The sequence below is a fragment of the Pikeienuella sp. genome, from assembly GCF_046290545.1.
Classification (GTDB): domain Bacteria; phylum Pseudomonadota; class Alphaproteobacteria; order Rhodobacterales; family Rhodobacteraceae; genus Pikeienuella.
Genome location: NZ_JBKAGV010000015.1, coordinates 1 through 215,780 on the forward strand (window position 1 = coordinate 1; position 215,780 = coordinate 215,780).

A 215,780-nucleotide genomic window follows, 5' to 3' on the forward strand; every position below is an offset into this window, starting at 1 on the left:
GGCCGGCGGGCCGATATGCGGGGCGTATCGGCCAGGCGCTTCTGGCGACGGCCTCTCACATAACGGCGGTCTGTTCGGCGCGAGGAACAGGGCATTCCCCGTCGCCCTTCCCCCCGCCCGCCGCTTTCCGCTACCGATGGCGGGGGAGGGCGCGCGGATGCTGCATGAAGAGATTCTCGGCGGGGTCGCCCGCGGCGCCCGCATCGCGGACGAGGCGGGGGAGACAACGGGCGCGGCGCTGTTGGAAGAGGCGTGGCGGGCCGCGGCCGCGCTGCGCGAGGCGGGGGCCGGGCCGTGGGAGCCGGTGATACTCCCCGTCTCGAACCGGGCGACGGACCTCGGCGCGATGCTGGGGGCGATGGCGGCCGGCTGCGTCGCCGTCCCGCTTTCCCGCGCCGCGGCGCCGGCGACGCGGGAAGCGGCGCTCTCGCTCGTCAGGCCGCGCTTCGCGCTCGACCTTGCCGCGGTGGAGCCCCTCGCCCGGATCGGGGAGGCGCCGCCACCCGCGCGGCCGCTGCTCGAAGGGGCGGCGCTCGTCATCTTCACCTCGGGCTCGACGGGCGCGCCGAAGGGCGTCGTGATCGGGGCGGAGGGATTCCGCGGCAAGCTCGCGCAGATCGAGGCGCGGCTCGGCTGGGCGCCCGGGGGGCGGACGATCCTGCCGCTCCAGCTCACCTTCATCTTCGGGCAATGGGTCGCGTTCCTCACGCTGATGCGCGGCGGCTCGCTGAATCTCGTCGGGCGGTTCGACCCGGCCGCGATGCGCGCGGCGCTGGCGGCGGGGGAGGCGGAGGCGCTCGCCGCGGTTCCGACCATGCTGCGGGCGATGCTGGCGGCGGGGGGCGAGCCAGTCCCTGCGCCGCTCCTCCTGATGACGGGGGGCGAGACGCTCTCCCCCGCCCTCGGCGCCGCGCTCTCCGCCGCCTTCCCGGCGGCGCGGATCGCCGATCTCTATGGGCTCTCGGAGACGAACGGATGCGACTTCTTCAATGAAGGCAGGCATTTCATAACCAATCTTGGCACGCTGGGCGAAGTCGCGCCGGGGCAGGAGGCGCGGATCGATGCGGCGACGGGGGAGCTCCTGATCCGCACGCCCTACCTGATGCGCGGCTATCTCGACCGGCCGGACCTCACCGCGGCGGCGCTCGCGGACGGGTGGCTGCGGACCGGCGACATGGCGGAAATCGCGGCCTCGGGCGCGGTGCGGCTCGTCGGGCGGCTGAAGGAGCTCATCAACCGCGGCGGCAACAAGGTCGCGCCGATGGAGGTGGAGGCGGCCTTCGCCGCCCATCCCGGGATCGCCGCCTGCCTCGCCACCGGGGCGGCGGATGCGGCGCGGGGCGAGGCGATCCACCTCCTCGTCGTGCCCGCGCCCGGCGCTTCGCCCGATCCCGCGGCGCTCCGCGACTGGGCGCGCGGGCGGCTGGAGCCCTGGAAGCTGCCGGACCGCATCCATATCGGGGAGGCGATCCCCCTCGGCCCGACAGGGAAGGCGGACCGGCTCGGGCTCCGCCGCCGGATAGAGGCGGAGGCGTGAGCGTCTTCCCTCCGTCACACGGCGCGGCTAGGATTCGCGCATGAGCAAGCCCGTGACGACTCCCCAAGAGGCCGTCGCCCCCGTCTATGACGGGGCGACGGTGATGATTTCCGGCTTCGGCGGCTCCGGCGCGCCGATCGAGCTGGTCCATGCGCTGATAGACCAGGGGGCGAAGGGCCTCACCATCGTCAACAACAACGCCGGAACCGGGCAGGTCGGCCTCGCCGCGCTGATCCGGGAGAAGCGGGTTGAGAAGGTGATCTGCTCCTATCCCCGCACCAACGACGCGCGCTGCTTCACCGAGCTTTACCTTGAGGGCAAGATCGCGCTGGAGCTTGTGCCGCAGGGCACGCTCGCGGAGCGCATCCGCGCCGCCGGGGCCGGAATGCCCGCTTTCTTCACCCGCACAGCCGCCGGCACGGAGCTGGCGAAGGGCAAGGAGACGCGGGAGATCGACGGCGTCCTCTATGTGCTGGAGACATGGCTCAAGGCCGACTTCGCGCTGGTGAAGGCGGACAAGGCGGACAGGGGGGGCAACCTCACCTATCGTCTCTCGGCCCGGAATTTCGGGCCGATCATGTGCATGGCGGCGAAGACGAGCATCGTGCAGGTGCGGGAGGTCGGGCCGAAGGGGAGCATCGACCCGGAGATCGTCGTCACCCCCGGCATCTATGTGGACCGGATCGCGCATGTCGCGGAGCCGGTGCAGGAGGAAGTCCTCTTCAATTCGGGAGCGCGCTACCCATGAGCGAGACCCTCGCCTCCTTCCGCCTGACCCGCGGCCAGATCGCCTGGCGCGCGGCGCAGGACATTCCCGAAGGCGCCTATGTCAATCTCGGCATCGGCATGCCTGTCGCCTGCGCGAACCATGTGCCTGCGGGGCGGGAGGTCACCTTCCAGTCCGAGAACGGCATCCTCGGCGTCGGGCCGCGCCCGGCGAAGGGGGCGGAGGATTTCGACCTCATCAACGCCTCGAAGGACCCGGTGACGCTCCTGCCCGGCGCCGCCATCGTGCATCACGCTGACAGTTTCGCGATGATCACGGGCGGGCATCTCGACCTCGCGATTCTCGGCGCCTTCGAGGTGGCGGCGAACGGCGACCTCGCCAACTGGTCCACCGGCGCGGCGCGGGTGCCGGGGGTGGGCGGGGCGATGGACCTCGCGGCCGGGGCGAAGGCCGTCTGGGCGCTGACGACGCATGTGGACAAGGCGGGCCGGCCGAAGCTGGTGGAGGCCTGCGACATGCCGCTGACCGGCGCGGGCGTGGTGAAGCGCGTCTTCACCGACCTCGCGGTGATCGAGGTGACGGCGGAAGGCTTCGTGCTGCGGGAAATGGTGGAGGGGATCGACGTCGAGGCGCTCCGCGCGCTCACCGGCGCGCCGCTTCATGTGCCGGCCGCGCCGGCAAGGCTCTCGCCGCCGGCGGATCTCTAGCGGCTTTCGCCGCCGGCGGGTCTTTAGCGGCTTGCGCGCATCCGCGAGTTGTCACAAAACTGACATATAAGCGTAACGAGCCCGCCAAGGGCCGCGCATAACAACCCGCGATCCGGGCGCGACGCGCCCGGCTCCAATGGTTCGACAAAGGGAGCCCCCATGAAAAACCTGCTGATCGGCGCCGTCGCCGCATTCGCGCTCGCAGGCGCGGCGCACGCCGCCCCGAAGGAGATCAACTTCTGGCACGCGATGGGCGGCCAGCTCGGCGAGCTGACCGACAAGTTCGCGGCGGATTTCAACGCCAGCCAGACCGAGTATCAGGTCAATGCGATCTACAAGGGCGACTATACCGAGACGATGACCTCCGCCATCGCCGGGTTCCGCTCCAAGGCGCATCCGCATATCGTGCAGGTCTTCGAGGTCGGCACCGCCACGATGATGGCCGCCGAAGAAAAGGGCGCCGTCTATCCCGTCTATCAGCTGATGGCCGATGCGGGCGTGGAGTTCGACCAGAGCGGGCTCATCCCCGCCGTCGCCTCCTACTACACGGACACGGAGAACCGGCTGCTCTCGATGCCGTTCAACTCCTCCTCCCCGGTGATGTGGTACAACAAGACCAAGCTTGACGAGCTCGGCCTCGCCGTCCCGACGACCTGGGACGAGGTGTGGGACGTGGCGCGCAAGGCGAAGGAAGCGGGCGTGAAGGCCCCGGTATCCTTCGGCTGGCAGTCCTGGGTCCAGATCGAGAATTACTCGGCCTGGCATGACATTCCGGTCGGCACGGAGCAGAACGGCTTCGGCGGGCTCAACACCGAGTTCACCTTCAACAACGAGCATGTGGTGAACCACATCCAGTCCATCGCCGACGCCGGGAAGGAAGGACTCTTCCAGTATGGCGGGCGGCGGGGCGACAGCCGCGGCATGTTCGTGAACGGCGAGTCGATCCTCTGGATGAACTCCTCCGCCTATTACGGCGGGTTCAAGAAGGACATCACCGAGTTCGAGTTCGGGCAGGCGATGCTGCCGCTCGACACGAAGGTGAAGCCCGCCCCGCAGAACTCCATCATCGGCGGCGCCACCCTCTGGGTGCTGAACGGCCATGACGCGGAGAGCTACAAGGGCGTCGCCGAGTTCTTCAAGTTCATCTCCTCGGCGGAGCAGCAGGCGGACTGGGCGGAGCAGACCGGCTATGTCCCCGTCACCACGGCGGCCTACGAGCTTTCGAAGAGCCGCGGCTTCTTCGACGCCAATCCGGGCACCGATACGGCGATCAAGCAGCTTTCGCTGAACGAGCCGACGACGAACTCCAAGGGCGTGCGCTTCGGCAACTTCGTTCAGGTCCGCGACGTGATCAACGAGGAGCTGGAGGCCGTCTGGGCCGGCCAGAAGGATGCGCAGACGGCGATGGACGATGCGGTCGCCCGCGGCAACGAGCTTCTGCGGCGGTTCCAGGCCGCGAACGGCTCGTAAGCGCAAGAGCCCGGCCCCGGCCCTGAGCCGGGGCCCCGCAGGTCAGCGCGCTGAACCTCGGGGCCCCGGATCGGGTCCGGGGCCTTGCTTCCCCGCAGGCCCCCATGCTGAAACGCGTCACCTTCCGCCATCGCTGGCTGCCCTACGCCCTCGTCGCGCCGCAGATCGTCGTGACGTTGATCTTCTTCATCTGGCCGGCCTATCAGGCGCTGGAGACCTCCTTCTACATCGAGGACGCGTTCGGGTTTTCCCGCGAATGGGTCGGTCTCGAGAATTTCCGCGCGCTCTTCGCGGACGCGACCTACATGGCGTCCTTCTCCACGACCATAGTCTTCGGCCTCGGCGTCACAGCGCTTTCCATGTCGATCTCCCTCGCGCTCGCGGTCGCCGCGAACCGGGTGATCCGCTCCGCGCTCGCCTACCAGACCTCGATCATCTGGCCCTATGCGGTCGCGCCGGCGGTGGCCGGGGTGCTCTGGCATTTCATGATGAACCCCTCGCTCGGCATCTTCGCCTATTGGCTGGAAGGGCTCGGCTATGAATGGAACCACTACGTCAACGGCGACCAGGCGCTGCTGATGGTGACGGTCGCGGCGGCGTGGAAGCAGATCAGCTACAACTTCCTCTTCTTCCTCGCGGGGTTGCAGTCCATCCCGAAGAGCCTGATCGAGGCGGCGGCGATCGACCGGGCGGGGCCGGTGCGGCGGTTCTGGTCCATCGTCTTCCCGCTCCTCTCGCCGACGACGTTCTTCCTCCTCGTCGTCAACCTCGTCTACGCCTTCTTCGACACGTTCTCCCTGATCCACGCGACGACGAACGGCGGGCCGGCGAACGCGACCTCGATCCTCGTCTATAAGGTCTACAACACCGGCTTCGTCGGGCAGGATTACGGCGGCTCGGCCGCGCAATCGGTGATCCTGATGGGCATGGTCGCGGCGATGACGGTGGTGCAGTTCCGCTATGTCGAGCGGCGGGTGAATTACTGAGATGATCGAGAACCGCCCCTGGCTGAACGTGCTGACCCATGCCGGGCTCCTGCTCGGCGTCTTCTTCCTCTGCTTTCCGGTCTGGATGGCGCTCGTCGCCTCGACCCACGGGCCGGAGGCGCTCTCGCGCTCGCCGATCCCGCTCTGGTTCGGGGATCGGGGGTGGGAGAATTACTCCCAGCTGCTCTCGGGCGGTTTGCCGGAAGCGGGGGGCGTGCCCGTGGGCATGATGATGCTCAACAGCCTGATCATGGCGCTCCTGATCGCGGTGGGGAAGATCGCCGTCTCCATCATCGCGGCCTACGCCATCGTCTATTTCCGGTTCCCGTTCCGGATGGGCTTCTTCTGGATGATCTTCATCACGCTGATGCTGCCCGTCGAGGTGCGCATCCTGCCGACCTATGACGTGATCGTCCGGCTCGACATGCTGAATTCCTATACCGGCCTCTCGCTGCCGCTCGTCGCCTCGGCGACGGCGACCTTCCTCTTCCGGCAGTTCTTCCTCACCATCCCGGACGAGCTGGTGGAGGCGGCGCGGATCGACCGGGCGGGGCCGATGCGCTTCTTCAGGGACATCCTCGTGCCGCTCAGCCGCACGAACATCGCCGCGCTCTTCATCATCCTCTTCATCTTCGGCTGGAACCAGTATCTCTGGCCGCTGCTGGTGACGACGGAGGAGCGCTATTACACCATCGTCATGGGCATCCAGCGGATGACCAATTCGGGCGAGGCGCTGCCCGTCTGGCACTACATCATGGGGACGGCCGTGCTCGCCATGATCCCGCCGGTGCTCGTGGTGCTCTCGATGCAGAAGCTCTTCGTCAAGGGGCTGGTGGAGCAGGAGAAATAGCATGGCGGGTCTCTCCCTCCGGGGCGTGAAGAAGGTCTATCCCGGCGGCGTGACGGCGATCCACGGCGCCGATATCGAGGTGGCGGACGGGGAGTTCGTCGTCCTCGTCGGCCCCTCGGGCTGCGGCAAGTCCACGCTTCTGCGCATGGTCGCGGGGCTGGAGGAGATCACGGGCGGCGAGATACGGATCGGCGGAGACGTGGTGAACCGCAAGGAGCCGGGGGAGCGGGACATCGCGATGGTGTTCCAGAACTACGCGCTCTATCCGCACATGACCGTGCGGGAGAACATGTCCTACGGCCTCCGCAACATGCGGACCCCGAAGGCGGAGATCGAGGCGCGGATCGCGGAGGCGGCGAAGATCCTTCAGCTCGGCGATTATCTCGACCGGAAGCCGCGGCAGCTTTCGGGCGGGCAGCGCCAGCGCGTCGCCATGGGCCGGGCGCTGGTGCGGGAGCCGAAGGCCTTCCTGCTCGACGAGCCGCTCTCAAACCTCGACGCGAAGCTCAGAGGCCACATGCGGGCGGAGCTGAAGGAGCTGCACCAGCGGCTCCGCGCGACCTTCATCTACGTCACGCATGACCAGGTGGAGGCGATGAGCCTCGCGGACCGGATCGTGGTGATGAATTCCGGGCGGATCGAGCAGATCGGGGCGCCGCGGGAGATCTATGACCGGCCCGCCACCCGCTTCGTCGCGGAATTCATCGGCGCGCCGCCGATGAACTTCCTCCCCGGCGCGCTGGTCGGCGCGAACGCCCCGCATGTCGGCGTCCGGCCCGAGGCGCTGACGGTAGGCGGGGCGGGGGATGTGCGGCTCGAAGGCGTGGTGAAGCTGGTGGAGGACCTCGGCGCGGACCGGTTCGCGCATGTCTCGGTGAACGGGGCCGAGGCCCCGGTCATCGCCCGCGTCGCCGCCCATGCGCGCCACGCGCCGGGCGAGGCGGTGGCGCTGACGGCGGAGCGCGCCGCGCTCCACGCCTTCGACGCGGAGGGGCGGCGGGCGGCGTGATCGCGCCGGCAAATCGGCGCGACAAGGCTGTGAACGTGCGCAAACGCGCTTGATCGACCGGCGCCGCGGCTCCACGCTCCGCATCCTGTTGCGTCAGCGTCAGGGAGCCTCACGCCATGCTGGATCGGGAACGGGTCTTCACCGCGCGATGCGCCGACGAGGCGGGCGCCTTCCTCGCCGCGAAGAATCTCTTCCTCTCCGCCCCGTCGCCGCGCGCGAAGAGCGGCGATTTCGCCGCCTTCAACACGATCTACGCCCCCGGCCTCTATCTCAGCTGCATCCGCTACGGCGCGGCGGTGGAGATTTCCGCGCCGGCGGAGCGCGGGGATTACGGGCTCGCCGTTCCTCTCGAGGGAGCGAGCGCGGCGACGGGGGAGAACGGGTTCGAGGCCTGCACCGGGGCGCGGACCATCCTCGCCTCGCCGGGCAGGCCGCAGCGTTCGCGCTTTGGCGCCGGCTCCCGCCGCCTCGCGCTCTCGGTGGCGCGGGAGACGGTGCGCCGCCGCGTCTCCGCGCTCACGGGCGCGCCGGTCGCGGGCGACGTCGCCTTCGCCCCCGGGCTCGATCTCGGCTCGGGCCCCGGCCGGATCGTGCGGGACGCGATGTTCCTCGTGGCGGAGGCGCAGGACCGCGGGCGGGAGGTCTTCGCCGACCCGCTCCGCGCGGCGAATTTCGAGGAGACGGTGCTCAACACCCTGCTCCTGCACCACGATCATTCCCATGCCGCGCTCTTCGAGCGGCGGGCGCGCGCCCCGGCGACGCGGGACGTGAAGCGGGCCATCGACTTCATAGAGGCGAATCTCGACCAGCCGCTGCGGCTCGGCTGCATCGTCGCGGAGGCGGGCGTCTCCGGCCGGGCGCTCAGCGCCCATTTCCGGGACGCGACGGGGCTTTCCCCGATGGCCTATCTCCGCCTCGCCCGGCTCCGCGCCGCGAGGGCGTCGCTGGAGCGGGGCGAGGCGGCGAGCGTGACGGATGCGGCCTTCCGCTTCGGCTTCCTCCATCTCGGCCGCTTCTCCGGCGCCTATCTCGAAGCCTTCGGCGAGACGCCTTCGGAGACGCTGGCCCGCGGGCGGCGTCGCTTTTCCGCCGAAACCGGATAAGCGGCGCCGGGGGCGGATAGCGGGGCGGGGCGGGGGCGGCGACGTTCGATTTCAGGTCGAACAATCGCAGGAGCCCCGGAATGAAACGCCCCCTCGCCGCCCTCGCCCTCCTTCTCCTCCCCGCCGCGGAGGCCGCCGCCCTTACGCTCGATCTCGGCATCCGTAGCGTCGAGGCCACGTTCGTGGACCGGACGGGGAACCTGATCGCCCAGAATTCCGACAGCGAAACGGTCAGGGACGACGACCCATACACCCGCACGCTTTCCGCCTTCATCGGCGGCGGCTCCGGCGGGTTCGAGGCCAGCGTCGGCATGGCGTCGAGCGGGTTCTTCGGCATCGATGCGGGGCTCTTCACCTCGGGGACGCTGACGACGAGGGTCAGCCAGCTCGAAACCTATGTGAACAACACCGCCTTGCCCATCGACCTGAGCGCAAGCTTCATCGTCGTCGAGGGGTTCCTCAACCTTGTGGCAGCGACGGGCTCGACGCTCAGGCTCGACGTGGCGACCGGCGAGTTCCCGTTCGGGAGCTTCGAGGCGTCCGGCGTCCTGACGGCCACGGATTTCGTCTCCGCCTACGAGGAGACGGGGGGGCCGCTGAACGGCGCGCAGGCGGCTCCCGGCGGCGCCGTCAACTTCCCCTTCCAGCAGGTGACGCTCGATCTCGGGCGGCTGGAGCCGGGGGATAGCTTCGACTACTTCTACACCCTCAGCATCGTCGCAAATGCGCCGATCAACGAGTTCGCGCGCTGGGTCTTCGTCGATCCGGGCGCCGTGGCGGGGCTCGCCTCCCCGTTCCAGCTGACGGGAACGCCTGCGGGCGTCGCGCCGGTTCCCGCGCCGGCGCCGGCGCTTCTCCTCGTCTCGGCGCTTGCGCTTCTCGCCGCCCGCGCCCGGCGGTCCGCCGCCTGAGCGCCCGCCCGAGGAAACCGGGCTGTTCCTCGCCGCGATGACCGGGGCGACGGTGGCGGGGGATCGTCCGATCAGGCTCGCCTCCGGGCGGGAGGGCGGCCTCGCCATGCCGGCCTTCCCCGCCGGGGCGCTGCTCCGCGGGCTTCCGGCCACCGGGCGGCGCTTCCTGATGCGGCGCCATTCGCGCGGCGCCGCTCTCACCCTTCGTTTCCGTTCGCGACGCTTCGTGAGGGGCTCGCGGAACCCCCGCCGGAACAAGGCGTTATCCAGCCACGAAACGGGCCGCCCCCGGGCCCGGGACAAGCGAAAGGATACGCATATGAAACCGCTCCTTCTTGGAACCGCCCTCACCCTCTCCATGTTCGGCGCCGGCGCCTGGGCGCAGAGCGCGACCGGAACCGAGACCCCGCCCGCCGCGGCCGAGGCGCCGACGTCGCCCTCCGCCGCGCCGATGGACAAGGCCATGCCGGCCGACGCCGTTCCCGCCGCGATAAGCGGCGCGCTCGCTTCCGAACTGATGGGGGAGCGCGTCTATGTCCGCTCGGCGGACGCCAATGAAAGCTGGGACGATATCGGCGAGATCAACGACATCATGCTCTCCTCCGACGGCGGCGTGGATGCGGTGATCATCGGCGTCGGCGGCTTCCTCGGCATCGGGGAGAAGGACGTCGCGCTCGACATCACCGACCTGACGACCATGACGGAAGGCGACGCCGAACCCTTCCTCGTCGTCGAGATGACGCGGGAGACGCTCGAGAACGCCCCGGCCTTCGACCCCGAGCAGCGGGCCGAGGCGCCGCGGGCGACGATCACGCAGTAACCGGCTACGCGCCCTCGCCGCCCGGTCCGCGCTTGCGGGCCGGGCGCACCCGTGCTTAGCCTCGCCGCGTCACGCGGGGGAAGACGATGCCGGAAACCGAAATCCTCGACCTCGGCCGCTTCACGCTCGCCTGCGGCGTTACGCTCCCCTCGGCGCGCCTCGCCTACCGGACCTACGGAAGCCTGAACCCGGCGAAGTCCAACCTCGTCCTCTATCCGACCTCCTACGGCGCGCATGACGCGGACATCGAATGGCTGATCGGCAAGGGCCGGATTCTCGACCCTGAGCGGTTCTTCATCGTCATCCCGAACCAGTTCGGGAACGGGCTTTCCACCTCCCCCTCCACCCTTCCCGAGCCCTTCACGATGGGCCGGGCTCCCGCCTTCTCCCATCTCGACAATCTCGCGGCGCAGGAACGGCTTCTGGAGGAGCGGTTCGGCGTGGAGCGGATCGCGCTCGCCTATGGCTGGTCGATGGGCGGGCAGCAGGCGCTGCACTGGGCCGCGCTGAGGCCGGATCGGGTGGAGCGGCTCTGCGTCACCTGCACCTCGGCCCGTACGAGTCCGCACAACCGGCTCTTCCTCGAAGGGCTGCGGGCGGCGCTCACCGCCGATCCGGGCTGGAACGGGGAATGGTTCGAGGCGCGGCCCGTGCGCGGCCTTCGCGCCTTCGCGCGCATCTACGCCGGCTGGGCGATGAGCCAGGCCTTCTATCGGGACCGGCGCTGGGCGGGCATGGGCTTCGCCTCCGTCGAGGATTATCTCGTGCGCGCATGGGAGGGGAACTTCCTGAGGCGGGACCCGATGAACCTTCTCTCCATGATCGACACCTGGATCGGCTCGGACATTTCCGCCAATTCCGTGTTCGGCGGGGACCTCGCCGCCGCCCTCGGCGCGATCCGGGCGCGGAGCGTGGTGATGCCCTCAACCACCGATCTCTATTTCACGCAGCGCGACAGCGAGATCGAGACGGCGATGATCGAGGGCGGCCGTCTCGTCCCCATCATGTCGGACTATGGTCACCGCGCCGGGAACCCGGAATTCGACAAGGGCGACGAGGCGGCGATCCGCGCCGAGGTCGAAGGGCTGCTGGCCGACTTCGAGGCCTGAGCCGCGGCGCCGCGGCGCCGCAAAAACCCCTTGAATGCGGCGCTGCGATGCGATGATCTTTGCGCAAGCGACACCGCGATCAACGCGACGCAGGGAGATGACCATGATTCGCACGCCTATCAGCCGCCGCGCCGCCCTCATGGGCATGGGCGCCGTAGGCCTCAGCTTCACCCTTCCGAAAGGCGGCTTCGCCGCTTCCGGCAAGGTCAACTTCTACAACTGGGACACCTATATCGGCGAAACGACGCTGGAGGATTTCACCGCCGCCACCGGCGTCGAGGTCCAGATGGACCTTTTCGCCGACAATGACGAGCTTTTCGCGAAGCTCCGCGGCGGGAACCCCGGCTATGACCTCATCGTGCCGACGAACGATTATGTCGAGCGCATGATCCTCGCCGGCATGTTGACCGAGCTCGATCATTCCAAGATCCCGAACATGGCCAATATCGGGTCCGGCTTCCTCAACCCCGCCTTCGATCCGGGCCGGAAATTCTCGCTCCCCTACATGTGGGGATCCATCGGCATCGGCTATCGCAAGTCCGCCGTCAGTTCCGTGCCGGACAGCTGGGCGCATCTCTACACGTCGGACGAGTACGCCGGCCGCATCTCCATGCTGTCGGACGGGCAGAACGTCTTCGGCATGGCGCTCAAGCTCATGGGCAAGTCGCTGAACGACTGGACGCCGGAGAACATCGCGGCGGCCGAGGAGATGCTGATCGCGCAGAAGAGCCGCATCACCGCCTTCGCGCCCGACAACGGGCAGGACCTCCTGCTCTCCGGCGAGGTCGACCTCGCGATGGAGTGGAACGGCGACATCCTGCAGGTGATGGGCGAGGATGACGATCTCGGCTTCGTGATCCCGAAGGAGGGCGGCCTGCTCTGGGAGGATACGCTCTGCGTCCCCGTCGGCGCGCCGAACCCGGAGGGCGCGCACGCGCTCATCAACTACCTGCTCGACGCCGAGGCGGGGGCGAAGATCGCCGAGTTCATCTACTACGCGACGCCGAACGCCGCAGCGAAGGCGCTGACGGCCGAGGAATACCGCACCAACCCGGCGATCTTCCCGCCGGACGAGGCGGTCGCCAAGTCCGAAACGGCGGTCTATCCCGGCCAGGAGGCCGTGCAGATGATCGACGAGGCCTGGACGCGCGTGAAGGCGGCCGGCTGATCCGGGGCGGGGCCAATGGCGCCGGCCGGCTCCGCATGGTCGGCCCCGGACCCGATCCGGGGCCTCGCCGGGATGGGCGAGCCGGCTGACCCTGCGCTGCGCAAATCGAGGGTCCGGCCCGGCGCCGGGGCTTCGGCAGGCGCCGGCTGATGGAAAGCTGGCGCCGCTCCCTCCCCGCGTTCGCGGCCTTCGCCGGGCCGACGACGCTCTGGCTGCTCGTCTTCTTCCTGATCCCGCTCGCGATCATCTGGCTTTATTCCTTCGGCGAGAACGTCTCGCTGACGGAGATCAGGACGACCTGGACGCTGGAGAATTACCGCCGCATCTTCGAGCCGGAGATCGCGACGCTGTTCTGGCGGACGGTGAAGCTCGCAGCGATCACGACCGTCCTCTGCCTCGTGATCGGCTATCCCGTCGCGCTCGTCATCGCGACGGCGGAGCAGAAGTGGAAGCCCTGGCTTCTCCTCATCATCATGCTTCCGTTCTGGACGAACCTCCTGATCCGCACCTATGCGATGCTGAACATCCTCGGCTCGCAAGGGCGGGTGAACGGGCTTCTCGAATGGGGCTGGCAGTTCCTTGACGGCGCGGCCGCGCTGATCGGGCTCGACGGTCTGTTCGGGGAGCGCTTCGTTCCGGTGCGCTTTCTCGGCACGGAGCTCGGCGTCGTCATCGGCCTCGTCTATGTCCACCTGCCCTTCGCGATCCTGCCGCTCTATTCGGCGATGGAACGGCTTGACCGCTCCTATCTCGAAGCCTCGATGGATCTCGGCGGCGGGCAGATCAGGACCTTCTTCCTCATTCTGGTGCCGCTCACTTCGGCGGGGCTGGTGACGGCGGCGATCATCACCTTCATCCCCGCGCTCGGCTCCTTCCTGACGCCAGATCTTCTCGGCCGCGGGCAGGTGGACATGATCGCGAACGTGATCGAGCGTCAGTTCAAGAAGGCGAATGACTGGCCCTTCGGCTCCGCGCTCTCGCTCTTCCTGCTCTACGTCACCTTCATCATCCTCGCCATCCGCGCCATCGTGGACATGCAGAACGCGAAGGGGAGGCGGGCATGAGCGCCGGGCCGTTCCAGTATGCGCGCAAGACCTCGATGCGGACGATCTTCGTCCTCGCCACGGTCTTCCTCTACGCGCCGATCATCGTCCTCGTCGTCTTCTCCTTCAACGACTCGCGGCGCGGCGGCAACGTGATCTGGCGCGGCTTCACGACCGACTATTACGTGAAGGCGTTCAACAACGCCTCGCTGGTGGAGGCCTTTGTCAACTCCATCGCAATCGCGCTGATCTCCACGATCTTCGCCGTGATCCTCGGGGCGATGACGGCCGTGCTGCTCTGGCGCTGGCGGTTCCCGTTCAAGCCGGTCTACGAGGGCCTGGTGGCGCTGCCCATCGTGATCCCCGAAATCTGCATGGGCGTGGCGCTCGCGGCCTTCTTCGTCGCCTCGGGCTTCACGGTCTCCCCCGATGCGCCCTGGCCCTTCAACCTCGGCAACATCATCATCGCGCACATCACCTTCTCCTTCCCCTTCGCGGCGATGGTGATCCGCACCCGGCTCCAGAGCTTCCCGCCGGAAATGGCGGAGGCGGCGCGCGATCTCGGGGCGAGCGAATACCAGGTGTTCAGGGACATCCTGATCCCCCACATGGTCCCCGGCCTGATCGCCGGGGCGCTCCTGGCCTTCACGCTCAGCCTCGATGATTTCGTCATCACCTTCTTCACCTCGGGGCCGAACACCGTGACCTTCCCGGTCAAGGTCTATTCGATGGTGCGCTTCTCCGTGACGCCGGAGATCAACGCCGCCTCGACCATCCTCATCCTGATGACGCTGGCGCTGACCTTCATCGCGATCCGGCTGCAGAAACCGTCGGAGATGACGAAATGAGCCAGCCCATCGTTTCCATCAAATCCGTCTCCAAGCGCTTCGGCTCCTTCGTCGCGGTGGACGATGTGGACCTCGATATCGCGGAGGGCGAGTTCTTCGCCATGCTCGGCCCCTCGGGCTGCGGGAAGACGACGCTCCTGCGCATGATCGCCGGGTTCGAGACGCCGACCGAGGGGCAGGTGATGATCGGCGGGGTGGACATGAGCCACACGCCGCCGAACCGCCGCCCGGTGAACATGGTGTTCCAGTCCTACGCCGTCTTCCCTCATATGAGCGTGGAGAAGAACGTCGCCTACGGGTTGAAGATGGACCGGGTTCCGGCGGCGGAGATCGGGCCGCGCGTGAAGGAGGCGCTGGCGCTCGTCCAGCTTTCCCAGTTCGCGGAGCGCAAGCCCGACCAGCTTTCCGGCGGCCAGCGACAGCGCGTCGCGCTCGCCCGCGCGCTGGTGAAGAAGCCGCGCGTGCTGCTGCTGGACGAGCCGCTTTCCGCGCTCGACGCCAAGCTGAGGGACGCGATGCGGCTGGAGCTGGTGAAGCTGCAGAAATCCATCGGCGTCAGCTTCATCATGGTGACGCACGATCAGGACGAGGCGCTCGCCGTGGCGGACCGGATCGCCGTGCTGCACCAGGGCCGGCTCCGGCAGGTGGCGAAACCGGAGGCGCTCTACCAGCGGCCGGCGGACGCCTTCGTGGCGGATTTCATCGGCAAGGCGAATTTCTTCCCCGCGCTGAAGGTGACGAGGGCCGGCGCCGGCGCGCGGGTGGAGACGAAGGAATTGCCGCCGCTCGACTTTCCGTCCGCGCCCGAGGGGAACCTCACGCTCGCCGTCAGGCCGGAGAAGATCGGCCTCGGCCCGGAGGCGGAGGGCGAGGTGAGGATCGAGGCGAAGCTGGGGGACGTGGCGTTCCAGGGGGACAGTTCGCTTGTGGAATTGCTCCTCCCCTCGGGCCGCGCGCTCCTCGCCGCGACGCACGGGAAGAGCGCGGCCTGGGTCGGCGCGCAGAAGGAGGGCGCGACGATCCCGCTTGGCTGGCGGGTGGAGGACATGCTGGCGCTGAAGGCGGATTAGGGGCGCCGCCCTTCGCGCTTCCCGGCTAGACTGCCCGAAAACAGGGAGCACGCCATGTTCGAAACGATCATCATCGCCTGGGACGGGTCGGACCATGCGCGGAAGGCGATCCGCGTCGGCTGCGACGTCGCGAAGAAATATGAGGCGAAGATCTGGCTCTGCCACACGCCCGAGGGCGGGGCGACGCCCATCGCCGTCGACCCGTTCATCGGCGCCGTCGGCGCGCCGCTGCCTCCCGAAGAGATCGCCGCCGCCGGCAAGGCGGCGCTCGACGAGGCGGAGGCGCTGGTGAAGGCGGAGGGTTGCGAGGTGACGGGCCGGCGCGTCGGCTCCGTCGCGCCCTCTGACGACGTTGCGGCGCTGGCGGAGGAGATCAAGGCGGAGCTGATCGTGATGGGGCGGCGGGGCAGGGGCGCCGTGGCCGGGCTCCTCTTCGGCTCGGCCAGCCAGGAGGTGCAGCGCGCCGCGCCCTGCGCCGTGCTGACGGTGATCTGACCTCGCGCGATGAACATCCGCCATCTCCGCACGCTCGTCGCGGCGGTGGAGCGCGGCTCCTTCGCCGCGGCGGGGGAGGCGGTGGGCGTTTCGCACTCCGCCGTGAGCCTCCAGATCAAGGCGCTGGAGGACGAGCTGGGCGTCTCCCTCTTCGACCGGACGAAGCGGCCCCCGGCGCCGACGCCGCGGGGCCGGGCGCTGGCCGACCATGCGAAGAAGACGCTCGAACATTTCGAGGCGGCCCGCGCCGTCGCGACCGGGGCGCTGGTGCGCGGGCGGCTCACGGTCGGCGCGGTGCCGACCGTGCTCTCCTCGCTCCTGCCGCCCGCGCTGATGCGGCTGCGGCGGGAGCATCCCGAATTGCGGATCGAGATCCGGTCGGACGGCTCCGCGGCCCTCGCCGCGCGGCTCCTGCAGGGGGAGCTCGACATCGCGATCTGCACGCGGCCCGATCCCTCCCCGCCCGGGCTCGAATGGTTGCATGTCTGCTTCGAGCCGCTCGCCGTCATCGCCCCGGCCCATGCGGCGGGGGAGGACGATGCGGCGCTGCTGGCCGCCAACCCCTTCATCTGGTTCAATCGCAAGTCATGGGCCGGGCGGGGGATCGAGGCGGAGCTGGCGCGGCGCGGGCTTTCCGTCACCTCCGACATGGAGGTGGATTCGCTTGAGGCCATCGCCTCGCTGGTGGGGGCCGGGCTCGGCGTCTCCATCGTGCCGGTCCGCCGCGGCGCGCCGCCCCTGCCGCGCAGGCTCCGCGCCGTTCCGTTCGGAGACCCGCCCTACCGGCGGGAGATCGGCGCGCTCGTCGCGCATGACGGGGCGCCGGATGAACTGACTGGGGCCTTCGTCGCCGCGCTCCGGGCGGTTTGAGCGAGATTTTCTCACGAAAACCGTTTCCACTATTCGCTTTGATGAGGCTTGCTTGAGGAATATCCTTCGTCACGAAATCGTGAGCGGGAGGGGCAGGAATGTACGATGCGGAAGGCGGGCGCGGCCCGTGGTTCGGGTTGAGCGCCGACCAGACGGCGCTGAGGGATCGCGCGCGGGCGCTGGCCGAACGCGCCGCCGCGCCGCTGGCGGCGGAGACGGACCGGACGGAGAGCTATCCCTGGGCCGTCGTCGAGGCGATGACGGCGGAAGGCTTCATGGGCCAGACCGTGCCGGAAGCGCTCGGCGGGCCGGGGCGGAGCTATTTCGACACCGTGCTCCTGATCGAGGAGATGGCGCGCGTCTGCGGCGTTTCGGGCCGCATCGCGGTCGAGGGGAACATGGGCGCGGTCGGCGCGATCATCGCCTACGGGTCGGAGGCGCAGAGGCGGCTGGCGGCGGAGCATGTGCTTTCGGGCGACAAGCCCGCCATTCTCATCACGGAGCCCGATGCGGGCAGCGCCGCGACGGAGATGACGACGACGGCCCGGCGCGAGGGCGCCGACTGGGTGCTGGAGGGCAAGAAACACTGGATCACCGGCGGCGGCGTCTCCCGCCTCCATCTCATCTTCGCCCGCGTGGTGGAGAACGGGGAGGAGAAGGGGATCGGCGGCTTCATCGCGCTGAAGGGCGAGAAGGGCCTCGTCATCGGAGACCGCGAGCCCACGATGGGCCTCCGCGGCATTCCGGAGACGGAGGTGCGGTTCGAAGGCCTCCGCCTCGGCGCGGAACGCCTGATCGCGCCGCCCGAGGGGCTGCGGCGCGGCTTCGCGGGGCTTATGAACGCCTATAACGCGCAGCGCGTCGGCGCGGCGACGGTGGCGCTCGGCATCGCGCGCGGGGCTTACGAGACCGCGCTCGCCTTCGCGAAGCGGCGGGAGCAGTTCGGCCGGCCCATCGCCGAATTCCAGGGCCTGCAATGGATCCTGGCCGACATGGGCATGAAGATCGACGCCGCCCGCCTGATGATCTGGCGCGCCGCGCTCTCCGCCGAGGCGACGGGCACGGGCTTCCCCGATCCGCTCCTCGCCGCGCAGGCGAAGATCATGGCCTCCGAGATGGCGGTCGAGGTCACGAACGCCGCGCTCCAGCTCCACGGCGCCGCGGGCTACAGCCGCCGCAACCCGGTCGAGCGCATGGTGCGGGACGCGCGGATGTTCACGATCGGGGGAGGCACGGCGCAGATGCTTCGCAATCTGGTCGCCGGCCGCATACTGGACATGAAGACGCCGCAAACGCGGGGAGGATATCTCCCGCAAGGATGAGGGCCGTATGAAGGACGCTGACGCCGCGACGGGAACCGCATCGGACGAGATTGCGACGAGGCTGGCGGAGGCGGGCTGCCGCCACGCCTTCGGCATCCCCGGCGGGGAGGTGCTGGCGCTGATGGATGCGCTGGCGCGCGCCGGGCTCCGCGTGACGCTCGTGAAGCATGAGAACTCGGGCGGGTTCATGGCGGAGGGGACATGGCACGCGACGGGCGCGCCGGGCGTCCTTTTCGCCACGATCGGCCCCGGCATCGCCAACGCCGCGAACTGCATCGCGAACGCGTGGCAGGACCGGGTTCCGCTCATCGTCCTCACCGGCTGCGTGCCGGCGGTGGAGGCGATGACCTACACCCATCAGGTCTTCGACCATGTCCGCTTCCTCGAACCGATCACCAAGGCGGCGATCCGGGTCGAGGCGGGGACGGCGGCGCTCGCCGTCGACAAGGCGCTCCGCATCGCGACCTCGGGCCGCCCTGGCCCCGTCGTGCTCGACGTGCCCATCGACGTGCAGCGCGAGCGCGGGCCCTTCCGCCGTTCCCGCCATTTCGCGGAGGCGGCGACGGCGCCCCATGGCGAGGCTCTCGCCACGGCGCAGGCGTGGCTGGCGGAGGCGGAGCGCCCGCTCGTCCTCGCCGGGCTCGACGTGCTGACGGAGCGGGCGGGGCCCGCGGTGGAGGCCTTCGCGCGGCGGCACGGCGCGCCGGTGATCGCCGCCTACAAGGCGAAGGGCGTGATCCCCGAAGGCGACCCGCTCGCCGTGGGCGCCGCAGGTCTTTCCCCCCTTGCAGACAAGGCCTTGCTGCCGCTTCTTCAGGAATCGGATTGCGTCGTTCTCGCGGGCTACGACCCGATCGAGATGCGGATCGGCTGGCGCGACCCCTTCGCGGAGGGCCAGCGAGTCATCGACATCGCCGCCGTCTCGAACGCCCACTACATGCACCAGGCCCCGCTCACCATCGTCGGGAGCGTCGCCGCCAGCCTCGAAGCCATCTCCGCCGGCGCCGAACCCCGCAAGACATGGCCCGGCGGCGAGCCTGCGGCGGCGAAGGCGCGGCTCCACGAGGCCTTCCGCGGGGCGGAGGCCTGGGGGCCGGCGGCGGTCATCGACGAGGCGCGGCGCGCCATGCCGGCGGGCTCGGTCGCGACGGTGGACAGCGGCGCGCACCGCATTGTCCTCTCCCATGTCTGGGAATGCGATCATGTCGGCGGGCTCCTGCAATCCACGGCGCTCTGCACGATGGGCTGCGCCGTGCCGCTCGCCATCGGGCGGAAGCTGGCGGAGCCGGAGCGGCCCGTCATCGCCTTTGTCGGCGATGCGGGGCTGGAGATGTTCCTCGGGGAACTCGCCACGGCGCGGGACCTGCGGCTCGGCCTGCCCGTCGTCGTCTTCGTCGACGAACAGCTCGGCCTGATCGAGCTGAAGCAGCGCGGATCGGGGATGGACAACCTCGGCGTCGAGTTCCCGCCGACCGATTTCACCGCCGTGGCGAAGGCGATGGGCGGGGAGGGCGTCACGGTCTCCGACCGCGCGGCCCTTCACGATGCCGTAACCGCCGCCTTGCGGCGCGACACGTTCACACTCATCTCCGCGATGATCGGGAGGAACGCCTATGATGGACGGATCTAGCCGAAACGCGCCGAGGCCGGGGCATGACGTCAGGGGCGTGCCCGTCTCCTACGCCCATCCCGACGCGCTCGAAGGGCTGGAGCGGGCGCTGGAAATGTCCCTCGCCTTCCGCGGCGACGCGGTGGCGGAGATCGACAGGGTTCTGGCCGACCACCCGGATTTCCTCATGGGCTGGCTCTTCAAGGCCGGCTGGCTGACGCAGGCGATGGAGACGCGCATCTATGGCGAGATGGTCGCCGCGCTCGCCGAGGCGGAGAAGCGCGCGGGCATGGCCAATGAGCGCGAACGGCTGCACATCGCGGCTGTGCGCGCCTGGGTGCGGGGCGATTTCTTCGGCGCCGTGCAGGAATGGGAGAAGGCGCTGGTGCTCCACCCGCGCGATCTCCTCGCGCTCGAACTGGTCCACCTGACCGACGTGCTGTTGGGGGACGTGGCGGGCCAGCGGGACGCGGTGGCCCGCGTCTTCACGCTCTGGGACGAGGGCGTGCCCGGATATGAATTCGTGCTCGGCTTCTATTCCTTCGGGCTGGAGGAGAACCGGGATTTCGCGCTGGCGGAGGAGATGGGGCGGCAGGCGCTCTGCATCCGCCCCGATAATCCCTACGCCGTCCACGCCGTCTCCCATGTCATGGAGATGAACGGGCGGCAGGCTGGCGGCATCCGCTTCATGCGGGAGCATGAGGCGCGCTGGGGGAGCTCCAACTTCGCCAACCATCTCTGGTGGCACACCGCGCTCTTCCATCTCGACATCGAGGAGGCGGAGCGCGTCATGGCGATCTATGACGCGCATCTGAACTCCGAGGGGAAGGCGGGCGACCGCTACGAGGAGCTGGACGCGGCGGCGTTGCTCTGGCGGCTCAATCTCTGCGGCGTCGACGTGGGCGCGCGCTGGCGGCACCTCGCGGACAAGTGGGAGCCCGCGGCGCAGGACACGCTCTACGCCTTCAACGACGTGCACGCGATGATGGCCTTTGCGGCGGATGACCGGCAGGCGGCGCAGACGGCGCTGCTGACCGCGAACGAGCGCTATGTCGAAAGCGCGTCGGACGCGAACGTGGCGATGAGCCGGGAGATCGGGATGCCCTTCTGCCTCGCGATCCGGGATTTCCAGCAGGGCGCGTACGGCGCCTGCGTCGATAGGCTCCTCCCCGTCCGCTACATGACGCACCGGCTCGGCGGCTCCTTCGCCCAGCGGGACGTGATCGGCTGGACCCTGCTGGAATCCGCGCTGCGGGCGAAGCGGTTCGACCTCGCCCTCGGCCTCGCCAACGAGCGGGCGATGCTGAAGCCGACCTCGGCGCAGAACTGGCGCGCCGTCGCCCGCGCCTTCCGCGGGCTCGGGGACAGGGGCAGGGCGGACCGGGTGGAGGCGAAGGCGGATTCGCTGATTGCGGGGTAGGGGGCGGGGGCGAGATCGAATAGGGCCGCTTCATCTGCCCCATGGCTGTCATCTTGCGCTCCGTAGTCAGGAGCGCCCGGCTGATCCGACCCGCGGCGGATCAGCCCGAGCTCGCGTCGGGCGTATACGCCCGACCCCGGCGGGCGCGAATCCGCGCCCGCCGCGGCGACCGCGGTCGGATCTACGACGTTCGGGAAGGCTTGGCGCCCATCGCCCTTCGGCCTTCGCCTCCGGGCGCATGAATGGCGGGCGCGCGCTGAACGTCATGGCCCCGTGGTGGAATTGAGGAAACGGTTGCCTTCTTGGACTTCGGGCGGCACGTTCCCCAGATGAGAGCCGGTGTGGGCGAGTTTTTCGGAAACGAGGCCCAGCAGGGCCTCCAGCGCCGCGCGGCTCACCTCTGGTCTCTCATCGGCGGCGACCCGCGCTTCGCCTCGCACGGCAGGGCGGTCGGCCTCGCAGAATTTCACCCCGACAATCTTGGGCTTCAGGTCGCGCTCGCCCGCCTTCAGGGCGTGGGCCCGCAGGAAAGCGTGCCGACAGCTGAGCTGGAGCGACTTCGGCTTGCGCTCGAAGCGGAGGGGCTCGTCGTCGATTCCTTCGTCGACTGGCGTGGGGACGAGGCCGCGCTCGACGCCGCCCGCGCGCTCCTCGCGGCGCGGAGCCTGCCCGAAGACCTCGAAATCGTCTCCGTGGACGCCGAAACCCCCGCGGAGGACCTCGCCGCGCTCGACCGGCTGACGCAGAGCTGCGGCGTGCTCCTGCCGATGGGCGCCTTCCTGCGCGGGCTTCGCCGGCCCTCAATCTGCCTTTTCGCGCGGGATCGTGCGGGCGCCGTAGTCGGCGCGACGGCCTCGGTGATGCAGTTCCACCCCGCGAGCCGCAAGGCCGGCCTCGCCTGGTGGGGGATGCTGGCGACGGACGAGCGGCGCCGCGGGCAGGGGATCGCCATCGTCATGGGCGCGATGTCCCTCCTCGCCATGAACGAGCGGTTCGGGACGAGCGCCTTCTTCACCGGGATCAGGGAGGGCAACGAAGCGTCCGAGGCGCTCTGCGCCCGGCTCGGCTTCGCGCCGACGGAGGCGCATGACGTCATCGCCGTCGACCCGGCGGTTCTCTCCGGCGGGCGGCTGACGAAGTGAGGGCCGCTCAGCCCGGCTTCACCGCTGTCATCAGATAGTTCACCCGCAGGCTCTCCACTAGTCGCCAGCCGCCGCGCATCGGGTCGGGCGCCATGCCCTTCGCATCGACGACCTCCAGCCCGGCGAGGCCGAGCGCCGCCTCCAGCTCCTTCGGCGTCGGGAATTTCCGCCAGTCATGCGTGCCCTTCGGCAGCCAGCGCAGCAGCCATTCCGCGCCGACGATGGCGGCGGCGAAGCTTTCCGGCGTTCGGTTGAGTGTGGAGAGGATCACCATCCCCCCCGGCTTCGCGAGGGCTGATAGGGCGTCGAGGAAGGCGGGGACGTCCGCCACATGCTCGACGATCTCCAGCGCGATCACGAGGTCGAATCGCGCGCCCCGCGCCGCCGCCGCCTCCGCGCTTTCGAGCCGGTAGTCGATCTCGAGGCCGGATGCCGCGGCGTGCGCGCGGGCGATGTCGAGGCTTTCCCCCGCCATGTCGAGCCCCGTCACCGAAGCGCCGAGCCGCGCCAGAGGCTCCGCCGCCAGCCCGCCGCCGCAGCCGACATCTACGGCCGCAAGCCCGGCGAAGGGCGCCCGCGTCCGGAGGTCGCGCCCGAATTCGGCGGCGGCCTGTTCGGCGATGTAGCCCATGCGGCAGGGGTTCATCTCATGGAGAGGGCGGAACTTGCCCGCCGGGTCCCACCATTCCGCCGCCATCGCCCCGAACTTCGCGATTTCCGCGTCGTCCACGGTTCCGGCGCCCGTCAATCCTGCGGACATTTTCCGCTCCCGCTATAGGCATGCGCCCAGCTTCGCCCTAGAACATGGGGCGATGAGAGGCAACCGCAACGATTCAGGGCCGGGCGCAGCGCCGCAATCGCGGCGGTCGCTCTATCCGCCGATCGAGCCCTTCAACCGGTTCCGGATGGAGGTCTCCGGCGGGCACGAGATTTATGTCGAGGAATGCGGGACGAAGGGCGCCCGCCCCGTCGTCGTCCTTCATGGCGGGCCGGGCGGCGGCTGCTCCCCGGGCATGCGCCGCTATTTCGACCCGGAGGCGTGGCACGTCATCCTCTTCGACCAGCGCGGCTGCGGCCGCTCGCGCCCGCACGCCAGCGTGGAGCGGAACACGACCTGGGATCTCGTGGAGGATATCGAGGCGATCCGCCGCCGCGTCGGCGTCGAGCGCTGGTCGATCTTCGGCGGCTCCTGGGGCGCGACTCTGGCGCTGGTCTACGCCCAGACCCACCCGAAGCGGGCGGTGGAGCTGATCCTTCGCGGCGTCTTCCTGATGACGAAGCGGGAGCTGGACTGGTTCTATGGCGGCGGCGCCGCAGTCTTCTGGCCCGATCTCTGGGAGGAGTTCCTGCGCCCGATCCCCGAGGCGGAGCGGGGGGACCTGATCGGCGCCTATCACAAGCGCCTGATGGGCGGCGACCTCGCGGTGCAGACGGAATGCGCCCGCATCTGGGCGCGCTGGGAGGGGGCGACCGCGACGCTCCGCGCCGATGACGACGCCGTGCCGGGCTACGCCGCCGCCTCCTACGCCCGCGCCTTCGCGCGGATCGAGTGCCATTACTTCCGCAACCGCGGCTTCCTGGCGGAGGACGGCCAGATTCTCCGCGATATAGGGCGGATACGGGACATTCCGGGCGTGATCGTGCAGGGCCGCTACGACATGGTCTGCCCGCCGCTCTCCGCCTTCGAATTGCACCGCGCCTGGCCGGGCTCGAAGCTCCGCATGGTCGGGGACGCCGGCCATGCGCTCTCCGAGCCCGGCATCACGGCGGAGCTCGTCGCGGCGACGGACGCCGCGCGGCTCGGGCCGCTCGCGGCGGAATAGTCAGAAGATCAGGACGAGCGCCAGCGCGCCGAGCGCCGCGACGGCGAGCTGCGTGGCGAGCGCCGTCGCCAGCGCCTCCGACGCGACGGAGAATCCTTTTTTCATCGGCTGAAAATCGTCCATGGCCCACCCCTGTTGACGAAATTCAACCTACAGGGTGAATCCGACCTTAAGGTTAACGCATGACGTTCATCATGGTTAATTCAGAGGGAGATCAAGCCTTCCCGCGAGCCGCGCCAGCGCGGTCGCCTGTTCGGGCGAGAGCGGCGCGGCGAGGGAGCGGCAGAGCCGCGCCTCGGAGGCGAGGATCAGCCCGTCCTCCAGCACTTTCAGGTGGTTGGCGCGCAGCGTCTCGCCCGAGGAGGTGATGTCCACGATCGCCTCCGCCGTCCGGTGCAGGGCCGTCGCCTCTGTCGCCCCCTGGCTGTCCACCAGCTGGAAATCGGCGACGCCGCGCTCCGCGAGGAAGGCGCGGGCGAGGTTGTGATACTTGGTGGCGATGCGGAGGCGCCGCCCGTGCGCCCGCCGGAACTGCGCCGCCGCTGCGTCGAGATCGTGCAGCGTCTCGACATCGAGCCAGACGGCCGGAACCGCGACGACGAGATCGGCATGGCCGAAGCCGAGCGGCAGGCCGAGGTCGATCTTCGCCTCCCAGCCCGGGATCGTCTCCCGCACCAGGTCCTCCCCTGTCACGCCGAGATGGATGCGCCCGGCGGCGAGCTCCTGCGGGATCTCGGCGGCGGAGAGAAGCGCGAGGGAGACATCCTCCACCCCCGTCACCCGCCCGGCGTACTCCCGCCCCTCCTCCGCGCGTTCCACGATCACGCCGCGGGCGGCGAGCCAGTCCACCGCCGCCTCCTGCAGGCGGCCCTTTGAGGGGAGGCCGAGCCGGATCATGCCGAAGCCGCCAGCAGCGCCTCGGGCCGCACGATCCCGCCCACCGCAGGCTCGCCGCCCGGGCCGGTCGAGAGCAGCGCCGTCAGTGCGTCATAGCGCCCGCCGCCGCCGAGCGGGGGCAGGCCCGGCCGCGCGGCGCGGAACTCGAAGACGAAGCCGTCATAGTATTCGAGGTTGCGGCCGAAGGCGGCGTCGAAGGGCAGGTCGCCCGCCTCCACCCCCCGCGCCGCCAGCGCGTCGAGCCGCCGCGCCATCCGGTCCAGCGCCGGCGCCATTTCTGGCCGGGCGAGGGCGCGGAGGCGGGCGAGCGCCTCGCCGGAAGGGCCGCGGACCTTCAGCACCGCCTCGATCATCGCCTTCTCCTCCGCCGCGAGCGGGGCCGCGGCCTCCTCCGCCGCCAGCACCGCCAGCCGCTCCAGAATCTCCGCCTCGCCCCGTGCGCCGACGAAACCGCCCGCCGCGGCGATCTCGGCCCGCCGCGCCGGCGCCGCCATCGCGAGGAGCCGTGCGCGGGAAGGGGAGGGGAGCGGGGGCGCCGCGAACCGGTCGAGCAGCGCCTGGAACCGCGCGGGCCGCCAGAGATGCCGGCGGAGCGCGGCGCGGCGCGGCTCCGTCGTCCGCAAGGCGGCGATGGCGGCGAAGGCGATGGAGAGGTCCCCCGTCATCGCCCGCGTCTCGACGCCCGCCAGCGCCCCCTCGATCAGCGTGAAGGCCTCCGCCTCCTCCGCCGCCGGGTCGGCCCCGCCGATCAGCTCGATCCCCGCCTGGAGATATTCCGCGGGCCGCGCCGAGCCCGGCGCCTGCCGCCGCCAGACCAGCCCCTCATAGGCGTAGCGCGCCGGGGCCGCGCCGCCCTCCATGTGGAGCCGGGCGACCGGCACGGTGAAGTCGGGCCGGAGCGCCAGCTCTCCCTCCACCGGATCATGCAGGATATAGGCGCGGGCGCGGATGTCCTCGCCATAGAGGTCGAGGAGGAGGTCCGCCGAAATCAGCGTCTCGGGCTCCACCGGCGCCGCCCCCGCCTCCAGAAACCGCGCCATGATCCGTGCGCGGAGCGCGGTGAGCGCCTCCAGCCCGGCCCCGATCCGCCCGCCGGGGAGATAGGCGCGCGCCGCCGCCATCAGGCGCCGCGGGCGATCATGGCCTTCACGGCCTCGACGAGCCCCGCGCGCGGCGCCTCCATCTGCGCGGGCTGCGCCTTCCATTCCTCGTTCGTCTCGATCTCCGCGGCGAGCCGGGCGCCGAGCGCGAGATCCTTCAGCTGGACAACGCCGCGCGCCCGCTCCTCCGAGCCCTCGATGATCGCCACCGGGGAGCCGCGCCTGTCGGCATATTTCAGCTGCTTCGCCATGTTCCCGCCGCCGAGGAACATCTCGGCGCGGAGGCCCGCGGCGCGCAGCTCGGCCGTCATCGCCTGATATTCGGCCAGCCGGTCCTTCTCCATCACCGTCACCAGCACCGGCCCCTCGGCCTGCGCCGTTCCGCGCCGCACCTCGCGGAGCGCGGCGAGAAGCCGGTCCACCCCGATGGAGACGCCCGTTCCCGGCGTCCGCTGCCCGGTGAAGCGCATGACGAGATCGTCATAGCGCCCGCCCCCGGCGACGGAGCCGAACTGCCGCCGCCGCCCCTCCTCGTCCGTGATCTCGAAGGTCAGCTCCGCCTCGAAGACCGGGCCGGTGTAATAGCCGAGGCCGCGGACGACGGAGGGGTCGATGAGCGCCCGGTCAGCGTAACCTTGTGCGTCGAGTAATTGTGCGATGGTCTCCAACTCTTGGACGCCATCCTCTCCAACCTGTGATCCTTCAACAAGGCCATGAAGAATTTCTGTCATCATATAATTGCGGGCTTGTGAGACATCGCTACTAATTCCTAGTTTTCTTCTAGCGTATAAATCGCCTGCATCGCGAAGCGTTCTAAAGTGCTCAGTTCCTCCTGAGCCTTTATTTTCAAAGTGCGCCTGTGTGTCGATGAGCATCTTATCCACAGTCTTTGACGCGCCAACGAAGCTCATAATCCGGTTGATCTGCTCAGGAGCAAGCCCCGCGCCCTTCGTGAAATCCCCGCTCTCGTCCTTCCGCCCCTCGCCGAGGAGCGCGCGGACGCCCGCCTCGCCGAGCCTGTCCAGCTTGTCGATGGCGCGGAGGACGACGCCGCGCGCGGCCTCGCCTGCTTCCGGATCGGCGGGGTCAAGGAGGCCGACGACCTCCATCACCCCGTTCAGCACCTTCCGGTTGTTGATCCGGATGACGTAATCCCCTCGCGCGATCCCCGCCGCCTCCAGCGCGTCCGCCAGCATGGCGCAGATCTCCGCATCCGCCGCTGGGGAGGCGGCGCCGACCGTGTCCGCGTCGCATTGATAGAACTGCCGGAATCGCCCCGGCCCCGGCTTCTCGTTCCGCCAGACGGGGCCGACAGCGTAACGGCGGTAAGGAGTTGGGAGGTGAAGCTGATGTTCTGCATAAACGCGGGCGAGCGGCGCCGTGAGGTCATAGCGGAGCGCCATCCAGCTCTCGTCCTCGTCGCGCCAGGCGAAGACGCCCTCGTTCGGGCGGTCCACATCGGGCAGGAACTTGCCGAGCGCCTCCAGCGTCTCCACCGCGCTCGTCTCCAGCGGGTCGAAGCCGTAGCGGTGATAGACGCCGGTGATCGCGCGCAGCATCTCCGCCCGCTCCGTCACCTCCGCGCCGAAATAGTCGCGAAAGCCGCGCGGCGTCTCCGCCTTCGGGCGGCGGGGTTTCTTCTCTTTCGCCATCTCTCGGGTCCGGTCTCCGGGGTCGCGCCGGGGGATAGCGGATGCGGGGCGGGAAGCCAAGCGGAGCGCCAGATGTGCGCCCCTGCATTGCGCGCGGCCCGGTTCGGCGGCAAGGTCGCGCTAAAGAGGGGGGAGACGCGCATGGCCTTCGAGAGGATTCACTTCGCCGCGTCGAGCGCGCCTTCGGCGCAGGAGGCGCTCGCGCGCCTCACCGCGCGCTATGGCCAGTCCGCCGCCGCGCAGGCCGACGTGATCGTCGCGCTCGGCGGCGACGGGTTCATGCTCCACACGCTGCACGACACGCTGCATCTCGCCGCCCCGGTCTATGGCATGAACCGCGGCTCGGTCGGCTTCATGATGAACGACTTCGCGGAGGATGACCTGCCCGCCCGGCTCGAAGCCGCGGAGCGGACGGTGATCCACCCGCTCCGGATGCGCGCGACGACCGTGAACGGCATGTCTTCCGAGGCGCTCGCGATCAACGAGGTCTCGCTCCTGCGCATGACTTTCCAGGCCGCGAAGCTCCGCATCCTCGTCGACGGGCGGGAGCGGATGCCGGAGCTGATCTGCGACGGCTGCCTCATCGCGACGCCCGCAGGCTCAACCGCCTACAACCTCTCGGCGCATGGTCCGATCCTGCCCATCGAGAGCAACCTGATGGCGCTGACCCCGATCTCCGCCTTCCGCCCCCGCCGCTGGCGCGGCGCGATCCTGCCGCATGACGCGGTGGTGACGATCGAGGCGCTGGAGGAGGCGAAGCGCCCCCTCCTCGCCGTGGCGGACAGCCACGAGGTGCGGCAGGTCGCGAAGGTGGAGGTCGCCTTCCATCCGCAGATCGAGATCGGCCTCCTTTACGACCCGGGCCACGGGCTCAACGAGCGCGTGCTGAAGGAGCAGTTCCTCTCCGACGGGAAGTGACCCTCAGCGGAGCGGGATCCAGAGCTCCACCACGCCGCTCAGCGTCGATATGTCGAAGCGATGGTCGTAGCGCTCCAGCTCCGGGCTCTCCGCCCCACTCTCGCCCGAGGCGGGGAGCCATTCGTCGAAGATCGCCGCCATCGTCTTGCGGATGTCGGAGACATGGCCCTCATGGGTGAAGACGGCGTAGCGCGAGGCGGGGACGCGGACCGTTTCGAGATCGACGGGCGGCGCGCCGTTCGGTTCGGCGCCCGCGAGATAGTCGAAGGTCTCGGCGCCCGGCTCATGGGAGATGACGCCCCAGCTCACGCCCGGCTCCGCCATCGGGAACGTCCCGAAATGCGGGGCGAAGCGGCCCCAGACGGCGGGGACGCCGGCGAGCTGGCTCATTTCGAACCGGGCCGAAAGGCCGGAAACGCTGAAGGCCCCGCGGGTTTCGAAGCGGGGGGCGATGAGGGTCGCGGTCATGTCTTCCTCCGGTGTGAAAGGATGGGTGAGGGAGAGCCCGGCGAGCCCGCCGCCCGCCTTCACGGCGGAGGGCGGCAGCCCGAACTCCTCGCGGAAGGCGCGGCTGAAGGCTTCCGGGCTCTCGTAGCCGGCGCCGAAGGCGGCGTCGGTGACGGAGAGCCCGAGATCGAGCGCGATCGCGGCTTCGCTGAGGCGCCTCGCGCGGGCATAGGCCATCGGCGGCAGGCCGACGGCGCTGGCGAAAAGGCGGCTGAGATGGAAGCGGGAGAGGCCGACCTTTTCGGCCAGCGCCTCCAGCGACAGCGGGGCCGCATGATGCTGCTCGATCAGCCAGATCGCCTTCGCCGCCGCACCCATCTCCGCCTCCGTCTCCGATTCGCGAGAAGAAGGTACTGGCGCCCGGCGCCGCCCGCCTGACCGCCCTTGCGCTTCGCGGCCCGCGCCGTTCGAAGCGCTATTTCTGATTAAATAACAAAAACAAATACATAACCCCCTTGCGCACTGTGCGCACGCCCTCAGAGATCCAGCCGCATCCGCCGCCCCGGCGCATGGGCGAGCCGCGCCAGCGTCACCGGCCCCTCCGGCCCGCGCGTCAGCCGCTCCACCGCCAGAAGCGGCGCGCCGGGCGCGACGCCGAGCGCCGCTGCCTCCGCCGCCTCCGCCGCCTCGGCCGAGACGGCCATCTCCCCGCCCGCGAAGGGGGCGTGGCGGACGAGCCATTCGTTCGCGCTCTCGGTCTCGAAAAGACCGGGCTCCGCCGCACCGGGCATGAGGTCGAGGTTTATCCAGCGCTCCTCCAGCACCGCCGGCGCGCCGCCCGCGAAGTGGATCGCGGCGGCGTGGAGGAGCCGCGCCTCCCCGAATCGCGCCCGGATGGGGGGCGGCGCGGCGCGTTCCTCCGCGCCGAGGAGGGCGTAGGAATAGGCCGCGCCCGCCGCCTCGATCTCCTCCCGGATCAGCGGAATGGCGAGCCGGGCGTGGCGAACGGGCCTTTCGGCCACCCGCGTCCCCGCCTTCCGCCGCCGCTCGATCAATCCCGCCGCCGCCAGCTCCCGCATCGCGCGGCCGACCGTAGCGCGGGCGCAGCCGAATTCCTCGGCCAGCGCGGTTTCGGCCGGGATCAGGGCGCCGGGCTTCCATTCCCGCGCCCCGATCCGGCGCATCGCCTCGTCATGGACGGCGCGCCAGTCCCCGCGGGAGGCGGCCGTCACAGCGCCCCCCGGAGCCTGCGGAAGGCCGCCCGCGCCTCCGCCTCCGCCGCGTCCCGCGCTACATGCCGCCCGCCCGTCACCATATGCCGCCCGGCGGACCAGACATCGGCGACCATCCGGTCGTCCCCGGCGAAGATCCATGTATCGAGCAGCGCGTCCCCCTCCCGCCCTTCGAGGTCGAGATGGGACATGTCCAGCGCCAGCAGGTCCGCCCACATCGAAGGCGCGATGGAGCCCGCGGCGCGGCGCAGCGCCTGCGCCCCGCCATGCGTCGCCCCTTCGAGGAGGACGCGCCCGGTGGAGCGCTCCGGCTCCGCCAGCATCGCCCGGCCCCGGTGCTTCAGCCGCTGCGAATATTCGAGCGTCCGCAGCTCCTCCGCCAGCGAGACGCGGATGTCGCTGTCCGACCCGATCCCGAACCGCCCGCCCGCGGCGAGGAACTCCGCCCCGTTGAAGATCCCGTCCCCGAGGCTCGATTCGGTGATCGGGCAGAGCCCCGCCACCGCCCCCCGCCTCGCGACCGCCTCCGTCTCCGCCGCGCTCATCTGGGTGAGGTGGATCAGGCACCAGTGAGGCCCGACCTCATGGTTCGCCATCAGCCATTCCACGGGCCGCGCCCCCCGCGCCGCCAGCACCTCCTCCACCTCCGCGACCTGCTCGGCGACATGGATGTGGATCGGCCGCTCCCCCGCCAGCGCGACCGCCTCGCTGAGCCCGGCCTCCGTAACGGCGCGGAGCGAATGCGGCGCCACCCCCGCCGCCGCATCCCCCGGCAGGGCCCGCAGCGCCCGCTCCGCCCCTTCAAGAAGCCTTGCGAAGCGCGCCGGATCGTTCCCGAACCGCCTCTGCCCCGGCCCGAGCGCCCGCCCGTCGCAGCCCCCGACCTCGTAGAGGACGGGCAGAAGGCAAAGCCCGATCCCGCTGGCCGACGCCGCCCGGATCACCGCCTCCGACATCTCCGCCAGATTGTCGTAGGGAAACCCGTCCGGCTGATGATGCAGGTAATGGAACTCGCCCGACGCGGCGAAGCCCGCCTCCAGCATCTCCACCTGAACGAGCGCGGTGATCGCCTCCACATCCTCCGGCGTCAGCCGGTCGAGGAAGCGGTACATCAGCTTCCGCCAGGTCCAGAACGTGTCCGCCGGGTCCGGACCCCGCCGCTCCGTCAGCCCCGCCATCGCCCGCTGGAAGGCGTGGGAATGGACGTTGGCGGGGGCGGGGAGCAGCGCTCCGACCCTCTGCGCGTCAGCCGGCTCCGCGCCCACCGTGATGCTCTCGATCCGCCCCTCGGCGTCGATCACGACGCGCACAGCCCGCTCCCAGCCCCTTGGGGTGAGCGCCTGTTCGGCCCAGATTTCCCGCATGACGACTCCTTGACAGGCTTATTATGAGCAGACATAAAAAGCATAAGTGCAGACATAAGGGGAAGCAAGCATGGATCGACTCCTCCTCGTCAACGCCGCCCTCGCCACGATGGCGAACGGCGTCCTGCCCGGCGCTCCCGCCTACGGATTGATGAACCGGGCCGCCATCGCGGTGGAGAAGGGGCGCATCCGCTGGGTGGGGCCGACGGAGGAGGCGGGGGCGTTCCCGGATTTCGAGAAGCGGGACCTGGAGGGCCGGCTCGTCACGCCCGCGCTGGTCGATTGCCATACGCATCTCGTCCATGGCGGGCACCGGGCCTGGGAATTCGAGATGCGGCTGAAGGGCGCGACCTATGAGGAGGTGGCGCGGGCGGGCGGCGGCATCCTCTCCACCGTCCTCTCGACGCGGGGCGCGACGGAGGCGCAACTCGTGAAATCCGCGCTGCCGCGGATCGACGCAATGATCCGCGAAGGGGTCGCGACGGTGGAGATCAAGTCGGGCTACGGGCTCGACATCGACACCGAGCTCACCATGCTCCGCGCCGCGAGGCGGCTGGCGAAGGAGCGGCCGATCCGCGTCCGCACGACCTTCCTCGGCGCGCATGCCGTGCCGCCCGAATACAAGGGCAGCCCGGAAGCCTATCTGCGGGACGTCTGCCTCCCCGCGCTCGACGCCGCGGCGGAGGAGCGCCTGATCGACGCGGTGGACGGGTTCTGCGAGGGCATCGCCTTCAACCCGGACCAGATGGCGCAGGTCTTCGCCCGTGCGCGGAAGCATCATCTCCCCGTGAAGCTCCATGCAGAGCAGCTTTCCAATATCGGCGGCGCGCGGCTCGCGGCGCGCTATGGCGCGCTTTCCGCCGATCATCTCGAATATGCGGATGCGGGGGATGCGGCGGCGCTGGCGCAGGCGGGGACGGTCGCCGTGCTCCTCCCCGGCGCCTATTACACGATCCGCGAGAGCCGCCGCCCGCCGGTGGAGGCGTTCCGGGAGGCCGGGGTGCCGATGGCGGTGGCGACGGATTGCAACCCCGGCTCCTCCCCGCTCGCCTCGCTCCTACTCGCCATGAACATGGCCTGCACGCTCTTCGGGATGACGCCGGAGGAGGCGCTGGCGGGCGCGACGCGAAACGGGGCGAAGGCGCTCGGGCTGAAGGATTGCGGGGTGATCGCCGCGGGGCTCCGCGCCGATCTCGCGATCTGGGATGTCGAGCATCCGGCGGAGCTCGCCTACCGGATCGGCTTCAACCCGCTGCGCGAGCGGCTTTTCGCAGGGGCGGACGCATGATCCTGAAACCGGGCGCGGCGACGCTTGCCGAACTCGAGGCGGTCTGGCGCGGGGCGGCGGCTTCGCTCGACCCTTCCGCGCGGCCGGGCGTGGAGGCGGCGGCGGCGCTTGTCGCGAAGGCGGCTTCGGAGGATGCGCCGGTCTATGGCGTCAATACCGGCTTCGGGAAGCTGGCGAGCCGCAAGATCGCGGCGAAGGATACCGCGACGCTCCAGCGCAACCTCATCCTCTCGCATTGCGCCGGGGTGGGCGCCGCGCTCCCGGAGCCGGAGACGCGGCTGATGATGGCGCTGAAGCTCCTCTCCCTCGGCCGCGGCGCCTCCGGCGTGCGCTGGGAGGTCATCGCGCTGATCGAGGGGATGCTGGCGCGGGGGGTGGTTCCCGTCATCCCCGAACAGGGCTCCGTCGGCGCCTCGGGCGACCTCGCGCCGCTCGCGCATATGGCGGCGGCGATGATCGGGGCGGGGGAGGCCGTGTTCGAAGGGCGGCGGACGCCCGGCGCGGAGGCGCTGGCGGCGGCGGGGCTCGCGCCCGTCACGCTCGGGCCGAAGGAGGGGCTCGCGCTCATCAACGGCACGCAGTTCTCCACCGCGCTCGCCCTCGCCGGGTTCTGGCGGGCGGCGGAGATGGCGCGGGCCTCGCTCGTGACCTCCTGTCTCTCGACGGACGCGATCATGGGATCGGATGCGCCGCTGCTGGCGGAAATCCACCGGCTCCGCGGCCATGCGGGGCAGATCGCGGCGGCTTCTGCGATGCGCGGGCTGATGGAGGGCTCCGAAATCCGCGAGAGCCACCGCGAGGGGGACAGCCGGGTGCAGGACCCGTATTGCATCCGCTGCCAGCCGCAGGTGCTCGGCGCCTGCCTCGACCTTCTCGCGCAGGCGGCGCGGACGCTGGAGACAGAGGCGAACGCCGTCACCGACAATCCGCTGGTGCTGGTCGAGGAGGGGCGGATCGTCTCGGGCGGCAATTTCCATGCGGAGCCTGTCGGCTTCGCGGCGGACCAGATCGCGCTCGCGGTCGCCGAGATCGGGGCCATCGCGCAGCGCCGCGTCGCGCTGATGGTGGACCCGACGCTCTCCCATGACCTGCCGCCCTTCCTCACCCCCGATCCGGGCCTCAATTCCGGCTTCATGATCGCGGAGGTGACGACGGCGGCGCTGATGAGCGAGAACAAGCATCTCGCCAACCCCTGCACCACGGATTCGACGCCGACCTCCGCCAATCAGGAGGATCACGTCTCCATGGCCGCGCATGGCGCGCTGCGGCTCCGGCGGATGCTGGACAATCTGGCGGTGATCCTCGGGGTAGAGGCGCTCTGCGCCGCGCAGGGCGTCGAGTGCCGCGCGCCGCTTTCCACCTCGCCGCGCCTCGCCGCCGCGCTGGCGCGCCTCCGGGCGGAGGTTCCGCGGCTGGAGGAGGACAGGCCGATGGCCCCCGACATGGAGCGCGCCGCCGCGCTCATCGCCTCCGGCGCGCTCGCCGCCGCCGCGGGGCTCGACTTCAGGATCGAGGAGACGATGCGATGACCAATCCCCGCCACAACCTGCGCGACGTCTTCCCGCCCACCGGCCCCGAGATCAGCGCGAAGAGCTGGCTGACCGAAGCGCCGATGCGGATGCTGATGAACAACCTCCACCCCGACGTGGCGGAGAACCCGCATGAACTCGTCGTCTATGGCGGCATCGGCCGCGCGGCGCGGACCTGGGAGGATTTCGACCGGATTGTCGCCAGCCTCAAGGCGCTGGAGGCGGACGAGACGCTGCTCGTCCAGTCCGGCAAGCCGGTCGGTGTCTTCCGCACCCATGAGGATGCGCCGCGGGTGCTGATCGCGAACTCCAACCTCGTGCCGCACTGGGCGACCTGGGACCATTTCAACGAGCTGGATAAGCGCGGCCTCGCCATGTACGGGCAGATGACCGCGGGTTCCTGGATCTATATCGGCACGCAGGGGATCGTTCAGGGCACCTACGAGACCTTCGTGGAGGCCGGCCGCCAGCATTACGGCGGCGACCTGAAGGGGCGCTGGATCCTCACCGGCGGGCTCGGCGGCATGGGCGGCGCGCAGCCGCTCGCGGCGGTGATGGCGGGGGCCTGCTGCCTCGCCGTGGAGTGCAACCCGGACAGCATCGCCTTCCGCCTCCGCACCCGCTATCTTGACGAGAAGGCCGAGAGCCTCGACGAGGCGCTGGCGATGATCGACCGCTGGACGAAGGCGGGGGAGGCGAAGTCGGTCGGCCTCCTCGGCAACGCCGCCGAAATCTTCCCCGAACTCGTGAAGCGCGGCGTCCGGCCCGACATCGTGACGGACCAGACCTCGGCCCATGATCCGATCAACGGCTATCTCCCGCTCGGCTGGTCCATGGCGGAATGGCGCGCGAAGCGGGAGAGCGAGCCGAAGGCGGTGGAGAAGGCGGCGCGGGCCTCCATGAAGGTCCATGTCAAGGCGATGGTGGATTTCTGGAACGCGGGCGTGCCGACGCTCGACTACGGCAACAACATCCGGCAGGTCGCGCTGGAGGAGGGGCTGGAGAACGCCTTCGCCTTCCCCGGCTTCGTGCCCGCCTATATCCGCCCGCTCTTCTGCCGGGGCGTCGGCCCCTTCCGCTGGTGCGCGCTCTCGGGCGACCCGGAGGACATCTACAGGACGGACGCGAAAGTGAAGGAGCTGATCCCCGACGATCCGCACCTCCACAAATGGCTCGACATGGCGCGGGAGCGGATTTCCTTTCAGGGCCTCCCGGCGCGCATCTGCTGGGTCGGGCTCGGGCAGCGGCACCGGCTCGGCCTCGCCTTCAACGAGATGGTGGCGAGCGGTGAACTCAAGGCCCCGGTGGTGATCGGGCGGGACCATCTCGACTCGGGCTCCGTCGCCTCCCCGAACCGGGAGACGGAGGCGATGAAGGACGGGTCGGACGCGGTGAGCGACTGGCCGCTCCTCAACGCGCTCCTCAACTGCGCCTCGGGCGCGACCTGGGTCTCGCTGCACCATGGCGGCGGGGTGGGCATGGGCTTTTCCCAGCATTCCGGCATGGTGATCTGCTGCGACGGGACGGAGGCGGCGGCGAAGCGGATCGGCCGCGTGCTCTGGAACGACCCGGCGACGGGGGTGATGCGCCACGCCGACGCCGGCTACGAGATCGCGCTGGACTGCGCGCGGGAGCAGGGGCTGAACCTGCCGGGCATCCTCGGGTGAGACTGTGTGCACACAGTGTGAAGAGGGGTCATGTGATTGAAAAGGCGGGATAATCTCATTTATGACAGAAATGTGACAAAGGCTGCGCGAGGCGGCTGATCGCGCCCGCGGCGGGTTGACAGGCGCTCACCCCTTCGGGGTCCCGGCTCAAGGCCGGGACCTGTCAAATGTCAGAACACGTCCTTGCGCCGCCGCACCTCCGCGAACACCGCCGCGTCGTCGGCGCCGGGGAGGCCGACCGCCGCCTTCACGCTTTCCTCTGTCGCCCGGAGGAAGGGGTTGGTCGCCAGTTCCTCCTCCAGCGTGACCGGGCAGATCGGAACGCCCGCCGCGTCAGCCTCCGCGATGCGGCTGACCCTGTCCTGCAGGGCGGCGTTGCCGGGCTCGACGGAGAGCGCGAAGCGGCCGTTCGAGGCGCCGTAATTGTGGCCCGAATAGATCAGCGTCTCCTTCGGCAGGGCCATGAGCTTCGAGAGGCTGCCCCACATCTGCAGCGCCGTCCCCTCGAAGAGCCGCCCGCAGCCGAGCGCCATCAGGCTGTCCGCGGTGAAGGCTGCGCCCTCGAAGGCGTAGGCGATATGGCCGACCGTGTGGCCCGAGACGTCGATGACGCGGGAAACGCTTTCGCCAAGAGCGGCTTCATCGCCTTCCTTCAGTTCCCGGTCGAGCTTCGGAAGGCGGTGCGCATCCGCCGCCGCGCCCCAGACCTTCGCGCCGTAGCGGGCGCGGAGCGGCCCGACGGCGTCCACATGATCCTCATGGTGATGGGTGAGGAGGATGAGGTCGAGCCCCCAACCGCGCTCCTCCAGCGCGGCGACGAGCGCGGCCTCCTCCGGCGCGTCCACGCTGGCGACGGCGCCGGTCGCATGGTCGCGCAGGAGATATCCGTAATTGTCCTGCCGGCAGGGAACGACGATGATTTCGAGAGCCATGTGGGCAAGCCTTCCGCGATTGACTAGATTCGGGGGAGACTAACGGAGGCGGGCCGGAGATGCATCTCGACGTGATCGAGCTCAGGCGGTTCTATTACCGCTCCCCCCTCGGCCGGGCGGCGCAGTTGGCGATCCGTGGCGCGGTGGCGGCGCATTGGCGGGATTCGCGCGGCGGGAACCTCGCCGCCTTCGGCTTCGGCCAGCCCTTCCTCCGCCCGTTCCGGGAGGGGGCGCAGCGCGTCGTCTCGCTCATGCCTGCGCAGATGGGGGCGTTCCACTGGCCGGTGGAGGAGGCGAACGTCTCGGTTCTGGCGGACGAGCGGCGCTGGCCGCTGGCGACGGGCTTCGTGGACCGGCTGCTGGTGATCCACGCGCTGGAGAATTCGGAGCGCCCCGGCGCGGTGCTTTCCGAGGCGCAGCGCGTGCTGGCGCCGGGCGGGCGGGCGCTCGTCATCGTGCCGAACCGGGCCGGGCTCTGGGCGCGGCGGGAGACGACGCCGTTCGGCCACGGGCGGCCCTATTCCGTCTCCCAGCTCGAAGCGCGGCTGAGGGAGCATCAGCTGGAGCCCGTGCGCCATTCCGCCGCGCTCTACGCCCCGCCTTCGCAGCGGCGCTTCTGGCTCCGCATGGCGGAGGCGACGGGGCGGCGGCTCGACGCGCAGCGCTTCGCCGGGGTGATCCTCGTCGAGGCGGTGAAGACGGCCTACGCCGCGCCGCGCGCCGGCTCCGCCGTCGCCGCCCGGACGCCGCTCCGGGCGCTGGCGGGCGCGGTGCGCCCGGCGCCGAAGCCGGCGACGGGGCGGGCGGGGTGAAATGCCTCCGGATACCTGCGACGCTTGTCGCCTCGCGCCCCGGCCCGTGAAGGCGACCTTCCAGTGGAAGGGCGCCAGGGCCGGTCGCCCGGAGGCGCAAGCCGGAGGGCGAGGGGCGCCAAGCCGCCGCGTCGGTCTGCATCGGTTCGCGGCCGCCCGGGTGGCCGCGTCTCGCGGCCGCCTTGGGGCGGGCGGCCGCGGGCCGATCCGCGGGGCGGATCGGCCGGGCGCCGGCTGGTTGCGAAACGCCAACCTCTGAACGAGTGAGGACGGTGACGGGGGCGCCTCTGTCAACGTTCCTCAGCCTCTGGAAGCCGCGCGCGCCCCGCGCTAAACCCGCGCGGACTTCGACACGGAGAAAGCCATGGACGCCCCCGCCTTCCGCGTGACGCCCCGCCCCGGCGTGATGGACATTGCGCCCTATCAGGTCGGCGGCAGCCATCTCGCCGGCGCGGCGAAGCCCATCAAGCTCTCCGCCAACGAGAACCCCTGGGGCCCCTCGCCGAAGGCCGTCGAGGCCATGAGGGCGGCGGCGGAGCGGCTGTCGCTCTATCCGGATGCGGACAGCGGCGGGCTCCGCGACGCCATCGCCGAGGTCCACGGGATCGACCGGGCGCGCATCGTCTGCGGCAACGGCTCGGACGAGCTGCTGCAGCTCCTCGCCTTCTGCTACCTGCGGGACGGGGACGAGGTGGTCTACAGCCGCCACGGCTTCCTCCTCTACCCCTCCTACGCGCTGATGAACGGCGCGAAGCCGGTCGCCGCGCCGGAGCGGGAGCTGACGAGCGATGTGGACGCGCTCCTCGCCGCCTGCACGGAGCGGACGCGGCTCGTCTACCTCGCCAACCCCAACAACCCGACCGGCACGCGGATCAACGCGCAGGAGGTCGAGCGGCTGGCGGCGGGCGTTCCCGACCATGCGATCCTCGTCCTCGACGCCGCCTATGCCGAATATGTGGAGGGGGACGATTACGATGGCGGGCTCAGCCTTGTCGCGCGGCGGCCCAATGTCGTCATGTCCCGCACCTTTTCGAAGATCTACGGGCTCGCGGCCCTGCGGGTGGGCTGGATGGTGGCGGGGGAGGAGATCCTCTCCGTCATCAACCGGGTGCGCGGGCCCTACAACGTCAACCTCGCGGCGCAGGCGGCGGCTGCGGCGGCGATCCGGGATGTGGATTATACGGCGAAGCTGCGGGCCGAGACGATCCGCCTCCGCGCGCGGCTGACCGGGGCGCTGGAGGCGGCCGGCGTGCCCTGCACGAAGTCGGAGGGCAATTTCGTCCTCGCCGGGTTCGGGGAGGGGGAGAGGGGCGCCGCGGCGGCGGACGCGTTCCTGAAGGGCAAGGGGATCATCGCCCGGCGGGTGGACGCCTACGGCCTGCCGGGCTGGCTCCGCATCACGGTCGGCACGGAGCCGGAATGCGAGGCGGTGATCGCCGCCGTGGCAGAATTCCGGAGCGGGGCGTGAGCCCCCTCGTCGGGCACCCCGTCTTCGAGCGGGTCGCGCTGATCGGGCTAGGGCTCATCGGCGGCTCCATCGCGCTCGCCTCGCGGCGGGCCGGCGCCGCCGGGCGCGTCGTCGGCTACGCCCGCACGGCGGAGACGCGGGCGACGGCGCGGCGGATCGGGCTTTGCGACGAGATCGTCGAGAGCGCGGCGGAGGCCGTGGCGGGCGCCGATCTCGTCATCCTCTGCGTCCCCGTCGGCGCGATGGCTTCGGTGGCGGCGGAGATCGCGCCTGCGCTTCGCGAGGGCGCCGTGGTTTCCGATGTCGGTTCGGTCAAGGGCGCGGTGATCGAGGCGCTTTCCGGCCTTCCCGACCATGTCCATGTCATCCCCGCCCACCCGCTCGCGGGGACGGAGCATAGCGGGCCGGAATCGGGCTTCGCGGAGCTGTTCGACAACCGCTATTGCCTCCTCACGCCCCTCCCCGGCGGGGATGCGGAGGCGGAGGGGCGGCTCGCGCGGTTCTGGCGCGCGCTCGGCGCGAATGTGGAGGCGATGGCGCCGGAGCGGCATGACCTCGTCCTCGCCGTCACCTCCCATGCGCCGCATCTCATCGCCTATACGATGGTGGGCGTGGCGGACGACATGCGGCGGGTGACGAAATCCGAGGTCATCAAGTATTCCGCCGCCGGCTTTCGCGACTTCACCCGCATCGCCGCCTCCGACCCGACGATGTGGCGCGACGTGTTCCTGACGAACCGGGAGGCGACTCTGGAAATTCTCGGGCGCTTCACGGAGGAGCTCTTCGCGCTCCAGCGCGCGATCCGGACGGGGAACGGCGAGATGCTGTTCGACTATTTCACCCGCACGCGGGCGATCCGGCGCGGGATCATCGACGCCGGGCAGGATACGGCGGCGCCGGATTTCGGGCGCGTCGCGGCGCGCTCCGGCCCGAAGGCGGGCGAGTGAGGCGCTTCGCGCTCCTCCTCCTCGCCGCGCTGGCGGCCTGCGACGCGCCGCCGCCGGAACTCGACCCGCCGTCCCCCGGCTCCGCCGCGCCGCTCCTCGCCCCGGCGCCGAGCCCGCGCGGCGTGGCGCCGACGGTGATCCCCGGCTTCCAGCGAATCCAGCCGGTCGGGATCGGCCCGGTCGGCCCGGTCTGCGGCGACCCGCGGCTGATCGGCGCCGCGATCCCCGCGATTTCGGGCGGCGACCCGCGCTGCGGCATCGCGGAGCCGGTGAGCCTCGTCTCCGTCGCCGGCGTCGCGCTTTCGGGCAAGGCCGAGGTGAACTGCGAGACGGCGCGCGCCTTCGCGGACTGGATGACGCGCGGGGCGCGGCCCGCGGCGCTCAAGCATACCGGCTCCCCCCTTGTCGCCGTCCGGCCCGTCGCCTCCTATGTCTGCCGCTCGCGCAACCGGCAGGCGGGCGCGCCGCTCTCGGAACATGCGAAGGGCAACGCCATCGACATCGCGGAATTCGTGCTGGCGGACGGGCGGCGTCTCGACGTCTCGACCGGCTGGAACGGCGGCGGGCGGGGGCAGGCCTTCGTGCGGGAGGCGTGGCGGAGCGCCTGCGGCCCCTTCGGCACGGTGCTCGGCCCGGCCTCGGACCGGTTCCACCGGGATCATTTCCACTTCGACATCGCGCGGCACCGGAACGGGAATTACTGCCGGTAGGGGCGCGCCTTCATGGGCGCGGTGAAGGCGAAGCGCCGCGCTCCCCACCACCCCCGGCCCGGGCGCACCAGCCCGGGCCGCGGCCGCCCTCCCTCAGGGAGGCCGCATTGCGACGTCTCAAGAGGCTCAGGCGTCAGAGTTCCTGACGCCATAAACCGCTGAAACCATTTGTTCCGAGGCGGCCCCCCGAGGGAGGCCGCGGCCCTCCGCGCCCCGCTCAGGCCGCCGCAAGCCCCTCGTCCAGCGCCTCCACGATCTTCGTCGCCTCCTCCGCATTCAGGATCAGCGGCGGGGAGAGGATGATGTTGGGGCCGGAGATGCGGACCATGACGCCCGCGCGATAGGTCGCCTCGTGGATGCGGGCCGTCACGTCCTTCGCCGCGGGGGTCTTCTTCGCCCGGTCGAAGACGAGTTCGAGCGCGAGCATGAGGCCGTGGCCGCCGCGGACGTCCCCCACGATCTCATGTTTCTCCTTCAGCGCGTTCAGACCGCTGAACAATTCCGCCCCCCGCGCCGCGGCGTTCTCGTTGACCTTCAGCCGCTCCGTCTCCTTCAGGCAGGCGATGGCCGCGGCGGCGCCGACCGGGTGGCCGGAATAGGTGTAGCCGTGGCCGATGGCGCCGGCGCCCGAGCGGTCCTGCTCGAAGGCTTCCGCCACCGCCTCCGCGATCATCACCGCGCCGAAGGGGAAATAGCCGTTGGTGATCGCCTTCGCCGTGCAGGCCATGTCGGGCTGCACCCCCCAATGGCGCGAGCCGGTCCAGGAGCCGGTGCGGCCGAAGGCGGTGATGACCTCGTCCGCGATCAGGAGAATCCCGTGCTTGGCCGTGATCTCCCGCACCATGGGCATGAAGGACTCATGCGGCGGGATCACGCCGCCGGCGCCGAGCACAGGCTCCATGATGAAGGCGGCGATGGTGCCTGGCCCCTGGAAGGCGATCTCGTCCTCCAGCGCCGCCGCGCAGAGCTGCGCGAGGCGGGCCGGGTCGCTCTCGTTGAACGGGTTGCGATAGGGGTAGGGGGCGGCGATCTGGAAGCAGCCGGGCAGGAGCGGCTCGTATTGCGTGCGGAAATTCGCGTTGCCGTTGACGCTGGCGCCGCCCGTATGGGTGCCGTGATAGCCCTTCTTCAGCGAGAGATACTTCACCCGCCCGGCCTCGCCCCGGATCTTGTGGTATTGCCGGGCGAGGCGGAGCGCCGTCTCCACGCTGTCCGACCCGCCGGAGGTGAAGAAGGCGCGCGTCAGCCCGTCCGGCGCGAAGAATTCCCGCAGCATCCATGAGAGCTCGATCACGGCGTCGTTCGTCGTGCCCCGGAAGGTCGAATAATAGGGCAGGGCGTCCAGCTGCGCGGCGATGGCCGCCTTCACCGGCGCGCAGGAGAAGCCGAGATTGACGTTCCAGAGCCCGCCCACCGCGTCGATCGTCTCGTGCCCGTCAAGGTCCGTGATCCGCACGCCCGCGGCCTTCGTGATGATCGCGGGCGGGTTGGCCTGCATCTCCGCCGGATGCGCCATCGGGTGCCAGAGATGCCGGGCGTTGTTCTCCCTGAGGAAGTTGGAATCCTTCATCGCGGCGACTCCTTTCTAAGTGCGCTACCGCCCTTCGGGCTGCTTGAGCGCGCGTTGGTGCGCTACCGCCCTTCGGGCTGCTTGAGCGCGCGTTGGTGCGCTACCGCCCTTCGGGCTGCTTGAGCGCGTTTATGGCGCCAAGGCCCTGCCGGGCGCGGCGGCGTCGGCGGCAGGTCGCAAGAGCGTTGACACGGGGGCGCCGCGCCGTCAATCTTTCCTGAAACGACGGTGACAATAATGAACCGACAGGAAGGTTGATCCATGAAACGCGCTCTCTCCGCCGCGGCGCTCGCAAGCTTCGCGCTTGTCGCCGGCTTCACGCCCGCCCTCGCCGAATATCCCGAGAAGCCGGTGAGCTTCATCGTGCCCTGGCCGCCGGGCGACCTCGAGGACGTGCTGACGCGGATGATCGCGGACGATTTCCAGGCGAAATACGGCGTGCCCGCCGCGGTGGTGAACAAGCCCGGCGGCGGCGGCGGGCCCTTCCCCGGCGCGGTCGAGGTCGCGACCGCCCCGGCGGACGGATACACGATCGGCTCCTTCATCATCGCCGTGCCGGTGATCGGGCCGCAGCTCGGCATTCCGGAGCTGAGCCCGGACCCGTTCGAGCCGCTCGGCGTCTTCCTCACCTATCCCTTCGTCATCGCCGCCGCGGGCGACGCGCCCTATTCGACGGTGGAGGAACTCGCCGCCTATGCGCAGGACAATGACGTGGCGCTCGGCCATTTCGGCGCGCCGCTGGCGCCGACGCAGGTGACCTTCGCGCTGGCCGAGGCGAAGGGCTTCGCCTTCGCCTCCGACGCCGCCTTCGACGCGCTGGACTGCAACACGCTGGCCTCCGGCGACGTGGACGTGATCAACACGACCCTCCAGCTCATCCTCCCCTGCCTCGGGGACGTGAAGGTGCTGGCCTCCATCGGCTCCGAACGCATCCCCCTGACGCCGGACGCGCCGACGGTGGCGGAGCTGGAGCCCACCCTCGACCTCGAGCTGTGGAACGGCCTCTTCGTCCGGACCGGCACGCCGGAGGACGTGAAGGCGAAGATCATCGCCGTCGCGCAGGAGAGTGTGATGAGCGAGCGGGCGCAGACGCTGGCGAAGGAGACGGGCGCCGCCGTCTACTGGGAGGATGCGGAAGCCGCGAAGGCTCGCATCGCGCGGGACATCGAGACGCTCGCCGCCATCGAGAAGATGCTGGAGTGAGGCGGGGCGCGGGGGGCGCCGCCTGCGCCTCCCCTCTCCCTCCGGAAAGGGGGAGAGGGAAGGAGGGCAGACGCGTCGCCAGAAGGCATGTTTCAGAGCGATCACGGTTTTTTTCGTTTGAAAACAAATCTCCGAGGCTGATTTCCATGGAAATCGTCGCGGAACAGCCCTCGCGCGACCGCCCTGGCGCGGGGCCTGGCGCGGGGGACGACCCTTGAGCGACCGCTCCTTCCGCGCCCTCTTCCGGCGCGACCGGAAGCCCGGCGACCTTCTCTTCGCGGCCCTCTTCCTCGCCTTCGCGCTGTTCCTCCTCGTCCGCCTGCCGGACCAGACGCAATGGATGAAGCGGACCGGCTTCGCCGCGCAGCCCGCCTTCTGGCCCGGCGTCGCGATCTTCGGGATGGTCTTCTTCGGGGCGCTGCATCTCCTCTCCTCCGCCCTTTCCCCGCGCCTGCCGGGGCGGTGGCGGGAGGCGCTGTTCTGGGCGCGGAGCGCGGAATACGCGCTCTGGTTCATGGCCTATGTCTTCGCGGCGCCCTTGCTCGGCTATCTGCCGGCGACCGTGCTCTTCTGCGTCCTCCTCGCCGTCCGCGCCGGATACCGCGGCGCGGGGATCGGCTGGGCGGCGGCTTCGGGCTTCGGGATCGTGCTGCTCTTCAAGACCTTCCTTAAGGTGAATGCCCCCGCAGGCGCGCTCTATGAGCGGCTGCCGGAGGGTGCGCGCGCCTTCATGCTGACCTGGTTCTGACCTTGGAGACGATCCTCGCCTCCGCGCTCATGCTGATGCGGTGGGACGTGCTGGCCGCTCTCCTCGTCGGCTCCGTCGGCGGGGTGATCATCGGGGCGATCCCCGGCGTCGGCCCCGCCGTCGCCATCGCGATCCTCCTGCCCGCGACCTTCTCCATGGAGCCGCTGGTGGGGCTCACGCTCCTCCTCGGCATCTACGGCTCCTCGATGTATGGCGGCGCGCTGCCCGCCATCCTCATCAACACGCCCGGCACGGCGGTGAACGCGCTGACGACCTATGACGGGCACCCGATGACGCTGAGGGGGGAGGCGCGGCGGGCGGTTGCGCTGGCCTATTCGGCGAGTTTCTTCGGCGGTATCTTCGCCATTCTCTGCCTCATCCTCCTCTCCCCCGTCCTCGCGCTCGTCGCGCCGATGTTCGGGAGCCGGGAGATCTTCCTCGCCGCGCTCCTCGGCATCGTGCTGGTGATCCTCGCCCACAGAGGCCAGATCTTCGCCGCGGGGATGCTAGCCTGCTTCGGGATCTTCCTCGGCACGATCGGGCTCGAGCCGGTGAAATACACCCGCCGCTTCACCTTCGAGCAGAGCTGGCTCGCCTCCGGCGTCGACCTCATCGTCGTCGTGCTCGGGCTCTTCGCGCTCTCACAGGCGTTCATCCTCCTGACGGAGCGGGAGAGCGCGCCGAAGCCGCAGCGATTCTCCGGGTCGCTCTTCGGGGGGATGAAGGAGCTGATGGGCCACAAGCGCGTCGCCTCCGTCTCCGCCTCGTTCGGCGTGCTGATGGGCATGATCCCCGGCGTCGGCGAGTTCACGGCGCAGTTCCTCTCCTATTCCTACGCGCAGCGGACGTCGAAGACGCCGGAGATGTTCGGCAAGGGCGCGCCGGAAGGCCTGATCGCCGCCGAGGCCTCCAACAACGCGGTGCCGCCCGCGGCGATGATCCCGCTTCTTGCCCTCGGGATACCGGGGGAGGCGCTGACGGCGATGATGCTCTCCGTCTTCTACGTGCACAACGTGATCCCGGGGCCGCAGCTCTTTCAGCAGAATATGGATTTCGTCGGCGCGCTCTATCTCGCGCTCCTGCTCCTCAACCTCTTCGTGCTCGCCTTCCTGATCGTCTCCGGGGGGATGCTGACGCGGATCATCCGCATCCCGACGCGGTTTCTCGGCATGCTGATCCTCACCCTCTCCTTCGTCGGGGTCTATTCGCTGCGGAACTCGATCACCGACTGCGCGATGGCGGCGGGGTTCGGGGTGCTCGGCGTCGTGCTGAAGCGGCTCGGCCTGCCGGTTGTGCCGATCATCCTCGGCATGGTGCTCGGCGGCATCATGGAGGTGAAGCTCCGGAGCGCGATGGCGCGGGTGAAGACGCCGCTGGATTTCATCGACCGGCCCATCGCGGCCATCCTCTTCGCGCTGATCCTCTTCGTGATCGCGCTGCATGTCCGCGCGCTCATCCGTGAGCGGCGGGCGGAAAGGACGCCATGACCGATCAGGCCGCCATCGACGCGCTCGCCGCGCTTCCCGTCCCGCCGCAGGGGCATTTCATCGACGGGCGGCGCGTTCCCTCCCTCGACGGGGCGGAGGTGGAGACGCTTTCGCTGCGGGACGGGCGGGCGCTGGCTACGCTCGCCGCCGGCGGGGCGGCGGATGTCGCCGCCGCCTGCGGCGCCGCGCGGAAGGCGTTCGAGGACCGGCGCTGGGCCGGGCGCGCGCCCGCGGAGCGGAAGCGCATCCTCATCCGTCTCGCGGAGCTGATCGAGCGGGAGGCGCTCTCGCTCGCCGTCCTCGGCGTGCGGGAGAACGGGACGGAAATCTCCATGGCGCTGAAGGCGGAGCCGGGCTCCGCCGCCGGCTCCTTCCGCTATTATGCCGAGGCCGTGGACAAGATCACCGGGGAGGTCGCGCCCACGGCGGAGGGCGCGCTCGGCCTCGTGACGCGGGAGCCGGTGGGGGTGGTGGGCGCGATCGTGCCGTGGAACTTCCCGCTGATGATCGGCGCCTGGAAGCTCGCGCCTGCGCTCGCCGCCGGGAATTCCGTGGTGCTGAAGCCGGCGGAGACGGCCTCGCTGACGCTCCTCCGCATCGCGGAGCTGGCCGCGGAGGCGGGGTTGCCGGACGGGGTGCTGAACGTCGTCACGGGGCAGGGGGCCGTGGCGGGGGAGGCGCTGGCGCTCTCGCCCGAGGTCGACGCGCTCCTCTTCACCGGGTCGGGGGCGACGGGGCGGCGGCTGCTGGAATATGCCGCCCGATCAAACCTCAAGCGGGTTTACCTGGAGCTTGGCGGCAAGTCCCCCAACATCGTCTTCGCGGATGCGCCCGATCTCGACAAGGCGGCGAAGGTGGCGGCGACGGGGATCTTCCGGAACGCCGGGCAGGTCTGCATCGCGGGCTCGCGGCTGCTCGTCGAGGACTCGATCCATGACGAGTTCGTCGCCGCCGTCGCCCGCCACGCGGCGGCGATGCTTGTGGGGGACCCGCTTTCGCTCGCCAGCGAGATCGGCGCGGTGCATTCGGAGGCGCAGCTCCGCCGCGCGCTCGGCTTCGTCGAGAGCGCGAGGGCGGAGGGGGCGGAGATCGTGACGGGCGGCGCGCGGCTGATGGAGGAGACGGGCGGCTGGTTCATGGCGCCGACGGTGGCGACGGGCGTCGCGCCTGAGCACAGGCTGTTCCGGGAGGAGGTGTTCGGGCCGGTGCTGGCCGTGACGCGGTTCCGGTCCGAGGCGGAGGCCGTGGCGCTGGCGAACGGCACGGATTACGGGCTGGCGGCGGGCGTCTGGACCGGGAGCCTCTCCCGCGCGCACCGGATGGTGCGAGCGATCCGCGCCGGGCTCGTCCATGTGAACACGTATGGCGGGTCCGACCTCACCGTTCCGCTGGGCGGGCATGGCCAGAGCGGGAACGGGCACGACAAGTCCCTCCACGCCTTCGACAAGGTGCAGAATCTCAAGAGCGCCTGGATCGATCTGGGGTGAGGCGGCCCTGGTCGGAGTGAGAGGATTCGAACCTCCGGCCCCTGCCTCCCGAAGACATGGGCGCGGGTGATTTCAGTAGGAATTGCTGGATTCCGGAGAGCCTGAAATCCCGTTAGTTCACGCCGCGTTCACCGATAGCATTGCGGTTTCGTTGCGCCTATCCGAACAGCCCCGCGAGCATCAGCGCCCACATTGCGCCCCCGATTGCCATTGCCGCGCCGTCTTCCGCGAGGCGGCGGAGGCGGGTGGCCTGCGTCTCGGGCGGGCGGGTCCAGGCTGGGCGATTCGAGGCGGGGCGCATGGGCGGAGGTTAACAGGTCGTTAAACGTCCGGGGAGGCTGGACCGCTCAGGCGGCGACGGCCGCCTTCACCCTCTCCCGCCACGCCCGCGCTGCGGCGAGGTCCGCCTCCAGCGCGGCGAGGCGGGTTTCGAGGCGGATGAGGTCGGCCTCGGCGCGGGGCTCCGGGCGCGGCGCGGGCGGCGGCGCGGCGGGCGGGGCGAGGGGCGATATCGGATTTCCGATATCGGCCGCCCGCGCCGCCGCCATCCCCGCCTCGATGGCGGCGAGGTAGCGCTCCGCCAGCGCGGCGATCTCGGTCGCCTTGTCGGTTCCGTTGATGACGCGCCGCGCGCCGGTGAAATCCCGCTTCGCGCCGGAGACGTAGGAGGGCAGGGCGCGGCCGGTGAACGTGCCGCGCATCGAGCCCTCGACGAGAATGCGGGCGGAGATCGCCGGGTCGAGCGCGAGGCCGGGATCGTTGACGAGGTCCAGCCCGAGCCGCGCCGACCAGTCCGCATAGTTGAACCTGTGGGTCAGCTGCACGTCGCCGCGCCCGAAATAGCTCTGGCCCGTCTCCGGGTCCGGCAGCGCGTAGTTCCGGCTGATCCGCCCCTCGCGGTGCAGCCGCGTCACCGCCGCGATCGCGGCCTCGTCCGTCTTCGCGAAGCCCTCGCGGACCGGCTGCATCCGCCGCCCCGTCTCCCAGTGCGCCGTCGCGAGGATATAGGCGCCCTGCGCCGGCTCGCAGCCGTAGTCGCGCGCGGCGCGGGCGATCCGCGTCACGCCGTCGACCTGCGCCTGGCTCAGGCGGCCGGAGAAGAGCGTCTCGCGGATCGCGGCGAAGAAGGCGGCGTCGGCGCTCACCCCCAGAACTCCCGCCGCTCCGGCGCCTCGCCGCCGGCCTTGCCCGCGCGCTTGTCCAGCGTCCGCGCGCCGGTGTAGACGCCGGCGACGCCGAGGAGGGCGAGCATCACCCATTCGAGCGTGTCGATCAGCTCGCGAAGGAGCGCGAGCCCCTCCGGATTCGTGAAGACGAGCACGATCCCGGAGACGACAAGCGCCGAGGTCAGGAGGATCGAGGCCCAGATCGCCGCGGGCCGCGCGCGCTGGATGAAGCGGTCGCCCGTCGAGAGCTCCGCCCGCGCCGTCTTCGCCTGCTCGACGATGGCGAGGAGCTCGGCCTGCCGCTCCGCCTCCTCGATCTCGGCGAGGCGGCTCACCGCCTCCGCCATGTGCTCCGGCGAGCCCTGCACCGCGGCGATGGCGGCGCGGATGCGGTGCGCGTCGCCCCGGTCCGGCGCGGCGACCTGCGCGACGTCGAGCACGGCGCCGAGCGCGCGCTCGGCGATGTCGCCCGACTTGTCCCCCGCGATGCGGGAGACGAGCGAGGGCAGCAGCGCCTGCGCGGCGGCGACGGCGAGGGGGATGGCGAGGGTGATCATCGGCGGCTCCTACTGGCGGTTGCGGCGGGGCGGCGGGGCGCGCGTCTCATCGCCGCATCACCTCCAGCACCGCCGCGATGTCGTGCCGCAGCGCGACCCCGGCGACGAGGCCGCCGAGCAGGAAGGTCAGCAGTTTCCAGCGCGTCCGCAGCCAGCGGCCGATCACGCGGCCCTCCCGCTGCGAGCGGATCAGCGCGCGCAGCTCGACGATCACCTCGTCGTCCACCGCCTCCGCGATCATGCGCAGCCGGCGCTCCTGCTCTTCGGGCGAAAGCATGTTCCAGTCCCTCCGGTTCATCCGCGTCTCCTTCCCTGCGGCCGCCCTCCGAGGGCTGGCTTGGGCGGCTAGAGCCCCGCCCGCGGCTTCGTCGCCCGCCGCCGGCGGGTCAGAAGATGCTGCGCTCCGCGGTGAGCGTCGCGTCGGTCACCGTCTGCGCCTCGCCGTTCGGCAGCGCGACGCGCGCCTGGAGCCGCCAGCGCCCGGCCGTCACGGCGCCGGCCGCGAGGCTGATGACGAAGCGCCCCGCCGCGGCGTCCTCGACGGCGACCTGGAGCGGGAGCACGGCGCCCTTCTCGCCGCGCAGCCGCGCGGTGACGGACGCGCCGGCGAGGTCGAGCGGGGCGGCGCCGTCGGCGACGGTCACGGCGACGACCAGGCTGTCGCCGGCGTGGATGGGGGGCAGGCGTCGGGTCACGGGCATCTCCTCCAGTCGACATCCAGCGCCCCGCGGAGCCAGGCCGCGCCGAGGCGGGGCCGCCGCCAGACCGCGTCGAGGCAGACCTGCGGCGTCAGCGCCGGCGGGGCGGGCGCCGCGGCCGCGGCCGGCAGGCCGAGCGGCGCGGCGCCGAGCGGGGCGAATCCAAGCATCAGGCGACCGCGGCGAAGCCGAGCGCGGCCAGCGCGCGGCGCTTCGCGTCGTCGTCGCCCTCCCCGGCGAGGAGCGCGGCGGCCGCGGCCTCCAGCCGGTCCGATTCCGCGCGCTGGCGCTTGATCCACTCGCGCGCCGCCTCGATCGCGTCGCGCTCCACGGCCTCCGCCTCCGTCAGCAGGCGGTCGCGGCGGATGTCCAGCAGCTCGATGGCGCGGGCCATCAGGTTGGACTGTCTCCAGAGCGGAAAGCGGCCCTCTATCGCCGCCCCCGCCCCGGCCTTGATCCGGACCACGGCCTCCGCCGCGACCGCCTCGACCGCCGGGATTTCCGCCTCCGGGCGCCGCTCGACCGCCCAGACGCGGCGGGCGCCGGCGTCGGTGATCTCGACGGAGGCGACGAGCCGCTCGTGAAGCGGGTCATGCGCGGGCCGGGGATCGTCAACCCACGGGAGCCAGCCGAGCGCGGCCAGCGCCGGCGCGTCGAGCAGGTGGAGGCCGGAGACGTTGCGCCACGCCCGCGGCAGCGGGCCGGGGCGGTCGGGCGCGTCGATATGGACGTAACGGGTCACGGGGCCTCCACCTGCTGACGGATCACGGCGAGCATCACGGCGGCGCGCTTCTGCTGGTGCCGCTCCGCGGCGAGGCGCTGCGCCAGCTCCTCGCGGAAGCCGGCCAGCTCGGCGCGGTCGGCCTCGGCCATCGCGTCGATATGCGCGAGGGCGAGGGCGTAATTGTCGATGTTGATCTGGTAGCCCTCCACCTCGGCGATGCGGGCGGCGAGGGCGTCCCGGAGGATGTCGGCGCGGGTCATGCGGGCCTCATGGCAGGGGGGCGGGGAGGAAGGCGACGCCGTTGCCGGCGCTTGGCGGCGGGGTCGCGGGGTTGGCGTATTTCGCGCCGAAGCCGGTGGCGGCGCTCCACGGATAGGCGGAGACGTTGGAATTAGCGGGATGGCCTAAGACAATGGCGTCGCCCGAGGGCGAGAACGCGACGGCTATACAACTGCTCGACGGGGCGATGGCGGGGTTGGAGAACTTTGCTCCGAAGCCGGTCGCGCTGTCCCATAAATAGGCGGCGACGGCGGGGACGGTGATGTGCGCCACGGCGATGGCGTCGCCCGCAGGCGAAAACGCAACGCCGCGGCCAGCGTTCGACGGCAGCGTCGCGGGGTTGGCGAACTTCGCGCCGAAACCGCTCGCAGCGTCCCACGGATAGGCGGAGACGAAGGGCGAGGTGCTGTGCGCCACCGCGATGGCGTCGCCCGCAGGCGAGAACGCGACGGCGTTGCCCTTACCCGCTGGCAGCGTCGCGGGGTTGGCGAACTTCGCGCCGAAACCGCTCGCAGCGTCCCACGGATAGGCGGAGACGAAGGGCGAGGTGCCGTGCGCCACCGCGATGGCGTCGCCCGCAGGCGATAACGCGACGGCGTTGCCCGTACTCGCTGGCAGCGTCAAGGGATTCGCGAACTTCACGCCGAAGCCCGTCGCCGCGTCCCACGGATAGGCGGAGACGTAGGGCGAGGTGAAGTGCGCTACCGCCACCGCATCGCCTGCAGGCGAGAACGCGACGCCGCGGGCGTTGCCTGTCGGCAACGTCGAGGGGTTGGCGTATTTCGCCCCGAAGCCCGTCGCGCTGTCCCAGGGATAGGCGGAGACGCGGGGCGCGGCGCCATGCGCCACGGCGATGGCGTCGCCTGCGGGCGAGAACGCGACGCCGTAGCCGGTGCCCGCCGGCAGGGTCGCCGGGTCGGCGTATTTCGCCCCGAAGCCGGTGGCGGCGCTCCACGGATAGGCGGAGACGTAGGGGCTGTTGGAATGCGCCACCGCGATCACCCCCGGCGCCCCGCCGCCCTGCGCCGCCCGGCGCCCGGCGGCCATCAGCATCTCCGCCGCGCGGCTCATTTCACGTCCTCCGCCGCCAGCGCCCCGCGCCACGTCACGCCCCCGTCTGCGGTCACGAACACCAGCACGTCCACCCCCGCCGCCGTGAGTTCGGGCGCGGCGCCGCCCGGCCAGTCCACCGAGGCGGGCCACGTCACCGCCGCCGCGCCGCCGTTCGTCAGGTGCAGCACGATCTCGTCATAGGTCTCGGGGTTGGCGAACGTCAGCGTCGCCGCCCCCGTCACCGTCGCCGTGAAGACCTGCCCGGCGGCGCAGTCCACCGTCGCCGCCCCGCTGATGTCGCCGAGCGCCGCGCCCTCGGTCGGGAGGTCGTTCGCGTTGGCGGGGAGCGCCGGCAGGCCGGTCAGGTCCGCGTAGGCCCCGGTCGTCGCGACCGTGGCGAGGTCGGCGGGCTGCACCGCGCTGTCCGCCAGCGCGCCCTGCGCCGCCGTGGCGTAATCCGCCGCGTCCGTCGCCGCCGCCGTGCCGAGCGTCGGCGTCCCGGAAAGGTCGGCGTAGGCGCCGGTCGTCGCGACCGTGGCGAGGTCGGCGGGCTGCACCGCGCTGTCCGCCGTCGCCCCCTGCGCCGCCGTGGCGTAATCCGCCGCGTCCGTCGCCGCCGCCGTCCCGAGCGCGGGCAGGCCGGAGAGGTCCGCGTAGGCGCCGGTCGTCGCGACCGCGGCGAGGTCGGCGGGCTGCACCGCGCTGTCGGCGAGCGCGCCCTGCGCCGCCGTGGCGTAATCGGTCGCGTCCGTCGCAGCCGCCGTGCCGAGCGCGGGCAGGCCGGAGAGGTCCGCGTAGGCCCCGGTCGTCGCGACCGCGGCGAGGTCGGCGGGCTGCACCGCGCTGTCCGCCAGCGCGCCCTGCGCCGCCGTGGCGGCCGTCGCGGCGACATAGGCGACGACCGCCGCCTGCGTCGGCGCGGTGTTGCCGTCCGCCGCGCCCGTGCTCGCGATCAGCCCGGCATCGTTCGAAACCTCGCGAAGCTGGACGCCGACGGTCGTCTGCCCGCCGTCGCGGCTGAAGGGGCCGATCTGGTTGAGGCCCGAGACGTTGAAGCTGTCGGTGTTGATCGTCACCTCGCCCGTCGTCCCGTCCACGCTGAATTGCGGGCCGACGCGGAAGGTGCCGAGGTGATCCGTCGTGGAGTAGAAGACCCGCCCGCCGTTCGCCTCGACGATCTCGTTCGCCTGGATCGGGACGCCGCCGTTCCACGGCAGGGCGAGGTAGTTGGTCCCCGCGCCGACGAATTCCATGTTCTGCCCGCCGGTCATGATCTGCGACCGCTGGAAGAAGGCGACGGCCCCGCCCGCGAAGGCCGCCGTGAGGGCGGGATAGAACGTCACCCGCCAGCCGCCGCTGATCGGCGACGCGCCGGTGACCGTGCGCTGCACGCCCGCCACGTCGAACACCTGCCCGAGCGCGGGGCGGCTCGACCCGCCGAGGCGGTTGGCCGTGAGCGCCGTCACGTCGATGCCGTTCGCCCCGTCCGCCGCCGCCGCGCCGGCCCCGCTGAAAAGCGGCGTCGTGCTCCGCCCGTCCGCCACCAGCCCGAACGTTCCGAAATTCGTGGTCGAGTTGGAGAGGTTGACCTGCCCGCCGTTCAGCGCCTTGACGTGGTAGGAGCAGAACGTGCCGAAGAAGCTGACGAGCTGCGCGTAGCCGTCATTCGTCACGAGGCAGCCCGGCCCGTCGAGGTTCACCTGCGTGTAGCTGTCCACCACCATCGAGCGGATCGGGGAGTTCGGCGCGCAGGCCGCGCCGTCCACCAGCATCCCGCCGCCCGTCGTCCCGTCCGAGGTCGAGCCGGCGAGCCCCGCGTCGTCCTGCGCGGTGTAGCTGGAGCAGTTCTGGATGTAGGGCGACTTCAGGATGTAGGCGCCCGGCCCGCTCGCGCCGATCCCCGTATTGTCCGCCGCGGCGTTGAAGGCCACCGCCCATGACCCGGCCTGATGGCGCGCGAAGGTGAGGCCCCAGAAATGGCAGCCCGAATCGACGAGGAAGAGGGGCTGCCCCGCCGTCGCCGGCGTCGGCCTGATCTCCGTCACGCGCAGCCCGTCGCCCACGAGGGAGACGTCGCGCGGCGCGATCATCGGCGCCGCCTCGATGTAGAGGCCGGCGCGGATGCGGATGCAGTCCCCCGGCGCAGCCGCCGCAAGCGCCGCCGTGACCGTCGCCTTCGGCGCGGTCGGCAGGTCGCCCGCCGCCGCGTCGTCGCCCGCCGGGTCGACCCAGATGACGCGCGCGGCCGCCACGAGGTCGGCGGGCTGCACCGCGCTGTCCGCCAGCGCGCCCTGCGCCGCCGTGGCGTAATCCGCCGCGTCCGTCGCCGCCGCCGTGCCCGCGTCCGCGATGTCGGCCAGAACATGCGAATGAACGGCGGCGGCGAAGGCGGCCGCATCCTCCGCCGCCGCCGTGCCGAGCGCGGGCAGGCCGGTGAGGTCGGCGTATGCGCCCGAGGTCGCGACCGCGGCGAGGTCGGCGGGCTGCACCGCGCTGTCCGCCAGCGCGCCCTGCGCCGCCGTGGCGTAATCCGCCGCGTCCGTCGCCGCCGCCGTGCCGAGCGTCGGCGCCGGAGAGGCGGCGCGCCGCAGGCGGCGACCGTGGCGAGATCGCGGGCTGCACCGCGCTGTCCGCCAGCGCGCCCTGCGCCGCCGTGGCGTAGTCCGCCGCGTCCGTCGCCGCCGCCGTCCCGAGCGCGGGCAGGCCGGAGAGGTCCGCGTAGGCGCCGGTCGTCGCGACCGCGGCGAGATCGGCGGGCTGCACCGCGCTCTCCGCCAGCGCACCCTGCGCCGCCGTGGCGTAATCCGCCGCGTCCGTCGCCGCCGCCGTGCCGAGCGTCGGCGTCCCGGAAAGGTCGGCGTAGGCCCCGGTCGTCGCGACCGCGGCGAGGTCGGCGGGCTGCACCGCGCTCTCCGCCAGCGCGCCCTGCGCCGCCGTGGCCCGGTCCGCGAAATCCTCGGCCAGCGCCGTCAGAAACACCTGCGCCGACCCGCTCAGGTTGATCGCGGCGTTCGCGGCCGTGCTGGCGAGCGGCCCGCGCGTCAGCGTCCCCGCCGTCGCGTCGTAGACGCCGCGCCCCGCCTCGCTCTGCGCCCCGTCGCTGATGGCGTAGGAGACGGTCGCGCCGTCCGGCACGCCCGCCTGCGCGAAGCTGAGCGCGCCGGAGATTCCGGGCCCGAGCGCAATCGTCCCCGTCCCCGTCGTCGCCGTCGCGACGCGGACCAGATTTCTCATCACTGTGGTCATGCCCATCCCTCGATTTCCGCGCAGGCGTCGATCAGCGCCTGAAAACAGGCCCGCGCCTCGGCGACGCAGTCGGCCCGCTGGCGGTATTGCTGCAGCATCGCCATCTCCGTTGCGCGGTCCGGCGACCTGAAGCTCTCGGACGGCAGCGCGGGGTCGAGCCGGCGGCGGATCACCTCGCCGCCCATCAGCGCGCCGCCGACCATGACATAGGCCGCGCCCGTCACCCGCCGCTCGCGCTCGGCCGGGTCGTCCGTCGCGTCGATCCACGCGACATGCGCCGCGACCGCCGCCGGGGGCGCCGCCCGGATCCCCAGCGCCGCGAGGTCGGCGGCGTAAAGCGCGGCCCGGCGCGAGGCGGGCGCCAGCGCGGGGTCGAGCCGCGCATGCAGCGCGCCCTTCATCGCCAGCCAGCCGGCATACCAGAGACGCGGCGGGCGGCCCGCCGCCATCGCGGCGCCCACGGCCGTCGCCTCGACGGCGTGGTGCAGGTCGAGCGTCGCGGCGTGCAGGGGGCGCGGGGGTCGCAGGTCGGCCATCTTGTCTCCCTCAGAGGCCCCGTGCGGAGCGGAAATGCGCGTCGAGCGCGGCCTGGTCGGCGGCGATGCCCATCACCTGCGCGAGGGCGAGAAGGTCCGGGTCGAGCCGCTCGTAGATCTCCGCGTCGTCGACCTTGATGCGGAGCCGCTCGGCGTCGGCCGCCGTGATCGCCTGCGCTGTCTCCAGCCCGTCGATCGCGGCGTGGACGTCGGCCTTGGTGACGCCGATCGAGAGCGCGTAGAGCCAGAACCGGGTGCGTTTCAGCGCCTCGGGCGCGGCGCGGGCCGGGATCACGAGGCTCATTCCCCGACCTCGATGTCGAAGACCGCGGCGAGCGTTGGGAACGCCTCGTCCACCACGAGCCGCCACGGGCCGGCCGCGTCGATCCGTATGGCGAGCAATCCCGCACCGCTCGCCGTGTCCGCGCCGACCTCGGCGGGCGGATCGAGCGAGGGGTCGACGACGCGCACCGTCGCGCCGGGGGGCAGCCCGGCCCAGTCCGCCTCCACGCCCGCATTCAGGGCAGGGGGCGGGGGCGGCGACGGGCGGGCGGCGACGGAGCCGGCCCCGTCGATCCACCAGAGGCGCGGGCGCACGAACTCCTCCGCCGTCGCCACGGCGATCATGCCGTTCGCGGCGGCCAGCGCATCCGCCTCGCCCTGCGTCTCCATCGTGAAGACATGCTCGACGGTCGCCGGGAGGGGCGCGGCGCAGGCGGCGAACTTCATGAGTAAAACGCGAAAATCTTCGCCTCCACCTCGATGTCCGTCATGCTGTTGTTGAAGACGAGGGTGATCGGGCTGCTCCCCGACGGCACTTCGTTGAGGCCGACGATCACCCGTTCCTCGATTGTCCCGAGAAAGGCGCCGGAGGAGCCGTGGTTCCCGCTCGCGCCGATCCGGAGGAAGAAGGAGCCGGCCGATCCGGCGCGCGTCGCCTGGATGATCCGGAGATCGACCATCACCTTGCCGGTCCGGGGCAGGACGATGTTGTCGAGCTGCCGCGTGCCGCCGCCGGCCACGGACCCGAAGAAGCCGGTCGAGAACTTGATCTTCCCGCCCGCCTCCGGCTTCAGCTTGTCCCAGTCGACCGCCTCCGGGCCGATCTTCAGGCCGGTCACCGCGAGCGAGCCGATATTCGCCTCGCCGACGACGATGCTGCCGAGATTGGCGGAGATCGCCGAGAGGTTCGTGACGTTGATCTTGTCGGCCGTCACCTGGTTCGCCCCGATATGCCGGGCCAGCAGCGTGCCGTCGATCAGCACGTCGCCACTGATCCCGACCTGGGAGACGCCGTTGATCGCGCCGACGGCGAAGACCTGCTTGACGCCGGTTCCGTCCGGCCGGGCGATCCGGAACCTGTCGGCGAGGATCGCCACTTCCGAGGTCGCCGCGCCGCCGACGATGGCGACGCCCGCGATCCGCCCGCCCGCGCCGCTCGTGAGCACGATCGAGCCGTCGACGCCCTCGACGATCCCCTGGACCGCGGCGCTCAGCTTGCCGAGCCCGACGCTCTCCTCGAGCAGGAGCGCGGAGCCGACGCCGGATGAGACGGCGGAGACCGGGCCGGCGAGGGCGGAGACGTTGTTCGTCTCCGCATGGGTCACCGTGCGGGCCCAGTAGTAGCGGGTCTGCCCGACGCCGAGCCCCTCGTCGGGCAGCGAGGTGGAGGCGGTGCGGCCGAGGACGGCCGCGGTCGAGCTGTTCAGCACGCTGTTGACGAGGACCTCGACATGCCGGAAATCCGGCTCCTCCGGCATCTGCCAGGAGACGACGTTGCGCCCCACGCCGGAGGCGGCGGCCAGCCCGGCCGGCGGCGCGGGCGCGGCGTTCGCGCCCACCGGATCGAACTCGATCTCCGCCCAGCCGGAGACCTGCCCGTCCGTCGTCGCCGCCCGGACGCGGAAGCGGTAGCCGTCGACGATCCCGCTTTCGAGCGGGATGTCCGCCGAGGGCGTGTAGACCCGCGCCGGCGGCGTCCACGCCCCGGCCGGCTCCAGCGCCGCCCATTGCCAGCTGTCGATCCGCGGGTCGGCAGGCGAGTTCCAGCCCAGCGTCGCGACGGGGAGCGCGCGGCTCCCCGGCCGCGCCCGCGCCCATTCGACGACCTGGAGCCCGGTCGGCGCGGCGGGCGCGCCGGCGGGCGGCAGGAGATGCGGCGGCGCGCGGTCGACGATGATCCCCTGCTCGACCCGCGCCCATTTTCCGGCGTCCTCCTCGACGGCGGAGATGGTGAAGCGGTTGTCCGGCTCCGGCGCGTTGGCGAGGATCTTGAAGCGCCGGGGCGCGATGGCGGCCGCCGTGGCGAACCAGACTGCGCCGGCGACGACGGAGGCGGGGAGCGCGGCGGTCAGCGTGATCGCGCTCGCCTCGCTCACGCCCGTGAAGGTCGAAGGGGCGACGTTCCGCTCCACGAAGTCGCCCACATCGGTCGAGACGGCGATCTTCAGGCCCGTCGCGAGGGCGGCGGGGATCGGGCTGTCGAGATGGATCAGCGTCGCGCTTTCCACCTCCCGCACCCGGCCGCCCAGGCGCTGGCCGATCCGGTGCTTGTCGCTGAGGAGCACCGCGTCGCCGGGCCGGAGGCCGGCATGGTCGAACCCGGCGCGCCAGCTCGCCCGCTCGCCGCCCCGCCCGTCCGTCTCCACGATCCATTTCGCGGCGCGGAGCGCCTCCCCGTCCGACGTGCAGAAGGGCAGCGTCACGTCGCGCTGGCGGCGGCCGTAGCGGCGGATCAGCTCCGGGTCGTCATGCACCGCGGTCGGCTTGATCGCGTAGTTGTCGCCCGGATCGCGGCAGGAGACGACGGCCGCCGTGTGCCGGGCCGAGAGCGGCACGCCGGAATAGGTGATCTCCTCGACATTCGCGTTGGTGACGAGCTTCACCGGGTCCGAAGGCCGGTCCGCCACGGGCACCACGGCGCCGGCGGACCAGTAGGTCGCGCCGCGGAAGGCGCTGGCGATCATCCGCAGCACCTCGATCGCGTTTTCCTGCCGGTCGAGGGGGCCGTTGAAGGTGAAGCGCGGCTCCGTCCCGCCCTTTCCGTCGTCCACCAGCTCGTCGCAATACTGGCCGATGGCGTAGAGCGCCCATTTGTCGACCGAATCGGGCGAGACCCGCTCCCCGAGGCCCCAGCGCTCGTCCACCAGCGCCGTATACCAGGCCCAGGCGGGGTTATCCGTGTGGGCGCGGACGAAGGTCCCGTCCCAGATGCCCGAATAGGCCCGCGTCGCGGGCGTGTAGTTCGAGGGCACGAGGCATTTCAGCCCCCGGATCGCGTAGGAGCGGCGCGGGATGCGCCCGCCGAAAGCCTCCGCCGGAAAGGAGATCGCGACATAGGCCGTGCCGGGATATTCCAGCTTCGCGTCGATCACCTCCGTGATCGAGATGAAGAAGAGATCGTCCTGCACGGTCGAGGACGAGGAATCGTCGCTGATCCGCCGGACCCGGACGCTCACGGGCCGCGTCTCCGGCAGCTCGACGCGGATGCGCCGCTCGAAGCCGGAGGTCGTCTTGCCGTGGATCTCCCGCTCCGCGCCGAGAACCCACGGCCCGGCCCCTTCCTGCACGTCGATGGCGTAGCGGATGCGCCCCCCGGCGAGATTCCCGCTCTCGCGCAGCGTCGTCAGGGTCGGCGTGCCGACCTTGACCTGGACGGCGTCGACCTCCGCATCCGTCACCGTGCGGACGACCGGCGTCGCCTGCACGACCTTCAGGCCGACGGCGATCTCGTTGACGACATTCGCGAAGCCCTTCGGCGGCGTCTGGCTTTCCGTCCCGGTCCGGAGCGTGAACTCGACGCCCTCGAAGTTGAAGTCGCCGGCGGCGTTCTGCAGCGGCACGCCGTCGAAGAAGATCGACTTCGCCGGGGCCTCCGGCGTCGCCCAGCCCTCGATCTCGCCCTCGGAGATCACGTCCACGATGTAGGCCGTCGAATCGACGAGCAGCGTGTCCGGGAATTCCCGCGGCGCCGGGGGCGCGCCTTTTGCGCCGGAGACGGGCGCGGCGGAGATGGTCGCGCGCGCGTTCATCGCCGCTCCGTCCGGATCGCGGAGGAGACGACGACGGAGCCGACCTCGCAGGTTCCGAAAACGACCGGGATCGCCGCGCCCTCCGACGTGATGTTGACCGGCGCGCCGAAGAGGTTGGAGCGCGCCTCCGGGTCGCGCTCGGCGTAGCGGGCGGCGGCGGGCGTCGGCGCCAGCGCCTGGCTGAGCCCGGCGAGGCCGAGCGAGAGGCCGAGGCCGAAGACAGCCGAGCCGCTGAGCGCCGCGACGCCGAAGACGCCCGCCGGCGGCACGATGAAGCTCGCCGCCACGAGCAGCGTGCCGAGGATGACCTTGCCGAGCCCGCCCTGCTTCGCGCCCGCCACGGCGGGGACGAAATGCACCTCCCGCTCCGCCGCGCCGAGGCCGAGCCGCAGCTCCCGCTCGTCGAGATCGCGTCCGGCCTTCCGCGGCCCGCGATAGACGCGCCAGGCCCCCGCCTCGATGGCGGCGCGGAAGCCGGGGAGCTGCGCGGAGAGCGCGCGCACCGCCTCGGCCGGCGAGGCGACGGCGAGGCGGAACACGCGCCCGAATCGCGCGCCGAGCGCGCCGTGGAGCCGGATCGTGCGCAGGGGAGCCGAAGCGGCGCTCATGCGCTCCCGCGGTTTCTCCGAAACCGCTGCGCGGGAGACGTTTCCTTCGGAAACGCTCATACGTCCCTCCTCAGCCAGTGGGTGACGTGCCGCAGGAGCGGGCCGACCGGGCGCGCGCCGGAAAGGCGGCCGGGCATGTGTTCGAGCGCGAGGCCGTCGCCGAGATAGACGCCGCCGTGATTGGGCGCCTTCGCGCGGATCGCCATGAGGTAGACGTCGCCCGGCTGCGCGAGCCCGGCGAAGGCGGACTGGTCCCGGCTGACGACGCGGAAGCCGGCGTCTTCGAGATTGTCGAGGTAGAGGTTCGCGCCGGGCTCGGCCCACCATTCCCAGTCCCGCGGGTAGTCGGGCAGGGCGAGGCCGCGGGCCTCCGCCTGCCAGTCCCGGATCAGCGTGTAGCAATCGGCGACGCCGTGCAGGAATTCGCGGGGGAGATGCGCGCCCGCCGCGTCGAAGAGCGGCGGCGCGCCGTCGCCCCAGCGGCAGGCGAGGCGGCCGCCCCCCTCTCCCGGGATCACGATGGCCCAGGGCGCGGCGCTGTCCCGCTGGCCCCGCATGTCGGCGGCGGAGGGATGCGCCGGGCCGCCCGGATGGGAATGGACGAAGCCTTCGAGCCGCCCCGCGGCGAAGAGCGCGCCCGCCGCCTCCGCCCCGACCATGAACTGCGCCGCCGGGTCCTCCGCCACGTTTTCGAGCGGAACATAGGCCCCGTCGACGACCGCGCCGACGCTTTCCCGCGGGGCCTCCCGCGCCGCATGGGCGCAGGCGGCGGCGATCACGGATTCGGTGAACGGGCCGCCGGGGCGGCGCCACCAGTCCGGCGCGTGCGCGCCCATCACACCCCCGTTCAACGCAGCCTCCCGACGCCGGGGAATCCGTTGAAGGGCAGCACAGCGTTGGCGCCGAAGCGCAGCTTGCAATGGGCGAGGATCAGCCCGCAGCGATCCTCCGCCGGGTCCGCGGTCGAGGCGCCGAGCGCGTCGAACAGCGCCGCGCCGACATAGGGGCAGGTCGCCTTCGCATAATCGAAGCCGCCCAGCCCGTCGGGCACCCGATAGCGATGCTGGCAGCGGTTGATCGCCTGCCGCCGCGGGAGCTGGAGCCCGGCATGGTCGATCCCGGTCGCGAGGCGGAAGCTGATGAAATCCGCGCCCTGGCCGGTCTTCTGGTCGATGACGTAGCGCTCGACCCCGAAATGCGCCGCGCCGTTCGCCTCCTCCCCGTCATCGAGGAAGCGCCGGAGCGTCAGCGTGCGCGTCACCGGGCAGCCGACGAGATCGTCGTAGAGCGCGACGAGGGAGAGGAGCGTCGTCGCCGCGCCGCTCACCGCGCCGTCCTCCCGCGCCATGCGGAAGGTCAGCTCCGGCGCGGGCAGCGGCCCGTCCGCGCTCCATTCCCAGCCCGTCGAGTCGAAGGGGATCGGCGTGTAGGCCAGCCCGTCGAAAACCGGCGCGGCGGGGCCCGAAGGCCCGTCCACCGGCGCGGGCGCGAAGCGATGGACGCCGCCGCCCACGGGCGAGGCGTCGAGCGTGAAGAGCTCGACCACGGCGCCGAGGTCGAACCCTTCCGCCGCGCGCCGCGCGTCGCTGTTGATCGCCTCCGGCATCAGAGGATGTCCTTCTCTTCGGTCAGGTCGGCGCTCACGTCCCATTTCAGGCCGGAGCGGGAGGGGGCGTAGGACCAGGCCGGCGCCGTCCAGAGCTGCGCCGCGTCATGGCCGGGGAGCTGGTAGGTGAAGGCCTCCGAGCCGCCCCGCGCCTCGAAAAAGCCCATGAGCGCGTCGCGCTCCGCCGCGCTCAGGTTGACCCAGGAGAGCGTCCCGCGGCGGGCGACATTGCCCGGCCCCTTGCGCGAGCGCTGCGAATAGCCGCCCTCGAACTCGGCGCGGTAGATCTGCGGCTGCGCCGAGACGCGGAAGCCGCTGACCGCCGGGGGCTTCGGGGGGACGAGGGCGGGCGGCGGCATGTCAGATCCCGCGCCGCGCGTCGAAGCGCCGGTCGAGGAGGCCGCCGGGGCTCATCTGCCGGACAAGCCGCGCGTCCACGCCCGCATTGATCAGCGCCTGAAGCACGGCCTGGCCGGTCTTGTCCGCCACCGCCTGCGGCTCTCGCGCGCCGGAGGCGTCGACGGTGACCGTGATGTTGACGACCGCCCCGCCCCCGCCCGCGCCCTCGGCCCGGACGCCGAGCGCCCCGCCGGGCAGGCGGCTGAGCGGCAGGATCGCCTCCGGCCCGGCCTCGCCCATCAGTCCGAGGCCGCCGCGGAAGGGAAAGAAGGTCGGCCCGTCCACGACGCCGCCATTGGCGAAGGCGGTCAGGCCCGAGGGGCCGAAGACGTTCCCCTTCGCGCTCGGCGCGAAAAGCCCGCCGATTGCGCCGAAGAGCGAGCCGAAGAACCCGCCGCCGCCCGCGCCGCCGCCGAGCCCCGCGAGGTTCCGCGCGATCAGGTCGAAGGCGGGATCGAGCGCGAAGTCGAGCAGCCGGTCGGCCATCCGGTTGAGCGCGCCGGTGAACCCCTGCTCCAGCGAGGCGGAGCCGGTCAGAACCGATTTCAGCCCGCCCCTGATGTCCCCCAGCGCGCCGGTCGAGCGCGCGGCCTTCTCCTCGATGTCCGTCGCGGAGCGCGCCAGCGCATCGGCGAGCACGCGCTCCGCCTCCGCCTGGTCATGCGTCAGCTCGGTGAGGAAGGGCAGGAGCGCCGTCAGCCGCTCCCGCTCCGCCGCGACCTGCTCCGCCACGGTGAGGTCCGCCGCCTGGCTTTCGGTCAGCAGTTTCTGCGCCGCCGTGAGCCCGTCGAGCGCGGAGGCCTGCGCGGCGTAGCCCCGCGCCTCCGCCTCGATCCGCGCGATGCGGGCGTCGTCCAGCGTCACGCCCTGTTGCACCGCCGCGTTGATCAGCCGGAACCGCTCCTCGAGGAAGGCCGCCTCCTCGCCGACCTTGCCGAGCAGCTCCGCCTGGTCGATCAGCCCGATGGTGCGCTGGCCGGAGGCCGCGATCAGCCGCTCGAAGGCCTCGGCCTCCTTCTCCAGGTCGGAGGCGCCGCCGCCGGGCAGGCGGAACTCGGGGAGCGTGACATCCGGCGTCACGATCCGGTTCGCGCGCGCCTCCGCGTCGAGGAGGTCGGAAAGCTCCCGGTTGCGGGCGGAGAGCGCCGCCTCCTCCTCGCGCAGCGACCGCAGTCGCTCCCGCCGGATGCCCTCGAACATCCCGCCTTCCTCGGCCGAGAGCGTCGCGATCTCGTTCTGGACCTTTCGCAGGTCCTCGATGTTGGTCGAAAGTTGCACGCGCAGCGGTCGCTCGGCGAGGCCGACCAGCGCCCCCATCTCGTTGACGCCCGCCACAACGGTTGAGAGAAATTCGAGCATCGGAGGCACAAGCCCCCTCAAATTCTCACCAAGGGACGCGATAGCGGGAGCCGCCTCCAGAAAGGCACGTTTGAGCTGGACGCCGACGACCTGCGACTGGATGCCGAACTGGGCGTTGACCTCCTGCGCCGAGCGGATCAGCTCGCCGCCGAGCAGCGCCCCGGCCTCCCGCGCCTGCTCGACATAGTCGCGAAGCGCCGCCGACCCCTCGCCGAGCACCGAGACGAGCGAGCGCCCGCCCTCCTCGAAGAGTTTCTGCGCGAAGGCCGCCCGCGTCGCCCCGTCCGGCAGGCGGGCGAAGGCGTCCGCGATCTCGTCGATCAGCTCGGCGTCGCTCTTGCGGCTGCCGTTGGCGTTGGTGAGCGTGACGCCGAGCTGCTCGAAGACCTTCGCGGCCTCGCCGATCCCCGCCCGCGCCTCGCCCGTTTTCCGCACGAGCGAGGAGAGGGAGGATTCGAGCCCGTTCGAGGATTGCCCGACGATGGTCAGCGCCGCGCCGAGCTCCTCGTAGACGTCCACGTCGATCTGCGCCCGGTCGGCGGCGTCGCCGATCTGCGCGATCTCGTTCGCCGCGTTCTTCGCCGCCGCGCCGAGGCCGATCAGCCCGCCGACCGCGGCGCCGCCGAGGAGGCCCCCCGGGCCGAGGACGCGGGCGAGGGACGCCACCGGCCCGGCGCGGCTCGCCAGGCCTTCGAGCGAGTCCCGCGCCTGCCCCGCCGCGGCGTTGAAGACGCGGAGCCCCGTGGAGGCGGGGGCGGCGGCGCGCTGGATCCCGCGCATCGCGTCTTCGGCGCGCTTGCCCGTCCGCTGGAATTCCGCCTCGAAGGCGCGCGCGCCCTCGGCCGAGAGCCGGACGCCGTATCGTCTCGTCATCGCGATCCCTCTTGTCTGTCGCCGCGCGCCCGGAGCCCTTCGAGGAGCCCGGCTTCGAGGCAGGGGAGGAGGAGCGGCAGGGCCGCCCCGCCCGCGCCGAGGCCCGCGGCGATCTCGCGGCAGGCCGGATAGTCGAGGCCCGCCGGGCCGGCGGCGGAGGTTCGGAGCTGCCCGATCAGGAGCGGAAAGGCCGCCCAGAGCGCGGCGCCCTCCTCCGTCTCGGGCGCGTGTTCATCCTCGGGGCAGCGGCCCTTTCCGCCCCAGCGGTCGCAGCCGAAGCCGGGTTCTTCCCGGCATCCGGCGCAGTGTTCCGCGCCCCCGCCCGCATGCCAGCGGGCGAGGGCGCTCAGGCGTTTCCCTCGGCGGCCGCCAGGTTGACCGGGCGATGCAGCGCGGCGCGGACGCGATCCGCCATGAAGGGGAAGCCCTCCCGCAGCTTGCGCCAGTTCTCCGGGTTCAGCGGCGCGGGCGCTTCGCCCGTCTCGTTCGCCACCCCGTCCCACGAGACGGCGAAGCGGGCGACGAGCGCGTCCAGCATCAGCTCCTCGGCGATGCCGGTGATCTCGTCCTGATAGGCGGCGAGCGCCTCCGGGTCGGCCCCGTCGAGCGCTTCCGCGCCGAGCGCGGAGGCCTCCCCGGCCCGCGCCCGCGCCTTGCGGAAGGCGCCGGCCTCGACCGCCTTCATCCCGGCATAGGTGACGGGCTTGAGCCGGATCGTGACGCCCATGCCGAGCGGGACGTCGCGCTCTTCGGTCAGGAGGGGGCCGAGGCGGATCATGCGCGCCTCACGCCGGGTTGTCGTAATTCGCGACGCCGTTCTTCAGCGTCGCGGTGAAGGGGCTGTCGCCCGAGCCGGGGCGCCCGGCGCGGAAGTTGAATGTGGCCGAGATCACGTCCCCGCCCTGGATCGGGATGCCGGTGCGCTCCAGCCGCGCGTTGTGGACGCGGAAGACGGCCGAGCGGGAGGCGGAGAGGATGTAGCGCAGCTCGAAATTCTGCAGCGTCCCGGCCTCCGCCGCGTCGTAGAGCGCGGCGTCGCGGAAGCGGGCGGTGAGCGAGCCCGTCACCTCCCATTTCCCCTCGTCGAGCCCCGCGGGCGTGGCGAGGCCGTTCAGCGTCTCCTGGTCGGGCGTCACGCCGGAGGCGACGCGGAATTCCGCCGCCGTCACCGCCGCGTCCTGCGACGCGCCGCGGAAGAGGACGCCCTGAAAGCCGATCGGCGTCGGGTCGTCCGCGAACTCGACCGGGGTCGTGTCGAGCGCCGCGCCGCCCTTCGTCTCCGAAAAACCGATCAGGCCGAACCGGGCGCGGGCGCGCTGGCCATCCTTCCGCGCGCTGAGGCTGAATTCGGTGTGGGTGATCCCGGTCTGGTGGAAATGCACGCCCGCGCCGGCCGCCGCCTGCGGATGCGTGATGCAGGCGGTGTGATGCGCCAGCGCCGGCGCGGCTTTCGCGGTGAAGACATGGGTGTAGGGGTCGCCCGCCCCGGTCGTCGCCGGCGCGCCGAAAAGGCCGCGGAGATGCCAGCCGAGCGAGGCGAGGCCGAGCGGCACCTCCGCATCGCCGGAAAGCGAGCGGAGGCCCGGGATCGCGTCGGGCGGCAGCGCGTCCCCCGTCAGCGTGTCGTCGGGGCTCAGCTCCTCCGCCGCCGCGGCGTTGATCGAGTAGAACGGCAGCTTGTAATACTCGCCGTCCCCGGCCGCCTCGGCCGTGGTGAAATCGGCCTGCCGGCGCATCGTCCAGATCGCGCGGTCCCCGCGTGCATTGGCCATCAGAGGTCCTCCAGCGTGTTGGATGGGGTTTCGTAGAAGAGCGTCACGGCGACGGTCGCGGCCGAGATCGGGGCGGCGGCCTCGACGTCCACGTCCGAATCGTATTCGAGGCCGCCGATCTCGATATGGTCGAGCGGGGCGGAGAGCGCGGCGCCGGCCAGCGCCGCCCCCAGCGCCTCGATCCGCGCCTCGAGGAGGCCGCGGCGGAACCCGTCCTCCGGGTCCTGCACGACGATCGTGACGTTCGCCTCGCGCTCGAATTCGCGGACGCCCGTGCCGAGCCTGCGGCCGACTTCCTCCGGGTCCTCGAAGCTCACCCAGGCGAGCCCCTCCGCCGGGCAGCGCGCCGGGCGCGCGTCGCCGCGGCTCACCCCGCACGGAACGGCCGCGGCGACGAGCGCGGCGAGGGCGGCGGCGGCGGCTTCGTGACGGGTGGTCATTCGCGCCCCCGGTCGGCGGCGTCGAGCTTCTCGAATTCCTGATCGATCAGGCGGGGAATTTGCGCTTCCCAGCGTCGCGCCGCGCCGAAGACGTCGGTCTTCTTCTTCAACTTCGCCTCCGGAATGAGCCAGAACATCGGGATCGAGTCTTCGAAGTCGCCCTTTCGAAGCGCAGTCGCGGAGGCCTTGGTGAACCCGCCGCGCTTTCCCTTCCTCCGGCGCAGCTTGTCGACGACGAGCAGCGCCAGATCCTTCCGGCCCTTAAGCTGGACGAACCGAAGCTTGCCGAACTGACTTTCCGGGAAGGTTGAAGGCTTGATCGCCTTGAACCCGATCTTCTGCGGCGCGTTCTCCGTCGGGATCGCAAGCCACACGCCCTTCGGGCTTCGCACCGTCTCTCCGCGATCGAAGGCTGTGTGGATGGCAGGCGCATTGGAATAGACCGATGCGGCGGCGTTGAGGGAAGGCTTCCCGGTCGGATAGACAGCGTGTCGCCAGGCGTTGGCGACCCGGTTCCCAAGACCCGCGCTGCGAACCTGCGCCCTCAGTTCTTCCTTGAGTTCTCGTCCCGCGATTTCAATGCCCGCCTTCACGGCGCGCTCGGCCTTCTTCAGCTCGTCGCGCATGAACTTTTCCAGATCCCCGCGCAGCGCGACCTCGATGCGGCGCGGCAACATCAGCGCGGCTCCCCGGTCGCGAGGATCGCCACGAGCCGGTTCGGGTCCTCCCAGCGGGGTTCGCCCTGCACCACCCGGCGGATCGCGCCGCCCGGCGCGGCGACGTCGATCACCGTCCCCGCCGGGAGCGCGGCGAGGTCCTCCGCGCGGACGCGAAGGTCGCCGCCGTCGGCCACGATCTCCCGCCCGCGGATCGTCTCGCCCCCCGTCGAGAGATCGACGATGGCGCGGATCACCCGCCCCGGCGTCCATTCGGGGTCGACCGTCACGTCCGAGCCGAACCGCGCGAAGGCGGCGGCGACCGGGGCGGCGGGATTCCAGGCCATCGGCTCAGGCGCCCGCCGTCTTCGCCGCCTCTTCCGCGGCCTTCGCGGCGGCGGCGGCCTCGATCTCCGCGGCGTCCGGCTCGACGCGCCCGGCGCCGGCGTCGACGATCTCCTTCGCCTCCGCCTTCGTGACCCGGCCGCGCCAGCCGGCGGGGAGGGTGCGGGCCCGCACGTTGTCGATCGGGAGCGTGAAGCTCCGGTCCATGAAGACGTGAGTATCGGCCTTCGGCGCTTTCGCGGCCATCGGAGCCTCCTGGTTTTCGGGGATGGGGAGGCCCCGCCCGGTCAGGCCGGGCGGGGCTTTTCGAGTCGGGCCGTCAGCCCGCTCAGTTCGAGCTGTGGCCGCGGACGAGGATCGCGGGGCGCATGCAGATCGGCAGCGCGTTCATCTGCGCCTCCACCTCGACATAGCGGTTCGCCTTCGGGTCCGGCATCGCCTTTGCATAGAAGGGCTGGCCGGGCGTGTTCGCCGTCTCCATGTAGTCCGCCGGGCTGTTGTAGGTCCGGAAGGTGTTCATGGTGCCGAGCGGGAAGAACCGCGCGTCGCCGGCCGGGATGAAGTTCTGCGTCACGACGGAGCCGTCTTCCTGCGGAACCTCGCCGGAGCCGAGATATTCCTCCCAGGTGATGCCCTGCCACGGGATCCCGCGGCGGACGTCGCCGCGGAGCGGCTCGACCGTGGAGGTGTAGTATTTCCACGCCTCCTTGAAGTCGTCGTTCGCCATCAGCTTGTCCCAGAATTCCGGGGAGCAGAGGGCGTGGACGCCGGTCATCATGTCGCCCTTGAGGTTCAGCTCGATGTGGCGGACGACCTCCCGCGCCTTCTTGTCCGGGTCGCCGGAGCCGAGGGCGAAGTCCACCACCTTCTGCGTCACGCCGAACTCGGTGAAGAGGTTGACGATGGTCGTCCCGTCCGCGTCGATCACCGTTCCGCGCAGCGCCCCGGCGCGGAGGAATTCCCGCGTGATGTCGAGGTTCTGGCGGTGCTCGACCAGCACCTCGTTGACGAGGTCCTGCACCTGCATCAGCTCCGTCTCGGAGCCGAAGGCGCGGATGCCCTGCACGTCCTCCGCGGTGATCCGCCCGCTGAGGGCGAAGCGCCGGGTGGCGAAGTTCCGCATCTCCCGCTTCGCGCGCTCCGCGCCGGGGATGTCCGTGCCCCGCGGGGAGGACTGGACGATCGAGAGAACGCCGTTTTTCTGCTCGATCTGGAACTGCGCGGTGCGGATCGGCTTGTCGGCGAAGAGGCCGAGCTCGCCGAGCCGGCCGAACTGGTTGGGGACGACGTTGATCGCGTCCGAAAGCTCGCGCGTGCGGAACGCGGAGCCGGTGAAGATATCCATTCCGGGCATGTCCCGCTCCTCAGCTGGCGATGATGCCGACGGCCTTCAGCGCGGCGACAGCGGTGTTCCGCTTCGTCGCGTCGTCGATCGTCGAGTGAAAGATGAGGCCGGCGCGGCGAACCCGCGCCTCCCTGACGAGGATGACGCCGGCGGCGTCCCCCCCGGTCGCGTCGACGTCCGCATGGACGAGCACGCCCTTCGGGGCCTGCGACCCGTCGGACGCGCCGGGGGCGGAGAGCGTCCACTTGCCCGAGGCGGTGATCTGGCCGAGCACGGCCCCGATCTTCACGTTCTGCCCCGAGATGATGATCGCCTCGTCCCGGCTGTAGAACGCATCCTCCTCCCAGAGGACGACGTCGCCGGTGTAGTTCGGTTCGCTGAGCGTGGTCATGGCTCACTTCCCTTTCTGAAAGCGCGCCGCCATGCGGTCGCGGGTGGAGGGGCCCTGCGCGGCGGCGCCGCCGCCTCCGGCCCCGATGCGGCGCTGCTGGCCGCGCATGCGGTCGGCGAGCGAGGCGCCCTGCACGCCGAGCGAGAGGACGCCCGCCGCCTCCTTCGGGGAGAGCGCGGTGTTGACGGCGAGATGCGCCGCCTGGGCGAAGTTCGCCGGGCCGACGCCCTTCGCGGAGAGGATCGCGCCGACGCGCTGACGCTCGGCCTTGCGACCTTTCGCGAAGGCGGCCTTCTCGGCCTTCGTCATCTTCGCCTGGTCGTCATCCTCGTCGCCGCCCTCGGCCTCGTCGTCCTCGCCGTCCTCCATGGCGGCGTCGTCGGTTTCCTCGCCTTCGCCCTCGGGCGGCGGCGCGTCCTCTTCCTCGCCGTCCTCCATCGCGGCGTCGTCCTGGTCCTCTTCCGGCCCGTCGCCCTCGGCCCGGGATTTCCCGCGGCCGAGGAGACCGGCGAAGGTGAACTTCGACATGTCTTCGCTCCTCAAGGTTCGCCGGCTGCGCCGGACAGGTGGTCGACGAAGGCGTCTAGCGCCTCGTCGGGGGGCATGACCTCGTCCACGAGGCCAATTCGCTTGGCTTCCGCCGCGCCGGAGGGGCCGGAATAGACCGCGGCCTCCGTCGCCAGCGCCGCCGCCGCGTCCATCGCCGCGCCGCGGCCCGCGGCCACGTCGTCGGCGAAGACGCGGCGCATCTCCTCCATCTCCGCCAGCCAGCGCGTCTTCACCTCGTCGGGGAGCGGCTGGAGGCTGTTGCCGTCGACCTTGTGCTTCCCCGCGAAGAGGAGCGTCGGCACCACGCCGAACTCGTCCAGCGCGCGGCTGAAATCCCAGTGGACGGCCATGACGCCGATCGAGCCGACGACGCCGAACCGCCCGGTCGCCACGGTCGAGGCGGCGGCGGCGATGGCGTAGCCGGCGGAGGCGGCGACGCCGTCCACGATGGCGGCGACGGGCTTCCGCTCCCGGGCCTCCCGGATGAAGGCGGTCAGCTCGAAGAGGCCGGAGACGTAGCCGCCGGGGCTGTCGATCCAGAGCGCGATCCCGCCGACGGCCGGATCCGCCAGCGCCTCCCCGATCTGCCAGCGGAGCTGGACATAGCCGGTCGCCCAGCTGTCCCCGATCCACGGATAATCCTTAAGAAGAAGGCCGGAGACCGGGATCACGGCGACGGCTCCGCGCTGCGCCCAGGGCTTCGTCTCGCGGGCCAGCATCTGGGCCAGCACGTCTTTTTGCCCAGCCGCGCGCGGGTCGCGCTGGCCGGAGACAACGCGGCGGGCGTTCTCCTCGCAGATCATCAGGAAATCGCGCGCGCCGGAAGCGCGCGCGATGGCGAGCGGGTTGGACCCGAGGCGCGTGAGCGCCGGGATCGAGAGGTCTGGCATGGGTTCTCCTGACTGGAGGAACGGCCGGAGGCTTCTAGTGAGCCGCCTGCACTTCGATGCGCTCGCCGCGCTTGCCGGCGCGGGCCGGCAGGACGTAACCGCGGCGGACCTCGCCGGCGGCGACCTTCACGACCTTGGTCTTCACGACGCGCCCGATGGCCGCGTTGCCCTTCTCGGTCGCGTCGATCCACGTGACGTAGGCGGCGCGCCCGTCTTTCGGGCAGATCAGCCGCCAGTGTCCGCTGGCCCAATGGCGACGGACGCCTCCGGAGATCGATTCCGCCGCCGTGACGCATCCCCGCTGGATCGACGGACCGCCGGGGCGGAAGGTGACGACGTTGAATGAGTGCATCGGCCGCCCGCGCTGTGCGGCGCGCTGGATCGCCATCCGCTCCGCGCGCGTCATGCGGCCGGGGCTTTGGCGACGCACGGAGACCGCGCGGGGCGTGGTGACGAGGGCGCAGAAGGCGATGAAACGCGCGATGGCGAGAGCCATGAACTCTCGAACTTCGCCGTCATTCAGCGGCCCCACATTGAAGCTCTCGGAAAGAACAGCGCCTCGCTCTGTGAGCGTCACCTGTGAGAGTGAGCTTGGCACGATACCTTGGGGCGTTTTCAAGAAACCGTGCAAAACGCCGGAAGTTCCGTCGAAGAGATATCCGTAACCGAACATTTCGACCCAGAAGCGCGCCAGAGGAACCTGAAAACAGGTGCCGTATAGAACGTAACGGTCTCCCTCCTCTGGTCGAAAGAAGTCGAGCATCGTCTCTTTGACCGCAGGGAAGGCTTCATCGGGCACGAGGTAACGATCCACAGCCGCGCGGAACGGATCGCCGTCGAGGAAAACGTGGTTCTCCTCCGGCATGACGAGAAGATCGCGGGCGGCGTCAATATGCGGGTATCGTCCGCGCGGCGCGGCTAGGATCGCGTCCAGAATCTTGGTCTTGGCCATGCTCGCCTCCTCAATGCACCCGCGCCGGGGCGGCGCGGCGGTTCCAGTCGTCGATGGCGCCTTCCGGGGTCGCCGCCTTCATCGGGCCATTCGCGGCGCAGCCACCGCAGATCACGGCGTAGATGCTTTCGCCTTCATCGCCCTCGCCGATATCCTCGACGTAGAGATCGGCCCCGCCGCAGAAGGGGCAGGGAACGTCGGCTGCGCTCACGCCGCCGGCCTCCGGTCGGCCTCGCCATTGTCCGGCGCGCCGCCGATCAGCTTCGCGAAGCTCTCCTGCGCCGGGTGGAGCATGCCCTCGGGCATCTCCCCGATCTCGCGGGCGATCTGGGTGAGGTTGTCCTGATAGTCGGCGCCGGCGAGCTCCGCCGCCTCGTCCTCGAGCGTCGAGATGCCGAGGGCGATGCGCATCGCGGCGGCCTGCGCCTCCTTCACCGGGTCGACGAAGCCGCGGCCCGGGCCGATCCATTTCGCGCGGGCGTAGGCGGCGGGGTTCTCCGCGAAGTCCGGCGCGCCCGCGGGCAGCGGCAGGCCGCCCGCGTCGAACTGCTCCTCCAGCCAGGCGAGGCGGAGCGGCTGGCAGAAGCGCTGCGCGAAGCTCTGGCGGCGGGCGTTCCAGCCGCGCCAGAGCTCGATCAGCGCGGCGCGTGCGCTCGAATAGTTCGTCTTCGACCAGTCGGCCGAGAGCTGCTCGTAGGTGATTCCCATCCCCGCCGCGATCTTCCGCAGGACCGCGGATTCGAACTCCGCGAACTGGGCGGCGGGGCGGGCGGCGGCGACGGTCGCGATCTTCTCGCCGGGGAAGAGATGCGGGATGCGCGCGCCGCCGAGGCTGATCTGGCGCGCGTCGTGGAACTCCTTCCGCTGCGAGGTGTAGTTCCCGAATGCCCCGCCCTCGTCGCTGAGCAGGTCCACCACCGTCTCGTTGTCGAACGGGCTCTCGATGAAGGTCCCGAGGATCGCGTTGATCACCGCCGCCTGGATCTCCACCACCGAATAGCGCTGTTCCATCCGCAGCGTCTCGACGATGGGGGAGAGGCGGGAGACGCCGCGGGTCTGCCCGTCCCGGTGCTTGTCGAAGAAGTGGAGCACCATCGGGCGGCCCCATTCCGTCTCCCGCGGCCAGAAATCCCATTCGAGCGCGCGGCCGCCGGCCCACGGGTCCGCCGGGTGGCCGCGGCGGAAATGGTAGCCGGTCGCCGCGCCGTCCTCGTCCACCTCCACGCCCGCGCGGAGCTCCGGCCCGTCCTGCCGGCCGAGCGGGTTCGCGAGGAGGTCCGGGTCGACGATGCGGAGCGTCGTGCGCGTCGGCCTGTCCTCGTTCCAGCCGATGACGCCGAGCGCGTCCCCGTCGATCAGGTAGTGCCGGTAGGCGAGGGCGAAGAGCTGCGGCAGGGGCTGGGCGCGCGCGGCGTCCGCCATCATCCGCGGATCGTCCGCCCAGGAGCGCCAGCGCGCGTCCACCGCGTCCGCGAATTCCTTGGCCCAGACGTCGTCGAGGCCGAGCGCCCGCGCGTCCGGCTTCGAGAGCGGGCGGAAATTCGCGCCGATGACGCTGTCCACCTCCTTCCCGATTCCGCCCGCGGCCCAGCCGTCGTTCCGCACGAGGTCGCGGGCGCGGGCCGTCGCCATGTCCCGGTCGCGGAGGAGGTCTCCGTCGGCGGAGCCGAGCGCGGGCAGGTAGTTCACCAGCCCGTCCGAGGCGAGCTGGTCCCCCGCCGTGTAGGGCGAGGGCGCCCAGGCGCGCGGGGCGGGGGCCAGCGCGCGGGATGAGCCGGCGGGGACGCGGAAGCGGGGCTTCGCCATCAGAACAGGACCCTCCGGGCGCGGCGGCGCTGCGAGGCCGGAGCCTCGATCCCGAGGTCGCGGCGCAGCTCGGCGATGTAGGCGTCGAGCCGCGCGAGGTCGGTCGCGGAGAAGCTCGTCTTGAAGCCGGCGTATTCGACCGAGGCCTCCTGCGCGCCGGTCATCAGCCGGTGCCGGGCCGCCTCGGCCTCTTCGAGGCGCGTGGTCAGGGTGGCCGTGTCAGGCATCGGGCAGGGCCTTCGCGATCACCTCGCCGGCAAAGCCGCGGGCGATGCGCTGCTGTTCGCCTTCCTGCTCCCGGCGGATGAACGCGCGCATCATCCCCGGCGTCATCAAGGGACGGGGGAGCATCTCCTTCGGAACCCAGAGCGTGTAAGTCGACATGACTTCAAATCCTTCCGGCTCCTGAGGCGAGGTCATGGCAGCAACTCCGACAGCGGGCGTTTCGGTTTCGGCTTCGGCGCCGGGCGGGGCGCGTCGGGCGCGTCGGCGGCGGGGACGAAGAGGTCGGGCTGCTCCGCCAGCATCGGCGCGCCCCAGAGCGCCTCCAGCTCGTCCCATTTCGCGTCCGTATGCGCCCGCCAGCCGAGGCGGAGGGCGGCGATCCGGGCGTAGCCTTCCGTGTCCAGCGCCTCGTTCCGGCGGGTCGGCTCGACGAGGGCCCACCGGCTCTCGACGATCCCGGAGGGGAGGCGCACCGTCTCCTTCTTCTCCGCCGTGATCTGGCGATAGAACTCGTCCCCCAGCCCGGTGGCGAAGCCGCAATATTTCCGGGCCTGCGGGTCCTCGACGCGGAGGGCGGAATAGAACTCCGCCTTCATCATCGAGACGTTGATCATGTAGCCGCGCTTCTGCCGCTTCTTCGCCGCGCCGTCCGCCTTCCGCTCGAACCGCATCAGCTGGTAGGCCGGGCCGGTCTGGCTCCGCGCGCCCTTCACGATGATGACGCGGCTCCAGGGCCAGCGCTTCGCCCAGTCCCACACGTCGTCGGTATAGGCGCCGCCGTCGATGGCCATCATCCCGAGGGCGAAGCCGCGGCCATGCGCCGTCTTCCATTCCGCCTTCAGGAGCCGGTCCAGCGCCTCCCGCCCCTCGACGGTCGAGATGTGATGCGGGATCACCCGGTAGTCGATCGTCCAGCAGCGGAGGTCGCGGCCGAAGGCCTTGACGTGGACCTCGATCCGGTCGTCCTGGCAGTCCACTCCCGCGGTGAGCATCCCGGCGCCGGCCGGGATCCGGCCGAGGGGGAGCTGGTCCGCCGGGTCCGCGCCCTCCACGCGGTTCCTGATCTCCTCCCAGGGCGGCGCGCTGGAGGCCTGCTCGTAGGGGAGGCCGAGCACGTCGTTGAAGAAGACCTGCTCCGGCTTCGCGTCCTGCGCGGTCGTCAGCGCCGCGAGGTCCTCGCCATCGTCCTTCCGGGTGAGGCCGAAGGCCTTCAGGTAGTCGACCGCGATCGAGGCCCAGTCCCGCTGCGGGGCGCAGGCGCGGCCCCAGAGGTGGAAGCTCGGATGGTCGCCCTTCGGGTTGTGCGGAACCCAGCGCCCGGCGGCGACCATCGCCTCCTTGTGCTTCTGCTCGATGACGCCGCCGCAGCGCTCGCAGGTGAAATGCGCGGCGCGGGGATTCGCCGGGTCGATCGAGGGGAGGAAGTTCTCCCATGTCAGCGGCCCGGCCTCGCCGCAATGCGGGCAGGGCATGTGGAACCAGCGCTGGTCCCCCCGCTCGAAGGCGCGGGTGATGCGGCAGGTTCCCTTCAGCATCGCGGTCGAGGCGCGGAGGATCTTCGCATCCTCGTAGCCGGCGGCGCGGCTCTCCGCCATGAATTCCGGGTCGCCCATCGGCCCGGCCTCGAACTTCGCGAGGTCGTCCATGATGACGAGCTTGCGGCTCGACCCGGTGAGGTCCGACGGCGAGCCGGCGGAGGTCGTCTTCAGGCTGCGGCTCCGGTCGATCGACTCCTGGTCGAACAGCGTGTCCGTCTTGTCGCCGCCGTCGAGGCCGAACATCGCCCTGAGCGCGGGGGCCTGCCGGCGGAGCGGCATCCATTTCCGGCGGACCCATTCCTTCGCGGCCGAGCCGGTCGGGTGGACGACGAGGGCGTCGAGCGGGCCGTATTCGAACCAGGCGCCGAGGGCCGGGTGGATCACGGAGCTGGTCTTGCCCCATTGCGCGTCGCCCCTCAGCGTCACCTCCCGGCAGGGATGCTCGGGCGAGAGGCATTCGAGGATCTCGGCGAGGAAGGGGAAGCGGGCGATGTCGAACGCGCCGGGGAGGGGGGAGCGCTCGTCGAAGACGATGTTGCGGGCGGCCCAGGCGGCGAGGTCCGGCGGGGGCGGGGGGGCGAAGGCGGCGGCGGCGGAGCGGGCCGCGACGAATTCGGCGGAGGCGAGGTAGCCCATCAGAAGTCGGCTTCGGCCTCGTCTTCCGCCAGCGCGGGCCCGGCGAGCGCGAGGGCGGCGGAGCGGCTCGCCCGGTGGCGGCGCCAGTGATCGCGGAGGATGCGGCGGACTTCCTTGAAGTCCACCTTCAGCTCGTCGGCCAGGGAGCGGGCGGCGGCGGTGAGCATCGCCTCGAACATGCCGATCTCGGAGGTGAGGAGGCGCGCGACCTCCCGCTCCATCGATTCGCGGAGGACGAAGCGGCCTTCCTCCTCGGCGTTGCGCCGGCGGGCGGCGCGGGCCTCCTCCTCGGCCTTCTGGATGCGGGCGAGCTTGTAGCGGTCATCGTCCGTCGGGGAGAGCAGGGCGTCGCGGGGCTGGGGGTCGCGGGCGGGGGCTTCGCGGTTCGGGGCGTCGGCGAGGATGCGCTGGCGGGCGGCGTCGGTGGCGGCGGCGTTGCCGAGGCGCTGGCCCGGATCCATCCGGACGCCGAGCGCCGCGGCGCATTTCCGCACGTCGAACCGGCGGCGGCGGCCCTCGCCCGTCCAGCATCCGTCCAGCTTGCCGGAGGAGACCCACTGCGAGACGGCGCCCTTCGTGCGGCCGAACAGCTCGGCGAGTTCAGTTGCGTTTACTTGGTCAACCATCTCCCGGCCTTGAACTATCGAGAGTTTAGGCTTTCCGCGAAAGTTCAGCGCACCAAAACCCATGCGCTAAGCCGCCCCCGTATACGTCGACACGGCCGGAAGGACCCGCTGAATTCCGATTTCCCATTGCGCTGCAAGGCGGCTGCCCGATCGCACGGAGGCGAAGGCTGCCCGGTTTCGCCCGCGTCTCGGCCCGGAGGCTGACGTCGGATCGGCGATGCGAAACCCCTTACCCCACCAGCGCGAGATTTTCAACGCCGATCTCCGTCACCGTCTCCCGCCCGAAGATGTTGACCGGAACGCGCGCGAACGTCCCCGCCGGCCGCACGAAGATTTCCTCGACGACGACGACCGCCCCGTCGAACGCCCCGCCGAGGATCTCCACCCGATCCTTCGGGTTGACCTCGCGCCCCGCCGCCATGTCGCGATGATGCGCCGGCGCGGTGAAGGCCCCCGTCGCGCCCATCTCCCTGAGCGCCTTGATCTTGGCCTCCGGCACCGGCCGCACCACGCCGCCGACGCCGACGATCCCGAAGACGCCCCGCATCGCGCAGAGCCCGCGCCAGTCGCCGCCCGGCCCCATCCGCACGAAGAGATACCCCGGCAACAGCGAGCGCTCGACCAGCTCGCGCGCCTTCGCCCGGCGGGAGCGGCGGGCCCAGATGCGCCGCACGAGCATCATCGCCTCGAAGCCGCGCGAGCGGAGCGCCATCTCCATCGCCCGCTCCCGCCCGGTCTCGACCCGCGCCGCATACCATTCGCCCTTCATGGCCGCGCCTCCGCGCCGATCCCGGCGAGGTCGTCCGGCACCCGATGCCCGGCCTTCGCCAGCGCCTCGGCCGGCACGCCGCCGCTGATGACCGCCGCCATCCGGCAGCGCCGCCGAAGGTCAAAGAGCCGCGCCGGCGGCGCCGTCCCCTCCCGCGCCCACCAGCCGAGCGCGCGCCCGACCTCGCGCTGATCCACCAGCGAATCGCCGCCCGTCTCCGCCTTCCGCTTCGCCAGCACCGCCTTCACAAGCAGCTCCAGCGCCTGAGGCGCGGGCCAGCGCCCGCCCTTCGCCTTACCCTCCAGCCTGATCGCCGCGCGGATCGCCTCCAGCTCCGCGACCGAGCGCCCGCGATGCGGCCGCCCGATCTCCGCCAGCCGCGCCGCCCAGGGCGCCTCCGCCCAGCCCCGCGGCGGCTTCAGGCCCTTCCGCGTCGCGCTGGACGTCAGCGGCTCGACGATCTCCCGCGCCCAGCCATCCGTCCCTTCCTGCTTCTCAGCCAGCCCGACCTCCGCCGCCGCATCGGCCGGGCCGCCGGGCGCGTCGGAGGAAGAGATTTTATTCTGAGATTCTGTGATGTTCTGTCCTGTACCACTCTGACAGTTCGAGCGTGAAATCTGCTGTAATTCTGCTGTCATGATTACACCTCATTCCACTTCGATTTGAGTGCGATTACACGTCCGGCCCGTCGCCGGGATCGGCCTCGCGGAGCGCAAGCCGCGCGACGTTTCCGGTCCATCCGAGCTCGTCTCGGAGCGCGTTGCGCAGGTTGTCGGGCGTCATGTAGAGGTCGGTCCGGTCGAAGAAGTCGATCAGCGCGGTCACCACCTGGTCGTTTTCGATGAGGTGGCCGGGCAGCTTGATCGCCCGCATCTGCTTCTTCAGGCGATGCCGCTTCTGCGCCAGAAGCCCGGCGTCGCGCTTCGCCTTTCGCCCACGGGCGAGCTGGCCCATGCGCCCGACGATCTCCTCAAGCATCTTCACATGGCCGAGCCGGATCATGATCCGCCCGTCATCCTCGACCTCGACCTCGCGGAATCCGTCCAGCGCAGCCCGCCCCTCCGCCTCGAAGGCCTCGACGTTGGGAAAGCGTCCGAGCGTCGCCAGCTCGACCGGCGCGAGCGGCAGCGTCCCCGCGGGGTCCTGCCGCATCGCCTCGCACCAGTAGATCAGCGCGGTGCCAAGCGCCCCGCGCCGGTCGTTCATCAGGCACTCCGCCAAGAAGCCGGAACCGAGGAACTGGTGGTAGTGGAACGGAAACCAGTCATGCGACGAGAGCGTCTCGCCCCGCGCCAGCGGCCATCGCTCGCGCCCGGCCGTGATCACCCCGTCGTCATAAACCTCGCTCATGGCGCCTCCATCCTCAGAAACCGCGTCTCGCCCGGCGGCGTGAATCCGTCCCAGATGAACCAGGCCGTCGCCATCGTCGGCGAGCCCTCGCCCGTCCAGTCCACGCGCCAGGTCATCAGCCGCACGCGCGCCGGCGCGAAGGCGGCCCAGAGCGGGGCGAGGCCCGCCGCCGCCGGCCAGCTCCAGGAGAGGAGCAGCGCCATGTAGTCGAGCCCGGCGGAAAAGAGCCGCCGCGCCCGCCAGATCCACGGCGCGCCCGTGCGGGCGTTGACGAGCGCGAAGGGCGGGTTCGTCACCAGCGCCGGCGCCAGCGGAAGCTCGGCTTCGAGGAAATGCAGGTTCCGCGTGCGCGGCCAGCCGCGGTCCTCGATGTCCGACCCGATCACCCGGAACCCCGCCGCCCGCAGCGGCCGTGCGATGTCCCCCGCGCCGACCGCAGCCTCCCAGAGCGCCGGAAAGGCGGCGAGCCGCGCGCCTTCGTCCCGGATCAGCCCGTGAACCGGCGAGGGATCGACGGTCGGATAGAAATCCGCTTCCGCGCGAGGCCGGGGCAGGGCGCGCCCCGCGCCCAGCGCCTTCGCGAGACCCGAGGCGGAGGGGGCCTTCACCAGAGCCCCCGAACGATGTCGACGACGACGGGCGGCAGCAGATGCGCCATGACGAGCATCCAGAACAGATGCTCGCGGTCCCGCATCATCTCCCGCCGCTGCGCCTCGGTCGCCGCGAGATGAGCGAGGCAGCCCCGCGCCACCGTGTCGGCGAGATCGCCCCGCTCCAGATGGTCGGCGATCTCCCGCGCGCGCGCGGCCTTGACGGTGATCTGCACGCTCGGAGCCGTCGCCGCGTAGACGCGGAGCTGCTCCGCGAAGGTCAGCCCCTCGCCGCTCACCGCCGCCCCTCCAATTTCGCCGCGCGCCGGCCTTCCGCCTTCGCCGCGCACGCTTCGCCCCCGCAATGCCAGAGCATCCCGCGCTCGCCCGGCCTGATCTCGCTCCGGAACCCCGGCATCCCGAGCCCGAAGGGCGCGTTCCCCGCCTCGCAGATCATGCAGACACGCCCGAGCCGCGGCGGCGCGTCCGGAACCGCGGAGAAGAGGTCTGGCTCAACCGTCATGCGACTGCCCCGGCCGGCGCGCTCACGCGCTTCGCGGGCGAAGCGCTTCCGCGCGCTGCGGACGCCGGGCGCGCGGCGCCCGCCGCCGCTTCCGCGCTCAGCGCCGCGGCGAGCCGCGACGCTTCACTGCGCCGCCGCGCCGCGATCTCCCGCGCCCGCGCCCGCGCCGCCTCGACCAGCCGCGCCTCCGCCGCCGCGCCCGCTTCGATCCGGCGGGCGAGGGATTCCATCCCGCGCCGCACCGTGGAGCGTCCGAATCCGAAATGCCGCGCGACCGCCCATTGCGACCGCGGCCCGAGCTCGACCGCCAGCATCATCGCGACCTGCCGCGCATGGGCGACCTCGCGCCGCCGCGACGGGCCGAGCAGCTCCGCGCGCCCCAGCCCCGCCTCGGCGGCGACCGCCTCGACCACGGCGGCGACGGGAACCGCCCGGGTCGCCGGCGAAACGTCTTGCGTCATGGCGCGCCCTCCCGCGCTTGCGGAGCAAGCGCTGCGGGCCGACATGTTTCGGGCGAAACATTTTGCGCCCCGATCAGGTCGTCCCGCCCGATCGCGCGCAGCGCGTCCGCTTTCCGCACCCCGTAATCCCTGTGCAGCATCCGGTATTCCCGCGCCTCCGCCGGGCTCAGGAGGCGCTTCCAGCTCCGTCGATTCCGCGTCGCGCTGACCGCGGCGCCGCGCTTCGCGGCGATTTCCGGGTCGCGCCGCGCCGCCTCGATCTTCGCCGCGATCTCCGGGTCGGCGCGCAGCCGCGCCATGTTGAGCCGCCCGGCGCAGGCGCCGCAGCGGCCCGACTTGCTGGAGCGCGTCACCCGCGCGCCGCAGCCCTCGATGCAGGGCGCGGCGGCGTAGTAGCTGGGACTGCGCCGCGTCATTCCCCGCATCCCGCGCCCGGCGCGCCGGGGTTCGCCGGGTCCACGAACAGATCCCAGCGCCGCCACCCCTGCGGGCAGAGAAAGCCCCAGTCGCGATAGTTCGGCCCGGTAATGAAGAGCGTCTCCGCCGGCTTCCCGCCGACAAGCTCCAGCCGGTGCGCGAATTCGCCCGTCCGGAACACGACGTCGCCGCGCGCCAGCTCCCGCGCCCCCGCCTCCGTCACCTCGCGCAGCCGCCCGGCGCAGACGACGGAGAGCGACGGCCAGGGATGATCGTGCAGCGCCCGGTCGTCGTCGTCATGCAGGATGCGGTGATAGTAGACGTTGAACTGGTCGTTCCGCGGGGTCAGATACCAGCGCTCCATGTAGGGGTCGCCCGGCGGCCCGATCAGGAAGTCTGGCGCGCGCTCCGGCCGGCAATCCCAGATCTTTCCGAGAAGCCCGTCCGCGCCCTCTTGCGCCTGACGATCCAGCGCCGCAGGCCGGCGCGATTCTGGCGAAACGTCTTTCATCATGGCCGCCCCTCCTGCCGCGGAAACGCCTTCGGCCGCTCCGCCTCCAGCGCGTCATAGGCCGCCCAGGCGCGGGCGGCGGCCGCCGCCGGGTCCGTCTCGCGAAGCCGCAGGAAGGCCGCGAGATGCGGCTCGACCAGCGCCCGCGCGGCGGCGTCAAGATCGAAAAACCAGCGCGCGGCGGAGGTCGCCAGAGCGCAGCTGCGCTCCGGCTTCGCCGCGTTGGCGTAGCGATGCCCGGCGAGCGACATCGCGGTCGCGAAATGCTCGCGCGCGCTCACGGCTTCGCCTCCGGCAGCGCCCGCAGCGCGGCGACCAGCGCTGCGATCGGGCCGATCTCGATCCGGCCCTCTGCGCCGCCCCATGTCCGGATGATCACCGCATCGCCATCTCGACCGACCAGCTCGCAACGGTCATCGACCTCGTGGGACAGTCTTTCGACTTGGCGCTTTGCGTTGAAGGCGAGATCCATCCAGTCAGGCATCGCCGCGCCCTCCCGCGCTTCCCTTGGAAGCGCTGCGGGCCGTCGCGCCTCCTTCGGAGGCGCTCGCTCCCGCTTCCCCGACCGCGTCGAGATAGAGGTCGAGCATCGCCTGCGCCTCGGCCCGGTCCTTCGGGTCGATCCGCCGGGCCTTCACCGTGCGGCGGATCGTCGGCGCGTCGTAACCCTGCGCCTTCGCCTCGGCGTAGATTGCGGCGATGTCCCGCGCGATGTCGGCCTTCGCCTCCTCCAGCCGCTCGATCCGCTCGACGATGACGGCGAGCTGCTCCGCCGCGATCCCGGCGGAGCGCATCGCCGCCGCATCGAAGTCGTCGTCGGGCCTCAGCCCCTTGCCCGGCCGCGCGGCGACGAGCGAGGCGCGAATGTCCGCGACGCCGTGCTCCGCAAGATGAGCCTTCACCTGACCAGCCAGTTCGTCGCTTCCGTCCACCATCCCCGCCTCCTATCGCCCGCTCGCAATAAAAATCGCCGCCGCCAGCGCCCGCGGCCGGGGCTGCGGCGCCCGCGCGCGGAGCGTCTCCGCCTCAGCCAGCCGCGCCGGCAGGTCGCCCAGCGCCCGCGTGATCGCCGCCTCGCCGATCTCCCCCGCCCAGCCCGGATCGAAGAGCAGAAGCTCGACCGCCAGCAGGGCGTCGGTCGGGATCGGCGCGAGCCCGGCGGCGACGAGCGGCGCGAGCACGCGCGTCAATCCCGCCTCGCCCCGCCGCCCGGCGATGGAAGTGAGCGCCGGCGCGGCGACCGTCTCGCCCGGGAGATACCGGCCCGCCGGCTTCGCGTTGCGGAGGAGATTCGCCCCCGCCGCCCGGCACGCCGCCTCGACCGCCAGCGCGACGGGACGCCCGGCGGCGACCGCCGCGTGATGGCGCTGCATCGGCGTGACCTGGACGCGGGAGGAATTGAGCCCGACGAAGGCCTCCGCCTTCTCCGCCTCCGCCGCGTCGGGCAGGACGAGGCAGGGCGCCTCGGTCTCGCCCGCCATCAGGAGGATCGTCGCGGTGTGCTGGCCGTCCAGAACCTCGAACCAGCCGTCCGCCCGCGCCGCGACCGAGAGCGGCTTGAGCCGCGCCCAGTCGAACGCCTCGACGGCCTTGCGGATCATCGTCACCGAGCGCGCCGCCATCCCGCGCTGATAGGCCTCCGAGACGGCGAGCCGCGCGAGCGGAATCCAGCGGAGCGCGGGCCGCTTGCCCGGCGCGCGCGGCTTCAGGTTGCGGTCCGAGACGGGCGCGACGGGGCGCAATCCCGCAGGCGAGGCCGCCTCCGGAATCTCCGCCACGGCGCGATGCGCCCGGAACGGCCAGACCTCGCTCAGCCCGCGCGCGGGCGTCGTCTCGGGCGCCGGATGCCGGTCTTTTTCGGGGCGCGGCGCCGGCCTCCGCGTGGCCGGCGGCTCTCGCCGACCCCCGGTCGCCGGGACTTCGGGCCCCTCCGCCCCCTCTCGCGCTTTGCTCGCAAAGCGCTGCGGGCAGGGCGTTTCCTCCGGAAACGCTGAGCCCGGCTTGGCGTCATTGTGGGGAACCACCGACCCCGTGCCCGAATCCTTCGCGGCCTTCCCGAGCGCCGCCCCCGCCGCCTCCAGCCGCCGCCGCTTCGCCTCCGCCGCCTGAAACCGGCGCTGGCGCTGGGCGGCGCGCGCCGCCGCGTCGCGGCCGTCCTTCCAGTCGCCCGGCTGCGTCACGTCACGCGCGAAGGTCCGCGGCGGGCAGCGCGTGACCTCCCCGGCCGCGACCCGCCGCTCGATCTCCGCCTTCAGTTCCGGGTCGAGACTCATGACGCCTCCGAAAAAACCCCCTCCGCCGCGAAGGCCGCGGACGGAGGGGAGTTCAGGGAGGAAACGCCGGACCCTTCCGGCTGTCCCGACCTCCCGGACGGGACCTCGTGCGAAGGCGCGCCCTCTTGCGCTTGCAGGGCAAGCGCCGCGGGCCGGCGCGATGCGGGTGAAATCGCTTTCGCAATCACGCGCGCCTCCTGAATCTCATCGCCGCCAGCATCGCCAGCGCGCCGCCGAGCAGCCCGGCCGACCATGGCGCAGGCACGGGCGCGACGGGCGCCGCGCCGTAGTCCGGCCGCAGCGGCGGGACGAACGCCGCCCCGCCCGGCCCGCCCGGCGCTTCGGGCGGCGCGCCATGCGCGGCGTAACCGGCCGCCCCGCCGCCCCACACGCCGCCCCACACACCGCCCCACACACCGCCCCACACACCGCCTGCACGCGCCGCGAACACGAGCGCCGGGGGCGGCGCGCCGCCCTCGAAGACGAAGATCGGGTTGCCGCAGATCTCCGCCTTGTGAATTCCGGCGTAGACGAGGCTGGGGATGCAGGCCCGCCCGTCCGCCGCCACGCCCCAGCGCGCGCCCGAGGCGGCGAGCCAGGCCCGGTCGAAGGCCGCGACCTGGTGGACGGGGCCGAAGGCCCGGCCCGCCCGCGCGCCGTGATTGGCGATCACGTCGCCGTCGCAGATCGCGCCCGGCGCGCCCGCGCCCGCCCGCTCCGCCGCCAGCGCCGCCGCGGGCACATGCGCCGCATCCCAGCAGGGATTGCCCCGGGGCCCCGCGCAGGGCGCCGCGCCGGGATGGGACCAGACGGCCCCCGCCGCGAGCAGGGCGAGCGCGGCGTTCACCGCCCGCCTCCGTCCGCGGAGCCCGCTTCCAGCGCGTCGAGAATCTCCCGCAGCACCGCCAGCGCCTCGGAAACCTCCTTTACCGCCTCCGCGCGCTCCGCCTCGGTCAGCCGGGACGGGTCCGCGCTGCGGGCGGAGAAGGCCGCGATGATCGAGGCGACGGCCTCGCCGCACTCGACCGAGGCGGAGGCGCAGAGCGTCTGGAGCGAGCCCGAGGCCGCGGCGCGCCGCCCGATCCGCTCGAAGAGCAGGGTCGTGAGCGGGAAGACGCCGACCGCCTCCTCAAGCGCCGCCGCCGCCTCGAAGGTGACGGCCATCTGCCCCGCGCCCATGCGCGAGATCGTGGACTTGTGAACCGGCCGCCCGGCCCGCGCCGAAAGGATCGCCGCCGCCGCCTCGACGCCCCCGGCCCGCTCGACGAGCCCGGCGAAGACGCGCTGCGCGACAAGATCGAGGCTCACGGGCGGGCCTCCTGCCGGGAGCGCTCGCCGCCCGCAACCTTGTTCCCTCGCCTCGCCCCGCCGCCTTGTGAGACGCCTTTCCGCGAGGAGGCGCCCGGCGATGACAGGCGATGACCCACCAGAGCGAAAAGGGCGGAGACCTCGCGGCCTCCGCCAGTCTGAGACGCTCCGACAGCAGTCGCGCCGGGCCGGAGCCCGACGCATCCGCCCGCCCGTGGGAGGGACGGGAGGATTTCGGGGAGGGCGCCCTCTCGCGCTTGGCAAGCAAGCGCTGCGGGCCGACGCGAATCCTGCGGATTCTCTTGGCGCATCACGCGGCGCCCTCGGAACAGGCGCCCCCCGCCGGGCTCCGGCGCTCGGCGGGGGGCTGGGAAGCGGCGGCCGGGGAGGCAAGCTCCGCTTCCGTCTCTGGCGCGGGGGCGATCCCCGCAAATTCCTCCGCCTTCACCGCGCCGCCCGTGGCGCGTTCGATGCGAAAGGCGATATCGACCGGAACCATCGTTCGCCGCCCCTTCGTGACATCAGAAATCCACCCCTGGGATCGACCTATGGCCGCCGCAAGGCGAACCTGCGATCCGACGATCTGAGCGGCCCTGTTCATGGCGTCTGCGGTTGTCATTAGGCGCAGATACCGCAATTGCGGTTATTTCGCAAGCATGGAAACCGCATATGCGATTTGATCGCGGCGGCGGAACCGGGCAGCCGCCTTGCATGGGCACGACGAAGCACGACGACTCGACGCTGGCAGGCCGGTTAAAGCACGCCATGGCTCTGGCTGGATTGACGCAAGAGCCGCTCGCTCTGCGCGCTGGGATTAGCCAGACAACGGTCACTGACATTGCGCGCGGGCGAAACGCTACCTCGAAGAAGCTGCCGCTCATCGCCAAGGCGCTCGGCGTTCGGCTAGACTGGCTCACGACCGGCCAGCCGCCGATGCGGCTTGATGCGACGTCGACCGGGGGCGTACCGCTCGACGAAGAGGACCGCGCTGCGATGCTCGACCTTGCTGAACGTGTTGTCATCTTGCGGGATAAGCTTGGATTTTCCGTTGCCCAGCTTTGTCGCGGAACCACCCTGACGCCCGCGGAGATCGAGGCGGTCGAGGACGGACGACTCTGGCTTGGCCCGGCCAAGCTCGACGCGCTGGCGACGAAGCTTGGCACTTCGGCTGACTGGTTGGTACGAGGCCTAGCGTTCGACTCCTATGAAATGCGGGACGGCGATCATCATCTGATCCGCACGATTCACGACGTCGCGAAGGGCCCGCTCCGCCGCGAGGTCTGACCGCCTAGCTTTCAAACCGACTCGGCCTCCCGAACCCGGCGCCACGACCATCGCGCCGCCGCGCTCTTGGCTTATTTGAAAAACCGCAAATGCGGTTGACTATATACCGCATTTGCGATATCACCCTTCCCCGCAAGCTCCGATGACGGACCTCTGACCGGGAGAGACTGATGCAGCCCGCCCCTTTAGCGACCGCGCCGCAGAAGCTTCTCTTTGAGATAAGTCCGCGCCGCCTTGGTCAGGGCGGGCGTCTGGCGCTCGGCGAACGTTTGCATCCAGCGCCGGGAATCGGCGGTCGCCAATTCCTGAAACGCCTCGTCCTGCATCGCCTCAGCCACCAGGTGCGCCCAGCGGGCGCGGGGCAATCCTACGCCGCCCTCGGAGTCGATGGCCGCCTCGACTGCCTTTGTGGCGGAAACCCAGACGGAGGCGACCTCGAAGCTAACGCCCTCGGCAACCATGAACCCACGCGTAGAGAGATAAACGATCTGCCCCGCGGTCGGCGCGTCCTCGCCCGCACCCTCGACAGGCAGGATTTCGACGGGCGGCGGCGGCGCTTCCTCGCGCTTTACCCTTGGCTCGCGCTCGCGCGCCCGCCGCGCGATTACGATCGCAATGACGCCCGCGACCAGAAGAAGTCCGACAAGAATTTCCATGACGCCCTCCACCTCTCCCGCCCGGCGCGGGTTCCGAAACGAGGGTCGCACGAAACCAGCATCCCGCAAAACGTCCCCCGGAGGGAGAGACCATGACCGACCCTGCAGACCCGCTCGACCATTTCCTCGCCGCGAAGGCCGCCGCTGTCGCCGCGCTGGGCCAGCTGGAGCGCTGCATCCGCGATGACGAGCGGCTCGTCCTGCTGCCTGCGTTCGGGGAGCTTACCGACACCGTCCGCGAGTTCGCTCAGGAGACGTCGCGGCTCACCGAAGCCGTTGCGGAGTTCAAGTCAGGGCGATCGGGAGACGCGGCATGAAAACCCTCGAACAATCTCTCCGCGACGCGGCGGCGAAACCCGGCCTCCTGCCGCGCGAGCGCCGCGCGCCGACGCTGGCGGAGGCGATCTCCGGCCTCGCGACGCTCTGGGCCGACCGCGCCCGCCGCGCCCGCGCCGCCGCCGAGGGGCGGACGACCGAGGCAGAGCGCAGCGCCGACTTCGCCCGCGCCGACGCCCTCGACGTCACCGCCGACGAGGCCCTCCGCGCCCTGCGGGAGGCCGGGCTGTGACCCTCCCCGCCCGCGTCACCTTCATCGCCGCGCCGGCGCTCGTCGTGGCGCACATGCTTTTCGAGATGTGGCCGCTATGAGCGATGCGCCCAACGCCAAGATCTTTCCCAAGGGGCGCGTCGTCAGCGTGCGCTTGGAGGTCGCGCTTTGCGAAACCGCCAGTCTGGCCGAGCTGCTCGAATGGGCGGAGCACGAGTTCGCGCAGCGCGGCGGCGTCTCACTTGACAACCCGCTTTTGCAGGCGGGCGGCGAGATTCTGACCTGCCGCGTTTTTGACTCGGGCGAATACGCTCTCGCCACGGCCTTCGACGTCGAGAAGGAGCCGGGCGTGACCCGCTACAAACGGCAGATCGTGCGCCTGCCGGATCGGCGAACCGTAGCCGAGGCGAAAAGCTGGAAGCCGCCTTCCGACATGATCGCCGCCCGGATCGTCGGCGAGGCCGAGGAAACGACATGACCCTCCCGCGCCTCTTCCCCTCCGCCCGCTACGGCGGCCTCGAGGACGAGCGCCGCGTCGCCTTCGCGCGGATCGAGCCGGGCAAGGCGGACGCCCGCGACCTCGCCGAGGAGATCGCGACGCGCTGCAACACCTGGCCCGAGCTGGCGAGGCGCTGCACGGACCTGGAGCGCGAGCTGAAGGAGGCGCGCGGCGAACGCATCCTCGCCGAGGCGAAAATCGAGGAGCTGCGCGTCGCGCTCGACGCGCAGACAATCCTGAAAACCATCGCGGAGCCCCGCAGATGACCCGCCGCATCCTCGCCGCCGCCGCGCAGATGGCCGACCGCAGCCGAAAGGACGACGAATGAACGCCCCGGAACTCTGGCCGCTTGAAGCGCTCGCCCTCTCGAAGCTGAACCCCCGCGCGACGCCGCCAAGCGCCGAGCGCGTCGCCGCGCTGGCCGGGTCGATTCGCTCGGTCGGCCTCCTGCAGCCGTTGATCGGCGTGCGCGTCGAGCGCGAGGACGGGGACCGGGCCGAGATCGTCGCCGGCGGCGTCCGCCTCCGCGCGCTGAAGAGCCTTGCGGCGTCCGGCGACTGGCCGGAGGATCGCCGCGTCCCGGTGATCCTCGTCTCGGGCGACGCGGCGCGCATCGCCGGCCTCGCCGAGCAGGCGAGCCGCCTCCCGCTCGACCCGGTCGACGAGTTCCAGGCCTATCACCAGACGAAGCTCGACGGCGCAAGCGAGGCGGAGATCGCCGCCGCCTTCGCCGTCTCCGAGCGCTACGTGAAACAGCGCCTCGCCCTCGCCGCCCTGCCGGCCGAGCCCCTCGCCGCGCTCAGGGCGCGGGAGATCACGCTCGACGTCGCGATGGCGCTGGCGAGCGCCGGCGCCCGCGCCGCCTCGATGTGGAAGAAATACGAGCGCGACGCGCGCCATCACCCGGATTACGCCCGCCGCCAGATCCGCGCCGAACTCGCCATCCTGGAAGACGGCCACCACCAGCTCCGCCGCCTCGAACAAATCGGCCGCGAGGCCTTCGAGGCGGCCGGCGGGCGGATCGAGGAGGATCTCTTCGGCGGCGTCCGGCTGGTGAACCCGGAGGCGCTGGCCAAGGCCGAGGAGGCGACGCGCGTTGACCGGGCCGCGGCGCTCGCGAAGGAAGCGGGCTGGCTCGAATGGGCGTGGCTGGAGGATGCGGGCGAGCACTGGGTCCGCATCAAGCCCGCGCTTCCGGGCCTGAGCGCCGAGGAGGCCGCCGAGTTCGCCGCGCTGCAGGCGCGCGAGGGCTGGCCTGACGAGCTGGGAGAGGAGGACGACAAGCGCGCCGACGAGCTTGCCGAGCGCGCCGAGGCGGACCGATGGTCCAACGATCAACTGTTCGTCGGCACCGCGTTGATCGACTGGCCGCCCTATTGCTCCGAGCCGCGCATCGTCGGCGCCGCGATCGAGCCCGAGGGGATCGAGACCGCCCGCGCGCGCGGCCTCCTGCCGCCGGCGGGCGACCAGGCGACGGAGGATCAGCGCGCCGCCCTCGGCCTGCCCGAGACGCTGGACCTCTCCGCAGCGCGTGAAGCCGCCACCCCGCCCCGCGCCTCCGAGCCGGAGCCGGGCGCGGACTGGCCCGCCGCCCTCGTCGCCGATCTTCGCAACCTCGCCGGCGACATCGCGCGCGAGCAGCTGCTCGACAAGCCCGACCTCGCGCTCAGCCTGCTCGCGTGGAGCCTCGCCATCGAGCGCGTGTGGAACCGCCCGCTCGCCGTCGATCATCAGCCGACGACGCGCTCCGGCCTGATCGCGCTCGACGCCGCGGTCGACGGCTGGAAGGCGACGGGCGACGAGACCTTCGCCGCCTTCCTCGCCAAGGGCGCGAAGCACCGCAACCGCCTCCTCGCCTGCGTCGCCGCTTCGACTTTTAAGGGCGCGAAGGCGCAGGACTTCGCCGTCTGGCTCGACCTCGACCTCCGCGCCCACTGGACGCCCGACGCGCCCTTCTTCAAGCGCCTCACCCGCGACCAGCTCGTCGCCGTCGCCGAGGAGATCGGCGCGAAGGGCGACCGCGTGAAGGCGACGATGAAGAAGGCCGAGCTGGTCGAGGCGCTGGCGGCCGTCTTCGCCGACCCGCCCGAGGAGATCGCGGAGACGGTGCGCGCATGGCTCCCCGCGCCGATCCGCGCCAAGGACGTGGCGATATGACCGAGGTCGAGCTGATCTTTCAGACGATGAAGGGAGACGCCGCCTGCTTTCACGAGGAAGAGGCGCAGGCCGGCCCGCTCTTCGGCGGGAAGAAGCCGCGGGACATCTGGCTCCCGCTTTCCGAGATCACGATCTTGGGCGTGGGCCGCCCCCGCCGCGGCGCCGTCGTGAAGGTGACATTGCCGGAGTGGCTGGCGATCAGGGAGGGATTGGTATGATGGATACGACAAAACCGAGCGCCGCCGCGCTCGCCCGCGCGATCGAGGGGCATGTGATCCTCGTGCTTGCGACGCTGGATCGCGACCACTACTCGCCCATCGCGCCGATAGCGCACGACCTCGAGGTCTCGCCCGAGATCGTCCGCGCCACGCTCCGTGAGCTCCGCCGCCGCGGCCTCGCCGAGTTCTCGAACGGGCTCTGGAGCGAGGTCCACGACCGTCCCGCCGGCGCCGGCTACCGCCTCACCGAGGAAGGCCGCGCCGCGGCCGAGGCGGGCGCGTGATGGGTGACCAACCTGAAGCCCCGGAGGTCACGGCGATCCTGCAATTGATGGCCGAGGACGCTTTCGACGTCCTGAACTGGGCGCGGCGCCTTGGCCTGAAGCGAGACGCTCAGATCGAGCAGACGGCGGCAGCGTTTCGGAAGAGCCTCTCTGACGCCGGCATGGCGATCACTGTGAAGGAGCCCTCCAATGGCTGACCGCACGTCCATCGAATGGACCGACGCCACCTGGAACCCCGTCCGCGGCTGTTCCCGCGTCTCCGAGGGATGCCGCAACTGCTACGCCGAGGTGATGGCCGCGCGCTTCTCCGGCCCCGGGGACTGGGGCGAGGGGCTGGCGGAGATCGTCGGGCCGCCGGGGAAGCGGGATCACCGCTGGACGGGCAAGGTGAAGCTCGCCGAGCATCTGCTCGACCAGCCCCTCCGCTGGCGCCGCCCGCGCCGGATCTTCGTCAACTCGACCTCCGACCTCTTCCACGAGGCGATCCCCGACGACTGGATCGACCGCGTCTTCGCCGTGATGGCCCTCGCCCCGCAGCACACGTTCCAGGTGCTCACGAAGCGGCCGGAGCGGATGCGGGATTATCTGACGCGGCACGATGTCGGGCTTCGCTGGGCCGATGCGACGGACAAGCTTCCCGGCGCTGGCGTTCGCGTCATCTGGCCTGAAACGGTCGTCCGCTGGACCAAGGAGGGCCTCCCCAACGTCTGGCTCGGCGTCTCCGTCGAGGACCAGGCGGCGGCCGATTCCCGCATCCCGCCCCTCCTCGCCACGCCCGCCGCGAAGCGCTTCATCAGCGCCGAGCCGCTGCTCGGGCCGATAAATCTCGGCGCGATCGAGGGCGAATGGGATGCGCTGGACGACGGCGCTGACGAGAGCGTCGCGCCCGAACCGATCCTCGACTGGGTGATCGCCGGCGGCGAGAGCGGCCCCGGCGCCCGGCCCATGCACCCCGACTGGCCCCGCAGCCTCCGCGACCAGTGCGCCGCGGCGGGCGTGCCGTTCTTCTTCAAGCAATGGGGGGAGTGGGCGCCGCAGGGGATGTCCTCCGAAAGGTGGATCGTCCGCGCCGACGGCTCACATGAATCATCCACGACCCCAAACGGCGTCGGGCGTCACGCGATGCGCGATGGCGGATGCTTCGTCTACCGCGTCGGCAAGAAAGCCGCCGGCGCCACGCTCGACGGCCGCGAGCACCGGGAGTTTCCGGCATGAGCGAGGAACATCCCCTTGACCTGTGCGAATGCGGCGACTTCCGGCGCTGTCATCTCGACGGGGCAGGCCCCTGCAAGTTCAACGACGGCGGTCGCGACCTTTGTCATGGGATGAAGGATTGCACGGCGTTTCGCCTTGCGCGCCGCTACACGGAGGAGCCCCGATGATCCGCCCCCTCATCCTCGCGGCCCTGATCGCCGCCCCCGCCGCGGCGCAGGAGCGCATCGCCATCCCGGACGGCCAGCAGGTCATCATCCGGGACGGAGACACGATCCGCACCGGCGGCGTCACCTACCGCTTCCCCGGCGTGGACGCGGCGGAGATGGACGCGCCCTGCGAGGCCGGCCGCGCCGCCGCCCGCGCCGCGCGCGAGGCGCTCGCCGCCTTCATCGCCGCCTCGCCGGGGCGCTGGGAGATAGTGACGACGGGCGAGGCCTGCGGCCGGGGCCGCCCCTGCGCCGACATCGAGATCGACGGCCGCAGCGCCATCGCCGCCGGCCTCGAATCCGGCTGGCTCCGCCCGTGGCCGAGCTGCGGGGATGGGCGGTGCGACGAGGCGGACCGGCCGGACTGGTGCGAAGGAGGGTGAGATGAAACTGATCAAGCCGCACGAAATCCGCTTCACAGCCTCGATCACGGAGGAGGAGCTGCGCGCCCGCCTCGTCGCGGAGACGCTGGAGAACATCGGTGCCCTCGGCCCGGAGGGGAAACCCGCCGTCGGCGTCACGACCCGCATCACCCGCGGCGAGAGCCGCCGCGGGGGCTACACGATCACGGTGACGACGCCGATGCCGGCCAGCCTCCTGGCGCTCACGGCGCGGGAGGGGAAGTGATGGCCACGCCCGAAAACATCTGGAGCGGCATTCGCTCCGGCCTGACCTACGAGCAGAACGCGCTGCTGCGGGCTTACGGCGCACCGACCTACGAGGAGCGCGAGCGCGCGCTAGACCAGATCGCGCGGGACATCGCGGCCCGCGTCGAAAGGCTGGAGGGGCGCAGCGCGCGCCACGAACCCGATGCATCCGGTCTGCAATTCGGCTCCGGCCGCGGCGCGCCGCCGCCGCCCAAAGCGTGAGCGGGGAGGGGGAGTGATGACCGAAACTGCAAGGAATGCACCCTCGGTTGAGCGCTTTGAGGACTGCCCTACGCGGTTCGACTTTCGCGGCAAGGCGCGCAAATACCCGAGATGCCAGTGCGAGCCTGTTTGCGCGGTCTGTGGCTATCGAAAGCATGACGCTATTCACTGCCCCCGACCTGACGACCCGCAGAAGCCCTACGGCTGCACATTTCGGGCGAAGCAATGACCGCCCCGCAGCGCATCCAGCTCTCCCGCGCCGCCGGCTGGCGGAAGCCCGAGGGCGCCGTCGTCGTCTCCCGCCCGTCGATCTGGGGGAACCCGTGGAAGCCGGGCAGGCCGGCGAGGTTCTGGCTGCCGGGCTATTTCGTCCACGATGCGATCTGCGCCTGCACGATGGACGCGGCGGACGTCGTCTCGCTCTATCGCCGCCTGATCGAGGGCGGGCCAGACCCGGTGAACGCCGCGCTCCCCGCACAGCTCTCCCCCGAAGGCCGGCGCAAGACGCGCGACCTGCTCCGCGCCCACGCCTCCCGCATCGTCGCCCGCCTCCCCGACCTCCACGGCCGCGACCTCGCCTGCTGGTGCAAGCCGGGGGAGCCCTGCCACGCCGACGTCCTGCTGGAGATCGCGAACCGATGAGCGCCCCTCGATTCCGCCCGATGCCGCCCGCCACCCAGCATTTTGGGCTTCTGCTCAAGCTTGCTCAGCCTGCGCAACCCGATCTCCGCGGGCCTCCTGATCGCTGCCACCACTATCGCGACGAGACCGACGACGTTACCGGCTGGTTTCACATTCCCGGCTGCCACGGCGGGGCGAACCACCCGCACGATTGCACCTGCGAGATCGCCGGCAGCGCGCTTGAGCGCGCGGAGGAAGCGACACGGATCGCTCGCGCGGAAATCGAGCGCCTCCTTGAAAAGGGCCGTCGACGCGCCGCCTTCGCTCAAGAAACCTTCGACGAGAACATCCGCCTTCGGCGCCGCATTCGGGAACTGGAGCTCGCGAACCGATGAACGACTTACCCGAATTCGCCCTCTCCGTCCGCCAGCCTTGGGCTTGGGCGATCATCGCCGGCGGGAAGGACATCGAAAACCGGCACTGGGAGTCGGTGCGCCGCGGCGGGATGGTTGCGGCCCGGATTCTGATCCACGCCTCCGGCCAGATGCAGCGGCAGGAATACGATAGCGCCGCCGCCTTCATGGCGGAGATCGGCGTGACATGCCCTCCGCCCGCGACGCTCCGCCGCGGCGGGCTGATCGGCGCGGTGACCGTTCGCGGCGTGGTCTCCGCCTCCGCGAGCCCGTGGTTTTTCGGCCCACGCGGGCTCGTGCTCGATGATCCGGAAGAGATCGAATTCATCCCGGCTCGCGGTCAGCTCGGCTATTTTCGCTGGAGCCGCGCCGGCGACGATTACGAGGCCCCCGCGCCCGCGAAGTGGATGCTCGCGACCGCCGACAACGCGCCGGGCGCCGCCATTTTGCAACTCGCGCAGGGGACGCTGCTATGACCGCCCTCCTCACCTTCGAGGAAGCCGCCGCCACCCAGCCGACCTGGACGGTGAGCTATCTCCGACGCGCCCGCCGCGAAGGCCGCTTGCGCGCGATCCGCCACGGGCGTTTCTATCTGATCCACCCGAAAGAGCTGGAGCGCTTCAGGCTATGCCCAGACGGACCCTCCCGCCCCGCCTCTGGCGCCGGAACGACGGCGCCTGGATCATCCTCGATTCCGGCCGCCAGCACCGGACGGGCCTTGCTGGAGGCGATGCTGAAGACGCCGCCCGCGAGGCGCTCGCCCGTTACATCCTCGCCCGCGGCCGAAAGCCCGCCGCAGCTCCGCAGGGCGTGAGCTGCGGCGAGCTGCTCGCCGAATATTTCGAGGCGCGGCGGGAGATGGTGGCGGACCCGGAGCGGCTCCGCTACGCGCTGAAGGCGCTGGCCCCGTTCTGGGGCGACCTCTCCGCCGCCGACGTCACCGAGGCCGTCTGCGCCCGCTACGCCCGCCAGCGCGCAGAGGCCGGCGTCGGCCCGGGCACCGCGCGGCGGGAGCTCGGCGCGCTGCAGGCCGCGCTCACGATGGCGCACAAGGCCGGGCGGTTGACCCAGCCCGTCGCCGTCACCCTCCCGAAACGCGAGCCGCCGAAGGAGCGCTGGCTGACGCGGGAGGAGGTGCGCCGCCTGATGCGCGCCGCCGCGCCGCATCTCCGCCGCTTCATCTTGATCGCCGTGCTGACCGGGCGGCGGAAGGAGTCGATCCTCCGGCTGCGCTGGGCCCCGAATCTCGACGGCGGCTGGATCGACTGCGACCGCGGCGTGATCCGCTTCCGCGGGCGGCGCCAGGCCGAGACGAAGAAGCGCCGCGGCGAGATCCCCATGCCGCGCCAGCTCGCCTTCCACGCAAGGCGATGGCTGCGCCAGGACGGGGCGCGGGGCTGGGTGATCCAGCACCGCGGCGCGAAGGTCGGCTCGATCAAGCGCGCCTGGAACGAGGCCGTCCGCCGCGCCGGCATCGAGCCCGCCACGCCGCACGACCTGAAGCGCACGGCGGTGACATGGGCCTTCGAGAGCGGCATGAGCATCGAGGACGGCGTCGGCTGGTTCGAGACGTCGCGCGAGACGCTGGAGGCCGTCTACTGGCTCCACAGCCCCAAGGCGCACGCCCGCGCCCGCTCCGTGATCGAGCGCCGACGGTGACATATCATTGCGGAAACGTTGCGCCGCGGCCCGGCTGACCAGAGCTAAGTCATGGTCGGAGTGAGAGGATTCGAACCTCCGGCCCCTGCCTCCCGAAGACAGTGCTCTACCAGGCTGAGCTACACTCCGGACCGCGCGGCTCTCTTAGCGCCGGCGCCGGGCGGGCGCAAGCGTGCGGAGAGGGAATTCGCGACGATCCGCGCCGCGCTGGGCTCCGGCCCGCGGCCCAGAGGATCGCGATGGGCGTGACGCGTCAGGTCGGAACGGCCAAGGGCGCGTTTTTGCCCGAAGGCGGGGAGGCGCGAAGCGGCTGGCGCGTCTCAGGCCCTTTCTGCGGCGGCTGGCCGATCAACCCTGTCGTCGGGGAGTCGGAGACGGACGCGCACTGGGCCGGCGGGGACTGGCATGGCCGGGCGGGAGCCCGCGGGCGTCTGCTTCGGGGCGGACAGCGGCTCCGTCTTCGCCAGCCGCGACGAAGGGGAAAGCCGGGAGGAAGTCGCGCGGCGCCTGCCGGCGCTCTTCGCCGTGGAGACGCCCGATCGCGCCTCAGCGCGACGCTTGCGGGCGGCGCGGCGAGCGCGTAATCAGGCGCCGCTGCTGGGGCGTCGCCAAGCGGTAAGGCAACGGTTTTTGGTACCGTCATTCGGAGGTTCGAATCCTCCCGCCCCAGCCAGCCTTTCCGGCGGAACTGAACCGCCCCGGGATTGTCGGAGCCTCCACGGCCCGAACGGGGTTGAGCGTCACGAGCCAATCTATGAACAAGGACCGGCCCTAGATGCGCGGGGCGCGGTCCGGATGGGTTTCGACGGCTCCGGCCAACGCGGCTCTTGCTGGCAAGCGATCACTTCGTTCGCCGCGAAGACCGGCTGCTCGGCGAACATGCTGAACGACTGCGGCAGGAAGGCCGAGGCCGACAGCGGCGAGCGCGCCGACATCCCGAACGACATGGCCGGGAGGATGAAGGCGCCCGAGCGGGGAATCCGGGAACTGCGCCGGGCCGCGAGACCCTTCGAAAGGCCGCCGTGAGCCTGCGCCCATCGGGTGGCCAAGCTTCAGTCTCAGTGCAGGAGGGGCTTGCGACGGACGCCGCCGAAATCCGGAGGAGCTTCAAAGGTTCAGGTCACGCTCGCCTGCTGCAACAGGCCTGCCCCGCAGGAAATCGCCCGCCGCCATCGCCGCGCCGCCTGCTCTCTGAATCCTGAGGAGGCGCACCGCGCCTTCGCCGCAAGCGACGGTCAGCGCCTCGTCCAGAACCGTTCCCGGCGGGCCGGAGCCGTCCGCCGGCGCGGAGAGAAGCGCCTTCACCCTCTCGCCGCCGAGCGTGAACCAGGCGCCGGGGAAGGGGGAAAGGCCCCTTATCGCGCGGTCCACCTCCGCCGCCGGGCGCGTCCAGTCGATCCGCGCCTCCGCCTTGTCGATCTTCGCGGCGTAGAGGAGGCCCTCTTCGGGTTGCCGCGTCAGCGGCAGGGCTCCCGCTTCGAGCCGCGCCATCGCCTCCGCCATCAGCGGCGCGCCGAGCGCGGCGAGGCGGTCATGGAGGCTCCCCGCGGTATCATCCGGCCGGATCGGCGTCCGCACGGTCAGCGCGACCGGGCCAGTGTCCAGCCCCGCCTCCATCCGCATCACGCAGGCGCCCGTCTCCGCATCCCCGGCCATGATCGCCCGCTGGATCGGCGCCGCCCCGCGCCAGCGCGGCAGGAGCGAGGCGTGGAGGTTGAAGCAGCCGAGCCGCGGCGCCTCCAGCACCGGGACGGGGAGGAGGAGGCCGTAGGCGACCACCACCGCCGCATCGAGCCCGAGCGCGGCGAAGGCCGCCCGCTCCGCCTCCTCGCGGAAGTTCGCAGGGTGGCGGACGGCGAGGCCCAGCGCCTCCGCCCGCGCCAGGACGGGGGAGGGGCGCGGCCTCTTCCCCCGCCCGGCCGGACGGGGCGGCTGGGTGTAGACGGCGGCGATCTCATGCCCCGCCGCGTGCAGCGCGTCGAGCACGGGAACCGCGAAATCCGGCGTGCCCATGAAGGCGATGCGCATCAGCCGCGCCTCCGGAGCTTGGCGTAGCGGTCCAGCAGCATCTTTCGCTTCACCGGGCCGAGCCGGTCCGGATAGAGCCTGCCCTCCAGATGGTCGATCTGGTGCTGGACGGAGGTCGCCTCCAGCCTTTCGAACCGGCGCACATGCTCCGCTTCCGTCTCGTCGCGCCAGCGGACGGTGACGGTCGCGGGGCGTTTCACGAGCGCGGAAACGCCCGGCAGGTTGGGCGACGCCTCCTCATGCTCCCGCAGCTCTTCCGAAGCCTCCACGATCTCCGGGTCGGCGAGCCGCACCAAGCCGCTCTCGCCCGCATCAATGATGGCGAGGCGGAGGGGAACGCCGATTTGCGGCGCGGCGAGGCCGACGCCGTGGCCGGGCATCGCCCGCATCGCCGCCTCCATCCGCTCCCAGATCGCGCGATGCGCCTCCGTGACCGCGCCCACAGGCGCCGCCCTCGCCCGGAGCCGCGGATCGGGCCAGAGCAGGAACGGGTCCGTCACGCCTTCGCGCGCTCGCGCTTCAGCTTCTTCATCTTCTGCGTGATGAGCTGCCGCCGCACCGCGCCGATATGGTCGATGAAGAGCCTGCCGTTCAGATGGTCGATCTCGTGCTGCACGCACGTCGCCCAGAGGCCGTCGAAGAGCCGCTCCGCCTCCGCGCCCTCCGGCGTCGTCCAGCGCACGCGGACGGCGGCGGGGCGGGTGACAAAGGCGAACTGCTCGGGGATGGAGAGGCACCCCTCCTCATGCTCGTTCGTCTCCTCGGAGGACCAGAGGATTTCCGGGTTGATGAGCGCCATCGGCTCCGGCGGCGCCTCCTTGCCCGCGCAGTCCATCACGATGACGCGGGTGTTGGCGCCGACCTGCGGCGCGGCGAGGCCGATGCCCGGCGCGTCGTACATCGTCGCCAGCATGTCCGCGATCAGGCCGGAGACGGCGCCCGGCTCGGGCGCCGGGTCGCACACCTTCTTCAGGCGCGGGTCGGGATGGATCAGGATCGGCAGCACGCTCATGAGAGCGAGGTAAGCGAGCCGGGCGCGGCGGTCAATCCGGCGCCAGGTCGAAGGCGGCCTCGTAGTCCACCCCCGGCGCCGCCGCGAAGACGGAGAGCCGCCAGCCGGAGGCGTCGACGTCCGGGAGATCGAATGCGAAGGGGACGAGAACGGGGCGGCCCGGCTCCGCCTCCGTCACCTGAAACGTCTTCGCCCGCCGCCAGGGCGCGCCCCCGCGCCGCTCGATCACGAAGCGGAAGCGCCCGTCCCCGAACATCTCGGGCGGCGCGCCCGTCTCCACCGCGCCGGCAAGGGCCGCGCCCGGCCGGGGCGGGCAGTCGAGGAGGAGCGTGGGGGCGGGGAACTTTCGCGCGGCGGCGGCGCCGCCCGAAGCTCGCCACAGGAAGGCGGCGGCGACGGCGAAGCCGAAACCGCCAAGGCTCGCGGCTCCGGCGGTTAGGAGGAGCGCGCCGAAAGCGGCGGCCGCGGCGGCGGGAAGCGTCGCGCGCCGGAGCCCCTGCGGGGCCGGGTCGACCCGCAGGGGCGCCGGCGCCGCAGCGGGGCGGGGCGGGGCGGGCTCGAACGCCTCCGGCTTCAGCCGCCCGCCAATGAGACCCTCGACGAGCCGCCCGATCCCGACGAAGACGAAGCCGAAGCCCGCCATGAACCAGCCATCCGGCGAATCCTGCGCGATCCAGCCGCCGACGAGCGCGAAGAGCCCGCCGACCGCGGCGAAGAGCCAGGCGCCGAAGATCATCGGGTCCGTCTCCATCCCCGCCTCGAGCCGCTTCCTGTGCCGCTCCGCCGCGAGCCCGGCGGCAAGCGCGACGAGCGGCGCGACAAGGGCGCCGGAAGAGCTTCCCGCAACAAGGGCGAAGAGCGCCGCGAGCGCGAGCCAGCCCGCCCAAAGCAGCAAGGCGGGCGCGAGAATGCGAAAGAGCGGGAGCGCGAGGCGAGGCATCGGCGGAGATTACAGCGAATCTGGCCTTCGCGCGCGGCCTGTGAGAGGCTCCGCCGCATGAGCGAACAAGGCCCCGAACAATCCCCGATATTCCGCCAGCGGCGCGTCGAGGCGAAGATGCTGAAACACGTCTACGAGGCGCTGGCGGCCTCGCACGGGGAGGAGACGGCGAAGGCGACGATCGCCGCCGCCGTCCGCGCCGCCTCGCTCGAACAGGCCGCCGAGATGGCGGAGTCGGTGCGCGCGGAGGGGGGCGAGCCCTCGATGCGCGCGCTGCAGGAGATCTATCCGCTCTGGTCCGCCGGCGGCGCGCTGGAGATCGAACCCATCGCGGAGACGGAGGACCGGCTGGATTTCGACGTCACCCGCTGCCGCTACGCCGAGATGTACCGGGAGATGGGGCTCGGCCATGTCGGCCATCTCCTCTCCTGCCAGCGGGACGGAACCTTCGCCGAAGGGTTCGACCCGCGGATCAGGATGGAGCGGAAGGAGACGATCATGACCGGCTCCTCCCGCTGCACGTTCCGGTACTTCCTTAGTAAGTGATTAGCTGAATAGTATCTTTTACACAGATAATTCTGACTCCTTTGCACGAATTATGATCGTGACTCTAGCAGTTCTGTATCGGTGGCCGATCTCTGTGTTTGTAATTGCAGAGATGCGCAAGCTGTCGAAATACAAACTTCGATCTCTCTCAAGTAATGACCAAAAATTGACGAACATTGAATAAGCGCGGATCAATGCCAGATCGGAATTACTGATCCTCTGGCCTCTCTTGAAGCTGCGCGGTAGAGAATTCGCTCCATTAATAATTGGGTCTTCTATGTATATATCTCCGAATGCGCCGCTGTAAGGGGTGGCGAGGAGATCATCACCCCCGATACCATCAGAAGAACCAAAAAAATCTACAGTAATATCAAGAAACGGCCGGATGTCGTTGTTTGCCAATAGTGCGACAAATTCTCTCGCAGTGTTGGCAACTTTTGCGCGCCTATAGTCATCAAAAAATGCTTGCTCTCCCACATCAAAAGAAACAGAAGACTCAAGCTTCATCTCAAAATCCAATTGAATAATCGCACTTTTATCTTGAGGAATCGATGCATTCATCAGTATTCCATCAAGCAATTTCGGATTATCCTGAGTGAACTCCAAAATTACTTCTTGCAACGCGCTTTTTATGTCATCAACATCAATGGAATCAAAGAAAAACTGGTAAAGCGTAACAGTTGTTCCAATAATACCAACGATCACGCCAAAGGTTAAGATTTTTATTCTTAGCCACATCCATTGAGCAAAAACACCCAGAGATGTCGAGAAGCTTGAGAACACATCAGATATACTCACATTTTTTTGATCATTGTTCATTTATCACCTCATATGAATCGAAATATAACAATAATGAACTCAAATCACAACAAGAAAATTGAAGAGGCGAATTCAAAGGCAACTAGGCTCAGGACTCATAACCAGAAGATGACGGTTGCGGCGATGCAGATCGCGCTCATGAAGGCATGAGCGCATCGGTCGTATCGCATGGCGATGCGGCGCCAGTCCTTGAGCCTTCCGAATATGCGTTCGATGCGGTTTCGCTGTTTGTAGAGAGCAGCGTCGTAGAGGACCTGAGCCTTACGGTTCTTTCGGCCGGGGATGCAGGGCTCGATCTCGCGTGCGATGAGGGCCTCGCGAAGACGGTTGCTGTCATAGCCCTTGTCTGCGATCAGGGCGGCGGCTTCCGGCAGGGCCGGGAGCACGGTGGCGGCGCCGCGATAGTCGCTGACCTCGCCCTCGGTGAGAAGCAAGATCAGAGGCTTGCCGTCGCCGTCGCAGACCGCGTGCAGCTTCGAGTTCAGGCCGCCCTTCGTCCGTCCGATACGGCGGGGAACAGCCCCTTTTTGAGCAGGCTGGCTGCGGTGCGATGCGCCTTCAGGTGTGTGGCGTCGATCATCACCGTGTCCGTCGCCTCGCTCGCGGCGGCGAGCGTCGCGAAGATCCGGTCGAAGACGCCGATCCGGCTCCAGCGGATGAAGCGGTTGTAGAGCGTCTTCGGCGGGCCGTAGGCGGCCGGCGCGTCGCGCCACATCAGCCCGCCCCGGATCACGTGGATGATCCCGGAGATCACCCTGCGGTCGTCCACCCGCGGAACCCCGCGGGGCTTGTTCGGCAGAAGCGGCTCCAGGCGGGCGAACTGGACATCGGAAAGCCAGAAGTGGTGGTCCATCGTCGCATACTCCCAACATTTGGGAGTTTGAATCACATCTCTGCCCGGAGGGGAATCCTGTTTATGGGTCCTGAGCCTAGGTGTGCTCACGTATTACGTGCAGGGGTCGCACGCGCGGCCCCCGCCTTTCGCTACTCCCCGCCGCCGAGGCCGTGGACATAGACCGCGACCTGCCGGATCTGCGCCTCGGTGAGCCGCCCCGTCCAGGGCGGCATCACGCCGGCGCGGCTGTAGCGCACCGTCTCCTCGATCGTCTCGGGCGAGCCGCCATAGAGCCAGATCGCGTCCGAGAGGTTGGGCGCGCCGAGGTCGATGTTCCCCTCGCCGCCGTCGCCGTGGCAGGCGGCGCAATTGTCGGCGAAGACCTCCGCCCCTGCCGTCGCCGCCGCCGCGTCATGTTCCGCGCCCGAGAGGGAAAGGACATGCTGGACGACCGCCGCGATCTCCTCGTCCGAAAGCTGGTCGTCATAGGCCGGCATCTCGGAGAAGCGGGCGTCCGGGTCCTGCTCGTTGCGGATGCCGTGGGCGATGGTCGCGTGGATCGCCTCGACGTCGCCGCCCCAGAGCCAGTCATCGTCGAGGAGGTTCGGGTAGCCCTTCGCGCCCGCCGCGCCCGAGCCGTGGCACTGGGCGCAATAGGTGCGGAATACGGCGGCGCCGCCGTTTATCGCGTAGGGCCCAAGTTCCGGATGCGCGGCGATCTCCGTCAGTTCGGCGTTCACGAGCCCATCGTCCAGCGAGGCGTTCATCGCCCGGAACCGGTCGATCTCCTTCGCCACCTCGCCGCGCGAGGAATAGCCGAGGACGCCGGCGGTCGCCTCCGTCAGCATCGGCCAGGCCGGATAGGCCACCATGTAGGCGAGCCCCCAGATCACCGTCCCGTAGAAGGTCCAGAGCCACCAGCGCGGAAGCGGGGTGTTCAGCTCCTTGATCCCGTCCCATTCATGGCCGGTCGTGTCGGTGCCGGTCGCCTCGTCGATTTCCTTGTGGTCGCTCATTTCGTCACCCCGAAGTCCACGGTCTTGCAGTTCCCGCAATCCGGGCAGCCGCCCGAACAGGGGGCGCGGTCGTCCCTGAGGGGGATCGATGCCGCGTCGTCGTGCAGCGCGCGGGAGCCGGGCCGGAAGGCGAAGACGACCACGCCGAGGAAGATCAGCGTCAGCGCCAGCAGCGCCCAGCTGTCGGCGAATTCGCGGAGGAAGGTGTAGGTTTCCATGGGGTTCTCCTCAGCGGCTGGCGTCAGGCGTGAAGGTGGTGAAGTCCACCATCGTGCCGAGCACCTGCAGATAGGCGATCAGCGCGTCCATCTCGGTGAGTTCGGGCTGGCCGTCGAAATTCGCCACGACGGCGCCGGGATAGCGTTCGAGGAGCCCGTCCGTGTCCCCGTCCGGGTTGGCCTGGACGCGGAAATCGGCCTTCGCCTCCGCGATCATCTCGTCCGTATAGGGGACGCCGACCGTCCGGTTCGTCTCCAGCACGGCGCCGATCAGGTCGCCGTCCAGGCGCTTGTCCATCAGGAAGGCGTATTGCGGCATGACGGATTCGGGGACGACGGATTGCGGGTCGATCAGGTGGTCGACATGCCATTCGTTGGAATATCGGCCGCCGACGCGGGCGAGGTCAGGCCCCGTCCGCTTCGAGCCCCACTGGAACGGATGATCGTACATCGATTCCGCGGCGAGGCTGTAATGGCCGTAGCGCTCCACCTCGTCCCGCATCGGGCGGATCATCTGGGAGTGGCAGGTATAGCACCCCTCCCGGATGTAGATGTTCCGCCCCTCCATCTCGAGCGGGGAGTAGGGGCGCACCCCCTCCACCTCCTCGATCGTGTTCTCGAGGTAGAAGAGTGGCGTGATCTCCACGATCCCGCCCACCGCCACGGTGAGGAAGGAGAGGACGAGCAGCAGCGTCGCGTTCCGCTCGACATGCTTGTGTTTGTCGATAAGCGCCATGTCGGCCTCCTTATTCGGCGGGGATCGCGGCGGCGGCGGGGGCGGCGCGCTTCGCCTCCCCCCTCGCGACCGTCATCCAGAGATTCCAGCACATGATGATCGCGCCGGCGAGGTAGAGGATCCCGCCGAGCCCGCGCACGATGTACATCGGAAGCTTCGCGGCGACGGTGTCGGAGAAGGCGTTGACGAGGAAGCCCTGGCTGTCCACCTCCCGCCACATCAGGCCCTCCATGATCCCGGTGACCCACATCGAGGAGGCGTAGAGGACGATCCCCACCGTCGCGAGCCAGAAGTGCCAGCTCACGGCGCGGAGGCTGTAGAGCGCCTCCCGGTTCCAGAGCCGCGGCACGAGGAAGTAGAGGGCGCCGAAGGTGATCATCCCGTTCCAGCCGAGCGCGCCGGAATGGACGTGCCCGATGGTCCAGTCGGTGTAGTGGGAGAGCGAGTTCACCGCCTTGATGGACATGACCGGCCCCTCGAAGGTCGCCATGCCGTAGAAGCCGACGGCGGTGACCATCATGCGCAACACCGGGTCGGTGCGGAGCTTGTCCCACGCGCCCTGGAGCGTCATCAGGCCGTTGATCATGCCGCCCCAGGAGGGCATCCAGAGCATGATCGAGAACACCATGCCCAGCGTCTGCGCCCAGTCGGGCAGGGCGGTGTAGTGCAGGTGATGCGGCCCCGCCCAGATGTAGAGGAAGATGATCGCCCAGAAATGGATGATCGAGAGCCTGTAGGAATAGACCGGCCGCTCCGCCTGCTTCGGGATGAAGTAGTACATCATCCCGAGGAACCCGGCGGTGAGGAAGAATCCGACGGCGTTGTGGCCGTACCACCATTGCACCAGGGCGTCCTGCACCCCGGAGAAGACCTGGACGGACTTGGAGCCGAAGACCGAGACCGGAAGCGAGAGGTTGTTGACGATGTGCAGCATCGCGATCGTCACGATGAAGGCGAGGTAGAACCAGTTCGCCACGTAGATATGCGGCTCCTTGCGCCGCATGATCGTGCCGAGGAAGACGGCGAGATAGGCGACCCAGACGATGGTCAGCCAGATGTCCACATGCCATTCCGGCTCGGCGTATTCCTTCGACTGCGTGGCGCCGAGAAGGTAGCCGGTCGCCGCCAGCACGATGAAGAGCTGGTATCCCCAGAACACGAACCAGGCGAGGTCCCCGCCCCAGAGCCGGGCAGCCGAGGTCCGCTGCACGACATAGAAGGAGGTCGCGATCAGGGCGTTGCCGCCGAAGGCGAAGATAACCGCGGATGTGTGGAGCGGCCGCAGGCGCCCGAACGTCGTCCATTCGAGGCCGAGATTGAGCGCCGGGAAGGCGAGCTGGAAGGCGATGTAAACCCCGACGAGGAAGCCGACGACCCCCCAGAGCGCCGTCGCGACGACGCCGTAGCGCACCACGCCGTCCATATAGCCCGTTTCCGGCGCGGGCTTCGCGCCGCCGATCCCGCGCAGCACCCAGACGAACATCCCGATGGATATCGCGAGGATGAGCAGCGCATGGACCTGATAGGCGACGTCATGCGCGAAATTCGCGCCGATCGCCGCGAATGTGGCGATGAGCGCCAGCACCCCGAGTTTCAAACCGTCCTGCATCCATCTCACTCCTTCGGCCGGGCCGTCGCGATGACGCGGCGCGGCATTGGCATGGTGAGGGAATGCGGCTTCGTCCTCTTCGTCGCCTTGATCCACGTCAATACGGGGGCTGCGCGGCGGGCCTAGGCTCGGATCATCCAACCACAGGAGGAAACTGACATGGCTTTCAAGTCGATCGTCACTGTCTGGGACGGCAAGGAGGAGAGCCGCACCGCCCTGCGCGCCGCCACGCGGCTGGCCGGCGATGCGTCCGGCCATCTCGACATTCTATGCCTCGGGCTCGACCGGACGCCGGTGGGCTACTATTCCGACGCCGCGATGGAGGTGCTGGACAGTTTCCACAAGGCGGCGGTGACCGAGGCGGAGACGCGCGCGGCGGAGGCGAAGCGGCTCATGCAGGCGGAGGTCATCTCCTCGGCGGTCCGGACCGCGGCGGTCCGCTATGCCGAAATCGGCCGCGCGGTCGGCGACGCCGCCTGGCATCAGGATCTTGTCGTCCTGCCTAAGCCCTATGGCCCGGACGGGGACGAGACGCCGGAAATCGTCACCGAGGCGGCGCTGTTCGAATCGGTGACCCCGGTTCTCGTCGTCCCCTCCGAGGCGGTGGAGCCCGCCCCCCGGCGCATCCTTGTCGCCTGGAACGGCTCGGCGCAGGCGATGCGGGCGGTGCGCGCCGCGCTCCCTCTGCTGGCGGCGGCGGAGGAGGTCGTCATCGCGGTCGTCGATCCCGGGAGGCACGAGGCGAACGAGGCAGATCCGGGCCGCGCGCTGGCGGTGATGCTCGCCCGCCATGGCGCCCACGCCGCGATTTCCGTGATCGCGGAGACGGGCCCCTCCGTCGCCCACATGCTGAACCGCGCGGCGCGGGAGGCGGGGATGGAGATGATCGTCATGGGCGCCTACGGCCATTCCCGTTTCCGCGAGCGGCTGCTTGGCGGCGCGACGCGGGACATGCTGAAGACGGCGGAAGTTCCCGTCCTGATGGCGCGCTGAGCGCCGTCAGCCGGCGCGCGGCCCCTGCGGCGCGCCGGCCCCGGCGGGAAGGGCGGGGAGGTTGGCCTCGAGCCAGAGCGCCAGCGCCTTCACATGGCCCGCCACGCCCCGGCCGTGCGCCGTGAGGCTGTATTCCACATGGGGCGGCACGGCGTCATGCGCGACCCTGCGCACGAAGCCGTCCGCCTCCAGAGTCTTCAGCGTCTGCGAGAGCATCCGCTCGCTCACCCCGCCGACCCGGCGGCGGAGCGCACTGAACCGCAGCGTCCCGTCCTCGTCCAGCGCGATCAGAACGAGCGCCCCCCACTTGCTCGACACATGGGCGAGAAGCGCGCGGGAGGGGCAACGCTCGTTCAGCACGTCCGGCTCGAAACCGGCCCAGGGCGGCGCTTCCTTCATTATGCTAACCTTTTTGTGCGTACTTACGAAACGTAATTTCTTCGCCTACCTCCCTTCCGTCAACACGAATCGGGAGAGTGGACATGACCATCGCCATCACCTGCGCCAGCGGCCAGCTCGGGCGCCTGACGATCGAACACTTGAGGGCGACGGCGCCCGCCGCGCGGCTCGTCGCCCTCGCCCGGTCCCCGGAGCGGGCGGTCTTCGCCGGGGTGGAGACCCGCGGCTTCGACTATCGCGACGCCGGCGCGCTCGCGCCCGCGCTGGAGGGGGTGACGACGCTCGCCCTGATCTCCTCGGGCGACTTCGAGGGGCGGGTCCGCCAGCATCTCAACGTGATCGAAGCGGCGAAAGCCGCCGGCGTGCGGCGGGTGGTCTATACCTCGATAGTGAAGGCCGACGACTCGCCGCTCATCGTGGCGGGCGACCATCGGGAGACGGAGGCCGCGCTCCGGGCTTCGGGGCTCGGCTTCACGATCCTGCGCAACGGCTGGTACATGGAGAACTGGACGGCCTCGCTCCCCACGGCGGCGGCCGCGGGCGCGATCATCGGCTGCGCCGGGGCGGCGCGGGTCTCCCCCGCGACGCGGCGGGACCATGCCGAGGCGCTCGCCGCCGCCGCTTCGGGCGAGGGGCATGAGGGCGCGACCTACGAGCTTGGCGGAGACGCCTTCACCATGGCCGATCTCGCCGCCGAACTTTCGCGGCGGGTCGGCAAGCCCGTTCCCTACGCCGACCTGCCGAGGGCGGAGTTCGAGGCCGCGCTCGCCGGCATGGGGCTGCCCGCCGGGCTCGTCGCCGTCATCGCCGACGCCGACGCCGGCGCGGCGGAGGGGTGGCTGCTGGAGGAGGGCGGCGCACTTGCAAGGCTGATCGGCCGGCCGCCGACGACGCTCTCCGCCGCCGTGGCCGCAGCCCTGGCCTGAGGGGGGCGCGGCCCCGCCCGGACCCTCGCTTGACCCGAACCCGCGCCTCCCTGATCCTGTCGGGGAGCGAAAGGAGACGGGATGCCGGGCATGACCGCCATCGAGGAGGGGACGGGCGAGCCGCTCGTCGCCTGCCATGCCTGCGACGCGCTCCTCTTCGAGCCGCCGGCGGGCGTGCGCCGGGCGCGCTGCCCGCGTTGCGGCGCCGTCCTGACGACGGAGCGGGCGGGCTCGCTCGACGGCGTTCTCGCCGCCGCCGTCTCGACCCTCGCGCTCCTTGGCGCGGCGGTTGCGCTGCCCTTCGTCTCTATTGACGCGGCCGGGCGGCACAGCGAGGCGTCGGTGCTCGACGCCGCCATCGCCGCGGGGGGGGATGCGCGCGCGCTCACGCTCGCCGTCTTCGCCGCCATCGTGGCGCTGCCGGCGACGCGGGCGCTGGCGCTGATCTGGACGCTGGCGCCGCTCCGGCTCGGCCGGCCTCCCGCGCCCTTCGCGCGGGAGGCGTTCCGCCTCGCAGTGGAGCTCCGTCCCTGGTCGATGATGGAGATCTTCGTCATCGGCGTCGCCGTCGCGCTGGTGAAGGTGGCGGGGATCGCCCATGTCGGCTTCGGCGCCGCCTTTTGGATCTTCGTCGCGCTGGCGGCCATCGCCTTCTACGAGGACGCTGCGCTCTGCCGCCGCACCGTCTGGCGGCTGATCGGATGAGCGCGGCGGTCCTGACGGCGGCGGCCGCGGGCCGGCTCGGCTGCCCGGTCTGCGGCCGCGCCGCGCCGACGGCCTCGGCGGGCAGGCGCTGCGGGCGCTGCGGGGCGCGGCTTCCCGCCGCCGGGCGGCGCCCGCTCGGCGCGGTCTGGGCCTGGCTCGTCGCCGGCGTCGCGCTCTACATCCCGGCGAATCTCGAGCCGATGCTGGTGACGACCACCTTTGGCCGCGACAGCGCGAGCACGATCATCGGCGGCGTGCTGGAGCTTTTCGCGCTCGGCTCCTATGGGGTCGGATTCATCGTCTTTGTCGCCAGCGTCCTTATCCCGGTCGCGAAGTTCCTCGCCATCGCCCGCCTCGCGGCCCACGCTTCCGGGCGCGCGCCGATGCGCCCCCATGGCGCGCTGGCGCTTTACGAAGTGGTGGAGTTCATCGGCCGCTGGTCGATGATCGACGTCTTCGTTGTGGCTATTCTCGCGGCGCTGGTGCAGATGGGGTTTCTCGCCAGCCTCGCGCCGGGGCCGGCTGCGGCCTTCTTCGCGCTTTCGGTGGCGGCGACAATGCTTTCGGCCCGGGCCTTCGACCCGCGGCTGATCTGGGACAGGGCGGGGGCGGCGAATGTCTGAGGCCGGCCCGCTGCGCCCCGAAGTCGACGACCGGCCCGTCCGGTCCTTCAGCCTCGTCTGGCTCTTCCCGCTCGTCGCCGTCGCGGTGACGCTCGGCCTCCTCTGGCGGGATTATGTGGGCCGCGGCCCGGTGATCGAGGTGAGCTTCGAGACGGCTTCCGGCCTTGTTGCCGGGGAAACTCCGCTCCGCTATCGCAATGTCGAGGTCGGGCGGGTCGAGGATCTGCGCTTCACACCCGATCTCTCCCGCGTCGTTGCGGTCATCCGGCTCGACGCCGACGTCGCGGCCTTCGTTGACGAGGGCGCGGACTTCTGGGTCGTCCGGCCCGAGGTGACGGCGCGCGGCATTTCGGGACTCGAGACGGTGATTTCCGGCTCCTACATCGAAGGCGCGTGGGACGCGACGCGCGGCTCCGCACGCCGCGCCTTCGAGGGACTGGAGGCGCCGCCCCTCACTCCGACGGATACGCCGGGCCGCCGCGTGACGTTGCGCGCCACGGACGGCGGAGCGCTGACGGTCGGCGCGCCGGTCTTCTACCGGCAGGTCGAAGTCGGACGCGTCGAGTCAAAGCGGTTGACGGAAGCGGGGGACGCTGTCGAGTTCGACATCTTCGTCAACGCCCCGAACGACCTACGGCTGACGCCGGAGACCCGCTTCTGGATCGTTTCCGGCTTCGAGCTGAGCTTCGGGGCGGACGGCGCGCGGGCGCGCATCGGGTCGCTCTCCGCCCTTCTCCAGGGAGGCGTCGCTTTCGAGGACTTCTCTCGCGGGACGGCCGGCGAGGTGGAGACCGGCTACGTCTTCGACATCTACGCCTCTGCGGCCGACGCGCGGACACGCGCGCTTGAGGTCGACCCCGGCGCACAACTTGTGCTGGACGTCTATTTCGGCGCCTCCGTCCGCGGGCTGAGCGTCGGCGCGCCGGTGGAATACGAGGGCATCCGCGTCGGCCGTGTGGTCGAGATCGCCGCCGAGATCGACCCGGGCACTGGGCGGTTCGCGACGCGGACCGAAATCACCATCGCGCCGTCGCTGCTCGGCCTCGCGCGCGGCGACGTCGTGGGCGCGGAGGCTTTCATCGACGCCGCGGCGGCCAACGGGCTGCGCGCGCAGCTCGCTCAGGGGAGCTTTATCACCGGGGCCCTCATCGTCCAACTCATTCCGACGGAAAGGCCGGCGTCCGAAGGGCTCGCGCGGCGGGATGATGGGCGCCCTCCCGTTCTGCCGTCGATACCGTCCAATCTCGACGAGTTCGCCGGCTCGGTGCAGGGCGCGCTGAACCGCATCGAACAGTTGCCGATCGAGGCCCTGTTCGACAACGCCGTCGCCCTGCTCGACAACGTCAACCGCATCGTCGGCTCCGAGGCGGCGCGCGCGGCGCCGGAGCGGGCGCTCGCCGCGCTGGACGCCGCGACGGCGCTCCTCTCTTCGCCTGGCCTTGCGGAAATTCCGGGCGAGACGGCCGCCCTTCTCGCCGCGCTGAATGCGCTCGCCGCCGGGCCGGAGATGATCGCGGCGCGGGACGATCTCGCCGCCACGCTCGCCAGCGCCCGCGCGATCGCCGCCGCGCTCGAAGCCTCGCCGCTCCCCGCCGATGCGGCGGCGGCGGCGACGTCGCTCCGCGCGCTGCTGGAGGACCCGGCGCTTGTCGGCCTTCCCGCCTCCGCCGCAGCGCTGCTGGACGATCCGGGCCTTCGCGCCGCGCCCGGCGAGCTTTCCGCCCTGCTGACCTCGCTTCGCGCCATTCTGGACGACCCCGCCCTTCGCGCCGCGCCCGGGGAGGCGAACGCCGCGCTCGCCTCGCTCCGGTCGATGCTCGGGCGGCTGGAGGCGGAGGACGCGGCGGGGGAGATCGCCGCCGCCGCCGCCGCCGCCCGCGCTCTCCTGTCCGACCCCGCGCTCGCGCGTCTCCCGGCCGAGAGCGCCGCCGCGGCCTCAGCACTACGCGCCCGGCTGGAGGACCCGGCGCTGGCCGGGCTCGCGGCCTCGCTCGCCGCGTTGCTGGACGACCCGGGCCTCCGCGCCGCGCCCGGCGCGCTCGCCGCCGCGCTCGCCTCGGCGCAGGCGCTGCTGGACGACCCGGCGCTCCGCACGGCGACGGCGGAAGCCGCTGCTGCGCTCGCCTCGGCGCGCGCGGTGCTGGAGCGGCTGGAAGCGGAGGATGCGGCCGGGGAGGTCGCCGCCGCCGCCGCCGCCGCCCGCGCGCTTCTCGAAGATCCGAGCCTCACCCGCCTCGCCGGCGAATCGGCGGAGGCCGCCGCCGCGCTCCGCACCGTCCTCGCCGCGCCGGGAGCCGAAGCGCTGCCCGAGGCGGCGACGGCGGCGCTTTCCTCCACCGCGGCCTTCCTCGACCGGTTGCGGGAGGAGGACCTGGCGGGAACGGCCGCCGAGGCGCTCGCCAGCCTCCGGGAGGCGACGGGCGCCGTCGCCCGTGCGGCCGAGGGAACGCCGGCGCTCGTCACGCAGCTCACGCAGCTCTCCGCGCGGGCTGACGCGATCCTCTCCGCGGTCGATGTCGGCTCGGAGCTGAACTACGAGACGGTCGCCGCCATCCGCGAAATCCGGGACGCCGCCCGCGCGATCACCGATCTCGCCACGCTGGTCCAGCGCCAGCCGAACGCCCTCATTCTCGGGAAATGACGATGCGCGCCGCCTTCCTCGGCCTCCTCCTCCTCTCCGCCTGCGCCGCCGCGCCCCCCGCGCCGCGGCTCTACCTCCTCGAGCCGCCGCAAGCGGCTCCGGTCGCGCCGGGGAGCGGGGCGGAGGCGGTCGGCGTCCGGGAGATTTCGCTGCCGCTCTATGCGCGCCGCCTCCAGATCGCGGCGGAGGACGGAGCGGGCGCCGTCTCCGCCTCGGAGGACCATCTCTGGGCGGAGGAGCCTGCGCGCGCCGCCACGCGCCTCGTGGCCCGCCGCCTCGCGATGCTGCGCGGCGGCCCTGTCTACGCCGACCCGTGGCCGCAGGGCGCGGCGCCTGCGATCATCCTGTCGCTCGAGGCGGACCGTCTGCTCGGGGGCTTCGGCGGCGAGGCGCGGCTCGAAGGGCAGATGAGCATGTCCTGCGCCGCCGCGCGCGACCGCATCGCGACGCGCCCGTTCGCGCTCCGCGCCCCGGCGCCGGGGGCCGATCACGCCGGGCTCGTCGCCGCCTACGGGGCCGTTCTGGCCGCCCTTGCGGAAGAAGCCGCCGCCGCGCTCGAAACCTTCGGACCCTGCCCGCGCTGAATACAGGCGGAGATCGCGCCGAAGAGCGCCTCCCCCTGTATCGGCTTGGCGACATGCGCGTCAAAGCCGCGGGCGAGATATTCCTCGACCTGATGCGTCATCGCATTGGCGGTGACGGCGATGGCGGGCGCCGGAAGCGCCCCGGCGCGGGCTTCCGCATCGCGGATTTCCTGGAGCGCCTCTACGCCATCCATGCCCGGCATCGAGATGTCCATCAGGATGACGTCGAAGCGCCTGCGCGCCGCCGCATCCACCGCCTCCCGCCCGCTCTCGACCAGCTCCACATCCGCGCCGATGCGGCGCAGGAGGAGTTCGACAAGCATCCGGTTCGTCGCATTGTCGTCCGCCGCGAGAACGGAAAGGCCCGAGGGCGGTCGGGGGGAGGGCGCGGGCTCCGCCGGCTTCGCCGCCCCGGCGGGCGGGAGGGGCAGCTGGACCAGCACCCGCGTGCCCGCCCCCGGCTCGCTCTCGACGTCTATGCCGCCGCCCATCGCCTCTATCAAGCTGCGGGTGATCGACATGCCGAGCCCCGTTCCGCCGAAGCGGCGCGCCGTCGAGCTGTCCGCCTGTGCGAAGCCGACGAACATCCGCCCGATCTCTTCCTCCGTCATGCCGAGGCCCGTATCCGCAACCTCGATCTCGAGCCCCCCGGCCGCTCCGGCCCGGATCGAGCAACGCACGCCCCCCGTCTCGGTGAACTTCACTGCGTTGCCGAGGAGGTTGTGCAGGATCTGGCGGACGCGATGCGGATCTCCCAGCCGCGTCTCCGCCGCGCCTTCCGCAATCTCCAGCACGAAGGCCAGGCCCTTCTCCTCCGCCTTCATCCGGTGCTGAAGGGCGGCCCGGCGCGTCAGCTCCGCCGGGTCGAAGGGAGCCGTCTCGATGGCGAGCTTGCCGGCCTCGATCTTCGAGAAGTCGAGGATGTCGTTGATGACGTTGAGCAGCGCCTCGCCCGAATCGCGGATCGTCTCGACCAGTTGCGCCTCTTCCCGTCCTTCGAGCCGGAGCGCGAGTTCCTCGGCCACGCCGAGCACGCCGTTCATCGGCGTGCGGATTTCGTGGCTCATGTTGGCGAGGAAGGCGGATTTCGCACGGTTCGCCGCCTCCGCGTTCCGCATCGCGTCATAGAGGCCCGTGACATCGGTGCCGACGCCGCGATATCCGGCGAATTCGCCCGCCGCGTCGTAGAAGGGCGCTCCGTTCGTCCGCAGCCAGCGAATGCCCCCCTCACTGTCAAAGCCGAGGGCGATGACGTCGACGATGGGCTCCCGCCGCGCGTAGGTCTGCTCCAGCGCCTTGACGTCGACCGTCTCCTCCACTGCGGAACGGGCTCGCATGAGCTCCCATACGGTTCGACCGACAAGGAAATTCGGATCGATGCCGAACGTGCGCTTGTAGCCGTCCGAAACGTAGGTGAAGCGGAAGTCCGCATCATGCTCCCAGAACCAGTCGGTGCTGACGGCGGCGATGTCGAAGAAGCGCTTCTCCGCGCTGTCGCGCTCGGCGATAACGGCCCGCAGCGCGGCGTTGGCGTCGGACAACGCCGCCTGCTGCCGCTTGTGCACGCTGATGTCCTGCAGCACGCCCTGGATGCGAATGATCCGGCCGCCCTCCCGCACCGGCTCGCCGAGCAGGCGGACCCAGCGCCGCACGCCGTCGAGGCCGACAAGCTCCCCCTGAACGTCGAAAGGCTCGCCGGTTTCTAGGCAGGTCTGCGAGGCGGCGGAGATCGTGGGGCGGGTTTCCTCCGTGTATTGGGCCAGAGCCGCGCCCACGGTGGGGTAGTCGCCCGGTTCCCGGCCGGCGATGCGCATGGCGAGCGGGTCCATCCAGACAACGTCGCGCGCGATGTCGGTCTCCCAGCCGCCAACCGCGGAAAGGCGGACGATTTGCTGGAGCTTGTCCGTTTTGGCGCGTAGGTCCGCGGCGACGTCCTCGAGCCGGTTGCGCGCAGCGGCCAGAGCTTCGGCTTGCGCCTTGAGTTCCGTGATGTCGATACGGACGCCGATGATTCCGCCATCCGCCGTTGCGCGGTCATAGGGCTTCCACCAGCGGCCGTCCACCGTCGCGTAGCCGGGAACGTCGGCTCCGTCCGGCCCGACGTCGAGGCGCGCCTCGATCCACGCCTCCGGATTCTCTTCGGCTTCTGGCACGTAGCCCTTGCCGACCGCCGCCTCCAGTATGTCCCGGTAATACACGCCGGGAACCACCTGCTCCGCCGGCAACGCCGTCATGCTCCGGTAGGTGTTGTTGGCGACGACCAGCCGCCGGTCCCTGTCGAAAAGCGCGAAGCCGCCCGGCATCGCCTCCACCGCTTCAAGCAGCCGCGCCTCCGCCGCCTCGGCCCGTTCGCGCGCCTCGACGATTTCGGTCACGTCCGTCAGGATCGCGCCGAGCCCGTCTACCTTGCCCTGGTCGTCGAAGATCGGGAACTTCACCGTTCGCATGTTGCGCATGCCGACGGCAGTCATGATCCGGTATTCCCGGGTCTGCGCAAGCCCTGACTCAAGGACTTCTAGGTCTTGCGCGCGAATCTTGCGGGCATGTTCCGGGGTGGTGTGGCTCACGTCTTCGGGGACAAGGCCGACGATCTGATCCGACTTGACGCCGAACATCCGCTCGAAATGCGGATTGACCATCAGATAGCGGCCCTCGCGATCCTTCAGGAACATGTCCACCGGCGCATGATCGAATATGGCGCGCAGCCGGCTGCGGCTTTCCGAGAGGTTGGCGCGGAGGCGCCGGTTGTCGCGCCGCTGGATCGTGAGGATCACGAGCTTGATCACGGACAGGCCCACGAGAGCGAGCGCGAGCCATACCGGCCATTCCGCGGCAATCGCCGCGCCCGGCGCCGCGGCGTACGCTGCATCCGCAAACGCGGCGCTGAGAATGGCGGCCGGCGGCGCTGCAAGCCTCATGCGGATCACTCCGAACCGTTCAGGTCCCATAGGCGGCAGCTTATCGGGCGCAATGTCGAAACAAAGTGCAAACGACACCTTTCTTTCACGCATGGCAACCGCAGGCTTGCCATTCCGCGCGACCCCGCCGCAGGATGAGGCAAACGGGGAGTCTGTGCATTGCCGAAAGATAGCGCCGTTCCGGCGGTCGAGGCGCGGGGGGCGCGCAAGGTCTATGGCGAGGGGGCGGGGGCGGTCGTCGCCCTCGCAGGGGTCGATCTCGCCATCGCGGAAGGGGAGTTCTTCACGCTCCTCGGCCCCTCCGGCTGCGGCAAGACCACGCTCCTCCGCCTTATCGCCGGGTTCGAGACGCCGACGGAGGGCGCGATCTTCCTCGGCGGAGCCGATGTGACCACGCTGCCGCCGAACCGGCGCAAGGTGAACACCGTCTTCCAGTCCTACGCGCTCTTTCCGCATCTGACCGTCGCCCAGAACATCGCCTTCGGGCTCGAGATGCTGGACAAGCCGCGCGCCGAGGTTTCCGCCACGGTGGCGGAGATGCTGGCGCTCGTCCGCATGGAGCCGATGGCGGGCCGCCGCCCGGCGCAGCTTTCGGGCGGCCAGCAGCAGCGCGTCGCGCTCGCCCGCGCGCTCGCGCCGCGGCCGCGGGTCCTTCTCCTCGACGAGCCGCTCTCCGCGCTCGACCTCAAGCTCCGGAAGGAGATGCAGAGCGAGCTGAAGCGCCTCCAGCGGGAGACGGGGATCACCTTCGTCTTCGTCACGCACGATCAGGAGGAGGCGCTGACGATGTCGGACCGGATCGCCGTCATGTCCGGCGGCGCGATCCGGCAGGTCGGCGCCCCGCGGGAGGTCTACAACCGGCCGGCGGACCGGTTCGTGGCGGATTTCATCGGGGAGACGAATTTTCTCGAGGGCATGGTGGAGGGCGGCCGGCTCCGCCTCGCGGGCGGCGAGGCGATCCCGCTCCCCGACGGGGCGGCGGCGGAGGGCGCGGCGGCGACCTTGACGATCCGTCCCGAGCAGGTGCGCCTTGCGCCCGCCGGCGAGGAGGGATTCGCCGCGGTCGTGGCGGACAGCGTCTATTTCGGCGCCGACCTGCACCTCCATCTCCGCCTCGCCGGCGGCGCGCCGCTCGTCGCCCGGCTCCAGAGCCCGCCTTCGGGGGATGCCGGCCTCGCGCCCGGCGCCGCCGTCTCGGTTCGCTTCGCGCCCGGCGCGGCGCAGTTGCTGGAGGGCTGAGATGGCCTCGGCGGCGGAGCGGGCGAGCCGGGCTGAGGATGTGAGGCGCTACTGGGCGCTCTGCGCGCCCGCGCTCCTCCTCCTCCTCGTCGGCGCCTCCGGCCCGCTCCTCATCGTCGTCGCCTATTCCTTTCTGGAGCCTGGGGACTATTCCGGCGTCTCCTGGCGCTTCACCTTCGACGCCTGGATCAACGTCTTCTTCCAGAAGGACATATTCGACGAGACCTGGGGCGTGGCCGACGCGCATCTGACGATCTTCTGGCGCTCCGTCCGCCTCTCGCTGCTGACGACGCTCATCGCCTTCGCCTTCGGCTTCCCCATGGCGTGGTTCATTGCGACGCGCCCCCAGAAGGAGCGGGCGCTCTGGCTCTTCCTCGTCACCATCCCGTTCTGGACCAATCTCCTTATCCGGACCTTCGCGATCATGGAGGTGATCCGGAACCAGGGCCTCCTCAACACCGCGCTGATGGCGCTCGGCCTGATCGAGACGCCGATCCAGATTCTCTACACCGACGCCGCGGTGCTGATCGGCATGGCCTATGTCTACCTCCCGCTCATGGTCCTGCCGCTCTATGCCGCAATAGACCGGTTCGACTTCCGGCTCGCCGAGGCCGCCTATGACCTCTATGCGAGCCGCTGGCGCGTGATGCGGCGCGTCGTGCTGCCCATTGTGCGGCCTGGCGTCGTCGCCGGCTGCATCCTCGTCTTCGTCCCCTCGCTCGGCGCCTATGTCACGCCGCGGGTGCTGGGCGGGGGCAAGAACATGATGATCGGCAACTTCATCGAATTGCAGTTCGGGCAGGGGCGAAACTGGCCGCTCGGCGCCGCGCTCTCCATGCTCCTGCTGATGATCGTGATGGTCGCCCTCCTCGCCTATGTCCGGGTTTCGACGCGAAAGGATGCGCATGGCCAGGGCGCGTGACTTCTCCGCCTCCCGGATGCCGGGCTTCGCCGCCGTGGCGATCATCGCCTTCCTGCTGCTCTATGCGCCGATCTTCACGCTCGTCGTCTATTCCTTCAACGACTCGCAGAGCGTGGCGGTCTGGGGCGGGTTCTCTCTCAAATGGTATGCCGCGGCGTGGGAGAACACGGCGGTGCAGGACGCGGCGATCCGTTCCCTGATCATCGCCTCCTTCGCCTCCGCGATCGCGACGACGGTGGCGACCATGGCCGCCCTCGGCACGACGCGTAACGAGGCGTTCCGGGGGCGGACCTTCATCTACGTGATGATCAACCAGCCGCTCATGGCGCCGGAGATCGTCACCGCCGTCGCCCTCCTCATCCTCTTCGCCGCGGTGAAGACGGCGACGGGCTATACCGGCCTCGGCTATCTCATCCTCGCCCATGCCGCCTTCTGCGTGCCCTTCGCCTATCTGCCGATCCGGGCGCGGCTCGAAGGCATGGACCTCAGCCTCGAAATGGCGGCGGCGGACCTTTACGCCAGCCGCTGGCGCGCCTTCCGCCGGGTGACGCTGCCGCTGATGGCGCCGGGCATCGCGGCGGGGGCGATGCTCGCCTTCGTCATCTCGCTCGACGACGTCATCATCACCGAGTTTGTAAAATCCGCCGGGCAGGATACGCTGCCCACATACATGCTCGGCCAGCTGCGCCGGGTTGTGACGCCGGAGGTCAACGCGATCTCGACCGCGCTGCTCGGCATCACCGTGATCCTGCTGACCGCGTTCTTCCTTCTGACGCGGAAGCGAGACTGAAAGGCGCGGAGACGCGCCGCAACAGGGAGACTGACATGAAGAAACTCGGAATGCTGACCATCGCCTCATTCCTTGGAGCGGGCCTCGCGGCCGGCTCCGCGCAGGCGGCGGGCGAGCTCAACATCTACAACTGGGGCAACTACACCAACCCCGACCTCATCAAGAAGTTCGAGGAGACCTATGACGTCAAGGTCACCATCACCGACTATGACAGCAACACCACGGCGCTGACGAAGATCGAGGCCGGCGGCCACGGCTTCGACATCGTGGTGCCGACGCACAGCTTCATGCAGATCTTCGTCGAGAAGGGCCTGCTCATGGAGCCGGGCATCCCGGAGATGGAGAATTTCAAGCACGTTTCGGAGACGTGGAAGAACGTCGACTGGGATCCGGGCCGCCGCTATTCAGTGCCGTGGCAGTGGGGGACGACGGGCGTCGCCGTCAACACCGCCATCTATGGCGGGGACATCAACACCTCCGCCATCTGGCTCGATCCGCCGGCGGAACTGGTCGGCAAGGTCAATGTCGTGCCTGAGATGCAGGACGTCGTGAACCTCGCGCTGATGTATGTCGGCGGCGAGCCCTGCACCACCGACAAGGCCAAGCTGAAGGAGGCGCGGGACGTCCTGATGGCGGCGAAGCCGAAATGGATGTCGATGGATTACGGGATGACGGAGAAGCTCTCGAGCGGCGACGTCCCCGCCTCCGTCAACTGGAACGGCTCCACCTTCCGCGCGCGGAACAACAACCCGGATGTCGCCTACGGCTACCCTAAGGAAGGCTATCCGGTGTGGATGGACAGCGCCGCGATCCTGGCCGACGCGCAGAACGTCGATAACGCGAAGCTCTTCCTCAACTTCATCATGGCGCCGGAGAACGCCGCCATGATCTCCGCCTTCGCCCGCTACGCGAACGGGATCGACGGATCCGACGCCTTCATGCCGGAAGACATGAAGACGGCGCCGGAAATCGTGGTGCCGGCGGAGCTGGTCGCGGCGGGCAAGTTCAGCCCGGCCTGCTCGGACGAGGCGCAGGCCTTCTACACGGCGATCTGGACCGAGCTCCAGAAGTGAGGAATGGGGCCGCCGGCGCCGGCCGGCGGCCCTTTTTTCGCTCGTTTCCGGGCGTATAAGACCCGTCCGACACGGCGGAGGCGCAGATGGTTTTCGGGTTCTTCAGGAAGGGCGGCGGCGAGGAGGAGGCGGTTTCCCGCTACGCCGACGTCGTCGTCGTCAGCCTCCGCAAGTCCGCCTATTACGCGGACAGCCGGGACGCGCTGCTGAAGACGGTGGGCGCGGCGATCGAGGACTCGCCCACGGGGCGCGTCGTGATCGAGATGAGCGGGGTGAAGCAGTTCACCTCCGGCCCGCTCGGCGCCCTCGTCGTTTCGGCGCGGAAGGCGGCGGAAAAGGGCGGCCGCCTCGTCCTCGCCGCCTCCGTCTCCGGCTTCGTCGGCAAGGTGCTCTCCACGGCGACGGAGACGGCGGCGAACCCCTCCTATCCCAATGTCCGCGCCGCGCTTTCGGCGCTCTCGACGGAGGCGGCCTCGGCCTTCGACAGGGCGCAGTAGGGGGCTGGGGCAAGCCGGCCGCGCAAGGCCGGCCGGGCCCGGTCGCCGCGCTGTCGGCGGGACGGTCGGTTTGCGAAGCCAGTGTGTTCGTTTCAGGCCAGATTTTGCGATATTCTCATTATATCAGAGACATGAACCCCTTGCACGCCGTGTGCGCACAGCCGCGGCGGCCGACTTGGGAGCGCCTCCGGCCCACCATCTCCCCGCCTCCCGCAAGATCGTGATAGGCCCTTGCCTGCTTCGGCCCTATGCTGGCGCACGGGGATAGTCCCGCCCCGGAGACCGTCATGAAAGTGGCCGACCCGCCCCCCGATCTCAGGACCCACACGCGCAGCGGGGTGGAGCGGGAGGAGGTCTGGCGGCTCGCCTCCCGCCCCGCATGGTCGATCCGCTCCCGCCGCGGCGCCCTCGCGCCGTTTCTCGACCTGATCCGCAGCCTCTTCCGCCGCCGCCGATAGGCGATCCGCGCCGCCGGGCGCCGCATTCCCGCTTGCGCCGCGCCGCCGCTTCCCCCTCTCTCGGGCCAAAGCCTGAGTGGAGCCCCAGCATGAAATCCCATACCCGCGTCGTCGTTATCGGAGGGGGCGTCGTCGGCTGCTCCGTGCTCTATCACCTGACGAAGCTCGGCTGGACGGACGTGATGCTGGTGGAGCGCTCCGAGCTCACTTCCGGCTCCACCTGGCATGCCGCGGGCGGGTTCCACACCCTGAACGCGGACACGAACATGGCCGCGCTCCAGGGCTACACGATCCGCCTCTACCGGGAGCTTGAGGCGATCACCGGCATGTCCTGCGGGCTTCACCATGTCGGCGGCGTCACGCTGGCGGACACGCCGGAGCGGTGGGACTACCTGAAGGCGGAGCGGGCGAAGCACCGCTACATGGGCCTCGACACGGAACTGGTCGGCCCGGAGGAAATCCGCAAGCTCTCCCCCATCACCAACACCGCGGGCGTGATCGGCGGGCTCTACGACCCGCTCGACGGCCATCTCGACCCGTCCGGCACCACCCACGCCTATGCGAAGGCGGCGCGGATGGCGGGGGCGGAGATCGTGCTCCGAAACCCGGTCATCGAGACGAACCCGATGCCCGACGGCTCCTGGGAGGTGGTGACGAAGGAGGGAACGATCCGCGCCGAGCATGTCGTCAACGCGGGCGGGCTCTGGGCCCGCGAGGTCGGCGCGCTCGCCGGGCTCTTCCTGCCGCTCCACCCGATGGAGCACCAGTATCTCGTCACCGAGGAGACGCCGGAGGTCTACGAGCGGGAGAAGGAACTGCCGCATGTGATGGACCCGGGCGGGGAAAGCTATCTGCGGCAGGAGGGCAGGGGCCTCTGCATCGGCTTTTACGAGCAGCCCTGCGACCCCTGGGCGGTGGACGGCACGCCGGCGGATTTCGGCCACGAATTGCTGGAGAACAAGCTCGACCGGATTTCGGACTCGGTCGAATTCGCCTATCGCCGCTTCCCCGTGCTGGAACGGGCGGGGATCAAGACCGTAATCAACGGCCCCTTCACCTTCGCGCCGGACGGTAACCCGCTCGTCGGCCCGGTTCCCGGCCTTCGCAACTACTGGTCCGCCTGCGGCGTGATGGCGGGCTTCTCTCAGGGCGGCGGCGTCGGCCTCTCCCTTGCACAGTGGATGGTGGAGGGGGAGGCGGAGCGGAACGTCTTCGCGATGGACGTCTCCCGCTTCGGCGAGCTCCGGATCGACCGGCGCGCGGGCCGGTGGGTCACGCCCGCTTATACCCGGACGAAGGTGATCGAGAACTACCAGCGCCGCTTCTCCATCTCCTACCCGAACGAGGAGCTGCCGGCCGCCCGGCCCTTCCAGACAACCCCGGCCTATGCCCTCTGGGACGAGCGCCGCGCCGTCTTCGGCGCCGGCTTCGGCATGGAGCATGTCAACTACTTCGCCCCCGAGGGCGAAGCCCGCTTCGAGACGCCGAGCTTCCGCCGCTCCAACGCCTTCGACGCCGTGGGCGAGGAGGTTCGCGCGGTGCGGGAGGCGGTGGGGCTGAACGAGATCCACAATTTCGGGAAATACATGGTGACGGGCCCCGGAGCCCGCGCCTGGCTCGACCGGATCATGGCCGGCCGCATCCCCGCGCCGGGGCGGCTCTCCCTCACGCCAATGCTCTCCCCCAAGGGCCGGATCATCGGTGACTTCACGGTGACCTGCCTCGCGGAAGACCGCTTCCAGCTCACCGCCAGCTTCTCCGCCCAGGCCTTCCACATGCGCTGGTTCGAGGCGAACCTGCCCCCCGATGGGGTGCGGGTGGAGAATGTCTCCACGTCGCGGCTCGGCTTCCAGATCGCGGGGCCGAACGCCCGCGACCTTCTCTCGCGGACGACGCGCGCGGATGTCTCGAACGCCGCCTTCCCCTTCATGGCGGCGCGGGAGATGGATGTCGGCCTGACCCGCGCCATGGTGCAGCGCGTCTCCTATACCGGCGATCTCGGCTTCGAGATCTATGTGGACGCGATGGATCAGCGCGCCCTCTTCGCCGCGCTGACCGAAGCGGGGGAGGGGCTCGGCCTGCGGCCCTTCGGGATGCGGGCGATGATGAGCCTCCGGCTCGACAAGTTCTTCGGCTCCTGGCTCCGCGAATACTCGCCCGACTACACCGTGGGCGAGACCGGGATGGACCGGTTCGTTTCCTGGAACAAACCCGCGGAATGGATCGGCAAGGCCCCGGCCCAGGCGGAGAAGGCCGCCGGCGCGTCCCGCCGCCTCGTCGCCTTCGCTGTGGATGCCGACGACGCTGACGTCGTCGCCTATGAGCCGATCTGGATCGGGGAACAGGTGCAGGGCTTCTGCACCTCGGGCGGCTGGTCGCATTGGGCCGGCGTCTCGGTCGCGCTCGGCCTCGTCCCCGCCGCGCTCGCCGCGCCGGGGCTCGAGGCCGAGATCGAGATCCTTGGCGAGCGGCGACCCGCCCGGCTGCTCTCCGCCCCCCTCTTCGATGCGGACGGCGCGCGGATGCGAGGCTGAGGGCCGGGCCTATTTCAGCTGGCTGTCCTTCGAGCCGCGCCGGTTGATCCCGCCGCGGTGGACGGGAAGCGCGTCCCGTTCCCTCTGGCAGTCTATGCAAAGCATGACGCCGGGCAGCGCCCACCTCCGGGCCTCCGGAATCGCCTCCTCGCACTCGGCGCAGGTTTCACGGCTCTCTCTGTCCGGCGCCCGGGCTACGTGCATCCGTTCGAGCTCCTCCGCGATGGAGGCCTCGATCTGCTCGTTCACCGCGCCGTCCCGCGCCCAGCCGCCCGCCATGATCTAGGCGCCTCCCGTTTTTCGCCCTGCCTGCGCGAGGCACCACCGGGCGACATCCGCATGCGTCGCGAACCACACATCCCCGGCCTCTCGCATGTGCTCTATGAGGGATTCGAGGACGGTTACGCGCGAGCGATGGCCGATGATATGGGGATGGCATGTCAGGAGAAAGAGGCCGCCCTCACGCCGCGCCCCGTCGAATTCCCGCCTGAACACCTCTTCCACGGAGGAGGGCGGCATGTGGGGGAGAACGCCCCGCTTCCAGTCGACCATCCAGTAGGGCGCATCGTCCCTTATCCATTCGACGGGAAGCTCGACCACGCCGGTTGGCACGCCATCCTCCACGATCTCGTAGGGATCGTCATCCGCCATGAGCGAGCTGTCGTAGAGAAGGCCCATCTCCCGCGTGATCGCCATCGTATGCGCCGAGAAATCCCATGACGGCGTGCGGATGCCGACCGGCCTTACGCCGCAGATCGTCTCGAGCCTGTCCGCGGCGCGAAACTGAAGGTCGCGCTCCGCCTCGGGGGCCAGCGTCGAGTTGAACTCGTGGATCCAGGAATGGATTCCGATCTCGTGCCCCTCGTCGACGACGCGCCGTTGCTCATCGGGATAGAGGGTCGCCGTCACCGCCGGCACGAAGAAGGTGGCGGGAATGTCGTGGCGGCGAAGCAGGTCGAGAATCCGGGGAACGCCGGCGCGGGCGCCATACTCTCCCGCGGAGAGGCGGCCGGGCGACGTGTCGCCGGAGCGCAGCGTCAGCGTCTCATGGTCGGAATCGAACGAGAGGGCGACGGCGCACCGGGCGCCATGGGGCCAGCCATCCGGCTTGAGAGATCGCCCAGCGCGAATCTTGCCGACGATCGCGCGCCACCGCTCTTCGCTCCACCGCCACGGCTCTTCCATCTTTCCCCCGGCCTTCTCTCCGACGAAGGGGAGCGCCGGCTTGCGCGAGCGGTCCTCATGACAATTGCCCGGCGCGAGACTGGCCCCCGATTTTCGAGGGGGTCTAGCGCAATTGCGGAGCAGACGCTTCACATACCTTCGGGGTCGTTTCGCAGGGTTCCGCGTCACTGCCGAAGCCTAGTCGATAGAGCATGTCTTGTCGCCCTCCTGACGCGCCGAAGCCGCCTTGGAGCGCCTCGCCCGGGCGGGAGCTGTGCCGCCATTCGAGTGGCGCCCGGCCAGGCCGCCCATCAGCGCGCAGCGCACGACCCGGACAAGGGCGGCGGTCGGGGCGCCTTCTTCGCCCGTCAGGACCGGGCCGCCTTCGAGACCGAGAGCCGCAATCGCGGCTCGACTCGATGATGCGGTCCACCTTGCTCTGCCGGGATCAGGTCTCGCCGCGCCGAAATGCGAGAGATCCGACTCCAAGGCGAGAACGAGTACATACGGCGCCCCGATCAGAGACGCCGCCAGCCGCTAACCTTTTAGAGGTTTTGGTGGGTGATGAAGGGCTCGAACCTTCGACCCGCTGATTAAGAGTCAGCTGCTCTGCCAACTGAGCTAATCACCCGCCGAGGCGCGAGATAGCGTCATTGGATGGGCGGCGCAAGGGGTCGTCAGCTCGCGGGGCGTTCCGCCCAGCCTGCGAAGGTCCGCTCAAGCGCGACGACGACATAGTAGAGCAGGATGCCGAGCGCAGCGAGAGCGAAGAGGACGGCGAACATCAGCGGATAGTCCGAATTCGTCTTCGCGCTGTCGAAGAGCGCGCCGAGCCCGCGACCATGGGGCGAGACGATCTCCATCAGGTTTGTCCCGATGAAGGCCAGCGTCACCGACACCTTCAGCGCGCCGAAGAATTCGGGCAGCGTCTTCGGCAGGGCGATCTTCCGGAAGACCGTGAAGCGCGAGGCGCCGAGTGCGCGCAGGATGTCCCGGTATTCCGGCTCGAGCGTCGAGAGGCCGATGGAGACGGAGACGGCGATCGGAAAGAAGGAGATCATGAAGGCGATCAGCACGGTGTTGAAGTCGTGCCAGCCGACGAACATCAGCGCTACGATCGGAACGACCGTCGCCTTCGGGATCGCGTTGAAGCCGACGAGCAGCGGATAAAGCCCGTCCCTCGCCATGCGGGAGAGGCCCATCGCCATGCCGACCAGCACGCCGAAGACGACGGCGAGGCCGAGCCCGGCAACCGTGCGCCAGAGCGTTTCCCAACCCTGGACGAGGAAGAGATGGCGGAATTTCCAGAAAGCCGGCCACAGGTCCGAGGGCGAGGCCATCTTGTAGTCCGGCCAGCCGTTCACCCACACGAGCCATTCCCAGAAGCCGAGCGTGAGCGCAAGCGCGACGGCGGGCGCCGCAACCTTGGAGGCGGTCATGCGGCGCGGCTTTCGGCAGGCGCGCGGCCCTGCGCGATCTCGATCTCGCGGCGCAGGAGATTGAGGAGCGCGGCGGACTCGGCCGTATAGAGATGCTCGATGTCCCGCCGCCCGGCCGCGCCGGAAGGCACGCGACGCTGCACCGTGGCGGGGCGGCCGGAGAGCACGACAACTTCGTCCGCGAGGAACACCGCCTCGCGGAGGTCATGGGTGATGAGGACGCCAGTGAAGGGCTCCTCCGCCTTCAGCTCGTGCATCAGCTTCCAGAGGTCCTCGCGCGTGAAGGCGTCGAGCGCGCCGAAGGGCTCGTCGAGGATCAGGATCTCGGGCTGGTGGATCAGAGCGCGGCAGAGAGAGGCGCGCTGGCGCATCCCCCCGGAAAGCTCCGAGGGGCGCTTTTCCTCGAAGCCTTCGAGGCCGACGAGGGCGAGGAGGCGCCGCGCCCGCGCCTCCTGCTCCCGCTTCGAGAGCGCGGTGCGCGTGATCTCGAGCGGCAGGAGCACGTTGCGGAGGATCGTCCGCCATTCCAGCAGCACCGGGTTCTGGAAGGCCATGCCGACGACCGGACGTGGTCCGCGCACCGGCTCCCCGTGGAGCCGGACCTCGCCCCGGTCCGGCTTCGTCAGGCCGGCGATGAGCCGGGTGAGCGTGGACTTGCCGCAGCCCGAGGGGCCGACGAAGGCGGTGAAACCGCCTTCGGGCACGCTGATCGAGAGATCGTCGAGCACGGGCAGGGGGCCCGACGCCGTTCTGTAGGCCAGGCTGACGCCCCGAAGCTCGATCAGCCCCTCGCTCATTGGAGCGGGAACCCGCCCGCCGGCAACCACGCGTCCGAGAAGATCTTGGCCGGGTCCGGCGCCGTCTCGAACGTGTAGGTCTCCGCGATCTGCTCCAGCGCCTTCGCCATGCGCGCCGGGTCGACAAGGCCCATGCCATTCGCCTTGACGGCGTCCGTCAGGACGTTCGCCTCGATGGAGAGGCGCAGCCGGCGCTCCTCCAGCGCGGCGTCCGCGGCCGGGTTGCGGGAGATGAGCGCTTCCGTCGCCGCCGCCGGGTCGGCGATCGCGTCCTTCCAGCCGGCGGCGATTGCGGCGAGGAAGCCCTTCAGCGCGTCGCCGTTCGCCGCCGCCCAGTCCGTGTTGGCGATGATGACGTTGCCGTAGAGCGCGAGCCCGTGATCGGCCATCAGGATGACGGAAATGTCCTCCTCCGGCACGCCCAGCCGCACGAGGTTGAGGAAGGAGGAGAAGGAGAAGCCGGTCACCGCAGCGACGTTGCCCTCGGCGAGCATCGGCTCCCGCGTCGGGAAGCCAACCGGCTCCACCGTGATCTTCGAGACGTCAAGCCCGTTGGCGCTGGCGAAGGCGGGGAATTGCGCCCATGCGCCGTCGGGCGGCGGAGCGCCGAGCACGCGGCCCTCCAGATCCTTCGGCGCGGAGACGCCGAGGCTCTTCCGCCCCACAATGGCGAAGGGCGGCTTGTCATAGACCATCATCACGCCGATCACCGGCGCGCCCGGGTTCTGGTCGAGGAACTTCACGAGGCTGTTGATATCGGCGAAGCCGACCGGGAAGGCGCCGGTCGCGACCTTCGGAATGGCGTCGAGCGAGCCCTGGCCGGCCGTCACCTCCACCGAGAGGCCGGCGGCGGCGAAATGGCCCTTGTCGATGGCGACGAAATAGGGCGCGGCCGGCCCCTCGAACTTCCAGTCGAGCGCGAAGGGCATCGCTGTCTCCGCCGTGGCGGGGGAGTGCCCGGGGGCGAGAAGCGCGGCGGCGAAGGCGAGGGCGCGAAGACGCATGGAATCCTCCTCTTTGTCACAAAGTCGACGCAGGTTAGCGCGGCAGCGCGTCGGCGCCATGTTTTCGATGGCGGCAAGCCGGCATTTTCCGCGCGTGAACGCAAAATGTGCAGGCGCGGCCAGTCCCGCCCGCCGGAACGTCAGGCGGCGCGCAGTCGCGGAGTCTGCTCTTGTTAACCGTCTGCGCCTATTCCTCGCCATTGGGGGGAGCGATGCGGAGCGGCATGGGCATGACATGATTCTGATCGTGGACGACGACCCTGCGCAACGCCGGATGACCGGCGCGATGCTGACGGCCGCGAACCGCCCCTGGCTGGACGCGCCGGGCGGCGCGGCGGCGCTCGACCTTCTGTCGGGCCCGCTTGGAGCCGACTCGCGCCTCGTCCTCCTCGATCTCGCCATGCCGGGAATGGATGGCGTGGAGACGCTGACGCGGCTTCGCCGGGTGCGCCCCAACCTGCCCGTCATCGTCCTTACCGCGCTCGGCTCCGTCGCTAACGCCGTCGCCGCCATGCGCGCCGGCGCGACCGACTTCCTGATAAAGCCCGTGGCGCCGGAGCGGCTGGAGACCTCGATCCGCAACGCGCTGAAGCTCAACGAACTCGCCGCGGAAGTGCGCCGCCTCTCCGCCGGCGCAAAGGCGGAGGGCTTTTCAGGCCTCGTCGCGGACAGTCCGGCCACGGAAAAGGCCATCCGCCTCGCCATGCGGGCCGCGCAATCGGCGATTCCGGTCCTGATCGAGGGGGAGAGCGGGGTCGGCAAGGAAGTGTTCGCGCGCGCGGTTCATGCCGCCTCGGACCGGGCCGCCCGAACCTTCGTCGCCGTCAACTGCGGCGCCCTGCCGGAAAGTCTCGTCGAGTCGATCCTCTTCGGCCATGAGAAGGGCGCCTTCACCGGCGCCGTCGCCCGCCGTATCGGCAAGTTCGAGGAGGCGGACGGCGGCACGCTCTTTCTCGACGAGATCGGCGAACTGCCGCCGGAGGCGCAGGTGAAGCTCCTCCGCGCCGTGCAGGAAGGCGAGGTGGATCCGGTGGGCGGCGCGCGGACGGTGAAGACAGACATCCGCCTCATCTCCGCCACCAACCGGGACCTTGCGGCCGAGGTCGCGGCCGGGCGGTTCCGCGAGGATCTCTATTACCGGGTCAGCGTCTTTCCGCTCACGCTGCCGCCGCTCCGCCAGCGGCGGGAGGACATTCCGCCGCTCGCCGAGCGGTTCATCGCCCGGTTCTCCGCGCAGGAGAGCAAGTCCGTGGTCGGCCTGACGGACGCGGCGCGCGCGCTCCTTGTCTCCGCGCCCTGGCCCGGCAATGTCCGCCAGCTCGAGAACGCGATCTATCGCGCGGTGGTGCTGACGGAGAACAGGTTGCTGGAGCCTGCGGACTTCTCCCACCTTTCGCCGCCGGAGCCCGGCTCCGCCGCGCCCGCCGCCGCACATCCCTTCTTTGATGAAGACGGGCATGTGCGACCGCTGGCGGAGATCGAGGCCGCCGCGCTGGAGGCGGCGCTTTCCCGTTATGACGGCTCCATGTCGGAGGCGGCGCGGCGGCTCGGCATCGGCCGCACCACGATTTATCGCAAGACGAAGGGGGAGGAGGAGCCGGCCTGAGGGCCTGCGCTTCAGGCTTCCGGCGCCGGCGCCATGCCGAGGGCGTGGAGATAGAGGTCCAGCATCGCCTCCTCCTCCTGCCGGTCCTTCGCGTCCTTCTTCCGGAGGGCGACGACCTTGCGGAGGGTCTTGACGTCGAAGCCGTTGGCCTTCGCCTCGGCGTAGACCTCCTTCACCTGCTCCGCGATCTCCCGCTTCTCTTCCTCCAGCCGCTCGATGCGCTCGACCACGGATTTCAGCTGCGCGGCGCCGACATGGGTGGCGGAGAACCCTTCCTCGATCACGTCCTCAGGCATCAGATCTGCTTCTCGGGCATGCGGACGACGAGGCCGTCGAGATCCGGCGTGACCTTGACCTGGCAGGTGAGGCGGCTCGTCTCTCCGGGCTGGTAGGCAAAGTCGAGCATGTCCTCCTCCATCGCCTCCTTGGCGGGGAGCTTTCCGGCCCAGCCGGGGTCGACATAGACATGGCAGGTGGAGCAGGCGCAGGCGCCGCCGCAATCGGCGTCGATGCCGGGGATGTTGTTGTCGCGCGCGCCCTCCATCACCGTCAGGCCGACGGCGACGTCCACGACATGTTCTTTCCCGCTATGCTCGATATAGGTGATCTTGACCATTAAGCCCTCGCTTGCGTCCTCGGCCGCCCGTCAGCGCGGCGTTCCGGCGTCGGTCTCTAAATCATGCCGCGCCGCCGCGCCAGTGGAGCCGCCCGCGCCATCCGCCGCATGGAGGATCGCCCCGGCGCCTTTCGCCGTCGCCCCACCGGGGAGCGGCGCGGGGGCGGGGGCGGGCGGCGCGCCGAAGGCCACGTTCCGCGTCAGCCGCCAGCCGGCCAGCACCGCGACGGAGCCGACGACGACGCCGGCCCCCGCCTGCGCATAGACGACGCCCGGCGCGCCGAGCGATGCCGGCGCGGCGAGGAGCATCAGCGGCGTCACGCCCGCATCCCTCACCCAGTTGAAGGCGGTGGAGAGAAGCGGCCGGCCGAGATTGTTGAAGGCGGCGTTGGCGACGAAAAGCGCACCGTTGAACATGAAGCCGCCCGCCCCGATGAAGCAGAAGGCGTAGACGACGGAGGCGCCGGTCTCCGTCACGCCGAAGCCGCGGACAATCAGCGGCGCGAAGAGCGCGAGGAGCGCCCAGACGGAGACGACATATCCGGCCGCGAAAATCAGCGAATCGCGATAGGCTGAGGCCACACGGTCAGCCCGCCGCGCCCCGTAGTTCTGGCCGATGATTCCGCCGATCGCGCCCGAGAGCGCGAAGATTCCGCCGAAGGCGAGCACGGTCAGCCGGCTCGCCACCGCCCAGCCGGCGACAGCGCTGTCCCCCCAGGAAGAGATCCACCACGTCATCAGGATGTTGCCGAGCGGAGTGGAAAGCTGCGTCAGGATCGCCGGCCCCGCGATGGCGAAGAAGGCCGGGGCGACGGCCCGCGCGCGCCAGAGTGAGGCGGGGCCGAGAAGCGAGAGGCCGAGGCAGTAGCGAAGGCCCACCAGCGCCGCCATTCCCCGGCTAAGAACCATCGCGAAGGCCGCGCCATCCACCCCGAGGCCGAGCCCGAAGATGAGGAGTGGGTCGAGGATGAGCGCCGCCGTGCCGCTCGATACGGTCACCAGCATCGCCTTCCGCGCCGCGCCCTCCGCCCGCAGCGTGGAGGCGGCGACCATGCCGAGCCCGACGAGCGGCAGCGAGGGGACGGAGATCAGCAGGAACCGCGCCGCGACCTCCGCCGCCTCCGCTTCGGCGCCGATCAGGTCGAGGACAGGGCGGCGAAGGAGAAGGATCAGCAGCGCCGTCCCCGTCAGCACCACGCCGGAGATGAGAAGCGCCGCTGTCGCTTGCCCGCGCGCCTTCTCCCGCTCCCTAGCCCCGATGGAGCGGGAGACAAGCGCCATCGCCGCGATTGAGAGGCCGACCCCGACCGAGACGGTCAAGAACTGGATCGCCCAGGCGAAACCGACCCCCGCCGTCAGCGTCTCGTCCCCCAGCAAAGAGACGTAGAAGAGCGTCGCGAAATCGACGAGGAACATGAAGGAAAGGCCGACCGATCCCGTCGCCGTCATCACCGCGACATGGCGCATCGTGGAGCCGGTCACGAACCGGCCTTCCGCCCCCTCCGCCATCCGCTATTCCGCCGGCTGCGCGACCGGCGGCGGCGCGAAGGTCGTCTCCCGCCCCTTGTCCGGATGCCTGGGAATGAGCGTCGCGAGGCAGAGGGAGACGCCCGCCATCGCCGCCGCGAGCGAATAGACGGACGAGGGCGAGACGAGCCAGAGATAGCCGAGCGCCGCCGGCAGGAACACGGCTGCGATGTGATTGATCGTGAAAGCGACCGCCGCCGTCGGCGCCTGGTCCTCCGGGTCCGCGATCTTCTGGAAATAGGTCTTCTGCGCGAAGGCCATCGAGAAGAAGATGTGATCCGCGATGTAGAGCGCCGCCGCCACCTCCCACGGCCATCCGAACCAGTAGAGCCCGGCATAGAGCAGGAAGATCGTCAGCAACCCGGAATACTCGACGAGCATGGCGAACCGCTCCCCGAACCGGGCGATCATGCGGCCGATATAGGGGGCGGCCACCATCGTCGCGCAGTAGTTAGCGAGCATCAGCCCGGCGATGTGGCTCAGCTTGAAGCCGTAGAGCTCCACCATCATGAAGGCGGCGAAGACGACGAAGATCTGCCGCCGCGCGCCCGACATGAAGACGAGCGCATAGTAGAGCCAATAGCGCCGCTTGAGCACGATGCCCTTGGTCTGCACCGTGTCCGACCGGAACTGCGGATAGGCGAAGCGGCAGAAGAGCGCGACCGCCATGCAGAACCCGCCCGAAGCCCAGTAGATCGTCTGGTAGGAGAGATCGAACGCCTCCCATGTCGTCAGGATCAGCGCGTAGGAGAGCAGCGCCCCTGCAGATGCGGCGGAGACGATCCAGCCCAGCTTCTTCGGCGCCTCGGACTTCGTCAGCCACTGAAGCTGCAGGCTCTGCGCCACCGTCTCGTAGTAGTGAAATCCGAGCGACGAGATGAACGTGACGACGAGCACGCCCTGAAAGGTCGGGAATTCCGCCGTCAGCGCGGAGCCGAGGCCGAGCAGGAATAGGGAGATCAGGCCGAAGCTCTGTTCCTTGATCAGCACGAAGATGAAGATGGCGAGGAAGGCGAGGAAGCCCGGGATCTCCCGCACCGTATGCATCCAGCCGTTGTCCGACCCGTCGAAGGCCACGACCTCGATCACGAAGTTCGCCGCAACCGCCATCCAGGTGGAGAAGGCGAGCATGGAGCCGAAGGCCATGACGGCCAGCATGGTCTCCGGCCGCCGCCAGCGCGGCAGCGCCCGCCCTTCGGCGAGGCTCATCTCTGGCGGCAGGAGGGAGAGAGGCATCGACGCTCCTTCGGGTCGTCCAGATATACGCCGATCCGCGCGGGGGGCCAGCCTTTCGCGCCCCGCGCATGGCTGCCCCCGCCGCAGCGCATGGCCCCCTCGCCGGGCGGCGACGGACGGGCTATGCTTCGGCGCATGTCCATCTGGTCCCGCATCGCCGAAGCTCTTGCCGCCCTCGCAGCCGGAGAGAGCCTTTCGGAGGTCTTCGGCAAGCTCCGCACCCCGCCCGAGAAATCCGTCGGCTTCACCATCGCCGTGATCGCGCTCGGGGCGAAGATGGCGAAGGCCGACGGACGGGTGACGCAGGACGAGGTCTACGCCTTCCGCGAGGTCTTCCACATCCCGCCGAACGAGGAGAAGAACGCGGCCCGCGTCTTCAACCTCGCCCGCTCCGACGTCGCCGGCTTCGACGGCTACGCTGCGCAGATCGCGCGGCTCTTCGGCCCGGAGAGCCCGGTTCTGGAGGATGTGCTGGAGGGCCTCTTCCATATCGCGCTGGCGGATGGCGAGTATCATCCGAACGAGGACGCCTTTCTCGCGGAGGTCGCGCGCATCTTCGGCGTTTCGGAGACTGCATTCTCGGCGATCCGCGCCCGCTACTCGCCCCGCCACAGGGATCCGTTCGCCATTCTCTCCGTCTCGCCGGACACGCCCACGCCGGAGATCCGTCGCCGCTGGCGAGAACTGGTGCGGGAGACGCATCCGGACCGGATGATCGCCCGCGGCGTGCCGGAGGAAGCCGTGAAGATGGCGACGCGCCGGCTTTCCGAGATCAACGAGGCCTATGAGGAGATCATGGCGAAGCGGGCGGCCTGACCGTCAGCGCCGCCGCATCTCCCGCTCCAGCGCCTCGAGGAAGCGGGAGCGGTCCGCCTTCGAGAAGGGCCGGCCGCCGCCGCCCTGGTTGAGCGGGTTCGCCGCCCGGATCTCCGCCATCAGGTTCCGCGTGGCGAGGACATTGCCGATGTTCGCCGCCGTCCAGAGCTCCCCGTCCGGCCGCATGGCGCGGGCGCCGGCCTTCACGCAGCGGTCGGCGAGCGGGATGTCGGCGGTGACGCAGATGTCGCCCGGCCCGATCCGCTCCGCGATCCAGTCATCCGCCGCGTCGAGCCCGCCTGGCACGATCACCACCTCCGCCAGCGGATGCGGGTTCGGCCGGAGGCCGCCATCGGCGACATAGACGACGCGGACCTTGTGCCGCTCCGCCACGCGCAGCGCCTCCGCCTTCACCGGGCAGGCGTCGGCGTCCACATAGAGAACGGTCACTGGCCCCGCCGGAGCGGCGACGGGCCGAGATGGAGGCCGGCGTCGACGCGCAGCAGCTCGCCCGTCATGTGCCGCGAGGCGTCCGTCGCGAGGAAGACGGCGACATCGGCGATCTCGTCCGGCCCGGAGGCGGCGGCGAGCGCCGTTCTCTCCTCGACGGAGCGGACGGTCGCCGCATAGGTCTCCTCGTCCATCGAGTCGCGGAACCAGCGCGTGCCGATGAAGCCGGGGCAGACGGCGTTGACCCGGATTGCGGGCGCGAGCGCGCGGGCGAGGCTGATCGTCATGGTGTTGAGCGCGCCCTTCGACGCGGCGTAGGCGACGGAGGAGCCGATGCCGGAAAGCCCGGCGATGGAGGAGGTGTTCACCACCGCGCTCGCGCGCCCGCTCGCCTCATGGGCGGCGAGGAGCAGGGGCTTCAGCGCCTGCATGGCGAGGAAGGGGCCGACGACGTTGACGGCATAGACGCCGAGGAAATCCTCCTTCGACAGAGCGTCGAGATCGGCGTGGTTCCGCGCCTGTTTCGTGATCCCGGCGTTGCAGGCGAGGATGTCGAGCCGCCCGAAGGGCTCGACCGCCGCGCGGAGCGCCGCCGCGCCCTCCGGCGTGGAGACGTCGGCCTGCACGGCGCGGCCCTGCGCCCCCGCAGCCGCGATGGCGGCGACCGTCTCCTCCGCCTCGGCCGCGCTGCGCGAATAGTTGACGAGCACGGTCGCCCCCCGCTCCGCCAGCTTCAGCGAGATCGAGCGCCCGAGCCCCGTGCCGCCCCCGGTGACGAGCGCGATGCGCCCGGAAAGATCGTTCATGTCCGCTTCCTCCGTTTCAGCCGGCCTAGCACGGGCCTCGGCGTCGTTGAAGCCGCCGCGCCGGCGCCGTAGCCTTGCGGCGAGGCAGCGGAGGGGATCATGGCCGAAGAGCAGCCGCAACCGGCGGCGGTGCAGGGGATCGCCGCGCCGCAGCAGGTGACGTACTCGATGTCGCCCGGCCTTGTGAGATGGCTGGCGCAGGCGGGGGTGTCGCTGGCGCTTTCTTCCTACCAGTCCGGCAAGTTCTACCTGATCGGGCGGAATCCGCGCGGCGGGCTGCTGGTGGACGAGCGGTTGTTCCAGCAGGCGATGGGGATCGCGGTTGCGGGCAGGCGGATCGCGCTCGCCACGCAGGGGGCGATCATCGAGATGGTTTCGTCTCTTTCGCCCGACCAGCGGGTGAACGAGATCTATGACGCCTGCTTCGTGCCGCGCCGCATCTCCCCGGTCGGGGCGGTGGATGCGCATGACGTGGGGTTCGATGCGGAGGGGCGGCCCGTCTTTGTCGTCACGAAGTGGAACTGCCTCGCCACGCTTTCCGAGACGCACAGTTTCCGGCCCGTCTGGCGCCCGCCCTTCATCTCCCGCCTCGTGGCGGAGGACCGGTGCCATCTGAACGGGATGGCGATGGAGGCGGGGGCGCCGGCCTATGTCACCGCCTGCTCCCGCTCCGACACGGTGGACGGGTGGCGGGACAGGCGGGCGGATGGCGGGGTGATCGTCGAGGTCGCGAGCGGGGAGGTCGTGGCGACGGGGTTTTCCATGCCGCATTCGCCGCGGGTGCATCAGGGGCGGCTCTTCGTGCTCAATTCGGGCACGGGGGAACTGATGGAGGTGGACCGGAAGACGGGGGCGAAGACGGCGATCTGCTTCTGCCCCGGCTTCGTGAGGGGGCTTTCCTTCCACGGGGGATACGCCGTCGTCGGGCTCTCAAGGCCCCGCTACAAGCGGTTCGAGGGGCTGGCGCTCGACGGGAGGCTGAAGGCGGCGGACAGCGAGGCCTGGACGGGCGCGCAGATCATCGACCTTTCGACGGGCTCGGTGGCGGAGTGGTTCCGGATCGACGGGGCGGTGATGGAGATCTACGACGCCGCCTTCGTGCCGGGGGTGATGTGCGGCATGAGCCTCGGGCTCGCCGCGCCGGAACTGGCGACGTTCGTGACGGTGGAGGGGGAGTAGGGGGGCGGTTTTCGGGGGATAACCATGGTTATCGGCCTCGGAGCGTTGATTTGACGCGAAAAAAGTCGTGATCGGATTGTTTCAGGGGGGTCAGGGCGAGCGGCCCGCCGCCCTCTCCCTCCCTTCCCGCTTGCAGGGGCGGGGGGCTTCCTTCGGGGAGGCCGATTCCGGGCGGATTTCGGGGGATTTCCATGGAAATCGGGCTCGGAGCGTTGATTTTTCACGATAAAAGTCGTGATCGGATTGTTTCAGGCGGTTTCGGGAAGGATTGGCGGCGGGCGGCCCCCCTCCCTCTCCCTTCCCCCGGCGGGGGGAGAGGGAGCGCCTCTGGCGCGGCGGCGGCGAGGGAGGCGGGCGGTCCATGATTTTTCATGGATCGGGGCTGGCGCTTGCGGATCGCTCCTCCCCCTTGCCCCTTCCGCAGGCGGGAGGGGGGGCGCGGGGCGGGGGGCGCGGGAAGGCGCGGCGGGAGAGACAAGCCCCGGCCTGGAGCCGGGCCCCCGGGCGTCCGCTTCGTTCGTCGGCCCCGGATCAGGTCCGGGCTGCGGGAGGGGCGGGAGTGGGGCGCCTGAAAGCGAGGGGGCTGCGAAGCGCGGGGCGGCGCTTGCCCGTCGCCATTTCTCCCCCGCCCCATCCGTCCCCGGCGGGAGACGTTCGCCACGGCCCCGATCAGCGGCTTTCCGGTGGAAAGCCGCCGGGGCCGTTCGGCCGGAGCCCCTGCGGAGGCCGAGGGGCGCCGAGCCTTCCCGAACGTCGAAGATCGGGCCGTGCACGCCGCGGCGGGCGCGGAACGCGCCCGGCCCGTTTGAACGTGGGGGAGCGGCGGGCGCGGGCTGATCTGACGCGGGTCAGATCAGCCGGGCGCTCATGGCGCTGTCGGCGCGGTATGGGGGCGGGGCTTCGCGCGCGTCTTCGGGGCGCGCCTTCGCTTCGAGTTGCGGATCGCCCTCCCCCTGACCCCCGCCGCAGGCGAGAGGGGGGAGCGCGGGGCGCGGGGTGAGGCGCGGGAAGGCGCGGTGGGAGAGACAAGGCCCCGGCCTTGAGCCGGGGCCCCGACGGGCGGTCCGCTTCGTTCGTCGGGGCCCCGGATCAGGTCCGGGGCTGCGGGAGGGGCGGGAGTGGGGCGCCTGAAAGCGAGGGGGCTGCGAAGCGCGGGGCGGCGCTTGCCCGTCGCCATTTCTCCCCCGCCCCATCGGTCCCCGGCGGGAGACGTTCGCCACGGCCCCGATCAGCGGCTTTCCGGTGGAAAGCCGCAGGGGCCGTTCGGCCGGAGCCCCTGCGGAGGCCGAGGGGGGCCGAGCCGCCGCGTCGGTCGGAAATCGGGCCGTGGTCGTCGCGGCGAGCGCGGAAACGCGGTCGCCGGGGGGCGACGACCGCGGGCCGATTTGACGCGGGTCAAATCGGCCGGGCGCTTTTGGCCGACGCCGCGCAGTGTTCGGTCAGTTGATCGTCTCTCAGGGCTCCGCGATCCCCGGCTTCTCGCCCCGCGCCTCGATCGCCGCCATCGCGGCGAGGAGGATATCCTCCCGGAACCTTGGCGCGACGAGTTGGGCGCCGATAGGGGCGCGGCCCGCCTCCATGTCGCAGAAGCCGGTGAAGACGCTGGCCGCGGGGACGCCCATCAGCGGCAGGCCGCATTGCGGCAGCATCGCCTCGTAGCACCTCGCGAAATCCGTCTGGTCGAGCTGGTCCGGGAAGGGCGGTTCGGCCGAGACGGGGAGGATGAGGAGCGGGCGGTCCTGAAGGAACATCTGCCACTGGCGGAGGAAGGCGAGGCGGGCCTGGAGCGCGTCCATCACGTCGAAGAGGGAGGGTTCGGGGCAGATCTTCTCCATCTCCGCGAAGGTGTGGAGCGCGTCCCTGTCCCCCTCCTTCTCCACGATGGGGCCGGCGCGGCGCATCTCGGCGAGCCAGAGGCGGAGCTGGAGGCGGGCGGGTTCGCGGAGGGGCGGGGCCTCGGCCTCCGCCACGTCCCATCCGGCGTCCCGGAGCCGGGCGGCCGTGTCGCGGAGCGCGGCCTCGACCTGCGGCGTGGTGGCGAGCCCCTCCGGGTTCACGCAGAGCGCGGCGCGCTTCGGGAAGTCGCCCATCGCGAGGGGGAGAGGGACGTGCCAGGGGTCGCGGAGATCGGGGGCGATCATCGCCTCCATCGCGAGGCGAAGATCGGCGACGGAGCGCGCCTTCGGGCCGGAGACGGCCATGAGCTGGGCGCCGATGTGACGATCCGCGCCCGAGGGGTTGAAGGCGGCGACGCGGCCCTGGGTGGGGCGAATGCCGTGGAGGCCGCAGGCATAGGCGGGGTAGCGGACTGAGCCGGCGATGTCCGTCCCGTGGCCGATGGCGCCGATGCCCGCGGCGGTCGCCGAGGCGGCGCCCCCCGACGAGCCGCCGGGGGTGAGGGCGGGGTTCCAGGGGTTCTTCGTCCAGCCGCGAAGGGAATTCCGCGTGAACCAGCGGAGCGAGAAGGCGGGCGTGTTGGTGCGCCCGACGATCACGGCGCCGGCGCGGCGGAGATTGGCGACGACGGGATTGTCTTCGGCGGCGACGAGGCCGGCCTGCATCCGGAGGCCGTTCGTGGTGGGAAGGCCCGTCTGGTCCACGTTCTCCTTCGTCGTCACGGGGACGCCGGCGAGGGGGCCGGGATCGCGGCCCGCCTTCACGGCTTCGTCCACCGCGTCGGCGGCTTCGAGCGCCTCCGCGTCGATGCGGAGGACGACGGCGTTGATCTGCGGGTTCGCCTCGTCGATGCGGGCGAGGGCGGCCTCCGCCATGTCCCGCGCTTTCACCTCGCCGGAACGGACGCGGGCGGCGGTCTCTTCGGCGGAGAGGCGCCAGAGCGCGCTCACGATACGGCCCGGCGGATCGCGTCCACCGTCTCCAGCACCTTCATGGTGGTGGGCGTGTCCGTCGGCTCGTGGCGGGAGGAGAACCAGGCGACGGAAAGGCGCTTCGCCCGGTCCGCGAAGACGAACTGGCCGTGGATGCCGAGGCCGTGGATGAGCGGCTCCGCCTCCCGCTGGACATACCATTTCGCGCGGTAGTGCATGGGGCGGCCGGGGAAATGCTCGAAGAAGTCGCCCGTGTTCCAGGCCTCCGCGTCCCCGTTCTTCTCGATCTGGTCGATCCAGCTTTCGGGGATGATCTGCCGCCCCTCGCGCCGCCCTCCGTCTGCGACCATCATGCCGACGCGGGCGAGGTCCCGCGCCGTGAAGCTCTTGCCGCCCGCGGCGCGGGCGCCGCCGATCCGGTCCACCGTGATCTCGCCCGCGCGCTCGGCGCCGAGGGGCTTCCAGAGCCTCTCGGAGACGAGATCGGCGTAGCGGAGGCCCGTCGCCCGCTCGAACACCCAGGCGAGGAGGTCGGTGTTGACGGAGACATAGTGGAAGCGGCCGCCATGCGGGCCGTCCCGCTCCGTCATTTTCGCCATGAAGGAACGCAGGTCCCCGGCGTCACGACCGGCGGGGACGGGGTTCCAGTTCGCGGCGAAGCGGTAGTCGACGATGGGGCCCTCCGTGGCGAGGTAATCCTCCTCGAAGAGGACGCCCGCGCGCATGTCGAGCAGCTGGCCGACCGTCACGTCGGCATAGGCCGTGCCTTCGAGCTCGGGGACGTATTTCGCGGCGAGGTCGGATTCGGCCAGCTCGCCCCGCTCGACCAGCGTTCCGGCGACGAGGCCGAGCATGGATTTCGAGACGGAGAAGAGGATGTGCGGGCTCGCGGCGCTCATGCCGCGGCGGTAGGTTTCGTGGACGAGCCTGCCCTCGTGGATGATCGCCACCGCGTCCGCCGCGGTTTCGTCCATCGCGGCTTCGAGGTTGACGGCGGAGAGGTCGATCTTCCCCTCGGGGAGGGCCCAGACATTCGCCGGGTCATTGGCGATTTCTGCGGTGGGCACGATCTCCCGCACATGGTGGAAGGCCCAGCGGCTCCAGGGCGCGTGGCGCCAGTTGGCCAGGGTCGCGCGGTCCTCCAGGGCGGGGGGGAAGCCCTGCATGATGCTCGTCATCGTCGTTCCCTCGTCGGTCGGGTTTCTTGTTGTCCGGACCTGGGGAAGCGGAGATGGCGGGCGGGCAAGGGGATTCGGCTCGGGCCGGGGGAGGGCGGGGCTGGCGCGCGCGCCGGTCTTGTCCCCGGCCTCGATCAGCATCTCTCCGGGGGAGAGATGCCGAGGCCGTCGCCCGGAGGCGCAAGCCGCAGGGCGAGGGGCGCCAAGCCGCCGCATCGGTTGAAGATCGGGCCGTGACCGCCGCGGTGGGCGCGGTGACGCGCCCGCCGGGGGGCGGCGGGCGCGGGCCGATCAGCCGCGGGTCTGATCGGCCGGGCTCTTTCGACTGCGATCAGCGCCGAAGTCCCGACGTTGAAGAAGTCGGCGGCGAGCCCTGCTCAGCCCGTCTCCGCCCCGCCATGCGCGGCGGACCAGCCGTGCGGGTCGGCCAGGAACTCGCCCACCGCGTCCAGCGTCTTCTCGTCGAAATGGCGCTGGGCGCGGGCCTCGGCCAGCACGTCCCGCCAGGTGGCGAGGTGGTGCAGCGTCAGGCCGGCCTCGGCCAGCGATTCCCGCGAGCCGGCGAAGATGTCGTAGAAGAAGAGGACGAGCGTGTGGTCGCAGCGCGCGCCCGTCTTGCGGATCGCCTCCGCGAATTTCAGCTTGGAGCCGCCATCCGTCGTCAGGTCCTCGACGAGGAGGACGCGCTGGCCTTCGAAGATAACGCCCTCGATCTGCGCGTCGCGGCCGAAGCCCTTCGGCTTCTTGCGGACATATTGCATCGGCAGGCCCATGCGCTCCGCGATCCAGGCGGCGAAGGGGATGCCCGCCGTCTCCCCGCCCGCCACGGCGTCGAACGCCTCGAACCCGGCGTTGCGCATCAGCTTCGAGACGGCGAAATCCATCAGGGCGGAGCGGATGCGGGGATAGGAGATGAGCTTCCGGCAGTCGATATAGACCGGGCTCGAAAGGCCGGAGGTGAACTTGTAGGGCGGGTCGGGGCGGAAGTGCACCGCCTGCACCTCGAGCAGCATCCGCGCGGTCTGCCGCGCCATAAGCGCCTCGTCGGGGAAGGAATTCGCGAACATCGTCACCTCGCGACGCGCCAGTGGAGGGGGAAGCCCGGGTCGAAGACGGTGACGGGGCCCTCGCCCGTCTCCAGCTTCGCAGGGTAGGGGACGGGGGCGGCGCCTTTCTCCAGCGTGATCTGGTCGGCGTTCGGCGCCATGCCGTAGAAATCCGGGCCGTTGAGGGAGGCGAAGGCCTCCAGCCGGTCCAGCGCGCCCGCCTCCTCGAAGACATGGGCGAGGCAGGCGAGGGCGACGGGCGCGGTGAAGCAGCCGGCGCAGCCGCAGGCGGTCTCCTTCAGCGGGTCCACATGCGGCGCCGAATCGGTGCCGAGGAAGAAGGAGCGGGAGCCCGAGGTCGCCGCCTCCACCAGCGCGAGGCGGTGAGTCTCCCGCTTCGCGACGGGGAGGCAGTAGTAATGCGGGCGGATGCCGCCGGCGAGGATGTGGTTGCGGTTTATGATGAGGTGATGGACGGTGATCGTCGCCGCCAGGCCCTCCCCGCCCTCCCGCGCATAGGTCGCGCCCTCCGCCGTCGTCACATGCTCCATGACGACGCGGAGCGTGGGGTTGCGGCGGCGGATCGGGTCCAGCACCCGGTCGATGAAGACCGCCTCCCGGTCGAAGATGTCCACCGCCGGGTCCGTCACCTCGCCATGGACGCAGAGCGGCAGGCCGATCTCGGCCATCCGCTCCAGCACGGGCTGCACCTTGTCGAAGTTCCGCACGCCGGAGGCGGAATTGGTCGTCGCCCCGGCGGGATAGAGCTTCACGGCGTGGACGAGGCCCTCCGCATGGGCGGCGGCGACGTCATCCGCCTCCGTCGCCTCGGTGAGGTAGAGCGTCATCAGCGGCGTGAAGCCCGCGGCGCCCGGCGCGGCGAGGATGCGCTGGCGATAGGCGCGGGCGTCCGCCCCCGTCACGACGGGGGGGACGAGATTGGGCATGATGATCGCGCGCGCGAAATCGCGCGCGCTTTCAGCCGTCACGGCTTCCAGCATGGCCCCGTCCCTGAGATGGAGGTGCCAGTCGTCGGGGCGGCGGATCGTCAGGCTGGTCATGCGGGCTCCTCGGGGCGCAGGGTCGTCTTAGCGGCGCCGGCGCGAGCCCGCAATCGCGGGCTCAGCCCTGCCAGCCCTGACGGGCGGCGTTCGCCTCGCAATCGGACTTCTTCTTGTAGCCCTCGGAGGCGGCGCCGATGATGTTCCCGTTGACGGCCTTGCGCCGCCAGCGCCATTCGCCGCGCTTGTCCTCGTAGAACTCCCACTTGTCCTTCGGGTTCGGCCCTCGGTTCATGTTGGCTTCGCAATCGGATTTTTTCTCGTAGCCCTCGGTGGCTGCGCCGACGATCTGGCCGTTGGAGGCTTTCCGCCGCCAGCGCCATTCGCCACGCTTGTCCTGATAGACTTCGAACGTATCGTTTTCCCCGACCATAATAGTCATTCCCTGTCTGTCCGGCGGCGCATCGCCCCGGAGGTTCTTGTTGGCCCCGAAGGGTGACGGATGATGCGTGAGGCCCCCGCCCCGCGCAAGTTTTCGTTAAGCGCGCGTGATGGCCGAAAGGGGGCGGGGCGGCGGCGGGGAATGGGCGCTTCCAAGGCTCTTGCGGGGCGATTGGCGCCCGGGCCGGGGCGGCCTATGGTGCCGGGATGAAACGCGCGCTTCTTCTCCTGTTCCCGCTTGTCCTCGCCGCGCCGGCTCCGGCCGCGGCGCAGGACGGCTCTCTCGCCCGCTGCGGCGCGCTCTCCGCCCCGGCGGCGGAGGTGGCGCATCATTGCCGGCGGGCGCTGGAGCGGGGCGGGCTGCGGGCCGAACAGGCCTTCGCCGCCGGGCTCAATCTCGGCGACGCGCTCATCGCGCTCGGCCGGGCGGGGGAGGCGAAGGCGGCCTTCGCCGCCGCGGCGGAGACGGGGCGGGAGGCGGGGCTTGACCGCGTGGAGCTGCATCTCGGCATCGCCCGCGCGGAGGAGGCGCTGGGGGACCGCCGCGCCGCCGCGACGGCGTTCGACCGCGCGCTCGCGCTCGCGCCCCGCAGCGTCGACGTGCGGCTGGCGCGCGGGGCGTTCTGGCTCAGGCTCGGGCAGGGGGAGGCGGCGCTGGAGGAGTTCGACGCCGCGCTCCGGCTCGACGGGGGGGATGCGGATGCGCGTTTCAACCGCGGGCTCACGCTGCTCACGCTCGGGCGGGACGGGGCGGCGGAGGCGGATTTCTCCGCCGTGATTCGCGATTATCCGCGCGATTCGGGCGCCTTCTTCCACCGCGCCCGGGCGCGGGAGGCGGCGCGGCCCGAGGCGGCGCTTGGCGATTACGACGAGGCCGCCGCGCTCGCCCCCGAATGGGCCGACCCGTGGCTCGCCTCGGCGCGGCTGCTGGACCGTGTGGGACGGCGGGAGGACGCGAACGCCCGCTATCGCCGCGCCTTCGAGCTCGGGGCGAAGGACCCGGCGCTGCTGGAGCGGATCCGCGCGCTCGGGGGGTGAGGACGCCCGGCGCGACGGCCGGACAGTCGCTCAGGAGGCGGCGCGGACGTAGTCCGCCGAGAACGCGTCCCGCTCGCAGCGGCGGATGAAGAGCTCCACCGGCTGGGGCACGCCGGCGAGGGCCTGCGGGCCGAGGCTCGCCCAGCAATCCGGCTCCACCGCGGCGATCTCCTTCGTCACCAGCACGGCGCGGCCGAGGGTCTTGGAGGCGTCGTCCATCCGCGCCACCTCGTTCACCACCGCGCCGATCACGGAGAAGGAGAGCCGCGCGGGCACGCCGACATTGCCGAACATCACCTCGCCGGCGGCGATGGAGATGGAGAAGCGGAGCGGCAGGTCCGGCGTCTCGGCCAAGGCCGCCTCCCGCCGGAGGAGGGCGGCTTCCATCGCGCGGAGCGCGGCGCGCGCCGCCTCCGGCCCGCCGATATCCCCCTCGATCGGAAAGATGGCGAGGGCCGCATCCCCCACATAGTCGAGAATCTCGCCGCCCTCGTCGATCACCGGCTGGGCGGCGCAATCGAAATAGGTCTTGAGAAGCGTGAGATAGACGTCCGGCTCCAGGCTCTCGGCCAGATGGGTCGAGCCGCGGAGATCGACGTAATAGACGACGGCGCGGATCTTCGCTCCGTCTCCGCGCCGGATCTCCCCGGCCAGCGCCTTCGCGCCCGCGGTCGGCCCGAGATAGGTATGGGCGAGGTTGACCGTGACCCGCTGCTGGATCGCGACGCGGCAGGCGACGGCGAAACTGCGCTGGATGCGGTTCAGCGCCTCGATATCCGCCCGGGTGAACCCCGTCTCCCGCTTCGTCGCCCAGGAGCCGATGATGCCCGTCCCCCGCCCCTCGAATTGCTGCACCTCGGCGATGCGGAAGCTGGAGGCGGTCATCAGATAGTCGGTATAGCCCTGCTCCCGGAACTCGTGCAGCACGTCGAAATCCAGCAGCGCGTCAGGCCCGACGAGGCGGCGGCGGAGACGGTTCAGCCCGTGGGTGAGGACGTGGTAGAACGGGCTCCTGAGCCAGCCCTCCGTCTGCCGGTTGGCGTGGGAATACTGGTGGAGCTTCGCGCCCTCCTCCGGGTTCCAGAAGATCTGCTCGGCCTGGAAGAGCGGATGGAGCGTCGGCCATGTCAGGGCCGCGCGCTGGAGCGGCACGCCGATGCCGGCGAGGCGGGCGCAGAGCTGCTCGAACAACTGCTCGATATCCGGCTCGCCCAGCGACCGGTCGATCAGCCAGCTCTCGATTTCCTGGATCAGGCCGTCATGCGACATGCGCCGAAGATAAGTCGCGCGGGGCGGGAGCGCCAGCCTCGCGGGCGCCCGTCTCCCTGAAGCCGGCGCCGATATGGACCCCGTCCGCCACTTTCCGCGCCATGTCCCGCGCGATGAGGGCCTCCACCGCGCGTTCGAGCTGCGGCGCGCGGCGGAGCGCGGCGGCGAGCCGGTCCCTCCGCCAGCGGATCGCGGCGCCGCCGGCTTCGAGCGCGACGGTGGCGGAGGCGGGCTCCTTCAGCACGAAGCTGATCTCCCCGATGAAGGTCATCGCCGGGAGGGCGAAGCGGCGCCCGGCCTTTTCCGCCGTCGCTTTGCCGCGCGTGACGAACCAGAGATATTCGGGCGTGACGCCTTCCGTCGTCAGCTTCAGCGCGCGGGCGGGCTCCACCGGCTCGCCGAGCCGCATGAGCGCGCGGAACTCGCCCGGCTGAAGCCCGCGCATCGCCGCGAAAACGGGGCGGGAGGCGGCGGGGAGGATGGTGAAGTGGCGGCTGTAGAGGAGCCGCAGCAGCCCGAAGAGATTGGCGGCGTTGATCGCGAGGCTCGCCGCGATGGCGCCCCAGAGCGGCTCCGGCCGCATGTAGTAATAGGCGATGTAGAAGGCGGAGCCGAGGAGAAGGAGCGTGCGGAGCGCCGCCTGGTCCCGGAACAGGAAGCCGAGGATATAGGCCAGCGTGGCGCAGGCGAGGAGCCACCCGCCGCCCGCCAGAGTCTCCGCCATGATCGCCTGCATGTCGCCCTCGCCCGCCTGCCTTCAACCGCAGATAGCGCGGCGCGCGCGGGGGCGGGAGTGCAGGGCTGCACGCGGCGGCTCAGCCCTTGCCGGCGAAGCGGGCCTCCAGCGCCTCCCGCCGCTCGTCGTCCAGCTTCGCGAAGAGGACGTCCGGCGTCGTGAAGGCGTGGCCTTCGGGGAGGGCGGCGAGCGCCGCCTCCGCGCTCTCCGGCCAGGGTTCGTTCTCCGGCAGGCCGAGCGCGGCGAGCATCGCGCCCGATGCGTCCGGGATGAAGGGGCGGGAGAGGATGGCGTAGAGGCGGACGAGGTTGAGGCCCGTGCGGACGATCATCGCCGCCTCCTCCGGGTTTTCCTTCACCTTCGTCCAGGGCGCGGCGCGCTGCAGATATTCGTTGCCCGCGACCCAGATCGCGCGGAGCGCCTGCGCCGCGCGGCGGACCTCGATCGCCTCCATCGCGCGCTCGTAATCGCCAAGGCGCTGGGCAAGCTCCGCCGCCAGCGCCGCCTCCTCCGGCCCCGGCGCGCCGCCCGCGGGCAGCGCCTCGCCGAAGCGGGCGCGGCAGAACTTCGTGATGCGGGAGACGAAGTTGCCGAGGACGTCCGCCAGATCCTTGTTCACGCCGTTCTGGAAGCTTTCCCAGGTGAAGTCGGAATCCGAGCTTTCGGGGACGTTGGAGAGAAGCCACCAGCGCCAGTAATCGGCGGGGAGGATCTCTAGCGCCTGGTCCATGAACACGCCGCGGCCGGAGGAGGTGGAGAATTTCCCGCCCTCGTAATTGAGATAGTTGAAGCTCTTGATGTAGTCCACGAGCTTCCACGGTTCGGCCGAGCCCATCAGCGTGGCGGGGAAGGAGAGGGTGTGGAAGGGCACGTTGTCCTTCCCCATGAACTGGGTGTAGCGGACATCGCCCGCCCCTTCGTCCGCGCGCCACCAGCGGCGCCAGCCGTCCTCCCCGAGCCCGTGCGCGTCGGCCCATTCCGCCGTCGCGGCGATGTATTCGACGGGCGCGTCGAACCAGACGTAGAAGACCTTGCCCTCCATCCCGGGCCAGGGCTTTTCCCCCTTCTGCACGGGGATGCCCCAGTCGAGATCGCGGGTGATGGAGCGGTCCTGCAACCCTTCGCCGTCATCCAGCCATTTCCGGGCGATGGAGGTGGTGAGGATCGGCCATCCCTCCCGCGTGTCGATCCATTCGCGGAGATGCGCGCGCATGGCGGACTGGCGGAGATGGAGGTGCTTCGTCTCCCTGACTTCGAGATCGGTGGAGCCGGATATGGCTGAGCGGGGGTTGATGAGGTCGGTCGGGTCGAGCTGCTTCGTGCAGTTCTCGCACTGGTCTCCGCGGGCCTTCTCGTAGCCGCAATTCGGGCAGGTCCCCTCGATGTAGCGGTCGGGGAGGAAGCGGCCGTCCGCCTTCGAATAGACCTGCCGCTCCATCACCTCGTCGATCAGCCCGGCGGCGGCGAGGCGCTCCGCGAAATGCTGGGTCAGGCGGCGGTTACGGTCCGAGGAGGAGCGGCCGAAATGGTCGAAGGAAAGGCGGAACCCGTCCGCGATGTCCTTCTGCACGCGCCACATCCGGGCGCAGTATTCGGCCACGGGCTCCCCGGCCTTCGCGGCGGCGAGTTCCGCCGGGGTGCCGTGCTCGTCCGTCGCGCAGATGAAGAGCACCTCGTGGCCGCGGGCGCGCATGTAGCGGGCGTGAAGGTCCGCCGGCAGCTGCGAGCCGACGAGATTCCCGAGATGCTTGATCCCGTTGATATAGGGCAGGGCGGACGTGATGAGGATGCGCGCCATCGAGGCCTCCGAAGCAGGTGCGGGCGCTATAGCGGATTGCGGCGGCGAGGGCGAGGCGGGGGGCGAGCGGGGGGCGAGGCGGGGAGATGCGGGGGCGGGCGCAACGGCTCGATTCGCCGGAAATTAGGAAGCTTCCGTTAACCCTGCTCTCCGCAGCAACCGGAGAGAGCCATGAACATCCCCGCCCTTCGCGCCGCCCTTTCGGGCGCGGCGCTCCTCCTCTCCGCCTGCGCGCCTCACTGGACGCCCGACGGGGCGCCAGACGGGGCGCCAGACGGGACGCCGGAGCGCGCGCCGGTCGTGATCGGCCCGCGGCGCGCGGGGCTCCTCGCGCTCGACGCGCTGGCGCCGGCCTTCGGCGGCGCGGCGCGACCCACGGAGGCCGACTGCGCCATGCGCTACGCCATCGCGGCGCTGCGCGCGCGATGCGTCGCGCTGGCGGGGGACAGGGCCGCGCTCGTCGCCGATCTTCCGCGTCTTCGCGCGCTCGCCGCGGCGATGGCGGCTGTGGGCGCGGCGGCGGAGGAGACGCGGTTCCTCGCCGCCATGGATGCGCTTTTCGATCCGCTCGCGGGCCGGTCCGCGCCTTCGGGCGGCGTGGCGGCGCGGGATTTCGCGGCGGCGGAGCGGCGGCTCGCCGCGCTGCTCGCCGCGCCGGGGCCGGGCTGGGGCGCGGGCTCCCTCGCTTCGGTCATGGCGGCGGACGGCCCGGCGCTTCGCGCCGCCGAGGCCGCCGCGCTCGGCCCCCTTGTTGCGGCGGCGGAGGCGGCGCGGGCCGACTGGAGCGCCGCCGCGGCGCGGGCCGCCGCCCCGCTCCGCGCCCTCGCCGCCTATGAAGCCTCACTCGCCGCACAGGAGACCGAAGAATGAACCGCATCGACCTCGCCGGGCTGGACATGGCCGCGCTCTACGCCCTCGCGCGCGATCCCGCCTCCCCGCGGCCCCGGCGGGAGGCGGCGCGGGACGCGCTGCGCGGCATCCGCGCGGACACGCTTTCCCGCGCCCGCGCGGCGCTGGAGCCGCAGCCGGAGCCGGAAGCGCCGCAGCCGGCGACGGCGTCGCGCGCGCCCGCCGTCTCCCGCGCCACACGCCTGGAGGAGATCGGGGCGGAATACGAGGCGATGTTCGACGCGGCCGAGCCGCTCGCCGAGCGCGCGCACGAGATCGCCGCCTTCCGCGCCCGGCTCCGGCGCGGAGCGGACGCCTATCGCGCGGCGGAGGCGGAGACGGGGGTGCCGTGGATCTTCACCGGGCTCACGCACGGGCTGGAGGCGGGGTTCGACTTTTCCCGCCATCTCCATAACGGCGACCCGCTGACGGCGCGGACCGTGCGCGTCCCCGCCGGGCGGCCCGCCGCGGGCCAGCCGCCCTTTTCCTGGGAAGCGAGCGCGGCGGACGCGCTCCGCGGCCACGGGCTCCACCGGATCCGGGACTGGACGCTGGCGCGGCTCCTGTTCGAGCTCGAACGCTATAACGGCTTCGGCTATCGCCGCCGCGCGGCGCCGACGCCCTATCTCTGGAGCTTCTCCAACCAGTACCGGGCGGGGAAATACGTGAAGGACGGGGTCTATGACCCGGAGGCCGTCTCCCGCCAGGCGGGGGCGGCGACGGTGCTGAAGGCGATGATCCGGGCGGGGGAGATCGTGGCGCCGCCGCGGGCGTTCAGGTCAGCCTGAAGCCGATCCGCGCGCTCCGCCGGGCCATCTCGTCCGCCCAGGTCGGGCCCCATTCGGAGATGCGGCCTGTCGCGTGCAGCGAGTTCTGGAGGCTCCACGCCATGTTCGCGAAATGCCGGAGGCCGGGGGCGGCGAGCGCATCCTCCAGCATCGCGTCGAGCGAGCGGGCGAGCCCCTCCCCGAGGAGGGCGCGGATCGTCCCCGCCTCGGGATGCGGGTCGGCCGCGATGAGCGGAAAGCCGCGGCGGAGGCGCATCGCCTCCGACACGGCGCGGAGCGTGGAGCGGGCCAGGAAGGCGGCGCAGATCATGCCGAAGAGCCCGCGCGGCTCCGGCAGGCCGGGCGGCGGGCGGAGGAAGAAGCCCTCCGCCGCGCCGGTCAGCGGCTTCATCATCGCGTCCGCCCGCGCCTGCCCCGCCGCGGTGGCGCAGGATTCGATGAGCCGCACCGTCTCCCGCACGTAGCGGGCGCCCATCTCTGCGATCGCCGCCTCGTCCTCCGGGCCCAGCGCGACGCCCTGCGCCCCGGCGAGGGCGGAGACGCGGCGGCGGAATCCCTCCGTCGCCCGCGGATCGGCGAGGGCGGCGTCGACCGTGTCGCGAAGGATCATCGAGACCATCGGGGCTTCCGCTGCGGCGGCGCGGTACGCTGCGCCTTTCCAATACGCGACGAACACTCGGCGAATGCGCTTCATATAGCGCAAAAACGGGGTGATTCGCATGTGCGCGTCCGCAAGCCGCGGCCCGCCGCCTTGCCCGCGCCTTGCCCCTTGCCCCGCCCGCCGGTTAGATCGGCCCGCCGGGAGGGACGATGACCGAGATCAGAGCCAAGTCGAAGACCGTGAAGCCGCTCCGCGCGCTGGCGCCGTTCCTTGCGCCCTATCGCGGGACGGTGTTCGCGGCGCTGGCCGCGCTCGTCTCCACCGCCGTGCTGAGCCTGATCCTGCCGCTCGCCGTCCGCCGGGTCGTGGACGGGTTCGCGGAAGAGAGCGCGGCGCTGATGGACCGGTACTTCGCCGGCGCCATCGGCATCGCCGCGCTGCTGGCGGTGGCGACCGCGCTCCGCTTCTGGCTCGTCACCCGGCTCGGGGAGCGGGTGATCGCCGATATCCGGCGGGCGGTCTATGACCATGTGATCGGCATGAGCCCCGGCTTTTTCGAGCGGGCGATGACGGGCGAGGTGATCTCCCGCCTCACGACGGACACGACGCTGCTGCTCTCCGTCATCTCCTCCTCCGTCTCCATCGCGCTCCGCAACACGCTGATGTTCGCGGGCGGCATGGCGCTGATGATCTGGACCTCGCCGAAGCTGGCGGGCTTCGCGCTGCTGATCGTGCCGCTGGTGATCTTCCCGATCCTGATCCTCGGCCGGCGGGTGCGGAGCCTCAGCCGGGAGAGCCAGGACCGGGTGGCGGACAGTTCGGCGCAGGCCTCGGAGACGCTGCTGGCGGCGCAGACCGTGCTCGCCTTCACCGCCGAGGGCGCGAGCCGGGCGCGGTTCGGCGCGCTGACGGAGCAGGCCTTCGACGCGGCGCGGCGGCGCGTCGTCGTCCGCTCCTGGATGACGGCGATCGTGATCTTCCTCGTCTTCACCGGCATTGTCGGCGTGCTCTGGATCGGGGCGCGGGACGTGCGCTCCGGCGCGATGAGCCCGGGGGAGCTGGCGCAGTTCCTGATCTACGCCGTGATCGTTTCCGGCGCCGTCGCCGCGCTTTCCGAGATCTGGGGCGAGCTGCAGCGCGCGGCGGGGGCGACGGAGCGGCTGGTCGAATTGCTGGAGACGCCGGACCCGGTGGCGGCGCCCGCCGCGGCGCTGCCCCTGCCGGAGCCGGCGCGGGGGGCGATCCGCTTCGAGGGCGTGGACTTCCGCTATCCGCAGCGGCCGCTCGTCGCCGCGCTCGAAGGCTTCGACCTCGATGTGAAGCCGGGAGAGACGGTCGCGCTCGTCGGCCCTTCGGGGGCGGGAAAGACGACGGTGTTCCAGCTTCTCCAGCGGTTCTACGACATCGGGGCGGGGCGCATCCTCGTCGACGGCGCGGACATCGCGGAGATGGCACCGGCGGCGCTCCGCGCGCGCATCGCGCTCGTGCCGCAGGAGCCGGTGATCTTCGCCGCCTCGGCGCGGGAGAACATCCGCTTCGGCCGGCCGGGCGCTTCCGACGCCGATGTGGAGGCGGCGGCGAAGGCGGCGGCGGCGCACGAGTTCATCGCCGCGCTGCCCGAGGGCTATGACAGCTTCGTGGGGGAGCGGGGGGTGATGCTCTCCGGCGGGCAGAAGCAGCGCATCGCCATCGCCCGCGCGATATTGCGCGACGCGCCGGTCCTGCTGCTGGACGAGGCGACGAGCGCGCTCGACGCGGAATCGGAGCGGGCGGTGCAGCGGGCCTTCTCCCGGCTCGCGGCGGGGCGGACGACGCTGGTCATCGCGCATCGCCTCGCTACGGTGAAGCAGGCGGACCGGATCGTTGTGATGGAGGGGGGGCGGATCGTCGCCTCCGGCCGGCATGACGCGCTGGTGGCGGAGGGCGGGCTCTACGCCCGGCTCGCGCGGCTCCAGTTCACCGAGGGCGCGGCGGCGTAGGGGAGGGGCGCATGGACCCGTTCACGATCCTCATCATCCTCGCGATCTTCCTCGTTGGCGTCGTCTTGATGCTCGGCGGGGCGGTGCAGACCTTCCGGCGGCAGCCGGTGGTGGCGATCCTCTGCGTGATCTTCCTCTTCCCGATCTGGCTGATCTGGGCCTTCGTGGAGATCTTCCTGCCGCGGCCGGGGAAGTAGGGGCGAGGCCGGCCGCGCTCGGAGCGATGCGCGAAGGGGCGCGGCTTCCCTCGGGAGGTCGCCCCGGAGCGATTGGTTGCTGCGGTTTATGGCGTCAGGAACTCGAACGATTGCACATCTTGCGCCGTCGCGACGCGGCCTCCCTGGGGGGAGGGAGGCCGCGGCCCGGGCTTGTCGCCCGGGCCAAAGGGCGAACGGGAAGCGCCGCGCCCCCGCCCGGCCGGCTCACGCCGCCACAAAGATCTCCTGCGGGATGTCGGCGAGCCGCTCCCCGCCCTTCGGCGTGACGACGAAGCTTTCGGTGATCGCCACGCCCCATTCCGGCGTCCAGAGGCCGGGCATGAGGTGGAGGCACATGTTTTCCCGAAGCGCCGTCCGGTCCCCGATCCGGAGGCTCATCGTGCGCTCGCCCCAGTCCGGCGGGTAGGAGAGGCCGATGGAATAGCCGGTGCGGCTGGCTTTTTCGAAGCCGGCGCGGGCGAGGCTGGCGTAGACTTCCCGCGCCACGTCCTCGCAGAGCGCGCCGGGCTTCGCCGCCGCCATCGCGTCTTCGAGCGCGCGGATCACGGCGGCCTCGGCCCGGCGGAGGATCGCGGGGGGCTCGCCGAGATGGTAGGTGCGGCTGACGGGGCAGTGATAGCGGCGGTGGCAGCCCGAAATCTCGAAATAGGTCGCCTCGCCCTGCGCCATCGGGCGGTCGTTCCAGGTGATGTGGCTCGCGGAAGCCTCGACGCCCGAGGGGGCGATGGGCTGGATCGCGGGATAGTCGCCCCATGCGCCGGGGGCGCCGAGGATCGCGGCGCGCTGCACGTCGGCGACAAGCTCGTGCTTCGGGCGCCCCTCCGCCATCCCCTCCCTGACGGCGCGGTGCATGGCGGCGGTGATCTCCCCCGCTTTCCGCATCAGCGCGATTTCGGCGGGGGACTTCACGATCCGCCGCCAGTTCACGAGGCCGGTCGCGTCCGCGAAGCGGGCTTGCGGAAGGCCGCGCTTCAGCGCCTCGAAGGCGGCGGCGGAGAAATAGTAATTGTCCATCTCCACGCCGATCCGCCCCGCGGAGACGCCGCGCGCGGCGAGGTCCGCGGCGAGGCTGTCGAAGGCGTGGCGCGGCGGGTTCTGGATCAGCTCCTCGGAATAGGTCAGCACGCTTTCCCGCCCGATCCAGGCGGTGAGACAGGCGCCGGGCGCGTCCATCGGGCGGAGCCAGAGCAGGGGCTCGCCCGCACCGGTCACGATGGCGGCTTGCGGAACGTAGAAGCTCCAGCCGTCATAGCCGGTCAGCCAGTGCATGTTGGACGGGTCCGCGACGACGAGCGCGTCTAGCCCGGCCTCCGCCATCGCGGCGCGGACGCCTTCGAGCCGGGCGGCGTATTCCTCCCGCGAGAAGGTCATCCGTTCACCTGGCTGAAATCGGGGAGGATGGTGCGGCCGGGGCGGCGGAGGCGGACGGCGGCGGCGCGGCTGATCGCCTCGAACTCCGCGCGGAGCCTCGCGGTCAGGTCCTCCGCCTGTTCCGGGCTCGCGAGGATATGCGGGCGGAGGAGGGCGAGGAGTTCCGTGCGGCCCGCGCTCTGGTTCCGCCGGCCAAAGGCGGCGCCGAGGACGGGGATCTCGCCCAGCACCGGGATGCCGCGGCGGCCCACGGTCGAATTGTCCTGGATGAGACCGCCGAGAACGACAGTCTGGCCCGAGCGGATCGTCACGTCCGTCGTCACGGAACGGCGGGAGATGGTGGGGCTGTCGATGCCCGAGGTCGTCGTCGGCGTGACGGAGGAGATTTCCTGATCGACGCCGAGGCTGACGAAGCCGCCGGAATTCACCCGCGGGGTGACGCGGAGGGTGACGCCGGTATCCCGGTATTCGACGGAGTTGACGATGCGGGACGTGTCGTCGAACCCCTCCGCCGTCCGCGTCACGATCGGGACCTGGTCTCCGATCTGGAGCGTGGCGGCCTGACCGTCCCGCACCAGCAGTTTCGGGGAGGAGATGACGGTGACGTCGGAGACGTCGTCCAGCGCCTCGATGATCGCCTCCGGCCCGAGATTGGTGCCGACGGTGAAGGCGAAGCCGGGGAATTCGGGCGTGATGTTCGCGCCGGAATTGGTCAGCGTCACGCCCCCCTGCCGCCCGTTGAAGAGATTGCCGACGGAGAAGGCGTATTGCACGCCATAGCGCAGGCTGTCCCCCAGCGTGACTTCGAGGATGGTGGTTTCCACCAGCACCTGCATGGGCGCGCTGTCGAGCTGGCGGATGAGGTCCACCAGCGTGTCGAACTGGCGGGAGGCGGCGGCGATGACGAGGGCGTTCTTTTCCGCGTCCACCACGATGCGGGGCGCGCCCTCGCCCGGCGGGGCGCCTTCCTCCGTCGTCTCGGCGGCGAAGAGGGCGTTCAGCGCCTCGGCGAGGCTCGCGGCCGGGCGGTTCTGCACGCGGTAGACGAAGAGCCGCTGCGCCTCCGCCGCGCGCGGCCGGTCGAGCCGGCGGACCCATTCGAAGGCGCGGTCGAGCGTCGCCCCGTCCCGCGCCAGCAGCATGACGGCGCCGAGCCGGTCCAGCGGGACGATGCGGAGCCCGCCGGCGTCCAGCGTCCCTCCGTCCCCCTCCCGCGCGCCGGGCGAGGCGTCCCCGCCGAAGATGGCGGAAAGCTCGGCGGCGAGCGCGTCCGCCGGCGCGTTGGTGAGGCCGACGAGCATGACGGAATTGCCCGCCAGCGCGTCGATGTCGAGCGCGGCGACGGTGGCGCGCGCCACGTCCCGCTCCTCCGCCGTGCCGGTGACGATGACGGCGTTTCCGCCCGGGCCCGTCACCGTCCGCACCTGTTCGGGCGGAAGGGTGAGGGCGAGGGCGTTCGCGATCTCCTCCGGCGCGATGAAGCGGAGCGGGATCAGCTCCGCATCCCCCGCGGCGGCCCCGCCGGGGGCGACCCGCCAGACGCCGTTGACACGTTGGAGCGATAGCCCCTGCGCCTCCAGCGCGCCGCGGAAGGCGGAGAGGAGCGCGTCGGGCGGCAGCGGCGCCGGCGCCGAGAGGCTGACGAGGCCGGCTGCGGAGGGATCGACCACGTAAGGCAGGTTGAGCGCCTCCCCGAGCACGATGGCGGCCGCGTCCGCCACCGGCGCGTTCTCGAAGGCGAGGGAGATCGGCTCGCCCGTCAGCGCCGGGGCGCCGGCGAGCCGCGCGCCCGCGGGCGCGGCGGCGCGGGACTGGCCGAGGAGCGTCGCCCCGCCGCCCCGCGCGCCGCCCGCCTCGGCCACCACGGCCGCCGTCGGCGCGCCTTCGGCCGCCGGGGCCGCTGCGGCGCCGCCGTCGAGATGGCCGGCGGTGGAGAAGGGGGGCTGGAGCCCCTCGCCCTCCACGCAGGCCGAGAGCATCAGGGCGAGGGCCGCGAAGGCGCCGCTGGTCCGTCTCATTCCGTGCTCGCCCCCTCGCGTCTCACCGGCGCGACGACCGTCGCGCCGAGATGCCGGAAGGTCAAGCCGTCCAGCCCGACGGATATCAGCTCCGCCGCGCCTTCCGGCGTCTCCACGCTGTCGCCGGCGCGGAGGCGGAGGAGCCGCCCCTCCCGGTCCCGCAGCATGGCGAGGGCGGAGTCTCCGAGGACGACGACGCCCGCGATCTCGTAGGCGCCGAAGAGGAGCCCCGCGTTCGGGTCTGCAAGCGGCAGGCCCGGGGCTTCGGGCGGCGGCGGGCGGCGGGCGGCGGAGAAGAGCGGGCGGGCGAGGAAGGCGGAGAGGTCCGTCGTCGCCTCTTCCGGCGCGGCGAAGGCGGCGGGCGCGGCGGCGGCGGCCTCGGCCGCGGTCGGCGGCGGAGGGGCGCCGCGCGCCCCGAGCCAGGGAAGGGCGGCGAGGCCGGCGAAGCCGAGGCCGAGGAGGACGAGGAGGAGGGAGGCCGCGCCCTTCACGCTCAGCCCCCGTCCGGCCGGAAGAGGGCGCCGACCGTGACGGAGACGCTGAGCCGCCGCGCCTCCGCCCCCGCGGCGGGGCTGGCGGCGGAGATGTCGAGCGCGGCGGCGCGGAGGGCGGGGCGCGCCGCCTCCACCGCGTCGAGGAACCGGGCGAGGCCCGCATGATCCGCCACGATCCGGGCCTCGGCGGCGACGATTCCGACCGGCCCGCCCTCCGGCGCGGGGAAGGCGGCGGCGCGTTCGAGCGGCGCGGCGGAGACGAGCTCCACCGAGGCGGCGCCGGCGAGAAGGCGGAGCGCGGAGAGAAGGTCGAGCATCGCCGCCTCCCGCCCCCGTTCCGGCGCGACTTCGGCGAGCCAGGCCTCGGCGGCGGCGGCGGCGGCGGGGTCGGCCTCGGCGAGCCCGGCCTCGGCCCGCCGCTCCGCCGCGGCGGCGAGGAGGGCGCCGGCGCGCAGGTCGAGCCGCGCCGCCCGCTCCTCCGCCGCGCGGAGACCGCCGAGGAGGGGGGCGACAACGAGAAGGGCGAGGAGGGCGGCGGCGGCGAGGAGCGCGGCGAGGAGCGCGAGCCGCGCCCCGGCGGAGCCGGGCGCGAGGCGGCGCCAGGGGGGCGCGGCGCTCATTCGCGGGGCTCCGGGGTCAGTTCGATCGCGGCGCGCTGGAGCCCGGCCTCCGCCGCGCGGGCGCCGGTGCGGAGCCGCGCGCCGGAAAAGCCCGGCGCTTCCGCCAGCGCGGCGGCGAGGGCGGCGGCGTCGGGCGCGGCGAATTCGCCCTCGACGCGGCCGGGGTTGATCCGGAGGCGGAGCGCATGCGCCTCGTCCGGCGTCGCGGCGGCGAGGGCGGCGAGGCGGCGCGGCGGGCGGCGCGCGGCGAGAAGGGCGCGCGCCGCCGCCGGTGCGGATCGGCGCGGCGGCTTCGCGACGGCGGCGGCTCCGCCGCCGCGGGCCTCGGCGGCGTCGAGCGCGGCGCGGGCCTCGGCCAGCCGCGCCTCGGCCCGCGCCTCGATCCGGCGGCGGCGGCGAGGGAGAGGAGGGGGCGCGCCGGCGAGGGCGGCGCGGCGAATGCGCGGCGGCGACAAGGCGCAGGGGCCGGCGCGGGCCGACAGGAAGGCGCGCGCCGCCGGAGGCGAAGGCGCGCGGGCCGCGCCCCGGCGGCAGGAGCGCGCCGGCGCGCCACGCGCGCCGCGCGGCGCGGCGGCGACGGATCGCCGCCGGGGCCCAGGGCTCCGGCGCGCGGGCGAGCGCCCAGTCCGCCTCCGCCAGCGCGAAGGGGAGCCGGCGCCCGGCCTCGAGCCGCGCCGCGCCGGCGCCGTGGAGCGCCGCCTCCGCCGGGATTTCGAGCCGGAGGGAGAGCGCCTCCTCCTCCCCGAGGAGAAGCGGCGCCGAATCCCCCGCCTGCGCGGCGCGTTCGGGCCGGTAGGCGGCGCCGTCGTGGATCAGCAGTGTCGGAGCCCCGACGACGAGGCCGAGCGCGCGGACGGGCGGGCGTTCCGGCGCCAGCGCGGCCCAGACCTCGCCGAGCCAGATCAGGACATCCGCGATCCGCCCGCCCATATGCCCCGCCTTCCGCCGCTTCGCCGCCCGCGCGCCCATGATAAGGGGCGCGGCGGCGCTGTCCATGCCGGCGGGGCGGAGACGGGGGCGCGCCCGGTCAGCCGTCTTCCGGCGTTCCGGCCGCGGCGAGCAGGGCGGTGCGGCCCGACGCGAAGTCCGCTTCGATCCACCGCACCTCGGCCCGTTTCAGCGCGGCGCCGAGGGCGGGGCCGGGGCGCCAGCCGGCCTCCATCAGGTCGGCGGCGGAAAGCGGCATGGAGGCCGACGCGCCGCGGGCGATCTCCGCCCGCCAGCCGGGCGGGAGCGGCTCGCCCCCGGCGGCGCGGATCAGGAGCGCGTCCCGCGCCGCCTCCGCGCCGTGGCGCCAGGCGGCTTCGGCGGGGCTCTGCCGCCCGCAGAAGGCGGCGCGGATCGCGCCGAGCGCCGCCCCCTCGGCCCGCGAGAGGCGGAGCGCGCGGGCGGCGCCGGGGGCGCCGAGCGCGGCGAGGCGGCGGAGCGGGGCGGGCGCCTCCCCCTCAAGCCGCTCCGCCGCGACGAGGCCCGTGAAAGGCGCGGCGCCGGGCAGGGCGAGGGGGAGGACGGGGCCCATCGCGGCGAGCGCCGGCTCCGGGTCCGGCGCGGCGAGGAGTTTCAGCATCTCGGCCCCGATCCGCTCCTGCGAGACGCGGGCGAGGCCCTCCGCCATCGCATGGCAGGCGGCGAGGGCGGCCGGATCGCCGAAGGCGAAGCCGAGCTGCGCGTGGAAGCGGAAGAAGCGGAGGATGCGGAGATAATCCTCCCCGATCCGGCGCCGCGGCTCCCCGACGAAGCGGAGGCGGCGGGCGGCGAGGTCCGCGAGGCCCTCGCCCGTCGGGTCGAGCACCGCGCCGGAGGCGTCCGCATAGAGGGCGTTCAGGGTGAAGTCGCGGCGCGCCGCGTCCTCCGCCACGGCCTCGGTATAGGCGATGACGGCGCGCCGCCCGTCCGTCTCCACGTCGCGGCGGAGGCTCGCGACCTCGAAGGGGCGGCCCCCGGCGACGAGGGTGACGACGCCGTGGTCGATCCCGGTCGGGTGGGCATGGAGGCCGGCCTCGGCGGCGCGGCGCATCGTCTCCTCGGGCGGGGCGGCGACGCAGATGTCCACATCCGCGCCCGGCCGCCCCATCAGCGCGTCCCGCACGCAGCCGCCGACGAAGAGCGGGCGGAGCGGCGCGAGCGCCGCCATCGCCGCCTGCACCGCCGGGTCCGGGAGCCAGGCGGGCGCGATCCGCGTCATTCCGCGGCCCGGACGCCTTGCAAGGCGGCGATGCGGTCCGCCAGGGATTTCAGCATCCCGGCGGTGGCGCCCCAGATGTAGCGGCCCTCCCAGGGGATGGCGTAGTAGAGCCGCGTCTTGCCGCCCCATTCGCCGCTGTGGCGCTTCAGGTTCGCCGGGTCCATGAGGAAGTCGAGCGGGGCCTCGAAGATCTCCTCGACCTCGCCGGGCTCGGGCCGGAGCGGGGCCGATGGGTCCACCATCGCGACGACGGGTTCGACGCGGAAGCCGGTCCCCGTCTCGTAGGGGTCGATGACGCCCAGAACGTCGACCGCCGCGCGCGGGAGGCCGACTTCCTCCTCGGCTTCACGAAGGGCGGCGGAGACGGCGTCCGCATCCGTCGCGTCGATCTTGCCGCCGGGAAAGGCGATCTGCCCCGCATGTTCCCGCATCGTCGTCGGGCGCTGGGTCAGGATGACGGAGAGACCGTGCCGCCGCTCCACGACGCCGCAAAGCACGGCGGCGGGGCGGAGCGGGCGGGCGCCGTTGAGGGCGCGCTTGATCTCCGGGTTCAGGTCGTAATCCGAGCGGCGCGCGCCGGCGAGGCGCACGGCGCGTTCGATCTCGGATCGGCTGAGCCCTGACATGCGCCCCATTTGCGCCCGGGGGATGCGGAAGGCAAGCGTCAGGCGGGCTCCACGGCATCCCCGAGCCGCAGCGCGCCGGGCTCCAGCGCCTCCGCATACCAGCCGCCATGCCCGCGCATCGCGTTCCAGCCGCCGGGGCCGAGCGCCGCCTCCATGCGGGAGCAGGGCGGGCAGGGGCCGGTGATGCGGAGGAGGGCGCCGCCGATGCGGACGGCCCCGTGGCGGAGGGCGGCGAGGTTGACGCCGGAGATTGCGAGGTTGCGGCGGAGGAGAGCGGGCGCGGCCTCCGCCCGGGCCGAGAGGGCGGCGATGACGGGGAGATGCTCCCACTGGATCAGCGTCACCGCGCGCGGGCCGGGCGCGCCGGCGCCGCGATGGTCCCCGATCAGCCCGGCGGGGCCGATCTCCGCCGCCTCCGGCTCCTCCATCGGTTCGCGGCGGGCGGGGCGGAGGCCGATCCATTCGAGCCGGCCGGCCTGCGCATGGCGTCCGATGCGCTCCGCGAGGCCCGCCGGGACGCCGCTCACAGCCCGACTTCCTCCGCCGGGCAGAAGGGAAAGAAGGCCCCGGAGGAGCGGAGGCCGAACATCCGACGGCCCGCAGCCTCCTCCACCTCGCCGGCCTCGACGAGGCGGTAATAGCTCTTCCGGTCGATCAGCGCCTCCAGCCCGCGGCGGACATGGACATAGGGCGAGGGCTCGCCCGTCTCCGCGTCGCGCTCCACGCGGATCGGGTTTTCGGGGCCGGCGACCGTCTCGTCCCCGACATTCGTGCGGAAGGTGAGGACCTGCCCCTTGCCCTTTCCTTCTACTTCGAAATCCACGGCGACGAAGGGCGCGTCCTCCACGACGATCCCGATCTTCTCGACCGGGGTGACGAGGAAGTGCCGATCCCCCTCCTTCTTCAGCACGGAGGCGAAGAGGCGGACCAGCGGCTCTCTCCCTATGGGGGAGCCAAGATAGAACCATTGCCCGTTCCGCGCGATTCGGATGTCGAGATCGCCGCAGAAGGGCGGGTTCCAGAGATGGACGGGCGGCGGCCCCTTTTTGCCCGCTTTCGCGGCTTCGGCGACGGATTTCGCCAGATCGTCGGGCGCCGGCGTGACTTTCGTCTCGGTCATTTTCACATCCCGGTGACTCGCATTATGGTCCACACCATATAGGTTGTCTGGCCGGGGCGCATCGACGGCGCCGGATTGCAGGGAGCGTGGCCCATGAGCGCAGAGCCGGACATCATCGGAGAGATCGAGGCGGTCGGCGAAAAGCTCCGCGCGGCGCGGGCGGAGATCGCCAAGCGCGTTATCGGGCAGGAGACGGTCGTCGACCTCGCGCTCAACGCGATGCTCTCGGGCGGGCATGCGCTCCTCGTCGGGGCGCCGGGCCTCGCCAAGACGCGGCTCGTGGAGACGCTGGGCGTGGTGATGGGGCTCGATGCGAAGCGCATCCAGTTCACGCCGGACCTGATGCCGGCGGACATTCTCGGCGCCGAGGTGCTGGAGGAGACGGCGGGCGGCGGCCGCTCCTTCCGCTTCATCGAGGGGCCGATCTTCTGCCAGCTCCTGATGGCGGACGAGATCAACCGCGCCTCCCCGCGCACGCAATCCGCGCTGCTCCAGGCGATGCAGGAGAAGTTCGTCACCATCGCGGGCCAGCGGCGCGACCTGACGCCGCCCTTCCATGTGCTCGCGACGCAGAACCCGATCGAGCAGGAGGGGACCTATCCGTTGCCGGAGGCGCAGCTGGACCGGTTCCTCCTCCAGATCGACGTCGTCTATCCGACGCTGGCGGCGGAGCGGGAGATCCTGATCGCCACGACCTCGCTCGGCGAGGCGACGGCCGCGCCCGTCTTCACGGGGGAGGAGCTGATGGCCGCGCAGCGGCTCGTCCGGCGGATGCCGGTGGGCGAGCGGGTGGTGGACGCGATCCTGCGGCTGGTGCGTTCGGCGCGGCCGGGCGAGCCGGAAGCCTATGATTTCGTGGAGCGCGCGGTGAACTGGGGCCCCGGGCCCCGGGCGGCGCAGGCGCTGATGCTCGCCGCGCGCGCGCGGGCGCTGATGGACGGGCGGCTCGCCCCCGATATCGACGACGTGGCGGCGCTGGCGCGGCCCGCGCTCGTCCACCGCATGGCGCTGACCTTCGCGGCGCGGGCGGAGGGCGACAGCCTCGAACGGGTGATCGACGCGCTCTCCGCGCGCGCGCTCGGCGCGGCGGAAGACGCGGCCTGATGGCCGCTCCGGCCGCCCCGAAGCCCGTCGAACGGGTCGGCGCCGGCTGGCTCCGGCGCGACGCGGAGCGGATTTCGGGCTCGCTCCCGCCGCTGCTGGCGGAGGCGGAGCGGCTCGCGGCTTCGGTGGCAGCCGGGGTGCACGGGCGGAAGCGCGCCGGGCCGGGCGAGGCGTTCTGGCAGTTCCGCGAGGCGCTGCCGGGCGACCCGCACCAGTCGGTCGACTGGCGGCGCTCCGCCCGGTCCGATCACATGTTCGTGCGCGAGATGGAGTGGGAGGCGGCGCAGACCGTCTCGATCTGGCGCGACGACGCGCTCTCGATGGATTTCCGCTCCGAAGGCGCGGTGCGGACGAAGGCGGAGCGCGCGGCGCTCCTCTCGCTCGCGCTCGGCGTGCTGCTGATCCGGGGCGGGGAGCGGGTCAGCCTCCTCGGCACGGACGCCGCAAGGCCGGCGAGCGGGGAGAGCCAGCTGATCCGCATGGGCGCGATCCTGACCGAGACGCGCGCGAGCCGGCCGGATTTCGGCGCGCCGCCGCGCGCGGATTTCGCCCGCGGGGGGCAGGCGGTGTTCCTCTCCGATTTCATGGGGGCGCGAGACGAGATCTTCCCCGCGCTCATCCACGCCGCGGCCGCCGGCGTCTCGGGCGCCTATGTGCAGGTGGTGGACCGGGCGGAGGAGACCTTTCCCTTCGACGGGCGGCTGATCTTCGAATCGCTGGGCCGCAGCGTGAAGTTCGAGACGGACCGCGCGCGCGGGCTCCAGCAGGCCTACAGAGACCGGCTGGCGGAGCGCCGCGCGGACCTTGAGCGGCTCGCCCGGCGCTGCGGCTGGCGCGTGCTCGTCCACCGGACGGACGAGAGCCCGCGGAAGGCGCTGCTCTGGCTCTACGCCCTTCTCGCCGGGGGGCGCCGCTGATGCTGACCCTCGGCGCGCTCGCCTTCCTCAACCCGTGGCTGCTGGCCGCGCTGGCGACGCTGCCGGCGCTCTGGCTGCTGCTGAAGGCGACGCCGCCGGCCCCCGGGCGCATTTCCTTCCCCGGCGTGCGGCTCCTCCTCGGGCTCGAAGACCCGGAGAAGACGCCGCACCGCACGCCGCTCTGGCTCCTGATCCTGCGCATGGCGCTGGCCGCCGCGCTGATCCTCGCCTTCGCGGAGCCGGTGCTGAACCCGAAGGAGCGGCTGGCGGGATCAGGCCCGGTCGTGGTCGTCATGGACGGCGGCTGGGCCAGCGCGCCGGACTGGGACCTGAGGCGCGAGGCGGCGCTGGCCGAGATCGAGCGGGCCGAGCGGGCGGGGCGGCCCGTCTCCCTCCATGTCGTCGCCCAGCCGGTTCCGCCCGATTTCCGGATCACGCCCCGGCCCGCGGGCGAATGGCGCGGCGTCGTCGAGGCGCTGACGCCGGCGCCCTGGGCGCCGCTGCGGGAGGACTGGGCCGAGGCTTTCGAAGGCATGGTTCGGCCCTCGGACGAAGAGGGCGCGCTCGACGTGGTGTTCATCACGGACGGGCTGGCGCATGGCGATTCCGGCGCGCTGGCGAGGGCGCTGGACGGGCTGGGCGGGCTGCGCGTCATCGGGCCCGAGGCGACCGCCGCCGCGCTCTCCTCCCCGCGGCTGGAGGAGGGGCGGATGATGGTCTCCGTCCTTCGCGCGGGCGGCGGGCCGGAGCGGGCGGCGCGCGTCGCCGTCTTCGGCCGGGCGCCGGGCGAGGGCGAGGGGGAGCGGCGGCTGGCGACGGCGGAGGCGCTGTTCTCGCCGGACGAGGACGTCGCGGACGCCGAGATCGACCTGCCGCTCGAACTCCGGAACCAGATCACGCGCCTCGCCCTCATCGAGGAGGAGAGCGCGGGCGCCGTCGCGCTGACGGACGAAAGCCAGCGCCGCCGGCGCGTCGGCCTCGCCGCGGGGGCGGCGGAGGATGGCGGGCTGCGCCTCGTCTCCTCGCTCCATTATCTCCGCACCGCGCTGGAGCGGAACGCGGAAGTGGTGGAGGGGAGCGTCTCCGACCTCATCGCCGCCAATCCTGACGCGATCTATCTCGCCGATATCGGGCGCATCGCCGGGCCGGAGCGGGAGGCGCTGGAGGAATTCGTGCGCGACGGCGGCCTTCTCGTCCGCTTCGCGGGGCCCCGGCTGGCGCGCGGCGCCGACCTCGCCGCGGCGGGCGCGGCGGATGCGGCGGAGGAGGACCCGCTCCTCCCCGTTCCGCTCCGCGCCGGGGGGCGGGCTGTGGGCGGCGCGATGGCCTGGGGCGCGCCGCAGGCGATCCGCGACTTCACGCGCGAGAGCCCGTTCTTCGGCCTCGCCGCGCCGCGGGAGGTGACGGTTTCGAGCCAGATCCTCGCCCGGCTCGGCCCCGACCTCGCGGACAAGACCTGGGCGACGCTGGAGGACGGGACGCCGCTGGTGACGGCGGCGCCGCTCGGCGACGGGCGGGTCGTGCTCTTTCATGTGACGGCGAACGCCGAATGGTCCTCCCTCCCGCTTTCGGGCCTGTTCGTGGACATGCAGCGCCGGCTCATCGCGCTCTCGGCCGGGGGCGGGGCGGGCGAGGCGCCGCCGCCCGAGGCGCCGATGCGCCTTGTCGCGGCGCTGGACGGGTTCGGCCGCGCGGCGCCGGCGGCGGGGGACGCGGCGGCCGTGCCCGCCGCGCGGCTCGCCGAACCGGCGGGGCCGGACGCGCCCCCGGGCCTCTATGCGGGGGAGACGGCGCGGCTCGCCTACAACCTGTTTCCGGAGCCCGAGGCGCTGAGTCTGGCGCCGTCGCCGCCGCTTTCCGCCGGAGTCGAGACGCTGGGCGGGCGGACGGAGCGGCCGCTGGCGCACTGGCTGCTCGGCTTCGCGGTGCTGCTCTTCATGGCGGACCTGATCGCCGCGATGCGGCTATCCGGCCGGCGGCTGCGGCTCGGCCGCGGCGTGGCGGCGCTGCTGCTCGCCGCCGGATTCGGGGCCGGTTTCGGGGCCGGGATCGGGGCGCCGCAAAGGGCGGAGGCGCAGAGCGCGGAGGAGGAGCGCGCGGTGATCGCGGCGAACCAGACCGTGCTCGCCCATATCCTGACCGGGGACGCCGAGGTTGACCGGATGGCGGAGGCGGGGCTCCGCGGCCTTTCCCGCGTGCTCGCGGCGCGCACGGCGGTCGAGCCGGTCGAGCCGATGGCGGTGAACCTGGAGACGGACGAGCTCGCCTTCTACCCGATCCTCTACTGGCCGGTGACGGACGGGCAGCCCACGCCCTCCGACGAGGCCTCCGCCCGGCTGAACGAATACATGCGGAACGGCGGGATGCTGCTGATCGACACGCGGGACGCGCATCTCGCCCGCGGCGGCTCCGCCTCCGGGCCCAACGCCGGCGCGCTTCGCCGGCTCGTCGCCGCGCTCGACCTGCCGCCGCTCGTGCCGGTTCCGGCGGATCACGTGCTCACGCGCACCTTCTACCTTCTCGACCGGTTTCCGGGGCGGTGGACCGGCGGCGAGGTCTGGCTCGAAGCGCCGCGCCCGGCGCCGGAGGGGGAGGAGGGGCGGAGCCTGATCTCCGACCCGAATGACGGCGTCTCCCCCGTCGTCATCGGCGCGGCGGACTGGGCGGCGGCCTGGGCGGTGAGCGAGGGCGGCGACTTCCTCGCCCCGGTGGGCCGGGCGGACGGCTTCCGCCAGCGCGAGCTCGCCTTCCGCTTCGGCGTCAATGTCGTGCTCTATGCGCTGACGGGCAACTACAAATCCGATCAGGTGCATGTGCCGGCGCTGCTTGAGAGGCTGGGGAATTGAACGCCGCGATCGCCTTCGACCCGGCGCTTTCGCCGCTCGTCCTGATCCTTGCGGGGGCCGTGGCGCTGCTGCTCTGCGTCTACGCCGCCCTGGCGCGCTCGCCCGCATGGGCGCTCCGCGCGCTCGGCTTCGGCGCGCTTTTCCTCGCGCTCGCCAACCCCTCCCTCGTGCGGGAGGTGCGGCAGGGGCTGACCGACATCGCCTTCGTCGTGGTGGACGAAAGCGAGAGCCAGTCAATCGGCGAGCGGACGGCGCAGGCGGCGGAGGCGGAGGCGGCGGCGCTCGCCGCGATCGAGGCGCTGAACGCGCGCGACCCGGAGAACCCTGTCGAGCCGCGCGTCGTCCGCGTGCGGAACGAGGGCGGGCCGGTGGCGGACCCGGGCACGCGGCTCCTCTCCGCGCTCACGGCCGCCGCGGCCGAGGTTCCGCAGGACCGGATCGCGGGCGCGCTCCTCGTCACGGACGGGCAGGCGCATGACGCGGAGCTGCTGGAGAGCTTTCCCGGCCCGGTCAACGCGCTCCTGACCGGGGCGCGGGGCGAGTTCGACCGGCGGCTCCATGTGAGCGCCGCGCCGGCCTTCGGGATCGTCGGCGAGGACGTGACCTTCCGTTTCCGGGTGGAGGATTTCGGCCCGGAGGCGCGGCTCGCGGCGCTGCCGGCGGCGCGCGTCTCGATCACGGTGGACGGCGCGCCGGCGGGGGAGACGGCGGTGGCGGCGGGCCGCGAGGCTTCGCTCACGATTCCGATCACGCATGGCGGGGCCAACATCGTCGAGCTTGCGCTCGAAGTCGCGGAGGGCGAGGCGACGGAGCGGAACAACCGCGCCGCCTTCACCGTGAACGGGGTGCGGGACCGGCTGCGCGTCCTCCTCGTCTCGGGCGAGCCGCATTCCGGGGAGCGGACCTGGCGGAACCTGCTGAAGGCCGATCCCTCCGTCGATCTCGTCCATTTCACCATCCTTCGCCCGCCGACGAAGCAGGACGGCACGCCCGTCTTCGAGCTTTCGCTCATCGCGTTTCCGACGCGGGAGCTGTTCCTCGAAAAGGTGGACGAGTTCGACCTCATCATCTTCGACCGCTACCGCCGCCGCGGCGTGCTGCCCTCCCCCTATATCGCCAACATCGCCCGCTATGTGCGCGACGGCGGCGCGGTGCTGATCGCGGCCGGCCCGTGGTTCGCGGGGGTGGAGAGCCTCTATCGCACGCCGCTGGCGGAGATCCTGCCCGTGGCGCCGACGGGCGGGCTGATCGAGGCGCCCTATCTGCCGACCGTCACGGAGCCGGGCGCGCGGCACCCGGTGACCGCCGGGCTCGACCTCTTCAACGGCGGGGCGCCGGGCGCGCCGGCCTGGGGCCGGTGGATGCGGCAGATCGAGATGGAGCGCCTTTCCGGCGAGGTGGTGATGGCGGGGGCGGACGAGCGCCCGCTCCTCGTGCTCGACCGGGTCGGGGAGGGGCGCGTCGCCGTGCTCGGCTCCGACCATGCCTGGCTCTGGTCCCGCGGCTATGAGGGCGGGGGGCCGCAGGCGGAGCTTCTGCGCCGCCTCGCGCACTGGCTGATGAAGGAGCCGGAGCTGGAGGAGGAGGCGCTCTCGGCCGTGGCGGAGGGCGCGCGGCTGACCGTGACGCGCCGCTCCGTGAAGGAGAACCCGGAGCGGCTGGAGATCGTCGCACCCTCCGGCGCGCGGTCCGTCGTCCCCTTCGAAGCGGCGGGGCCCGGGCTCTGGCGCGCGGTGTTCGAGGCGGAGGAGCAGGGATTGCATCTCCTCTCCGACGGCGCGCTCTCCTCCATCGCGGCGATCGGGCCGCCGGCGCCGGTGGAGTTCGAGCGCGCGGTGGCGAGCGCGGAGCCGCTCGCTGCGCTCCTGACCGCGACGCGCGGCGGCGCGCACTGGCTGGAGGACGGGCCGCCGGATATCCGCCGGGTCGGCGAGGGCCGCGCCGCCTCGGGCCGCGGCTGGGCGGGGCTCGCGCGGCGGGAGGCCTATGCGGTGGAGGATGTTCGGCTCACGCCGCTCGCGCCCGGTTGGCTGATGCTGCTCCTCTCCGCGGGCCTGATGGTCGCGGCCTGGCGCGTCGAGGGCCGCTGAGTCAGAGCGCTTCGAGCAACGCCTCCGGCGTTTCGTGCACGGCGAGATAGTCGAGGAAGCCGGGCGAGGCGAAGCCGCGGTCCACGCATTGGCGGAAGAGCGCGAGCAGCGGATCCCAGTAGCCGCCGAGATTGAGGAGATGCGCGGGTTTCTCATGGAGGCCGAGCTGCCGCCAGGTGAGAAGCTCGATCAGCTCGTCCAGCGTCCCCGGCCCGCCGGGCAGGGCGACGAATGAATCCGCGCGTTCGAACATGATCGTCTTCCGCTCATGCATCGTGGCGACGCGGATGAGCTCGGTGAGGCCGGAGCGCTCGATCTCCCGCGTACGGAGGTGATGGGGGATCACGCCGATCACCTCCGCCCCGCCCTTCAGCGCCGCGGCGGCGACGCGGCTCATGAGGCCGACATCGCCCGCGCCGTAGACGAGGCCGAAGCCGCGCGCCGCGATCCCGGCGCCGACGGCCTCGGCCGCGCGGGCGAAGGCCGGATCGTCCCCGTCGCGCGAGCCGCAATAGACGCAGATCCGCCTCATGGCGCCTCAGACCCCGGTCTCGGCCGCGAGGAGCGCAAGCGCCTCGGTCGCGGCGATGGAATTGCCGAACTTGTCGAGCGGGGGAGACCAGGCGCAGGCCGCATAGCCCTTCGCCGGGTTCACCGCGACGATTCCGCCGCCCACGCCCGATTTCGCGGGCAGGCCGACGCGGAAGGCGAATTCGCCCGACTGGTCGTAGAGCCCGCAGGTCCGCATGATCGCCCGGAGGCGGAGCGCATGGGTTCCCTTCGCCAGCGCCGCGTCCCCCGGCTGCGGCGCGACGAGGAAGAGCGCGGCGCGGGCGAGCTGCCGCGCGCTCATGGCAAGGGAGCAGAACTGGAAGTAGACGTTGGTCGCCTCGATCGGGTCCTCCGTCAGGTTACCCTTCGCCTTCAGGAGGAAGGCGGCGGCGCGGTTCATGTCCCCCGTCGCGATCTCGGAGCGGTGGACCTCGCTGTCATAGCGGATGCTCTCGTCCCGGCTCAGGAGGCGCATCTGGTTGCGGAAGCCGACGGCGATGGAGGGGCGGGTGTGCAGCAGCGCGTCCGTCACCACGATGGCGCCGGCGTTGATGAACGGGTTGCGCGGCACGCCGTTCTCCGTCTCCAGCTGTATGATGGAGTTGAAGCGCATGCCCGAGGGTTCCCGCGTCACCCGGTCCCACAGGCTCTCTCCGATCCACTCCATCGCCAGCGCCAGCGTGAAGAGCTTCGAGATCGACTGGATGGAGAAGGGCTCGTCGGCATCGCCGGCGGTGTATTCGGCGCCCTCTTTCGTCACGACGGCGAGGGCGAATTTCTTCGGGTCCACGCGGGCGAGGGCGGGGATGTATTGCGCCGTGCGCCCGTCTTCGGCGGTCCGTCGGGCGGCGGCTTCGATGCGGTCTAGAAGGGGCTGCATGGCGGAGGGCTCCGGGGCGCGATCCGGGGATAGAGCGGGGAATCCGCGCCCCGCGCAAGCCTTCGCGGCGTTCCGGGGCGCGCCTTCCGGCGCTCTGCCGCTATTCGGCGCGCCGCTCCCGGTCCGCATATCGGGCTTCGACCTCCAGCTCGTAGCGGCGGGATACGGGGATGACCTCCCCCGTCGACAGTTCGAGCTTCATCGAGCCGCGCTTGCCGATCACCGCCGCCACCGCCGGATCCGCCACCCAGTGCGAGCGGTGGATCTGCATGCCGGGATACCGTGCGAGATCCCTCACCGCGTCGCCGAAGCGGTAGAGCGCCATGCCGCCCTGCCCGGTCGCCTTCAGCTTGACGTAATGCTCCTGCGCCTCCGCGGCGAGGAGGTCGCCCTCCACCGGGGGCTGAGAGGCGAGGAGGAGGCCCGGAACCTCCAGCCGCGCGCGATCCGGCTCCGGCTCCGCCGACGCCGCGGATGGCGGAGCGGCGGCGGCGGCCGCCTCGCGCGGCGGCGCATAGGGCAGGGCGGGCCGCGGCGCGGCCGGCGCCAGCGCATTGCGCAGATAGGGCGTGAGGAGGAGCGCGGATGTCGTCAGGTGATTGTCGATGAGCGACGCGGCCTCGAGCCCCAGGCGGCTCACCAGCACGTCGGGCGCCGTGCCGAGAAGGGTCACGTCGCCGATGATGAGGTCCAGCGTCGTCACCGCCATGACGAAGGGCGGGTAGGAGAGCGCCGTGGCCAGCCCGACATGGGCATAGGGCGAGGACCGTTCGGGAAGCGCCTGCGCCAGCGCCGCATAGGCGCCGACGATGATGAGATAAGCCATGCCGACCCGGCAGAACCAGTAGACGTAGACGCCGATCAGCGTCCAGCCCGGCTGCCGGTTCACCTCATGGGCGGCGAGGATGAGCGCGAGCGCCAGGGCGAGGAGCGCGCCGTTCGCGAGGGGGCCCCGATCCCGGTTCATTTTCAGGTCCTTCCCCATTCGTGACGCATGAATGAAGTGCGAGACTAGCCGAAGCCGGCAGGCGCGTAAACGGATGGCGCGCGACTTGCCCGGCGCCGGCGTGGCCGGCGCAAAGCGCCGCGCGCTCGTGAAGGCGGGCTTGCGCGCGAAGGGCGTGGGCGCATTCTCTTACCATGAGTGTGGAAGCCGCCCAGCGTTCCGCGCCGACACCCACCAAGGGCGCGGGAAGGGCGGGCGAAGCGGCAAGGCCGCCGCCCGGGAGTGAAGCGGCGGCGGGCTCCCAAATCCCGCGCCGCCGCAACTTCCGAAAGACTGAGGGCCACGCGCAAACGAAAACCCCCGGAGCCGGCTCCGGGGGTTCATCGTCAACGCCGTCGAACGGAGATCGCCGTCAGACCGAGCCTTCGCGCTGCGCTTTCTTGCGCGCGAGCTTGCGCGCCCGGCGAATCGCCTCGGCCTTCTCGCGGGCCTTCTTCACGGACGGCTTCTCATAATGCTGCCGAAGCTTCATCTCGCGGAAGATACCCTCGCGCTGCATCTTCTTCTTCAGCGCGCGGAGCGCCTGATCGACATTGTTGTCGCGAACCAGAACCTGCACTTACGTCACCACCTTTCCAGTGTTCGAGTTTCGGTTTTTGCAGGAGGGCGCTATATAGCCAAGCGAGGCGGCCCTGTCCACCGCCTGTGTGCACACGTGGAGACGAGATGACCGAAGCGACCGACACGACCGACCCCGCGGGCGACTCGATGGAGGCCGTCCGCGCCCGGCTCCTCGCCGCCGCGCTCCCCCATGCGCCGTTCGACGGCTGGTCCGACGCGACCTGGCGCGCCGCGGTCGCCGATTCGGGGATCGACGAGGCGACGGCGCGCGCGGCGACGCCCCGCCGGGGGCTCGACCTCGCCGTCGCCTTCCACAAGGCCGGCGATGCGGAGATGACGCGGCTGGCGGCGGAGACCGATCTCGGCGCGCTGCGCTATTCGGAGCGGGTGGCGCGGCTCGTGCGCCTCCGGCTCGAAGTCGCGGCGCGGGAGCGCGAGGCTGTGCGGCGCGGGGCGACGCTCTTCTCCCTGCCGATGAACGCGCCGGAAGGCGCGCGGCTGATCTGGGGCACGGCCGACGCGATCTGGACGGCGCTCGGCGACACGTCTCAGGACTATAACTGGTATTCGAAACGGGCGATCCTCTCCGGCGTCTATTCCTCTACGCTGCTCTACTGGCTTGGCGACCAGTCCGAAGGGTTCGCGAACACCTGGGCCTTTCTCGACCGGCGGATCGAGGGGGTGATGCGCTTCGAGAAGACGAAGGCCGCGCTGAAGAAGAATCCGCTGGCGCAGCTCCTGATGGCCGGGCCGAAGGCGGCGCTCGCCCGCGTTCGCGCTCCGGGCGCGCGGGGCGGGCCGGTGGCGGGGCTGCCGGTGGGGCTGCCGGGGCTTTCGCGCCGGCGGTAAGCCTCAGGCTGGCGGAATGTGCGCCGTCGCCTCGATCTCAAGCAGCGCCTCGGGCTCCACGAGGTCGGCGACCATGACGACGCTCATGGCGGGGAAGTGGCGGCCCATCACGCGGCGATAGGCCTCCCCGACCTCGCGCTGGCGGGCCATGTATTCGGCCTTGTCCTTCACGAACCAGGTGAGGCGCGCGACATGCTCCGCGCGCCCGCCCGCCGCCTCGACCACGGCGAGGATGTTCCGCAGCACCTGCTCGAACTGGCCGACGAAATCATGCGCGCGGAAGACCTGGTCCGCCTCCCAGCCGATCTGCCCGCCGACATGGAGCGTTCCGTCCGGCGCCAGCATGCCGTTGGCGTAGCCGCGGGGCTTCGCCCATCCTTCCGGCTGGATCGTCTTCATCCTGTTTCCTCCTCCGCCAGATTCGCCTCGGCCAGAAGCCGGGCGCGCAGGTCTTCCGGCCAGGGGCGGGGGCGGCCGCCGTCCCGCGCCGTGAGGACGAGGGTGGAGCGCATCTCCATCCGCGTCTCCGCCTCCGCCGTGATCCTTGTCGAGATGTCGAGGCTCGCGCGGCCGACCCGCAGCGCGCGGATGGCGACGGAGAGCAGGTCCCCGTGCCGGCTCGGCGCCGTGAAGCGGACCTCCATCGAGACGGTCGGCGTCGCGAGGCCCATCGGGCCGTGCAGCGCCCAGAAGGGCGCGCCAAGCCGCGCCGCGAACCAGCACTCGACGGCCTCGTTCGCCATGTCGAAATAGCGGGGGTAGAAGACGATCCCCGCCGGGTCGCAGTGGTGGAAGCGGACGGGGACGGAATGGGCGAAGATCATCTCAGACCCCAAGGAAGCGTTCGACGACTTCGGCGTTCAGCGCCGCGCCCTCGCCGGACCAGACGCTCTCCCCCTTCTCCAGTATGGCGAAGCGGTCCGCCACCGTGCGGAGCTCCTTCAGCGACTTGTCCACCAGGAGGATGGTGAGCCCGCCCTCCGCCTTCAGCCGGCGGATCGCGGACCATATCTCTTGCCGGACGACGGGGGCGAGGCCTTCCGTCGCCTCGTCGAGGATCAGGAGGCGCGGGTTGGTCATCAGCGCCCGGCCGATGGCGAGCATCTGCTGCTCCCCGCCGGAAAGCGAGGCGGCGAGCTGCCCGCGCCGCTCCTCAAGCCGGGGAAAGAGCTTCGCGACCGTGCGGAAGGACCAGGGGCCGGGGCGGGCGGCGGCGACGAGATTCTCCTCCACAGTGAGGTTGGGGAAGCAGCGCCGCCCCTCCGGCGTGAGCCCGATTCCGAGGCGGGCGGCGCGGTGGGAGGGGAGGGGGCCGAGGTCCTCCCCGGCGAAGCGGATCGTCCCCCCCTTGTGCGGCAGCATCCGCGCGATGGCGCGGATCGTCGTCGTCTTGCCCATGCCGTTGCGGCCGAGAAGGGCGAGGCATTCCCCCTCCCGCACTTCGAGGCTGACGCCGAAGAGCGCCTGGCTTGCGCCGTAGAAGGCGGTGACGCCTTCGAGTTCGAGGAGGGCGCTCATTCCTCCTCCCCGAGATAGGCGCGGCGGACTTCCGGATGGGCGCGGATTTCCGCGACCGGGCCGGTGGCGATCACGGCGCCGTAGACGAGGACGGTGATGCGGTCCGCCAGCGCGAAGACGGCGTCCATGTCATGCTCGACGAGGAGGATCGGCGCCTCGGACCGGAGGCCGGAGAGGAGTTCGGTGAGGCGGGCCGAGCCTTCCGGCCCCATGCCGGCCATCGGCTCGTCGAGGAGGAAGGCGGCGGGCTCCAGCGCCAGCGCCATGGCGACTTCGAGGCTCCGCCGCTCGCCGTGGCTGAGATCGGCGGCGCGCACCCCCTCCCGCTCGCCCAGCCCGACGCGGGCGAGGGCGCGGCGGGCGGGGCCGGTCAGCGATGGGTCGGAGATGGCGGGGCGGAAGAAGCCGAAGGCCCGCCCCTGCGCGCCCGTCACCGCGAGGACGACGTTCTGCAGCACGGTGTATTCGGGGGCGAGGGAGGAGACCTGAAAGCTCCGCGCCAGCCCCCTCCGCGCCCGCGCCTCTGCGGGGAGGGCGCTGATCTCCTCGCCGCGGAGGCGGATTTCGCCCGCGTCCTGCCGCAGCTCGCCGACGATCTGCTTGATGAGGGTGGATTTCCCCGCGCCGTTCGGGCCGATCAGGGCGTGGATCTCGCCGGGCCGCAGGTCCAGCGTCACGTCGTCCGTCGCCGTGAGGGCGCCGAAGCTCTTCCGGAGGCCGGAAATGGAGAGGACGGGCTCAGCCATCGCGCTTCTCCCCCGAGAGGAGCCCGATCAGCCCGCCGCGGGCGAAGAGGACGACGGCGAGAAGGAGGAAGCCGAAGGGCAGCTTCCAGTATTCCGTCAGCCCGCCGAGATTGTGTTCGAGAAGGATGTAGAGCCCGGCGCCCGCGACGGGGCCGAAGAGCCGCCCCACGCCGCCAAGGATGACGAAGACGATGATCTCCCCCGAGGTCTGCCAGCTCATCATCGCGGGGCTCACGAAGCGGTTGAGATCGGCGAAGAGCGCGCCGGCGAGGCCGGTGATCATGCCGGAGATGACGAAGGCGACGAGGCGGATGCGGTAGGGGCCGATCCCGGTCGCCCGCAACCGCGCCTCGTTCTGCCGCGCGCCTTGCAGCGCGAGGCCGAAGCGGGAGCGGGCGAGGAGGGAGGAGAAGCCGAGCGCGAGGGCGAGGAGCGCGAAGGCGATGGCGAAGAACTGGATCGGGTCGAGCGTGTTCAGCCCGGGAAATTCGGAGCGGACATAGATCGAGAGCCCGTCCTCGCCGCCATAGGCAGGCCACGAGATCGCAAAGTAAAAGATCATCTGCGCGAAGGCGAGCGTGATCATGATGAAGAAGATGCCGCTCGTCCGCAGCGAGAGCGCGCCGATGGCGAGGGCGGCCGCGCCCGAGAGGAGGAGCGCGACGGGCCAGTGGACGAGCATCTGCGTCGTCCCCTCGATCAGGAAGGGCTCCGTCATCAGCGGATCGTAGTTGAGCGCATGGCTCGCCAGCACGCCGGTCGCGTAGCCGCCGAGGCCGAAGAAGGCCGCGTGCCCGAAGGAGACCATGCCGCCGAGCCCGAGCGCGATGTTGAGCCCGACGCCGGCGAGGGCGAAGATCGCGACCTTCGTCGCCAGCGTGATGAGGAAGGGCTCGTCCATCGCCAGCGCGCCCAGGGGGACGAGGAGGAGCGCGGAGAGGATCAGGGCGTTGAGGACGGGCTCGCGGATCATGGCCGCGCCCCGAAAAGGCCCGTGGGCCGGAAGATCAGCACCAGCGCCATCAGGATGTAGATCAGCATCGAGGCGAGCGAGGCGCCGACGGCGCGCGCCGAGGCCGGGTCCATCAGCGCCTCGAACCCGATCGGCAGCAGGAAGCGGCCGAGCGTATCCGTCAGCCCCACCAGCAGCGCGCCCCAGAGCGCGCCGCGGATCGAGCCGACGCCGCCGATGACGATGACGACGAAGGCGAGGATCAGCACGGGCTCCCCCATCCCGACCTGGACGGACTGGATCGCCCCCACCATCGCCCCGGCGAAGCCCGCCAGCGCGGCGCCGAGGGCGAAGACGAGGGTGTAGAGACGATCAATGTCGACGCCGAGCGCGGCGATCATCTCCCGGTCGCTCTCCCCGGCGCGGATGCGGATGCCGAGCCGCGTCTTCCCGATCAGGAGGAAGAGACCGACCGCCACCAGAAGCCCGGCGACGATGATCGCGAGGCGGTAGGCGGGGTACTGGATGCCGAAGGGGAGGCTGACCGCCCCGGCGAGCAGCGCCGGCGGATCGAGATACATCGGCAGGGAGGTGCCGGTGAGCTGCTTCTGCGTGAAGGTGATCGCTTCCGAGAAGATGAGGATCAGCGCGAAGGTCGCCAGCACCTGGTCGAGATGGTCGCGCCGGTAGAGCCGGCGGAGGACCGTCACCTCCACCAGCACCCCCGCCGCCGCCGCGGCGGCGAGCGAGGCGGCGAGGCCGAGCCAGAACGAGCCCGTGAGCAGCGCCACCGTCGCGCAGGCGAAGGCGCCGACCATGTAGAGCGAGCCGTGCGCGAGGTTGATGAGCCCCATCACGCCGAAGACGAGCGTCAGTCCCGCCGCCATCAGGAACAGCATGACGCCGGACTGGAGCCCGTTCAGGATCTGCTCGATCAGGAGGAGGGTGGACATGAGGTTTCCTGTATCCCGGCCCCGGCCTCGAGCCGGGGCCTCGACGACATGCGCTCTTGAGATCGAGGCCCCGGATCAGGTCCGGGGCCGGCGCTTTCCGGGCCGCTTCACATCTTGCAGTCGGCCGCGTAGGCGTCCCCGCGATCCTCCAGCGCGACGCCGATCACCTTGTTGGTGAAGATGTCGCCCTCCTTGATGACCTCGCGGACATAGATGTCCTGGATCGGGTGATGGTTCGGGCCGAACCTGAAGTCGCCGCGGGTGGAGGCGAAGTCCGCTTTCATCAGCGCGGCGCGGAAGGCGTCCGCATCCGAGGGGGCGGCGGCCTTGAGCGCGGAGAGCATCAGGTTCGCCGTGTCGAAGCCCTGGCTGGCGTAGAGCGAGGGGAGCCGGCCGTATTCGGCCTGGAAGGTCTCGACGAAGGCCTTGTTCGCGGCGTTGTCGAGATCCTTCGACCACTGGGAGGTGTTCTTCACGCCGAGCGCGGCGTCGCCCACCGCCTGGAGGATGCCCTGGTCAAAGGAGAAGGCGGGGCCGATCAGCGGGATATCGACGCCGGACTGGGCGTATTGCTTCATGAAGGCGATGCCCATGCCGCCCGGCAGGAAGAAGAACACGGAGTCGGCCCCGGAGGCGCGGATCTGCGCGATCTCGGCGGCGTAGTCCGTCTGCCCGAGCTGGGTGTAGACCTCGCCGGCGTAGTCGCCGGTGAAGAAGCGCTTGTAGCCCGAGAGCGCGTCCTTCCCCGCCGGATAGTTGGGCGCGAGGATGAAGCTGTTCTTGAAGCCCGCGCTGGAGGCGTAGGCGCCCGCGGCCTCGTGCAGGTTGTCGTTCTGCCAGGCGACGTTGAAATAGTTCGGGTGGCAGCCCGCGCCGGCGAGCTGGGAGGGGCCGGCGTTCGGGGAGAGGTAGAACTTGCCCTGGTTGACGGCGGAGGGAACGACCGCCATCGCTAGGTTGGACCAGATGATGCCGGTCAGGATGTCCACCTTCTCGGACTGGATCATCTTGTCCGCGAGCTGGACCGCGATGTCCGGCTTCTGCTGGTCGTCCTCCACGATCAGCTCCACGTCCGAGCCGGCCTGCTTCAGCGCGAGCAGGAATCCGTCCCGCACGTCGATGCCGAGCCCGGCGCCGCCGCCCGAGAGCGTGGTGATCATGCCGACCTTCACCGCCTCGGCCGACGCGGCCGCGGCCGAGAGGGCGAGGGCGGAGAGGGCGGCGGCGAGTTTCGCCTTCAGTTTCATCGGTTTCATCCTTCCTGTTGCAGTTTTTTCTTGTTCAGAACGCCTTGAAGGTCAGCGTCGTCAGGGAACGGGCGATGCCCGGAATGGTCAGCAGTTTTTCATTGATGAAGCGGCCCACATCGGCGCCTTCGGGGATGTAGAGCTTCATCAGAAGGTCATAATCCCCCGAGGTCGAATAGAGTTCCGATGCGATCTCCCGCTCGTAGATCGCATCCGCCACCTCGTAGGTCTTGCCCGGATGGCAGCGGAGCTGGACGAACACGCAGGTCATGGTCTCTCCTCAGGCGGAACGGAGCCGGAAGCGCTGGATCTTCCCGGTCTCGGTCTTCGGCAGCGCCTCGATGAAGAGCACGCGGCGCGGGTACTTGTAAGGGGCGATGGTCTCCTTGACGTGCTCCTGCAGGAGCTTCGCGGTCGCCGGGCCGGGGTCGAAGCCGGGGGCGAGGACGACATGCGCCTCCACGATCATGCCCCGCTCCTCATCCGGCGCGCCGACCACGCCGCATTCCGCCACGGCCTCATGCGCGAGGAGCGCCGCCTCCACCTCCGGGCCGGCGATGTTGTAGCCGGAGGAGATGATCATGTCGTCGTTCCGCGCGGCGAAGTGGAAATAGCCCTCCGCATCGCGCACGAAGCTGTCCCCCGTGATGTTCCAGCCGTTCTGGACGTATTTCGCCTGCCGCTCGTCCGCGAGGTAGCGGCAGCCGGTGGGGCCGCGCACGGCGAGGCGGCCGACCGTCCCGTCCGGCGCGTCGTTCCCCGCCTCGTCCACGATCTTCGCCTCGTAGCCCGTCACGGGGCGGCCCGTGCAGGCGGGGCGGTGATCGTCGAAGCGGTTGGAGATGAAGATGTGCAGCATCTCGGTCGCGCCGATCCCGTCCAGCATCGGCTTGCCGGTCTTGGCCAGCCATTCCTCGTAGACGGGGGCGGGCAGCGTCTCCCCGGCGGAGACGGCGGCGCGGAGGGAGGAGAGGTCCGCCCCCTCGTCCATCGCCCTCAGCATCACGCGGTAGGCGGTCGGCGCGGTGAAGCAGACTGTCGCCCGGTAGGTTTCGATGATCTCGATCATGTTCGGGGGCGAGGCCGTCTCCAGCAGGGTCGCCGCCGCGCCGAAGCGGAGCGGGAAAATCGCGAGCCCGCCGAGGCCGAAGGTGAAGGCGAGGGGCGGGGAGCCGACGAAGACATCCTCCGGCGTCACCTTCAGCACTTCCTTCGCGTAGCCGTCCGCGATGATGAGAAGGTCGCGGTGGAAGTGCATGGTCGCCTTGGGCGACCCGGTCGTGCCCGAGGTGAAGCCGAGGAGGGCCACATCGTCCCGCCCCGTCCGCACCGCCTCGAACCGGACGGGCTTGGTCAGCGCCACCCGGTCGAGCTCGGCGTCATGGTTCGCGGTGCCGTCAAAGCCGATCACGGCCTTGAGGAAGCGGCTCGCCTTGGCGCAGAGCGCGAGTTCCTCCATCAGCCGCGTGTCGCAGAGGGCGAGCTTCACCTCCGCCTTGTCCACGATCTGCCCGAGCTCCCCGGCGCGGAGCATCGGCATCGTGTTGACGACGACGGCGCCGGCCTTCGTCGCCGCGAGCCAGCAGGCGACCATGGCGGGGTTGTTGGCGGAGCGGATCAGGATGCGGTCACCGGGTCTTACGCCGAAATTCTCCACCAGCGCATGAGCGAGGCGGTTGGTCCAGTCCGTCAGTTCCTTGTAGGTGCGGCGGCGGCCGTTGCCGATCAGGGCCGTATGGTCACCGAAGCCCTTTTCCACCATCCGGTCAGTAAGTTCGACGCCGACATTGAGGTAGAGCGGATAGTCGAAGCCTTCGAGCCGGAAGCCCGGCCATTGCTCTTCGGGCGGCAGATTGTCCCGCGCGAAGCTGTCGATATGCGCGCTCGGCCCCAGCATGCTCACCCCCCTATCGTCTGTCGCGCGATCACCACCTTCTGCACGTCCGACGCGCCCTCGTAGATGCGGAGGGCGCGGATTTCGCGGTAGAGGCTTTCGACGATCCCGCCTTTCCGCACGCCGTCCCCGCCATGGATCTGCACGGCCTTGTCGATGACGACCTGCGCCCGGTCGGTCGCGTATAGCTTGGCCATCGCGGCCTCCCGCGTCACGCGCGGGGCGCCCATGTCCTTCGTCCAGGCGGCGCGGTAGACGAGGAGCGCGGCGGCGTCCACGTCCAGCGCCATCTCCGCGATGTGGCCCTGCACCATCTGGAGATCGAAGAGCGGGGCGCCGAAAAGCTGGCGGGAGCGGACGCGCGCCAGCGTCTCGTCCAGCGCGCGGCGCGCGAAGCCGAGCGCGGCGGCTGCGACGGTGGAGCGGAAGACGTCCAGCACCGACATGGCGATGCGGAAGCCCGCGCCCTCCTCCCCGATCCGGGCGGCTTCGGGAACGCGCACGCCCTCGAATTTCAGGCGTGCGAGCGGATGGGGCGCAACCGTCTCCAGCCGCTCCGCGACCGTAAGGCCGGGTGAGTCGGCGGGGACGATGAAGGCGCTGATCCCCTTCGCGCCCGGCCCGCCGGTGCGGGCGAAGAGGCAGTAGACATCGGCGATGCCGCCATTGGAGATCCAGGTCTTTTCGCCGTCGATCCGGTACTCGCCGGAGTCGTAGTAGGCGACAGTCTCCATGTTCGCGACATCGGAGCCCGAACGGGGCTCGGAAAGCGCGAAGGCGGAGAGGGCGGCGCCGGCGCGCGTCTTCCGCAGCCAGCCGCGCTGCTCGGGCGAGCCGAAGAGGGAGAGCGCGCCGGTCCCGAGCCCCTGCATGGCGAAGGCGAAGTCGGCGAGGCCGTCATGCCGGGCCAGCGTCTCCCGGATCAGGCAGAGCGAGCGGACGTCGAGCGCGCCGGGCGCGTCCGGGTCGACGGCGGAATGGCGGAGCCAGCCGCCTTCCCCCAGCATCCGGACCAGCGCGACGCAGGCGGCGTCGGTGTCCGCATGGTCGATGGCGGCGAGGTTGGCTGCGCACCAGGCGTCCAGCGCCTCCGCCAGTTCGCGGTGGCGGGGCTCGAAGAAGGGCCAGTCGAGGAAGGAGCGGTCCGGCATCAATCCCCCGCGAAGACCGGCTTCGCCTTCGCGACGAAGGCGTCATAGGCGCGGCGGAAATCCTTCGTCTGCATGCAGATCGCCTGCGCCTGCGCCTCCGCCTCGATGGCCTGCTCGATGGACATCGACCATTCCTGCGCCAGCATCGTCTTCGTCATCATGTGGCCGAAGCCCGGCCCCTCCGCGATGCGCTGCGCGAAGGCGACCGCCTCCGCCTCCAGCCTGTCGGCGGGGACGATGCGGTTGTGGAAGCCCCAGCGCTCGCCTTCCTCCGCGCTCATCGCGCGCCCGGAATAGAGGAGTTCGGCCGCCCGGCCCTGCCCGATGATCCGGGGCAGGATCGCGCAGGCGCCCATGTCGCAGCCCGCGAGGCCGACGCGGGTGAAGAGGAAGGCCGTCTTCGCCTCGGGCGTCGCGAAGCGGATGTCGGAGGCCATGGCGATGATCGCCCCGGCGCCGACGCAGACGCCGTCAATGGCGGCGAGGACGGGCTTGCCGCAATTCACGATCGCCTTCACGAGGTCGCCGGTCATCCGCGTGAAGCGGAGGAGGCCCTTCATGTCCATGTCGAGCAGCGGCCCGATGATGTCATGCACGTCGCCGCCGGAGGAGAAGTTGCCGCCGTTCGAGGCGAAGACGACGGCCCCGACGTCCTCCGCATAGTGAAGCTCGCGGAACCAGTCGCGAAGCTCGGCGTAGCTCTCGAAGGTCAGCGGGTTCTTCCGCTCCGGCCGGTCGAGCGAGACCACGGCGACGTCCCCCTCGAAGCGGAGGCGGAAGTGTTTCGGCTGCGTATCCCTGATCGCGGTCATGCCGCCCCCTGTCTCGTCACGTCGTCCAGCCTGCGGCTCAGCGCCTCCGCCTCTTCGGGCGAAAGGGCGGCGAGGCGCCGGTCGATCCAGCTTTCATGCGCCGCGGCCATCGCCGCGAAGGCCTCCGCCCCCGCCTCGGTCAGCCGCACCTCGAAGGCCCGCCTGTCCCCCTCCACGGCCCGGCGCTCCACGAGGCCCTCGGCGGCGAGGCGCTCCACGATGCCGGTCACGTTCCCGTTGGAGACGCGGAGCGCGGCGGAGAGGGCGCTCATGCGGAGGCCGCCCGGGTTGCGCTCCAGCGCGGAGAGGACGTCGAACCGGGGCAGGGTGGAGCCGTGCTCCGCCCGGAGCCGCTCCCGCAGCTCCCCCTCGATGGCGCGGGTCGCCTTCAGGAGCCGCAGCCAGAGCCGGAGCCGCGCCTTCGACGCGGCCTCCGTTATGGGCCGCGCCTCGTTCACACCTGGCCCCCGGAGATCGGGATCGCCTGCGCCGTCACGGCACCCGAGCCCGGCCCGCAGAGCCAGAGCGCGGCGGCGGCGACCTCGTCGGGCTCAATCATCCGGCCGAACGGGTTCACGTCGCGGAGGGACGCCAGCGCCTCCTCCGGGCTGATCTTCGCCTTGCCGACGATGTTCTCCACCGAGCGGTCGATGATCGGCGTCGCGACGTAGCCGGGGCAGAGGGCGTTCACCGTCACGCCCGTCTTCAGCACTTCGTCGGCGGCGCATTTCATCAGGCCGAGCACGGCGTGCTTGGAGGCGCAATAGGCGGCGCCATAGGCGAAGCCGCCGAGCCCGGCGACGGAGGAGACGATGATGACGCGGCCCCAGCCGCGCTCCGCCATCGGCTTCAGCACCTCCCGCGTGCAGAGCATGACGCCCTCGACATTCGTCGCCTGCACCTTCCGCCAGAAATCGAGCGTGATCCTGTGGACAGGCGCCGTCTCCGCGATGCCGGCGTTCGGGACCATGATGTCGACGACGCCCTGCGCGGCGATGGTCTCCACCACCTCGCGCTCGCTCGTCACGTCCATCAGGGACCAGGTGACGCGCGGGTTCTTCGCTGCGGTTTCCTCCAGCGGCCCTTCGCGGCGGCCGGTGATGTGGACATGCGCCCCGGCGTCGGCGAGCGCCAGCGCGATGGCGGCTCCGATGCCGGTGCCCCCTCCGGTGACGAAGGCGCGTTTGCCGGAAAGATCGGCGCGTAGATCGGTCATCAGACTTTCCCCGGAATTTCCGCCCGCTCCGCGAGCCGCTGCATCTGGTCGCGGCCCGCGAGATAGGGGAGGGGCCACGGCTCCCGATCATCGCCCAGAGCCATCGCCGCGTGAAGGGTCCAGTACGGGTTGGAGAGATGCGGGCGCGCGAGGCAGACGAGATCGGCCCGCCCGGCCATCAGGATCGAATTCGCGTGGTCGGGCTCGTAGATGTTGCCGACCGCCATGGTGGCGATCCCGGCCTCGTTGCGGATGCGGTCGGAGAACGGGGTCTGGAACATGCGGCCGTAGACGGGCCGCGCCGCCGGCGTCGTCTGCCCGGCGGAAACGTCGATCACGTCCGCCCCCGCTTCGGCGAAGGCGCGGGCGATCTCCACGGCCTCCTCCGGCGTCACGCCCTCGTCGCCCACCCAGTCATTCGCGGAGATGCGGACGGACATCGGCCTTTCCTCGGGCCAGACGGCGCGCATGGCGGCGAAGACCTCGAGCGGGTAGCGGAGGCGATTCTCCAGCGTTCCGCCGTACTCATCCGTTCTGACATTGGAGACGGGGGTGATGAAGGAGGAGAGGAGATAGCCGTGGGCGGCGTGGAGCTCGATCATGTCGAAACCCGCGCGCGCCGCCATTTCCGCCGCGGCGACAAATTCGGCCTTCACCCGGTCCATGTCCGCCCGGTCCATCGCCTTCGGCGTGGCGTTGCCGGGCGACCAGGGGAGGGCGGAGGCGGAGAGGAGGGGCCAGTTGCCGGCGGGCAGCGGCGCGTCCATCTCCTCCCAGCCGAGCTGGGTGGAGCCCTTGCGGCCGGAATGGCCGATCTGGCAGCAGATCTTCGCCTCGGTCTCGGCATGGACGAAGTCTACGAGACGCTTCCACGCCGCCTCATGTTCCGGCGCATAGAGGCCGGGGCAGCCGGGGGTGATGCGGCCCTCCGCGCTCACGCAGGTCATCTCGGTATAGACGAGCCCGGCGCCGCCTTTCGCCCGCTCGCCGTAATGGACGAGGTGCCAGTCCGTCGGCGCGCCGTCCCTCGCCTTGTATTGCGCCATGGGGGAGACGACGATCCGGTTCTTCAGCGCCATGTCGCGCAGCCGGAACGGCGCGAACATCGGCGCGCGGACGGGCGCGTTTCCGTTCACGCCGGCCTCGGTCTGGAACCAGCGCTCCGCGCCTTCCAGCCAGCCCGCATCCCGCATCCGCAGGTTCTCATGGCTGATCCGCTGCGAGCGGGTGAGGAGCGAATAGGCGAACTGTTCCGGCGCGAGGTGGAGATAGCGCTCCACCTCCTCGAACCATTCCATAGAGTTGCGCGCGGCCGACTGGAGCTTCAGCACTTCGGTCCGCCGCTCCTCCTGATACCGGGCGAAGGCGGACTCGATCGTGGGCTCCGTCGTCAGGTATTCGGCAAGCGCGATGGCGCTTTCCAGCGCGAGCTTGGTGCCCGAGCCGATGGAGAAATGCGCCGTCGCCGCCGCGTCCCCCATCAGCACGATGTTGCCGTGGCTCCAGCGCTCGCAGAGGACGCGGGGGAAGTTGAGCCAGGCGGAGCCGCGGAGATGCTTCGCGTTGGAGAGGAGCGCGTGGCCGCCGAGATGCTTCGCGAAGATGCGCTCACAGGTCGCGACGCTCTCTTCCTGCGTCATCTCGCCGAAGCCGTAGGCGTCCCACGTCGATTGCGAGCACTCGACGATGAAGGTCGCCGTCTCCGGGTCGAACTGGTAGGCGTGGGCCCAGACCCAGCCCTTTTCCGTCTTTTCGAAGATGAAGGTGAAGGCGTCGTCGAACTTCGCCTTCGTGCCGAGCCAGCAGAACTTCAGCTTGCGAAGGTCGATATCGGGCCGGAACGTCCCGGCCAGCGCGGTCCGGGTGCGGGAGTTGAGCCCGTCGCAGGCGACGACGACGTCATAGCGAGCAGCATAGTCTTCCGCGCTCTCCACCTCCGTCTCGAAGCGGAGATCGACGCCGAGGGCGCGCGCCCGTTCCTGAAGCAGCAACAGAAGCCGCATGCGCCCGATGCCGCAGAATCCGTGCCCGCGGGAGACGGTGCGGGCGCCGTCATGGACGACGGCGATATCGTCCCAATAGGCGAAATGCGCGCGGATCGCCGCCGCGCTCACGGCGTCGTTCCGGGCGAGATTGTCCAGCGTCTCGTCCGAGAGGACGACGCCCCAGCCGAACGTGTCGTCAGGCCGGTTGCGCTCGATTACGGTGATTTCCGCATCCGGCCGGCGGCGTTTCATGGAGATGGCGAAATAGAGGCCGGCGGGCCCTCCGCCGAGGCAGGCGATCTTCATCCGCGCGCTCCCATCCCCGAGTCGTTGCGTAAAGGCTAACGCGCCCGGGAGATATTTCAAGCATGAAATTTCAAGCCGGAAATATTTCGCTCAGGCGCGCCCGGGCGTCCCGCCCTCGCCGAGATCCCACCAGAGCCCGGCCATGATCGCCAGCCCCTCGCGCAGGATCGGGCGGAGCGCGTGCTCGTCCGGCGCGTGCTGTGAGCAGCCGGAATAGGAATGGGGGACCCAGATCGTCGGCATCCCCAGCGTGTCCGTGAATTCCTCGTTCGGGAGGGAGCCGCCGAGATTGGGGAGGATGGCGGGGCGCCGGCCCGTCGTCCGCTCAAGCGAGGCGGCGGCCCAGCGCGCCCAGGGCGCATCCGGGTCCAGCCGCGTCGCGGTGAAGGCGACGTCGGCGGAGTCCGAGACTTCCACATCCGCGAAACCCTCCCGCGCCAGATGGCGGCGGAGCGCGGGGAGAATCTCCTTCGGGTCCGTGCCCACGACGAAGCGAAGCTGGCAGCGCGCCCGCGCCCGCCCGGCGATGGCGTTGACGGGGGCGGCAGGGTCCCCGTGTTCAACGGCCAGCACGGCGAAGCTGTTCCAGCCGAAGACGCGCTCCGAAGGGGTGAGGCCCGGCTCGCCCCAACCCTCCTCGAATCCCTCCACCGGGCACTCCGCCAGCGCGGCGCGGACTGCGGGCGTGAGGCTTCCGGGCCTCCATTCGGGGACGCGGAGCGCGCCCCGCGCGTCCGTGATCGCAGCGAGCGCATGGGCGAGGCGGATCATCGGATCCGCGATCAGCCCGCCCCAGTTGCCGGAATGCCGCCCGCCGGCGCGGAGATCGACCGTAAGGTCGAAGGAAAGGCCGCCGCGCGCGCCCATGAAGAGCGTCGGCCGGTCCGGCGCCAGCCGCGGCCCGTCCGAGGCGATGAGCACGTCGGCGGCGAGCGCCTCCCGCTCCGCGACGAAAAGCTCATGGAGGCCGAGGGAGCCCGCCTCCTCCCCCATCTCGATCACGAGGCGGAGCGTGAAGCCGGGCCGCCCGCCCCGCGCCTTCAGGACGGAGTCGAGCGCGGTGAGGTTGACGAGGTGCTGCCCCTTGTTGTCCGCCGTTCCGCGGCCGTAGAGCCGGTCCCCCGCCCGGTCGAGCATCCAGGGGGACCGGCCGTCGCGCCAGCGCCCCTCCATGCCGGGCACGACGTCCCCGTGGCCGTAGGAGAGGATGACGGGGCCCGTCTCCTCCCGCCGCTCCGCGATGAGGAAGGGCCCCCCGCCGCGCGGATTTTCCGCGATTCGGAGCGCGAAGCCCATCGGTTCCAGCATCGGGCGGATCGCTTCATCGAGATAGCGGCGGAGATCGGGCTCCGCGCCCTGGCGCTGGCTCTCGGTCGGCAGGGCGACGAGGCGGGCGAGCGCGGCCTCGAAGGCGCCGCTGTCAAAGGCGGCTGCGGCGGCGGCGATGGCGGCTTCGCGGGTCATCCGGGCGGGCGCCTCCCTCGCGCTGTGTGCATTATGCGGTTGCGGGCGAATTCGCGTCGCCTTAGCGAAGGGTTAGCGATCCGCGGTCAAGAAGTCGACCATGCGCGTTTTTTCGCCCGGAAGGCGATTGATCGCGCTGCGGATTCGGGCGAGATTGCACCTGCGAAGGGCCGGTCACTTGGGGAATGTCAGTTGAGCGTTGCTCGAAGCGATAGGCGGCGGCGTCATGGCTGCTGACGCGGGTCAGTCGCCCGCGGCGACGGTGGATCTGTCTGTCATCGTGCCGGTCTTCAACGAGGAGGAGTCCATTCCTCTCTTCCTTGAGGCGGTGCCGCCGATTCTGCGGGAGCTGGGCCTCGCTCACGAGATCATCTTCATCGATGACGGCAGCAGCGACCGCACCTGCGCCGTCGTCGAGGCGGCTTCGCGCGAGAACCCGAATGTCCGGCTGATCCAGCTCAGCCGCAATTTCGGGAAGGAGGCCGCAATGACCGCCGGGCTCGAATGGGCCGCGGGCGGCGCCGTCATCCCGATGGATGTGGACCTGCAGGACCCGCCGGAGCTGATCCGCGATTTCGTGCGGTTGTGGCGCGAGGGTTATGACGTCGTCTACGGCCAGCGCGTCTCGCGCGAGAGCGACACCGGGACCAAGCGGATGAGCGCGGGATTGTTCTACCGCATCTTCAACAAGATGTCGGACACGAAGATCCATCCCAATGTCGGCGACTACAGGCTGATGAGCCGCGCCGCCGTAGACGCGACGCTGACCCTGCGGGAGCGCAACCGCTTCATGAAGGGAATCTTCGCCTGGGTCGGTTTCCGCTCCATCGCCGTGCCCTATGAGCGGCCGGTGCGCGCGGCGGGGACGACGAAGTTCAACTACTGGCGGCTCTGGAATTTCGCACTGGACGGGATCACGAGCTTCTCGACCATCCCGCTGCGGATCTGGACCTATGTCGGCCTCACGGTCGCGGCGGCGGCGATCGTCTACATGGTGACGATCATCCTGCGTACCTGGATGTTCGGCAGCGACGTGCCCGGCTACGCCTCTCTCATGGTCGTGCTGCTGCTGCTCGGCGCGATCCAGCTGATCTCCCTCGGCGTGATCGGCGAGTATCTGTCGCGTCTCTATGTCGAATCGAAGCAGCGGCCCATCTACTACGTTCAGCGTTCCTTGGGGTTTCCGGCGCATAGCTCGCGGGAGGCCGCGCCGCCGCCCGCCAGGCATGCGCGGGCCTGAACCCGTTCCTGACAGGGAGGCGCGCCGATGCTTGTGGGTGAAATCGTCAGATTCGGGGTTATCGGCGTCGCCGCGACGCTCACGCATCTCGCCGTCTTCGCCCTTTTGTTCGACGTGAGCGGCCTCTATGCGCCGCTCGCCAACGGCCTCTCGGCGGTGTTCGCGAGCGTGGTGAGCTATGTCGGTCAGCGATACTGGGTGTTCGGCGCCCGCGCCGCCGGCGCGAGCCGTGCGCGCGTCCTGCGGTTCGCCGTCTCGCTGGGCATCGCGGCGATCAGCCACGCGGCGATCCTCTGGGCCGCGCTTCACCTCTTCGGCCTCGACCCGTATGTCGGCGCGGTGCTGGCGATCTTCATCGTGCCGGCCATGAGCTTCGCGATCAACCGCTTCTGGGTTTTCGGCGCTGCGGCCTGACGCGCTGACAAAGGGACAAGATGGTGGACCACAGAATGCGCCTTGTCGCCGTTATCGTCTTTCTGGCGCTGATGGTCCCGATCCTGACGACGCCGATCGTGCCGGTGATCGACTTTTACTACCACATTCTCCGCTACTACGTCCTCGCCGGCGAGATCGAGGGCATGGAGGCGTTCTACGAGCCGAACTGGCAGGTTCTGCCGAATCTGGGGCTGGACATCATCGGGCTGGGCGTCGCTCAGCTGTTTCCGCCGCTGATCGGCGCGAAGCTCATCTTCGCCCTGCTCGTCGGCGGTTTCTACTGGGCGGGCCTGGCGGCGGCGACGGCGCTTTCGGGCCGCCTGCAGCCGGCGGCGATCGCCATCTTCGCCATCGCATCCTACAGCCACATCCTTTCATGGGGCTTCTCGAACTTCCTGCTCGGCCTGTCTCTCGCCATGCTCTGCCTTGCGATCTGGGTCCGCATGGAGAACCGGCCTGTCGCCCAGGTCGCCGTGGCGGCGGCGCTCGGCCTCCTCATCATGGTCGTCCACGCCTTCTCCTTCATGGTCTGGGGATTGCTGCTCGCCTGCTACGAACTCGGGCGGCTCGGGCCGGAGCGGCGCGACTACATCGCGCGGCTGCCCGCGCGGTGGCTGCGCCTCGCGCCCGTCGCGCTGCCGGCCTTCCTGTTCTTCCTCGCGAGCGAGACGGCGGGCGGCGGCGAGCCGATCACCACGTCAATCGCGAGCCTGGTCGGCTACGCCGAGGCCGGCCAGCTCATGGAGCGGCTGATCCAGGAGGTCTGGAAACGGGCCTACAGCTTCCTCCGGGTGTCCGAATCCGGATTCGTCGCGCTTGATATCGCGCTCGGCCTGGCGCTCTGGGGCGCGATCGCGGCGTTCCTGCTGAGCGGCGCGATGCGGCTCGACCGCCGGATCGTTCCGGCGCTGATCTTCTTCGCGGTGCTGGTCGTCATCACCCCGCCGCGCTTTTTCGGCGTCGGCGTGGTCGATGCGCGGATCCCGCTCGTTCTTCTCTGTCTCTTCGCCGTGGCGCTGCGGCCCGGCGCGGCGGAGCGGGGGCGGGCGGTTCCGGTCTTTCTCACCGGTCTCGTCGCCGTCAAGATCGGCGCGATGATCGCCAGCTACGCGAGCCTCGCCCCGCGCTACGCCGACTTCGTCGCCTCGGCTCCGGCGCTGCAGCCCGGCGGGATCATGGCCGCGTGGCTCCCGCTCGAGCAGGAGGACCGGGAGGGCCGCAAGTTTTGCGCGCCGCTCGCGCCGGCGGCCGGGATGATGCGCTCGCTCGGCGTTCCGACCTTCGCGATTGCGACGCAGCAGCCGATCCTCCTCACAGGCGAACTCTATACGGCGCGCAAGACGCGTGAGGAGCGCGGCGGCCCCGACGCGCTCGCGGCCGGGTTCGACTATTATGTCGTGTGCTCGAGCCTCGAAGGCGTCGACTATGGCGCTCCCCTCATCGAGGGCGATGGCTGGCGGGTCTACGCCAGGGAGCGGTGAAGGGGCGGAAACCGCCACAAGCCGAAACGCTCGCCTGTACCGGTTTCCGATCTGACTGGATCGGTCAGGACGGAAACCGCCTTAGCCCACAGCGCCGACGCGCCGCGCTTCGGCGCGGGCCTTCACCTCGTAGGCGACGGCGCCGAGGATCGTGATGGCGATGATGAGGAAGGCGAGGGCGCTGATCGACGGGTCGGTGCCGAGCCTGACTTTCGAGGCGAGAACCGTCGTCAGCGTCTTTTCCGGCAGGATGGTGAAGACCGTGGTGTTGTAGTTCTCGAAGCTCGTCAGGAAGGCCAGCACCGCGGCGGAGAAGATCGCCGGGCGGAGGAACGGCACGAGGATCTTGAGGAAGACCTGCAGATGGCTCGCCCCGAGGTCGAGCGCCGCCTCCTCCTGCGCCCGGTCGAAGCGCTGCAGCCGGGCGAGGAAGATCAGCATGCAATAGGCGGAGATGAAGCTCGCCTGCCCCATCACGGTGAGGAAGTAGCCGTCGAAGAAGAAGGAGGAGTAGGAGGCGCCGGTCGCCGTCCCGAGCCTGTCCCAGAACACCTTGGTCGAGACGCCGATGATGACCCCCGGCATCAGCACGGGCGAGACGACGACGGCGTAGTAGATCGAGCGGGCGCGGGAACTGAGCTTCGTCATCAGCACGGCCGCGGCGAGGCCGATGGGGACGGCGACGAGCACCACGCCGATCCCGATCAGGAGCGAGGTTGTCGCCCCTTCGCGGATGTCCCGGTTCGAGAAGAGTTCGGCGAACCATTCCGTCGTGAAGCCGCGCCAGGGCGTCACGGTCGGAAACGCCGTCGCGTTGAAGGCGGAGGCCGACATGATGACGAGCGGGCCGAATAGCCAGGCGAAGAACAGCAGCACGTAGAAGCCGATCATCGCGTTCTTGATCCGCGCCGCGCTCATTTCGCGATCTCCCCGAGATTGACGCGGAAGAGGCGCATCACGAGGAGGACGAAGACGATGCAGGTCGTCAGCAGCACGAAGGCGTAGGCGGCGCCGAGCGGCCAGTTCAGCGAGGTGTTGAACCGGTCGTAGATCACCTGCGTGAACCAGAGATTCGACGGCCCGCCGAGGATCTGCGGCATGGCGAGCGCGCCGACGGCGAGCATGAAGACCATCGTGCAGCCCGAGGCGATGCCGGCCTTCGCGTGCGGCATGACCACCCGCCAGTGGATGCGCCAGGTCGGCGCGCCGAGATCGCGCGCCGCCTCGATCTGGTTGCGGTCGAGGCTTTCGAGCGCGTTGTAGAGCGGGAAGATCATCAGGAGGATGTAGGCGTAGGAGAGGCCGGCATAGAGCGCGATGTCGAGCCGGATGAAGTCTATCGGCTCGGTGAGCAGGCCCACATCCATCAGCGTGGTGTTCACGACTCCGCCCGTGCCGAGGAGGATGCGGAAGGCGAAGGCGCGAAGGATCTCGTTCACCCAAAAGGGCAGGATGAGGCAGACCGCCATCAGCCGCGCCGTCCCGCCCCCGGCCTTCTGCGCCATGTAGTAGGTGACGGGATAGCAGATGCAGAAGTCGATGATCGTGACGAGGACGGCGGCGAGGATCGTCTTGAAGAAGACGTTGAGATGCAGGACGTTCGCCTTGAACTCGAAGCCGAGGATCGAGAGCGTCTCCGGCGAGCCCTTCGGGCCGAAGAGGAGAAAGCGGTAATTGTCCAGCGTGTGGACATCCTCCGGCCCGCCGATCTTCCCGGGCGGGAGATCGTAGCGGAACGAGAAATCCACCATGTAGGAAACCGGCAGCAGGATCATCATCAGGATCCAGAACGCCGCCAGCAGGCTGAAGACGATGCCGACCGTCGCGCCAAGGCCGCCGAAGGTCGGCAGGCGGAGCCTATTCACTCGCCACCTCGCCTTCCGGCAGCACCACCCCGCGCTCCGCATCGAAGGCGACGGGAAAGGCGGCGCCAGGCGCGGGCGGCGCGGCGCCCGCCGCACCGCCCGAGCGGGTGACGATGATCGGCTTCCCCTCCTTCCGCGCGAGGAAGACATGCGTCGCATGGCCCTCGAATTCGGAGGAGAGGACCGGCGCGGAGATCGCGTTCTCCGCCGCCTCTCGCGGCTCCAGCGCCTCGGGCCGGACGAAGAGGATCGCCTTCGCTCCGGCGGAGAGGCCGGGCCCGGCGCGCCCGCGCATCGGGCCGAATTCAGTCTCCACCCGCGCATAGCCGCCGGATATCTCCGCCACCCGGCCGCGGAGGGCGTTGTTCTCCCCGACGAAGGAGGCGACGAACGCCGTTTTCGGATCGCGGTAGATCGCCTCGCCGCTCCCGACCTGCTGGATCTCGCCGTGGCTCATCACCGCCACCCGGTCCGACATCGTCAGCGCCTCGCCCTGGTCATGCGTGATGTAGATGAAGGTGACGCCGACCTGCCGCTGGATCGCGCGCAGCTCCGTCCGCATGTGCTGGCGGAGCTTGAGGTCGAGCGCGGAGAGGGGCTCGTCGAGCAGCAGCACCTCGGGCTTCACGGCGAGGGCGCGGGCGATGGCGACGCGCTGCTTCTGCCCGCCGGAAAGCTCGCTCACCAGCTTGTCGCCCTGGCCCGAGAGCGCGATGAGCTCAAGCAGCTCATCGGCCCGCTTGCGCCGCTCCGCCTTCGGGACGCCGCGAACTTCGAGGCCGAAGGCGATGTTCTCCCACACCTTCATCAGGGGGAACAGCGCGAGGTTCTGGAAGATGAGCGCGGTCGGCCGCTTGTTCGGGCCGACGCCCGCCATGTCCCGCCCGCCGATCAGGACGCGGCCCTCCGTCGGCTCCTGGAAGCCCGAGACGGCGCGAAGGATCGTCGTCTTGCCGCAGCCCGAGGGCCCGAGGAAGGAGAAGAATTCGCCCCCCTCGATCAGGAGGTCGGCGTTCTTCACCGCCGTAAATTCGCCGAACCGGATGCTCATCCGGTCGAGCTGAACGTCTGCGCTCATCGAAAGGCCCCCGCCGCGCTGCGATGTTCGGGGGCCGGCGCCGGGCCGGCCCCCGTCCGGTCACGCGAAGGTCACGCCGCCTGGAAGCGGTCGACATACTCCGTGCGGACGCCGGCATACCATTCCGGCTCCCGCGGCCAGGCCCAGAGATTGTCGAGCGCGTCGCCCGGATAGGCCTCCGCGAAGTTCTTCTTCGAGACTTCGGTGAGATGCTGGTCCGCGCCGAGCACGCAGGAATTGTAGCCGGTGAGATTGGCCGTCATGCCCCCGTTCTCCGGCCGGAAGGAGAATTCGAGGAAGGCGTAGATCTCGTCCATGTTTTCCGCGCCGACGGGGATCGAAAGCCCGTCCACCCAGGCCAGCGCGCCTTCCTTCGGCGCCTGGTAGGTGACGGGGTCGCCCGCGGCCTTCATCGCGAGGATCGGGCCGTCCCATGTCTGGCCGATCACGACGCCCTCGTTGAGGAGGCCGGTCTTCTGCCCGTCCGCGTCGTTCCAGAACTTCTTCACATGGCCCTTGCGGGCGATGGTCCAGTCCGTGACCTTCTGCCAGATCGGGCGCATCGCCTCCTCGGAGGCGTAGGCGGCCTTCATGGCGCCGGGCTCAAGCTCCCCGATCGTCTCCATGTAGAGGCCGGCGCCGAGCATCATCGAATGCGGGCGGCCCATCATCTTGCCGGACATCGCGTCCGACCAGAGATCGCCATAGGAGGGAACGCCGCCCTCGGGCGTCCACTGGTCGGTCCGCCAGGCGATGGCCTCGGTGCCCCAGAGCTGCGGCAGCCAGTGCGAGCCCGCGCCGCCGAAGTTCCACTCGTCCTCGCCGATCTTCACCAGCGCGGGGTTGAGCGCGGCGACGGGCACGCGCGCCATGTCGAAAGGCTGGAGCAGCTCCAGCGGCTCCCACTGGGGCGAGCGCATGTTCGTCGGCGAGACGAGGTCGAAGCCGCGGCCCCGGCTCGTGCGCATGTTGTTGATGATCTCCTCGTTCGAGCCGATCGGGGTGTGGTTGATGGTGATCCCCGTCTCCGCCTTGAACGCGTCCTTGAACGCGTCGGGCAGATAGTCCGACCACATCATCACGTTGATCTCGCCCGAGGAGGCGTTGGCCTTCCGCACGAAGGCCGGCGCGGCGAGCGCCGCGGCCGCGGTTCCGAGGAACCGGCGGCGGGAGAGGGGAAGTTTCGCAGAAATCGTCATCGAACGCTCCATGTTGGCGGCCGCGCCCCGCTGACCGGAGCGCCCTCTTGTTCGCGGCAGCGCAGCGGGACGAGACCGCTTGCGCCGCGCGACGTCGGGCGCAGGTTTCACCAGCGCAGAGCCCGTTGCAAGCTTTCGTTAACGCCGGTTCGCGACGTTCCGGAGTCTGCTCAGTTCGCCGCCATCTTCTGCTCGAACCGGAGCAGGATGAACTCGGCTGGCCGCACCGGCGCGAAGCGGATTGAGAGCCGCATGCAGCCGTCGGCGATGTCCTCAGCCGTCATCATCTCGCCGTCGCCGATCCGGACAGAGAAGGCTTCCTCCGCCGCCGCTCCGGCGAAGGCGCCGGCCCTCCAGAGGCCGGTCAGGAAGTTCGCGACCATCGCGCGGATCGACCCTTCGAGCATGATCGCCGTGCGCCGAGCGGGGATGCAACGCCAGTCGAGGCTCGCCCCGTCGAGCGTCCGTGCGCCCCGGACGAGGACGCCCCGGCCGGGGAAGCTGCGGATCGCGTTGACGGAGACGTTCGGCGGTGCGTTCCAGACGCCGCGCGCATTGTCCGTCTCGGCATAGAGCCCCGCCATGGCGGCTGATGGCGGCAGGAGATTCGCGGTCGTCGCCATGACCGCACACAAGGCCGCGAAGGTCCTGGAGGCGGAGCGCGGCATCGCTCGTATCGATCTGGACGATGCTGTTCGGGAAGGCGTTCTTCTCGACGATATGGACGCCGGGCTTCTTCAGCTCCGCCATCGGCGCGCCCGCTTCGCAGCGGGCGCGGAAATGCGCCCGGCTTTCAGGCTAGCATGCGTGGCGCCGCTCGGCGCCCCGGCTCAGAGCAGCGCCTTCGCCGCCGCCGCCGCGGCTTCCGCCGTGATGCCGAAATGCCGGTAGAGCTCGGGCGCCGGGCCGGAGGCGCCGAAGCCCTCCATGCCGATGAAGGCGGCCTTCCGCCCGTCCCCCCGCTCGCCTGCGAGCCACCGGTCCCACCCGAAGCCGACCGCGGCCTCGATGGCGACGCGCACGGGGCCGCGCGGCAGGACCTTGCGGCGATAGCCTTCGTCCATTGAGGCGAAGAGCTCCCAGGAGGGCATGGAGACGACGCGCGCGCCGATCCCCTCCGCCTGCAGGGCCGCCCGCGCGGCCATCGCGATCTCGACCTCGGAGCCGGTGGCCATGAGGATGACCTGCCGCTTCCCCTCCGCCTCCGCCAGGATATAGGCGCCCTGTTCGGAGAGGTTGCGGTTGGTGTGGTCCGTCCGCAGCGTCGGCAGGTTCTGCCGCGTGAGCGCCAGAACGCTCGGCCCCTTGCGGGTCAGCGCGATTTCCCATGCCTCCGCCGTCTCCACCGCGTCGGCGGGGCGGAGGACGCAGAAGCCCGGCGTCGCCCGCAGCATGGCGAGATGCTCTATCGGCTGGTGCGTCGGCCCGTCCTCTCCGAGGCCGATGCTGTCATGCGTCATCACATAGACGACGCGCTGGCCCATGAGCGCTGAAAGGCGCATGGCCCCGCGGGCGTAATCCGCGAAGACGAGGAAGGTGCCCCCATAGGGAACGACGCCGCCATGGAGCGCCATGCCGTTCATGGCGGCCGCCATGCCGTGCTCGCGGATGCCGAAATAGACGTAGCGACCTGCGGGATTCTCTGCGGAGAAGACGCCGAGATCGGGCGTGAGCGTGTTGTTGGAGCCCGTCAGGTCCGCCGAGCCGCCGATGGTTTCCGGCATGACCGGATTGACCGCGGCGAGGACGTTTTCGGAGGCCTTGCGCGTCGCGACGGAGGGGCGGCTCTCGCTCGCCTCCTTCTTGAAGCGGCGGATGGCGCCGGCGAGCCGCTTCGGCGCGGCGCCGGAGACCACACGCTCGAATTCCTCGCGCCGGCGGGGGGAGATCTTTTCGAGGCGAGCCTCCCACGCCTCCCGCGCCGCGGCGCCCTTGCGGCCGATCCCGGCCCAGTCCGCCGCGATGTCCGCCGGGATCTCGAACGGCCCCTCGCTCCAGCCATAGGCGGCGCGGGCGCCCGCGATCTCCGCGGCGCCGAGCGGTGAGCCGTGGGCCTTCGCGCTGTCCTGCTTGGTGGGCGCGCCGAGGCCGATATGCGTCTTGCAGGCGATGAGCGTGGGCTGCGCCGAGCCCTTCGCGGCCTCCAGCGCGGCGCCGATGGCCGAAGGGTCGTGCCCGTCAATCTCGATCACCGCCCAGCCCGAGGCGCGGAAGCGCGCGGGCTGGTCCGTCACGTCGGAGAGGGAGACGGCGCCGTCGATGGAGATGCCGTTATCGTCCCAGAGCACGATCAGCTTGCCGAGGGAGAGGCGCCCGGCGAGGCCGATCGCCTCCTGGCTCACGCCCTCCATCAGGCAGCCGTCCCCGGCGATGACGTATGTATGGTGATCGACGACCTGCTTGCCGAAACGCGCGGCCATGGACCGCTCCGCCATCGCCATGCCGACGGCGGTGGCGAGCCCCTGCCCGAGCGGGCCCGTCGTCGTCTCGATTCCCGCGCCGTGGCCGAATTCGGGGTGCCCCGCCGTCCGCGCGCCGAGCTGGCGAAAGCGCTTCAGCTCGTCGAGCGGGAAGTCGGCATGGCCGGTGAGGTGGAGGAGGCCGTAGAGCAGCATCGAGCCGTGGCCGGCGGAGAGCACGAACCGGTCCCGGTCCGGCCAGTGGGGGGCCGAGGCGTCGAACTTCATGTGGTCGCGGAAGAGCACGGTCGCCACATCCGCCATGCCCATCGGCATGCCGGGATGGCCGGAATTCGCCGCCTCCACCGCGTCCATGGCAAGGACGCGGAGTGCGGCGGCGCGGCGCCAGTGGTCAGGATGGGCGGCGCGGAGGGCGGCGATGTCCACGGGGCGACTCTCTCATGTCCAGATCTGGTGACGGCTTATCGCGGAGCGCCGGGCGGCGGGTCAACCCCGCGCCCGGATTCAGCCCGCGGGCGGCGGCTTCGGCGGGCCGCCGCCGACGCGGGGCAGGGGGCGGCCGCCATCCGTCAGCGCGACCGCGACGACGATCTCCCCCGCCCGCGGCGCGTCCGGCAGGGAAACCGTGATCGCGTCGAAATGCGCGCGGGACCATGCGTCATGCCGGTGGCCGAGAGGCACGTCGAAGCTCCGGCCCGGCCCGCCCCGCCCCTTGGCCGAGGGGATGAGCGCCGCGCCGCCGCCGATCAGGGCGCGGAGCGGCGCGCCGAGTTTCGGGTGTAGGAGCGCGGCGGCGTGCTCCATCTCCCCGTCCTCGCCGACGAGAGCCGCCTTGCCGTAGCCTTCCACCGCCTCGGGCGCGCAGCCGAGCGCGGCGAGGGCGAGGCGGCCGAGCCTGTCGCCCAGCAGCGCGCCCGTTTCGATCAGCTCCGAGAGATCCTCGACATAGCGCCCGGCGAACGGGTTCGCGACGACGGCGAGCGCGACGGCGCGGCGGATCGGGCGGGGCAGGGGGCGGAAAGGTTCCGCGAAGGTCTCCTCCACCAGCGTCAGCGTCTTGCGGATTTCGGGGTCAGGCATGGGCGAGGCGCTCCTCGGGGTCGAGCATGAGGGTCTCGCCGCCGAGGGCGAGGACGGCGCCGCGGATCAGGCCGGCGGCCCGCATCCGCCGCGCTTCGGCGAGCCCGGCGGCGAGCGCGCAGCGGGATTCCGCGGGAGAGAGCGGGCCGAGGCCGGTGACCACGGGCCGCTCGCCGAGGTCGCTGTCCGGCGCGAGGCTCCGCGCCGGGGCGCGGGTTATGGCGGGATGGCCGGGCAGGTCGATGGCGTTGCCGATCAGCGTCGCCGCCGCATCCGCCGCCGCGGCTGTCTCCGCCAGCACGGTGACGCTCTCCGCGATCCCGAGGCTGAAGCTCCTTCCGCCGCGGCCCGACGTGGCGACGCCGCCGATCCCGCCGCCGGCAGAGAGACGGAAGCGGCCGATCTCCCGCCCGTCCGGCGCGCGAATCGCGGCGTCGAACGTCTCCCGCGGCGAAAGATGCAGCGCGATGTCGCCGCCATTGTTGACATGCGCGCGGGCGAGCGGCCCGGCGCGGCGCATGGCGGCCAGCACCGTCTCCGCCACGGCGCCCGCCACCGCCGCCATCGGGGTGACGAAGGCGCGGTCTGCATGGGGCCTTGTGGCCGCCCACATCAGCCGCGCCGTCTCGCCCTCGGGCCGCTCCGCAACCGGGCGGCGGAGGAGCGGCAGCTCCGCGCAAAGCTCTTCGAGGATCGTGGCGAAGCGCGCCTCAGCGGCTTCGAGCGCGGCGGCGCGGCCCGGCCCCTCCGCCCCGATCACGAGGTCGATGGGCCCGTGCCTGAGCGAGAGCCGCCCGCCGGGGAGCGGGGCGGAGACGGGCCTCTCCCTCACCGGCCCCACCGGAAATTGCGCGAAGCCCGCGGGTCCGGCGCCGCCGACGCCTCCCGCCGCGCCCCGCCGATCACCTCCGCGAGCGGGCGCACCTCATCGGCGTGGCCGCCAAGGGCGAGATAATCCGAGAGGCGGAGCGTGAACTCGATGGGCGCGACGAGCGCCGGCGTCGGCACATAGCCGAAGGCGTTGGCGGGCGTCTCCGTCACGTCCGCCATCACGGTGATGCCGCCGCCGGGCCAGAGATAGGCCGGCGCGCCGCCGATGGTGACGTTGGAGAGCATCCCGCGCACGGCGCGCGTGAGCCCGACCGGGTTCTCCGTCACGCCCGAGCGGAGCGAGCCGCCGGCGCCGGCCATGAAGAGGACCGAGGTCAGCGCGGGCTCGCAATTCTCCCGCACCCGCTCCGCCGAGGCGAGGAGGGCGGGCGGCAGATCCTCCTCCACCGGCTCCAGCGCCTCGTTCAGGCGGAAGAAGGCGGCGTCCTCCCCCGTGGTCGAGACCATGAAGAGCGTCATGCCCGGCCGCGCCTTCTTCGGGTCGGAGGGGCGGAGGATCGCGCGCGGGTCGGTCACGTCCGTCCCGCCCCAGCCGGCGCCGGGCTCGGCGACCTGGAAATAGCGGCCGGGGGTGGAGCGGCGGCCCTTCACGCGGATGCCCGTCGGCTCCAGCCCGAGCATCCGCCCGGCCTGATGTTCGGAGAGGACGCCTGTGATGTGGTCGTCCACCACGATCACCTCGTCGGCATGGGGCGCCCATTGCTTCGCGAACATGCCGATGGCGGCGGAGCCGCAGCCGACGCGCATCAGCCGCTCCTCCTTCCCGTCGATCAGCGGCGCGCGCCCGGCCTGCACGACCATCGTCGCCCCGCCCTCGACGGAAAGCTCCACCGCCTCCCGGTTGCAGAGGGCGAGGAGCGTGGCGCAGGTCACGCGCCCCTCCGCCTTGCCGCCCCCGGTCAGATGCTCGACCCCGCCGAGGGAGAGCATGCGGGAGCCGTATTCGGAGGTTGTGACATGGCCGACCGGCTCGCCCTCCGCGCGGACGATTGCGCGCTCCTCCCCGATATGGCGGTCGGTGTCGATCTTCAGCTTCACGCCGCAATAGGAGAAGATGCCCTCGGTGACGACCGTCACCATGTCCACCCCCTCCACCTCTTCGGAGACGATGAAGGGCGCGGGCTTGTAGTCGGGATAGGTGGTTCCGGCGCCGATTGCGGTGAGGAAGGGCCGGCCGCGGACGATGCCGCCGTCCCAGGCTTCGCCGAGGAAGGGCACGGCGGGCGCGCCCGCCTCGATGGCGGTGAGCGGATCGAGGCGGACGAGTTCGCCGCCGTGGTTGGCGTAGCGGTCGCAGGCCCCGGCGCGGCCCTCCGCGATGTAGCAGAGCACCGGGCAGGCGTCGCAGCGGATCTTGGCGACCTCGGGCGCGTCGCTCATGCGCCGTCCTTCCGGAGCGCCGCGAAGAGCCGCGCCGGGGTCGCCGGCAGCTTGGAAGGCCTGACGCCCGTCGCATGAGCGATGGCGTTGAGGATCGCGGGCGCGGTCGGGATCAGGGCGTGTTCGCCGAGGCCCTTGGCGCCGAAGGGCCCGTGCATGTCCCCCGCCTCGACGATGACCGTCTCTACCGGCGGCATGTCGCCGATGGTGGGGATGAGATAATCGTGCAGGTTCTCCGTCCGCCCCGGAATGTATTCCTCCATCAGCGCCATTCCGAGCCCCTGCGCGATGCCGCCCTCGACCTGCCCCTCGATCAGCAGCGGGTTGATCGCCCGCCCCACGTCATGCGCCGCGACGAAGCCGAGAGGGCGGACGGTTCCGAGCGCGAGATCGACCTCCACTTCCGCGATGTGCGCGGCGTAGCCGAACTGGGCGTAGGGCTCGCCCTGGCCCGAAGCGTCAAGCGGCTTCGTCGGCGGGTCATAGGTCTCCTCCACCCGGATCGCGTAGCCGAGATCGTCGGGCGGGAGGGCGGAGAGGGAGGGGCGGTGCTTCACGCCCGCCTCCGTCACGGTCAATCCCTCCGGCCCGGAGCCGATCCGCGCGCCCTCCCCCGCGTTGACCAGCGCGAGAAGGCGGGCGCGGAGCGCGAGGCCGGCGAGGCGCGCGGCGTTCCCCGTCACGAAGGTCTGGCGGGAGGCGGAGGTCTTGCCGGCGTCGGGCGTCAGGTCGGTGTCCGCGCCCACGATCTCGATGGCGGAGAGGGGGGCGCCGAGCGCCTCGGCGAAGATCTGGGGGATCACGGTGTCCGCCCCCTGGCCGATATCCATCGCGCCCTGATGCAGCACGATCCGCCCTTCCGGCGTGACCCCGGCGCGGATGGTGGAGGGATTGGGGAGGGAGGTGTTGCCGCAGCCATACCAGCCCACGGCGAGCCCGACGCCGCGGCGGAGCGGGCCCTTGGCCTCCGCGTTGAAAGCCTCCGCCGCCGCCCGCCGCGCCTTCCATGGCGCGCGCAGCGCTTCGAGGCAGGCGGCGATGCCGACGCCATGGGCGAAGACCTGCCCCGTCACCGTCGGCTCCCCGTCGCGGAGCGCGTTGAGGAGGCGGAATTCGAGCGGGTCGAGCCCGAGCCTCAAGGCCAGCTCGTCCATCAGCGGCTCCGCCGCCGCCGCGGCCTGCGGCACGCCGAAGCCGCGGAAGGCGCCGGAAGGCGGGTTGTTGGAGTGGATCGCCTGCGCCTCCGCGCGATAATCCCGCACGAGATAGGGGCCGGAGGCGTGGACGGGCACCCGGTTCGCCACGGTCGGCCCCCAGGAGGCGTAGGCCCCGGTGTCGAACTCGCCCTCGAAGGCGAGGCCGCAGAGCCGCCCGTCCGCATCCGCCCCGATCCGCACCCGCATGGCGGCGGGATGGCGCTTCGTGCTCGCCCGCATCGACTCGCTCCGGCTCCAGACGATGCGGACAGGCCGGCCGGTGCGGATCGCGGCGAGAGCGAGATAGGGCTGCACGGAGAGATCGAGCTTCGCGCCGAACCCGCCGCCGACGGCGGTGGGCCGGATGCGGATGCGGCTTTCGGGCCAGCCGAGGATGAGCGCCAGCGCCTCCCGGTCCATCCCCGGCGCCTGCGTGCAGGCGGACACCTCCAGCCGCTCCTCTTTCATCTCCGCGAAGCCGGCCTCGGGCTCGATATAGGCGTGCTCGACGAAGCTCGTCTCCAGCCGGCCCTCGACGACATGCGCGGCGCGGGCCAAGGCCGCCTCGGCGTCGCCCCGGGCGACGAAGCCGCGGCACATCTGGTTGCCGGGCCGCCCCTCATGCAGCGCCGCCGCGCCCGGCGCGCGGGCCGCCGCCGGGCTCTCCACGGCGGGCAGGGGCGCCCAGGAGACGGGGAAATCCTCCGGGTCGAACCGCGCCATCGCCTCCGCCTCGCCCGCGACGGCCGCCACGGCCTCGCCGCGAAAGCGGGCCTCCGAGACGGCGAAGACGGGCTGGTCCGCGAAGGCGGGGATGACGCCGAAGCGGTTTTCCCCCGGCACGTCCGCCGCGCTCAGCACGCAGGCGACCCACGGCCGCGCCGCCGCCCATGCTTCGAGGTCGCCGAAGGCGAAGGCGGCGCGGGGATGGGGAGAGCGGATGATGCGAAGAACGAGCGCGCCGGGCGGCGCGAGATCGTCCCCGAACCGGGTGAGGCCCGCGACCTTCTCCGCCCCGTCGCGCCGGATCACGCCCGCGCCGACGCCGCCCTCCACGGGCGCGGGCGCGATGCGCCCCGCGGCGGCGTCCGCCACCGCGGCGACGATCTTGCGGTAGCCGGTGCAGCGGCAGAGGACGCCGGCCAGCGCCCGCTCGATCTCCGCCTCCCCCTTCGGCCCCTCGACGCGGAGCAGGGCGGCGGCGGAGACCATCATGCCGGGCGTGCAGATCCCGCATTGCGCGGCGCCCCGCGCCTCGAACGCGGCGGCGAGGGCGCGGCCCTCCGCACTCTCCCGCAGGGCGGCTACCGTCTCGACCGAGCGCCCTTCCGCCCGCCGCGCCGGCGTGAGGCAGGCGCAGACCGGCGCGCCGTCGATCAGCACGGTGCAGGCGCCGCAATCGCCCGCATCGCAGCCGACCTTGACCTCGAGCGCGCCGAGCCGGCTCCGCAACGTCTCCGAGAGCCGCTCGCCCGCGCGGGGCTCCGCCGCGACGGGCGCGCCGTTGAGACGGAAGGCGAGCGGGGCGGGGGCGGCGCGGTTCAAGGCAGGAGCCCCGCGCCCGCCGCCGCCTCGCGGAGCGCGCGCCGCGCGATCTCCGCCGCCGCGGCGCGGCGGTAGCCTGCATCCGCCCGCACGTCGTCGATCGGCGCGAGCGGGCCGAGATGCGGCGCGGCGAGCGCCGGGTTATGGAGCGCGCCCGGCTCCGCCCCGGCCAGCGCCGCCTCCAGCCCGGTCAGCCGCGCGGCGACCGGCGAGCAGGCGCCGACCGCGACGCGCGCCGCGCCGATCCGACCGCCCGCGCCGGGGGCGACGAGCGCCGCCGCCATGGCGATGGAGATGACGAGATGCGCCCGCGCGCCGAGCTTCACGAAGGCGCCCGCCGCGCCCTTCGGCGGCGGCGGGATATGGAGGGCGACGAGGAGCTCGCCGGGCCTGAGCGCGGTGCGCCGCGGCCCGGTCAGGAATTCGGAGAGAGGCAGACGGCGCGATCCTTCCGCCCCGGCGATTTCCACTTCCGCGTCGAGGGTGAGCAGAGGCGGAACCCCGTCCGCCGCGGGCGAGGCGGTGCAGAGATTGCCGCCGATGGTCCCCGCATTCTGGATCTGGACGGAGCCGACCATCCGCGCCGCCGCGCGGAGCCCGTCGAAGGCCGGCGGGAACGGGTGCGCCGCGATCTCCGCCCAGGTCGTCAGCGCGCCGATGCGCCAGCCTTCCGGCCCCTCAGCGACCCCGCGCAGCGCGGCGATCCCCGTGAGATCGAGCAGCCGGGCCGGGGCCGGGCGCTCGCCGAGCGCAGGGTAGAGGTCGGTGCCTCCGGCGATGGCGGGGCCCGCCCCCTCGCGCATCAGCGAGAGCGCGTCCTCCAGCGTGGCGGGGGCGGCGTAGGTCATCGGTCTGTCCCTCAGGCTGGCCTGATGATCGGAGCGGCGCGGCCCGGCTGTCAATCCGCTTCGCGCCAGGGCTTCCGTCGTCGCATCCTGGTAAGGATTAAGCGGCTATGATGATGTGCGATCCGTCAATTGAGGCGGGAGGAGATTTCGGCTAGTATGAAGAAAGCGGTGCAAGCCCATGCATCCGATCTATAATCGCCCGGAGGCGCCCTTGCCTGAGGAGCCGATCTCGACGTCGAAGCGCCGCTGGCGCATCTCGCTCCGGGTGAGCGTGGTGCTCGTCATGGTCGGCGCCGTGGCGATGACCTCGGCCGCGGTGCATCTCCCGTGGTTCTTCATCAGCCGCGAAAATGTCGCCGACATGTCCCGCCAGCTCAACGCCGAAATCGTCTCGGGCGTGAACCGGGAGCTGGCGACGCTGTTCGAGAGCGCGGAATCCGCTCAGGAATCGCTCCGCGGCGCGATCGAGGCGGAGGTGTTCCAGATCGAGGACAAGGCGAAGCGTGACGCGCTGTTCTTCGCCGTGCTGAAGGCGCATCAGCATTTCTCCTGGGTCAGCTTCGGCGCGCCGAACGGCGATTTCTTCGGCGCCCAGCGGCGCGACGAGGTCAATCTCCGCATCGCGGAAAGCCGGTGGAACGCGGAGCGCGGAGAGGCGGAGCGGGTCGAGGTCTACTTTGTGGACGACGGCGTGCGCGTCAGCCGGACTGTGACGAAGCGGGAGGTGAACGATTACGACTCCCGCTCCCGCGAATGGTTCAAGGCGGCGGTCGCCGCGCCCGGCCGCCATGTCTGGACGGACATCTATGTCTTCAGCGCCTCACGCCGCCCCGGCCTCAACACCGCCGTGACGGCGGAACGCGCGGCGACGGGCGAGCGGATGGGCGTCGTCTCCATCGCGATCGAGCTCGAGCGCATCTCCCGCTATCTCGCCGGGCTGCCCTCGCTCCGCTCGGGCGGCGCCTTCCTCGCGGACCGGCAGGGGCGGCTCGTCGCCTTCGGCGAGCCTTCGGAGGTAACGCGCCTCTCGGCGGACGGGTCTGAGCCGGAGCTTCGGCCGCTCAAGGAAAGCAATCATCCGTTGCTCGCCCTCGCCGCGCAGGGGCTCGCCGCCGGCGGGCTCAGCCTCGCCACGGTGGCGGAGCCGGTGCAGATCGTCGCGGAGGATCTGGCCGGGGAGCGGCATTTCCTCTCCCTCGCGCCCGCGGCCCGGGAGGGATGGATCGTCGGCACCGTGATCCCCGAGGCGGACTTCATGGGCGTGATCAAGGCGAACCAGGCGCGGCTCGCGCTCATCGTCGGCGCGCTGCTCGCGCTAGTGGGCCTCTCCGCGCTCTTCATCTCGCGCTCGCTTCTCGTCCGCCCGCTGGATGCGCTGGTGGCGGAGACGGAAAAGGTGGCCCGCTTCGATCTCGACGCCGTGCGACCGGTGGACAGCGCGGTGGTGGAGGTCGCGGCGCTTTCCGATGCTGTGGGGCGCATGGCGCGCGGCCTCGGCTCCTTCCGCCGCTACATCCCTATGGATCTCGTCCGCGCCCTGCATGACCGTGACGTGGTGGCCGAGCTCGGCGGGCAGCGGCGTACGATGACCGTGATGTTCATGGACCTCGAAGGCTTCACCACGATCTCCGAGCGGCTTGGCCACCGCGTCGCGCCGCTGCTGGCCGATTATTTCGGCGCGATGAGCCGGGCGATCGAGGGTCGGAAGGGAACGATCGACAAGTTCATGGGCGACGGCGTGATGGCCTTCTGGGGCGCCCCCGCCTATGACGAGGATCATCCGCTCCACGCCTGCCTCGCCGCGCTGGACTGCCAGGCGGAGATGGACCGGCTCCGGAAGGAATGGACGGCGAAGGGCCTCCCCGCCCCGCGGCTCCGCATCGGGGTGACGACGGGGCGCGTCGTCGTCGGCAATTTCGGCTCGGAAGAGCGGCTGAATTATACGGTGATCGGCGACCCGGTGAACCTCGCCGCCCGCCTCGAAGGCATGAACCGGACGTACAGCACGCGCATCCTCATCTCCGGCGAGTGCTGGGAACTGGTGAAATACGACATGTTCGCCCGCCGGGTGGACGTGGCGAAGGTGAAGGGCAAGGATGAGCCGACGACGCTCTACGAGCTGCTCGCCGCGCGGGACGAGAACGGCCGCGTGGCGCCCGGCTTCGAATGGGCGGAGCGCTACGAGGCGGGCTTCGCGCTCCTGTCGGAGCGGCGTTTCGGCGAGGCGGCGGAGGCGTTCCGCGAGGCCGTCGCGGCGAAGGACGCGGAGGACGGGCCCTCGCGCCGGCATCTAGAGCGCATCGAGGCGGAAATCGCCGCCGCCCCGCCGCGGCCCCGCGCCGTCGATCCCGCCGCGGCCCCGAAGCGGGACGCCTGAGGGTCAGGTCTTCCGGCGGGTCAGCGCGACCCAGGGACGAAGATCGACGATGGCCTTCGCCGCAACCGCCAGCACGAACGCCGAGAGAGCGACTTTCGAGACCGTCTCCATCGTCCCCTCGATCAGCAGGGCATGCGCCGCCGCGCCCGCCACGATCACCGCGGCGAGCGCAAGATGGGCGAGCCGCCAGAGGGCTGGCCGCAGCTTCCTGCGGAAAAGCGCTAGAAGCGCCGTGGCGATCACCGCCCACATCGCGATGACGCCCCAGAGTGAGAAGGGCGTGGGCGAGCGGAGGAGGAGCGCGTCGATCACGTCCGGCGGGCTCGTAAGCCAGAGGCCGCCGACATGCGCGACGACGGCCGCCACGATCCCCGCTCCGACCCAGCGATGCAGAGACCGCCCGCGCGGCGCCGGGAGCCCCGGCAGGTATCCCCTCGCCAGCAGCGGCTGGAAGAGGAGGAGGGCGAGCGCCGCCACGCCCGCGAAACCGGCGGCGATGTAGACCGGCTCCCGCCAGGCGAGGAGCGGGCTCGTCGCCGCGAGGGCGAGCGGAACGAGCGCGGCCGCGGCGACCGCCGCCCAGATGAGCGCCGCGCGGAGCCGGGGCATCCGGTCAGACGGGCTTCAGCACGAAATGCGCGCTGAGCGTCGTCTCCCGCGCGCTGGCCATGATCGGGCGAAGGAACACCGTCTCGAATCCGCCCCGGCCGTGTTCCGCGTCATAGGCGAGGTGCCCGTGCGGCTGCCCGAAGGCCGGCACGATCTGCGGCATGTCCATGCGGAACTCGCCGTTCGCGTCGGTCAGCGTCGCGCCGTGGCTTTCCGGGTCGCGCTCGTGGCCTTCGGTGGTGTGCGCCCAGATCTGGATGCGGACGCCTTCGAGCGGCGCGCCGTCCCCCGCGCGGCGCACGGTTCCGGTCATCAGGAACCCGCCGCCGCCGATCCGCTCGACGAGCGGCGCGCCGGCGCGGTAATTGTTCGCGCCGCCCCGCATGGTCGGCGTCGGCTCCAGGCCCCCTGCGCGAAGCGGGGCGATGAGGCCGGAGCCTCCTGCGATCAGCGCGGCGCCCGCGAGGCCGGAGCCGGCGAGAAGCATGTCGCGGCGGGTGAACGGAATGCGCGTCATCCTGCGGTCTCCTCTTCCTGTCGGATTCTGTCTTCCGGCAGAGATAGGCGCTTACGAAGCGCGATAAAGCGCGTCCGCCGGTCGCGCCGCCTCAGCCGCCGGGCGGGAGGCTCCGCCCGTTCAGCCGCGCCGGCGCCCCTTCCGGGCCATAGATCGCGCTCGCCGCCTCGAAGAGCGGGAAGGGGATGGAAAGGCCGATCCGCCGCGCATGGAGAAAGTTGATCGCGATGTCGGGCGGCGAGACGACGCCCACCGGCAGGTCGCCCGCCGCAGCCTCGCCCGAGAGGACCTTGAAGGCGTAGGCGGCGGCGAGGCGGGCGTTCGACTCGAAGCTGACGCCGATGGAGAGCGCCGCGCTCTCCTCCCCCGCCTGCACCACTTCCGGGGCGACGGAGAGCACGGGAACGGAGCCGGAGAGCCTGTTGATCGTCCCGATCTCGGCGAAGACGGCGGTTGCGCCTGTGATCCAGATCAGGCTGTCATCGAGTTCCGGATCGGCGGCGCGAAGCCGCTCCAGCGCCGCCGGCAGCAGCCGTTCGAGATCGGACCGGGCCGTCTCCGCGCCTGCGACCACGACATCCGCCGTCTCGACCCCGATTTCGCGGAGCGCGGCGGCGATGGGCCGGGCCTGCGTCTCTACGGCGCTGACGTTGCTCTCGTCCGTCAGGATCGCGACGCCCTTCAGGGCGGGCTTCAGCAGCTTAAGATGTTCGACCTGCACGTCCACGAGAAGATTGAGGGAGGTGAAGGCGATGTTGCGGCCGCTCCCCTCCCGGTAGCCGCCGATCTGGCCGAGCGGCACCGGATCCTTCGCGCAGATCGTGACGACGGGAACGGGGGGCGCAGCGGGCCTGGCCGCCAGCCATTCGACGGTTTCCGATCCCATGGCGAAGGCGAGCGCGGCGCCTTCCTCGGCGGCCTCCCGGAGGATGGCCTCGCCCTGCGCCGGGTCCTTCTCGAAGTTCACGGCGATGATTTCGGGCGGGTCCGCGCGCGATGCGAAGGCTTCTAGCAGCGTGGTCATGGCGATGTCGTAGGCGGAGGATTTCCGCGGATAGACGACATAGATGCGGCGGGTGGGCTCGGGCGCGCCCTTGAGGCGCATCCGCACGCGCATCTCGTCCGCCGGGTCCGGCAGGTCCGCCTCCCAGCGCGCGGCGGCCTCCGGGGCGATCTTGAACCAGTCTCCGATCCTGTCGAAGGCCTCCGCCCGCGCGCCGGCGAGCGCGAGCGCGAGCGTAAAGAGGAGGGCCGCGGCCTTCATGTCCCGGCCTTCCGGACTGCGAACGCCGCCACAAGGCCGAAGAGGCAGGTGAGGCCGAGAATGGCCCCGGCGATCCAGAGGAACCCGCCGCCGCCCCCCGCCGCCGCCAACGCCGCCGCCGCGAGGCCGGGGCCGGCGACATGCCCGGCGCGCTCCGCGATCCGGTAGAGCGCGGTCGCCGTCGGCGCGCCGAGCCGCGCCGCTGCGCCGCTCTCGGCCACGAAAGCGATCACGGGGGCGTTGACGCAGCCATGCGCGAGCCCGGTCAGGAACACCCCGGCGAGCGCCAGCGCAGTCGCCGCCGCGGGGCTCGTCTCCACCATCGCGGGCGCGCCGATCGCCGCGATCCCGGCCGCCGCGCCGGCGCCGCCAAGGAAGAGCAGGAAGCCGGCGCGCCCCGTCCGGTCCGCCCAGCGCGCGGCGGGCCCGGTGGCGAGGAGGACGCCGACGGCGTAGAGCATCAGGATCTGCCCGATCTCCTCCGCCGCCCAGCCGCGCGCCGAGAGATGGAGCGGGGCCGCGAAGACGATGATGCCGGTCAGCGCAGCCTTCGCCGGCGCGCCCACAAGAAGGAGGGCCCCGAGAAAGCCGGCGGAGCCGAAGGCGCGCGGCAGGTCGGCGAGCCGTGGCCCGCCGCCCCCCCTTGCCTCCTGCTGCGCCGCCTCCGGATGCGGGAGCGCGCGCGCCAGAGCGGCGACGAGGAGCGCCGCGGCGGCGGCGATGATGAAGACGCCGTCGGCGCCGAGATCGGCGACGAGGAGGGAGCCGATCGCCGCGCCGGCGATCATTCCCCCGTTGAAGCCGAGCACGATGACCGCCGCCGCGCGCGTGCGCCCGCCCGCCGGCGCCGCAAGAAGCGCCGCCTGCACCCCGATCAGGAGCAGTCCCTGCCCGGCGCCGGCCAGCGCCCGCGCGCCGAGAAGCGGCGCGAAGCCGGGCGAGAGGGCGGGGATCGCGCTCGCGAGCGCCACCAGCAGCGCGCCAAGAAGGGTGACGCGCCGCGCCCCGAGCCGCGCGGAGAGCGCCGTCGCCGGCAGGAGCGCGAGGAGGAAGGCGCCGAAATAGGCGCTGAAGACAAGGGAGGCGCCGCCGCTCGCCCCCGCCTCCGCCGCCCATCGCTCGGCCAGCTGCGGCAGAAAGCCCGCAGTCAGGAAATCAGCGAAGACCGCGAGGAAGAAGACCGGGCGCAGCGCGGCGAGCCGCGGATCGGGGCCGCCGTCCTCCTCCCCGCCACGCCGGATGAAGCCGAACGCAGTCGCCGCCACAAGGCCCGAGGCGATCAGAAGGGCGGCGAAGTTGCGGACGCTCCGTGCGACCGCGCGCCAGACGACGGCGGCCGGCAGCGCCACCGCGATCTCCGCCCCCGCCGGAAGCGGGGCCCGGTATTCCAGCGCGCCGGCCGGCGCCCGCCAGGGCCGGCCGACGGCCTCCGGCTCGCCATGGGCGGCGACAACGCCGCCGACGACGAGGCCGACCGCGGCGACATCCTCGTTGGCGCGGGCGTATTCGCCGAGGAGCGCGTCAAGCCCGCTCACGTCCCGGAGGTCGAGCCCGTAGGCGAAAAGCGGGCCGACCCGCCCGGCCAGCGATTCCGAGATCGCCTTGGCGCGCGCCTCCGCCCCCTCGGCGTAGAGCGCGGCGAGGCTGCCCGTAACCGCCGTCGCCGCGACGACGAAGGCGGCGGCGAAGGCGACGAAGAGCCTTCGTCGTCGCCCTTCCCGGAGCGCGAAGAGGAACACGGCGAAGGCGAGCCCCCCGGCAAGCGCCGCCAGCGCGGGCAGGGGCCGTGAGGCGCGCGCGGCGAGCGCCTCCCGGTCGAGCCTGAATTCAAGCGCGCCCGCCGCGCCGAAGCGGCCGGCGAGCGGGAGGGTCACGAGGAGCCGAGTCTCCGTCAGCCGCGTCTCGCGGGCGCCGGGCGGCGGCCGCGCCGCTTCGCCTTCCTCGCCCGCGGCGAAGAGCGCCCGGCCCTCCGGCCCGCGCAGCACGATCCCCGCCAGCGCCGGATCGGCGGCGCGGATCGGCGCTGCGATCTGCGTGAAGCCCGGGAAGGCGGTGAGCGGCAGCCCCGCGGCGAGGTGGGGACCGAGCGCGGCGGCGAGCACTTCCGCCTCTGCCGCGGCCTTGTCCTCCGCGAACCGCGGCCAGCCCCGCTTCGCCTCCCCCCAGCTGACATAGACGAGCAGGGCGAGGGAGAAGAGCGCCGTAAGCCCTGCCGCCGTGGCGGCGCCGAGCCCGCCGCCTCGCCTCATTCGAGCAGCCTTTCGAGATGGGCGACGACGCTCGGCCGGTTGCGGACGTAGTGATCGAGCCGGTCGAGGAGCAGCGAGAGCAGGAGATCCTCGTAGTCCATCCCCTCCGCCCCCAGCCCGAGGCAGACGAGGCTCGTCCCGCGTTCATCGGGGCGCTTCAGGTCCGGCTTCGGATTCGCCTCGAGGATATGGAGCCTTCCCGCCGCGTCCGCCCGCACGTCGAGCCGCACGAGGCAGCGGATCTGGAGGTCTTCGTGCACGCGACGCGCAAGGGCGAGGAGCGGCGTGCGCGCCGGGTCGCCCGGCTCCAGCGCGCGGGCGCGGCCGCCGTCGATCGGCTTCAGGTCCATCGAGGTGAAGATCGCCTCGCCCGGCGCGAGCCGCCGTTCGACCGCAGAGAACGCGAAGGGCTCCGATCCGCGCTCCGGGCGCCCGCCGCGCACGACGACGGGGCCGGAAACGGCGACGCAATATTCCGCCCCCCTCATGAAGGCCTCGACCAGCACCTGGTTCAGCGTCTCGCGATAGACGGCGTCCACCACGCCGGGCACGTCCTGACGCGCGGCGACATGGTGGACGTTGAGGGAGGCGCGGCCGATCACCGGCTTCACGACGAAGCCGCCCTCCCACCCGTCGAAGGCGCGGCGGAAGGCGGGGTCGTCCAGATCGAGCCGCCCGCGCACGCCGTCCCAGACGAGGAAGGGCGGGGTGGGGAGGCCGAGCGCCTGCGCCTCCCGCTTGAAGACCTGCTTAGAATCGAGCGTGAGCGCGAGGAGCGGGCGATGGCCGACATAAGGTATGCCGGCGAGCTCCATCACCGCGGGGGCGTGGGCGATGGCGTCATAGCCCTGCATCCCGGCCGTGTTGAGCCAGGCGAGGTCAATCCGCTCCTCCCGCAGCCGTTCGGGCAGGGTCAGATCGTCCGGCAGGAGCATGACATGGCGGAAGCCGGCGGCGCGGAGGCCGTTCCTGATGTCCTTCGCCACGGGCTTGTATGATTTCTCGGAGCGCGGGTTGCGCCCCTTGTGGATCACCGCGCCCTGCGCCTCCTTGTCTCCGTTATAGACGACGGCGACGCGCAGCCCCTCCCGGAGCCCGTCGAGCCCGGCGACGAGCCGGTCGAAGGGGTCGATGGCGCCCAATGCGGTTACTCCTGCGGCCCAAGGCGCTTTTTGCGCTGCGGCAGGCTAACAAAGGGTTGAGGGATGGCAAGGCCGGAAGGTCACAGCGCCGCGCAGGCCTTCCCGAGCCAGACCCGCTCCGCCTCGCCCAGCAGCGGCGCCAGCGCCGCCTCCACCCGCGCATGGTAGGCGTTCAGCCAATCTCGCTCCGCCCGGTCCAGCAGCGCCGGGTCGATCAGGCGGCGGTCGATGGGGCATAGCGTCAGCGTCTCGAAGCCGAGCATCGGGCGCTCGCCGTCTTCGGGGATGTTTGGGGCCTCTACCAGCACCAGATTCTCGATCCGGATGCCGAAGGCCCCTGTGCGGTAATAGCCGGGTTCGTTGGAGCAGAGCATGCCCGCCTTCAGCGGGACCGCTCCCCGCCGCGAGAGGCTCTGCGGCCCCTCGTGGACGCCGAGATAGGCGCCGACGCCGTGGCCGGTGCCGTGGTCGTAGTCGAGCCCGGCGCGCCAGAGCGGGGCGCGGGCCAGCGTGTCGATATCCCGCCCCGTCGTTCCCTCGGGGAAGCGCGCCAGCGTCACGGCGATCATCGCCTTCAGGACGAGCGTGAAGGCTCGCACGGCGCCCTCGGGCGGGAAGCCGACCGTGACGGTGCGGGTGATGTCCGTCGTCCCGTCGAGATATTGCCCGCCGGAATCGACCAGCATCAGCTCGCCCGGCGAGAGCCGCCGGTCCGTCGCCTCGGTGACCCGGTAGTGGACGATGGCCCCGTTGGGGCCGGAGCCCACGATGCTGTCGAAGCTGATGTCCATCAGCGCGTTCGTCGCCCGCCGCTCCGCCTCCAGCCGCTTCGCGATGGCGATCTCGGTGAGGCCGCCGCCGGGCGCCTCCCGGTCCAGCCAGCAGAGGAAGCGGGCCATGGCGGCTCCGTCCCGCAGATGCGCCTCGCGGGCGCCCGCCGCCTCCGCCTCCGTCTTGATCGCCTTCGGCAGGCGGCAGGGATCGTCCCCCTTCACGATCCGGGCCCCGCCCGCCTCCGCCGCGCGGAAGAGGGCGAAGGGGGCGCTCTGCCCGTCCAACAAAAGCGCCTTGCCGCCGAAGCCGCCGACCGCCGCCTCGAAGTCTTCGCGCGGGCGGATGACGACGCCTTTGCCGAGATGGGCGCGCAGTCCCTCCGCCTCCTGCCCCGGCCTGAGGAAGAGCGTCACGGCGCCCGCCGCGTCGATCAGCGCGAAGACGAGCGGGGCGGGGAGGCGCGGCAGGTCGTCCCCGCGGATGTTGAGCAGCCAGGCGACGCTGTCGGGCAGGGTGAGCGCCGCGGCGTCGGCCCCCGCCGCCCGGATCGCGGCTGCGACGCTCTCCCGCTTCTCCGCCGCGCTCCGCCCGGCCAGAGCGTCCGGATAGGGGCGGATGGGCGCGGCGGGCGGCGCCGGCCGGTCGTCCCATACCTCGTCGAGCGGGTTGCCTTCGGCCGGCGCCGCCTCCATTCCGGCGGCGGACAGCCGGGTCTTCAGCGCCTCCACCTCCGCGGCGCCGTGCAGCCAGGGGTCGAAGCCGATCTTCGCGCCCGTCTTCGCCGCGCCGGCGATCCACGCGCCGACCGGCGCCTCATGGAGCGGCTGGAGCGACCAGAGCGCGCCGTCCGCCTGTGACGCGGCCTGGAGCGTGTAGCGCCCGTCGACGAAGAGGGCGGCCTTGTCCGCCAGCACGGCGGCGACGCCCGCCGAGCCGGTGAAGCCGGTGAGCCAGGCGAGCCGCGCGTCGGAAGGCGGGACGTATTCGCCCTGATGCGCGTCGGCGCGGGGGACGAGGAATCCGTCCAGCCCGCGCCGCGCCAGTTCCGCGCGGAGACGCGCGAGCCGCGCGCTCCGGTCCGCCGCTGCGACCGGGGCTTCGAATGTCTGGAACATGGGTCTCGCTCCGCCTGCCTGACTTCCGGTCACGGTGGACCGGCGCGGCGCCGTTCCGCAAGGCCCGGCTCAATCGGATATGACGTCCCGCGCCTCCACCCCGATCAGAAGCGTCAGCCGCTCGCCTGCAGGTCCGGTCAGGCTCAGCCGCTCGGCGAGCCGCCCGCGGCGCCAGCCGAAGGGCTCCCGCGCGCCGCGCCAGCGCGCTTCCGGCTTGTCGAGAAAGGCGAATTCCGCCGATTCGTCGATGAGGGCGGCGCGCGCCTTCTCCCCTGTGAGATCGCGGAAGCTCACGATCTCCGCCCGACCGATCGGCTTCAGCGCTTCCGCGACGAGGCGGCGCGCGCCTTCGGGGCCGATCAGGAAGGCGGAGACGGCGGGCGCGAAGGCGAAGCTTTCGAGGGGGGCGAGCAGCGCGCCATCCGCCGCGACGACGCGGCAGCCGCAATCCGGCTCCGCCCCGCGCCGTTCAAGCTGGGCGAGGCAGGCCGTCAGCGCGGCCTCCGCCGCCGAAGCGGCGTCGGGCGCGGGCGGCGAGGCGGCGGCGGCGGGGCAGGAGGCGGGCGGGGCGCCGCGCGCCAGCGCGCGCGGGTAGGCGGAGGCGAGGAAGGCCGCGCCCTCGGGCGAGGCGCGGATCCAAGGCGCCGCCGCGACCTCGACCCGCCGCGGGCCTGACTCCGCCCCGATCCGCTGCGCCGCCTCCGCCGCCCTCGAGCCTGCGAGCCGCGCCTCCGCAGCCGTCTTCGCCTCGTAGGCCGGCGGCGCTTCCGGCGCGGCGAGCCGTGCGAGGTCGGCCGGCGACGGCCCGCTCAGGCCGCCAACCCCGGTGCCCGGCGCGGCGCAGGCTGTCAGCATCGCGGCGCACCCGCTTGCAATCATGACGCGAATCATTTCGGTCCGCTCACCCTTTCCGCCCGTATCGGCTATTGACGCCACCTTACGGCGAGGGGATTATTTGGCCAGAGGAAGCCGCAGGTGTTTCGATACACCAAGATTTTGCGGGTTTTCGGATTTGCGTCCGGTGGGGTGAAGGTTTGAGCGAGACGATGACGAGCGACGCCGAGGAGGTGCTGGGCCGCGTAAAGTGGTACGACGCCGGAAAAGGCTACGGCTTCGTCGCGACCGATGACGGCGGCGGCGACGTGCTGTTGCACGCCAACTGCCTCCGCCGCTCGAACCTCGCGTCCGTGGCGGACGGCGCGCGCATCCGCCTAACCGCCTTCCGCGGCGACCGCGGGCGACAGGCGCATATCGTCCTTGAGGTGGAGCAGCCGGCGACGGCGGCCGTGGCGGCGGTAACGGCGCCGGAGCCGCCGAAACCCGCCAAGCCGACCGAAGTGCTCGCCGAGCTCACCAACGCCTCCGGCTGGTGCGCCGCGCGGATCAAGTGGTTCGACCGGGCGAAAGGCTTCGGCTTCGCCAACATCTTCGGGGACGAGGCCGACGTCTTCGTCCATATGGAGCTGGTCCGCGCCGCGGGGCTTCCCGATCTCGCGCCCGGCGAGGCGATCGCCGTTCGCGTGGCGGACGGGCCGCGCGGGCGCATGGCCTCCGAGGTCTGCGCCTGGGACTCGATGCCGCTCGTGATTGCGGAGGGCGACTGATCGGCGCCGGTCGGCTCGTCGCCGGCGCCGCCGGCCTGCTCGCCCTTGCGGCTTCGGGGGCGGCGGGAGATGAGCCCTGCGCGGCCGACCGGATCGACATCCGGACCGACACGGGATCCGTCAGCTACAGCGTCGAGATCGCCGACGACCCGGAGGAGCGGGCGCGCGGCCTGATGTTCCGGGAGGAGATGCCGAGGGACGCCGGGATGATCTTCGTCTATCCCGAGGCGCAGCCCATGGCCTTCTGGATGAAGAACACGCCGCTGCCGCTCGACATCGTCTTCATAAGCAGGCGCGGCGTGATCTGCGGGATTGCGGAGAACACGACGCCCTTTTCCGAGGAGGCGATCCCCTCCGGCTGCGCAGCGCAGGTGGCGCTCGAGGTCAATGCGGGGGAGGCGGCGGCGCAGGGGCTAAGGCGCGGCGCCGCCGTCCGCCATCCGGCGATCCTGGATCCGGTCTGGGCCTGCGAATGAGCCCGGCGGAAGCGGGGCGCATGGCCGGGAACGCCATCGCGGCGCAGGTTCGCGCGATGGGGCGCGGCCCTTCCCGCGGGCGCGGCCTGACGCGGGAGGAGGCGCGGGAAGCGTTCGCCGCCATTCTCGCCGGCGAGGCTGCGCCGGAGGCGACGGGCGCGCTTCTGATGCTGATGCGCTATCGCGGCGAGAGCGCGGAGGAGATTGCGGGCTTCGTCGAGGCGCTCCGCGCGCGGCTCGCGGCCTGGGCGGGCATCGGCGCGGCGGTGGACTGGCCCTCCTACGCCGCGGGGCGCACGCGCGGCCTGCCGCTCTTCCTTCTCGCGGCGCGGCTGGTCGCGGCTTCGGGCCGGCCTGTGATTCTGCATGGCTGGAACTCCCATCTCGACCATCCGGTGACGACCCGCCTCGGGGCCGAGGCGCTCGGCGTTCCCGTCGCCGAGAGCCCGGAGGCGACGCGCGCCGCGCTGGCCGGGGAGGGGATCGCCTATGTCCCGTTGGCTGCGCTGGACGGGGAGGCCTTGCGCCTCCTGCGGCTCAGGGAGGTGCTCGGCCTCCGCTCGCCGGTCAACACGGCGCTCCGCGCGCTCAATCCCACGGGAGCCCCGGCCAGCGTGCAGGGCGTGTTCCATCCGCCCTACCGCGCGCTCCAGGCGGACGCGGCGCGGCTACTCGGGCAGAAGGCGGTCGGCGTGCTGAAGGGCGGGGGCGGGGAGTTCGAGAGGCATCCGGGCAAGGCGGTCTCGCTCTTCGGCTTCCGGCCGGAGGGCGATTTCGCGCACGAGGCGCCGGCGACGGAGGAGATCGCGCCGCGCAGGATGCGGGAGGAGGGCGCGGCGCCGAGCCCCGCGGCGCTCGCCGCGCTCTGGTCCGGCGCGGCGGAGGACGGGTTCGCGCGCGCCGTCGTCCTCGCCACTGCAGGCGCGGCGCTCCATGTCGCCGGGGCGGGAACGCTGGCGGAGGCCGAGCGCATGGCGGAACGGTTATGGGAGGAACGATGCAGGGCGCTCTGATCTTCGTGGCGCTGGAGGACGAATTGCCGGCCTCGGCAGTTCCTAGCCACCGCGTGATCTATACCGGCGTCGGCAAGGTGAACGCTGCCCTCGCCGCCGCCGCCGCCTTCGCCGCTTCGCGCCCGCCCCTCGCCGTGAACTACGGCACGGCCGGGGCGGTGACCCCCGGCCTCTCCGGGCTGATCGAGGCCGGCGCGGCGGCGCAGAGGGACATGGACATCCGCCCCCTCGGCCTCGCCCTCGGCGAGACGTTCGGGGATGCGGAGCCGGCTCTGCTGCGCTGGGCGCAGGGGCCCGTCGTCGGCACGGGGGACAATTTCGCCGCTGCGCGGCCGGAGCTTGCCTGCGACCTCGTGGACATGGAGGCCTATGCGCTGGCGAAGGCCGCGCTCCGCGCCTCCGTGCCCTTCCGCTGCCTGAAATACGTCACCGACGCGGCGGACGAGGGCGCGGCGGCGGACTGGGCGGCGAACAAGGCGAAGGGCGCCGCGCTCTTCGCCGCCTGGCTCGCCCGGCTCTGATCGCAGGCTTTCCCGCGGCGCGCGAACCGGGTATTGAAGCGTCGTCGGAGCGTAGCGCAGCCTGGTAGCGCATCTGCTTTGGGAGCAGAGGGCCGGAGGTTCGAATCCTCTCGCTCCGACCATTCCCTTTCCCTCGCGCTGGCCATGCGCCGCGCTTCGCGCTACGTAGCGGGCATGGCCACCACGCTCTTCTATGCGGCTATCGCCGCCTGCCTCATCGTCCTCGCCGTTCTCGCGGTCGGGGTGTTCTCCTTCGCCAAGGGCGGGGAGTTCAACAAGAAGTACGCCAACAAGATCATGCGGCTTCGCATCGTCACGCAGGCGATCGCGGTCGTGCTGATCCTCGCAGCGGTGCTCGCTCGGCAGGGAGGCTGAGATGGTCGTTCTCAACCGCATCTACACACGCACCGGCGATGGCGGCGACACCGCGCTTGGCGACGGGGCGCGCGTGCCGAAACATGCGCTCCGCGTCTCCGCCTACGGAACGACGGACGAGACCAACGCCTGCATCGGCCTCGCCCGGCTCCACGCCGCCGGGGCGATGGACGACGCGCTGGGCCGGATCCAGAATGACCTTTTCGACCTCGGCGCCGATCTCTGCGTGCCGGACATGGAATCGGACGCGACAGCGGAGTATCCGCGCCTCCGCATGACCGAGGCCCAGGTCGAGCGTCTGGAGCGGGAGATTGACGCGATGAACGAGCGCATCCCGCCGCTCCGTTCCTTCGTCCTGCCGGGCGGCTCCGCGCTCGCCGCGCATCTTCACCTGTGTCGGACGGTCTGCCGTCGGGCCGAGCGGCTGACGACGGAACTTTCCGCGGCCGAGCCCGTTAAC

General features: G+C 71.1%; 228 protein-coding genes and 4 tRNA genes (1 of these 232 running past the window's edge). 91 read left to right on the forward strand and 141 right to left on the reverse strand.

Annotation, left to right across the window (positions count from 1 at the left end; translation table 11 throughout):
- Positions 1-136 precede the first annotated feature (136 nt).
- The 21 genes from ACE37J_RS13540 (at position 137) to ACE37J_RS13640 (ending at position 22,216) form a co-directional block, all read left to right on the forward strand.
- On the forward strand, positions 137-1,537 hold the full coding sequence (locus ACE37J_RS13540; RefSeq protein WP_409711796.1) for a class I adenylate-forming enzyme family protein: 1,401 nt from the start codon (positions 137-139) through the stop codon (positions 1,535-1,537).
- Between the two features lie 40 nt (positions 1,538-1,577).
- Positions 1,578-2,285 carry a 3-oxoacid CoA-transferase subunit A gene (locus ACE37J_RS13545; protein WP_409711797.1) on the forward strand — a complete coding sequence of 236 codons (708 nt, stop codon included), beginning with the start codon at positions 1,578-1,580 and terminating at the stop codon, positions 2,283-2,285.
- A complete protein-coding gene (locus tag ACE37J_RS13550; RefSeq protein ID WP_409711798.1) occupies positions 2,282-2,971 on the forward strand; it encodes a 3-oxoacid CoA-transferase subunit B in 690 nt (229 codons plus the stop codon). The genes ACE37J_RS13545 and ACE37J_RS13550 overlap by 4 nt, the downstream gene beginning before the upstream one ends.
- A 159-nt stretch (positions 2,972-3,130) precedes the next feature.
- The gene (gene ugpB, locus ACE37J_RS13555; RefSeq protein ID WP_409711799.1) at positions 3,131-4,441 is read left to right on the forward strand and encodes a sn-glycerol-3-phosphate ABC transporter substrate-binding protein UgpB; all 1,311 of its coding nucleotides are present in this window, start codon (positions 3,131-3,133) and stop codon (positions 4,439-4,441) included.
- 104 nt (positions 4,442-4,545) lie between these two features.
- On the forward strand, positions 4,546-5,427 hold the full coding sequence (ugpA, locus tag ACE37J_RS13560; protein WP_409711800.1) for a sn-glycerol-3-phosphate ABC transporter permease UgpA: 882 nt from the start codon (positions 4,546-4,548) through the stop codon (positions 5,425-5,427).
- Between the two features lies 1 nt (position 5,428).
- Entirely contained in the window at positions 5,429-6,277 is an 849-nt protein-coding gene (ugpE, locus tag ACE37J_RS13565) for a sn-glycerol-3-phosphate ABC transporter permease UgpE (protein ID WP_409711801.1), read from the forward strand.
- 1 nt (position 6,278) lies between these two features.
- Complete coding sequence (locus tag ACE37J_RS13570; RefSeq protein WP_409711802.1) at positions 6,279-7,286, forward strand: ABC transporter ATP-binding protein; 1,008 nt, start codon at positions 6,279-6,281, stop codon at positions 7,284-7,286.
- Between the two features lie 116 nt (positions 7,287-7,402).
- Positions 7,403-8,389, forward strand: coding sequence for an AraC family transcriptional regulator (locus ACE37J_RS13575; RefSeq protein WP_409711803.1), 987 nt, complete (start codon positions 7,403-7,405; stop codon positions 8,387-8,389).
- 80 nt (positions 8,390-8,469) lie between these two features.
- A complete protein-coding gene (locus ACE37J_RS13580) occupies positions 8,470-9,300 on the forward strand; it encodes a hypothetical protein (RefSeq protein WP_409711804.1) in 831 nt (276 codons plus the stop codon).
- 319 nt (positions 9,301-9,619) lie between these two features.
- Positions 9,620-10,120, forward strand: a complete 501-nt coding sequence (locus ACE37J_RS13585; RefSeq protein WP_409711805.1) for a PRC-barrel domain-containing protein — start codon at positions 9,620-9,622, stop codon at positions 10,118-10,120.
- 86 nt (positions 10,121-10,206) lie between these two features.
- Entirely contained in the window at positions 10,207-11,229 is a 1,023-nt protein-coding gene (locus ACE37J_RS13590; protein ID WP_409711806.1) for an alpha/beta fold hydrolase, read from the forward strand.
- Positions 11,230-11,332: 103 nt separating this feature from the next.
- Complete coding sequence (locus ACE37J_RS13595; protein WP_409711807.1) at positions 11,333-12,397, forward strand: PotD/PotF family extracellular solute-binding protein; 1,065 nt, start codon at positions 11,333-11,335, stop codon at positions 12,395-12,397.
- A 149-nt stretch (positions 12,398-12,546) separates the two neighbouring features.
- On the forward strand, positions 12,547-13,461 hold the full coding sequence (locus tag ACE37J_RS13600) for an ABC transporter permease (RefSeq protein WP_409711808.1): 915 nt from the start codon (positions 12,547-12,549) through the stop codon (positions 13,459-13,461).
- The gene (locus ACE37J_RS13605; protein WP_409711809.1) at positions 13,458-14,288 is read left to right on the forward strand and encodes an ABC transporter permease; all 831 of its coding nucleotides are present in this window, start codon (positions 13,458-13,460) and stop codon (positions 14,286-14,288) included. Before ACE37J_RS13600 ends, ACE37J_RS13605 begins: the two co-directional genes overlap by 4 nt.
- Positions 14,285-15,358, forward strand: coding sequence for an ABC transporter ATP-binding protein (locus ACE37J_RS13610; RefSeq protein ID WP_409711810.1), 1,074 nt, complete (start codon positions 14,285-14,287; stop codon positions 15,356-15,358). The genes ACE37J_RS13605 and ACE37J_RS13610 overlap by 4 nt, the downstream gene beginning before the upstream one ends.
- Positions 15,359-15,412: 54 nt before the next feature.
- A complete protein-coding gene (locus tag ACE37J_RS13615; protein WP_409711811.1) occupies positions 15,413-15,853 on the forward strand; it encodes a universal stress protein in 441 nt (146 codons plus the stop codon).
- Between the two features lie 9 nt (positions 15,854-15,862).
- On the forward strand, positions 15,863-16,723 hold the full coding sequence (locus tag ACE37J_RS13620) for a LysR family transcriptional regulator (protein ID WP_409711812.1): 861 nt from the start codon (positions 15,863-15,865) through the stop codon (positions 16,721-16,723).
- A gap of 98 nt (positions 16,724-16,821) precedes the next feature.
- Positions 16,822-18,045: a 3-sulfinopropanoyl-CoA desulfinase gene (gene acdA, locus ACE37J_RS13625; protein ID WP_409711813.1), complete on the forward strand. Its 1,224-nt coding sequence runs from the start codon at positions 16,822-16,824 to the stop codon at positions 18,043-18,045.
- Between the two features lie 7 nt (positions 18,046-18,052).
- Positions 18,053-19,675: a thiamine pyrophosphate-binding protein gene (locus ACE37J_RS13630; RefSeq protein WP_409711814.1), complete on the forward strand. Its 1,623-nt coding sequence runs from the start codon at positions 18,053-18,055 to the stop codon at positions 19,673-19,675.
- The gene (locus ACE37J_RS13635; RefSeq protein ID WP_409711815.1) at positions 19,662-21,074 is read left to right on the forward strand and encodes a tetratricopeptide repeat protein; all 1,413 of its coding nucleotides are present in this window, start codon (positions 19,662-19,664) and stop codon (positions 21,072-21,074) included. The genes ACE37J_RS13630 and ACE37J_RS13635 overlap by 14 nt, the downstream gene beginning before the upstream one ends.
- A 329-nt stretch (positions 21,075-21,403) precedes the next feature.
- Positions 21,404-22,216: a GNAT family N-acetyltransferase gene (locus ACE37J_RS13640; RefSeq protein ID WP_409711816.1), complete on the forward strand. Its 813-nt coding sequence runs from the start codon at positions 21,404-21,406 to the stop codon at positions 22,214-22,216.
- A gap of 7 nt (positions 22,217-22,223) precedes the next feature.
- Here ACE37J_RS13640 and ubiG read toward each other — a convergent pair whose 3' ends face one another.
- Positions 22,224-22,964: a bifunctional 2-polyprenyl-6-hydroxyphenol methylase/3-demethylubiquinol 3-O-methyltransferase UbiG gene (ubiG, locus tag ACE37J_RS13645; RefSeq protein WP_409712413.1), complete on the reverse strand. Its 741-nt coding sequence runs from the start codon at positions 22,962-22,964 to the stop codon at positions 22,224-22,226.
- A 64-nt stretch (positions 22,965-23,028) separates the two neighbouring features.
- Here ubiG and pip point away from each other — a divergent pair, with 64 nt between their 5' ends.
- Positions 23,029-24,039 (forward strand): prolyl aminopeptidase, encoded by a 1,011-nt coding sequence (pip, locus tag ACE37J_RS13650; protein WP_409711817.1) that lies wholly within the window; start codon positions 23,029-23,031, stop codon positions 24,037-24,039.
- Positions 24,040-24,237: 198 nt separating this feature from the next.
- On the opposite strand, the gene hisG is transcribed toward pip, so the two are convergent.
- Genes hisG through ACE37J_RS13665 form a run of 3 tightly spaced genes read right to left on the reverse strand, consistent with a single transcriptional unit; the run spans position 24,238 to position 27,688 of the window.
- Entirely contained in the window at positions 24,238-24,936 is a 699-nt protein-coding gene (hisG, locus tag ACE37J_RS13655; protein WP_409711818.1) for an ATP phosphoribosyltransferase, read from the reverse strand.
- Positions 24,933-26,057, reverse strand: coding sequence for an ATP phosphoribosyltransferase regulatory subunit (locus tag ACE37J_RS13660; RefSeq protein ID WP_409711819.1), 1,125 nt, complete (start codon positions 26,055-26,057; stop codon positions 24,933-24,935). Before ACE37J_RS13660 ends, hisG begins: the two co-directional genes overlap by 4 nt.
- Positions 26,057-27,688 carry a histidine--tRNA ligase gene (locus ACE37J_RS13665; protein ID WP_409711821.1) on the reverse strand — a complete coding sequence of 544 codons (1,632 nt, stop codon included), beginning with the start codon at positions 27,686-27,688 and terminating at the stop codon, positions 26,057-26,059. The genes ACE37J_RS13660 and ACE37J_RS13665 overlap by 1 nt, the downstream gene beginning before the upstream one ends.
- Before the next feature lie 141 nt (positions 27,689-27,829).
- Between ACE37J_RS13665 and ACE37J_RS13670 the strand changes: the two genes are divergently transcribed.
- A complete protein-coding gene (locus ACE37J_RS13670; RefSeq protein ID WP_409711823.1) occupies positions 27,830-28,606 on the forward strand; it encodes an NAD kinase in 777 nt (258 codons plus the stop codon).
- Between the two features lie 3 nt (positions 28,607-28,609).
- Here ACE37J_RS13670 and ACE37J_RS13675 read toward each other — a convergent pair whose 3' ends face one another.
- The 3 genes from ACE37J_RS13675 to ACE37J_RS13685 all read right to left on the reverse strand — a co-directional run bounded on the left by ACE37J_RS13675 (position 28,610) and on the right by ACE37J_RS13685 (position 31,649).
- Entirely contained in the window at positions 28,610-29,431 is an 822-nt protein-coding gene (locus tag ACE37J_RS13675) for a GyrI-like domain-containing protein (protein WP_409711825.1), read from the reverse strand.
- Between the two features lie 158 nt (positions 29,432-29,589).
- Positions 29,590-30,285: a GntR family transcriptional regulator gene (locus ACE37J_RS13680; protein ID WP_409711827.1), complete on the reverse strand. Its 696-nt coding sequence runs from the start codon at positions 30,283-30,285 to the stop codon at positions 29,590-29,592.
- Positions 30,282-31,649, reverse strand: a complete 1,368-nt coding sequence (locus ACE37J_RS13685; protein ID WP_409711829.1) for a formimidoylglutamate deiminase — start codon at positions 31,647-31,649, stop codon at positions 30,282-30,284. Before ACE37J_RS13685 ends, ACE37J_RS13680 begins: the two co-directional genes overlap by 4 nt.
- A gap of 70 nt (positions 31,650-31,719) precedes the next feature.
- On the opposite strand from ACE37J_RS13685, the gene hutI reads away from it, so the two are divergent.
- The 3 genes from hutI to hutU are packed head-to-tail and all read left to right on the forward strand — an operon-like array spanning position 31,720 to position 36,133.
- Positions 31,720-32,937 carry an imidazolonepropionase gene (hutI, locus tag ACE37J_RS13690; protein WP_409711831.1) on the forward strand — a complete coding sequence of 406 codons (1,218 nt, stop codon included), beginning with the start codon at positions 31,720-31,722 and terminating at the stop codon, positions 32,935-32,937.
- A complete protein-coding gene (hutH, locus tag ACE37J_RS13695; RefSeq protein WP_409711833.1) occupies positions 32,934-34,466 on the forward strand; it encodes a histidine ammonia-lyase in 1,533 nt (510 codons plus the stop codon). The genes hutI and hutH overlap by 4 nt, the downstream gene beginning before the upstream one ends.
- On the forward strand, positions 34,463-36,133 hold the full coding sequence (gene hutU / locus ACE37J_RS13700) for a urocanate hydratase (protein WP_409711835.1): 1,671 nt from the start codon (positions 34,463-34,465) through the stop codon (positions 36,131-36,133). Before hutH ends, hutU begins: the two co-directional genes overlap by 4 nt.
- A gap of 170 nt (positions 36,134-36,303) precedes the next feature.
- Here the strand turns inward: hutU and gloB are convergent, their stop codons facing one another.
- Positions 36,304-37,065: a hydroxyacylglutathione hydrolase gene (gloB, locus tag ACE37J_RS13705; protein WP_409711837.1), complete on the reverse strand. Its 762-nt coding sequence runs from the start codon at positions 37,063-37,065 to the stop codon at positions 36,304-36,306.
- A gap of 59 nt (positions 37,066-37,124) precedes the next feature.
- Here gloB and ACE37J_RS13710 point away from each other — a divergent pair, with 59 nt between their 5' ends.
- From ACE37J_RS13710 to ACE37J_RS13725, 4 genes are all read left to right on the forward strand, one after another.
- A complete protein-coding gene (locus ACE37J_RS13710) occupies positions 37,125-37,877 on the forward strand; it encodes a class I SAM-dependent methyltransferase (RefSeq protein WP_409711839.1) in 753 nt (250 codons plus the stop codon).
- Positions 37,878-38,241: 364 nt separating this feature from the next.
- On the forward strand, positions 38,242-39,345 hold the full coding sequence (hisC, locus tag ACE37J_RS13715; protein WP_409711841.1) for a histidinol-phosphate transaminase: 1,104 nt from the start codon (positions 38,242-38,244) through the stop codon (positions 39,343-39,345).
- A complete protein-coding gene (locus tag ACE37J_RS13720; RefSeq protein WP_409711843.1) occupies positions 39,342-40,292 on the forward strand; it encodes a prephenate/arogenate dehydrogenase family protein in 951 nt (316 codons plus the stop codon). The genes hisC and ACE37J_RS13720 overlap by 4 nt, the downstream gene beginning before the upstream one ends.
- Positions 40,289-41,002 (forward strand): extensin family protein, encoded by a 714-nt coding sequence (locus ACE37J_RS13725; protein WP_409711845.1) that lies wholly within the window; start codon positions 40,289-40,291, stop codon positions 41,000-41,002. The genes ACE37J_RS13720 and ACE37J_RS13725 overlap by 4 nt, the downstream gene beginning before the upstream one ends.
- A 217-nt stretch (positions 41,003-41,219) precedes the next feature.
- Here the strand turns inward: ACE37J_RS13725 and ACE37J_RS13730 are convergent, their stop codons facing one another.
- On the reverse strand, positions 41,220-42,572 hold the full coding sequence (locus tag ACE37J_RS13730; RefSeq protein ID WP_409711847.1) for an aspartate aminotransferase family protein: 1,353 nt from the start codon (positions 42,570-42,572) through the stop codon (positions 41,220-41,222).
- A 261-nt stretch (positions 42,573-42,833) separates the two neighbouring features.
- Between ACE37J_RS13730 and ACE37J_RS13735 the strand changes: the two genes are divergently transcribed.
- From ACE37J_RS13735 to ACE37J_RS13750, 4 genes are all read left to right on the forward strand, one after another.
- The gene (locus tag ACE37J_RS13735) at positions 42,834-43,775 is read left to right on the forward strand and encodes a tripartite tricarboxylate transporter substrate-binding protein (protein ID WP_409711849.1); all 942 of its coding nucleotides are present in this window, start codon (positions 42,834-42,836) and stop codon (positions 43,773-43,775) included.
- 214 nt (positions 43,776-43,989) lie between these two features.
- Positions 43,990-44,523: a tripartite tricarboxylate transporter TctB family protein gene (locus tag ACE37J_RS13740; RefSeq protein ID WP_409711851.1), complete on the forward strand. Its 534-nt coding sequence runs from the start codon at positions 43,990-43,992 to the stop codon at positions 44,521-44,523.
- A 2-nt stretch (positions 44,524-44,525) separates the two neighbouring features.
- Entirely contained in the window at positions 44,526-46,010 is a 1,485-nt protein-coding gene (locus ACE37J_RS13745; protein WP_409711853.1) for a tripartite tricarboxylate transporter permease, read from the forward strand.
- Complete coding sequence (locus tag ACE37J_RS13750; RefSeq protein ID WP_409711855.1) at positions 46,007-47,497, forward strand: aldehyde dehydrogenase family protein; 1,491 nt, start codon at positions 46,007-46,009, stop codon at positions 47,495-47,497. Before ACE37J_RS13745 ends, ACE37J_RS13750 begins: the two co-directional genes overlap by 4 nt.
- A 347-nt stretch (positions 47,498-47,844) precedes the next feature.
- Here the strand turns inward: ACE37J_RS13750 and ACE37J_RS13755 are convergent, their stop codons facing one another.
- The 51 genes from ACE37J_RS13755 to ACE37J_RS14005 form a co-directional block, all read right to left on the reverse strand.
- Positions 47,845-48,642, reverse strand: coding sequence for a glycoside hydrolase family 19 protein (locus ACE37J_RS13755; protein WP_409711857.1), 798 nt, complete (start codon positions 48,640-48,642; stop codon positions 47,845-47,847).
- Complete coding sequence (locus tag ACE37J_RS13760; RefSeq protein WP_409711859.1) at positions 48,639-49,220, reverse strand: 3TM-type holin; 582 nt, start codon at positions 49,218-49,220, stop codon at positions 48,639-48,641. The genes ACE37J_RS13755 and ACE37J_RS13760 overlap by 4 nt, the downstream gene beginning before the upstream one ends.
- Before the next feature lie 46 nt (positions 49,221-49,266).
- The gene (locus ACE37J_RS13765; protein ID WP_409711861.1) at positions 49,267-49,518 is read right to left on the reverse strand and encodes a hypothetical protein; all 252 of its coding nucleotides are present in this window, start codon (positions 49,516-49,518) and stop codon (positions 49,267-49,269) included.
- A gap of 88 nt (positions 49,519-49,606) precedes the next feature.
- Complete coding sequence (locus ACE37J_RS13770) at positions 49,607-49,915, reverse strand: hypothetical protein (RefSeq protein WP_409711863.1); 309 nt, start codon at positions 49,913-49,915, stop codon at positions 49,607-49,609.
- Positions 49,912-50,088 carry a hypothetical protein gene (locus ACE37J_RS13775; protein WP_409711865.1) on the reverse strand — a complete coding sequence of 59 codons (177 nt, stop codon included), beginning with the start codon at positions 50,086-50,088 and terminating at the stop codon, positions 49,912-49,914. The genes ACE37J_RS13770 and ACE37J_RS13775 overlap by 4 nt, the downstream gene beginning before the upstream one ends.
- Positions 50,088-50,660 carry a hypothetical protein gene (locus ACE37J_RS13780; RefSeq protein WP_409711867.1) on the reverse strand — a complete coding sequence of 191 codons (573 nt, stop codon included), beginning with the start codon at positions 50,658-50,660 and terminating at the stop codon, positions 50,088-50,090. The genes ACE37J_RS13775 and ACE37J_RS13780 overlap by 1 nt, the downstream gene beginning before the upstream one ends.
- Complete coding sequence (locus ACE37J_RS13785; protein ID WP_409711869.1) at positions 50,657-50,902, reverse strand: hypothetical protein; 246 nt, start codon at positions 50,900-50,902, stop codon at positions 50,657-50,659. The genes ACE37J_RS13780 and ACE37J_RS13785 overlap by 4 nt, the downstream gene beginning before the upstream one ends.
- Before the next feature lie 7 nt (positions 50,903-50,909).
- Positions 50,910-51,992: a WD40 repeat domain-containing protein gene (locus ACE37J_RS13790; RefSeq protein ID WP_409711871.1), complete on the reverse strand. Its 1,083-nt coding sequence runs from the start codon at positions 51,990-51,992 to the stop codon at positions 50,910-50,912.
- Positions 51,989-54,463 (reverse strand): hypothetical protein, encoded by a 2,475-nt coding sequence (locus ACE37J_RS13795; protein ID WP_409711873.1) that lies wholly within the window; start codon positions 54,461-54,463, stop codon positions 51,989-51,991. Before ACE37J_RS13795 ends, ACE37J_RS13790 begins: the two co-directional genes overlap by 4 nt.
- 753 nt (positions 54,464-55,216) lie before the next feature.
- Positions 55,217-55,756, reverse strand: a complete 540-nt coding sequence (locus ACE37J_RS13800) for a hypothetical protein (RefSeq protein ID WP_409711875.1) — start codon at positions 55,754-55,756, stop codon at positions 55,217-55,219.
- Between the two features lie 10 nt (positions 55,757-55,766).
- Complete coding sequence (locus ACE37J_RS13805; RefSeq protein ID WP_409711877.1) at positions 55,767-56,060, reverse strand: hypothetical protein; 294 nt, start codon at positions 56,058-56,060, stop codon at positions 55,767-55,769.
- Entirely contained in the window at positions 56,057-56,485 is a 429-nt protein-coding gene (locus ACE37J_RS13810; RefSeq protein ID WP_409711879.1) for a hypothetical protein, read from the reverse strand. The genes ACE37J_RS13805 and ACE37J_RS13810 overlap by 4 nt, the downstream gene beginning before the upstream one ends.
- On the reverse strand, positions 56,482-59,787 hold the full coding sequence (locus tag ACE37J_RS13815) for a host specificity protein J (RefSeq protein WP_409711881.1): 3,306 nt from the start codon (positions 59,785-59,787) through the stop codon (positions 56,482-56,484). The genes ACE37J_RS13810 and ACE37J_RS13815 overlap by 4 nt, the downstream gene beginning before the upstream one ends.
- Positions 59,784-60,455: a hypothetical protein gene (locus ACE37J_RS13820; RefSeq protein ID WP_409711883.1), complete on the reverse strand. Its 672-nt coding sequence runs from the start codon at positions 60,453-60,455 to the stop codon at positions 59,784-59,786. Before ACE37J_RS13820 ends, ACE37J_RS13815 begins: the two co-directional genes overlap by 4 nt.
- Complete coding sequence (locus ACE37J_RS13825) at positions 60,452-61,231, reverse strand: Mov34/MPN/PAD-1 family protein (RefSeq protein WP_409711885.1); 780 nt, start codon at positions 61,229-61,231, stop codon at positions 60,452-60,454. The genes ACE37J_RS13820 and ACE37J_RS13825 overlap by 4 nt, the downstream gene beginning before the upstream one ends.
- Before the next feature lie 11 nt (positions 61,232-61,242).
- Complete coding sequence (locus ACE37J_RS13830; RefSeq protein WP_409711887.1) at positions 61,243-62,001, reverse strand: phage minor tail protein L; 759 nt, start codon at positions 61,999-62,001, stop codon at positions 61,243-61,245.
- Entirely contained in the window at positions 62,001-62,360 is a 360-nt protein-coding gene (locus ACE37J_RS13835; protein WP_409711889.1) for a hypothetical protein, read from the reverse strand. The genes ACE37J_RS13830 and ACE37J_RS13835 overlap by 1 nt, the downstream gene beginning before the upstream one ends.
- A gap of 1 nt (position 62,361) precedes the next feature.
- On the reverse strand, positions 62,362-64,632 hold the full coding sequence (locus ACE37J_RS13840; RefSeq protein WP_409711891.1) for a phage tail tape measure protein: 2,271 nt from the start codon (positions 64,630-64,632) through the stop codon (positions 62,362-62,364).
- A 346-nt stretch (positions 64,633-64,978) separates the two neighbouring features.
- Positions 64,979-65,410, reverse strand: a complete 432-nt coding sequence (locus ACE37J_RS13845; protein ID WP_409711893.1) for a hypothetical protein — start codon at positions 65,408-65,410, stop codon at positions 64,979-64,981.
- Positions 65,411-65,417: 7 nt separating this feature from the next.
- Positions 65,418-66,404, reverse strand: a complete 987-nt coding sequence (locus tag ACE37J_RS13850) for a phage tail tube protein (protein WP_409711895.1) — start codon at positions 66,402-66,404, stop codon at positions 65,418-65,420.
- Positions 66,404-66,844 (reverse strand): hypothetical protein, encoded by a 441-nt coding sequence (locus ACE37J_RS13855; RefSeq protein WP_409711897.1) that lies wholly within the window; start codon positions 66,842-66,844, stop codon positions 66,404-66,406. Before ACE37J_RS13855 ends, ACE37J_RS13850 begins: the two co-directional genes overlap by 1 nt.
- Positions 66,841-67,521 (reverse strand): DUF6441 family protein, encoded by a 681-nt coding sequence (locus tag ACE37J_RS13860; protein WP_409711899.1) that lies wholly within the window; start codon positions 67,519-67,521, stop codon positions 66,841-66,843. Before ACE37J_RS13860 ends, ACE37J_RS13855 begins: the two co-directional genes overlap by 4 nt.
- Entirely contained in the window at positions 67,521-67,847 is a 327-nt protein-coding gene (locus tag ACE37J_RS13865; protein ID WP_409711901.1) for a hypothetical protein, read from the reverse strand. Before ACE37J_RS13865 ends, ACE37J_RS13860 begins: the two co-directional genes overlap by 1 nt.
- A 4-nt stretch (positions 67,848-67,851) precedes the next feature.
- A complete protein-coding gene (locus ACE37J_RS13870) occupies positions 67,852-68,091 on the reverse strand; it encodes a hypothetical protein (protein ID WP_409711903.1) in 240 nt (79 codons plus the stop codon).
- 82 nt (positions 68,092-68,173) lie between these two features.
- Positions 68,174-69,199: a major capsid protein gene (locus tag ACE37J_RS13875; RefSeq protein WP_409711905.1), complete on the reverse strand. Its 1,026-nt coding sequence runs from the start codon at positions 69,197-69,199 to the stop codon at positions 68,174-68,176.
- A 10-nt stretch (positions 69,200-69,209) separates the two neighbouring features.
- The gene (locus ACE37J_RS13880) at positions 69,210-69,581 is read right to left on the reverse strand and encodes a head decoration protein (protein ID WP_409711907.1); all 372 of its coding nucleotides are present in this window, start codon (positions 69,579-69,581) and stop codon (positions 69,210-69,212) included.
- Positions 69,582-69,584: 3 nt separating this feature from the next.
- Complete coding sequence (locus ACE37J_RS13885; protein ID WP_409711909.1) at positions 69,585-70,109, reverse strand: hypothetical protein; 525 nt, start codon at positions 70,107-70,109, stop codon at positions 69,585-69,587.
- 11 nt (positions 70,110-70,120) lie between these two features.
- Entirely contained in the window at positions 70,121-71,020 is a 900-nt protein-coding gene (locus tag ACE37J_RS13890; RefSeq protein ID WP_409711911.1) for a S49 family peptidase, read from the reverse strand.
- Positions 71,021-71,054: 34 nt separating this feature from the next.
- Positions 71,055-71,972, reverse strand: a complete 918-nt coding sequence (locus tag ACE37J_RS13895; RefSeq protein WP_409711913.1) for a hypothetical protein — start codon at positions 71,970-71,972, stop codon at positions 71,055-71,057.
- Between the two features lie 10 nt (positions 71,973-71,982).
- A complete protein-coding gene (locus ACE37J_RS13900) occupies positions 71,983-72,183 on the reverse strand; it encodes a Lar family restriction alleviation protein (protein ID WP_409711915.1) in 201 nt (66 codons plus the stop codon).
- A complete protein-coding gene (locus ACE37J_RS13905) occupies positions 72,180-73,778 on the reverse strand; it encodes a phage portal protein (protein WP_409711917.1) in 1,599 nt (532 codons plus the stop codon). Before ACE37J_RS13905 ends, ACE37J_RS13900 begins: the two co-directional genes overlap by 4 nt.
- Positions 73,778-74,005 (reverse strand): gpW family head-tail joining protein, encoded by a 228-nt coding sequence (gene gpW / locus ACE37J_RS13910; RefSeq protein ID WP_409711919.1) that lies wholly within the window; start codon positions 74,003-74,005, stop codon positions 73,778-73,780. Before gpW ends, ACE37J_RS13905 begins: the two co-directional genes overlap by 1 nt.
- On the reverse strand, positions 73,998-74,198 hold the full coding sequence (locus ACE37J_RS13915) for a hypothetical protein (RefSeq protein WP_409711921.1): 201 nt from the start codon (positions 74,196-74,198) through the stop codon (positions 73,998-74,000). The genes gpW and ACE37J_RS13915 overlap by 8 nt, the downstream gene beginning before the upstream one ends.
- The gene (locus ACE37J_RS13920) at positions 74,195-76,177 is read right to left on the reverse strand and encodes a phage terminase large subunit family protein (RefSeq protein ID WP_409711923.1); all 1,983 of its coding nucleotides are present in this window, start codon (positions 76,175-76,177) and stop codon (positions 74,195-74,197) included. Before ACE37J_RS13920 ends, ACE37J_RS13915 begins: the two co-directional genes overlap by 4 nt.
- Positions 76,177-76,803: a hypothetical protein gene (locus tag ACE37J_RS13925; RefSeq protein ID WP_409711925.1), complete on the reverse strand. Its 627-nt coding sequence runs from the start codon at positions 76,801-76,803 to the stop codon at positions 76,177-76,179. Before ACE37J_RS13925 ends, ACE37J_RS13920 begins: the two co-directional genes overlap by 1 nt.
- 229 nt (positions 76,804-77,032) lie before the next feature.
- Complete coding sequence (locus ACE37J_RS13930; RefSeq protein ID WP_409711927.1) at positions 77,033-77,572, reverse strand: transcription termination/antitermination protein NusG; 540 nt, start codon at positions 77,570-77,572, stop codon at positions 77,033-77,035.
- The gene (locus tag ACE37J_RS13935) at positions 77,569-78,210 is read right to left on the reverse strand and encodes a hypothetical protein (RefSeq protein WP_409711929.1); all 642 of its coding nucleotides are present in this window, start codon (positions 78,208-78,210) and stop codon (positions 77,569-77,571) included. The genes ACE37J_RS13930 and ACE37J_RS13935 overlap by 4 nt, the downstream gene beginning before the upstream one ends.
- 34 nt (positions 78,211-78,244) lie before the next feature.
- Positions 78,245-78,922: a hypothetical protein gene (locus ACE37J_RS13940; protein WP_409711930.1), complete on the reverse strand. Its 678-nt coding sequence runs from the start codon at positions 78,920-78,922 to the stop codon at positions 78,245-78,247.
- On the reverse strand, positions 78,919-79,530 hold the full coding sequence (locus ACE37J_RS13945; protein ID WP_409711932.1) for a hypothetical protein: 612 nt from the start codon (positions 79,528-79,530) through the stop codon (positions 78,919-78,921). The genes ACE37J_RS13940 and ACE37J_RS13945 overlap by 4 nt, the downstream gene beginning before the upstream one ends.
- Complete coding sequence (locus tag ACE37J_RS13950) at positions 79,527-79,811, reverse strand: hypothetical protein (protein WP_409711934.1); 285 nt, start codon at positions 79,809-79,811, stop codon at positions 79,527-79,529. The genes ACE37J_RS13945 and ACE37J_RS13950 overlap by 4 nt, the downstream gene beginning before the upstream one ends.
- Positions 79,808-80,035: a hypothetical protein gene (locus ACE37J_RS13955; RefSeq protein WP_409711936.1), complete on the reverse strand. Its 228-nt coding sequence runs from the start codon at positions 80,033-80,035 to the stop codon at positions 79,808-79,810. Before ACE37J_RS13955 ends, ACE37J_RS13950 begins: the two co-directional genes overlap by 4 nt.
- Positions 80,032-80,496 (reverse strand): helix-turn-helix domain-containing protein, encoded by a 465-nt coding sequence (locus tag ACE37J_RS13960; RefSeq protein ID WP_409711938.1) that lies wholly within the window; start codon positions 80,494-80,496, stop codon positions 80,032-80,034. Before ACE37J_RS13960 ends, ACE37J_RS13955 begins: the two co-directional genes overlap by 4 nt.
- On the reverse strand, positions 80,493-80,912 hold the full coding sequence (locus ACE37J_RS13965) for a hypothetical protein (RefSeq protein ID WP_409711940.1): 420 nt from the start codon (positions 80,910-80,912) through the stop codon (positions 80,493-80,495). The genes ACE37J_RS13960 and ACE37J_RS13965 overlap by 4 nt, the downstream gene beginning before the upstream one ends.
- On the reverse strand, positions 80,909-81,427 hold the full coding sequence (locus ACE37J_RS13970) for a hypothetical protein (RefSeq protein WP_409711942.1): 519 nt from the start codon (positions 81,425-81,427) through the stop codon (positions 80,909-80,911). Before ACE37J_RS13970 ends, ACE37J_RS13965 begins: the two co-directional genes overlap by 4 nt.
- Positions 81,424-81,705, reverse strand: coding sequence for a hypothetical protein (locus ACE37J_RS13975; protein WP_409711944.1), 282 nt, complete (start codon positions 81,703-81,705; stop codon positions 81,424-81,426). Before ACE37J_RS13975 ends, ACE37J_RS13970 begins: the two co-directional genes overlap by 4 nt.
- Positions 81,702-81,908 carry a hypothetical protein gene (locus tag ACE37J_RS13980; protein WP_409711945.1) on the reverse strand — a complete coding sequence of 69 codons (207 nt, stop codon included), beginning with the start codon at positions 81,906-81,908 and terminating at the stop codon, positions 81,702-81,704. Before ACE37J_RS13980 ends, ACE37J_RS13975 begins: the two co-directional genes overlap by 4 nt.
- Complete coding sequence (locus ACE37J_RS13985; RefSeq protein WP_409711947.1) at positions 81,901-82,359, reverse strand: DUF2312 domain-containing protein; 459 nt, start codon at positions 82,357-82,359, stop codon at positions 81,901-81,903. The genes ACE37J_RS13980 and ACE37J_RS13985 overlap by 8 nt, the downstream gene beginning before the upstream one ends.
- Positions 82,360-82,368: 9 nt before the next feature.
- Positions 82,369-83,697, reverse strand: coding sequence for a hypothetical protein (locus tag ACE37J_RS13990; protein WP_409711949.1), 1,329 nt, complete (start codon positions 83,695-83,697; stop codon positions 82,369-82,371).
- Between the two features lie 184 nt (positions 83,698-83,881).
- On the reverse strand, positions 83,882-84,544 hold the full coding sequence (locus ACE37J_RS13995) for a hypothetical protein (protein WP_409711951.1): 663 nt from the start codon (positions 84,542-84,544) through the stop codon (positions 83,882-83,884).
- Positions 84,541-85,005 carry a hypothetical protein gene (locus ACE37J_RS14000; protein WP_409711953.1) on the reverse strand — a complete coding sequence of 155 codons (465 nt, stop codon included), beginning with the start codon at positions 85,003-85,005 and terminating at the stop codon, positions 84,541-84,543. The genes ACE37J_RS13995 and ACE37J_RS14000 overlap by 4 nt, the downstream gene beginning before the upstream one ends.
- A gap of 310 nt (positions 85,006-85,315) precedes the next feature.
- Entirely contained in the window at positions 85,316-85,624 is a 309-nt protein-coding gene (locus ACE37J_RS14005) for a YdaS family helix-turn-helix protein (RefSeq protein ID WP_409711955.1), read from the reverse strand.
- A 92-nt stretch (positions 85,625-85,716) separates the two neighbouring features.
- On the opposite strand from ACE37J_RS14005, the gene ACE37J_RS14010 reads away from it, so the two are divergent.
- Positions 85,717-86,289 (forward strand): helix-turn-helix domain-containing protein, encoded by a 573-nt coding sequence (locus ACE37J_RS14010; RefSeq protein WP_409711957.1) that lies wholly within the window; start codon positions 85,717-85,719, stop codon positions 86,287-86,289.
- 185 nt (positions 86,290-86,474) lie between these two features.
- Here ACE37J_RS14010 and ACE37J_RS14015 read toward each other — a convergent pair whose 3' ends face one another.
- Positions 86,475-86,945, reverse strand: a complete 471-nt coding sequence (locus tag ACE37J_RS14015) for a hypothetical protein (protein ID WP_409711959.1) — start codon at positions 86,943-86,945, stop codon at positions 86,475-86,477.
- A 92-nt stretch (positions 86,946-87,037) separates the two neighbouring features.
- Here ACE37J_RS14015 and ACE37J_RS14020 point away from each other — a divergent pair, with 92 nt between their 5' ends.
- The 16 genes from ACE37J_RS14020 to ACE37J_RS14095 all read left to right on the forward strand — a co-directional run bounded on the left by ACE37J_RS14020 (position 87,038) and on the right by ACE37J_RS14095 (position 95,633).
- Entirely contained in the window at positions 87,038-87,262 is a 225-nt protein-coding gene (locus tag ACE37J_RS14020; protein WP_409711961.1) for a hypothetical protein, read from the forward strand.
- Entirely contained in the window at positions 87,259-87,513 is a 255-nt protein-coding gene (locus ACE37J_RS14025; RefSeq protein WP_409711963.1) for a hypothetical protein, read from the forward strand. Before ACE37J_RS14020 ends, ACE37J_RS14025 begins: the two co-directional genes overlap by 4 nt.
- A gap of 76 nt (positions 87,514-87,589) precedes the next feature.
- Positions 87,590-87,970 (forward strand): hypothetical protein, encoded by a 381-nt coding sequence (locus ACE37J_RS14030; RefSeq protein WP_409711965.1) that lies wholly within the window; start codon positions 87,590-87,592, stop codon positions 87,968-87,970.
- A complete protein-coding gene (locus ACE37J_RS14035) occupies positions 87,967-88,257 on the forward strand; it encodes a hypothetical protein (RefSeq protein WP_409711967.1) in 291 nt (96 codons plus the stop codon). The genes ACE37J_RS14030 and ACE37J_RS14035 overlap by 4 nt, the downstream gene beginning before the upstream one ends.
- 58 nt (positions 88,258-88,315) lie before the next feature.
- Positions 88,316-90,148, forward strand: a complete 1,833-nt coding sequence (locus ACE37J_RS14040) for a ParB/RepB/Spo0J family partition protein (RefSeq protein ID WP_409711969.1) — start codon at positions 88,316-88,318, stop codon at positions 90,146-90,148.
- On the forward strand, positions 90,145-90,366 hold the full coding sequence (locus tag ACE37J_RS14045) for a hypothetical protein (RefSeq protein ID WP_409711971.1): 222 nt from the start codon (positions 90,145-90,147) through the stop codon (positions 90,364-90,366). The genes ACE37J_RS14040 and ACE37J_RS14045 overlap by 4 nt, the downstream gene beginning before the upstream one ends.
- Positions 90,363-90,650 carry a hypothetical protein gene (locus ACE37J_RS14050; protein WP_409711973.1) on the forward strand — a complete coding sequence of 96 codons (288 nt, stop codon included), beginning with the start codon at positions 90,363-90,365 and terminating at the stop codon, positions 90,648-90,650. Before ACE37J_RS14045 ends, ACE37J_RS14050 begins: the two co-directional genes overlap by 4 nt.
- Complete coding sequence (locus ACE37J_RS14055) at positions 90,650-90,847, forward strand: hypothetical protein (RefSeq protein WP_409711975.1); 198 nt, start codon at positions 90,650-90,652, stop codon at positions 90,845-90,847. The genes ACE37J_RS14050 and ACE37J_RS14055 overlap by 1 nt, the downstream gene beginning before the upstream one ends.
- A complete protein-coding gene (locus ACE37J_RS14060; RefSeq protein ID WP_409711977.1) occupies positions 90,840-91,865 on the forward strand; it encodes a DUF5131 family protein in 1,026 nt (341 codons plus the stop codon). Before ACE37J_RS14055 ends, ACE37J_RS14060 begins: the two co-directional genes overlap by 8 nt.
- 163 nt (positions 91,866-92,028) lie before the next feature.
- Positions 92,029-92,454 (forward strand): hypothetical protein, encoded by a 426-nt coding sequence (locus ACE37J_RS14065; RefSeq protein ID WP_409711979.1) that lies wholly within the window; start codon positions 92,029-92,031, stop codon positions 92,452-92,454.
- Position 92,455: 1 nt separating this feature from the next.
- Positions 92,456-92,698: a hypothetical protein gene (locus ACE37J_RS14070; RefSeq protein WP_409711981.1), complete on the forward strand. Its 243-nt coding sequence runs from the start codon at positions 92,456-92,458 to the stop codon at positions 92,696-92,698.
- On the forward strand, positions 92,698-92,940 hold the full coding sequence (locus ACE37J_RS14075; protein WP_409711983.1) for a hypothetical protein: 243 nt from the start codon (positions 92,698-92,700) through the stop codon (positions 92,938-92,940). Before ACE37J_RS14070 ends, ACE37J_RS14075 begins: the two co-directional genes overlap by 1 nt.
- 225 nt (positions 92,941-93,165) lie before the next feature.
- Positions 93,166-93,582: a DUF4326 domain-containing protein gene (locus ACE37J_RS14080; protein WP_409711985.1), complete on the forward strand. Its 417-nt coding sequence runs from the start codon at positions 93,166-93,168 to the stop codon at positions 93,580-93,582.
- 20 nt (positions 93,583-93,602) lie between these two features.
- Positions 93,603-93,956 (forward strand): hypothetical protein, encoded by a 354-nt coding sequence (locus ACE37J_RS14085; protein ID WP_409711987.1) that lies wholly within the window; start codon positions 93,603-93,605, stop codon positions 93,954-93,956.
- The gene (locus tag ACE37J_RS14090; protein ID WP_409711989.1) at positions 93,953-94,450 is read left to right on the forward strand and encodes an ASCH domain-containing protein; all 498 of its coding nucleotides are present in this window, start codon (positions 93,953-93,955) and stop codon (positions 94,448-94,450) included. The genes ACE37J_RS14085 and ACE37J_RS14090 overlap by 4 nt, the downstream gene beginning before the upstream one ends.
- A 151-nt stretch (positions 94,451-94,601) precedes the next feature.
- Positions 94,602-95,633, forward strand: coding sequence for a tyrosine-type recombinase/integrase (locus ACE37J_RS14095; protein WP_409711991.1), 1,032 nt, complete (start codon positions 94,602-94,604; stop codon positions 95,631-95,633).
- 52 nt (positions 95,634-95,685) lie between these two features.
- Here the strand turns inward: ACE37J_RS14095 and ACE37J_RS14100 are convergent.
- Positions 95,686-95,762: transfer RNA gene (locus tag ACE37J_RS14100), tRNA-Pro, on the reverse strand.
- Positions 95,763-96,231: 469 nt separating this feature from the next.
- Between ACE37J_RS14100 and ACE37J_RS14105 the strand changes: the two genes are divergently transcribed.
- Positions 96,232-96,306: transfer RNA gene (locus ACE37J_RS14105), tRNA-Gln, on the forward strand.
- A gap of 122 nt (positions 96,307-96,428) precedes the next feature.
- Positions 96,429-96,659 (forward strand): hypothetical protein, encoded by a 231-nt coding sequence (locus ACE37J_RS14110; protein WP_409711993.1) that lies wholly within the window; start codon positions 96,429-96,431, stop codon positions 96,657-96,659.
- Positions 96,660-96,740: 81 nt separating this feature from the next.
- Here the strand turns inward: ACE37J_RS14110 and fmt are convergent, their stop codons facing one another.
- From fmt to ACE37J_RS14130, 4 genes are read right to left on the reverse strand one after another with little or no spacing between them, the layout of a single operon-like run.
- Complete coding sequence (fmt, locus tag ACE37J_RS14115) at positions 96,741-97,661, reverse strand: methionyl-tRNA formyltransferase (protein WP_409711995.1); 921 nt, start codon at positions 97,659-97,661, stop codon at positions 96,741-96,743.
- The gene (locus ACE37J_RS14120; protein ID WP_409711997.1) at positions 97,661-98,161 is read right to left on the reverse strand and encodes a peptide deformylase; all 501 of its coding nucleotides are present in this window, start codon (positions 98,159-98,161) and stop codon (positions 97,661-97,663) included. Before ACE37J_RS14120 ends, fmt begins: the two co-directional genes overlap by 1 nt.
- A complete protein-coding gene (def, locus tag ACE37J_RS14125) occupies positions 98,158-98,673 on the reverse strand; it encodes a peptide deformylase (RefSeq protein WP_409711999.1) in 516 nt (171 codons plus the stop codon). The genes ACE37J_RS14120 and def overlap by 4 nt, the downstream gene beginning before the upstream one ends.
- Positions 98,674-98,704: 31 nt before the next feature.
- Positions 98,705-99,613 carry a hypothetical protein gene (locus ACE37J_RS14130; protein WP_409712001.1) on the reverse strand — a complete coding sequence of 303 codons (909 nt, stop codon included), beginning with the start codon at positions 99,611-99,613 and terminating at the stop codon, positions 98,705-98,707.
- 57 nt (positions 99,614-99,670) lie between these two features.
- Here ACE37J_RS14130 and ACE37J_RS14135 point away from each other — a divergent pair, with 57 nt between their 5' ends.
- Positions 99,671-100,159, forward strand: coding sequence for an L-2-amino-thiazoline-4-carboxylic acid hydrolase (locus tag ACE37J_RS14135; protein WP_409712003.1), 489 nt, complete (start codon positions 99,671-99,673; stop codon positions 100,157-100,159).
- 18 nt (positions 100,160-100,177) lie between these two features.
- Here ACE37J_RS14135 and ACE37J_RS14140 read toward each other — a convergent pair whose 3' ends face one another.
- From ACE37J_RS14140 to ccoN, 6 genes are all read right to left on the reverse strand, one after another.
- Positions 100,178-100,978, reverse strand: a complete 801-nt coding sequence (locus tag ACE37J_RS14140) for a hypothetical protein (RefSeq protein WP_409712005.1) — start codon at positions 100,976-100,978, stop codon at positions 100,178-100,180.
- A 95-nt stretch (positions 100,979-101,073) separates the two neighbouring features.
- Positions 101,074-101,831, reverse strand: a protein-coding gene (locus ACE37J_RS14145; protein ID WP_409712415.1) for an IS5 family transposase whose coding sequence is annotated in 2 segments (ribosomal slippage) — positions 101,074-101,495 and positions 101,495-101,831 — 759 coding nt in all. Because the reading frame shifts where the segments join, the coding sequence is not laid out codon by codon here.
- 131 nt (positions 101,832-101,962) lie between these two features.
- On the reverse strand, positions 101,963-102,829 hold the full coding sequence (gene ccoP / locus ACE37J_RS14150; RefSeq protein WP_409712007.1) for a cytochrome-c oxidase, cbb3-type subunit III: 867 nt from the start codon (positions 102,827-102,829) through the stop codon (positions 101,963-101,965).
- Positions 102,826-103,047 (reverse strand): cbb3-type cytochrome c oxidase subunit 3, encoded by a 222-nt coding sequence (locus tag ACE37J_RS14155; protein WP_409712009.1) that lies wholly within the window; start codon positions 103,045-103,047, stop codon positions 102,826-102,828. The genes ccoP and ACE37J_RS14155 overlap by 4 nt, the downstream gene beginning before the upstream one ends.
- A 10-nt stretch (positions 103,048-103,057) precedes the next feature.
- Positions 103,058-103,783 (reverse strand): cytochrome-c oxidase, cbb3-type subunit II, encoded by a 726-nt coding sequence (gene ccoO / locus ACE37J_RS14160; RefSeq protein WP_409712011.1) that lies wholly within the window; start codon positions 103,781-103,783, stop codon positions 103,058-103,060.
- 10 nt (positions 103,784-103,793) lie between these two features.
- Complete coding sequence (gene ccoN, locus ACE37J_RS14165) at positions 103,794-105,392, reverse strand: cytochrome-c oxidase, cbb3-type subunit I (protein WP_409712013.1); 1,599 nt, start codon at positions 105,390-105,392, stop codon at positions 103,794-103,796.
- Positions 105,393-105,551: 159 nt separating this feature from the next.
- Between ccoN and ACE37J_RS14170 the strand changes: the two genes are divergently transcribed.
- Entirely contained in the window at positions 105,552-106,385 is an 834-nt protein-coding gene (locus ACE37J_RS14170) for a universal stress protein (RefSeq protein WP_409712015.1), read from the forward strand.
- Between the two features lie 6 nt (positions 106,386-106,391).
- Here the strand turns inward: ACE37J_RS14170 and ACE37J_RS14175 are convergent, their stop codons facing one another.
- Positions 106,392-106,784 (reverse strand): winged helix-turn-helix transcriptional regulator, encoded by a 393-nt coding sequence (locus ACE37J_RS14175; protein WP_409712017.1) that lies wholly within the window; start codon positions 106,782-106,784, stop codon positions 106,392-106,394.
- Positions 106,785-106,867: 83 nt separating this feature from the next.
- Between ACE37J_RS14175 and ACE37J_RS14180 the strand changes: the two genes are divergently transcribed.
- The 5 genes from ACE37J_RS14180 to ACE37J_RS14200 all read left to right on the forward strand — a co-directional run bounded on the left by ACE37J_RS14180 (position 106,868) and on the right by ACE37J_RS14200 (position 112,263).
- A complete protein-coding gene (locus tag ACE37J_RS14180; protein ID WP_409712019.1) occupies positions 106,868-107,710 on the forward strand; it encodes an NAD(P)H-binding protein in 843 nt (280 codons plus the stop codon).
- 81 nt (positions 107,711-107,791) lie between these two features.
- Complete coding sequence (locus tag ACE37J_RS14185; protein WP_409712021.1) at positions 107,792-108,415, forward strand: paraquat-inducible protein A; 624 nt, start codon at positions 107,792-107,794, stop codon at positions 108,413-108,415.
- On the forward strand, positions 108,412-109,038 hold the full coding sequence (locus tag ACE37J_RS14190; protein ID WP_409712023.1) for a paraquat-inducible protein A: 627 nt from the start codon (positions 108,412-108,414) through the stop codon (positions 109,036-109,038). Before ACE37J_RS14185 ends, ACE37J_RS14190 begins: the two co-directional genes overlap by 4 nt.
- Positions 109,031-111,679, forward strand: a complete 2,649-nt coding sequence (locus ACE37J_RS14195) for an MlaD family protein (protein WP_409712025.1) — start codon at positions 109,031-109,033, stop codon at positions 111,677-111,679. Before ACE37J_RS14190 ends, ACE37J_RS14195 begins: the two co-directional genes overlap by 8 nt.
- On the forward strand, positions 111,676-112,263 hold the full coding sequence (locus tag ACE37J_RS14200; protein ID WP_409712027.1) for a membrane integrity-associated transporter subunit PqiC: 588 nt from the start codon (positions 111,676-111,678) through the stop codon (positions 112,261-112,263). Before ACE37J_RS14195 ends, ACE37J_RS14200 begins: the two co-directional genes overlap by 4 nt.
- Here the strand turns inward: ACE37J_RS14200 and ACE37J_RS14205 are convergent.
- Complete coding sequence (locus ACE37J_RS14205) at positions 112,188-115,181, reverse strand: PAS domain S-box protein (RefSeq protein ID WP_409712029.1); 2,994 nt, start codon at positions 115,179-115,181, stop codon at positions 112,188-112,190. The genes ACE37J_RS14200 and ACE37J_RS14205 overlap by 76 nt on opposite strands.
- Before the next feature lie 159 nt (positions 115,182-115,340).
- Between ACE37J_RS14205 and ACE37J_RS14210 the strand changes: the two genes are divergently transcribed.
- The 7 genes from ACE37J_RS14210 to ACE37J_RS14240 all read left to right on the forward strand — a co-directional run bounded on the left by ACE37J_RS14210 (position 115,341) and on the right by ACE37J_RS14240 (position 122,694).
- Complete coding sequence (locus ACE37J_RS14210) at positions 115,341-116,420, forward strand: ABC transporter ATP-binding protein (RefSeq protein ID WP_409712031.1); 1,080 nt, start codon at positions 115,341-115,343, stop codon at positions 116,418-116,420.
- Position 116,421: 1 nt separating this feature from the next.
- On the forward strand, positions 116,422-117,342 hold the full coding sequence (locus tag ACE37J_RS14215) for an ABC transporter permease (protein ID WP_409712033.1): 921 nt from the start codon (positions 116,422-116,424) through the stop codon (positions 117,340-117,342).
- Positions 117,326-118,132, forward strand: coding sequence for an ABC transporter permease (locus ACE37J_RS14220; RefSeq protein WP_409712035.1), 807 nt, complete (start codon positions 117,326-117,328; stop codon positions 118,130-118,132). Before ACE37J_RS14215 ends, ACE37J_RS14220 begins: the two co-directional genes overlap by 17 nt.
- 35 nt (positions 118,133-118,167) lie before the next feature.
- Positions 118,168-119,205 carry an extracellular solute-binding protein gene (locus tag ACE37J_RS14225; RefSeq protein WP_409712037.1) on the forward strand — a complete coding sequence of 346 codons (1,038 nt, stop codon included), beginning with the start codon at positions 118,168-118,170 and terminating at the stop codon, positions 119,203-119,205.
- 86 nt (positions 119,206-119,291) lie between these two features.
- Positions 119,292-119,702, forward strand: coding sequence for an STAS domain-containing protein (locus ACE37J_RS14230; protein WP_409712039.1), 411 nt, complete (start codon positions 119,292-119,294; stop codon positions 119,700-119,702).
- Positions 119,703-119,989: 287 nt separating this feature from the next.
- On the forward strand, positions 119,990-120,160 hold the full coding sequence (locus ACE37J_RS14235; RefSeq protein ID WP_409712041.1) for a hypothetical protein: 171 nt from the start codon (positions 119,990-119,992) through the stop codon (positions 120,158-120,160).
- Positions 120,161-120,249: 89 nt separating this feature from the next.
- The gene (locus ACE37J_RS14240) at positions 120,250-122,694 is read left to right on the forward strand and encodes an FAD-dependent oxidoreductase (RefSeq protein ID WP_409712043.1); all 2,445 of its coding nucleotides are present in this window, start codon (positions 120,250-120,252) and stop codon (positions 122,692-122,694) included.
- 9 nt (positions 122,695-122,703) lie between these two features.
- Here the strand turns inward: ACE37J_RS14240 and ACE37J_RS14245 are convergent, their stop codons facing one another.
- The 6 genes from ACE37J_RS14245 to ACE37J_RS14270 form a co-directional block, all read right to left on the reverse strand.
- Positions 122,704-122,973, reverse strand: a complete 270-nt coding sequence (locus tag ACE37J_RS14245; RefSeq protein ID WP_409712045.1) for a DksA/TraR family C4-type zinc finger protein — start codon at positions 122,971-122,973, stop codon at positions 122,704-122,706.
- 3 nt (positions 122,974-122,976) lie between these two features.
- Entirely contained in the window at positions 122,977-123,879 is a 903-nt protein-coding gene (locus ACE37J_RS14250; RefSeq protein ID WP_409712047.1) for a polysaccharide deacetylase family protein, read from the reverse strand.
- A gap of 534 nt (positions 123,880-124,413) precedes the next feature.
- Positions 124,414-124,489 (reverse strand) — tRNA-Lys (locus ACE37J_RS14255).
- A gap of 46 nt (positions 124,490-124,535) precedes the next feature.
- Positions 124,536-125,297, reverse strand: a complete 762-nt coding sequence (locus ACE37J_RS14260; RefSeq protein WP_409712049.1) for an ABC transporter permease — start codon at positions 125,295-125,297, stop codon at positions 124,536-124,538.
- Positions 125,294-126,094, reverse strand: coding sequence for an ABC transporter ATP-binding protein (locus tag ACE37J_RS14265; protein ID WP_409712051.1), 801 nt, complete (start codon positions 126,092-126,094; stop codon positions 125,294-125,296). Before ACE37J_RS14265 ends, ACE37J_RS14260 begins: the two co-directional genes overlap by 4 nt.
- Positions 126,091-127,098 (reverse strand): ABC transporter substrate-binding protein, encoded by a 1,008-nt coding sequence (locus ACE37J_RS14270; RefSeq protein WP_409712053.1) that lies wholly within the window; start codon positions 127,096-127,098, stop codon positions 126,091-126,093. The genes ACE37J_RS14265 and ACE37J_RS14270 overlap by 4 nt, the downstream gene beginning before the upstream one ends.
- 235 nt (positions 127,099-127,333) lie before the next feature.
- Here ACE37J_RS14270 and ACE37J_RS14275 point away from each other — a divergent pair, with 235 nt between their 5' ends.
- Complete coding sequence (locus ACE37J_RS14275; RefSeq protein WP_409712055.1) at positions 127,334-128,704, forward strand: sigma-54-dependent transcriptional regulator; 1,371 nt, start codon at positions 127,334-127,336, stop codon at positions 128,702-128,704.
- Between the two features lie 11 nt (positions 128,705-128,715).
- Here the strand turns inward: ACE37J_RS14275 and ACE37J_RS14280 are convergent, their stop codons facing one another.
- Genes ACE37J_RS14280 through ACE37J_RS14295 form a run of 4 tightly spaced genes read right to left on the reverse strand, consistent with a single transcriptional unit; the run spans position 128,716 to position 132,083 of the window.
- A complete protein-coding gene (locus ACE37J_RS14280) occupies positions 128,716-129,000 on the reverse strand; it encodes a DUF2312 domain-containing protein (RefSeq protein WP_409712057.1) in 285 nt (94 codons plus the stop codon).
- Positions 129,000-129,320 (reverse strand): 2Fe-2S iron-sulfur cluster-binding protein, encoded by a 321-nt coding sequence (locus ACE37J_RS14285; protein WP_409712059.1) that lies wholly within the window; start codon positions 129,318-129,320, stop codon positions 129,000-129,002. The genes ACE37J_RS14280 and ACE37J_RS14285 overlap by 1 nt, the downstream gene beginning before the upstream one ends.
- A gap of 30 nt (positions 129,321-129,350) precedes the next feature.
- Positions 129,351-130,829, reverse strand: a complete 1,479-nt coding sequence (locus ACE37J_RS14290; protein ID WP_409712061.1) for an MATE family efflux transporter — start codon at positions 130,827-130,829, stop codon at positions 129,351-129,353.
- Between the two features lie 3 nt (positions 130,830-130,832).
- Entirely contained in the window at positions 130,833-132,083 is a 1,251-nt protein-coding gene (locus ACE37J_RS14295) for an MFS transporter (RefSeq protein WP_409712063.1), read from the reverse strand.
- Positions 132,084-132,218: 135 nt separating this feature from the next.
- Here ACE37J_RS14295 and ACE37J_RS14300 point away from each other — a divergent pair, with 135 nt between their 5' ends.
- A complete protein-coding gene (locus ACE37J_RS14300) occupies positions 132,219-132,899 on the forward strand; it encodes a TerB family tellurite resistance protein (protein WP_409712065.1) in 681 nt (226 codons plus the stop codon).
- A 3-nt stretch (positions 132,900-132,902) separates the two neighbouring features.
- Here ACE37J_RS14300 and ACE37J_RS14305 read toward each other — a convergent pair whose 3' ends face one another.
- Positions 132,903-133,349, reverse strand: a complete 447-nt coding sequence (locus tag ACE37J_RS14305; protein ID WP_409712067.1) for a YaiI/YqxD family protein — start codon at positions 133,347-133,349, stop codon at positions 132,903-132,905.
- Positions 133,346-134,155, reverse strand: coding sequence for an SDR family NAD(P)-dependent oxidoreductase (locus ACE37J_RS14310; protein WP_409712069.1), 810 nt, complete (start codon positions 134,153-134,155; stop codon positions 133,346-133,348). Before ACE37J_RS14310 ends, ACE37J_RS14305 begins: the two co-directional genes overlap by 4 nt.
- Before the next feature lie 99 nt (positions 134,156-134,254).
- Between ACE37J_RS14310 and ACE37J_RS14315 the strand changes: the two genes are divergently transcribed.
- Positions 134,255-135,334 carry a TIGR03032 family protein gene (locus tag ACE37J_RS14315; RefSeq protein ID WP_409712072.1) on the forward strand — a complete coding sequence of 360 codons (1,080 nt, stop codon included), beginning with the start codon at positions 134,255-134,257 and terminating at the stop codon, positions 135,332-135,334.
- Positions 135,335-136,788: 1,454 nt separating this feature from the next.
- Here the strand turns inward: ACE37J_RS14315 and ACE37J_RS14320 are convergent.
- The 5 genes from ACE37J_RS14320 to ACE37J_RS14340 all read right to left on the reverse strand — a co-directional run bounded on the left by ACE37J_RS14320 (position 136,789) and on the right by ACE37J_RS14340 (position 141,820).
- The gene (locus ACE37J_RS14320; RefSeq protein ID WP_409712074.1) at positions 136,789-138,180 is read right to left on the reverse strand and encodes an amidase family protein; all 1,392 of its coding nucleotides are present in this window, start codon (positions 138,178-138,180) and stop codon (positions 136,789-136,791) included.
- Positions 138,177-139,340, reverse strand: a complete 1,164-nt coding sequence (locus ACE37J_RS14325; protein ID WP_409712076.1) for a serine hydrolase domain-containing protein — start codon at positions 139,338-139,340, stop codon at positions 138,177-138,179. The genes ACE37J_RS14320 and ACE37J_RS14325 overlap by 4 nt, the downstream gene beginning before the upstream one ends.
- A 377-nt stretch (positions 139,341-139,717) precedes the next feature.
- Positions 139,718-140,407, reverse strand: coding sequence for an orotate phosphoribosyltransferase (locus ACE37J_RS14330; protein ID WP_409712078.1), 690 nt, complete (start codon positions 140,405-140,407; stop codon positions 139,718-139,720).
- A gap of 2 nt (positions 140,408-140,409) precedes the next feature.
- Positions 140,410-141,447, reverse strand: a complete 1,038-nt coding sequence (pyrC, locus tag ACE37J_RS14335; RefSeq protein ID WP_409712080.1) for a dihydroorotase — start codon at positions 141,445-141,447, stop codon at positions 140,410-140,412.
- Positions 141,448-141,508: 61 nt separating this feature from the next.
- The gene (locus tag ACE37J_RS14340; protein WP_409712082.1) at positions 141,509-141,820 is read right to left on the reverse strand and encodes a YegP family protein; all 312 of its coding nucleotides are present in this window, start codon (positions 141,818-141,820) and stop codon (positions 141,509-141,511) included.
- A 215-nt stretch (positions 141,821-142,035) separates the two neighbouring features.
- Between ACE37J_RS14340 and ACE37J_RS14345 the strand changes: the two genes are divergently transcribed.
- Positions 142,036-142,866: a tetratricopeptide repeat protein gene (locus ACE37J_RS14345; RefSeq protein ID WP_409712084.1), complete on the forward strand. Its 831-nt coding sequence runs from the start codon at positions 142,036-142,038 to the stop codon at positions 142,864-142,866.
- 30 nt (positions 142,867-142,896) lie between these two features.
- Here the strand turns inward: ACE37J_RS14345 and ACE37J_RS14350 are convergent, their stop codons facing one another.
- The 3 genes from ACE37J_RS14350 to metG all read right to left on the reverse strand — a co-directional run bounded on the left by ACE37J_RS14350 (position 142,897) and on the right by metG (position 146,669).
- Entirely contained in the window at positions 142,897-144,135 is a 1,239-nt protein-coding gene (locus ACE37J_RS14350) for an adenylate/guanylate cyclase domain-containing protein (RefSeq protein WP_409712086.1), read from the reverse strand.
- Positions 144,125-144,871, reverse strand: a complete 747-nt coding sequence (locus ACE37J_RS14355; protein WP_409712088.1) for a hypothetical protein — start codon at positions 144,869-144,871, stop codon at positions 144,125-144,127. Before ACE37J_RS14355 ends, ACE37J_RS14350 begins: the two co-directional genes overlap by 11 nt.
- Before the next feature lie 79 nt (positions 144,872-144,950).
- The gene (gene metG, locus ACE37J_RS14360; RefSeq protein WP_409712090.1) at positions 144,951-146,669 is read right to left on the reverse strand and encodes a methionine--tRNA ligase; all 1,719 of its coding nucleotides are present in this window, start codon (positions 146,667-146,669) and stop codon (positions 144,951-144,953) included.
- 171 nt (positions 146,670-146,840) lie between these two features.
- Between metG and ACE37J_RS14365 the strand changes: the two genes are divergently transcribed.
- Together ACE37J_RS14365 and ACE37J_RS14370 are read left to right on the forward strand one after the other, a co-directional pair.
- Positions 146,841-147,539, forward strand: a complete 699-nt coding sequence (locus ACE37J_RS14365) for a hypothetical protein (protein ID WP_409712092.1) — start codon at positions 146,841-146,843, stop codon at positions 147,537-147,539.
- Positions 147,536-148,345: a hypothetical protein gene (locus tag ACE37J_RS14370; protein ID WP_409712094.1), complete on the forward strand. Its 810-nt coding sequence runs from the start codon at positions 147,536-147,538 to the stop codon at positions 148,343-148,345. The genes ACE37J_RS14365 and ACE37J_RS14370 overlap by 4 nt, the downstream gene beginning before the upstream one ends.
- On the opposite strand, the gene ACE37J_RS14375 is transcribed toward ACE37J_RS14370, so the two are convergent.
- The gene (locus ACE37J_RS14375) at positions 148,332-148,955 is read right to left on the reverse strand and encodes a hypothetical protein (protein WP_409712096.1); all 624 of its coding nucleotides are present in this window, start codon (positions 148,953-148,955) and stop codon (positions 148,332-148,334) included. The genes ACE37J_RS14370 and ACE37J_RS14375 overlap by 14 nt on opposite strands.
- Before the next feature lie 200 nt (positions 148,956-149,155).
- Here ACE37J_RS14375 and ACE37J_RS14380 point away from each other — a divergent pair, with 200 nt between their 5' ends.
- Positions 149,156-150,925 carry an ABC transporter transmembrane domain-containing protein gene (locus ACE37J_RS14380; protein WP_409712098.1) on the forward strand — a complete coding sequence of 590 codons (1,770 nt, stop codon included), beginning with the start codon at positions 149,156-149,158 and terminating at the stop codon, positions 150,923-150,925.
- An 11-nt stretch (positions 150,926-150,936) separates the two neighbouring features.
- Positions 150,937-151,122, forward strand: coding sequence for a hypothetical protein (locus ACE37J_RS14385; protein WP_409712100.1), 186 nt, complete (start codon positions 150,937-150,939; stop codon positions 151,120-151,122).
- A gap of 225 nt (positions 151,123-151,347) precedes the next feature.
- Here the strand turns inward: ACE37J_RS14385 and ACE37J_RS14390 are convergent, their stop codons facing one another.
- From ACE37J_RS14390 to ACE37J_RS14430, 9 genes are all read right to left on the reverse strand, one after another.
- Positions 151,348-152,514, reverse strand: coding sequence for a M24 family metallopeptidase (locus ACE37J_RS14390; protein ID WP_409712102.1), 1,167 nt, complete (start codon positions 152,512-152,514; stop codon positions 151,348-151,350).
- Positions 152,511-154,532 (reverse strand): secretin N-terminal domain-containing protein, encoded by a 2,022-nt coding sequence (locus ACE37J_RS14395; RefSeq protein WP_409712104.1) that lies wholly within the window; start codon positions 154,530-154,532, stop codon positions 152,511-152,513. Before ACE37J_RS14395 ends, ACE37J_RS14390 begins: the two co-directional genes overlap by 4 nt.
- Entirely contained in the window at positions 154,529-155,023 is a 495-nt protein-coding gene (locus ACE37J_RS14400; RefSeq protein WP_409712106.1) for a hypothetical protein, read from the reverse strand. Before ACE37J_RS14400 ends, ACE37J_RS14395 begins: the two co-directional genes overlap by 4 nt.
- A 2-nt stretch (positions 155,024-155,025) precedes the next feature.
- Positions 155,026-155,646 (reverse strand): GspMb/PilO family protein, encoded by a 621-nt coding sequence (locus tag ACE37J_RS14405; RefSeq protein WP_409712108.1) that lies wholly within the window; start codon positions 155,644-155,646, stop codon positions 155,026-155,028.
- A complete protein-coding gene (locus ACE37J_RS14410) occupies positions 155,643-156,101 on the reverse strand; it encodes a hypothetical protein (RefSeq protein WP_409712110.1) in 459 nt (152 codons plus the stop codon). Before ACE37J_RS14410 ends, ACE37J_RS14405 begins: the two co-directional genes overlap by 4 nt.
- A 572-nt stretch (positions 156,102-156,673) precedes the next feature.
- On the reverse strand, positions 156,674-157,831 hold the full coding sequence (locus ACE37J_RS14415; protein ID WP_409712112.1) for a CCA tRNA nucleotidyltransferase: 1,158 nt from the start codon (positions 157,829-157,831) through the stop codon (positions 156,674-156,676).
- Positions 157,828-158,457: a CoA pyrophosphatase gene (locus ACE37J_RS14420; RefSeq protein ID WP_409712114.1), complete on the reverse strand. Its 630-nt coding sequence runs from the start codon at positions 158,455-158,457 to the stop codon at positions 157,828-157,830. The genes ACE37J_RS14415 and ACE37J_RS14420 overlap by 4 nt, the downstream gene beginning before the upstream one ends.
- A 38-nt stretch (positions 158,458-158,495) precedes the next feature.
- Positions 158,496-158,984, reverse strand: a complete 489-nt coding sequence (locus ACE37J_RS14425) for an MOSC domain-containing protein (RefSeq protein WP_409712116.1) — start codon at positions 158,982-158,984, stop codon at positions 158,496-158,498.
- Positions 158,981-159,577: a DUF1285 domain-containing protein gene (locus ACE37J_RS14430; RefSeq protein ID WP_409712118.1), complete on the reverse strand. Its 597-nt coding sequence runs from the start codon at positions 159,575-159,577 to the stop codon at positions 158,981-158,983. The genes ACE37J_RS14425 and ACE37J_RS14430 overlap by 4 nt, the downstream gene beginning before the upstream one ends.
- A 93-nt stretch (positions 159,578-159,670) precedes the next feature.
- On the opposite strand from ACE37J_RS14430, the gene ACE37J_RS14435 reads away from it, so the two are divergent.
- Genes ACE37J_RS14435 through ACE37J_RS14450 form a run of 4 tightly spaced genes read left to right on the forward strand, consistent with a single transcriptional unit; the run spans position 159,671 to position 166,534 of the window.
- The gene (locus ACE37J_RS14435; protein WP_409712120.1) at positions 159,671-160,681 is read left to right on the forward strand and encodes an AAA family ATPase; all 1,011 of its coding nucleotides are present in this window, start codon (positions 159,671-159,673) and stop codon (positions 160,679-160,681) included.
- Positions 160,681-161,598 carry a DUF58 domain-containing protein gene (locus tag ACE37J_RS14440; protein WP_409712122.1) on the forward strand — a complete coding sequence of 306 codons (918 nt, stop codon included), beginning with the start codon at positions 160,681-160,683 and terminating at the stop codon, positions 161,596-161,598. Before ACE37J_RS14435 ends, ACE37J_RS14440 begins: the two co-directional genes overlap by 1 nt.
- Positions 161,598-164,444 carry a DUF4159 domain-containing protein gene (locus ACE37J_RS14445; RefSeq protein WP_409712124.1) on the forward strand — a complete coding sequence of 949 codons (2,847 nt, stop codon included), beginning with the start codon at positions 161,598-161,600 and terminating at the stop codon, positions 164,442-164,444. Before ACE37J_RS14440 ends, ACE37J_RS14445 begins: the two co-directional genes overlap by 1 nt.
- The gene (locus tag ACE37J_RS14450) at positions 164,441-166,534 is read left to right on the forward strand and encodes a hypothetical protein (RefSeq protein ID WP_409712126.1); all 2,094 of its coding nucleotides are present in this window, start codon (positions 164,441-164,443) and stop codon (positions 166,532-166,534) included. Before ACE37J_RS14445 ends, ACE37J_RS14450 begins: the two co-directional genes overlap by 4 nt.
- A gap of 1 nt (position 166,535) precedes the next feature.
- On the opposite strand, the gene ACE37J_RS14455 is transcribed toward ACE37J_RS14450, so the two are convergent.
- From ACE37J_RS14455 to rpsU, 4 genes are all read right to left on the reverse strand, one after another.
- Positions 166,536-167,066 carry a TIGR00730 family Rossman fold protein gene (locus ACE37J_RS14455; RefSeq protein WP_409712128.1) on the reverse strand — a complete coding sequence of 177 codons (531 nt, stop codon included), beginning with the start codon at positions 167,064-167,066 and terminating at the stop codon, positions 166,536-166,538.
- 6 nt (positions 167,067-167,072) lie between these two features.
- A complete protein-coding gene (gene glsA / locus ACE37J_RS14460) occupies positions 167,073-167,966 on the reverse strand; it encodes a glutaminase A (RefSeq protein WP_409712130.1) in 894 nt (297 codons plus the stop codon).
- Positions 167,967-168,066: 100 nt separating this feature from the next.
- The gene (locus ACE37J_RS14465) at positions 168,067-168,933 is read right to left on the reverse strand and encodes a LytTR family DNA-binding domain-containing protein (protein WP_409712132.1); all 867 of its coding nucleotides are present in this window, start codon (positions 168,931-168,933) and stop codon (positions 168,067-168,069) included.
- Between the two features lie 391 nt (positions 168,934-169,324).
- Complete coding sequence (rpsU, locus tag ACE37J_RS14470; RefSeq protein WP_409712134.1) at positions 169,325-169,531, reverse strand: 30S ribosomal protein S21; 207 nt, start codon at positions 169,529-169,531, stop codon at positions 169,325-169,327.
- Positions 169,532-169,638: 107 nt separating this feature from the next.
- On the opposite strand from rpsU, the gene ACE37J_RS14475 reads away from it, so the two are divergent.
- Positions 169,639-170,382, forward strand: coding sequence for a COQ9 family protein (locus ACE37J_RS14475; protein ID WP_409712136.1), 744 nt, complete (start codon positions 169,639-169,641; stop codon positions 170,380-170,382).
- Positions 170,383-170,385: 3 nt separating this feature from the next.
- On the opposite strand, the gene ACE37J_RS14480 is transcribed toward ACE37J_RS14475, so the two are convergent.
- The 15 genes from ACE37J_RS14480 to ACE37J_RS14550 form a co-directional block, all read right to left on the reverse strand.
- Positions 170,386-170,781, reverse strand: a complete 396-nt coding sequence (locus ACE37J_RS14480) for a RidA family protein (RefSeq protein WP_409712138.1) — start codon at positions 170,779-170,781, stop codon at positions 170,386-170,388.
- Positions 170,778-171,206, reverse strand: a complete 429-nt coding sequence (locus ACE37J_RS14485) for an acyl-CoA thioesterase (protein ID WP_409712140.1) — start codon at positions 171,204-171,206, stop codon at positions 170,778-170,780. Before ACE37J_RS14485 ends, ACE37J_RS14480 begins: the two co-directional genes overlap by 4 nt.
- 1 nt (position 171,207) lies before the next feature.
- Positions 171,208-171,900, reverse strand: coding sequence for an ABC transporter ATP-binding protein (locus ACE37J_RS14490; RefSeq protein WP_409712142.1), 693 nt, complete (start codon positions 171,898-171,900; stop codon positions 171,208-171,210).
- Complete coding sequence (locus ACE37J_RS14495; protein ID WP_409712144.1) at positions 171,897-172,646, reverse strand: ABC transporter ATP-binding protein; 750 nt, start codon at positions 172,644-172,646, stop codon at positions 171,897-171,899. Before ACE37J_RS14495 ends, ACE37J_RS14490 begins: the two co-directional genes overlap by 4 nt.
- Entirely contained in the window at positions 172,639-173,619 is a 981-nt protein-coding gene (locus ACE37J_RS14500) for a branched-chain amino acid ABC transporter permease (RefSeq protein ID WP_409712146.1), read from the reverse strand. Before ACE37J_RS14500 ends, ACE37J_RS14495 begins: the two co-directional genes overlap by 8 nt.
- Positions 173,616-174,551, reverse strand: a complete 936-nt coding sequence (locus tag ACE37J_RS14505) for a branched-chain amino acid ABC transporter permease (protein ID WP_409712148.1) — start codon at positions 174,549-174,551, stop codon at positions 173,616-173,618. The genes ACE37J_RS14500 and ACE37J_RS14505 overlap by 4 nt, the downstream gene beginning before the upstream one ends.
- Before the next feature lie 107 nt (positions 174,552-174,658).
- Positions 174,659-175,798, reverse strand: a complete 1,140-nt coding sequence (locus ACE37J_RS14510) for an ABC transporter substrate-binding protein (RefSeq protein ID WP_409712150.1) — start codon at positions 175,796-175,798, stop codon at positions 174,659-174,661.
- Between the two features lie 34 nt (positions 175,799-175,832).
- Entirely contained in the window at positions 175,833-176,069 is a 237-nt protein-coding gene (locus ACE37J_RS14515) for an Lrp/AsnC ligand binding domain-containing protein (protein ID WP_409712152.1), read from the reverse strand.
- Between the two features lie 9 nt (positions 176,070-176,078).
- Positions 176,079-177,695 carry an AMP-binding protein gene (locus tag ACE37J_RS14520; protein WP_409712154.1) on the reverse strand — a complete coding sequence of 539 codons (1,617 nt, stop codon included), beginning with the start codon at positions 177,693-177,695 and terminating at the stop codon, positions 176,079-176,081.
- A gap of 2 nt (positions 177,696-177,697) precedes the next feature.
- Positions 177,698-178,843: an acyl-CoA dehydrogenase family protein gene (locus ACE37J_RS14525; RefSeq protein WP_409712156.1), complete on the reverse strand. Its 1,146-nt coding sequence runs from the start codon at positions 178,841-178,843 to the stop codon at positions 177,698-177,700.
- On the reverse strand, positions 178,843-179,655 hold the full coding sequence (locus ACE37J_RS14530; protein ID WP_409712158.1) for an enoyl-CoA hydratase family protein: 813 nt from the start codon (positions 179,653-179,655) through the stop codon (positions 178,843-178,845). The genes ACE37J_RS14525 and ACE37J_RS14530 overlap by 1 nt, the downstream gene beginning before the upstream one ends.
- On the reverse strand, positions 179,652-180,113 hold the full coding sequence (locus tag ACE37J_RS14535; protein WP_409712160.1) for a MarR family winged helix-turn-helix transcriptional regulator: 462 nt from the start codon (positions 180,111-180,113) through the stop codon (positions 179,652-179,654). Before ACE37J_RS14535 ends, ACE37J_RS14530 begins: the two co-directional genes overlap by 4 nt.
- On the reverse strand, positions 180,110-180,871 hold the full coding sequence (locus ACE37J_RS14540; protein ID WP_409712162.1) for an SDR family NAD(P)-dependent oxidoreductase: 762 nt from the start codon (positions 180,869-180,871) through the stop codon (positions 180,110-180,112). Before ACE37J_RS14540 ends, ACE37J_RS14535 begins: the two co-directional genes overlap by 4 nt.
- Positions 180,871-183,162: a bifunctional salicylyl-CoA 5-hydroxylase/oxidoreductase gene (locus ACE37J_RS14545; protein ID WP_409712164.1), complete on the reverse strand. Its 2,292-nt coding sequence runs from the start codon at positions 183,160-183,162 to the stop codon at positions 180,871-180,873. The genes ACE37J_RS14540 and ACE37J_RS14545 overlap by 1 nt, the downstream gene beginning before the upstream one ends.
- 90 nt (positions 183,163-183,252) lie before the next feature.
- Positions 183,253-184,626 (reverse strand): M20 family metallopeptidase, encoded by a 1,374-nt coding sequence (locus ACE37J_RS14550; RefSeq protein WP_409712166.1) that lies wholly within the window; start codon positions 184,624-184,626, stop codon positions 183,253-183,255.
- Positions 184,627-184,852: 226 nt separating this feature from the next.
- Here ACE37J_RS14550 and ACE37J_RS14555 point away from each other — a divergent pair, with 226 nt between their 5' ends.
- The 3 genes from ACE37J_RS14555 to ACE37J_RS14565 are packed head-to-tail and all read left to right on the forward strand — an operon-like array spanning position 184,853 to position 187,782.
- Entirely contained in the window at positions 184,853-185,866 is a 1,014-nt protein-coding gene (locus ACE37J_RS14555; RefSeq protein ID WP_409712168.1) for a glycosyltransferase family 2 protein, read from the forward strand.
- A gap of 27 nt (positions 185,867-185,893) precedes the next feature.
- On the forward strand, positions 185,894-186,280 hold the full coding sequence (locus tag ACE37J_RS14560; protein WP_409712170.1) for a GtrA family protein: 387 nt from the start codon (positions 185,894-185,896) through the stop codon (positions 186,278-186,280).
- 20 nt (positions 186,281-186,300) lie between these two features.
- Entirely contained in the window at positions 186,301-187,782 is a 1,482-nt protein-coding gene (locus ACE37J_RS14565) for a hypothetical protein (protein ID WP_409712172.1), read from the forward strand.
- An 81-nt stretch (positions 187,783-187,863) separates the two neighbouring features.
- Here ACE37J_RS14565 and ACE37J_RS14570 read toward each other — a convergent pair whose 3' ends face one another.
- The 11 genes from ACE37J_RS14570 to ACE37J_RS14620 all read right to left on the reverse strand — a co-directional run bounded on the left by ACE37J_RS14570 (position 187,864) and on the right by ACE37J_RS14620 (position 201,284).
- Positions 187,864-188,700 carry an ABC transporter permease gene (locus ACE37J_RS14570; protein ID WP_409712174.1) on the reverse strand — a complete coding sequence of 279 codons (837 nt, stop codon included), beginning with the start codon at positions 188,698-188,700 and terminating at the stop codon, positions 187,864-187,866.
- Complete coding sequence (locus ACE37J_RS14575) at positions 188,697-189,647, reverse strand: ABC transporter permease (RefSeq protein WP_409712176.1); 951 nt, start codon at positions 189,645-189,647, stop codon at positions 188,697-188,699. Before ACE37J_RS14575 ends, ACE37J_RS14570 begins: the two co-directional genes overlap by 4 nt.
- On the reverse strand, positions 189,640-190,725 hold the full coding sequence (locus tag ACE37J_RS14580; protein ID WP_409712178.1) for an ABC transporter ATP-binding protein: 1,086 nt from the start codon (positions 190,723-190,725) through the stop codon (positions 189,640-189,642). Before ACE37J_RS14580 ends, ACE37J_RS14575 begins: the two co-directional genes overlap by 8 nt.
- Before the next feature lie 71 nt (positions 190,726-190,796).
- Entirely contained in the window at positions 190,797-191,924 is a 1,128-nt protein-coding gene (locus ACE37J_RS14585) for an extracellular solute-binding protein (protein ID WP_409712180.1), read from the reverse strand.
- A 170-nt stretch (positions 191,925-192,094) separates the two neighbouring features.
- Positions 192,095-192,547, reverse strand: coding sequence for a hypothetical protein (locus ACE37J_RS14590; protein ID WP_409712182.1), 453 nt, complete (start codon positions 192,545-192,547; stop codon positions 192,095-192,097).
- A 207-nt stretch (positions 192,548-192,754) separates the two neighbouring features.
- Entirely contained in the window at positions 192,755-194,770 is a 2,016-nt protein-coding gene (tkt, locus tag ACE37J_RS14595) for a transketolase (protein WP_409712184.1), read from the reverse strand.
- Positions 194,771-194,848: 78 nt separating this feature from the next.
- Positions 194,849-195,424 (reverse strand): amino acid synthesis family protein, encoded by a 576-nt coding sequence (locus tag ACE37J_RS14600; protein ID WP_409712186.1) that lies wholly within the window; start codon positions 195,422-195,424, stop codon positions 194,849-194,851.
- The gene (locus ACE37J_RS14605; protein ID WP_409712188.1) at positions 195,417-196,256 is read right to left on the reverse strand and encodes a UPF0280 family protein; all 840 of its coding nucleotides are present in this window, start codon (positions 196,254-196,256) and stop codon (positions 195,417-195,419) included. Before ACE37J_RS14605 ends, ACE37J_RS14600 begins: the two co-directional genes overlap by 8 nt.
- Positions 196,253-197,695, reverse strand: a complete 1,443-nt coding sequence (locus ACE37J_RS14610) for a 6-hydroxynicotinate reductase (RefSeq protein WP_409712190.1) — start codon at positions 197,693-197,695, stop codon at positions 196,253-196,255. Before ACE37J_RS14610 ends, ACE37J_RS14605 begins: the two co-directional genes overlap by 4 nt.
- On the reverse strand, positions 197,692-200,436 hold the full coding sequence (locus ACE37J_RS14615; protein ID WP_409712192.1) for a molybdopterin-dependent oxidoreductase: 2,745 nt from the start codon (positions 200,434-200,436) through the stop codon (positions 197,692-197,694). The genes ACE37J_RS14610 and ACE37J_RS14615 overlap by 4 nt, the downstream gene beginning before the upstream one ends.
- Entirely contained in the window at positions 200,433-201,284 is an 852-nt protein-coding gene (locus ACE37J_RS14620) for an FAD binding domain-containing protein (RefSeq protein ID WP_409712194.1), read from the reverse strand. The genes ACE37J_RS14615 and ACE37J_RS14620 overlap by 4 nt, the downstream gene beginning before the upstream one ends.
- Positions 201,285-201,495: 211 nt before the next feature.
- On the opposite strand from ACE37J_RS14620, the gene ACE37J_RS14625 reads away from it, so the two are divergent.
- A complete protein-coding gene (locus ACE37J_RS14625; protein ID WP_409712196.1) occupies positions 201,496-203,661 on the forward strand; it encodes an adenylate/guanylate cyclase domain-containing protein in 2,166 nt (721 codons plus the stop codon).
- A gap of 3 nt (positions 203,662-203,664) precedes the next feature.
- Here the strand turns inward: ACE37J_RS14625 and ACE37J_RS14630 are convergent, their stop codons facing one another.
- The 7 genes from ACE37J_RS14630 to ACE37J_RS14660 form a co-directional block, all read right to left on the reverse strand.
- On the reverse strand, positions 203,665-204,270 hold the full coding sequence (locus ACE37J_RS14630) for a ferric reductase-like transmembrane domain-containing protein (protein WP_409712198.1): 606 nt from the start codon (positions 204,268-204,270) through the stop codon (positions 203,665-203,667).
- Positions 204,271-204,274: 4 nt separating this feature from the next.
- Complete coding sequence (locus ACE37J_RS14635) at positions 204,275-204,787, reverse strand: twin-arginine translocation pathway signal (RefSeq protein WP_409712200.1); 513 nt, start codon at positions 204,785-204,787, stop codon at positions 204,275-204,277.
- A 91-nt stretch (positions 204,788-204,878) separates the two neighbouring features.
- On the reverse strand, positions 204,879-206,051 hold the full coding sequence (locus tag ACE37J_RS14640) for an ABC transporter substrate binding protein (RefSeq protein WP_409712202.1): 1,173 nt from the start codon (positions 206,049-206,051) through the stop codon (positions 204,879-204,881).
- A complete protein-coding gene (locus tag ACE37J_RS14645; protein WP_409712203.1) occupies positions 206,048-208,300 on the reverse strand; it encodes an MFS transporter in 2,253 nt (750 codons plus the stop codon). The genes ACE37J_RS14640 and ACE37J_RS14645 overlap by 4 nt, the downstream gene beginning before the upstream one ends.
- Positions 208,297-209,442, reverse strand: coding sequence for a D-alanyl-alanine synthetase (locus ACE37J_RS14650; protein WP_409712205.1), 1,146 nt, complete (start codon positions 209,440-209,442; stop codon positions 208,297-208,299). The genes ACE37J_RS14645 and ACE37J_RS14650 overlap by 4 nt, the downstream gene beginning before the upstream one ends.
- Positions 209,443-209,522: 80 nt before the next feature.
- Entirely contained in the window at positions 209,523-211,331 is a 1,809-nt protein-coding gene (locus tag ACE37J_RS14655; protein WP_409712207.1) for an aminopeptidase P family protein, read from the reverse strand.
- 69 nt (positions 211,332-211,400) lie between these two features.
- Positions 211,401-212,186 (reverse strand): hypothetical protein, encoded by a 786-nt coding sequence (locus tag ACE37J_RS14660; protein ID WP_409712209.1) that lies wholly within the window; start codon positions 212,184-212,186, stop codon positions 211,401-211,403.
- 191 nt (positions 212,187-212,377) lie between these two features.
- Between ACE37J_RS14660 and ACE37J_RS14665 the strand changes: the two genes are divergently transcribed.
- The 7 genes from ACE37J_RS14665 to ACE37J_RS14695 all read left to right on the forward strand — a co-directional run.
- The gene (locus tag ACE37J_RS14665; protein WP_409712211.1) at positions 212,378-212,935 is read left to right on the forward strand and encodes a cold-shock protein; all 558 of its coding nucleotides are present in this window, start codon (positions 212,378-212,380) and stop codon (positions 212,933-212,935) included.
- Positions 212,936-213,072: 137 nt separating this feature from the next.
- Positions 213,073-213,411 carry a DUF192 domain-containing protein gene (locus tag ACE37J_RS14670; RefSeq protein WP_409712417.1) on the forward strand — a complete coding sequence of 113 codons (339 nt, stop codon included), beginning with the start codon at positions 213,073-213,075 and terminating at the stop codon, positions 213,409-213,411.
- Complete coding sequence (locus ACE37J_RS14675; protein WP_409712213.1) at positions 213,408-214,424, forward strand: glycosyl transferase family protein; 1,017 nt, start codon at positions 213,408-213,410, stop codon at positions 214,422-214,424. Before ACE37J_RS14670 ends, ACE37J_RS14675 begins: the two co-directional genes overlap by 4 nt.
- The gene (locus tag ACE37J_RS14680; protein WP_409712215.1) at positions 214,409-214,945 is read left to right on the forward strand and encodes a hypothetical protein; all 537 of its coding nucleotides are present in this window, start codon (positions 214,409-214,411) and stop codon (positions 214,943-214,945) included. Before ACE37J_RS14675 ends, ACE37J_RS14680 begins: the two co-directional genes overlap by 16 nt.
- Before the next feature lie 45 nt (positions 214,946-214,990).
- Positions 214,991-215,067 (forward strand) — tRNA-Pro (locus ACE37J_RS14685).
- Positions 215,068-215,119: 52 nt separating this feature from the next.
- Complete coding sequence (locus tag ACE37J_RS14690) at positions 215,120-215,320, forward strand: twin transmembrane helix small protein (RefSeq protein WP_409712217.1); 201 nt, start codon at positions 215,120-215,122, stop codon at positions 215,318-215,320.
- Between the two features lies 1 nt (position 215,321).
- On the forward strand, positions 215,322-215,780 hold the 5' portion of the coding sequence (locus tag ACE37J_RS14695; RefSeq protein WP_409712219.1) for a cob(I)yrinic acid a,c-diamide adenosyltransferase. 114 nt of this gene lie beyond the right edge of the window; only the first 459 of its 573 coding nucleotides appear in the window; its start codon is at positions 215,322-215,324; the stop codon falls past the right edge of the window.

Bases quoted from the DNA above. Each gene is read 5' to 3' on its own strand.
- ACE37J_RS13540 (WP_409711796.1), top strand. From the start codon at position 137: ATGGCGGGGGAGGGCGCGCGGATGCTGCATGAAGAGATTCTCGGCGGG.
- ACE37J_RS13545 (WP_409711797.1), top strand. From the start codon at position 1,578: ATGAGCAAGCCCGTGACGACTCCCCAAGAGGCCGTCGCCCCCGTCTAT.
- ACE37J_RS13550 (WP_409711798.1), top strand. From the start codon at position 2,282: ATGAGCGAGACCCTCGCCTCCTTCCGCCTGACCCGCGGCCAGATCGCC.
- ugpB (WP_409711799.1), top strand. From the start codon at position 3,131: ATGAAAAACCTGCTGATCGGCGCCGTCGCCGCATTCGCGCTCGCAGGC.
- ugpA (WP_409711800.1), top strand. From the start codon at position 4,546: ATGCTGAAACGCGTCACCTTCCGCCATCGCTGGCTGCCCTACGCCCTC.
- ugpE (WP_409711801.1), top strand. From the start codon at position 5,429: ATGATCGAGAACCGCCCCTGGCTGAACGTGCTGACCCATGCCGGGCTC.
- ACE37J_RS13570 (WP_409711802.1), top strand. From the start codon at position 6,279: ATGGCGGGTCTCTCCCTCCGGGGCGTGAAGAAGGTCTATCCCGGCGGC.
- ACE37J_RS13575 (WP_409711803.1), top strand. From the start codon at position 7,403: ATGCTGGATCGGGAACGGGTCTTCACCGCGCGATGCGCCGACGAGGCG.
- ACE37J_RS13580 (WP_409711804.1), top strand. From the start codon at position 8,470: ATGAAACGCCCCCTCGCCGCCCTCGCCCTCCTTCTCCTCCCCGCCGCG.
- ACE37J_RS13585 (WP_409711805.1), top strand. From the start codon at position 9,620: ATGAAACCGCTCCTTCTTGGAACCGCCCTCACCCTCTCCATGTTCGGC.
- ACE37J_RS13590 (WP_409711806.1), top strand. From the start codon at position 10,207: ATGCCGGAAACCGAAATCCTCGACCTCGGCCGCTTCACGCTCGCCTGC.
- ACE37J_RS13595 (WP_409711807.1), top strand. From the start codon at position 11,333: ATGATTCGCACGCCTATCAGCCGCCGCGCCGCCCTCATGGGCATGGGC.
- ACE37J_RS13600 (WP_409711808.1), top strand. From the start codon at position 12,547: ATGGAAAGCTGGCGCCGCTCCCTCCCCGCGTTCGCGGCCTTCGCCGGG.
- ACE37J_RS13605 (WP_409711809.1), top strand. From the start codon at position 13,458: ATGAGCGCCGGGCCGTTCCAGTATGCGCGCAAGACCTCGATGCGGACG.
- ACE37J_RS13610 (WP_409711810.1), top strand. From the start codon at position 14,285: ATGAGCCAGCCCATCGTTTCCATCAAATCCGTCTCCAAGCGCTTCGGC.
- ACE37J_RS13615 (WP_409711811.1), top strand. From the start codon at position 15,413: ATGTTCGAAACGATCATCATCGCCTGGGACGGGTCGGACCATGCGCGG.
- ACE37J_RS13620 (WP_409711812.1), top strand. From the start codon at position 15,863: ATGAACATCCGCCATCTCCGCACGCTCGTCGCGGCGGTGGAGCGCGGC.
- acdA (WP_409711813.1), top strand. From the start codon at position 16,822: ATGTACGATGCGGAAGGCGGGCGCGGCCCGTGGTTCGGGTTGAGCGCC.
- ACE37J_RS13630 (WP_409711814.1), top strand. From the start codon at position 18,053: ATGAAGGACGCTGACGCCGCGACGGGAACCGCATCGGACGAGATTGCG.
- ACE37J_RS13635 (WP_409711815.1), top strand. From the start codon at position 19,662: ATGGACGGATCTAGCCGAAACGCGCCGAGGCCGGGGCATGACGTCAGG.
- ACE37J_RS13640 (WP_409711816.1), top strand. From the start codon at position 21,404: ATGAGAGCCGGTGTGGGCGAGTTTTTCGGAAACGAGGCCCAGCAGGGC.
- pip (WP_409711817.1), top strand. From the start codon at position 23,029: ATGAGAGGCAACCGCAACGATTCAGGGCCGGGCGCAGCGCCGCAATCG.
- hisG (WP_409711818.1), bottom strand. From the start codon at position 24,936: ATGATCCGGCTCGGCCTCCCCTCAAAGGGCCGCCTGCAGGAGGCGGCG.
- ACE37J_RS13660 (WP_409711819.1), bottom strand. From the start codon at position 26,057: ATGGCGGCGGCGCGCGCCTATCTCCCCGGCGGGCGGATCGGGGCCGGG.
- ACE37J_RS13665 (WP_409711821.1), bottom strand. From the start codon at position 27,688: ATGGCGAAAGAGAAGAAACCCCGCCGCCCGAAGGCGGAGACGCCGCGC.
- ACE37J_RS13670 (WP_409711823.1), top strand. From the start codon at position 27,830: ATGGCCTTCGAGAGGATTCACTTCGCCGCGTCGAGCGCGCCTTCGGCG.
- ACE37J_RS13675 (WP_409711825.1), bottom strand. From the start codon at position 29,431: ATGGGTGCGGCGGCGAAGGCGATCTGGCTGATCGAGCAGCATCATGCG.
- ACE37J_RS13685 (WP_409711829.1), bottom strand. From the start codon at position 31,649: ATGCGGGAAATCTGGGCCGAACAGGCGCTCACCCCAAGGGGCTGGGAG.
- hutI (WP_409711831.1), top strand. From the start codon at position 31,720: ATGGATCGACTCCTCCTCGTCAACGCCGCCCTCGCCACGATGGCGAAC.
- hutH (WP_409711833.1), top strand. From the start codon at position 32,934: ATGATCCTGAAACCGGGCGCGGCGACGCTTGCCGAACTCGAGGCGGTC.
- hutU (WP_409711835.1), top strand. From the start codon at position 34,463: ATGACCAATCCCCGCCACAACCTGCGCGACGTCTTCCCGCCCACCGGC.
- gloB (WP_409711837.1), bottom strand. From the start codon at position 37,065: ATGGCTCTCGAAATCATCGTCGTTCCCTGCCGGCAGGACAATTACGGA.
- ACE37J_RS13710 (WP_409711839.1), top strand. From the start codon at position 37,125: ATGCATCTCGACGTGATCGAGCTCAGGCGGTTCTATTACCGCTCCCCC.
- hisC (WP_409711841.1), top strand. From the start codon at position 38,242: ATGGACGCCCCCGCCTTCCGCGTGACGCCCCGCCCCGGCGTGATGGAC.
- ACE37J_RS13730 (WP_409711847.1), bottom strand. From the start codon at position 42,572: ATGAAGGATTCCAACTTCCTCAGGGAGAACAACGCCCGGCATCTCTGG.
- ACE37J_RS13735 (WP_409711849.1), top strand. From the start codon at position 42,834: ATGAAACGCGCTCTCTCCGCCGCGGCGCTCGCAAGCTTCGCGCTTGTC.
- ACE37J_RS13750 (WP_409711855.1), top strand. From the start codon at position 46,007: ATGACCGATCAGGCCGCCATCGACGCGCTCGCCGCGCTTCCCGTCCCG.
- ACE37J_RS13760 (WP_409711859.1), bottom strand. From the start codon at position 49,220: ATGATCACCCTCGCCATCCCCCTCGCCGTCGCCGCCGCGCAGGCGCTG.
- ACE37J_RS13765 (WP_409711861.1), bottom strand. From the start codon at position 49,518: ATGAACCGGAGGGACTGGAACATGCTTTCGCCCGAAGAGCAGGAGCGC.
- ACE37J_RS13775 (WP_409711865.1), bottom strand. From the start codon at position 50,088: ATGCTTGGATTCGCCCCGCTCGGCGCCGCGCCGCTCGGCCTGCCGGCC.
- ACE37J_RS13785 (WP_409711869.1), bottom strand. From the start codon at position 50,902: ATGACCCGCGCCGACATCCTCCGGGACGCCCTCGCCGCCCGCATCGCC.
- ACE37J_RS13790 (WP_409711871.1), bottom strand. From the start codon at position 51,992: ATGAGCCGCGCGGCGGAGATGCTGATGGCCGCCGGGCGCCGGGCGGCG.
- ACE37J_RS13800 (WP_409711875.1), bottom strand. From the start codon at position 55,756: ATGGCCGACCTGCGACCCCCGCGCCCCCTGCACGCCGCGACGCTCGAC.
- ACE37J_RS13805 (WP_409711877.1), bottom strand. From the start codon at position 56,060: ATGAGCCTCGTGATCCCGGCCCGCGCCGCGCCCGAGGCGCTGAAACGC.
- ACE37J_RS13810 (WP_409711879.1), bottom strand. From the start codon at position 56,485: ATGAAGTTCGCCGCCTGCGCCGCGCCCCTCCCGGCGACCGTCGAGCAT.
- ACE37J_RS13815 (WP_409711881.1), bottom strand. From the start codon at position 59,787: ATGAACGCGCGCGCGACCATCTCCGCCGCGCCCGTCTCCGGCGCAAAA.
- ACE37J_RS13820 (WP_409711883.1), bottom strand. From the start codon at position 60,455: ATGAGCGTTTCCGAAGGAAACGTCTCCCGCGCAGCGGTTTCGGAGAAA.
- ACE37J_RS13825 (WP_409711885.1), bottom strand. From the start codon at position 61,231: ATGGGCGCGCACGCGCCGGACTGGTGGCGCCGCCCCGGCGGCCCGTTC.
- ACE37J_RS13830 (WP_409711887.1), bottom strand. From the start codon at position 62,001: ATGCCGGAGGCGATCAACAGCGACGCGCGGCGCGCGGCGGAAGGGTTC.
- ACE37J_RS13835 (WP_409711889.1), bottom strand. From the start codon at position 62,360: ATGCCGCCGCCCGCCCTCGTCCCCCCGAAGCCCCCGGCGGTCAGCGGC.
- ACE37J_RS13840 (WP_409711891.1), bottom strand. From the start codon at position 64,632: ATGACGAGACGATACGGCGTCCGGCTCTCGGCCGAGGGCGCGCGCGCC.
- ACE37J_RS13845 (WP_409711893.1), bottom strand. From the start codon at position 65,410: ATGATCCGCCTCGGCCCCCTCCTGACCGAAGAGCGCGACGTCCCGCTC.
- ACE37J_RS13850 (WP_409711895.1), bottom strand. From the start codon at position 66,404: ATGGCCAATGCACGCGGGGACCGCGCGATCTGGACGATGCGCCGGCAG.
- ACE37J_RS13855 (WP_409711897.1), bottom strand. From the start codon at position 66,844: ATGACCACCCGTCACGAAGCCGCCGCCGCCGCCCTCGCCGCGCTCGTC.
- ACE37J_RS13860 (WP_409711899.1), bottom strand. From the start codon at position 67,521: ATGTTGCCGCGCCGCATCGAGGTCGCGCTGCGCGGGGATCTGGAAAAG.
- ACE37J_RS13865 (WP_409711901.1), bottom strand. From the start codon at position 67,847: ATGGCCTGGAATCCCGCCGCCCCGGTCGCCGCCGCCTTCGCGCGGTTC.
- ACE37J_RS13870 (WP_409711903.1), bottom strand. From the start codon at position 68,091: ATGGCCGCGAAAGCGCCGAAGGCCGATACTCACGTCTTCATGGACCGG.
- ACE37J_RS13875 (WP_409711905.1), bottom strand. From the start codon at position 69,199: ATGCCCGGAATGGATATCTTCACCGGCTCCGCGTTCCGCACGCGCGAG.
- ACE37J_RS13880 (WP_409711907.1), bottom strand. From the start codon at position 69,581: ATGACCACGCTCAGCGAACCGAACTACACCGGCGACGTCGTCCTCTGG.
- ACE37J_RS13885 (WP_409711909.1), bottom strand. From the start codon at position 70,109: ATGTCGAAGTTCACCTTCGCCGGTCTCCTCGGCCGCGGGAAATCCCGG.
- ACE37J_RS13890 (WP_409711911.1), bottom strand. From the start codon at position 71,020: ATGCCAGACCTCTCGATCCCGGCGCTCACGCGCCTCGGGTCCAACCCG.
- ACE37J_RS13895 (WP_409711913.1), bottom strand. From the start codon at position 71,972: ATGGCCAAGACCAAGATTCTGGACGCGATCCTAGCCGCGCCGCGCGGA.
- ACE37J_RS13905 (WP_409711917.1), bottom strand. From the start codon at position 73,778: ATGGCGAAGCCCCGCTTCCGCGTCCCCGCCGGCTCATCCCGCGCGCTG.
- gpW (WP_409711919.1), bottom strand. From the start codon at position 74,005: ATGCCTGACACGGCCACCCTGACCACGCGCCTCGAAGAGGCCGAGGCG.
- ACE37J_RS13915 (WP_409711921.1), bottom strand. From the start codon at position 74,198: ATGACCTCGCCTCAGGAGCCGGAAGGATTTGAAGTCATGTCGACTTAC.
- ACE37J_RS13920 (WP_409711923.1), bottom strand. From the start codon at position 76,177: ATGGGCTACCTCGCCTCCGCCGAATTCGTCGCGGCCCGCTCCGCCGCC.
- ACE37J_RS13925 (WP_409711925.1), bottom strand. From the start codon at position 76,803: ATGGTTGACCAAGTAAACGCAACTGAACTCGCCGAGCTGTTCGGCCGC.
- ACE37J_RS13930 (WP_409711927.1), bottom strand. From the start codon at position 77,572: ATGAAGGGCGAATGGTATGCGGCGCGGGTCGAGACCGGGCGGGAGCGG.
- ACE37J_RS13935 (WP_409711929.1), bottom strand. From the start codon at position 78,210: ATGACAGCAGAATTACAGCAGATTTCACGCTCGAACTGTCAGAGTGGT.
- ACE37J_RS13940 (WP_409711930.1), bottom strand. From the start codon at position 78,922: ATGAGCGAGGTTTATGACGACGGGGTGATCACGGCCGGGCGCGAGCGA.
- ACE37J_RS13955 (WP_409711936.1), bottom strand. From the start codon at position 80,035: ATGACGGTTGAGCCAGACCTCTTCTCCGCGGTTCCGGACGCGCCGCCG.
- ACE37J_RS13960 (WP_409711938.1), bottom strand. From the start codon at position 80,496: ATGACGCAAGACGTTTCGCCGGCGACCCGGGCGGTTCCCGTCGCCGCC.
- ACE37J_RS13965 (WP_409711940.1), bottom strand. From the start codon at position 80,912: ATGACGCGGCGCAGTCCCAGCTACTACGCCGCCGCGCCCTGCATCGAG.
- ACE37J_RS13970 (WP_409711942.1), bottom strand. From the start codon at position 81,427: ATGATGAAAGACGTTTCGCCAGAATCGCGCCGGCCTGCGGCGCTGGAT.
- ACE37J_RS13980 (WP_409711945.1), bottom strand. From the start codon at position 81,908: ATGCCTGACTGGATGGATCTCGCCTTCAACGCAAAGCGCCAAGTCGAA.
- ACE37J_RS13985 (WP_409711947.1), bottom strand. From the start codon at position 82,359: ATGGTGGACGGAAGCGACGAACTGGCTGGTCAGGTGAAGGCTCATCTT.
- ACE37J_RS13990 (WP_409711949.1), bottom strand. From the start codon at position 83,697: ATGAGTCTCGACCCGGAACTGAAGGCGGAGATCGAGCGGCGGGTCGCG.
- ACE37J_RS14005 (WP_409711955.1), bottom strand. From the start codon at position 85,624: ATGACAACCGCAGACGCCATGAACAGGGCCGCTCAGATCGTCGGATCG.
- ACE37J_RS14010 (WP_409711957.1), top strand. From the start codon at position 85,717: ATGGGCACGACGAAGCACGACGACTCGACGCTGGCAGGCCGGTTAAAG.
- ACE37J_RS14015 (WP_409711959.1), bottom strand. From the start codon at position 86,945: ATGGAAATTCTTGTCGGACTTCTTCTGGTCGCGGGCGTCATTGCGATC.
- ACE37J_RS14020 (WP_409711961.1), top strand. From the start codon at position 87,038: ATGACCGACCCTGCAGACCCGCTCGACCATTTCCTCGCCGCGAAGGCC.
- ACE37J_RS14025 (WP_409711963.1), top strand. From the start codon at position 87,259: ATGAAAACCCTCGAACAATCTCTCCGCGACGCGGCGGCGAAACCCGGC.
- ACE37J_RS14030 (WP_409711965.1), top strand. From the start codon at position 87,590: ATGAGCGATGCGCCCAACGCCAAGATCTTTCCCAAGGGGCGCGTCGTC.
- ACE37J_RS14035 (WP_409711967.1), top strand. From the start codon at position 87,967: ATGACCCTCCCGCGCCTCTTCCCCTCCGCCCGCTACGGCGGCCTCGAG.
- ACE37J_RS14040 (WP_409711969.1), top strand. From the start codon at position 88,316: ATGAACGCCCCGGAACTCTGGCCGCTTGAAGCGCTCGCCCTCTCGAAG.
- ACE37J_RS14045 (WP_409711971.1), top strand. From the start codon at position 90,145: ATGACCGAGGTCGAGCTGATCTTTCAGACGATGAAGGGAGACGCCGCC.
- ACE37J_RS14050 (WP_409711973.1), top strand. From the start codon at position 90,363: ATGATGGATACGACAAAACCGAGCGCCGCCGCGCTCGCCCGCGCGATC.
- ACE37J_RS14055 (WP_409711975.1), top strand. From the start codon at position 90,650: ATGGGTGACCAACCTGAAGCCCCGGAGGTCACGGCGATCCTGCAATTG.
- ACE37J_RS14060 (WP_409711977.1), top strand. From the start codon at position 90,840: ATGGCTGACCGCACGTCCATCGAATGGACCGACGCCACCTGGAACCCC.
- ACE37J_RS14065 (WP_409711979.1), top strand. From the start codon at position 92,029: ATGATCCGCCCCCTCATCCTCGCGGCCCTGATCGCCGCCCCCGCCGCG.
- ACE37J_RS14070 (WP_409711981.1), top strand. From the start codon at position 92,456: ATGAAACTGATCAAGCCGCACGAAATCCGCTTCACAGCCTCGATCACG.
- ACE37J_RS14075 (WP_409711983.1), top strand. From the start codon at position 92,698: ATGGCCACGCCCGAAAACATCTGGAGCGGCATTCGCTCCGGCCTGACC.
- ACE37J_RS14080 (WP_409711985.1), top strand. From the start codon at position 93,166: ATGACCGCCCCGCAGCGCATCCAGCTCTCCCGCGCCGCCGGCTGGCGG.
- ACE37J_RS14085 (WP_409711987.1), top strand. From the start codon at position 93,603: ATGCCGCCCGCCACCCAGCATTTTGGGCTTCTGCTCAAGCTTGCTCAG.
- ACE37J_RS14090 (WP_409711989.1), top strand. From the start codon at position 93,953: ATGAACGACTTACCCGAATTCGCCCTCTCCGTCCGCCAGCCTTGGGCT.
- ACE37J_RS14095 (WP_409711991.1), top strand. From the start codon at position 94,602: ATGCCCAGACGGACCCTCCCGCCCCGCCTCTGGCGCCGGAACGACGGC.
- ACE37J_RS14110 (WP_409711993.1), top strand. From the start codon at position 96,429: ATGGGTTTCGACGGCTCCGGCCAACGCGGCTCTTGCTGGCAAGCGATC.
- fmt (WP_409711995.1), bottom strand. From the start codon at position 97,661: ATGCGCATCGCCTTCATGGGCACGCCGGATTTCGCGGTTCCCGTGCTC.
- def (WP_409711999.1), bottom strand. From the start codon at position 98,673: ATGAGCGTGCTGCCGATCCTGATCCATCCCGACCCGCGCCTGAAGAAG.
- ACE37J_RS14130 (WP_409712001.1), bottom strand. From the start codon at position 99,613: ATGCCTCGCCTCGCGCTCCCGCTCTTTCGCATTCTCGCGCCCGCCTTG.
- ACE37J_RS14135 (WP_409712003.1), top strand. From the start codon at position 99,671: ATGAGCGAACAAGGCCCCGAACAATCCCCGATATTCCGCCAGCGGCGC.
- ACE37J_RS14140 (WP_409712005.1), bottom strand. From the start codon at position 100,978: ATGAACAATGATCAAAAAAATGTGAGTATATCTGATGTGTTCTCAAGC.
- ccoP (WP_409712007.1), bottom strand. From the start codon at position 102,829: ATGAGCGACCACAAGGAAATCGACGAGGCGACCGGCACCGACACGACC.
- ACE37J_RS14155 (WP_409712009.1), bottom strand. From the start codon at position 103,047: ATGGAAACCTACACCTTCCTCCGCGAATTCGCCGACAGCTGGGCGCTG.
- ccoO (WP_409712011.1), bottom strand. From the start codon at position 103,783: ATGGCGCTTATCGACAAACACAAGCATGTCGAGCGGAACGCGACGCTG.
- ccoN (WP_409712013.1), bottom strand. From the start codon at position 105,392: ATGCAGGACGGTTTGAAACTCGGGGTGCTGGCGCTCATCGCCACATTC.
- ACE37J_RS14170 (WP_409712015.1), top strand. From the start codon at position 105,552: ATGGCTTTCAAGTCGATCGTCACTGTCTGGGACGGCAAGGAGGAGAGC.
- ACE37J_RS14175 (WP_409712017.1), bottom strand. From the start codon at position 106,784: ATGAAGGAAGCGCCGCCCTGGGCCGGTTTCGAGCCGGACGTGCTGAAC.
- ACE37J_RS14180 (WP_409712019.1), top strand. From the start codon at position 106,868: ATGACCATCGCCATCACCTGCGCCAGCGGCCAGCTCGGGCGCCTGACG.
- ACE37J_RS14185 (WP_409712021.1), top strand. From the start codon at position 107,792: ATGCCGGGCATGACCGCCATCGAGGAGGGGACGGGCGAGCCGCTCGTC.
- ACE37J_RS14190 (WP_409712023.1), top strand. From the start codon at position 108,412: ATGAGCGCGGCGGTCCTGACGGCGGCGGCCGCGGGCCGGCTCGGCTGC.
- ACE37J_RS14195 (WP_409712025.1), top strand. From the start codon at position 109,031: ATGTCTGAGGCCGGCCCGCTGCGCCCCGAAGTCGACGACCGGCCCGTC.
- ACE37J_RS14200 (WP_409712027.1), top strand. From the start codon at position 111,676: ATGACGATGCGCGCCGCCTTCCTCGGCCTCCTCCTCCTCTCCGCCTGC.
- ACE37J_RS14205 (WP_409712029.1), bottom strand. From the start codon at position 115,181: ATGAGGCTTGCAGCGCCGCCGGCCGCCATTCTCAGCGCCGCGTTTGCG.
- ACE37J_RS14215 (WP_409712033.1), top strand. From the start codon at position 116,422: ATGGCCTCGGCGGCGGAGCGGGCGAGCCGGGCTGAGGATGTGAGGCGC.
- ACE37J_RS14220 (WP_409712035.1), top strand. From the start codon at position 117,326: ATGGCCAGGGCGCGTGACTTCTCCGCCTCCCGGATGCCGGGCTTCGCC.
- ACE37J_RS14225 (WP_409712037.1), top strand. From the start codon at position 118,168: ATGAAGAAACTCGGAATGCTGACCATCGCCTCATTCCTTGGAGCGGGC.
- ACE37J_RS14230 (WP_409712039.1), top strand. From the start codon at position 119,292: ATGGTTTTCGGGTTCTTCAGGAAGGGCGGCGGCGAGGAGGAGGCGGTT.
- ACE37J_RS14235 (WP_409712041.1), top strand. From the start codon at position 119,990: ATGAAAGTGGCCGACCCGCCCCCCGATCTCAGGACCCACACGCGCAGC.
- ACE37J_RS14240 (WP_409712043.1), top strand. From the start codon at position 120,250: ATGAAATCCCATACCCGCGTCGTCGTTATCGGAGGGGGCGTCGTCGGC.
- ACE37J_RS14245 (WP_409712045.1), bottom strand. From the start codon at position 122,973: ATGGCGGGCGGCTGGGCGCGGGACGGCGCGGTGAACGAGCAGATCGAG.
- ACE37J_RS14250 (WP_409712047.1), bottom strand. From the start codon at position 123,879: ATGGAAGAGCCGTGGCGGTGGAGCGAAGAGCGGTGGCGCGCGATCGTC.
- ACE37J_RS14260 (WP_409712049.1), bottom strand. From the start codon at position 125,297: ATGACCGCCTCCAAGGTTGCGGCGCCCGCCGTCGCGCTTGCGCTCACG.
- ACE37J_RS14265 (WP_409712051.1), bottom strand. From the start codon at position 126,094: ATGAGCGAGGGGCTGATCGAGCTTCGGGGCGTCAGCCTGGCCTACAGA.
- ACE37J_RS14270 (WP_409712053.1), bottom strand. From the start codon at position 127,098: ATGCGTCTTCGCGCCCTCGCCTTCGCCGCCGCGCTTCTCGCCCCCGGG.
- ACE37J_RS14275 (WP_409712055.1), top strand. From the start codon at position 127,334: ATGATTCTGATCGTGGACGACGACCCTGCGCAACGCCGGATGACCGGC.
- ACE37J_RS14280 (WP_409712057.1), bottom strand. From the start codon at position 129,000: ATGCCTGAGGACGTGATCGAGGAAGGGTTCTCCGCCACCCATGTCGGC.
- ACE37J_RS14285 (WP_409712059.1), bottom strand. From the start codon at position 129,320: ATGGTCAAGATCACCTATATCGAGCATAGCGGGAAAGAACATGTCGTG.
- ACE37J_RS14290 (WP_409712061.1), bottom strand. From the start codon at position 130,829: ATGGCGGAGGGGGCGGAAGGCCGGTTCGTGACCGGCTCCACGATGCGC.
- ACE37J_RS14295 (WP_409712063.1), bottom strand. From the start codon at position 132,083: ATGCCTCTCTCCCTCCTGCCGCCAGAGATGAGCCTCGCCGAAGGGCGG.
- ACE37J_RS14300 (WP_409712065.1), top strand. From the start codon at position 132,219: ATGTCCATCTGGTCCCGCATCGCCGAAGCTCTTGCCGCCCTCGCAGCC.
- ACE37J_RS14310 (WP_409712069.1), bottom strand. From the start codon at position 134,155: ATGAACGATCTTTCCGGGCGCATCGCGCTCGTCACCGGGGGCGGCACG.
- ACE37J_RS14315 (WP_409712072.1), top strand. From the start codon at position 134,255: ATGGCCGAAGAGCAGCCGCAACCGGCGGCGGTGCAGGGGATCGCCGCG.
- ACE37J_RS14325 (WP_409712076.1), bottom strand. From the start codon at position 139,340: ATGACGAGCATCATGCAGGGCTTCCCCCCCGCCCTGGAGGACCGCGCG.
- ACE37J_RS14330 (WP_409712078.1), bottom strand. From the start codon at position 140,407: ATGTTCGCGAATTCCTTCCCCGACGAGGCGCTTATGGCGCGGCAGACC.
- pyrC (WP_409712080.1), bottom strand. From the start codon at position 141,447: ATGACCAGCCTGACGATCCGCCGCCCCGACGACTGGCACCTCCATCTC.
- ACE37J_RS14340 (WP_409712082.1), bottom strand. From the start codon at position 141,820: ATGGTCGGGGAAAACGATACGTTCGAAGTCTATCAGGACAAGCGTGGC.
- ACE37J_RS14345 (WP_409712084.1), top strand. From the start codon at position 142,036: ATGAAACGCGCGCTTCTTCTCCTGTTCCCGCTTGTCCTCGCCGCGCCG.
- ACE37J_RS14350 (WP_409712086.1), bottom strand. From the start codon at position 144,135: ATGTCGCATGACGGCCTGATCCAGGAAATCGAGAGCTGGCTGATCGAC.
- ACE37J_RS14355 (WP_409712088.1), bottom strand. From the start codon at position 144,871: ATGCAGGCGATCATGGCGGAGACTCTGGCGGGCGGCGGGTGGCTCCTC.
- metG (WP_409712090.1), bottom strand. From the start codon at position 146,669: ATGGCGCGCATCCTCATCACGTCCGCCCTGCCCTATATCAACGGGATC.
- ACE37J_RS14365 (WP_409712092.1), top strand. From the start codon at position 146,841: ATGAACATCCCCGCCCTTCGCGCCGCCCTTTCGGGCGCGGCGCTCCTC.
- ACE37J_RS14370 (WP_409712094.1), top strand. From the start codon at position 147,536: ATGAACCGCATCGACCTCGCCGGGCTGGACATGGCCGCGCTCTACGCC.
- ACE37J_RS14375 (WP_409712096.1), bottom strand. From the start codon at position 148,955: ATGATCCTTCGCGACACGGTCGACGCCGCCCTCGCCGATCCGCGGGCG.
- ACE37J_RS14380 (WP_409712098.1), top strand. From the start codon at position 149,156: ATGACCGAGATCAGAGCCAAGTCGAAGACCGTGAAGCCGCTCCGCGCG.
- ACE37J_RS14385 (WP_409712100.1), top strand. From the start codon at position 150,937: ATGGACCCGTTCACGATCCTCATCATCCTCGCGATCTTCCTCGTTGGC.
- ACE37J_RS14390 (WP_409712102.1), bottom strand. From the start codon at position 152,514: ATGACCTTCTCGCGGGAGGAATACGCCGCCCGGCTCGAAGGCGTCCGC.
- ACE37J_RS14395 (WP_409712104.1), bottom strand. From the start codon at position 154,532: ATGAGACGGACCAGCGGCGCCTTCGCGGCCCTCGCCCTGATGCTCTCG.
- ACE37J_RS14405 (WP_409712108.1), bottom strand. From the start codon at position 155,646: ATGAGCGCCGCGCCCCCCTGGCGCCGCCTCGCGCCCGGCTCCGCCGGG.
- ACE37J_RS14415 (WP_409712112.1), bottom strand. From the start codon at position 157,831: ATGACGCGGATCGCGCCCGCCTGGCTCCCGGACCCGGCGGTGCAGGCG.
- ACE37J_RS14420 (WP_409712114.1), bottom strand. From the start codon at position 158,457: ATGTCAGGGCTCAGCCGATCCGAGATCGAACGCGCCGTGCGCCTCGCC.
- ACE37J_RS14430 (WP_409712118.1), bottom strand. From the start codon at position 159,577: ATGACCGAGACGAAAGTCACGCCGGCGCCCGACGATCTGGCGAAATCC.
- ACE37J_RS14435 (WP_409712120.1), top strand. From the start codon at position 159,671: ATGAGCGCAGAGCCGGACATCATCGGAGAGATCGAGGCGGTCGGCGAA.
- ACE37J_RS14440 (WP_409712122.1), top strand. From the start codon at position 160,681: ATGGCCGCTCCGGCCGCCCCGAAGCCCGTCGAACGGGTCGGCGCCGGC.
- ACE37J_RS14445 (WP_409712124.1), top strand. From the start codon at position 161,598: ATGCTGACCCTCGGCGCGCTCGCCTTCCTCAACCCGTGGCTGCTGGCC.
- ACE37J_RS14455 (WP_409712128.1), bottom strand. From the start codon at position 167,066: ATGAGGCGGATCTGCGTCTATTGCGGCTCGCGCGACGGGGACGATCCG.
- glsA (WP_409712130.1), bottom strand. From the start codon at position 167,966: ATGCAGCCCCTTCTAGACCGCATCGAAGCCGCCGCCCGACGGACCGCC.
- ACE37J_RS14465 (WP_409712132.1), bottom strand. From the start codon at position 168,933: ATGAACCGGGATCGGGGCCCCCTCGCGAACGGCGCGCTCCTCGCCCTG.
- ACE37J_RS14475 (WP_409712136.1), top strand. From the start codon at position 169,639: ATGACCGAAGCGACCGACACGACCGACCCCGCGGGCGACTCGATGGAG.
- ACE37J_RS14480 (WP_409712138.1), bottom strand. From the start codon at position 170,781: ATGAAGACGATCCAGCCGGAAGGATGGGCGAAGCCCCGCGGCTACGCC.
- ACE37J_RS14485 (WP_409712140.1), bottom strand. From the start codon at position 171,206: ATGATCTTCGCCCATTCCGTCCCCGTCCGCTTCCACCACTGCGACCCG.
- ACE37J_RS14490 (WP_409712142.1), bottom strand. From the start codon at position 171,900: ATGAGCGCCCTCCTCGAACTCGAAGGCGTCACCGCCTTCTACGGCGCA.
- ACE37J_RS14495 (WP_409712144.1), bottom strand. From the start codon at position 172,646: ATGGCTGAGCCCGTCCTCTCCATTTCCGGCCTCCGGAAGAGCTTCGGC.
- ACE37J_RS14500 (WP_409712146.1), bottom strand. From the start codon at position 173,619: ATGATCCGCGAGCCCGTCCTCAACGCCCTGATCCTCTCCGCGCTCCTC.
- ACE37J_RS14505 (WP_409712148.1), bottom strand. From the start codon at position 174,551: ATGTCCACCCTCCTCCTGATCGAGCAGATCCTGAACGGGCTCCAGTCC.
- ACE37J_RS14510 (WP_409712150.1), bottom strand. From the start codon at position 175,798: ATGAAACTGAAGGCGAAACTCGCCGCCGCCCTCTCCGCCCTCGCCCTC.
- ACE37J_RS14515 (WP_409712152.1), bottom strand. From the start codon at position 176,069: ATGACCTGCGTGTTCGTCCAGCTCCGCTGCCATCCGGGCAAGACCTAC.
- ACE37J_RS14520 (WP_409712154.1), bottom strand. From the start codon at position 177,695: ATGCTGGGGCCGAGCGCGCATATCGACAGCTTCGCGCGGGACAATCTG.
- ACE37J_RS14525 (WP_409712156.1), bottom strand. From the start codon at position 178,843: ATGCCGGACCGCTCCTTCCTCGACTGGCCCTTCTTCGAGCCCCGCCAC.
- ACE37J_RS14530 (WP_409712158.1), bottom strand. From the start codon at position 179,655: ATGACCGCGATCAGGGATACGCAGCCGAAACACTTCCGCCTCCGCTTC.
- ACE37J_RS14540 (WP_409712162.1), bottom strand. From the start codon at position 180,871: ATGACCGATCTACGCGCCGATCTTTCCGGCAAACGCGCCTTCGTCACC.
- ACE37J_RS14545 (WP_409712164.1), bottom strand. From the start codon at position 183,162: ATGAAGATCGCCTGCCTCGGCGGAGGGCCCGCCGGCCTCTATTTCGCC.
- ACE37J_RS14550 (WP_409712166.1), bottom strand. From the start codon at position 184,626: ATGACCCGCGAAGCCGCCATCGCCGCCGCCGCAGCCGCCTTTGACAGC.
- ACE37J_RS14555 (WP_409712168.1), top strand. From the start codon at position 184,853: ATGGCTGCTGACGCGGGTCAGTCGCCCGCGGCGACGGTGGATCTGTCT.
- ACE37J_RS14560 (WP_409712170.1), top strand. From the start codon at position 185,894: ATGCTTGTGGGTGAAATCGTCAGATTCGGGGTTATCGGCGTCGCCGCG.
- ACE37J_RS14565 (WP_409712172.1), top strand. From the start codon at position 186,301: ATGGTGGACCACAGAATGCGCCTTGTCGCCGTTATCGTCTTTCTGGCG.
- ACE37J_RS14570 (WP_409712174.1), bottom strand. From the start codon at position 188,700: ATGAGCGCGGCGCGGATCAAGAACGCGATGATCGGCTTCTACGTGCTG.
- ACE37J_RS14580 (WP_409712178.1), bottom strand. From the start codon at position 190,725: ATGAGCGCAGACGTTCAGCTCGACCGGATGAGCATCCGGTTCGGCGAA.
- ACE37J_RS14585 (WP_409712180.1), bottom strand. From the start codon at position 191,924: ATGACGATTTCTGCGAAACTTCCCCTCTCCCGCCGCCGGTTCCTCGGA.
- ACE37J_RS14590 (WP_409712182.1), bottom strand. From the start codon at position 192,547: ATGGCGACGACCGCGAATCTCCTGCCGCCATCAGCCGCCATGGCGGGG.
- ACE37J_RS14600 (WP_409712186.1), bottom strand. From the start codon at position 195,424: ATGCCTGACCCCGAAATCCGCAAGACGCTGACGCTGGTGGAGGAGACC.
- ACE37J_RS14610 (WP_409712190.1), bottom strand. From the start codon at position 197,695: ATGAGCGACGCGCCCGAGGTCGCCAAGATCCGCTGCGACGCCTGCCCG.
- ACE37J_RS14620 (WP_409712194.1), bottom strand. From the start codon at position 201,284: ATGACCTACGCCGCCCCCGCCACGCTGGAGGACGCGCTCTCGCTGATG.
- ACE37J_RS14630 (WP_409712198.1), bottom strand. From the start codon at position 204,270: ATGCCCCGGCTCCGCGCGGCGCTCATCTGGGCGGCGGTCGCCGCGGCC.
- ACE37J_RS14635 (WP_409712200.1), bottom strand. From the start codon at position 204,787: ATGACGCGCATTCCGTTCACCCGCCGCGACATGCTTCTCGCCGGCTCC.
- ACE37J_RS14640 (WP_409712202.1), bottom strand. From the start codon at position 206,051: ATGAAGGCCGCGGCCCTCCTCTTTACGCTCGCGCTCGCGCTCGCCGGC.
- ACE37J_RS14645 (WP_409712203.1), bottom strand. From the start codon at position 208,300: ATGAGGCGAGGCGGCGGGCTCGGCGCCGCCACGGCGGCAGGGCTTACG.
- ACE37J_RS14655 (WP_409712207.1), bottom strand. From the start codon at position 211,331: ATGTTCCAGACATTCGAAGCCCCGGTCGCAGCGGCGGACCGGAGCGCG.
- ACE37J_RS14660 (WP_409712209.1), bottom strand. From the start codon at position 212,186: ATGCTGACAGCCTGCGCCGCGCCGGGCACCGGGGTTGGCGGCCTGAGC.
- ACE37J_RS14665 (WP_409712211.1), top strand. From the start codon at position 212,378: ATGACGAGCGACGCCGAGGAGGTGCTGGGCCGCGTAAAGTGGTACGAC.
- ACE37J_RS14675 (WP_409712213.1), top strand. From the start codon at position 213,408: ATGAGCCCGGCGGAAGCGGGGCGCATGGCCGGGAACGCCATCGCGGCG.
- ACE37J_RS14680 (WP_409712215.1), top strand. From the start codon at position 214,409: ATGCAGGGCGCTCTGATCTTCGTGGCGCTGGAGGACGAATTGCCGGCC.
- ACE37J_RS14690 (WP_409712217.1), top strand. From the start codon at position 215,120: ATGGCCACCACGCTCTTCTATGCGGCTATCGCCGCCTGCCTCATCGTC.